This window comes from Xanthomonas sp. NCPPB 3442 (genome assembly GCF_056725145.1).
Map to the genome: position 1 here is coordinate 2,579,305 of NZ_CM161514.1, position 230,686 is coordinate 2,809,990.

The window sequence follows — 230,686 nt, forward strand, 5'->3', positions numbered from 1 at the left end:
GCCTCACCGGCGGTCACGCCGCATGTAATTGCGCCACCGATCATTGGCAACTGGCGATCCCGCGCGACGCGCTGGAGGAACACGCACGCCAGCTACCGCGCCGGGACGGGCTTCAGTTCAGTTTCGATGCGGGCGCTGGGCATGCCGAGGCGATGACCTTGCAGGTCACCTTCGACGTGGATGTGCGCGACAGCACGCGCAAGCGTTTGTTGCGGGACTGATGGTTTGACGCGCCGGCAGCTGTTGGCTGGACCTGCACGCCATCACTTGCGCTAAAGTGCGGCCGAGCGGTTGAGGCCGCATTGTCGCGAGGACGCAACGCATGCAAGACGTTCGGCTCCGGCCGGCTTGTACCGCCACATGGCACGCGCTGCATGGTGGCGTTATTGGCTGCACGGCACGCTGGCACCGCGGCGAACGCGAACGCTCTGCGGAGCACTGCTGAGCATGCCGCGTGTGCGCGCGGCCGTCACACGCAGACAGCCCATCTCCGAGGTCGGCAACGCGCGTCCGGCGCCGGCCGATAACCGCCGCACCGCCAACATCGTTCCCAACACCGTGCGCTCGCTGCTGGGCCTGGTCGAAGATCGAGGACACGCGCCGGAGCGGCTGTGCAAGGGGTTGGGATTCACCGACCGCGACCTGCACGACCGCGACCTGCTGCTGTCCTACCAGCAGGTGCGTGCGCTGATCCTGCGCGCACGCCGTCTGCTGGACGAGCCGGCGATGGGCCTGGCGGCCGGCATGCGGCAACGGCCGGTGTCATGGGGACTGACCGGGCTGGCCATGCTCACCTGCGAAACCTTCGGCGAAGCCATCGCCTATGGCCTGGGGCATCAGCACGAAGCCGGGGCGATGATGCAGCACCTGTTCGCACAGCAAGGCCCCGAAGCCTGCATCGAACTGGTGCCGCATGTGTTCGACCTGGAGATCGAGCCTTACCTCATCGAGGAAGCCTTTGCCGGTGCCCTCAATGTCAGTCGCTGCATGCTGGGGCCGGACATCCGACCGCGCGCGGTGGAACTGGCCTTCGCGCGATCGGCCCCGCTGGAGATCTACACGCGTTTTTTCCGCTGCCCGGTGCGGTTTGGCGCCGGCCGCAACCGGATGACGCTGGAGGCAAAGTGGCTGGCCGCGCGGTTGCCGGGCTACGACCGCACCACCTGCGGACTGTTGCGGCAACAACTGGAGACCCTGATCCAGCGGCCGCCGTCGCGCAACGAGTTGGTCGAATCGATCGCACTGCGGCTGCGCAGCGATGCCGAGCATGCGCCGCGGCAACCGGAGCTGGCGCGCCAGGCCAATTGCAGCGAGCGCACGCTACGGCGTCGGCTCGGTGCGCCCATGAACTGCAACTTGTTGCCGCCGTTGAGGGCCTCGCGCATCAGCATCGGGGTGTCGGTGGCCGACGGGTTGACGATGGAGACGCGAATGCCCAGGCGTGCGCCGTCCAGTCCCAGGCAGAGCATGGCACCGCGCAGCCCGAACTTACTGGCCGAGTAGACCGTCGATTCCGGCAACGGGAACATGCCTCCCAGCGAGACGATGTTCACCACGCGCCCGTCGCCACTGCGCTGCAGCAGCGGCAGCAACCGGTGCGTGAGCAACAACGGCGCCATCAGGTTCAACTCCAGTTCGCCGCGGATCGACGCCGGCGTGCGCTGCTCGAACGGCGTGGTGCCGACGATGCCGGCATTGTTGACCAACAGCTGCAACTGGCCCCAATCCGTGTCGAGCCGCTCGGCGAGACGGTCGCGCGCGGCCGGATCGGTCAGGTCGGCCACCTGCGCGCACGCCAACGGCCCCAGCGCCTGCACCGCACGTGCCAGTGCATCGGCATCGATATCCACCAGCAGGCAGCGCACGCCGCGCTGGATCAGGCGCGCGGCGGTCGCGCGTCCCAGCCCGCCGGCGCCGCCGGTGATCACCGCATTCCAGCCGCGCAGATCCTGCGGCTTAGCCATGGGCAACCTCGCTGTCGGCTAGCCGTGCGGTGGCGGTAGTGCGCATGCGTGGATCGCCACCGGCGTCGAGCTTGAGCGCGTCGTACATGTGTTCGCCCAGTTCGCCCCAGCCCAATCGCCTGCGCAGCTGATGCAGATAGCGTTTGAATGCATGCGCCTCGATGTAGACGGCGTGGCGCTGCGATGCCACGAAACGGATGCCGCCGGACAGGTCCGGTGTATCGTTTTCGATCAATGCATCGAAGCGGCGTGCGCTGGCAGGATCGCGGCGCTGCGCGGTCAGGTAGGACGCGATCATGTGGGCCTGGGTGTCGAACAGCTTGTACGCGCTGGAATTGGTTTCCAGGTAGCCGATCCCGAACAGATTGCGATGCGTGCGGTTGAACATCGACAGGTACATCTGCGGGCGTCCGCCGTTCCAGAGGAAATACTCGCTGGCATACGGGCAGCTCCAGCGGTAGCCGGTGGCGCACAGCAGCAGGTCGATCTGCTCGCGGCTGCCGTCCTTGAACACCACGTGCCTGCCGTCCAGTCGGTCGATATCGGGTTTGACGGCGATGTTGCCGTGCTGGAGATGGTGCAGCAGCTGGGCGTTGAGCAGCGGGTGACTTTCGAACAGGCGATGGTCCGGCTTGGGCAACCCCAGCCGGGCCAGGTCTCCGTTGACCAGCCGCAGCAGGGCCGAAAAGATCGGGCGTGCCAGCCACAGGGGCAGGTGCGGACCGGTTTCGGCGATCTGGTCGACCGGAATCCCCATCAGGTGCTTGGGGATGAAGTGATATCCGCGGCGCACGCTCAGAAAGGCGCGTTGCGCATGCATGGCCGCCTCGCAGGCGATGTCCGCGCCGGAGTTGCCGGCCCCCAGCACCAGCACGCGCTTGCCACGAAATTCGTCGCCATGCCGGAAACTCACCGAGTGGCGGATCTCGCCATCGAAGTGGCCCGGCAATTGCGGCATGCTGGGGTCCCAGTTGACGCCCGACGCGCAGATCACCGCGCCGTAGAGGCGCTGCGAGCCATCGGCCAACGTCACCTGCCAGCGCCCGTCCGGCTGTTTGTCGATGCGCAGGACGGCGGTGTCGAACTGGATCTTCTCGCGCAGACCGAACGTCTCGGCAAAGCTGCGCAGGTAGGCCAGGATCTGCCGATGCGACGGGTAGTCGGGGTATTGGCGCGGCATGGGATGGCCGATGAAGGCCGACAGATCGCGCGAGGAAATGAAATGGGTGGAGTCGTAGATCGGCGAGCCGGGGTTGCTGACGTCCCAAATCCCGCCCAGGTCGCCGTGGCGTTCGAACTGGTCGTAGTCCAGCCCCTGCGCCTTGAGCGCGCGTGCCGCACTGAGCCCACCCGGGCCAGCACCGATGATGCAGACCGCATCGCTGCGGTCGAGCGGGAACGTCTGGGACGGCGAAGGCGTCTGCATGGTGTGGCGATGTCCGAACCGGGATGACGTGCTCGACTGTAGGCGGATGCGCGCGCCGTGCTGGGGACTTTTTCGGCCAGGCAGGGGGTGAAATCGGTCACGCTGGCGTTGCCTGGCTTGCTGCACGCCGTGACGCGGTGCCGATGGCATGCGCCGGCGGGTAGCAGTCGAGCGCCATTGCGCGGCCGCGGGCCGTCATTTCCCTGGGATGGTATCGGCGGGTGCTCCGGCGATCGGTGTGTCGAACGCACGGGTTGGCAGCAGGACACGGCGCGCCGAGCGTTGCTGGCGCGGTAGGCAGTCGCGTTCAAGCGCGTCGAATCCGGCAACGCGCTTGGAAAAATCTAGCGGAGCGGCAAGCCCGGAACCCGCACCGACAGGATGCCCTGCGCGTGCAGCGCGGCGTCCAGCTCCGCCGGGATGGCATCGCCGCTGCCCATGCGCAGGACCACGACCTGCAGCCCGGCGCCGACCAACTCCACTACGGCGGCCTGCTGCGCGCCCGGCGTCTCCGGCCAGGCGCGCCGTTGCGCGTCCCGGCGCGCCAGTTCCACCACCGCGGCGGGCACGTCCGACGCCAGCAGCAGCACGTCGGCCAGGTTCAGGGCACGCAAGGCATTGAGCGTGAGCAGGCCGGGATCGCCCGGGCCGGCACCGACCCATTGCACGCTGCCGCGCGCCGGAACGCTGTCCACCGCGTCCAACGCAGCGGCAAAGGCGGCTTCGGCGGCGACGGTATCGCCGGCCTGCAGCAATTGCGGCACCTTCCCGTCGATCACCTGGTCGAACCAGCGGCGCCGCCGGTTCATGTCCGGCAACTGCTGACGAATGCGCTCGCGGTGCCGGGCGAACAAGGCCGCCAGCGTACCGACCGACGCATGCAGTTCGCGCTCCAGTCGCTCGCGCAGTCGGCGCGCCAGCATCGGCGCCGCGCCCGCCGACGAAATCGCAATCACCAGCGGATCGCGGTCGACAATGGCCGGCACCTGGTAGGTGGAGAGCTCGGCATCGTCCACGACATTGACCAGACGCTGGCGTGCGCCGGCCGCTGCGGCCACACGTTGATTCAGATCCACATCATCGGTGGCGGCGACGACCAGCCACACGGTGTCGATCCAGGCAGGATCGAACTCGCCTGTCATTTGCTCGAAGCGCCCGGCCTGCAGCAACTGGGCAAGTTCGGGCGAAAGCGCATGCGCATACAGTCGGATGTGCGCCTGCGCCTTCAGCAGCGCCAGCACCTTGCGTGTGGCGACTTCGCCGCCACCGATCACCAGCACGGCGCGCCCCTGCAGGTTGGCGAACAACGGGAACAACGGCATCGGACACTCCGAAAAGATGGCTCGCACGAGCGGCATGTTGCATGGCACCATCAGGCCACGTCCATGCCTCGCTGCTGTCAATGCGTGTTTTGCTGGTCAACGATACCGAAAAGCCGATCGGCGAACTGCGCCAGGCACTGACGCGCGCCGGCTACACGGTGCTCGATGACGTGGCCTCGGTCAGCGCGCTGCTGCATGCCGTGCAACGCCAGCAGCCGGATGTGGTGGTGATCGACGTGGATTCGCCTTCCCGCGATACCTTGGAGCAGCTGTCGATGTTGCATGCGCATGCGCCGCGGCCGGTGGTGATGTTCTCCGGCGATGGCGACGATGCGTTGATCCATGCAGCGGTCGGCGCGGGCGTGACGGCGTACGTGGTGGATGGCTTGGCGCCTGCGCGGTTGGCGCCGATCGTGCAGGTGGCGCTGGCCCGTTTTGCGCAGGAAAGCAGCATGCGCAAGCGCCTGGACGAGGTCCAGCAGGCGCTGCAGGACCGCAAGCAGATCGACCGTGCGAAGGGCTTGCTGATGGAAAAACGTGGCCTGAGCGAGGCCGATGCCTATGCCGCATTACGCCAGCAGGCGATGAAGCAGGGCGTCAAACTGGCCGAAGTGGCGCGCCGCATCGTGGCCATGGCCGAGTTGTTGGGATGAATCTAGGGGTTCAGCCGACATACGTGTAAAAATAGCTCACAAGATTGGATTTCATCCATTGCATCAGTGAGTTAGCGGATATTTTAGCGCAACAAAATTACACGACTAATGCCAGTTCAGTCTCGTACGGTTCCGGGACCGCCTCCACATCAATCAGGTAATCCCCGAAGCGCTTTACATGGCTGGTCACGTACGGGCTGAGGAACGCCACGTCCTCCCGCGTGATCTTCCACCCCTGCCGCATCAGAGACGTCATGATTCGGGTCTGTTCGACCACGTTGTAGAAGATGACGGCATTGGAGACCAGGTCGTTGTATTGGACGGCCTTCTCCTGCTCAACGGGGTCATTGTCGGCAATCACTCCTTCCCCGCCGAAGAAGAAATACTTTGCGAAGCCGTTGTAGGCCTCCACCTTGTTGGTCGAGGCGGTGATCTGTTCGCGCAACTCGCGGTTGGAGATGTACTGCAGCAGGAACAAGGTGCGCACGGCCGAACCGAGTGCCTTGAAGGCTTGGTACAGCCGGTTCTTGCGGCTGTAGTTGCCCAGCTTGCGCATCAACGTCGAGGCCGCGATCTTGCCGGTCTTGATCGAGAGCACGACCTGCATCAGGTCTTTCCAGTGGGTCTCGATCAGATCCCAGTCGACAGTGTCCCGGAACAGCGCATCGATGTGTTCGTAACGAATGTCCTCATCGGGGCGGAAGAACTTGTATTCGCGCCAGTTGCGGATGCGCGGCATCAGCTGGATGCCCAGCAGATGCGAAAGGCCGAACACCGGCAGCGACTGCCCCTGCGTGTCGGCGTGGACGGTGTCAGGCTGGATGTCGGAGGTGTTCTTCAGCAGGCCATCGATGATATAGACCGCCTCCCAGACACCGCACGGAATGAAGTGGCTGAACAGCGCGACGTACGTATCGGACACGTGGTGATAGGCGATGCCGCCGTAGCCGCCATAGCGGATGTGGTACGAAGCGAGCAGATTCTGGTCGTAGAGGTCGTACTTGGTGCCGTCGGCGGCTGCGCTCTTGCCATCGCCCCAGCATTTGGGGAGCTGCAGGCCGGCGTAGCTGTTGATGATGTCCCGACAGGCCGCCGCCAGTTTGTTGGCATCCACATGCCGGCGGTTGACGAACGACAGCATGTGTGCCGAGACGGCGCCACGCAGGTGTCGGGCAGCCTGGGCCGGTCCGAGGTTGCAACCATAGGTGAAGGCGGTGAGGACGTAGCGCTCGGTCGGTTGCTCGATCTTGGCGTCCGAGCCGGACAGAGGACCGAAGTGCCGGGGCCAGCGCGTCCAGTGGGCCACATCGCACAGGATCTCGATGACGCTGCGTTCGCGCATGCGGTCGAGGACGGCGGTTTCCAGGGCACGGGCCCCGCAGCTCATCTCCTTGGTCTTGCTGCGCTTGAGTACCGGAATGCCATCCTCGCCGATGACCACTTGGCCGTTCTCCAGATAGCCCTGATCGGTCAGCTCGGCGACTTGCGTCAGGCGCGATTGCAAGGCATTGACGAAGCCCACGGCCGTGGCCGGCAGCCCCACGTGCTTGCAGTAATCCTCCAACAGAGGCTCGCACTGCTCCCACGGCAGCAACTGCTCGCGGTAGTCGGCGTAGGTTTCCGATCCGCGCACAGCCACGTCGCCCGATTTCAGTTCGTTGGCCAGCGATGAGAACACACAAACCTCGAACAGACGCCGGTGGATGCGCTCCTCGCCTCGTTCGGTGCGATGGACGATGGTCTTGCGCCAAAGCTGGGTGGTGAACGCCAGATCGACCGCTTCGTCCAACCAATCGCTGCGGGTTCGTTCCTGCGTCAGGATCAGCTCGATCGCGTCGATCAGCGAGCGGTCCTCCGTGGTCGAGGCCAAGTCCAGCCTACGCACCATCCGCAGGATGGTGGAGCGGTGACTTTTATAGAACGGCCACAGCAGCGGCAAGTGATTGTCGCCACTATGCGCCGCAATGGCGTTGCAGTCGGCCTGCAACGTCTGCACGCCACCATGGGCGTTGACCAGGCGGCGAATTTCACGCCCCGCCTCGGTGTCGCCGCGATGATGGTCGAGGACGCGGACCACATCCGACATCGTCGCCACGATCGCTTCGGTCTTCTCGCGATAGCGCGCCCTCAGCCGCTCCAGTTCCTCTCGGCCCCGGTTGTGGATGTTCCCCATGCGCTTGATGAACATCTCCGCGAGATCGTCGCGCGTCTGGACCCGGGCCCGGTGGATCAAGCACACCAGTACGGCGTAGCGCTTGGCGGCCCGAAACTTGCGCAGCTCAGAAGCATCCAATGCCCGTGCCTCGGCGGCGAAGTGCTTGCGCTTGACCTCCGGGATGCCCGCCAGGTGCAACTCGCTGCCGACCAATTCGCCCAGTTCGGCGATATGGTCGATCAACTCCTGGAAATGCTGCAGCGAAGAGCGCTTGGGCAGGCGCTTGATCGCATGTAGTGGGCTCTTCTGGCGCCCCTCTTCGACCTGCAGAAGGTCTTCAAGGCGCTGTTTTTCGTCGACGGTCAGTTGAGCCCTGATCTGGGCGAAATAGCGCCCGTTGACCAGCGTGCGGATGCGCCGGGTCAGGCGATCCAGTGTGGAGAACGCCGGCAGCTCGACGCGATCACGCACGAGCTGTTCGATGGCTACGTTGATCAGGTCTGCCGGGTTATCCATCACCGCAGCGGCTTCGTATACCGCGCGTGCTGAAATCTTCAGCCCGCCGTCGCTGTAGGCCCGGACCTGCAGGAATTGACGGATCCGACGGTAGTAGCGATAGCGCGAGGCGTTGGCAAGATTCGCTGGCTTGACCTGCACGCGCAGTTTCAGCGCGCTGCGGATATGGCGCATCACCGCCGGCGGGACTTCGTCCAACACGGGGAAATACCCCAGCCGCTGGAAGGTCTTGAGCAGGATCGTCAGCGTCAGGCGGTGCGCAGGCTGCCGGGTGTACTCGGCAACGAAGGCCACCTCAGCGTCGGTTGGCGTGTAGGCCGCAACCAGTTCGCGGACGACCGGGTTGCGCTTGAACTGCGGGTATGCGGTCCGTTCGATCGACGCCATCCAGCCCCTCAGGTCGTTGCAGGCCTTGGCAGCGCGGGCGCTTCCGGCAGACTGGCTTCGATGCGCCGGCGTGCGAAAGGATCGCCCCCATCAATGTAACGCATCGCCGAGTGCACATCGCGCCAGCCGACGTATTCCATCAGGGCCTTCACGTCCCAGCCGTTGGCGTTGGCCCAGCCGGCGAAGCCGCGCCGCAACGAATGCCCACTGTAGGTATTCGGTGACGCCAAGCCGGCCTCACCGAAGATGCGCCGGAGCAGCGGCACCAGACTATTGGGGTGCAAGGCGGTGTCGGCGAGACCACCCCACTGGTCGATTGCACGGAACACCGGGCCGTCGGTCAACGCGGCCACCGCGATCCAGCGCGACGTCGCAGCCACCGGGCACCAGCGCGACAGCGCCGGGACCTTGTAGGTGGTGCCGGCGTGCTGGCGATCGCTCTTGCTGTGCGGCAGGAAGCAGGTCATGCCTTCGCCCGGCACCAGGCGCAGGTGGTTCACCTGGAGACGGGTGAGTTCATCGCCGCGGAAGCCGCGCCAGAAGCCGAGCAGCAGCAAGGCGCGATCGCGCAGATGCCGCAGCTCTGCGGCGCGATCGCCGCGAGAGTGGGCCGCAGCCGCAGCGTCTTCCAGCCACGTCGTGACCTGGCCCAGCTGGGTAAGTTGCAGGGGCGTGGCGCGTTTTTCGAGGCTCGGGTGCAGGGTCTGGATGCCCTTGAGCACTTGGCGCACCACCGGCGCCCGCGTGGGGTCGGCAAAACCGTGCGCCTGGTGCCACTGCGCCAGTGCTGCGAGTCGGTGCCTGAGCGTGTTGAGCGCCAGTCGCCCGGCATAGGCGGCAAGGTAGCGCGCCACGTTGTCGGCGGTGGCCGGCAGGTGGCCGCCCCACTCGACCTCGAAATGGCGTGTTGCCGCAGCGTAAGCGCGTTCGGTGTTGGGTCGGGTGGCGGCTTCCAGGTACTGCCCAACGCTGATCATCGGCCCCTCCGAGTCGCCTGATGGGCCGGGGTGTACCGGCCCGCGTTCGAGCATAGTTGAAAAATCGGGATTACGCGGGATAATTCCAGATTATCCCGCGTGAGCTCAGCGCCTATCGACGGTCCGTTTAATGCGTTGAGGAGTATGTAATTACATGGTATGTAATACGTTACGAAATACGTGGAGTGCCGGATGGCACGGTCTGGGTTGTACAAAAGCGATGTGCAACGCGCCCGCGATCGCCTGCGCGCCACGGGCACGCATCCGTCCGTGGACGCGGTGCGGGTGGCGCTGGGCAACACGGGGTCCAAGACCACCATCCACCGTTATCTGAGGGAGTTGGAAGAGGAGGAAGGGCAAGGCGTTGGCGCGAAGATGGCCGTGAGCGACGCACTTCAAGACCTCATCGCCCGCCTCGCCGAGCGGTTGCACAGCGAGGCCGACACGGTCGTTGCGCAGGCCCAGGCGCGCTTCCAGGCGCAGCTGCAGGAACGCACCCAAGCGCTGGAGCAGGCCCGGCGGGAGGCCGGCTCACTCAGGACGCAGCTGCAACGCTGCGAGAGCGCCCTGCAGGCCGAACGCGAGGCGGGCGACGCCGCCAGGAGCGAAGTGGCCCGCCGCACCACCGAACTGGCCCAGCTGGAGGAGCGGATCGCGGGCCTCACGGCGCGATTGGCCGAGCACGACGCCCATGCGAAATCGTTGGAACACAAGCACGAACACGCCAGGGAAGCCCTGGAGCACTACCGCACCTCGGTCAAGGACCAGCGCGAGCAGGAACAGCGCCGGCACGCGCACCAGGTGCAAGAGCTGCAGGTCGCCCTACGACAGGCCAACGAGGCGCTGACCGCCAAGAACCACGACCTGATGCAGCTCAACCGGGAAAACGGCCAGTGGCTGGAACGCCAGACCCGGCTGGAGCGGGAACTGGCGCAGGCACGCCAGTGGGCCGACGCCCAGCAACGCGAGCGCGACGCGCTGCGCCTGGCGGCCGCCGAGCACCAAGCCCTGCAGGTGCGCTGGACCGACGATGTCCACGCGCTGGAAGGCGTGCGCACCGAACTGTCGGCGGCGCGGACCGAACTGGTCGAAGAGCGCCAGCGCCGGGAACACGCCGAGGCGGACACCTTGCGGGCCACGGTACGACTGAGCACGCTGGAACAACTCCTGGCGCAGCTGCGGCCAGCGCACTCCGTCGGCGAATCCGAAAAGGCCATCTCAGCCGGTGCAATGCCGGCAGGCAGATGATCAGCCGTTTCGGGGGAAGGCACCGGTCATCCCGTATGCCTTCGTCGTCCCAGCCAGGACTTCGGTGAGGTGAAGCGAAGCGAAGCGCTCCCCCGCCAAACTTGCTTCTACAGTCACTGCAGGAGATCGACATGGGTCTATGCAATTCAAAGCCGAGCGTGGCAGGGTCACCTGCGCGTTATACAACCCACGCCACAGAGGCGGATCTAGGATCACCCTCATCTTCCTCTCATCAACCAGCAGCTTCAAATGCAGGAGCATTCGATGGTCTAAGCGGGCGCCCGCCAAGATTATCTCATCATCGACGGGCGAGGCGAGGCGGAGAATATACGCTAAGACAAGTTCCTATAGCTGACTATCAAGCAGAAAGAGGACACCCCGGTAATTCAATAAAAGATCGTAGCGGATCTTTGTTCCCGCGGGTTCGCGTGGACGGTGTTGATGCGGGATCCCCGTATAGCTTTGAGATAGATAGTTCAACTACAGTCAAAGTAGCAGGATTCAACGGCCTGACACCTAACCATGAAGGAACACGGCACCTTTACAGCACTGGAACCAGTCAAGTGAACATGCCTGTAGTCACCGACAATATGACTGCCTGTATTGCGGTCGCATGCGCTGCGGAGAAAATAGATTATTACACAGGCGAACGCATGCCGGGCGCGCAAGTTCGAGTATTCCATCTCCTACCTTTTAATCACGAAGACTTGCTGCCGGAAAACGTTATAGCGTCCATCCGCGATTATATATATGACGTCAGGGCCAATGGCCTGACAATGCGCGTCGCAATGTATGGAGGAGATCGAGACGGTGATTTCTCAGTGAGCACGGCAGAGGCGCTGGAGCGTCTATTCGAGAGTGAAGGAATCCCCGTGGAATTCAATGAAACATGCGCGAATCGCAATTCAGATGCTTTGCTTGGTGCCGTCATTCTAAATGACAATTCAACCCAGTTCATAAAGCATTTGGTTGCTGCCTGACATAAATTCACTGACTAGATATCTTTTGCGAAAATAATTTGATGGATTTTTCAGAGACGACTACTTGGCGATGGCCACTTGGGCCAGCACGCTGGCATCGGCCTGGCCGCGCTCGATGATCATGGCCGCCAGCTGCGCTCCACTGCGGCGATGTCGGCGGCCAGGGTCTGCTCGAACAGCTGGCGCGGGTCCGGATCCATGCGTTTGGTGCGCGCTGCGAACTGCAGGCGCTTGAGACGGGCGATCTCGGCGGTCAGCGCCGCGTTCTGGGTCTCGCGCACCTGGATGGCGCGGGTCCAGGGCCTAGATGCGGGCGTCACGGGGCGTCTAGCTGCGCAGATTGGTGGGCGATGGTCTGCAGCGCCTGGTCGCGCTCGTCGAACGAGGCGTCGCGTTCATCGCACCATGCGCAGCCAGTGCCGCATCGCGCTGGGACTGCATCGCCAGCAGCGGCGCACGCAGCGCCGACGGGTCGTCGATGGCAGCGGCAGCGCGTCGATCCATGCCGTCAGCATGCCACTGTTACAGCGCCTTGGCACCTGCCATCGGCGGGATAGACAGCCGCTGCCAGTCCACGCCCGCGCACAGTCAGGCAAACTGCCCCCGGGCGGTCGCAGCACAGCAGCTTGATCCGCGTGGCAGCGCGATTGGCGAACACGTAGGCCTCGCCCTCTGCCGGGGTCCGATGCATCGCCGTTTGCGCCGCCAGCAGCAGCCGGTCGATGCCGCAGCGCAGGTCCGTGGGCGCGGTGACCAGCCACCAGCGCTGCAGGCTCAGCATGCGCCCAGCGCACGCAGTAGCCCGACCAGCCACGCCGGATCGACCTGCACCAGCGACAGCCGCATCCCGCCGGCCAGGTGCAACTGCACGGTGGCAGCCGAATCCGGCGCGGCAACCGGCTGCACGCGCAGCGGCAACTCCCCGGCGGGCGCCACGGGGCCTTTGGCCAGCCTGCGCCGCCAATACCCGAAACTGGCCAGCGACAGCCCCTGCTCACGACACCACGCCACCTGGCTCAGCCCATTGACGCGCCACGCTTGCACATGCTCCGCCCACTGTTCGCGCTTGCTGTGCATCCAAAATCTCCGTTTGGAAAGAGCGGCTATGCAAGCGGTAGCCATGAGACTGAACTGGCGTGGCGGTGTAGTTCTGTTGCCCCAAAATATCCGCTAACTCACTGATGCAATGGATGAAATCCAATCTTGTGAGCTATTTTTACACGTATGTCGGCTGAACCCCAGGTACGCCGCATCGCGCTGATCGCGCTGGGCCTGTGCTTGCGCACCGGCCGCTTCCACTTGCCGCCGCGTACCGCCAAAGACGTCCAGCGTGTAGCTGACGCTGAGTTGGGCGGTGCGTAGCGCATACGGTGTGTCGATGCCGGCATCTGGCGCCGGCACCACCGAATCGCGTTGCCGGCTGGCATCCACATGCAGATCCGCTTGCGGTAGCCAGGCACCGCGTTGTGCAGCCAGCGTCTGCTGCGCCTGCCGGAGCGCTGCGTCGGCGGCCTGCAGGTCCGGATTGGCACGTAAGGCCCGCTCCACCACAGCATTGAGTTGCGGCGAGCCGAAGGCGCGCCACCAGGCGGCCGGCACGTCCTGCCCGGGCTCGAACTGCTGCGCACCACCATGTGCTGCGTCGGCGGCCACGGTCGTTGCCGGTAACGCATTGGCGGTATAGCGATCGGCAGCAGGTGGAGCGGGGCGCTGAAAGTCCGGTCCCACGGCGCAGGCGGCGAGCGATACCGCCACGGCACTGGCGAGCAATGCGTTGCGAACGTCGGTCATGCGGTCGTCTCCGGGCGGCCCTGGCGCGTTGCGACGAAGGCTTCCATCAGGTAGTACAGCGATGGCAACAACACCAAGGTGAGCACCGTGGCGGTGACCAAGCCGCCAACCACCACGGTGGCCAACGGGCGCTGCACATCGCTGCCCAGGCCAGTGGCGAGCATTGCCGGTGCCAGGCCAAGCGCTGCCACCGTCGCGGTCATCAGCACCGGACGCATGCGGCTCACCGCACCGGCCACCACCGCCTCGCGCAAGGACATGCCCACGTCCTGGCGCAGCCGGTTGATCTGCGCGAGCATCAGCACCGCGTTCAGGACCGCGACCCCGAACAGGGCGATGAAACCTACCGCGCTGGAGACATTGAGGGTCATCCCGCGCAGGTGCAATGCAGCCAACCCGCCGATCATGGCCAGCGGCACGGCGGCAAGCACCAATGTCGGCTGGCGCAGGTTGCCGAACGCGCCAAACAGCAACACGAACATGATGCACAAGGTGGTTGGCAGCACCACCAGCAAGCGCGCCTGGGCACGCTGCAGGTTCTCGAACTGGCCACCCCACACCAGCTGCATGTGCTGCGGGTCGAGGTGCACTTGCCGCGCGAGCGTGGCCTGCGCATCGCTCAGGAAACTGGACAGGTCGCGGCCGCGCACGTTGAGCCGCACGATGATGTTGCGCCGGCCCATCTCGCGCACGATCACGCTCTGGCCACTGGTGGTGGTGATGCTGGCCACCGCCGAGAGCGGTATCTCGGCGCCGGCAGCGGTGCGCAGGCGCAACGCGCCGATGGCCTGCGGATCGTTGCGATACCGTTGCGGAAAGCGCACGGTGAGGTCGTAGCTCTTCTCGCCGATGTACATCTGCCCGATCGGGTTGCCGCCGATGCCGGTGGAAATCAGATCCGACACATCGGCCGCATTGATGCCATAGCGTGCTGCCGCCGCGCGGTCGAAACGTACCTGCAGGTTGGGCAGGGGCGGCTCTACATCCACGGCGATGTCCGCAGCGCCCGGCACCTTGTGCAAGGTTGCAGCCACCTGGTCGGCAACGCCGCGAACCTGCTGCAGATCGTCGCCGAACACCTTCACGGTCAGATCGCTGTGCGCGCCGGAGAGCTTGTCCTGCACGCCGTCGATCATCGGCTGCATCATGCTCACCGTGTAACCGGGCATCCGTGCATAACGTGCGCCGAGCGCAGCGATCAATGCCTGCTTGTCCATGCCGGCCGGCCAGTCTTTGTAGGGACGCAGGCCAACGCTCGCTTCGATATGCGAAGGCGTCCAGTAGTCGGTGCCATCGTCGTTGCGCCCGGTCTGGGTCACCACGTACGAAACCTCGGGAAATTCCAGCGTGGCCTTGCGCAAGGCATTGGCCATGGTGGCGGCCTTGTCCAGAGTGATGCCTGGCGGCATCTGCACCTGCAGCCACAGCGATCCTTCGTCGATATACGGCAGGAAGTCGCGGCCGATGCTGCCCCCCAACACCGCCAGCACGCACAGGGCCAGCGCCGCGCAAGCTAGCAGCCAGCCGCGTCGGCCCACGCTGCGTTCCAGCAATGCGCGGTAGCGCTGCCCCAGTGTTTCCAGCACGCGGTTGTGCATCATCTTGCGCGGCTTGCGAAACGCCAGCCACGCCAGGCCAGGAACCAATGTCAGCGCCACCAGCAGCGCACCGATCAAGGCCGCGCCCACCGCGTAGGCCATCGGCGAAAACAGCTTGTATTCGATGCGTTCGAACGCCAGCAGCGGCAGGTACGCACAGCCGATCACGGCCATGCCGAAAAAGATCGGCCGCGCCACCTGCAGGGTGGCGTCGATCGCATCGCGCGCCGTCAATGCACGCTGGCTGTTTTCTTCGCGCAGGCGCAAGACGTTTTCCACCAGCACCACCGCGCCATCGACCAGGATGCCGAAGTCGATCGCGCCCAACGACAGCAGATTGGCCGGAATCTTGAGGTGGTGCATGAAGATGAAGGCGATCAGCAACGACAGCGGGATGGTCAGCGACACGATCGCCGCCGCACGCGGGCTACCCAGGAAGATCAACAGCACCACGCACACCAGCAGCATGCCTTCGGTCAGCGTGGCGCTCACCGTATGCAGCGTGGCGTCGATCAACGCGGTACGATCCAGGTACGGCACCACCTTGACGTCCCTGGGCAGCACGCCGTTGTTGAGCTCCTCCACGGCACTGTGGATGCCTTGCAAGGCCACCGACGGGTTGCTGTCCTTGAGCAGCAACGCGATGCCTTCGATCGTGTCCGGGTTGCCGTCCTTGCCCAGAATGCCGCGTCGCTCGACATTGTCGTAGCGCACCTGGCCCAGGTCCTTGACCAGGACCGGTACGCCATTGCTGCTGCTCACCACCACATTGCCGATGTCCTGCAACGAATGCAGCAGGCCGATGCCGCGGATCACGTAACTTTGTTCGCCACGATCCATCACGCTGCCGCCGCCATCGGCGTTGTTGCTGGTGATGGCGCTCTTGACCTGCTGCAACGACACCCCGTACCGGGTCAGGCGGTCCGGCTCCAGCGCCAGCGAAAACTGCGTGGTAAGGCCGCCGAAATTGGTCACATCGGCCACGCCTGGCACTTTCTGCAGGCGTGGAATCACCGTCCAGAATTGCAGGTCCGACAGCTCGCGCAGGCTGCGTGTTTTCGATTCCAGCGTATAGCGATAAATCTCGCCGGTGGGCGAGGTGTATGGGTCGAGCCCGGGAATTGCGCCATAGGGCAGGGTGACCGCCTGGATGCGTTCCAGCACACGCTGGCGCGCGAAGTAGCCTTCCGTCCCATCGTCGAAGACCAGCGTGATCAGGGAAAGGGCGAACAGGCTGCGCGAGCGCAACACATGCAGGCCGGGCGTGCCCATCAACGCACGTTCCAGCGGCACGGTGATCTGCTGTTCCACTTCTTCTGCACCCAGGCCCGGGATCTGCGTGACCACCTGCGAGGTGACATCGGCGATGTCCGGGTAAGCCTCCACCGGCAGCTGCGTCCAGCTCCATGTGCCGTATAACGCAATGAGTACGAAGACCAGCCAGACGATGCCGCGACGCTGGAAGCAGGTGGTGATGATCGCCTCAATCATTGAGCAAGGCTCCGTCCTTGATCACCACACGCTCGCCGGCCTTCAAGCCGGACAGGATTTCGGTATAGCCCTCCATTGCGCGGCCGGTGGCCACGATGCGCGAGCGATAAGCGAACGGCGCGGTTTCGACAAACACCCGCGTGTACAGTCCCATCTGCAAGAGCGCGCTATCGGGCACCACCAATGCCTGCTGCGGGCGCGACTGGAAGTGGGCGCGCGCAAACATGCCCGGCTTGAGCAGGCCGTCGCGGTTATTCAAGGCCACCCTGACTTTCAACGTGCGGGTGGCGGGGTCGAGCAAATCGTCCAGGTGTTGCACGTGGCCGACGAAGCGTTGGCCAGGATAGGCATCCAGGCTGGCAGTGACCGGCTGACCTTCGAAGACCTGGCCAATCTCGCGTTCCGGCACGCTGGCGGTGAGCCACACCTGCGAGATATCGGCCACCGTCATCAGTGACGCCGACGTGTCGTTCCAGAAGCCGCCCAGCGCAGCGCTCAGCTCCGCCACGCGGCCGGCAATGGGCGCACGCACGACATAGCGCCGGTGCGAGCTCGCCTGCGCAGCCACACCCAGCTGGGCCAGGCGATCGCTGGCCGCCCGTGCATCGTTCTGCGCGCTGTCGAAGGCCTGCTGCGCCGCCTGCAGATCGCGTGCAGCGGAAATGCTGTCCGCTGCCAGCGCCTTCTGCCGGGCAAGTTCCAGGCGCGCCTGTTCCAGCGTGGCGCGCGTCTTGCCGGCATCGCTGTAGGCACTGGCGAGTTCGGCAGAATCCAGCACGCAAAGCACATCGCCCGCATGCACGGTGTCGCCCAGGGTCTTGGGCAGTGCGACCACGCGCCCGGCCAACGGCGGCACGACGCGCACCAGGCGCTCGGGCAGCACGTCGATCACCGCCGGCATCTGCAGCAGCGGGGCGATGGGTTGGCTGCGCACGGCCTGCACGCGCAGGCTGGCACGCAGGGGCGAGTGCGCCGGCACCATCACCTGCGTGTTGGTGTGGATCAGCAGCGGCGAGGGAGCAGCCGGCGGCGGCGTGGCTCCGCAGCCGGCCAGCAAGCTGCACACACAGGCAGCTGCCAGCGTAGAACGCAGGAAGGGGGACGACATGCGATGACTCGTACGGGGAGAGGGAAGGCGTTGCACCCGCAGCCTGCGATGCGCGAACGCAGGCCGCGGTTGCATCGGCGATGGATCTACGCGCGCTGCCGGCAGCGGCGTACATCGGCATCGCCTGGCACCCATGGCGCATCGCCACAGGTGTGAGTTGTGCGCCAGCCATCCGGGCCGGCGCAGTTGCAACGCGTGCTGCAGCCGCGTCGATGGCGTGCATGGTGCCAGCCGTCAGCGCGCGAAACCAGGGGTTTTCGGGCGTTTTCGCCAGTCCATGGACATCGCATCGATATACTTTCGTATCGTCTGCGCGGGGCCGGCACGCAAGACGCCGTGTCAGCCAAGCGCTTGGCGGTTTCGCCATTGGCACGCGGCCGTCAACGAAAAGGCCCCGGACATGCCGGGGCCTTCTTTTATCTGTCACGCAGCAGTGTGCGTGACATCGTCACGTGCATCGCCTGCAGCACCGCTGCATCGGCTGCAATCAGAACTGCCAGCGCAGACCGATGTTGGCGTTGATGCTGTTGGTGTCCGAACGAGCGCGCTCGGCACCCACGTTGCCGTAGATGGAGAACGCATCGTTGAGCTGGTAACGCAGGCCAACCGAGGCGCGCAGCGACTGCTTGGACACCGGCTCGCCGGCGACAGTGAAACGCGCTTCCGGCAGGCCGGTGAACCACGCAGAGAAGTCGGCATTCGGGTTGCCCAGCAGCGAGCGATACGCCACCAGACCATCGAAGCCCCAGTTGCCGCGCGCCAGATGGCCACGCACACCCACCTCGCCGTACCCTGCGCGCAGGGTGTCGCTGTTCGCGCTCAGGCCCAGGCCCGTCACCGAGGCTTCGCTGAAGGCATCCTGGGTCTGGCTCACCACACCGGCGGCCACGAACGGCGACAACCCGGCATGCGGCATCAGGCCGATTTCCGCGCGCGCCGACCAGTTGGTGTCGTGGCGACGGTCCTGCAAGCGCTCGCCGATGCTGCCGGCCTGCACGTTGCGTTCGGTCTGGACGTTGCTCATGCCGTACGAACCGATCGCCGACAGATACGCCTGGCCGATCGGCTGGTACAGGTACGCGGTCATCGCATACCGGTCCGAGCGCAGACGGCTCGAAGACGCGGCGATGTGCGCACGGTCCTGACCGGAGGTCACGGCCGCACCGACGATGGTGCCGCCGCTGCCCATCGGCAGATCCACGCCGAAGGTGGTGGCCTGCTGGGTGTAATCGGCCGAAGCGAAACCGCTACGGCCCAGATTGCCGTCCAGGTAGCTGCCCTGCATCCAGGTGGTCAACGTGGTGGTGTCGGCCAGGTAGGGCAGGCGGTCGGCGGCCACACGTGCGTCGTTGAGCGCGGACTGGAAGCCCAGCGTGCGCTCGATGCCGTGTACCTGGCCGGTCAGGGTCGGCAGCGACGCGGCAACCTGCGCATCGGATGCTGCAATCAGCGAACCGGTGGCGCTGATCAGGCCACCCAGGTTGTCGGTGTCGCCCGAGGCGACCCGGGTATCGAGCACCTTGACCAGCGCGTCGGCCTGGTTGGCACCGTTGACCACCGACTGCGGTGCACCGGCCGCCTGTGCGCTGGCCGCGGAGGCATTGCGGGTCAGGGTTGCGGTGACGGTGGTCGGGTCGTAGGACAGTGCCGCGGTCCAGAAGAAATTGTTGGCGTACTGCACGCGGTCGAACGTGCCTTGCAGGACGCCGGCCTTGACGATCTTCTCGGTGCTGCCGACGGTGTAACCGGCCGCTTCCGGTAGCAACAGCAGATTGCCCTTCAAGCTGGCCCGGCCGGTGACGGTGAGGCCCCTGCCCAACTCGAGCGCGGTGGTGCCGGTGTTGTTGACCAGGCTGTAGTTGCCGTTGATCACACCGCCGCGCGATTCGAACGTGGCCGAGTTCAACACGATCACATCCGAACGCAGGCTGCCGGACAGTGTGAGCACGCCGTCGCTAATGCTGGTGCCGCCGGTATAGCTGTTATTGCCGCTCAGGGTGAGCTTGCCGGCCCCGTTCTTGGTCAGGCTGCCCGCGCCGGAGATGTCGTTGCTGAAGGTGCTGTCGTAGCCAGCGGTCACATTGGCCGCCCAGTTGCTTGCGAACTGGCCCGGGCCCTTGATCGCCTTGGCCGCATTGACCAGGCCCCAGCCGTACAGCGCGTCCACGCCCGGGTCGCCCAGGTCGGTGGCGGTGGTCAGCAGGGTTTGCTGCAGGTTGGAAGCGCTCATCCACGGATACACGCCCAGCACCTGCGCGGCGACACCGCTGACGGCGGCGGTGGAGAACGAGGTGCCGGCAATCTGGCCCTGCAATTCGGTGCCGGCCAGGGCCGGGGCGGTGTAGCTGCCCGGCGCGACCAGGCACCACTGCGCGGCGGCGCCGCAGTGATTGGAATAGCTGGTCAAGCCAGCGGCATTGCCGGCGCTATCGATGTTGATCGCACCGACGGCCAGCCAGTTGTTGCGCACACTGGCTTCCTGCACCGGCGTTGCCGCCGGGTAGGAAGCTTCTGCCGCGCCTTCATTGCCGGTGGATGCCACGATCAGCGCATCGGCCTGCACCAACGGGGTCAGTGCGTATTTCCAGGCCAGCGCAGCGTTGGCACTGGAGGCGGCATCGGGGTAGGAGGCACCGATGGAGAGATTGGCGATCCGCACGCCAGCCGCGGCCAGGTCCACCGCCGCACGACGGGTCTGCTGCGTGCCGCAGGAATTTTCGGCGCAGATGCGCGCATAGAACAGGTCTGCATCCGGCGCGACACCACCGGCGAAGCCGTCCTGCGCGGAGCCCAGCACCAGCGCAGACACAATCGTTCCGTGGCCGCGCAAGGCATTGGCCGACGACTCGGGCGTGCCCGGGCTGGCGGTGTAATCGTTGAAGCTGTCGACCTTGCCGCTGATCGGTGCGTAGCTGGGCACCAGGTTGTCGTCCAGCACGGCCAGCTTCACGCCCTGGCCCCGCGCGCCCGCCTGCTGCGCCAGATCCGCGTTGGTCGGCACCAGCAGATTGCTGCCCACGCCCTGATAGCGTGGCGGGGCCGGCGTCGGCGCGGGCGTGGTCTTGGGCAGCGGGTCCGCTGCCGGCGGCGGGGTCGTCGGGGTCGGCGCGATCACCGTGGTTTGCGGTGCGTCGCTACGCACGTTGCCTCCACCACCACCGCCGCCACAGGCGGTCAGGACGAGGCAGGAGGCGATGGTGGTTGCCAGTAGCGAGCGATTCATTGGTTGGTCGGTTCCAGTTATTGAGTGCGCCGCTACTGCTGGTGATTCAATTTGGCGCAGAAGGACCCCGCGCCGGCGATCGCCAGCGAAGGCATTAATTTCACGCGTTATTCATTTCTCGACCGCTGCGCTTTTTCCCCACGAGTGCGCCCGCGGAGCATCTGAAAAATACGTTTGGTATCACTCAGTGCTTGCGAGATTGTTTAACGGCGCTATCTGAGATCTCTGAAATCTGAATGGACAGTTGCTATTCAGAGAGAAATCGCCCAAATAGGATCTGCCGATTTAATCCATAGCCAGAACGAATTAGAGGCGCATTAGCAGGTGAGCCTGCAGATTATTGTCGGAGCGTACTCAACAATAATACGTCACAAATCTCGCGGGGCGACAATCCTAAATGCGACTGCGGTCTTCGTGAATCAGGGAATCGCATCCGCCTTGTCGGTGAAATCACTACGCTGGGTAGCGAATTCAAGCGCGAGTTAGCGGATCTAACGGGCTCTAGCACAGGACGTTCGTGGCCGGACTGATACGGGCAAAATTATACTAATTTGCTCATTTCCTCTTGCCGATTAATTGAATATATTCCCGGGAATATAATAAATAAGGTCAGGCGCGAACCTCCATTGTGCGTAATCCTGCACTTCAGATGGGTCAAATTCACTAGTTCGGCACCTTGCTTAAAGATCGGGCAGCAATTTCGAATAAATCTCGCAGCCAGGTCGTTGATCTTTCAGACGGGGGCGCAGCTGAATGGCGCGTGTTTTTTTCCTGTGTGTGGATTTAAATTCCGACACGCGCAGCTGCATTCCCCGACGGCAGGCCGGGTCAAACGCCAGCGATGACGCTTACCGTCATGGGCGGGAAGCGCATCGCCTGCCGCTGCGCGGCTGCGTCCGGTGTCGCCGTTCGGCGCACGCTGGCGGCCAGGTTCTGCCACGCCCCATCGCGGTTCCACATCACACAAGGCAGATCGCCGCGCAACGCCACCTGTGCCGGCGACAGGTTTGGCGATGCTCGCTGCAGCGCAGACTGCGATCGCGTAAACGGTTCAAGGTGTGCTGCTGCCGCGCTGACCGATCGTCGCTATGCTCGCTGGGGATGAGCACCACATCGCCCGAGGATCTGCTGACGATGGAAGGCACGCTGCATGGCATTGCCTATGCCGTGGTGGCCCGTCAGCTAGAGCGCCAGCGCGTGGTACTGGACACCTTGCAGGTAGGCGGGCAGTCGGTTCCGTTGACGGGCTCTCCCACCTTCGGTTCGCTGCAGGCTGCAGTGGACATCGGCAGCAAACTGGCCCGGCAATACATCGGCGAACTGCTGAAGAAGCAAACGCGCCCGCGCTCGACCCCGCCCGGCAACGCACAGGGCTAGCGCGCAGACGCCAGCACACGGCCACTGCGTTGTCGCCCGGTGCGATCAGCGATGCAGCGAGAAAGCATCGGCGGTCATCCACATCGTGCAATCGCCTTCACTCGGCCCTATTCTCTGCCCGGGCATCGGTGGCAACGCGTCGCTGGCATGCCGGACGGAGATGAGGCTGCGTGACAGAGGCAAGGAAATACCCGGCATGCGCGGAGTAGGGCGCATGTTCTGGCTGATGCAGGCATTGGGCTGGTCGCTGTTCCTGGCGATTGCCTACGTGGCTCGGCCTAGCGAGGAAGCGGTTCCCGATGGGCTGCAGTTGGCCGCAGTGGCTAGCTTTAGCGTGGGCGGGTTGCTGGGCAGCCTGCTGCTGCGCCGGCTCTATCGAACACTGCAAGCCGATGGCTACGGCGAAGTGCGTTGGCTGGGCCTGTTGCTGGTTGCCAGCCTGCTGGCGGCGCTGGGCGTGGATGTGGCGGTCCACGGCACACTGCTGGGCTTGCGCGGACTCTCGCCGGGGTTGATGGCGCTGTCCGAGGCGCAGCCGATGATCGCGGGCACGGCCCTGCTATGGCCGGCCTACATTGCCTGGAGCCTGCTCTACCTGTCGATCAGCAGACAGACGCGGCTAGCCGAAGCGACTCGCCACCAGAACGATCTGCGGCTGGCGCTCAAGGAGGCGCAGTTGCAACGTCTGCTCGGCCATATCAGCCCGCATTTCACCTTCAACACGCTCAACAATATTCGAGCGCTCATCCTCATCGATCCAGAGCTGGCACGCGAACAGATCACCCGCTTCGCCAGCACGCTGCGCTACCAGTTCACCGGCGGCGAAGAAGCCCTGGTGACCGTGGACGAAGAAATGGCGGTCGTGCGCGACTATCTGGGCTTGGTCGGCATGCAACTCGGCAAGCGCCTGCGCTATGCCGAACACGTGGATGCAGCCGCATTGCTGCGACGGGTAACACGATTCTGCGTGCAGCTGCTGGTGGAAAACGCGATCAAGCACGGTCTGGGGCTCAGCAGCAGCGTCGGCGATCTGCAGGTAGGCATTGCCGTGCAGGATGATGCGCTGCATATCCATGTGCGTAACAGCGGGCAATTGCAAGCCGGCGGCAGCGGCGGCACGGGCCTGGCGAACCTGCGGCAACGCCTGCAACTCTCGTTCGGATCACATGCCGGCCTGCAATTACATGAAGAAGGCACGTGTGTGGTGGCACATGTATGGATTGGAGAGGGCGCGTGATTGAAGCGGTGATCGTGGAAGATTCGGAGCTGGCCCGCTTCGAACTGGAGCATCAGCTCAAGGGTTACCCGCAGCTGCGTGTGCTGGGCCATGCCGATGATGTGGACAGTGCAGTGCAGTTGATCGAATCGGCTACGCCGGACGTGGTCTTTCTGGATATCGACCTTCCCGGTGGCAACGCGTTCGATGTGCTGGAGCGCCTGAGTCGGGTACCGCGCATCATCTTCACCACCGCCTTCGACGCGCATGCGCTCAAGGCGTTCGGCTACAACACGGTGGACTACCTGCTCAAGCCAATCGAACCGCAGCGGCTTGCCCAGGCGATCGAGAAACTAGGCGACGCGGTTGCCGCCCCACCGGTGCGGCGTGCGATGGACAGCGCCATCTTCATCAAGGACGGCGAGCACTGCTTCCTGGTCAAGCCGCGCGATGTGCGGTTGATCGAGGCGGTCGGCAACTACAGCCGGGTGTACTTCCAGAACCACGCGCCACTGCTGTATCGGCCGCTCAGGGCGATTGAAACGCAGCTGGCGCCGGACAAATTCTTCCGCGCCAGCCGCAAGTACATCGTCAATCTGGACTTCGTGGAGCAGGTTGCACCGTGGAGCAACGGCGGCCTGATGCTGACCCTGCGCGGTGGGCTGGAAGTGGAAGTGTCCCGCCGCCAGAGCGCACGCTTCAGAGAGCTGCTCAGCCTTTAGCTTTCGGCGGTTTCTGGGTGGCTGGCAGACGTGAGGGCAATTTGCCAGATCAGTGCCGATGGCGCACGCGAGCCACGGGGCATGGGTGTGGCATATGCCGACTCTGTGCACCGATTCCGCCGGAGGGCAGCCGCGCAGCCGCTTGTCAGTTGCCCCCGATCGGTTCGCGGGTGCCGCTGCTGTCACCCATCAAGCGGTCGTGCATGGTCATGACTGCGTTGCCATTGCCGTCGTTGTTGAAGCTCAACGCATCCAGGCTCTCGCCCAGGTAGTAACGGCCGTCGGCATGCGGCAGCACGGCAACCGGGTCTTCTCCCTCGCGCTGCAGTTGCAGCGCGCCGTCCACTTCCGCAAGCACGCGTACATCATCTGCAGCAAAGCGATAACGGCCCAGCCATGCGCGGTCCTGGCTGCGCAGCGCGACCGTCGCCGCATAGGCATGCCCGGCGGCGATGGCGGCCAGACGCACGCTCAGGTTGGTCGGATCCAGGAACTCGGCATTGGTCAACACGGTCACGAAGACGTCCGGCTGCGTCACCCGCACCACATAGCTGTTGAAGCCGTTGATGAAGCCGCCATGCTCCACGTCGGCCATGCCGTTTACCTGGCCGATGATCCAGCCGAAGCCGTAGGGCGAGGCGCTGCCATCGGCCAACGTGGTCGTGCGCATCGCCTGCGCCAGCAGCGATGCCGACACCGGCAAGCCATCGCGCAATGCGCGGTGCCAGATCGCCAGATCGTCCACCGTGCTGATCAGACCGCCCGCGCCTTGCGGCTGCGACATGCTGATGAAGTCGGCGTTCTGCAACTGGCCCTGCGCGCGGCGATAGCCATGCGCGCGTTTGGCGATCACGGTGAGATGGTCATCGTAGCGGGTATGCAGCATGCCCAGCGGCTGGAACAGCGACTGCTGCATATAGACCGGGTAGGGCTGAGCAGTGATACGTTCGATCAGATAGGTCAGCACGATGTAGTTGGAGTTGCTGTAGCGAAAGCGCGTGCCCGCAGCAAACTCCAGCGGCAGGTCCTTGAAATAGTTCATCAGGCTCCGCGCATCGGTGTCTTCCCGTCGCGCGGCGCGCGAGGCAGCGATGCTGCTGACATTCTTGATGCCGGAGGTATGCGTGAGCAGTTGCTGCACAGTGACCTTGGCGAGCGGGCCGCTCAGCGCCGGGTCCACTGACTCCAGGCAGGTATCCAGTTGCAGCTTGCCCGCCTGCACCAGTTGCAGTACCGCCATGGCGGTGAACTGCTTGCTGACCGAAGCCAGCCGCATTGCCGCGTCCGGTTGCATGGCCACGCCATTTTCGATGTCCGCCATGCCGTAGGCCCGGCGCAGCAGCACCTGATCGCCACGCGTCACCAGCACCACGCCGCCCGGCTGGCTTTCCTTGAAGAACGCAGCGGCCTCGCGCGCCAATTCGGCCGGGGCTGACGCCGGCGGTGTGGTTCCCGTCGCGCGGGCCGTGCCGGCCATGCTCAGCGCGGTAGCCAGCAGCATCATCGCAATTGTCTTCATACACCTGCTCCTTCAGTGGATGGAGCGCAGCTTGGAAGCGGAGCCGTGCAGCGCCCAGCGATGCATGACGTGCGGTCGAGACAGGCATCGAACGGTCGACGGAGCGGATGAGCGGGAGCCGTAAGTGACGGTCTGCGCTGCACATGGCCCGGCATCGCGTGGGGTCAGGGCGTGGGCGCTATGGACATGCGGCGGCACCTCCCAGGCAGCCCGGCAGCAGGCTGCCCAGGCATCGAACGCGACAATAGATGCAGCCTGCGTGCGTTCGAAAGGCACTAGGCAGCGCCAGCTTCGGTTATCTGCACGGGCACGAATTGCGCCAATATCACGCTGCTCATCACATGCAAGCTGTCAGCATCGGGGGCACGTTTCGCCATTGCCCCAATGAGTCCGCTATGAATTCAACGACCGTTCCGGCCCGTCCATGGGCCGTCCACCCGTTCCACGCAGCCGTGCTCGGCGGTGTGTGGCCGCTGTTTCTCGGCGCCTTGCTCAGCGATTACGCCTACTGGAGCAGCTACCAGATCCAGTGGAGCAACTTCGCATCCTGGCTGCTGGTAGGCGCGATGGTGTTGACCACGATTGCGCTGGTGTGCGCCATCGTCGCGCTGGTGCGCGGAAGCCGTAACCTGATCTACATCATTGCGCTCATTGCTACGTGGATCGTGGGCTTTTTCGATGCCTTGCATCATGCCCGCGACGCATGGGCCGTCATGCCGGCAGCCCTGGCGCTGTCCGCGATTGCGACGTTGTTCGCATTGGTTGCGACCTGGGCAGGATTGTCCGGTCTGCGCGTAGGAGGTGCACGATGAAGCGTCAGACCACCAGTCTCATCACCGTCTCCATTCTTGCTGCAGCGCTGGCCGCATGCGGCAAGGCGCCGGAGGTCAGTCAGCGCGGCGCAACCCTGGAACTGCCGGAGCCGGATCGCGGCTTGCTGCCCGACATGAAGATTGCCGAGCCAACCGCCTGGAACGAGCGCAAGCCCACCGTGCCGGCAGGCTATCGCATCACCGCGATCGCCAAGGATCTTGGCATTCCGCGCCAGACACTGGTGCTGCCCAATGGCGACATCCTGGTGGCAGAAGGCCGTGGTGGCAGCGCGCCAAACCTCAAGCCAAAGGATGTCATTGCCGGCGCGATCAAGGCCAAGGGCACCTCCAAGGCCAAGAGCGGCAATCGCCTGACCTTGTTGCGCGATGCTGATGGCGATGGCACCTACGAACTGAAAACGGTGTTTGCCGACAAACTCAACGCGCCCTACGGGCTGGCGCTGATTGGCGAGGCGCTGTACGTAGCGAACCAGGATGCGTTGGTACGCTTCGAGTATCGGCAGGGCCAGACCCAGGCGAGCGGGGCGCCCACCAAGGTGACCGACCTGCCGTCGGCCATCAATCATCATTGGACCAAGGCGCTCACAGCCAGCGCGGATGGCCGCTATCTGTATGTGGCCATCGGCTCCAACAGCAACATCACCGAACGTGGCATGGCCGTCGAGCTCGACCGCGCGCAGATCTGGCAGGTGGATGCCGCAACCGGCGCGCACAAGCCGTACGCGACCGGTATCCGCAATCCCACGGCGCTGGCCATCCAGCCGGGTAGCGGTGCGTTGTGGGCAGTGGTCAACGAGCGCGATGAAATCGGCCCCAACCTGGTGCCGGACTACCTCACCTCGGTACGCGAAGGCGGTTTCTACGGTTGGCCCTACAGCTATTGGGGCAAGAACGTAGACGCGCGCGTCATGCCGCAAGATCCGCAGAAGGTGGCATCGGCGATCGTGCCGGACTATGCCCTGGGTTCGCATGTCGCCGCACTTGGCGTTGCGTTTTCTTCCAGCGCAATGGGCGCCAAGTTCGCCGATGGCGTCTTCGTCGGCGAGCACGGTAGCTGGAACCGAAATCCGCCGGTTGGCTACAAGGTCGTGTTCGTGCCGTTCCGCGACGGTCGCCCGGCAGGCGACCCAATCGACTTCGTGTCCGGCTTCCATGGCGAAGATGGCAAGACCCGCGGCCGGCCGGTGGGTGTCACGGTCGACCCGCGTGGTGCATTGATCGTTGCCGATGATCTGGCCAACATCGTCTGGCGCGTCACACCAGACGCCGCGGCCGCTGCGCCCCAGTAGGCAGGACCAGCCGCGCAGTGACGATCCCGGTGTTGCAGCTCCGGTATCGTCGCTGCAGTCGGCGATGCTGATTGCTGCTTCCAATGGGGCGCGATGTCGATTGCGTGCACTGTCATGCCATGAAGACTTCGCGCTCACTCAGGTGTCGATGCCCTGCAAGTGACGCATCCTGGGGAGCATCGTCGTTGACATCGTCGGCGCTTTGCTAGCATCACCACACCCCCGATGCAGAGCACATCCTCATGCTGCCGACCACATTCCCGACGCCGGACCTGTTCTTGCCAGGCCAGGGCGAACCGGCATTGCGCTGGGGCGTGCTGGGTCCCGGCAAGATCGCATCCGCATTCGTCGATGCCTTGCGTCGCAATACCCGCCAATGTCCATTCGCAGTGGCCTCGCGCAGCCGCGAACGTGCCCAGACGTTCGCCGATACCTGGGCGCTGGAACACGCCTGTGACAGCTATGAGGCGCTCGTCCATCACCTGGACGTTGACATCGTCTACATTGCGACCCCGCACAGCGAACATCTGGAACATGGCCTGCTCGCACTTCGTGCGGGCAAGCATGTCCTGATCGAAAAGCCCATGACCACCTGCGCGCAGGACGCCCGCATCCTGGTGCAGGAAGCGCGTGCGCGCGGACTGTTCCTGATGGAGGCCATGTGGAGCCGTTATCTTCCACACACCTCGGTAGTGCGCAAGCTACTGGCAGATGGAGCGTTGGGCGATGTCCGCCACGTGTTCGCAGACCTGAGTCAAGCGGGGCCTCGCGATCCGTTGCATCGGCAACGCAATGCTTCACTCGGGGGAGGGGCGTTGCTCGACCTGGGCGTCTATACCGTGCAGTTCTCCTCGATGGTGTTGGGCGCGCCCAGCGCAATCACGGCCGTGGGCGCGCTCACCCAGACCGGCGTCGATGCCTATTCGACCGTGGTGCTGTCGCATGGCGGGCACGCGCAATCCACCCTGGTCAGTTCCATCGTGGCCCGTAGCAGCTCCACCGCCTATGTCACCGGTAGCGCCGGCCGCATCGATCTGGCAGGCGATTTCCATAACCCGACCACGCTGCGTCTGGTCGGCAACGGCGACGCCATCGAACCGTTGCTCTGGACCGACCCCACCGGTGTTGACGGCTATCGCGCACTCTCCTGGCAAGCCACTGCAGCTGCTCGCTACATCGGCCAGGGATTGATGGAATCGCCGCTGCATCCGCTCGACGAAGTCATTCAGATCATGACGACTTTGGACGTGGCGCGCTCGCAGCTAGGGATGGTGTAGGACCGCGCCACCCGGTACGACGCGCGGGCAGGGCGGACATCCATCCAGGAAGAATCTGCTCTTGGAGGACTGCAGGCAGAGGATCGCAGCACGTACCTCTGGTCAATGGCCGCGCATTCTCTGCACGCATGCATTGGCCATTTCAGCCAAGAACATTGTAGAACGGCCTGTGATTGTCCTGGTGGCGACGAGAAAGCGTCTGGCGCATGTCACGCATTTCAAGATCATGAAAAAGGCGCCCCCACTACAGCAGGGGCGCCAGTCCAGTTGCACGTTGCAGTGAGTCAATATTGCGGTGCAAGCAATCGAAACCGAACTTACTGCGGCAGATCGCACTTGAGTTTGCCGTCGACGTAATACGGCTTGGGAACATCCGGATTCTTGCTGGTCTTCTCGAACACCACTTCAAATGAGCCAAGATCCGGCGTGCCGTTGCGCGATGTGCAGGCTTCCTGCAATTTCTTCTTCACCGCCGCGATGCCTGCATCGCGATTGGCGCCTTCGGCGCTGTTGGTCAGGTTGGCAACTTCGGCGTAGGCCATCGAGCTTAGCCCCATCAGGCAACCAGCCAGGATCATCGTCTGTAGCTGCTTCATACAATCTCCTTTGTCGTGTCGCTCATGCGCTGCAGCTACCCTGCAGCGCCGACAGCATAGGCGGTTCGCGTTAAGCGCTCGTGGGCACTGGAATCTGGCCCTTTCGGGTCATCAGCATCAGCAACGGCAGGCAGTCATCGCGCAACCGCAAGCGTCGCCCATGCAACCACGGCATAGCGTGCGGTCTTGGCAACGACCAGCAGAGGCACCACCGCACGCAGCGGCTCGCGCATGAACCCGGCGGCGAGCGTGAACGGGTCGCCGATGACCGGCATCCAGCTCAGGAGCAGCGGCCATTTGCCATCTCCTAAGTTAGATGGGTCAAAGCCTCACGGCCGCTCTAGCTTCATGAGGAGCGCATTTGCCTTGGCCATGCGCGCTTGGACCGATGTCGAGGCGAGTGGGTCGAACCGCGCAACGACATTGCCGGAGCTGTCGCGTATCCAGATCGTTAATCCGACACCTAAACTCTTCGATAGCTCGCGCCAGGCGATAAGCTCCGCAAAGTCTTCGCCTGCCGAAGCGGTGGAGTACAACGACACAAATGGAGATTCGGCCAGAGCCCGATAAAGCATTGGTGCCTGTGACAGGGGCTGAGCTGGTTTGCGCCGGTAGACGGAGGACGCAAGCGGGCCGCGATCGAGTGGAGCGGCCAAGCTGCGGTAGTCGGTCCATATCTCGCGGAAAGGGCCGCCGTCGGCGGTGATCTTCAAGGTGCTGTCGACGACGTGAGTTGCTTCGTGCAGCAGCAGATACTCCAGAGCAGGAACCGCACCTGCATCCAGTTGAATGCGATATCCCGACGCGTCTGTAGTGAAGAGGCGGGCATCCTTGCCGGTGAGAAAGTCGCTGAGCGAGGTGTCGAGGACATCTCCACGCAAGGTAATCTCGAAGAGCGGTTTGCCATCGGCGCCGTCGTACTCGCGTGTCAATGCCGTACCCGGGCTCCAGGGCGCATCAACGAAGCTCAGTCGCGCCAGACGCTGTTGCAGGATCTGACGGTGCAACGCAGGCAATGCGTCAATCGCGCGTTCGACCAAGGCCCACTCGCGGTCGCTTAGCTGATGCACCTGTGCGCGCTGATCGTTACCAGAGAAGGCGCTCAGGCTGTCTTCGTGTGCAGGCTGGACCCGCGCGCGCAAGGACGTGCTGGACAGATCGACGTCCGCCTTCGGTGGCGTACCCGAGACCGGCGAGGGTGCGCCAGCCCAACCGACATTCGCACACATCAATAAAGACGCCAACAGGCAACCTGCCAATGGGCCAGACGTGTATTTCGGCAAATCAGACATGAGAGGCACCCGACAGAGACGGTGTTGCATCCGTATGTAGCGGACAAGTGATGTAGTGCCCATGGATCGTAGCCTAGGCGGCACGAGGTGGGGTCGTATGGCACCTATGCACGCATCCGATTGAAGCTATCTGCCCCGCAATAGTGCACTGATCATCTTGATGCCCAGTTCCATATCCGCTTGCCTGCATGCAGGCAAGCGGACATTGCGCAGCGTGATCAGCGTCTTCGCCGCCATGCCATGACGCATGCTCGCATCGTGCCGCCTGCTCGCACGGTCCAACCATGGCGCGTGCCAGGCGTGTCCATCGCGAAAATATGCCAGCGATTCGCTGTGCGCAAGATCCGACTCCCGTCGAAGGCTGCGCGGACTGCGATTACCTGAACGAATGCGTGGCCGTGGGGATTGCCTCGCCGCTTGACGCAATGCGCAGCGGCTGGCCAGCGATTGGATGCCGCGCGGAAGAAGCCAGCGCATTCGAGTGCTCCGCCGGCGTGCGCTGTGGTTGTCATTGGATCCTGCGGGAAAGCCCATCACGCACACCCATACCTGCCATCCCGGCGTTCGATTTCATTCCGCCGACGGCAACGCACACGATGCACATCCGGTGCAAGGGATACGCCTTTGCCACACGGCCGCTGCAACCGCAGCGTCCAGCAACCACGCAGATCATCGGAGGCCGCATGTCCGTTCGCAGCAGCAGTCAGAAGTTCATTGCCAGGAATCGCGCGCCTCGCGTGCAGATCGAATACGACGTCGAGATCTACGGCTCGCAGAAGAAGGTGCAGGTTCCGTTCGTCATGGGCGTGTTGTCGGATCTGTCCGGCGCCAATACGGAAAACCTGCCGGCGCTGGAAGCACGCGAGGCAGTGGAAATCGATGTCGATAATTTCGACAGCCGGCTGCGTGCCATGCAACCGCGGGTGGCAATGAGCGTTTCCAACACTCTCACCGGCAGCGGCGAATTACCTGTCGATATCACCTTCGACAGCCTGGACGATTTTTCGCCCACCGCCGTCGTGAAAAAGGTGGCACCGCTGGCCGAGCTGCTGGAAGCGCGTACCCAACTGGCCAATCTGGGCACGTATCTCGACGGCAAGGCCGGCGCCGAGCGCTTGATCGCCGATGCGATCAAGGATCCCACCTTGCTGCGCTCGCTGGTCGCGGCCCCCAAGTCGACGGATGAGTAACCCCATGGCGACCCAGAATTCTTCCGCTGCCCAAGACCTTGCCGATGCCCAGCCGCTAACCCGTCAATCCGACGACTTTGCGGCGCTGCTGACCCGCGAATTCCGTCCGCGCAGTGAACGCGCCGGCGAAGAAGTGCGGTTGGCTGTGCGCACCCTGGCCGAGCAGGTGCTGGAACGCAGCGACATCATCAGCGACGACCTCGCGCAGACCATCAATGCGTATGTTGCCGAGATCGACCGCAAGATCACCGAGCAACTCAACCTCATCCTGCACGCACCGCAGTTCCAGGCGCTGGAGAGTGCATGGCGCGGCCTGCATTATCTGGTGAGCAATACCGAATCGGACACGCAGTTGAAGATCCGCGTGCTCAACGTGTCCAAGAAGGAGCTCGCCAAGAACCTCAAGCGCTTCAAGGGCACCGCCTGGGACCAAAGCCCGGTGTTCAAGAAGATCTACGAGGCCGAGTACGGTCAGCTGGGTGGCGAACCGTATGGCTGCCTGATCGGCGATTACCACTTCGACCACAGCCCGCAGGATGTCGACACGTTGCGCGGCATCAGCCAGATTGCGGCCGCTTCGCATGCGCCCTTCATCGCCGCTGCGGGTCCCGGACTGATGGGGATGGAAAGCTGGAGCGAGCTCTCCAACCCGCGCGATCTGGCCAAGATTTTTTCCACCCCCGATTACGCGGCATGGCGGTCGTTGCGCCAGAGCGAGGATGCCAAATACCTGGCGCTGGCCATGCCACGCACGCTGGCACGGCTGCCGTACGGCGCCAAGACCGATCCGGTGGAAGCGTTCGACTTCGAAGAAGACACTCAGGGCGCCGATTCGTCGCGCTACACCTGGCAAAACGCAGCCTACGCAATGGCGGTCAACATCAACCGCTCATTCAAGCAGTACGGTTGGTGCACGCGCATTCGCGGCGTGGAGTCGGGTGGGGCGGTGGAAGGCCTGCCGACGCATACCTTCCCGGCCGACGACGGCGGTGTGGACATGAAGTGCCCGACCGAGGTGGCCATCACCGACCGCCGTTCGGCGGAACTGGACAAGATGGGGCTGATGCCGCTGGTGCATCGCAAGAACACCGACATGGCCGCCTTCATCGGTGCACAGTCGCTGGGCAAGCCCGAGGAGTACGACGACCCGGATGCCACCGCCAACGCGGCACTGAGTGCACGGCTGCCGTATATGTTCGCTTGCTGCCGTTTCGCGCATTACCTCAAGTGCATCGTGCGCGACAAGATCGGCTCGTTCAGCACGCGCCAGCAAATGCAGAGCTGGTTGACCGATTGGGTGATGAACTACGTCGACGGCGACCCGGCCAATTCCAGCGAAGAAACCAAGGCACGCAAGCCCTTGGCCGCCGCCGAAGTGGTGGTCGAAGAGGTCGAGGGTAACCCCGGTTACTACACCTCCAAATTCTACCTGCGCCCGCATTACCAGCTCGAAGGCCTGACGGTATCGCTACGCCTGGTCTCGCGCTTGCCATCGGCGCAAGCCGCCTGACCGCTTTCAGGCTTGGCTTTCAACACTAACGACCTGCGGCTGGCATAGCCGCCGGATCGGCTCTCCCTTTCCTGCACCACCCACCACTGGAGAAGTTCCATGGCTTTCGATATGCATCTCAAATTCGGCTCGGGCGACGTCGAGATCAAGGGCGCGTCCAACCATTCCAAGCACAAGGATCAAGTGCCGATCATTGCCTGGTCATGGGGCACCAGCAACACCGGCAACCTGCACACCGGCGCCGGCTATGCGGCCGGCGGCAAGGCCAACGTGCAGGATATTTCCGTCACCAAGTACGTCGACAGCTGCTCCAACGCCTTGCTCAATGCCTGCTGCACGGGTGCGCGTGTGGATTCGGCCACGTTGTACGTGACCAACGCCACCGGCGAGCAGACCGACTACGTCACCATCGAGCTGAGCGAGGGCGTGATGATCACCTCGGTGTCCACCGGCGGCAGCGGTGGCGAAGATCGTCTGACCGAAAACGTGACGCTGCATTTCGGCAAGTTCAAGTACTCGTTCCAGCCGCAGGACGACAAGGGCAAGAAGCAGGGCGGCACCAAGGACTTCACCTTCAACATGCAGGAAGTGAAGAAGTCCTGAGCCAACGCAGTCCGACCGGAGCGCCAATGTCGATGTCCACCGTCCATCCCGAACATGCCTGCGCTCGCCTGATCAAGGCAGACAATCCCGAGGCCTCGTTGGCGACCGCCAAGGAGTGGGTGCGGCAATGCCCGGCCGATGCCCAAGCGCGCATCGGCTTGTTCCAGCTGCTGGCCGTGGTGGGCGACTGGGAGCGGGCGCGGCAGCAGTTGCTGCTGGCGGCAGACCTGGATCAGGCCTGGATCGGCGTGGCTGGCGCGTATGCGTGCATTCTCGACGCCGAACTTGAGCGCGAGCAGGTGCTGGCCGGTCGGATGATGCCACTGATGCCTGGTCAGGTACCGCAGTGGCAACACGATCTGCTGCAGGCATTGCAACACGATCGCGACGGCGAGCCAGCGCAGGCCGCACGACGGCGTGCGCTGGCGCTGACTCAAGCCGATGCCATCGCGGGGCACGTCGATGGCGAACGTTTCGACTGGTTGGCGGACGCCGATCCACGGTTTGGGCCTTGCCTGGAGGTCATCCTCGAAGCGGGCTACGCCTGGCTGCCGTTCGCCCAACTGCGCAGCCTGCGTTTCGAGGTGCCTGGCAGTCTGCGCGACATGCTGTGGCAATCGGTGGAAATTCAATGGCGCGACGGCACGCACAGCCGTGGCGTGGTGCCTTGTCGTTACCCCGGCAGCCACCACAGCGACGACGGCGCGATCCGTCTCGGCAAGCGCACCACCTGGCAGGGCGAAGACCTGTCTGCCTGCGGTCTGGGGCAACGCCTGCTGGCCGGCAGCGAAGACGACTACCCCTTGCTCGATATTCGCCATATTGCATTCGACACCGCCGCGGTGGCAGCGCCATGGCCGAACTGACCCAACAAGAGCGGCTGCAGCCCTCGCTGCTGGACCGTTTGATCGACGACCGTCGGCATGAGCTGGCCGAGAGCCGCGACGCGCGCGCGATCGGTCCGGCCAAGCTGCGCGACTGCGTCATGCGCGACCTGACCTGGTTGCTCAACTGCACCCGCCATTGGCATGAGGACGCGCTGCAAGCGTATCCGCATGTCGCCACCTCGGTGCTCAATTACGGCATTCCCGATCTGGCCGGCGCGCGCCTGGCCGGACTGGACGTGGTCGAGCTGCAGAACCGCATCCACGCCGCCATCGTGGCGTTCGAGCCGCGGCTCGCTGCGGCCAGCCTGCAGGTCACCGCCAAGGTCGATACCGGGCGCATGGACCGCATGTCGCTGTCCTTCGTCATCGACTCCGAACTCTGGGCGCAGCCATTGCCATTGGCGCTGTATCTGCGCACCGATCTCGACCTGGAAACCGGTCGCTTCAGTCTGTCGTCCGGAGCGCACTGAGCATGGATCCGCGTCTGCTCCACCACTACAACCGCGAGTTGCAGCATGTGCGCGAGATGGGCGCGGAGTTCGCGCAGGCGTATCCGAAGGTGGCCGGCCGGCTCGGCATGAGCGGTATCGAGTGCGCCGACCCGTATGTCGAACGCCTGCTGGAAGGGTTCGCGTTTCTGTCCGCGCGCGTGCAACTCGAATTGGAGGCACAGCAACCGGTATTCGCCCAGCACCTGATGGACATGCTGTATCCGCACTTCCTGTCGCCGGTGCCGTCGATGGCCGTGGTGGAGCTGCAACCGGAGCAGGGCGAGGGCATCGGTCCGGCGGGGCATCTTGTGCCGCGTGGCAGCGCGCTGCGCTCGTTGATCGGGCACGGCGACCGCACGGCCTGCGAGTATCGTACGGCGCATGCGGTGACGCTGTGGCCGCTGCGTCTGACCGCCGCCAGCTACCTGGCCTCGCCGGCGGCGCTGGCCACGCTTGGCGTGCCGGTCGAGTCGCGCGCGCGCGCCGGCCTGCGGTTGGTTTTCACTGTGAATGCCGGGCTGCGTCTGGACATGTTGGCGCTGGACACACTGCCGATCTTCATCACCGGCGCCGACGGACTGGCCGGCAGCCTCTATGAGCAACTGCATGCCAATGCGTTGGGATTCGTGGTGCGTGCCCGCGCCGCGGATGGGCAGGTGCTCAGTCGCAACTTCGGCCCCGAGCATCTGCAGCCACAGGGCTTCGACGATGAGCAGGCATTGCTGCCGCGCAGTGAGCGCTCCTTCAGCGGCTATCGTCTGTTGCAGGAATACTTCGCTTGCCCAGAGCGCTTCCTGTTCGCCGCCTTCGATGGCCTGGCACAGGTGCTGCCGCGCGCGGCCTGCACCGAGTTCGAGATTGTGGTGTGGTTCGATCGTGCCGTCGAACGGCTCGACAATGCCGTGGATGCGAGCAATTTCCGCCTGCATTGCACCCCGGCCATCAACCTGTTCCCCAGGCGCGGCGATCGCATCCATCTGCAGCCCGGCATCTGCGAGCATCATGTGCTGTCCGACCGCACGCGGCCGATGGACTTCGAGATCCATGGCGTGGAGCAGGTCGAGGGCTTCGGCGATGGCAATACGCCGATGCAGCGTTTCGAGCCGTTCTATGGCGCGCAGCCGCGTAGCTGGCATGAGCGGCGCTCGGCGTTTTATGCGCTGCGGCGTCAGCCGCGGCGGCTGTCGACCGGGCAACGCCGCACCGGGCCGCGCTCGAGCTACGTCGGCAGCGAAGTGTTCCTGTCGCTGGTCGATGGCGATCAGGCGCCGTATCCGCATCAGCTGCGGCAATTGGGCATGCAGCTGTGGTGCAGCAACCGCGATCTGCCGCTGCATATGCCGGTGGGCAAATCCAGCACCGACTTCGTGCTGGACGATGGCGGCCCGGTGGCGGCGATCCGCTGCGTGGCCGGTCCAACGCGACCGCGCTCGGGCGTGACCGCCGGCGATACCCGCTGGCGCCTGATCAGCCATCTTCAGTTGAACTATCTCTCGCTGCTGGAGGCCGGCGACGACGGCGCCACCGCAGTGCGCGAGATGCTCACGCTCTACCACGACCCGCACGATGCCGCGGCGCGGCGCCAGGTCGAGGGCGTGCGCCGCATTGCCTCACGCCCGATCGTGCGCCGCATTCCGGTGCCGGGCCCGGCCACCTATGGCCGCGGGCTGGAGATCACCTTGACCTGCGACGACGCCGCGTTCGAAGGGCAGGGCGTCTACCTGCTCGCCTCGGTGCTGCGGCATGTCTTCGCCCGCCAGGCATCGCTGAATTCCTTTACCGAAACCGTGCTGTGCACGCTCGAACGTAACGAGGTCGTCCGATGGCCAGCCCATCTCGGCAATCGGCCGATCCTCTAGCGTTGCTGGCGCACCTGGAGGCGCAGCCGCAGGACTTCGAGTTGTTCGAAGCGTTGCGGCGGCTGGAGTGCGCGCATCCGGCGCAACCGCGTCTGGGCCAGGCAGCACGGCCGTTGGAGGAGCCGGTGCGCTTGGGGCAGCGCGCCTCGCTGGAGTTCCCGCCGCGCGATATCGACAGCCTGCAACCGGGCCCGGACGGTCTTCCGCCGACGCTGCGGACGCTGGCCTTGGGTTTGTTCGGCCCGCATGGCGCGCTGCCGCTGCATCTGACCGAACACGCGATCGAACGCGAAGGGGCTGGTGACCCGACCTTCGCCGCCTTCGCCGACATCTTCCACCACCGCATGATCGCGCTGTGGTACCGCGCCTGGGCCGATGCGCGCCCGACCGTGCAGATGGATCGTCCGGGCGAGGACCGCTTTGGCGCGCGGCTGGATGCGCTGACCGGCGTGGACCAACCCGCGCTGCGCGGCCGCGATGCGATGCCGTTGGCCGCACGCCGGCACTTCGCTGGCCGCTTCGTCGCCCAGGCACGCAATGCCGAAGGCCTGCGTGCGGTGCTGATCGGCCTGTTCGATGTCGCCGTGCAGGTGCAGGAATTCGTTGCCAACTGGTTGCCGTTACCCGAAGAAGGACGGCTGCGGATGGGACGTGCTGCTGCGCGCATGGGGCGTGACGCCACGCTCGGCGCATCGGCGCGCAACGCCCAACACCGCTTTCGCCTGCGGATCGGTCCCTTGGAGATCGCCCGTTACCGCGAGTTCCTGCCGGGCGGCCAGGCCCTGGAAGTACTGACCGCCGCAGTACGCGGCTACGTCGGCGACGAGCAGGCCTGGGACCTGCAATTGGTGCTGGCGCGCGAAGACGTCCCGCTGCCGCTGATGGGGCAGGGCCAGCGCATCGGCCTGTCGCTCTGGCTCGGCCACTATCGCCGCCCGCGCGATGCCGACCAGCTTGTACTCGCACCGTCCTGATCGACCTCTGTATCCACTTTTCTGGAGTTCCCATGGCAGACATCAGTCGCGCCGCCTTGTTCGGCAAGCTCAACAAGACCACGTATCGCGGCATCGAATCGGCCACCGCCTTCTGCAGGCTGCGTGGCGACCGCGAGGTGGATCTGCTGCATTGGCTGCATCAGTTGCTGCAGGCGCAAGACGGCGACCTGCATCGCATCGTGCGTCATTTTTCGCTCGATGCGGCGCGACTTGCGCAGGACCTGACCGCAGCGCTCGATCGGCTGCCGCGCGGCGGTGGCGGGCATTTCGATCTGTCGGACAGCGTGGAGGAGGCAGTGGAACGCGCCTGGGTGCACTGCACGCTGCGCTACGGCCGGCAACGCATCCGCGGCGGCGATCTGCTGGTGGCGATCCTGCATACGCGCAGCCTGCGCAACGGCTTGCTGGCCATGTCCAGCGAGTTCGGCAAGCTGCGCGCGGAAGCACTAGCGGACGATCTGGACGCCATCGTCGCCGGCTCGCCGGAGGACGATGCCACCGATATTGCGGCGGCCAGCGCTCCCGCCGGACCAGCCGCCGCTGGTGGGACTGCCGCGCTCGCGCTGTATACGGTCGACCTCACCGCACAAGCACGCGAGGGCAAGCTGGACCCGATCATCGGCCGCGACGACGAGATCCGCCAGGTCGTCGATATCCTGATGCGCCGCCGCCAGAACAACCCGATCCTGGTTGGCGAGACCGGTGTCGGTAAGACCGCGGTGGTGGAAGGCTTCGCGCAACGCATCGCGCGCGGCGATGTGCCACCCGCGTTGAAGGACGTGCAGCTGCGCACGCTGGATGTGGGCCTGCTGCAGGCCGGCGCCAGCATGAAGGGCGAATTCGAGCAACGCCTGCGCGCAGTCATCGACGAAGTGCAGGCCAGCCCCAAGCCGATCATTTTGTTTGTCGACGAAACCCACACCCTGGTCGGCGCCGGTGGCGCGGCCGGTACCGGCGATGCGGCCAACCTGCTCAAGCCCGCACTGGCGCGTGGCACCTTGCGCACCGTGGGGGCGACCACGTTTGCCGAGTACAAGAAGTACATCGAAAAAGACCCCGCGCTGACGCGGCGCTTCCAGGCCGTGCAGGTGGACGAGCCGGACGAAGCCAAGGCGGTGCGCATGATGCGCGGCGTCGCTTCGATGCTGGAACAGCACCACCGTGTGCAGATCCTGGACGAAGCGCTGGAAGCGGCAGTCAAGCTCAGTCACCGCTATATCCCCGCGCGGCAACTACCTGACAAGTCGGTGAGCCTGCTCGATACCGCCTGCGCCCGCGTGGCGGTGAGCCTGCACGCTACGCCTGCGGAAGTGGACGACAGTCGCCGCCGCATCGAATCGCTGGAGACCGAGCACGCCATCATCGAACGCGAGCGTGCGATTGGTATCGTGGTGGAGGAGCGTGCTGCCGCTTGCGCCAACCTGCTGGAAAGCGAACATACCCGCCTGCGCGAGCTGGAACAGCGTTGGGTTGCCGAAAAGGCGTTGGTCGATGAGCTGTTGTCGCTGCGCGCCCAACTGCGGGCCGGCAATGCGCCGGTGGAAGGAACTGGCAGTGGGTTGGAAGCGGAGGCCGAACAGAGCGCGCCTGGCGATATCGCCGTGCTCGATGCACCGGTGCAGGTGGATCGCGACACGCTGTTAGCACGCCTGCAACTGGTACAGGCCGAACTGGCCGCACTCCAGGGCGAATCGCCTTTGATCCTGCCAACCGTCGATTACCAGGCTGTGGCCGCCGTGGTCGCCGACTGGACCGGCATCCCGGTCGGGCGCATGGCGCGCAACGAGATCGACACCGTGCTGCGCCTGCCCGACCTGCTGGCCAAGCGCGTGATCGGCCAAGACCATGCCATGGAGATGATCGCCAGGCGCATCCAGACCAGCCGCGCCGGTCTGGACAACCCGGACAAACCGATCGGCGTGTTCCTGCTGGCCGGCACCTCCGGCGTGGGCAAGACCGAAACCGCACTCGCGCTGGCCGAAACCTTGTACGGCGGCGAACAAAACCTGATCACCATCAACATGAGCGAGTACCAGGAAGCGCACACCGTCTCCTCGCTCAAGGGCGCACCGCCGGGCTACGTTGGCTACGGCGAAGGCGGCGTGCTCACTGAAGCGGTGCGACGCAAGCCGTACTCGGTGGTGCTGCTGGACGAAGTGGAGAAAGCCCACCCCGACGTCCACGAACTGTTCTTCCAGGTCTTCGACAAGGGCTGGATGGAAGACGGCGAAGGCCGCCGCATCGACTTCCGCAACACCTTGATCATCCTCACCAGCAACGCCGGCACTGACCTGATCGCCAGCCTGTGCAAGGACCCGGAACTGATGCCGGATCCGGACGGCATGGCCAAGGCATTGCGCGAACCGTTGTTGAAGGTGTTTCCGCCGGCATTGCTCGGCAGGTTGGTGGCCATTCCGTACTACCCGCTGAGCAACGACATGCTCGGGCAGATCGTGCGGCTGCAGTTGAATCACATCAAGAAGCGCATCGAGGAGCGATACAAGATTCCGTTCGAGTACGACCACTCGGTGGTGGAGCTGGTGGTATCGCGGTGCACTGAAAGCGAGTCGGGCGGACGAATGATTGATGCGATTTTGACTAACTCGATGTTGCCGGAGATCAGTCGGCAGTTTCTCACTCGGGTGATTGAGGGCAAAAAAATCAATCATTCGCGCGTATCGGCCGTGGCGGATGGCTTTTTCTACGAATTCTGAGGGCAGAAAACATGGTGGCCAAGGCGACGGTGTATCTGAATGGTATCGAGTACGGCAGCAGCGATGCCGCCATGGGTGGTGGGAGGCGGGGAGGGCCGGTCAACGATCTCGCCGATCACGCCGAACGCAAAGCCTGGCGAGAGGCATGGCCAAGGATCTGTCGTGAAGTACGGGCGACCGCGGACGGAACGCCATTCGAGATCACCATCGAAGTCAACATGACGATCTGCGCGGACTGCCAGAAATGGATGATTGTTGAAGTTCGTCGCCATCTCGGCCAGTTGGGTCGAGCTTTTACCTTTTATGCCACGGTGGGAAAGGAAAAGCCGGTTGTCGTGGCGCGTGACACGGTATGGAACGCGAAGGTCGGTCAATGCCGACTTTGGAAGGCTGATCGAAGCGATCTGCAGATGGGTCGTGTACGAAAGCACGAGGTGATCTATGAAAAGACGCGAGGATAGATGCGTACTCATTTGATCGCCGGCCGTGCATGCAATTGCAGAAAAGCTGCGATCCGAGGACGTCCGCTGCCAGACCCAATCGCGCAGCGCGCACCTGACGCGAAACGTCGGTTCGCGTCTAGTGAGAGTTGGCTGCAGAAGGTGTGCTTCGACGCTTCTCCATCGCTGCATCAACAAGAACGGGATCCGAAATGGTCAATGCAAAGTACATCACAGAAGAAACCGCAGCCCATGGTCGCGTGCTGGCCTTTCCGAACGTCAGTTCATGCGTGGCGGTAGTCGTCGTGTTGCCGGATGAACTCGTCGGTTGGCACGTCACGGTGAAGACGCTCGACTCGATCGACAAGGGCATGGCCGCGCAGGGGGCCGCAAAGTTTCTTGACTATGCCAGAAGCGGGACACCCCGCAGGCTGCTCATCGTGGGTCACGTCACCCACCATGACCCCACGGCGCTGCGCAATTGGGTGCGGGCTCAGCTGGCTGTCGACCTGCCCACGCAGTCTTTCGATATCACCAGGCACCGCAAGGCAGAGACGAATGTCGCGTACCACCTCTTCTTTGAGCATAACGGCCACGACATTCCGCAGATCACCTTCAAGAATTCGACGAAGGTGGGAGTAAGCAACGTCACCAATGGCGAGAGCGGAGTGCCGAATGGAGGGCTGCCCGTTCACAACCGCAGTGCGGACTTCACGGTCAGTCGCTGGCACACGCTGCGGCGTCATTTCGTCGAAGTATGACCTCCTGAGATAGCGAGAAAAACGAACGCGCCAGCGGACATGCATCGCATCTTCCCGCCGCTAAGGGAGCCATACCGCAGGGCGCCCTCCGGAAAACTTGGGTCAGAGTCAACTTCCCCTAGCTCGGTGGACGATGTTCATTGATAGCTGCCAGGCAGGGCGATACCCCGCGACAAAGAACACATGTGCACATGAGAGGAGGCTTACATGTTGGAAAAGAAGATCAAGGTTGGCGATGACGCCAGCTGGCTTCCTAGAAAAGAAGGGGAGCTAACAGGCAGCGGTGGCTTGATAGAGGTGCCCGGCACGGTACTGGAGGGGTACGCCACGAAGTACCTTCCTTTCATCCCGAATGCCATCAGTGCAGTCCATTCGGGAGGACTGGATGTGATCAGTTACAACTTTAGCGGCTGCTTGATGGCTGCCTACACTGCTCAGGACGGGCGGAGAATGGTTTGCCACGTGTCGACGGGTGAAGGAAATGATTGCAAGAGCGCCTGGGACCAAATTAGGAGTACTTCGACGAACGTCCTTGAGTTTCGTCCATCCGATTACATCGACACCAAGGGACGTTCCTTGGCCGGGTGCTACGGACTGATCACAAACGATGATCGGAGTCTGGCCATTACCGTGGTTTCAGGTAAAGACCCGAGCTCAAGGTTCATCTCTGCAATTACCGTGGTTTCAGGTAAAGAGCCGAACTCAAGGTTCATCTCAGCGATTAAAAAGATGAGGTTCTGGCGGGATTAATGCGTTCCGCCCCTGGCGTGATGCGCAGAGTGAGGGCGATGCGTGGATCGACAGTTCGCGCAACGACAAGAAGATGCTGCCGTTCGTGGCGCTGAACACGGCGCTGTTCAAGGATGGCGACACAGACACAAGGATCTGATCACGCAGAGCCAGTACGACGCGGGCATGGCGCAGATGGGACTGCTGAAGGATTTCAGATCGCAACGTCGAGGAGTCCTGCTATGCGCTGAGCAGCGAGGACGGCCTTGTGGAGGAGTGGATCAAACCCGGCCTGCGCGCGGAAGGCAGCGTCTGGCGGAGGCACGTGCTGAATCCGATCGGGGCATTCCTCGGTTGATGCGTTGCACGATTCAACGACTATTACGGAGAACGACATGGACAACGCAGTGACAGGGGCGCACGGTCAAGCCGGCTTGCATTGGGTAGGCCATGTAGGCCACGGACGAGTTGGATTCCGGGAGCACTGTGGAGCAATGCTGCGATCGCGCGTGCAGGATCCTGCAAGACGATTAAGCGCATGAGCTGCAGAATCCTCACCAGCTTCGCCATGGCCAACCATGGCTCGACCTTCATGCACTGGCTGCGTAGCGAGTTGATGAAGAGCCTTGGGCTCTACGACATCGATGCGGTGTATGTCGATTCGATCGTGTCGCGGTCCATCGACGATCGTGCCACGGTCGCTCCCGATACCCGCGCGCACATGCGTTCGCCGACGGGCGCACTGCCGATCGGTGCGATGCGCGAGGACTGGAATGCGCTGTACCAGGCGGCGATGCGCCAGGCGCAGTTGATGCTGTTTTGCTACACGGACGAGTTCAGGGACAGCCAGTGGTGCCGGCAGGAATGGGACCAGTTCATCGGTCAGAAGGCGGGGCGTCCTGCAGATCGACCGCTACGCGGGCTGATACTGGAATTCACCACTGATGCATGCACGCTGCCTGGGAGTCGTGGTGATGGCGTGACCCGGATACCGGTCGCCAAGACCGATGGCGGGCGCTGCGGGCTGGCCTGGGACAAAGGGGACTACATCCTGTCGAGCACGGATTATGCACGGGTGCTCGCCCAGATCCAGCAGCTGATCCGTTGAGAGGGCATGCCGGGCATCGAGGCGATGCCATGGCGTGAGCGGGAAGACCTACTCGTCGCCGGTATGTGTGGCATCGCGATTTTCGATTTCCTGCGAGCCAGCGCGGCCGGCAAAGTCATCGCATGTCATCGAGCCCTGCGCCTATGTACCGCAAGACCACTCCGGGAGCCTGATCATGGCCCACGCCATTACCCTGCAGTCGCCGCTGGGCAAGACGTTGCGCTTTGTGCGGATGAGTGCGCACGAGGCGCTGGGGCGCCCGTATGCGTTCGCCTTGCATGGCATCAGCCGCGATGTGGCGATCGACCTGCGCGCTTTGCTGGGCAAACCGATGGCGGTCAAGGTCACTTCGCCTCAGAGCTACGTGCGGCACTACCACGGCATTGTCGCCGAAGCCGAGCAGACCGGTTTCGAGCAGATCGAGGGGCTGCGCTACGCCACCTATGCCTTTTCGCTGGTGCCCAAGCTGTGGTTGCTCGGGCAGCGCCGCGATTGCCGCATCTACAAGAACAAGAGCGTGCCGGAGCTGGTGCGCGCATTGCTGGCCGACGTTGGCTGCACCGACGTCAAGTTGCGCCTGAGCGCGAGCTACCGGCCGCGCGAATATTGCGTGCAGTACCGCGAGAGCGGGCTGGACTTCGTCAGCCGGCTGATGGAGCAGGAGGGCATCTACTACTACTTCGAACACAGCGCCAGCACCCATACGCTGGTGCTGGCCGATAGCCTTGGCGGCCACGAGGCGGTGGCGCCGTTCGCGCAGATTCCGTACTGCCCGCCCGGACAGAAGGGCAGCCGGATGAAGGACGCGATCACCGACTGGTCGCTGGCGCGCAGCGCGCACAGCACGCGCGTGCGGTTGGACGACTACGACTATCTCAAGCCCAAGGCGTCGCTGCGGGTGAACGAGACCCCGGCCGAGTCCTCCGGACCGGCGTTGGGTGAGCTGGAGGTGTTCGACTATCCCGGCGAGCATCTCGATGTCGCCGCCGGCCGCCGCCACGCACAGGTGCGTGCCGAAGCACTCAACGTGGCGCAGGCGCAGTATCAGGGCTGGACCGATGCCTGCGGTTTGCAGGTGGGCGCGTTGTTCAAGCTACGCGATTTCCCGCTAGCCGAGCACAACCAGGAATACCTGGTGACCAGCGCGAACACCGAATTGGTCGAAGTGGATTATGTGTCCGGTGGCGAGACGGTTGCCGAGCCGTTTGCGTCCACGTTCCGTGCGCTGCGCAGCCGGCAGCCTTACCGCAGCCCGCAGACCACACCGCGTCCCAGCATCGCCGGATTGCAGACCGCGGTGGTCGACGGCAAGACGCCCGAGGACATCGCGGTCGACCAGCACGGCCGCGTCCAGGTGAATTTCTTCTGGAGCCCGCCAGGAACGCCGAACGCCGACTGTTCGTGCCCGGTACGCGTGGCGCAGGCGTGGGCGGGCAAACGCTGGGGCGCGCAGCACATTCCGCGTGTCGGCCAGGAGGTGGTGGTGAGCTTTCTGGAAGGCAATCCGGATCGTCCGCTGATCATCGGCAGCGTCTACAACGCCGACCAGATGCCGCCGTATGCACTGCCCGAGCACCGCACCCGCAGCGGAGTGAAGAGCCGCAGCTTGTTGGGCGGCGCCGAGGACTACAACGAGATCCGTTTCGACGACAAGAAGGGCAACGAGGAGCTGCTGCTGCATGCGCAGCGCGATCTGCGCCACGAAGTGGAGAACGACCATTTCGTCACTGTCGACCGCAACGAGACCGCGGAGGTCAAACGCGAACGCAGCCACACCGTGGGCGGCAACGACCGTCTGGACGTGGGCAAGGCGCTGCGCATCCAGGCCGGCAGCGAGATCGAGCTGGTGACCGGCATGGCCCGCCTGCAGCTGAAGGCCAGCGGCGAGATCGTGCTCAGCGGCACCCGGCTCACGCTCGATGGACGCGTCAGCGTCGGCATCCAGGGCGGCGTCAGTGTCGATGTCAGCGCGATGGCCAACCTGACCCTGCGCTCGAACGCGTCGGTGCTATTGCAATCCAACGCCGTGACCACCGCGCGCGCCAACGCGGCGCTGCTGTTGCAGTCGTCCGGTCCGGCCGTGCTCAAGGGCACTCCGCCCATCATCGCCTGAGGACCGCCATGTTGCAGATTCTTCCCGCCGCGCGGCAGATGCGGCTCTCTCCCTGCGCGCATGCCGCCCTGGCGCCGGACATGGCGCCGGAGACTGCCGTGCGCGAATTGCTGGCGCGCGGGCTTGCCCAGGACGCGTTGCCGTTGGCGTTGCGCTTGTTGCCCAGGCCGTATGCGGTGGCGTGGTTGTGCCAGTGCATGCGCGCGCAAACGCTCAGCGGCCACGACAGCGAAGGTCTGCGGTTGGCGCAGGCGTGGGTGCAGCAGCCGGGCCCCAGCCAGCGCGAGAGCGCACGCGCATTCGCTGCCGACGACGACTATCAATCGGTCGGCGCCTGGCTGGCGGCGGCCGCGGCCTGGAGCGATGGCAGCCTGAGCGAGGAGGACGGCCCGCCGGTGGCCGATCACCTGACCGCGGCGGCGGCCGTGGCGGCGTTGCTGCATCTGGCTGGGCGCGAGCCTGCAACCTTCGAAGCGCAATTGGTGCGCTGGAGCGAAGATGCCGCACGGCTGCTGTCCGGATTGCGCGTGCGCGAGCGTACGCCATGAGCGCGGTGTCACCCCGGCTGACGCTGACGGTTCGCGATGCGCAGACGGTGTCGGGCAGCACGCAAGCGCAGGCCAGCTTCGCGGCAGAAGGCGGGCGCATCGGCCGCGACGCCTCCTGCGACTGGGTGCTGGAAGGCGAAGGCGTATCGCGCCTGCATGCCAGCGTGCGCTATCTCGACGGCGTGTATTTCATCGAGGATCACAGCACCAACGGTGTCCTGCATAACGGCGTGCCGCTGCGTGCCGGCTTCCCGGTGCCGCTGCATGCCGGCGACGCCTTGCGCATCGATGCCTTCGAGATCGACGTGGCGGTGGAAGGCGCAGGCGTCACCGCTGTTCCGGCGGCCACGCAGACCTGGAATCACGCCGAGCCGTGGACACTGTCGCCGACGCCACCACCGCAGCCATCCCAGCAACCGCCGCTGGAGCGCGAGCGCGATGTGTTTGCCGAACTTGGGGCAGCGTCGACGCAACCGGCCGACACCGACCCGCTGGCCTTGTTCGCCACTTCGTTCACGCTGGCCGGCAGCCAGGGCGATGCGGCGGCGTTCGGGCTGGGGCATGCGCCGGCAACGGCTGACGCCTACCGTGCCCCCGTGGCCGTGTCGGCTGCCGCTGGCGTCGTGTTGCCCGAGCATTGGGATCTGACACGCAGCGAATTCGCGCTGCCGCCGGCTATCGATGCAATCGCGGCCGTGCCAACGCCGTTGCAGCCCGCGCCAGTTTCCATCGTCGCCGCGGCGCCAGCACCGACACCGGCGCCAATGCCAATGCCGGCCTCGGCAAGCGAAGTCGCGCCGGCATCGACGTCCGCTGCGATCCCCGACGCGGCGCAGCCTGTCGTCGCACAGTCGCCGGATGCACCCGAACTGCCTGCGCTGTTCGCCGCCATGACCGCAGGCCTGATGGATGTATTGCGCGCACGCGCCGAGCTGAAGAACAGCCTGCGCCTGCCGGTCACGCTGATCCAGCGCACGGAGAACAATCCCCTCAAGTTCGCCGCCACCGTGGACGAAGCGGTCGCTCGCCTGTTGGCGCCAGCAGGCCCCGGCTATCTTACCGGTGCGGCTGCGATCGACGAAGCCATGGAAGACATCGGGCGTCACCAGGTGGCCTTGCTGGCCGGCATGCGTGCGGCCTTCGAGCATGTGTTCACCCAGTTCGATCCGGCGCGCTTCGAGGCCGACGCCGCCGGCCATTCCGCGCTCGCCGCCTGGGGCAATCGGCCCTGGCGACGCTACGCGCAGCACTACCGCGAGCTGCTCGGCGATGCTGACGAGCGCTTCCGCCGCCTGTTCGGCGAAGAGTTCGCCCGCGCCTACGAACAACAGCTGGCCCGCGCCAAGACGCAGGCCCAACCCGCAGACGGCGACCGAGCATGACCCCCTACAACAAGGTGATCTGGAGCGAGGGCCTGTTCCTGCGCCCGCAGCACATGCAACAACAGGAACGCTATCTCGAGCGCTACATGGAACTGCAGGCCGGCGCGCTGCGCCCGCACGCGTGGGGATTCAGCCAATTGGAGTTGGAGCCGGAACTGCTGGCCATCGGCAAGCTCGGCATCCGTCGCGCCCGCGGTTGCTTTCCTGACGGCACGCCGTTTTCCATTCCCGATCGCGATCCGGCGCCGCCAGCCTTGGACGTGCCGGCCAACTGCCGCGACCAGATGGTGAGCCTGGCGCTGCCGCTGCGCGCAACCGCCCAGCCCGAGAGCGCCTGGCCTGATGGCGATGGCAGCCGGCTGGCGCGCTATCGCGTGGGCGAAGCGGAAGTCGGCGATGCCTCCGGCAGCATCGCCGGCACCGTGCTGCTGGAAGTGGGCGTGCTGGCCAGTCGCCTGCGCCTGCAGTCCGAACCGGGCGAAGGGCTGGTGGAGGTGCCGATGGCGCGCATCGTCGAATGCCGCGCCGATCGACGGGTGATTCTCGATGACGCCTTCATCCCGACCGCCAGCCGGATCGAAGGCGCAGCGCGCCTATCTACGCTGCTGGCCGAGTTGCTGGGACTATTGCACCAGCGCGGCCAGGCGCTGGCCGAACGCGTGGCCGGCAGCGACCGGGGTGGCGTGGCGGAAATCGCCGACGTGCTGATGCTGCAGGTAATCAATCGCTACCAACCGCTGGTGGCGCATTGGGCGAGCGCGCCGTTGGAGCATCCCGAAGCACTGTACTGCGTGCTGCTGGGGATGGCCGGCGAACTGGCGACCTTCACCCGTGCCAGCAAACGCAGCGGGCCATTTCCGCCGTATGCACACGATGCGTTGCAGGCGAGCTTCGAGCCGGTGGTGGTGTCCTTGCGCGAAAGCCTGAGCGCGGTACTCGAACAGTCGGCGATCGCCGTGCCCTTGCAGCAACGCAAGTACGGCGTATGGGTGGGCATGGTGCCCGATCCGGCCTTGCTGGACTCGGCGGCGTTCGTGCTGGCGGTCAAGGCCGATCTGCGCGCCGAAGACTTGCGCAAGCGGCTGCCCACCGAATCGAAGATCGGCCCGGTGGAGAAGATTCGCGATCTGGTGAACCTGCAACTGCCCGGCGTGGCCGTGAGCGCGCTGGCGATGGCACCGCGGCAGGTGCCGTATCACGCCGGTTGCGCCTACTTCGAACTCGATCGGCAATCGTCGCTGTGGAAGACGCTGCGCACCTCCGGTGGCGTGGCGCTGCATTTCGGCAGTGGTTTTCCCGGCCTGGAACTCGAGCTGTGGGCGGTGAGGAATTGAGATGAGCAACACGGTCGACCAACACGACGACGATGCCACCGTGGTCCGCAGCGCGACACCGGCACCGCGGCCCGCCGCCGCCACGCCGGCTCGCCAGGCAACCACGCGCACCGTGCAACCGCCCGATCTGGATGCCGCCATGCGCGCGGCACCGGGCGCGATGCAGGGCAATGCGGTGGTGCGCGCCGCCACGCCGCTGCTGTTGCTGGCGGTGCAGTTGCGACACTCCACCCAGACGCCGGACATCGCCACCTTGCGCGAACACTGCAGCACGCGCCTGCAGCGCTTCGAGCAGGAGCTGCGGCAACAGGGCATTGACGACAAGACCGGCATCGCCGCGCGTTATGTGCTGTGCACGCTGCTGGACGAAGCCGTACTGGCCGCGCCCTGGGGCGAGGGCAGCGGCTGGGCGCAGCGCACCTTGCTGGTGACCTTCCACGGCGAGACCTATGGCGGCGCCAAGGTCTTCGATCTGCTCGATCGGCTGGCACGCGATCCGGCGCGGCACCTGGACCTGCTGGAGCTGCTGTATCTGGCCTTGGCGCTCGGCTTTGGCGGTCGCTATCAGGTGGAGCAGGGCGGGCGCGCGCGGCTGGCCGATCGCCAGGCCGAGCTGTACCAACTCATCCAGCGCCAACGCCTGCCGGCACCCGCCGAGCTGTCGCCCAATTGGCAAGGCGCGCAGGCACCGTTGCTGCGCAATGCGGCGGCCACGCCGCTGTGGATCGCGACGCTGGCCTCGCTGTGCATCGTGCTGCTGGCGTTCGTGTGGTTGCATGCACGCCTCAATACGCTGACCGCGCCGATCAGCGCGCAGCTGGCGCGCATCGGCCTGGAGCGGGTGACGTTGCCGATCCCGGCGGCGGCCACACCCGCAACCACGGCGGCGCTTGCACCGCTACTGGCCGCCGAGCAACGCGCAGGACTGCTGAGCGTCCAGACCGAGGGCGATGGTCGCAGCACGGTGCGCCTGGCCAGCGCGTCCATGTTCCCCAGCGGGAGCGCTGAGTTGGATGCCGATCAGACCCGCCTGCTCGAACGCGTTGCCGCGGCGCTGGAACAGGTGCCGGGGCGGGTGGTGGTGGTGGGACATACCGACGACCAACCGGTGCGCTCGCTGCGCTTCAAGGACAACTTCGCCTTGTCGGCGCGCCGCGCCGAGAGCGTGGGCGCCGTGTTGGCGGCCGGCTTGCGCGACCCGCGCCGCGTCCAGACCAGCGGCGCGGGCGATTCCCAGCCGATGGCGTTACCGCCGCAGCTGCCCGGCAACCGTGCGCGCAATCGGCGCGTCGAAATCCTGTTGATTCCCGAGACCTGACCCATGCGCTTTGTGCTCGATTTCCTGCGCGCCCGCTACGTCGCCAGTGCTGCCGTCCTCGCGCTGTTGGCCGTGCTCGTCTGGGTCGGCGGACCCTATCTCAGCCTTGGCCGCTTGCAGCCGCTGGCCAGCGTGAGCGGGCGCCTGCTGGCCGTGGCCGTGCTGCTGCTGGTGTGGGCGGGGTGGCGCTATCTGCGCTGGCGCCGCGACAACGCCAGGCAGCAGCGCATGGCCGGCGAACTGGTCGGGCAGGGCGCAAGTGCCGAGGACGCCAGCGGCAACGACAGCCGCGCACGTGCAGCGCAGGAACAGGTCCGCCTGCGTGCGCGTTTCGCCGAGGCGATGGCGGTGCTGCGGCGACGCCGTCGCAACGGTCCCGGCCTGCACGTGCTGCCCTGGTATCTGCTGATCGGCGCACCCGGATCCGGCAAGAGCACCTTGCTGCAGTCTTCGGGCCTGGAGTTTCCACTCAAGGAACATGGCAACCACGCTGCGCTGGAAGGCGTTGGCGGTACGCGCAACTGCGATTGGTGGTTCGCCGACCAGGCGGTGTTCCTCGACAGCGCCGGGCGCTATACCACCCAGGATTCGGACGCCATCGCCGATGCCGGTGCCTGGCACGGCTTTCTGGATCTGCTGCGGCGGCATCGCCGGCAGCCGTTGAATGGCGTCATCGTGACCGTGAGCGTGGCCGAGCTGCTGGAGCTCGATGGCGATGCCGGTCTTTCGCATGCGCGCGCGGTGCGTCATCGGCTGGACGAACTGGTCGACAAACTGCGCGCACGTGTGCCGGTCTACCTGGTCGTGACCAAGTGCGACCTGGTGTCGGGCTTTGCCGAGTTCTTCGCCGATCTGGATGCCGCCGGACGCGCGCAGGTGTGGGGAGTGTCGTTCCCACAGGCGCAGGCCGCCGGTGACACCGATCCGTTGACGCCGTTCCCCACCGAGCTCGAACGCCTGCTGGAGCGGATCGATCAGCGCGTGCTGGAGCGCCTGCATCGGGCGCGCGATGCACGCGAGCGTGCCGCGGTGCTGTCCTTTCCACAGCAGTTGCGGCTGCTGCAACCGGCGCTGATGGAGTTCGTGCAGACCGCGTTCGGCCGCCATGGCTATGCCGGCCAGCCGTGGCTGCGTGGTGTCTATCTGAGCTCGGGGACGCAGCAAGGCCATCCGATCGACCGCGTCATCTCGGCAGTGGCGCGACACTTCGGCGTCGCCGCTGCCGGCCTGCCGCCGGCCATCAGCGCGCCACGCAGTTACTTCCTGCCACGCTTGCTAAACGACGTCGTCTTCGCCGAGGCGGGCCTGGCCGGCAGCCAACCCGGCAGCGCGCAGCGCCGTCGGTTGCTGCAGCTGGCTTGCTGGGCCGTGTTGACCGCCACCACCCTGGGCGTGCTGTCGGGCATGGCCGGCAGTTACGCCCGCAACGTGCAACTGATCGGGCAGGTGCGCGATGCGCTCGACGCCTATCCTGCCGGCCCGCTGCCTGCCGATGCCGGCGAGGCCGCGTTCTATGCCAAGGCCTTGCAGCGTTTCGACGCGCTGGCGCGCGCGCGCGATGTGGCACTGCCGCCGGGTCAGTCGATCCCGTGGTCGCGACGCTTCGGTCTGCACCAGGGCAGGGCCTTGGCGCGCGATGTGCAGGACGCCTATCTGCGCGACCTCAACGGCGCGCTGCTGCCGGCATTGGCGCAATCGCTGCGACGCAAGCTGGAGCAGGCCAGCAACGATCCGCAACGCTTGTATCCGCTGCTGAAGGGCTACCTGATGCTGGGCGACCCGGCGCGCCGCGACGTCCTGCATCTGGCCACGCTGGCAGGCACGGTCTGGCGGCAGATATTTCCCGACGATGCGTCGGTGCGTGCGGGATTGAACCGGCATCTGCGCGCCCTGCTGGGTCCGGTGGACGGTGCCCGCGCGCTCGCGCTGGATCGGCAGCAGATCGAGCAGACACGGGCGAGCCTGCGAACCGCCGAACTGCCGGCACTGGTCTACGGTGGCCTCAAGCTGACGCAACCCGGCGTCGATGCCGGCCAGGCGCCACGCCTGGATCGCCGCCTGGGCCTGTTGGGCGATGTCTTCGAACGCCGCAGTGGCCTGCCGTTGTCTGCGCCATTGCCGCCGCTGTTTACCCGCCAGGCGTTCCAGGCACAGACCGGTGGCGGCATCGCGCGTGGTGTGCAGCAGTTCCTCGCCGACGATTGGGTACTGGGCACGGCACCGCTGGACCCGCTGGCGCGTTCGCAGCTGGAGCGCCAGGTATTGGCGCTGTATCAGCGCGATTACATCGCTGCCTGGGACAGCCTGCTGGCCGACGTGGTGCTGCGGCCGGTCACCCAGACCGGGCAGGCGAGTGCGGTGGCTGCCAAGCTGGGCGGGCCGGCATCGCCGTTGAAGGCCTTGCTGGTGCTGCTGCGCGAACACACCCACGCACTGGGGCGCACGCCACCGGCCAAGGGCGGTGCGAGTGCTGCAGCGGGTGGAGAGGCCACCGCCGCGGCCGAGCCCGATGTGGCGGCCGACCCGATCGAACGCCATTTCGAGCCGCTCAACCGCTTGCTCGATGGCGGCCCGGGCGCCAGCGCGCTGGACGAAACCCTGGCCGCGCTGACCCAGATGAGCCGTACGCTGTTGGGCGCTGCTGCCGGCGTTGCCGCCGACCAGAACGATCCGGCGTTGCTGATCGCCGCGCAACAGGCCGAACAATTGCCGCCGCCGCTGGGAAACTGGATGGCGACCCTATCCGGCCGCGGCCGCGCATTGACTGCCAGCAGCGCCGGCGAGGCGCTACGCAACGCGCAGCGGCAGACGGCCGGACGCGAGTGCGCGCTGCTGGTGAGCGGGCGCTTTCCGTTCGTGCCGGGCAGCCGCAACGACATCCCGTTGCGCGACTTCGCCGAACTGTTCGGACCCGGCGGGCGCATGGACCGCTTTGCGCAGCAATCCTTGCTCGGCAAGGTCGATACCAGCGGGCGCCGCTGGCAATGGAATCCGGGCATGGCGGCGGTCGGTGCCGACGACGTGCTGGAGCGCGCGCAACTGGCCGACGAGATCAAGCAAGCGTTCTTCGCGGGCGGCGGCGCGCAGCCGCAGGTCGCCTTCACTGTCTCGATCCCACTGCAGGCGTCAATCAGCCGGCTGCAACTGGAGGTGGATGGGCAAACCCTGGACGTGCGCGAGGGCGCGCGTGCCAGCCAGTCGATGACCTGGCCCGGACCCAATCCGGGCCTGGTGCGTGTCGCGGCGTGGGACGCCAGCGGGCAGGCCTTGCCGGTGCTCGAATACCGCGGTCCCTGGGCCTGGTTTCGGGCGCTGCAGGCCGGGCGGCTGCGCCGCAGCGGCGATCTGGACTACACCGCCAGCCTCGCCCTGGCCAGCGCCACGGTACGGATGGACGTCCAGCCGGCGAGCCTGCGGCATCCCTTTGCGGCGTCGGCCGTGCAGCGGTTCAGTTGCCCATGAGCGCCATGCAACGCCCGCCGGGCTTCTACGGCAAGCTGCCCGCGGTTGGCGATTTCGTGCATCGGCGCTTGCCGGAGAGCTTTGTCGACCCATGGCACGCGGCGATGCAAGGCGTGCTGTCTGCCGCCGGGGCAGTGAGCAGGGCGCCTGAGGGCCAGGCACCGGTGTGGCGCTTCGTGCTGCTGCCGGGCCTGGCTGGGACGGCCGCATGGGCCGGGGCGATGCGTGCCAGCGTCGATCGCGTCGGCCGCGCCTTTCCCCTGGTCATCGCCGCACCGCTGCCTGCAGGCGATGCCGATGGCACGACGGCTGCGGTCATGCCGACCTATCTGCATTTGCCAACGTGGCTGGATGCTGCCGACACAGTGTTGTGCAACATCGGGGCAGAGCGACAGCAGGACGGTGCCTGGTTGGACCGCGTCTGCGTGACACTCGCACAGCAGGCGCACGACGAGACAACCATGTCGGCGTCGCCGCCGTCGCCGCCGTCGCCTGCTGGCGCAATCACCGCTGGCAGCAGCCTGTGGTGGACGGCCATGACAGGATCTGCGCCGGGTGCCTGGATGCAGTTCGCCGGCTGGCCTGCGGCCTGCCATGCACACGTCCTGCTTGGCGCATTGCAAACAGCGAACGCATGCGTTGCAGAGCACATGCAATGAGCGCCTGTTACGTGTCCGCCGGGCGTACCGAGCAAGGCAATGTCAGGCGCCAGAACGAGGATGCGATCCTGCTGCGCGACGATCTCGGTCTGTGGGCAGTGGCCGATGGGCTGGGTGGCCACAGTGCCGGCGATCTCGCCAGTCGCATGGTCGTCGATGCACTGGGCGCGTTGCGGCGCGACGGTGACCTGGCCAGCTTCGTCGACGCCATCGATGCGCGGCTGAGCCAGGTCAACCAGCAACTGCGTGCCTTGGCGCGCGCGCGGCGGGTGGACGTGATCGCCAGCACCGTGGTGGTGCTGGTGCACGACCACGACCTGCTGATGTGCGGCTGGGTGGGCGACAGCCGTGCTTATGCGTTCGAAGAAGGCCGGCTGCAGTTGCTGACCCGCGACCACGTGGCCGGCGACAAGGACGAGTTGACGCAGGTGGGACGAGCGCAGCCGGCCGGCGGTGCGCTCACCCGCGCGATCGGCGCCGACGATGCGCTCTACGTGGACTGGATGGTGCGCGCGCGCCGGCCGGGGCAGCACTACCTGCTGTGCTCGGATGGCATCAACAAGGAACTCAGCGACGATGAGATCGCCGCCCACTGCCGGCGCGAGCAGCAGCCCGCTGCGCTGGTGGCGCGCCTGTTCGATACCGCGCTCGGCCGTGCCGGGCGCGACAACGTCTCGGCCGTGGCCCTGCGCCTGGCCCCACGGAATGCTCTGCCATGACCACCCGCGATCACGACACGACCGGCCGCACCTCGCCGCCGGACGACGACCGTACCCGCGTACGACCGGCCCGCGACCTTGCCGATACGCCACCACAGCCGCCGGCTGTGGATGACGATGTCACCCGCATCGCACCGCTGACCCAGCAGCGCGCCGCGCAGGCGTCGGCGGACGCGGCGACCCGGGTCAACCCGCCAACGCACAGCGATGACAGTGCCGGCGCATCGAGCTGGCGGCGGGTCGCGCAATTGCAGGGCGAGGCCCAGGTGGGCGTGGGCATGCTGCTGAAGGCACGCTTTCTGCTGGTGCGCGAAATCGGCCGTGGCGGCATGGGCGTGGTTTACCTGGCGCGCGACGAACGCAAGGTGGAGGCACGTGACCGCCATCCCTATATCGCGGTGAAAGTGCTCAACGACGATTTTCGCCGTCATCCGGATTCGCTGATCGCACTGCAGCGCGAATCGCGTCGCGCGCAGAGCCTGGCCCACGACCATATCGTGCGCGTGTACGACTTCGACAAGGACGGCGCCATCGTGTTCATGACGATGGAGTACATCGAGGGCGACGACCTGCGCGGGCTGATCCGCAGCCGGCTGGGCGAGGGCATGCCGCTGGCCGAGGCATGGCCGCTGATCGAAGGCATGGGGCGCGCCCTGCAACGCGCGCATGCGGCCGGCATCGTGCATTCGGATTTCAAGCCGGGCAACGTCATGGTCGGCGCAGGAAACGTGGCCAAGGTGTTCGACTTCGGTATCGCCCGTGCCGCGAAATTGGCCGGCGCCGAATCCGGCGATGACCACACGCTGTTCGACGCCGCGACGCTGGGCGCACTGACACCCGCCTACGCCAGCCTGGAAATGTTGCGCGGCGACGAGCCGGCGTTCGCCGACGACGTCTACGCGTTCGGCTGCGTGGTGTATGAACTGCTGTCCGGCCGCCACCCGTTCGGCAAGCAATCGGCGACGCAGGCGCAGGCGCAGCAGCTGCGCGTGGCGCCGTTATCGACGCTGAGCCGCCGGCAGAATCGCGCACTGCGCAGCAGCCTGGCGTTCGCGGCCGCGGCGCGGCCGACGATGACGGTCTTGCTGGAGCAACTGCGCCCACGCAGCCGCAGCGAGCGTGTGTTGCCGTACCTGCTGGCGGGCGTGCTGTTGCTGGCCGGCGGCGCCGGTACGGCGGTGTGGCTGCAGGTGCATGCGCAGCGGGAGAAGGTGGCCGGGGTGCTCGAGCGCTTCTCGCCACAAGCGCCGAACCGGTTCGTGCACGAGGCGCACGCACGGGCGGCGTTGTGGGCGCTGGGAGAGGACGACCGCCGGCGCTTGATCCTGGACCGCAGCAGCACCATCGAAGCCTTCCTGCTGCGGCGGCTGGATTACTATTGGCAGCCGGCACGCGGCCGCGAAGACTATGTGGGCGCGCAGCGCATTTTGATCCTGCGCGACCAGTGGAAGCTGTTTTCGCCACGCCTGGACGCACGCCGCAGCGCCATGGAGCAGGAGCGCGATCGCCTGCTCAATGGTCTGGACACCGCATTGACCGGCGCAATCGACGCCGGTGCCCTGTTCGGGGATCAACCCGGCAACGTGGTCGCGCTGCTCGACCGCGTGCGCCGCCTGGCACCGGACAGCGGCCTGCTGCGGCATGCCGAACTCGAATTGCGCTACCGGCGTGGATGCGCCGATGCGCTCAGCGCAGGTCGCGTTGATGAAGCACGCCGCTGGCTCACGACCGGGCGCCGCGTGTTCCCGCATTCCACGCTGCTGCAGGAGTGCGCACACGAGCTCGACGCGGCAACCGTCACCGCGTCTGTCGCACCGTCGGTCCCGCCGGCGCCGTTGGTGGACGATGCGCAGGCCCAGCGTGCCGCGCAGATCGCCACGCGCATCGAGTCGGTGCGCACCGCAGCGGCCGCCAATGACGTCGTCAAGGTGAAGAATCAACTTGCGCAGATCGCGGCCAGCAGCCCGGAGCATCCGTTCCTGCGCAGCGAGGGTGCGCAACGGCTGACCGATGCCTATCTGGGGCTGGCACGCGGGCTTTGCCGCGAGGGACGCTGGAAAGACGCCAGCGCCGTCGTTGGGCAGGGACTGGACGCACAGGACGCGCCGCGCCTGCGTCAGGCGTTGGCGCGTTACCAGTTTGCGCTGGAGCTGGAACAGCTCGGCACCGCGCTGCCTGCGCCGGCAGTGCTGCAGCGTCTGCGCGAGCGCAGGATGGCGCTGCAAGCGCAGGACGCCGACGGCTTCCGCGCCTTCCAGAGCGATGTCGCCAAGGCGGGCCGGCAACGCGCGTCCTATACCGCAACACTGCTGCCGAAGCTCGAGCCGGTGGCGGCTGCGCCTGCAACGCCGACGAAGCCGGAAGATCCCTGTCGGGTCACGGCACCGCCTGGCGGTGCGGCCATCTGCAGCGACGACCTGGGCAAGCATGGTCGTGGCCCTGAACTGGTGGTGCTGCCCAAGCCCGGGCGGGCGCTGGCGATGATGCGGCGGGAAATCAGCGTGGCCGAATTCGCGGTGTTCTGCGCCGATACCAAGCGCTGCAGCGTCTCGCGCTGGACACGCAGGTCGGCGCCGGTGGACGACGTACGCCTCGCGCTGATCGGCGATTACGCCGCCTGGCTGAGCAGTGTCAGCGGCCGCAAATACCGACTGCCGCGCGATGCCGAGTGGCTGCGTGCGGCACGCGCCGGCGAGCGCGCCTGCACAGCGACCGTCTCCAACAGCTGGGGGCTGCTCGACATGGCCGGCGGCATCGCCGAGTGGGTCCAGGACGGCGAGGGCGTGGCCGTGCGCGGCAGCCAGCGCGGTGCGGCTGCCTGTATCGGCCCCGGTGCGGTGAGCTCCGACGGCGAGGCTGCGCGCGGGATCGGTGCACGCCTGGTGAGAGAGCTGGAATGAACGACTGGGAAACCCGGGCCAACCTGGTCCTGCAGGACTTGAACGCGGCGCAGGCGGAGCGCCGCCTGGACCCAGCCGAGTATCGGCGGCGGCGCCTGCAATTGCTGCAATCGATCGTGCGCTCGGCAGGCCAACCGACCGAGCGCCGCCGGCGTGTCGCGGCGCCGCGCAACTTGCCGACCCCAATCGTGACGGTACGGCGCGATCGCCAGCCGCCGAACGCCCTGCAGGCAGCGTTGCGCTCGTGGAAACTGCGCTTATGGGCGGCGGTGATGCTGCTGGGCGCGGCCTGGGTGTACTGGCATGGCCTTTCTACGTTGTGACGCCCGCCATGCAGGCCGGCAATGCGGCTAGCGCGACTGACCGACAGCCGCGAGCAGCCGCCAGGCGAGCGTGGATGGCGCACAAAAACCACAGTGCAGACGTACTGCATCAGGATCCAGAGCGTCGTCCACGCCCGCCCGGCGGCGGTGCGGTGGTTCTGTCAGCCGCTAATCGGAATGGTCCTGGCCCGACACCACCTGCAGCTCGTCGATCCCGCGTGGCGCCAGGTCGCGCATCAGCGCGGCAAAATCCAGGCCGACCAGCCGTTGCGCGCGCCGCAACAACAACGGCACCGGGCTGGAAGGCTCGCGCCGCGCGTAGTAATCGCACAGCTGATCGAGCATGCGGCGAACGTCGTCCGGATGCTCCAGGGCGTGCGCCCGCGGTGCGGGTGCATTGGCGCCGTCGGCGACGGATGCTGCATGCTCGGCTGGGTCGGCCGTGGAGCCGAAACGCTCGGCGACATAAGGCCGCAGGAACGCGCGCAACTCGCCCAGGTCGTGCGTCAACGGCGCCAGCTCCGGGCCGTATCCGGGGGTGCGCTCGGCGAATACGCCGGCAATGGCGGCGATATCGTCCTGCGCAGCGGCCAGGGCCGCATCCAGCTCCAGCAGCACCTCCAGCGGACAGTCGCGCAGGCAGGCATCGATGGCGGCCGGCTCTGGCGCTTCGCTGGGGTCGTCCGCAGCGCGCTTGAGCGTGCCCTGCACGATGCGCAGATCGCGCAGCGAAAAGTGCCCAGGATGCAGTCCCTTGAACAGGCGGACGTTGCGCAGCTGCGTCAGCGTGCGCTCGCTGTCGGCCAGCGCCGCGATGGCGTTGACGCGTTCGGTCGGGTCGTTGTCCTCATCGGCATCCAGACCAGGATGGACGTCGTCCCAGAACCGCTCTAGCAGGTGCCGGAGCAGGCTGACGCCGCTGGACCAGCCCACCAGGCCGTCCTGGTGCAGGCGGGCAATGCTCAGCAAGATGCCCAGTCGCAAGTCCTTGGAGCGCAGCAACAAGTGCTCGGCGCTCTCGGCGACCTGACGCCACTCCGGCGCCTCGGGCACCAGCACGCCCGCGCCCAGTGCGCGTTCCTGACGCGGGCGTGCCAGTTCTTCCAGGCTCTGGAACTCCGGGGTGTATTCCAGGTTCGGACCGGACGGCGCCTGTGCGTCCACCGGCTGCAGTAGCTGTTCGCTGTCGATCTGCATGGCGCCGCTCACGAGACGGACAGCACGAGGTCGCCACGGCCGGCGGCGCGTCGCGCTGCCGGCGCGGCGGGCGCTGCTGGAACCAGCAGTTCCAGCACGCGTTCGCGCAACCAGCGATGCGCGGCATGGCCATCGTTGCGGCGATGCCAGGCCATTGCCAGCGCCATGTCCGGCAGCGGGAAGGGCAGGTCGAAACAGTCCAGCGGTGCATGCCCGCTCTCCGCTGCCAGCGTGGCCGGCACCGTGGCGACCATGTCGGTGCCGAGCACGATGTCGCGCGCGGTCGCGCACTGCGACACGGTCACCGCGATCTGGCGGGTGTGGCCCAACTGCTGCAGTTGCGCGTCGATGGCGAGGTTGCAGGCCTGTGCGTGTGCCACCTGCACATGCGACAGCCGGCTGTAACTTGCCGCGCTCAGCGCTGCGGTACCGCGCGGATGGCCACGGCGCTGCACCAGCACGTAACGTTCGTCGCGCAGGCGGCGCAGACGCAGCGCGGAAGGAACTGCCTGCGCATGATCGATCAGCAGATCCAGCTCGCCGCTTTCGAAGGCGTCCAGGCTGGTGTCGGCACCGATCTGCACGAACTCCAGGCGCATCTTCGGATTGCCCTGGGCCTGGATCGATCCCGCCAACCCCGCACCCAGCGTGCCGATCGCATCGGCGGCGGCGGCAATGCGGAAACTCGCCGAAGACGTCGACGGATCGAACGCACTGTCCTTGCCGAGCAGACTCAGTTTGCCGATGGCTTCGCGCAGTGGCGATGCCAGTTGATCCGCACGCGGCGTGGCCACCATGCCGCGCCCGGTGTCCGAGGGCATCAGCAAGGGATCCTTGAACAGCACGCGCAACCGTGCCAGTTGCGAAGACAGTGCCGGTTGGCTCATGTGCAATCGCTGCGCTGCGTGGGTGACGTTCTTCAGCTCGAGCAATGCGTCGAGGGACACCAGAAGAGGTAAGTCGCTTGGTCGGATATTCATGTCGTGGATCGCTCGTAGTGGAATGCAGGCGGCCTGCTGCGCCTGGGCATCCGCTACGCTAGGCAGCCCGCGCTACGTTCCGGTGTCGATCTGCAGCGACTGTGTTTCATTTGTCACAGAGCAGGGGTGCCTTCATCCTGCGTTGTAACTTCTAGCGTGCGACCCAGTGCACGTTCCAGCGCCATGGCCAGCGCACCAAGATCGAACGGCTGCGCAATGATCTCGGCGATGGCGCCGCCCAAACCCTTGCGTGTCGCCAGGCTCGTCGCGCGTGTGGCGAGGATCAGCGGCAGCGTGGGTGCCGCGGCGTGCAGCGCGCCGATGGCCTGTTCGGCATCGCCGGCGCGATCGCGCTTGAGCAACACGCCATCGAAGCGCGCCGGATCGGCAGCCGCCATCGCGACGGCGGCCGGCAGCTCCAACATGCCGACCGGTTCGTGCCCGAGTGCGGCCAGCATCTCTTCCAGGCGGTCGAGCTCGGCCGCGTCGTCGCACAACAACAGCAAGCTCGCATGGCGCGAGCGCGTCTTCGGCAGGGGAGCGGCCTGGGGCGCGGCTGTGATGCCCGTGCGCAGCGGCAGCTCGACCACGAAGGTCGTGCCGACACCGAGTGCGCTGTCCACGTCGATCCGCCCGTCGTGGTTATCGATGATCTTGCGAACCGTTGCCAACCCCAACCCGGTGCCGCCGCTGCGGGTAGTGAAGAACAGATCGAAGATGCGATCCAGTTGGTCGGGCGGGATGCCGATGCCGTGATCGCTCACACGCAATTGCGCGATGCGCCGGGGCGTGCCGTCGGTTGCAGTGCCTTTTCCGGCGGACAGTTGGATCGTGACCGTGCCGCGCATGTCCATCGCCTGCGCGGCGTTGCTGGCCAGATTCAGAATGATCTGCTGCAGTTGCGCCGGATTGCCCAACGCGTGCAGCGGCTCCTGCTCCTGCTGCAGGTCGATGGCCGCCGTCGAGGGCAGCGAGACCGACAGCAGCGAGACCGCGCCCTGCAGCAAGGCGTTCAATTCGACCGGCTGCACGTTGTAGTTCTGCACGCGGCCGAAGCTGAGGATGGATTCGATCAGATCGTAGGCGTGGGCGGTGGTCTGGCTGATCTCGAGCAGGTGCTCCGAGGCCGGCGAGTGCGGGTCCAGTTTGGACAGTGCGATCTCGGCATTACCGCGGATCGCGCCGACGATGTTGTTGAAGTTGTGCGAGATACCGCTGGCCATGGTCCCCAGCGTTTCCATCCGTCGGGCCAGTTCCAGGCGATGTTCCAGCGCCAGCGCTTCGTCTTCGAGTCGTCGCCGCTCCAGCGCATCGAACAGGGTGTCGAGCGCGATATGCAGCTGCGGCAACAGTTCGGCCACTGTCGCCAGGCCGCGATCGCGGCGCGGGGCGCGTGGCGGCAGCCGCAAGCACAGCAGCGCGACCGTCCCCGCGTCTGCGTGTTGCCGCAGGCACAGCCACTGTGCGTCGCGCACGCGTTCGGGCGTGCCCAACACGGCGACGGTGCCGTTGGCGTCGACGACCAGCACATCGCTGGCGGCGATCGGTTGGGTGGACGCCAGCGCGGCAAGCATCGCGCGGAAGGTGTCGTCCTGCGGATCGGGCCAGATCCGCGCGTCGCTGCCGACCGGGACCAGGCCCAGGCGAGCGCTTGGCAGCTTGGCCCACTTCGCCAACCGCACCAGTCCGGCCTCGATGCCGGCGTCCAGCTGATGGCGATCGTTGGCCACCAGGCGGCGCGACACCGCGACCATCAAGCGATCGAATTCCGCGCGTCGACGCAACACCCGCGCGCGTTGCCGCAGCAGCTTGCCCAGGTACAGCAAGGCGCCCAACATGACCACGGCCAATGCCAGCAACAGGAAGCGAACCTGGCGTGCGGTGGCCTGCTGGCTGGCATGCTGCTGTTGCAGATACGTCTTGAGCTGTCCATACGAGGCCAGCGAAGCGATCGGACGCATGCGGCGGATGGTGGTGTCTGTCTCCGGCAGCAGCTTCAGCAGCATGCGTCCATGCGGGAGCAGTGGCGCGCTTGTTGTGCGTTGTGCCGCTTCGTCCAGGCGTCGGCGTGCCAGTGCCACTGCATCGCCGGTCGTGTCCAGGCTCAGGCGTTGTACCGCGCTCGCCAGCATGCTCGCTGCGCGCGCCTCAGCGGGATCTTCGCCTTGCCGGATCTGCGCGCTGCTCTCGCTCCAGAAGTAGGCCAGCGAATTGGACAGCAGCGAGTTCTGCGATTTGAACAGTTCCCGCTGCAGCGATTTCTCGTTGTAGTCGGCGTCCAGCGCCGCGATTGCCCGGAACAACGCAGGGTCGTGATCGGCCAGGTGGCGCAAGTGCTGCAAGATGTCGCGTGCGCGGGCATCGCCGCTCACCAGCGAATCGTAGTCGCGCAACAGGCCAATGCGTGCCTTCAGCACGTCGTTGTCCAGATTGGTATCGACCATGTCCAGCGCGTCCAATGCGTCCAACGCATGACCGTAACGCTGCGTGTCGCGATCCAGCGCCGCCATGCACAGGCTGAAGAAGATCAGCCCCGCCAGCAGCACGGCGCTGAAAGTCGTCGCCCACCTCACGGCGCCGGCGCCGTCAACTGCCGGCCTTGGTGCTTGCCGGTCAATGTCTGCAGAAATGCGGCAATGTCGGCCACATCCGCCGGGCTCAGTGTGACGCCCAGTTGCGCCGTACCCATGGCCTTGATTGCCTGGGGCAGGGTGGTCGCGCTGCCGTCGTGGAAGTAGGGCGCGGTGGTCGCGACATTGCGCAGGCTGGGAACCCGCAGGATCGGGGTGCCATGCCGTGCGGCGGGAGCGAAGATGCCGCTGCGCTGGAACAGGTTGCCGCCCACGTTGACGCCCTGGTGGCAGGAGATGCAGCCGATCGATTTGAAGGTGGTGTAGCCGCGCAGCTCCTGTGCGCTGAGCGCAGTGTCGCTGCCTTGCAGCCAGAGATCGAAGCGACTGCCCGGCGTGACCAGTGAGCGTTCGTAGGCGGCGATGGCATCGAACAGCGCGGCCCGATCCGGTGGCCTGCCATAGGCCGCGCGAAAGCGCTGATTGAGCACCGTGTCTTGTTGCAGTCGTCCTACCACCGTCGCGATATCGGCGCGCATGACGCTGGGGTTTTCCAGCAACGACGCCGTTTGCGCTTCCGGGCTGCGGAAATTGCCGCGCCAGCCCAGGCGAAAATTTGCGGTGGCATTGAAGACGGTCGGTGTGTTGAACGCTGGCGTCGCGCGCCCGGGCATTCGGGTCATCGCATCGGCGGCAGCACCGTTGCTGGCCAGGTGATGACATGAGGTGCAGGCAACGCGATTGTCGCCCGACAGCCGGCGATCATTGAACAGCAGCGCGCCGAGTGCGACCTTGCGGCTATCCAGGCCGGTCGCTGGCTGGATGGCGTGGATGGGCTCGCCTGTGCGCACCGACGGGGCCGCAATTTCAGCTGCAGGCACGAACGGCATGACGAGCAACGCTGCAGAAGCGAGCGCGACTTTAAGGATCGGCGCCGGCGACCAACGCCATTCGCGATGGTCTGGCCTGGCTCGCGCCGGCGGCTGTGTCATCGAGCGTGCTCGACCGGCGACGTGAAGACATAACCGGCGCCGCGCTGGGTCACGATCAGCGTCGGCTCGCGCGGATCCTGTTCCAGCTTGCGTCGCAGGCGCAGGATCTGCACGTCGATACTGCGATCGAACACGTCCTCATGCAGACGCGTGGCACGCATCAGGTGCTCTCGGCTCAGCGGTCGGCCGGGGGCATCGACAAAGGCGCGCAACAGCGCGTATTCGCCCTTGGTCAGCGGAATGGCGGGCGTACCCGCGCGCCCCACCGTGCGGGCCTGCAAATCGAATTCCCAGGCAGCGAAGCGCACCCGGCCTTCGCCCGCATCACGCGCCACGGCCACCTTGGAGGCGATATGGCGACGCAGCACGGCGCGGATCCGTGCGGTCAGTTCATGCAGCCCGAACGGCTTGGGCAGGTAGTCGTCGGCGCCCAGCTCAAGCCCCACCACGCGATCGATTTCGTCGCGGCGATGCCCGGTCATGATGATCACCGGAATGTCGGATTCCTTGCGCAAGGCGCGCAACAAGTCCAGACCGTCTTCGTGCTTGAGCATCAGGTCCAGCAGCAGGATATCCGGTTCGCGTCGACGCAAGGCCTCGGCAACCTCGCTGCTGCTGGTGGCGACAAAGGCTTCCATGCCGTGGGAGCGGATGTGGCCCATGACGACGTGTGCCATCGCCTGATCGTCGTCCACCACCAGCACCTTGGCGGCAGGTGCGGGACGTGCAACGGATACGTCAGAGGAGGAGGGGGAGTTGAAATGCAGCTTGATCATCGACTCTCTATCCCGGCATGACCGCGTTCGCGGACAGATTCCGAGTGTCGATCGGCTGGGGTGACCGAATCGACCGCGTTGGGGAAGTGCGTCCATGCGCGGCGTGCCACGATACGCCGTCGCGGGTACGGCATCTTCACGCACGATGCTAGGGTGTTTTTGTGTCGGCTTGCCACGTCGATAAGCGGGTGGTCACGCTCCGTGCCGTGGTCGATGACGACTTTTGTTCGATCTTGTGACCAGCCACTCGCTCTGCGACCACACGGGTGAGGGACCGATCCCGTCGCCAGCCCGATCCGACCATGAGGTTTTCGAATGAACCGCATTGTCGAGCCTGCTTCTGTGGTGCGTGGCCGTCGCCGATGGTCGGCGACGGTCCCGTTCGCTATCGACCTTGGCGTCAGCCTGTCTTGGCGCTGCTCTTGGCTTTGGAGGTGGACTTGGCTTTTGTCGCAGCATCACGTGCTGCGCGGTCGATCACTTCGGACACGGTCTGCGCCTGCGTGATGAACAGCGCGTGGCTTCCCGGCACGGTGGTGATGTCCGCGCCGATGCGCTTGGCCATGTGCAGCAGCATCGCCTGGTCGAACGCCTTGTCCTCGGTGGCGATCACAGCCCAGCTCGGTTTGCTCTTCCAGGCCGCATGGTGCAGCCGCTCGCCGAATGCGGACATCTTGATCGGCACCTGCGACGCGGCCATGAATGCGGCGTCGGCATCGCTCACATCATTGGCGAAGCCGGCCTTGAAGTTGGCCGGGCGCACGAAGCCGAAGCCGTCGGGCCGGGTGTCGATCACGAACTCCGGCGTTGGTGCGAAGCCCTGGTACAGCTGCGCGGTGGTCTCGCCGGCATCGGGCGCGAGTGCAGAGACGTAGACCAGGCCGACCACCTTGTCGTGCACGCCGGCTTCGCTGATCACCGTGCCGCCCCAGGAGTGTCCCACCAGGACCGTTGGGCCGTCTTGCTGATCGAGCGAGCGCCGGGTGGCGGCGACGTCGTCGGCCAGCGAGGTGAGCGGGTTCTGCACGATGGTCACGCGATAGCCGCGCTTGACCAGGCGCTCGTAGACGTTGCGCCAACCGGAGCCATCGGCGAAGGCGCCGTGCACCAACACGACATTGCGTGCAGCATCGGCCGGCAGCGCTTCAGCGGGGGCAGCGCCCTGGGCAGCACTCATGGTGGCGGCAGCCATGGCGGCTGTCAGCAGTAACGGGAACGGGAAGCGCATGGTGAATCTCCTTGGTGAACGAGCGTGGTTGAACGAGTGAAGCGGCTCAGAGGCGATGGGCCGCTTTGATGATGTCGGCGGCGCGTTCACCGATGACCACGCACGGGGCCATCGTGTTGCCGCTGGTGACATTGGGCAGGATCGAGGCATCGGCGATGCGCAGGCGGTCGATGCCGTGCACGCGCAGTTGGCCATCGACGACGGAGAGGGCATCGCGGCCCATTCGCGCCGTGCACCCCTGGTGCCAGAAGGTGATGGCGGAGTTGCGCAGGTATTGGTCCATCTCGGCACCCGAGAGCGGCCCGGGCATCGCTTCGCGCTTCAGTAATGCGTCGAACGCCGGTGCATGGGCAAGCTCCCGGGCAATGGCAACGCTGGCACGCGCCGCCCGTAGATCGTCGGGGTGGGAGAGCGTGTTGGCGTGGATGCGCAGCGGCGCGCCCGGATCGCTACCGGTCAGGTGCAAGCTGCCGCGGCTCTTGGGATGCGACAGTCCGGCGAACACCATCCAGCCGTGGTCCGGCACGCCCATGTGCGCGGTTTCGGGCGTAGCCACCGGAAATTCCAGCTGGCAGTGGAACACGTCCGGTAGCTGCAACGCCGGGTCGGTCTTCCAATAGAGCGTGGCTTCCGAGCCGCCATACTGCGCAGCGATCGGCGCCCTGGATTCGAAGATGCAGCCGAAGGCCACATGGTCCTGATGGTTGCGGCCAACGCCCGGCAAATGCTGGACGACGTGGATGCCATGGGGACGCAGTTCCGATTCGGGGCCGAGCCCGGACTGCATCAGCAGCTTGGGTGTATTGATCGCGCCCAGCGACACCACCACCTCGCGGTCGGCCATGAACCGTTGGCGACGATCGCCAACGATCGCTTCCACGCCCACCACCGAGTGGCCGTCGAACAGCAGTCGGCTCACCTGCGTCTGCAGCAGCACGGTCAGGTTCGGCTGGTGGCGCTTGGGCCACACGTAAGCGCGAAAGATCGACGCGCGGCTGCCGTCCTTGACGATCAGTTCGGTCAAGGCGACGCCGCCGCGTCCTTCCATCATCTCGCCATTGGGACTATCGAACGTCGGCAGGCCGGTGGATGCGGCGGCCTCGACCATGGCGCTGGCAACCGGATGCGGATCGCGTGCGGTTTCGACATGGACCGGGCCACCGCTCCCGCGTCGCAGCGGATCGGCAATGCCCTGCCAGTCTTCGATGCGGCGGTAGACATCCAGCACCGAGCGATAGCTCCAGCCCTCGTCGCCGGCCTCCTGCGCAAAGCTGTCCCAATCCGCCTGGTGGCCGCGTGCCCACACCATCACGTTGATGGCCGAACCACCGCCCGCCACCTTGCCCATGTTGAGCGGAATCGCGCGATCGTTCAGATGCGGATTGGGCTCGGCAACGAATTGCCAATCGCGCTCGGAGCCAAGATTGAGCGGCCATTGGGTCGGGGTCATCACCTCCGGAACCTCATCGCTGCTGCCAGCTTCGAGCAGCAGAACCTCGACCTGCGGATTTTCTGCCAGCCGCGCGGCGAGAGCGCTGCCGGCGGGGCCTGCGCCGCAGACGATGAAGTCGTAATGACGTGTCAGTTGCGGTGTATCGGCCGTCAATCGGAGTGGATCGAAAATCATTGGCATCTCTTGAATCCGGTAGAGAAGCGGCAACGCAGTGCTTTTGCGCTTCCGAAAAGGGTGGGGGATGCATGCATGGCGCAAGCCAGCACGGCGCGATCCTGTCGACTCGGCGCATGCGCCAGGCAATTCCTGCGCTAGAGCGATCAAGGACTCTGGATGGCGGCAGCACGGCCAAGGCACAAAGGCGCGGCATCACGCCGCATGTCGATGCCGCTTCGGATACTGCAAGCGCACCACGACAGGTCGGCCGCAGTAGTATCTGCACTGCGCGTGCCGAGCGATATTCGATATTCATCGTATGAAGCGCGAGGCGTACGGTATAGCGCGCGTTACTCCAAAGGGGTAAATCGACCGCGCGACTTCCGGGCGACGCGACATCCTTTGCGTGCGCACTACCATGCGCGTCCGCTGCAATGCCGCTGCCATCGGAAAAGAGGCGCACGTGCGGCCCGCCTTGTCGCACAGCCCTACAGGCTGTCTTAGTGCTCGCGTCGTTTCCAGGTCGACACGCGTTCGCCGCTGGTATCCCTCTGGCTCTTACCGACGGTGCATGCAGCACTGTCCAATCGAAGTGGATTCCCTCGCATTCCCCCACACGAGATGATCATGCAGCAACCTCTGAAATGTACGAGCGCCGAACTGCAGGCCAACCCCCAGATCGTATTCGCACGCTTGCGTCCGCTGACGCCCGTCCTGCAGCGCGACGACGGACTCTATGTCGCCTTACGTGCGCAGGATGTGCAGCAGCTGCTCGTCGACCCGCGAACCAGGCAGATGGAAACCGAGATCGCCACCGCGCGCGGTGTCACCGATGGTCCCTTGCTCGAGTTCCTGAAGCACACCATGGTGCTGAGCAATGGAACGGCACATCGGAACCGGCGCCTACCGCTCGTTCAGGCATTTGCGTCGCGCTTCGTCCAGGACGTACGCCCCTACGCGCGTCGCGTTGCCGAACAACTGATCGATGCGCGCTACGACGCGGGCGCAATGGACGTCATCGGCGACTTCGCAAGCTGGCTTCCTGCGCGTGTCATTTGCCACATCCTGGGATTGCCCGAGACGGATATCCCGGCCTTCACCCGTTGCGTTTACAGCTTGTCACGCGCGTTCAATTCCACCTTTACCCCTGACGAAGTCCCCGAGCTACAGCAAGCTTCAGGCGAGCTCGATGCCTATGTGCGGGGCTTGATCGCCCACCGTCGGCGTCACCCACGCGAGGACTTCATCACCAGCTACATTGCTGCCAGCGATGCATCCGGGCAGCTCTCCCAGACCGAAGTCGTGGCGCAATTGATGTCCATCCTGCTCGCCGGGAGCGACACCACGCGCAGTGCACTTGCAATCCAGACCTCGCTCTTACTGCAGCATCCGGAGCAGTGGCAAGCGGTCTGCCGCGACTCAGCATTGATTCCGGCGGCAGTACGCGAATGCCTGCGTTATCAGCCGGCGGTGGCATCGGTGCCGCGTATCACGTTAGAGGACATCGTGGTGGATGACACCTTGGTGCCTGCAGGAAAGATCCTGTCTTTGTCCACGCTATCGGCGCTACGCGACCCGGCGCTGTATGCGGAACCGGAGCACTTTGACATTCATCGCACTGACGCTCCCAAGCGCCAACTCGTATTCGGCGGTGGTGTCCATCGCTGTCTCGGTGAGGCATTGGCCATGATCGAGCTTGAGGAAGGCCTGGCTGCAATGGCGCAACGGCTACCGGACATGCGACTCGACGGCAATCCGGTCGTGGTCCAGGGTGGGTTCGGCATTCGGACGGCGCAAGACTTCCGCGTCAGCTGGGGCAGTGCCCGGACGGGTTGACGCATCGCGCAGCGAAGCACTCACTGCCGATCCGATGCTCGGCTATTACCCTAAGGTGCAATGCAGCTGCTGGACTTGAGAGCATTGTGGGGGTGGGGACGCGCAGTTACGGTAGTAGGCGTTCCAACGGGACCCATCCGCATGCAACAGCCTCCTCCGATCATGTTCGTCCTGGTCGATGCCAGCCGCTGGCAAACACCAGGACTTCCGCTATCGTGCGGTGAGGTGGCCGCCCGGCGCGATGCAGCAGTCAAGCCGGCCATGCTGGTGATGGGGGATGGCGCACACGCCCCCTGTGTGTTGTTGCGATCGGACGATCTCGATGGCATCGATGCGCAGCTCGACGAGTGGATCGTGGCGACGGCGACCAGGTTCGCGGACGCAATGGCGCGCTACGCAGCATTGACGCCGCGCGAGCGGCAAGCATTACAGCTGGTCACCGATGGCCTGCTCAATAAGCAGGCTGCCGCAGCCATGGGCATCAGCGAGGCGACGCTGCAGATCCATCGCAAGCGTGTCATGGACAAAATGGGTGCGCGTTCGTTTGCCGAGCTGGTGCGCATTGCCGATCTGCTGGGCCTATCAGGCGATGCTTGCCACCCTCCCGTGCCTCCCGACCGTCACAACGCACGGGTTCCACCTCGTCCACGCCGGCTTGGCGCACGCGCGGCGTGAGCGTGTCTCGTGCACCAGCGTTGGCATTCGCGTTGGCATTTCGGCTTATGCTGGGGTGGTCCCTGACGCTGTGCGCATGTCTGCCGGCATTCGCACAGCTGGCGGAGGTCCCGCTTTTCCAGTTGCACCAGATGCACTGGACGGTCCAGACCGGCGCGCCGAGCGGCATGATCGCCATGACCCAGACGCGCGATGGCTATATCTGGGTTGTCGCCAGTGGAGGCTTGTTCCGATTCGATGGGGTCGAGTTCGAACGCGTCCAGCAGGTTGCCGGCGTTCCTTTGCCGACATCGCAAATCTATGCACTGTGGGCAAGGCCAGCGGGGGGCTTGTGGGTCGGCTATCTGTTCGGCGGCGCCAGCTTCATCGGTGAGGATGGAACATCGCAGCACTATTCCACTCAGGATGGCTTGCCACCTAACACGGCGATGAGCTTTGCCGAGGATGGCGGCCGCATGTGGATCGGGACCTCACGCGGCTTGTTCCGGTTAGAAGGCGGGCGGTGGACGCAGGCGGAAACGGCCTGGCAGTTTCCGCCGGTGCAAGTCAACCAGCTGGAACTCGACGGCGCGGGCACGCTGTGGGCTTATACGGACGATTCGCTGTACTTTCGCCGGCGTGGAGAGCGTCACTTCGAACTTGGCCTGAGGCAGGCGAACCATACCAAATGGAGTTACTTGCTGAAATCGCCGGATGGGCAGGTCTGGTTGGCGCAGCATCGATTAGGGCTCAGTGAACTGAAAGCCCCACAGGTCGGAAACGCATTGGCAATGACCTGGCAGAACTTTCCAGAGTCTGCCGCTGAGCTGCTGGTATTGATGATCGACCGCGATCGCATGCTTTGGCATGCGTCCTCCAATGGCCTCAAGCGGATTCCACTGCTCCGGCAAGACCGCACGGCAACACAGAGCACCCCGGCGAGCAAAGATGTCACTGCCCCCATCCGTCTGTTGGGCGAGACGCCGATCGCGCTCATGCAGGACCGCGAAGGCAACGCCTGGGTAATCTCTGATGGTGGGTTGTCGCGATTTCGTAGCTCTGCCTTCTTGCGAGTTGGGCTTGAGCGCGCTTCACGCGGTGCGGCATTGACTGCAGCGGGAGATGGCTCGATCTGGGTCAGTGATTCGGACCATGGACTGCACCGATTACGGAACGGATTAAGACAAGAATCGCTGCCGTCGTCCCATGAGAACTTTTCAGCCCTGCACCGGGATCACAACGGCACCTTATGGCTGGGTGGACGCCACAGTTCCATTTATCGCAGCAGCAGCAAGGGACTTGTCGAATGGCGTCCCCAGCACACACACAAAGCCAGCGGCATCCAGGCGATTGCCAGCCAGAAGGATGGCACGCTCTGGGTGTCGGTGATCCGGGGAGGCGTGTACCGGGTCGTCGACAATCGCTGGATGTTGTGGGGCGGGTTGGCCGCGTTGCCGCGCGAGCCGGCGACATCGATGACCGTGGATGCAGCTGGGCGGCTCTGGCTTGGCTATGTGCACAATCGCCTGGCGGTCGTCGATGGCGACCAAGTTAGGGTATACAGCGCTGCGGATGGGTTGGCGACAGGCCCGGTGCAGGTGATGGCCGTGTCGGGTCGCGATGTCTGGATCGGCGGCGAAAAAGGCCTCGCTCGTTTCGATGGCAAGCGGTTTCACTCGGTACTCAACAGCGAAGGACTTCGGTTCGGCAGCATCGCCGGGCTCATCCAGCGGGCAGGGGGGGAACTGTGGTTGAACACCAGCGATGGCGCGGTCTTCATCGATGCAAATGAAGTTCGCAATATCGTGGCAAACCCGGCACATCTGGCAAGGTCCAGGCTGTTCGACCACAACGATGGCTTTCCAGGAGCCGTACAGCTCCTGAGCACATGGCCAACTGCCATCGAAAGTACTGATGGACGGTTGTGGTTCACGACCTCCAGCGGCGTGGTTACGCTTGCGCCGGGGCCACTGCCACGCAATATGGTGACGCCCAACGTCTACCTAAAATCCATCACGGTGGATGGCCAGCGCACCAGTATCGAAGGACAGAGTCGCTCAGTGATAGCGCTGCCTACCAAGCCGCGGGTGATTCAGCTCGCCTATACCGCACCCAGTTTCACCATGCCCGAACGCGTGCAGTTCCGCTATCGCCTAAAAGGATCGGCCATGGGCTGGGAAGACGTAGGCACCAGGCGCGAGGCCTTTTTCACGGGTCTGCGCCCCGGGAACTATCGTTTCGAGGTTGTTGCAGCAAACGAATCGGGGGTTTGGAACAACGCTGGCGCAAGCGTGGACTTTGTCGTCCCGCCCACCTTCGTGCAGTCGCGCACCTTCCTGGCCCTGTGCGTTGCAGCGATCGCCTGCGCCCTATGGGTGCTGTTCTTCCTGCGCATGCGCCAGGTCAAGGCAAAGCTACAATGGCGAAGTGAGGCGCGATTGTTGGAACGCGAGCGCATCGCACGCGATTTGCACGATACGTTTCTGCAGGGCGTGCAAGGGCTGATGCTGAGATTCCAATCGGCCGCCGAACGGATACCGGACGGAGAGCGCGCACGCGAACTGATGGAAGATGCGCTGGATCGCGCGGACAGAATTCTGGCCGATGGTCGCGACAAGGTGGCCGAATTGCGCACTTCGGTCTGCATGGACCTGCCGGATGCATTGGCGATGTCCGGGAGCGAACTGGCGCGTGATTATGGCGTGGCCTTCCAGTCCTCGGTAGAGGGCAGCCGACGCGCACTGGATCCGCTGGTTCTGGATGAAGCCTTCCATATCGGCAGCGAAGCGATGGCCAATGCCTTTCGCCATGCGCGTGCCACCCGCGTGCAGGTCGTCACCGTCTTCGGGCGCCGGCAACTTGAGATACGCGTCAGCGACGATGGATCTGGCTTCGATCTATCGGGAGTCAAGGATGGGCACTGGGGCCTGAAAGGCTTGCGCGAGCGTGCCGCCAGGGTGCGCGGCAATCTCAGCATTTCGAGCAAACCGGGTGTTGGGAGCACCGTGCAATTGCAGCTGCCTGGCAGCTGGGCGTATAAAGACGCCCGAAGACGGCGCTGGAACTGGCGCAAGCTCCTTGGCATGCATCAGGAGGACCCGACGTGAATCGGGCTAGAGACACCTCGCCAGCGTTGATTACCGTCATGGCCGTTGACGACCATCCGCTGCTGCTCGACGGCATCAAGGCCGCGTTGAGCGAGCAGCCGGACATCGCCTTGATCGCCGAGGCCACAAACGGCCGCGAGGCGATCGAACAGTTTCGCGTGCATGGGCCGGACGTCACGCTGATGGATCTGCAGATGCCTGGCATGGGCGGGCTGGAAGCGCTGCGCGGCATCCTCAGCGAATGGCCGGAAGCGCGCATCGTGGTTCTGACCACCTACCGCGGCGACGCGCAGGCGATGAGCGCGCTCAAGAGTGGAGCCAGGGGCTTCATGCTCAAGGGAATGATGCGCAAGGAATTGCGCGATACGATCCGCGCAGTCCACGCAGGGCGGCGTGTGGTGCCTGCGGAAATCGCTATGGAACTGGCACAGCATGCCGGCGAGGACGACCTGTCACCACGCGAGATGGAAGTCTTGCGAGAGCTGGCGCGTGGCAACGCGAATCGGGAAATCGCCGAAAGCCTCAGCGTCACCGAGGGCACGGTGAAAGCGCATATGAAGCGCATCCTGTCCAAGCTTGGTGCCAAGGACCGTACGCACGCGGTGTTACTCGCCCTCAAACGCGGCATTCTCGAGGTGTGAATCGGGGTGATCTTGCGTCGCCTGCAACCCATCGGTCACCAGAACAAGATGGAGGCAAGGCGAAGGGGCCTTGCTCTGCAAGACGACTCCACCTAGGCGTGAGGGCGGCGCCTGACGGTCAAAGGCATAAGGAAAGATCATGGCGCTGCGTTGGTTATTGCTACTGCCGATCCTCTTGGGCGGCTTTCTCATTGCCGGCGTCCTCGGCAGTCTGTCGACCGCAGTGGTTGGCGTCTGGCATCTTCCTGGCGCAGGCTTCAGCGCCGCGCTGGCGGTTGTCATTCTTGCCTATGTCGCTGCGCCTGCAGTCAAGCTGCAGACCGCGCTCTGCGCGCTGCTGCTCGGCGGCGGCGTCGCCTGGTGGTTGCTGGAACCCTCGTTTTATCCAGAAAGCTACCGCGATCGGGGGGCCTATATGCCGACGCATCTGCCTCTGCTGGCGACCTGCCTTGGCGGACTGCTTGGACTGTTTACCGTGCTTGTCCATCACCAGCGGCGCCCTGTCGCGCATCGAACGCCAGGCTGATCAGGGCCATTCAATGCGCCCCCATGTCGACCAGGGCGAGGTGGACATGCCTACCTACGGAGAGTCCGGTCACGTCGGCATGCTTTGCTTTGAATTACAACGCATCTGACACTGCTTCGCCAACGTTGAGGCGGTGAACCACGCACATGCCAGGTGATAAACGATTGAGCTGGAGATGGTCGACCATGCCCGACTCACTGGCTTTACACGGGTAACTCTTGCAATCTTGCAATGCGCTTGAGCTTGCTATCAAGTCAAGGGCTTTTGGTGATATCACGTAATCCGGCGGCATGAGATACAGTCACGCAGCCCGTGACGCACAGAAGCGCTTTGGCCATCACCGCGATCGACGCGAGAGGCCAGGGCTGCAGAACGCTCTCCGATTCGGAGTGGGCCTGGTCTATCCACCCTGAGATAGGAGATGGCGGCGTTGCGTCGTCTGACACCCTTATGGATGCGCTTCATCCTGCACTGCTGCATCGCGGGCGCAGGATTGCTGTTTGCGCTAAATGCGCATGCGCTCGACCGCGAGCGCAACCTCGCGCAGCTGCATCATACCGCCTGGACTGCGCGCGATGGCGCGCCGAGTCAGGTACGTGCGCTTGCCCAGACCAGTGATGGCTACCTGTGGATCGGTGGAGCAACCGGCTTGTTCCGCTTCGATGGCGTGACCTTCGAACGCTACGACAGCATTGGCGGCTCGCAGCTGCCGTCGCCCAATGTCACCGCGCTGCTGGCGACCCGAGAGGGCGATCTCTGGATCGGCTTTCGCAATGGCGCAGTGGCCTGTCTCAGAGACAAGACCTTGCAGGTGTATTCGGGCAAAGATGAGCTCCCACCCGATATCGTGTTCGGATTCGCACAAGATCATGACGGGGCTATCTGGGCCGGCACCGCGCGTGGTTTGGCTGTCCTCGAGGGCAAACGCTGGAAGACGGTCGGCGTGGTGCAGGGCTTTCCGGAAGGCGAGCGCGCGCGGGTGCTGGGCGTCGATCGGACGGGCACGCTGTGGGCCGCCGGAATCGAGAAGCTGCTGTTCCTGCCGCGCGGCGAGCAGGTCTTCCGCGATACGGGCCAGCGATTGAATGATGCCGCTCAAATCGCTCAGGACGCAGCGGGACGCCACTGGATCGCCGAGACAGCGCGCGCGGTGCGGCCGCTCGCGTTGGCAAGCAGCGGCCGTGTCGGCAAGGACGAAGAAATCTGGGTGGGGTCGCAGGCCATCACGTTCGACCGAGATGGCGGGCTGTGGATCGCCACCGTGGGTGACGGCCTGCGCAGGATCAGCCACCCCGAACAACCCAAACCGGCTTCCAGGGTCGAGGTGTTTACGCAAGCAAACGGACTCAGTTCGGATTTGCTGATTGCCGCCCTGGAGGATCGCGAAGGCAATCTTTGGTTTGGCAGCGATAAGGGAGTCGATCGTTTCCGCCATGGCGATGTTGTACCGGTGAGCATACCTGGCGGACACGCCGGGTTCACCCTGATGGCGGGAGAGGGCGGTGATATCTGGGCTGCCAGCTTCTCGGCCAGACCTCTGCTGCAAATCCGCGGCAACGCAGTGATTCCGCATGCGCAGGTCGTCAATATCGACAGTGCCTATCGTGATCCCGTCGGTGCCATTTGGTGGCCAGGATATGTTGGTCTCTGGCGCTACTATCAAGACCGTTTCGTGCTGATGCCCTGGCCCGCTGGTGTGCGTGGAGGCGATTGGTTCTTGCACACGCTTCACGGCGATGGCAGTGGAGGACTGTGGGCCGACATCGGAGGCCATGGGTTCAAGCACTTCCGCGACGGCAAATGGGAAGACACCACACCGGGCGGATATCCTGCAGGCGCCACAAGTGCGGTATTCGAAGATACCCAGGGGCGCGTCTGGCTGAGCACGCTGCCCGATCGCTTGCACCGCATCGAAGGTGGCAAAACCCATACCTATACGAGCGAACAGGGGCCTCAGGTGGGCCGGGTGATGGCGATCGGTGGCCGCGGACCTCATCTTTGGGTTGCCGGCGAACTCGGACTGGCGCTGTACCACCAAGGGCGCTTTTCCAAGATTGTTTCCGCAAAAAATGACACGTTGGGCAGCATTTCTGGCCTGGTCGAAACTGCCTCTGGCGACCTATGGCTCAGCGATGTGCAAGGGGCGATTCGCATACCGGCTGCAGAAGTCTCGCAGGTGCTCGCTAATCCGACACATCCGGTGCGTTACCGAAGGTTCGACTATCTCGATGGCTTGCCTGGCGCCCCGCAGATGGCGCCGACCAACTTCACCGTAGCCGAAGCCAGCGATGGGCGGGTGTGGTTCGCCACCGACAACGGTTTGGCCTGGATCGATCCCAACCGCTTGCACCACAATCCGTTGCCACCGCCGGTATATCTGCATGCTGTGGAGGTGGATGGTCGTACGTTTTTGCCCGGAGCGTTGCTGCAATTGCCCGTCGGTGCACAACAGTTACGCATTGCCTACGCCGCGCTGAGCCTTTCGATTCCAGAACGGGTGCGGTTTCGCTATCGGCTCGAAGGCGTCGATCAGGGTTGGCAAGACGCCGGCACGCGGCGCGAGGCGATCTATACCAATCTGCGTCCTGGCCACTATCGATTTCGCGTTCTTGCCGCCAACGAGGACGGGGTCTGGAACACGCAGGGTGCAGCGATGGAGATCCAGATTCCACCGCCCTTCTATCTGACGAGCTGGTTCTTGACGTTATGCGTGCTCGTTGGAACCGGGCTGCTTTGGCTCATTTACCTGCGCCGACTGCGGGTTATGGAGGCACGCTTGCAGGCGCGGCTGGCCGAGCGCCATCTCGAACGCGAACGGATCGCGCGCGAACTGCACGACACCTTGTTGCAGGGTATCCAAAGCCTGATCCTGCGCTTCCAGGCGGCGATCGAAAAACTCCCCGTGAAGGAGCCGGCACGCATTGCGATGGAGGGCGCGCTCGAGCGTGCCGATGATGTGCTGAGCGAAGGGCGTGATCGCGTGCAAGGGTTGCGCGCCGCTGCCGCGCCGGTCAGCGACTTTCCGCAGGCGTTGGCCAGCGTGGGCGCCGACCTGATGCACGACGCTGCACCGAACTTCCAGATGCGCGTCGAAGGTACGCAGAGACCGCTCGATCCACTGGTACATGACGAGATGTTCGGCATCGGACGCGAGGCCCTCATCAATGCGTTCAACCATGCACAGGCGGGCACCGTAACGCTCGACCTGCATTACGGCGCCAAGGCGTTGCGCCTGTGTATCAGTGATGATGGCCGCGGCATCGCGACCGAAGTGCTTGCCGCGGGCGTGCGGCCCGGTCACTGGGGATTGGCCGGCATGCGCGAGCGCGCTGCACGCATCGGTGCCACGCTCGCATTTCGAAATGGCGTTGCCACCGGTACCGAAGTGGAACTACAGGTTCCTGCAAAAATTGCGTATCGGCCTGCGGTGGCCGGCTGGCGAGGTTGGTTTGGCCGCATGGGTAAAGACCAATAGTTCCATTTTGGAGACAGGATAAACATCCTGCTCAAGAAAAAATCCAGCTCCTCTCGCAAGGGCCGCAATGAGGCTTTGCGCTGTTGAATTGCGAGAAAAACTAGGGTGATAAGCCTTTTCGACCGGAAGCGCATGACGGGCCCTACTTCCAGGCGATCAGCCAAGAGTGGAGGGGCGACGCGACGAATACCTTGCTTGGCGCCGCGCTCCGCCTCGACGGCGGCGGCCTCGCGAACAGCGGATGCTGACGACGAGGGGGATTAGGGATGTTTATTTGGGGTAGGGAAGGGTAGCTTCCGACCCCAATCAGAATCTATCAGGCAAGTTGATCTGAAGACGACGTTATTTGGTCGTGGCCGTGGCCGTGTCGGACCCATGCCTTCGTGACGCTTGAGCGGTGCGTTCCTGCCGACGCTCACAGGCCTGCTTATCCGGCGCGCCAAAACGTCAGTGCAAGTGGCTCCGGGCAAGCTCGCGAGCTGCGCATGACCGGCGCGGGTCAGCACGATCGCCGCGCCGCTGCTCGGCCGATTGGGGCTCAAGGTCAGTCCCCAGCGAGGGATGGCTCTAGCGTCGGCTGGTGAGCAGTGCGAATGAATCTGTATCTCAAAGCGCCAACGTCTTGTCCTGCGATCTTGCCGAAGTGCTGCTCTCGCCATTCGCCAAGATCCACCACGACGACCTTGACCAATGAATGCTGAACCGCTTTTCGTTTGGCGTTCCGCCTACGCACCGAAGCCCGGATGTCGGTGGCATTCGCATGCCAGAGCAATCCGCGCAGCCGGCGTTCTGGGATCCGTTCGCCGCTCGGTGCAACCAGATCACGGCCAGCCAATCGCCAGCCCGCGCAGGGGCCGGTCAGTTCTACATGGTTCGTGACCCGCGCCGATGTAGATCTGCCGCGCAGCTGTTTGGGCATTGCTCGCCAACAGCCAGCACGGTGGCGACGGTCTAGATTGTAGGTGTCAGTCATGCGGCAAGTTCCGTTTCGCTAGGGGAACGGTTCGGCGGCAGGTCTTGATCCAAAGCCAGATCCAGCGCAGCCGAGCCCGCGCCGCACGACGAGATGATTTCGCAATCTTGGTATATATCTATAGTGTTGCGTGGTCAGAAGGTGCGCGATTACTACATTTTCTGCAGAATCAGGCGTATCCATCGTTGCATCGTAAGTCCAACCGGAATCGTTGCGAGCAAAGACGGCGGGGGGCGCAACACGTAACGCGAATCCCGCCAGCCCTGTTGCCCAGCAGTGTTGCGTTGCAAGGCAGCAATTTACGTTAGCGCACTGCACGAGGGGGAATCCTCGCACCCAGCCATGAGCATCTCAAGCCATAGTCCCGCAGGGCAAGGGCAAGGGCAAGGGCAAGGGCAAGGGAGCTTCCCACTCCAAGAAAGAGTTGACAAATCGAGAAATCTAGAAATCGGCTCAACTTATCGAACACGGCCTGACTGTTCAAACGAACGGGGCCAGATCTGGGCGTGGCCGAAACGGCAGCGGAATCGCCACCCATGCGCCTACTGGATCGGAAAGGTCGCGCTATCCACGCGGAACGAGTAAGAAGCAGGAGCAGCTGTGCTGTCAGTCAGCCCTGGGGCGACGGCGTGTCGACATAGACCTGATGGCTCGGCCAGCGGCAGGTGCTGCTCATTACGAAGGCGACACTGTGCCGGGCCCGGGTAAACGCCACGTAGTACTTGGCAGGCGAACTAAGACGCGAGCTGTCGGCAGTGCGAAGAAATTCAGTCAATGGGCCATTGGGGAAGATCAGCACGCGTGCATAGGTGCGTCCCTTGCACTGCCCGAAATTGACCGCTGGCAACCCTGCGCAGCCTTCCCGACGGTCATAGCGCAGTACGACGGGTGCAAATTCCCGGACGTACTGCGCGACCTGGCCGGGGCCCACAACGTAGATGCCATCGTGCCCGGTCACCTCTGTATTGCCTGACTCGGTGCGAGGCATGTGCGGGTACAGCGCATCGGCCAGATCACAAAGCGATTGTGGACAACGGTGGCTGGTCAACCGGTGATCGATCTGACAAAGATTGCGCGTCTGCCAGTCCTCGAACAGTCCCATCATCGCCACACCCCGGTATTGACGATTGCGCGGGGAATGATTGGTCGCGTATGTCGCTTGGCGCGTGTCGCCGACCAGCAGGATTTCGATACCGCTGGTGAGCAATCGCTCCACCAAATCCAGGTCGTAGCCTGCCAGGTCTTGGACCTCATCGATGTAGAGCTCATCGTACATCGCGGTCAGACGCTGGATGACCTTGCCTTGGGTGAGCTCATCGCAACGCACGGCGAAGTCGGCGGCACGATCGGAATACATCCTGTTCCCGGCGAAGTAGTGGCGAGCTACCTGGGCGCGCGGGGCGCGATTATCGGTCTGGCCTTCAACGAAGAGGATAGATTCAACCCGAGGCTGCGCGCACAGCGCGCTCTGATAGGGTCGAACGCACTCGCGCAACAGGAAGCTATACCAGCTGTAGAGCGTCACGTGTGCCGGCACCGTTCCTGTTTGGCGTTCGAACGCGCGACGAATCTCTTCCAGATTTTCCAGCGTATAGGTCATGATCGCGATGCGACGCTCCGGGCGAGCCAACGCTTCACGAACCAACAACGTGGTCTTGCCCGAACCGGCGGCCGACAGTATTGCGCGATTACGCGATGGCACGCTGCACATAGTCCGGGAATTCGATCGAATGCGGGCTGTTGAAGATCGCCAAGGCTGTGTCGGTCTTGTTTCCTCGCATGAATTTGAGCAAAGCGGCCTCATCGGCAAAGGCCTTGTCTAGGACCTGGTTCAACTTGGCCAGCGAGTTGGCTTTGATCAATTGCTGCTCCAGTGAAGGCGCCCGTTCGTCCGAGTCGTAGTAGATGTCGTTCAGGAAACCGGCGTAGCGTTCCTGCAGTACGGTGACATCGCCATCATTGTCAGTGACGACACGTGTGGGGATGTTGAGCCGCTTGGCTATCTGCAAGAATCGTTTGAAGGCCAGTGACTTGACCGAAATTACGTCCACCCCACGGGCCAAGGGCGCCACGCCGTAATGATCTTTGAAGGCGCGGTGGATGATCAGTTCATCTGATGGACCTTCCACCAAAATCGCTTGCTTGGCCAGTATTAATCGCAACGTGTCATGGCCAGGCAGCTTCATGAAGTAGTCGTGCGTGTCCGCTGGCAACTGATCCAGCTTCATGCGCCCGCCCGCGCTAAACAGGATCACGTTGTCCACGCCAAGCTTGTTGAGCACGAAGCTGCTGTGGGTCGCTATGACCACCTGCTGGAGCGTAGACAAGGCGGCGATCTTGTCGATCAGCTGGGCCATGCTGGAGAAGGACAGATGGTTCTCCGGCTCCTCCACCAATAGGACGTGCGCCGCGCCGGCCGCGCGCATGGCCAGCTTCATCTTGACCGCACTCTGCTCGCCCTTGCCGGCCTGGGTGAAGGGCAACTCGTCCAGATAAGGGGACAGGCTAGCTTCCCAGGTCGACCGGGCTGAGGTGTCCACCCCAACGGTCAGAGCCTTGTGACTGATATCACCGGTGTTCTCGCCGAGGAACGTATTGATCGCCGCCACGTCCGCTTCCTGGGCAAAGCTGTGTCGCATCCGGCGGTAGGTCAATGACAAGGCCACCCGCTGCGCCGGGGTAAGCACCTGGTCAATGATGCCGGCGATGTAACGGTCCGCCCCGGAGAGCGTCCGCGTGGCGGTCGTATCGATGATCGTGGAGTCGAACGGCACACTGCGACCAGTGACCGCGTTGTAGGCAAAGGAGTGCCAGCGCACGGTGTAGTACTCGACCGGCAGGCTACCGCTTTGATGCTGCAGGTAGACATCGAACTCCTCTCGGTACTCCTCGTTGAGCTCGATCTGCAGACGAAGGCCGGCGGTGTCCGCCCCCAGGGAATTGTTGGTGCCGCGCAAGGCTGCCAGCCCAGGATCCCGTCCGAGGTAGGCCTCGATCATGATTCTCGGCGGTGAGCTGCGCTGATTCTGGCGCAGCGTCTCTAGGTATGCCTCCACCGTCGGCTGGTGGAACAGGTAGGGCGTTACCTCATAGGCGATGCCTCGGCCGTGCAATTGGCCGGTCAGCACGGCATGGATAGCTTCCAGAAGCGTGGACTTGCCGACCTCGTTATTGCCCACGATCAGATTCATGTGGGCATTGAGTGGCAGATCCAGGTGGCGGAACGCCTTGAAGTTCTCGATGACAACGCGTTCGATCGGCATGGTTCGCCCCCTAATGACCCGCACCCTTCCCTCGATGCGATCTGCACCCGGAAGCCCCGTACCATCCTAACCGTCTCGCGCGGGGTTCCGTGGATCGCATGCCAAGGGAGAGGGTGCTCACCGAATCCGACGGGCCGTTTGCGCAAGTTGACGGCCGCTCTATTCTTCCGTGGCAGGCGTCGTTCGCGGTGCTCGGATTGAGCGCTGCGTGGGCGGTACGGCCGGCTGAAGCAGAGCAGCAACTTTCTGAGATTCTGATGCGCTTAGGTTCGGCACCGTTCTGGAAGTGCCTGCGAGCGCACCTGTCAGCCGTCGCGGAGACGAGCGGATGCCTTGTCGATGAAGAGTGACATCTCCAATCGGGAGGACAATGCCCCAGGCGGGACTTCTGTAGCTAGTTTTTGCGCGAGCACCGACGCCAGAGCCTTCTGGGCATCAGTTGGTGCCTTGATGTCCCAGTCCAAGGATTCAGACAGTGCGTTGGTCAGGTGTTTGCCAAGCCTAACGTTGAATCGCTCACGCGCAGCAGCCTCTCGCAACCTAGCCCATTGACGGACGAGGGCGCGCTCGTCTGACTCCGAGATTGGGACCTCGAGGGTTATGCCGTGCTCAGGTGCGACCAGATAGAGGCCCATGGAACAGTTACATCCTTGAAGACTTGACCAAAAACTAAGGATATCTTAGTGTGAAAGCGTGGTCGCTTGCGCCATCCTATGGTTCCAACCGTAGGGGGCTCAGTGTCCGATACCACGCGTCCAATCTTTGCCCAGAGACTGGCCCAAGCACGTAGTCGTGCGGGTCTTTCCCAAGCGCAGCTCGGCGTCCTGGCCGGTATGGAGCCTGAAGTGGCAAGCCCTCGCGTCAACCAGTACGAACGCGGCGTGCACGAGCCCCGCGCCGATATGGCGAAGAAGCTTGCGGAAGCCTTGAATGTTCCTGCGGCGTTTTTGTATACCGAGGACGAGATGTTGGCCAAGCTGCTCCTGCGTTGGAACGATCTCAGCAAGACGCAGAAGCGCGATCTGGTGAAGCAGGTTGAGCAGTCAACTGCTACAAGCAAGTGACGCCCGAACTGACGGTGCGCGCGCCGTCTATTCGGACGGTAGCTCGGGAGATGTGAATGCGTGACGTCCGGAACGAATCCGTGAGGGTCGCCTTTACGTCCGAGGAGAAGCGCAAGCTCGTCGAGTCCGCCCGCGTAGAAGGCAGATCACTCGCTGACTACATCCGCGAACGGGTCCTTGCGGAATGCCGAGTAGAGGACGAGATGTTTCATCTGCTGCTAGACGACCTGGCTCGCGCAGCGGCGCCGCTGCAAGGTGCTGGAATCGGCCAGCCAGACCCAGAAGACGCTAGTACGCCACTAGAGCTGCCGGAGCAGCAGCGCGCCCGCATAGCCAAGGAAGTGCGGGCTTCATTGTCTGGCGAGCAGATCGAAGCCTTGTCCCAGTTCTTGAGTCCTGCGTTCGAGCGAGGGCTTTGGCCTGGCCCCATGCCGCGAAATGAGAGGGTGGAAGATGATGCGCCAGGGGCTCATTGACGCCGTGTCCGATGCGTCCAATGAGCTTCATCTTCATCCGGTAGACGGTGGTCGTTGGGTCGGGGTTATATACCTGAAAGATGCCAAGCGGATCGAAACTGCGCCGCTATCAAATATCGACGCCGGCAGGTCCGAGATTGCCAAGCGCGTTAAGGGTCAGCTGAAGAACGTCATGCGGGCACAAGATGGTGGGATGATCCTGAGTGAGGACTGGTGTCGGAAAGATCGTTGTTGATCCGCGGCGTTCCTAGCAATCAGGTGCTCATCGCCGTCGGCCAGCCCAAAGAAAACGCGCACGTCGAGCTTGTGTTGGACAGCAGACCTGCTTGCTGCGGCCAATTTATCGCTTCGGCCATCTCCCAGATTCTGCAACCATGCGCGATCAGGGAAGTTTATCGATGGCGGGGAAGGGTCGCTACCGACCCGAAGCGGCCGTAGAGAAAAAAGCCCCCGGCACGAATGCCGGGGGCTCTCCTCTTTAAGCTGCCTTCGACGGCAGCACGTGACGCAGCACTTGGTCGAGCTTTTCAGTCCAACTTGCGTCGTGGATTAACCGCGCGACAGCGAGATCGCTGTTGATGACCTCTGCCTTGGTCAACTGTGATACGGCCTGCCAATCCGCATCCAGCACGTATGTCGCGTTGTCGAGCATGCGACTCTCAAGGACGTACAGGTTGTGCTTGGTAAAGCCGAAGACCCAGTAGCCATCGAAACCGGCACGACCGATAGCTGCGAAGTCAGGCCCGTACTGTTCCACAGCTTGGACACGGGCACGGATGACAGGCTTCACCGATGCCGAAGCCCTCTCGGTGACACGGTCAATTTCCTTCTTGACCTGTGCCCAGGGCACGCGGCCCTGCGGGAAGATTTCCCAGTTAAGCCGCTTGATCGGAACCCGCAATGGCGGAACCAAGTCGGCGCGAACGAACTCCACACCGCCGAAACCTTCGATCACAAGGTTTGCCGCCATGAGCAGGGAGTCCGAAGCGCCGTCGGGATCGTACTCGGGGGACGCGATCACCTTGGCCCCATCGGGCCTCGCCATGATCGTGAATTCCACACCCTCGCCGGCAACGTAGGTGCGGGGATAGCGCCGGTACGTCCGCTGGATGAAGTCTTCGACTTCGATCTTGTCACGCCCACGCCATTCCATGCGCTTCCACGATTGCAGCCGAGTCATTTCCTCCATCGGCTGCTCGCGATGAACGATCTCGTATCCGTTCGCGTTCCGTCGCGCAGCGGGGCCGAGGTGGACGCTAGGCATGACCGACTGCCCTACGTCGAAGGGTTCTACGAATCCGAACCGCTTGAGCATGTGGGCGCTAATGCCCTCCATGCTCATGACGGCGCGGGCCAACTCACCTTCCGCAAACTCGGGAAGATGCCTTTCAAGCTTCAAGATGCGTTTCATTGTCAGTTCTCGATAAACGAGACCTTCAATGACCTAGCGCGTGGGGCTGGCTTGCCAGCCCCGATCCCAAGTCCGCTGTCTACACGGTCAACGCCGTGGATATGAACGGAAGTGCTTGCGTACGTGCTCTGTCCGCCCAAAACGGCGACGGACGTAAGCACGAACGGGCACTGGCCTGCTCAAGGTCATACGAAGCCCTCATGTGAGGGAGCGCACCGTTTGAGAGCGAGACTTTTGACAGACGACACAGGATGTGGATTAATCCCTGTGTCGGCTCCCGCTAGGGTTGACAAAGTTCTTGCTCTGTAGTAGACGGCGCTCCCGTAGCCCGCTACCCGGTAGTCCGGCATGGCTAGATGCGCGCCAACGCACCTTGTCCATCCGGGTAAAGCAACCAAGTTGTGAAAGAACAGCCCCCGCCCGCAACGGCGGGGGTTTTTCATTCAGGTTGAGGCTACCACTCCTCGTCCTCAGCGCGCCATGGAATACGCTGTGGATAAGTTATGGAAAACCACAAGTCCTACCCCGTGCGTCAGCGCTTGACCCCAAGATGTTGGGAAATACCGCTTGTTCAGGTTGCCAGCAAGCTACAAGCGTATGGTCGCTCTGTCAACCGCGTTCACGCATTTAGTTTCAATGACTTAGGAACACCTAATCCATCCTGACGTGACCCCGCCGTTCTTGCAGTAGAACTGGATGTCGCCAGCGCCTGAAAACGGGTCGATGGCAGGAATCCGCAGCACCCAAGACGACTACCATTTCCGGTCGCCAATAGTGCTGAATACCCGTGGTGCTTCTGGTTCAGGCCACCGAACCGGTTGTCTTCCGCCCGGTCGTGGTCGCTCTGGGGCAGGACGAAGTTGACGATGGCGGTGGCCAATATCAATGGTCCCCTACGCCAACTCGCGCTTCGGCATCATCGCGTCAAAAACCGAGGCCGAAGCGAGCGGGATTGCGCTCGTCAAAATCTACCTAGGGCAGCGAGGAGCTACTGACCGCTTCTGGCCGGAAGCAGCCGTTGGTTTTGCTATTTGACCTCGATCTGGAATCGGAAGCGGTTCAAGTAGTCAACCTTTCCGATCCAGTTACTAGAGGCCTGCCTACAAGGCGCACCGGGTCGAACGAGAACACGTGCTCCAGCGGTGCATCATGGCAGCGGCCAACCAGCCGGTCCGGAAAAGCGGCCCGTCCGTGATCCAGATCCACCTCAGCCGAGCAGATAGGGCAGGTGCCCCAGTGGCGCACGACGGCGAACTCGCGAGATTTCAACTTTCGACCTGGCGATGGCATGGTGCGGAGCTGACCGTAGAGCTCGCTCAGCGCCAGGAACGAGGGCTCCGCTATGGTTACCCGCTGTGTGGGCAGAAGGATCACCGGCCGCAACAACCACCAGAGCCCGGCCGTCACCAGCATCACCAGGCCGAGCTGGGCCAGTGTCGCGGTGGTCACCGCGTGGCCACGGCTCCATGAGGTGTACAGCCAGAACCAGACGAGTCCGATGAGCACCATGTTCAAGGCCGCGGTTCCGATAAGCACGTAGCCGCGCCAGGACTGCACCGGGAATGGCCGGCTGCCCACCAACAGCCGGAGCCATAGCGCTGGCTTGGCTGGATCCATCTGGTAGCGGATCTTGGTCGGATCGGCCTCTGGTGGCGCGACGTCCTCCTCGGGCTCCGCTTCGGGCGTCGGGCGGAAATCGAAAGACAGCCGAGAGGGCAGGCCACGGCCGCCCCCTTTCTTGACCACGAGGTAAGGGGTAAGGGCAGAGCCTGCCTGAGCGCACCGCTGTCGAAGCTGTTCCTGTCGCGATTCCCACCAGTTCCCCAGCTCGGCCGCCCGGAATACCTTGGACTGGCCATCGCCAGTTCCTTCCAACTGCTGAAAGAGCGCCCGAAGGGTAGTGGTGTCCGTCTCGGGGGGCGGCTCGCCGCGCGAGATGGCGGTCAGGGTCGTGTCCATGACCTCCCGGAGGACCCGGGCATTGCGCTGCTGTCCCCCCTCCCGATCCAGCCATTCAAGCGCCAATTGGAGGGATTCAACCTGTGGATTACCCGTTTGGGCGGGTTTAGATCTGTTTGCGTCCATGGCCTGCCGCGAATTTCTGCTTTCCCTCCGATCAAGGAAAGCGCCATGGACACCATCCCAGAGCCGTTCTCACTTCGCAATCCGTCGGGCAACCCGCTGGCGCGGCGTGGCGGGTTCCGCGTCCCGTTTGGCCTGAAGGATGGCCGTGTCTGGGCCCCCAGCGAGGTGTCCAAAGGCAAGGCGTGCGGCTGCATCTGCCCGGGGTGCCATGCCCCGCTGTCGGCCAAGGCCAAGGAGAGTCGCCGCAAGCGCCCCCACTTCGCCCACCTGACTGACACCGGCTGCCAGACGGGTCGTGAAACCGGAATTCACGAACGGGCCAAGCAGCTGATCGCAGACCACCAGCGGCTGGTGATCCCGGCCTGGACCGGCGACCCGATCGACATGCCCAACCCGCCGCATGCCCGTGACGACGATGGCCGGCTCCACTGGGGGCGGAAGGTCGACCAGCCGAGCCGCAGCATGTCGTTGCGCGACATCGAGATCGAGCGATCGCTGGGCAGCTACAAGCCCGATGTCGTTGCCCGGGATGAGGTGGGCGAGTTGCTGATCGAGATCCGCGTGACCCATGCCGTTGGCGACATCAAGGCGGCGCGCGTCCAGGCGCAGGGCCGGAGGATGGTCGAGATCGACCTGTCCCAGCTGCACCGCGACACTCCCCACGACCTGGCCGCCTTCGAGCACGCCGTGCTCGATGACGCTGCCAATCGCAGTTGGATCTCCTGTCCCGAGGCGGTAGCGGAGTGGGGTGCTTCCAAGCAGGAACTGGACGAGCAGGTTGCGGCGAGGAACCAGCAGATCGCACAGCTGCGGGAGCAGATGGCCAAGGCGGCCCAGGCCCGCAAGGAACGCGAGGCCCAGGAGACCAGGGACAAGGAGGGCCGGAAGGCCTACATGCGCCGCCAGGAGCGTGCGAGACACGCTGAGGACCTGGGCCATCTCATGGAACTGACCTCGCCTGAGCGGATCGAGCGGATCCTGCGCGAGTATCGGGTCAGCGCGGAAGACCGCGTCAGCGAGCTCCTGGACGCCGTGCCAGCGGCGATTCGGTCCGCCTGCCTTCGAGCCCATGAAGATGCCTGGATCTTCGGAGTGGACCCGGTTCTTTGGCAGCTCCTGGCCCATGACCACTTCGTGGCAAAGCGGTCCCCGGGTGATCGCTTCAACCAGAGGGACGTCGCCGCGTGGGTCCGGCGTAGCTTCTACCCAGAGAGGGCGCTGTACAGGCTCTTCGTCACCCAGTACGCCGCCCGCGCCGAGGCCCAGCGCGCAGGGTTCGCCAAGAGAAGGCTGGCTTACTGGGTTTTCACCGACGAAGAGAACGAGCGGATTCCGAACTTCTACACGCCCGTCAACGACTTCGTCGACAGGCTGGAGTCCGCCCGGGTCATCCGACAACTGCCGGCGCCCAGGGGCGAGTGCGAAGTCCTTCCACCGCCCGCCGGTGGCTGGCACCCGGTCGCCTACGTGGATCCGGGCAACGATTCCGGTGACCGATCATCCTCGCTTGTCGCCCTTTGAGCCGGCGGCACCTAGAATCGAGGTCTGGAGGGGGCACGCGATGCCATGAATGTCATTGATTTCAAATGGCGTGGGAGTCCTGTCGCCCCCTTTCTTCCTTCGATTCACCGTTTTGCCAGGATCCGGAATCTGTGACCGTACTTGAGACTCTGCTCGACACCCTGCGCCAGTCCTCGATGACCGAGCGCGAGAAGGGCACCTACTTCGAAGAATTGATCCTGGCCTACCTGCGCAACGAGGCCACCTACCGCGACCTGTATGCCAAGGTCTGGACCTGGTCCGACTGGGCGCCCGCCCACGGCTTCAGCGCGAAGGATGACGGCATTGACCTGGTCGCCGAGGAAGCCGGAACCGGCGCGATCCACGCCATCCAGTGCAAGTTTTACGACCCGGACTACCGGCTGCAGAAGAAGGACATCGACAGCTTCTTCACCGCCTCGGGCCGCAAGCCGTTCGCGCACCGGGTCATCGTTTCCAGCACCGACCACTGGTCCGACAATGCCGAGAACGCGCTGATCGACCAGCAGCCGCCGGTCAGCAAGATCACCCTGCACGATCTCGAAGCCAGCCAGATCGACTGGTCGCGCTTCCAGCCCAACGCCCCGGTCGCGCTGAAGGCGAAGAAATCCCTGCGCCCGCACCAGCAATCCGCGCTCAAGGCGGTCACCGCCGGGCTGCAGGACGCAGACCGCGGCAAGCTGATCATGGCCTGCGGCACCGGCAAGACCTTCACCAGTCTCAAGATCGCGGAAAGCATGGCTGGCAAGGGCGGCCGCGTGCTGTTCCTGGTGCCCAGCCTGTCGCTGCTGCAGCAGACGCTGACCGAGTGGACCCAGGAAAGCGCGATTCCCCTGCACAGTTTCGCGGTGTGTTCCGACAGCGACGTCGGCAAGAAGAAGGGCCGCAAGGAGGACGACGCCGTCCAGACCCTCGCCCACGAATTGCGCTACCCGGCCACCACCGACGCCCGCGCACTGGCCAAAGGTGTCGCCGCGCGCAGCGACAACGCGCACATGACCGTGGTGTTTAGCACCTACCACTCCATCGAGGTCATCCACGACGCCCAGCAGCAGGGGCTGGCCGATTTTGACCTGATCGTCTGCGACGAGGCCCACCGCACCACCGGCGCCACCTTCGAAGGCGACGACGAATCCGCCTTCGTGCGCGTGCACGACGCCGCCTACATCCGCGCCGGCAAGCGCCTGTACATGACCGCCACCCCGCGCATCTACGGCAACGAGGCCAAGGCCGTGGCCGAGCGCGACAACGTGGCGCTGTACTCGATGGACAACGAGGCCTGGTACGGCAAACAGCTGTTCGTCATCACCTTCTCGGAAGCCGTCAAGCGCGGCCTGCTGGTCGACTACAAGGTCATCGTGCTGGCAGTCGAGGAAAGCCACATCAATCGCCGCCTCCAGACTCTGCTGAAGGACGAGAACAACAGCCTGCGCGTGGACGATGCCGCCAAGATCGTCGGCTGCTGGAAGGCGCTGGCCAAGCTCGGCATCCACGAGGGTGCCGGCGAAAGCGCCGAACCGATGAAGCGCGCGGTCGCGTTCTGCCAGGTCATCGAGCCCAGGCGGGGTGGCAAGACCCACAAGGTCAGTTCGAAGGAAATCGCCGACATGTTCCAGGCGGTCGTGGACGCCTACCAGGACGCCGAGGACATCGAAGACGCCGCGCGCATGACCTGCGAGGCCAAGCACGTCGACGGCAGCATGAACGCCGGCGAGAAGGAAGCGAAGCTCGACTGGCTCAAGGCACCCACGCCGCCCGACACCTGCCGCGTGCTCAGCAACGTGCGCTGCCTGTCCGAAGGCGTGGACGTGCCGGCGCTGGATGCCGTGCTGTTCCTGACGCCGCGCAACTCGCAGGTGGACGTGGTGCAGTCGGTCGGCCGGGTGATGCGCAACGCGCCGGGTAAAAAGCGTGGCTACGTGGTGCTGCCGGTGGTGATCCCCGCCGGCGTGGAGCCGCACGAGGCGCTCGACGACAACCGCACATATGCCGTGGTCTGGCAGGTGCTGCAGGCCCTGCGCAGTCACGACGACCGCTTCGATGCGATGGTCAACAAGCTCGATCTCGTCGGCCCGGACCGCAGCAAGATGGAAGTGGTGGCCATCGCCGACACTGTGCAGCGCAAGACCGCGCGGCTGGTGGATTCCAGCGCCCGCAAGGCCGCGAAGGCCAAGGGCAGGCACAGCATCGGCGAAACCGCACCCGGCTACGAGGCTGAGGTGCAGGGCGAGTTCGCCTTCGAGATCGGCGAAGTCGAGCGCGCGCTCTACGCCAAGGTGGTCGAGAAGTGCGGCAACCGCCACCACTGGGAAGACTGGGCCAACGACATCGCCAAGATCGCCCAGACCCACATCGATCGCATCAAGGCCCTGCTGGAGGATGAGACGCAGGCCAAGGCCCGCGACGCCTTCAGCGCCTTTGCCAGCGAACTGCGCGACGACCTCAACGACAAGGTCTCGGACGCCGAGATCATCGAGATGCTGGCCCAGCACCTGATCACCAAGCCGGTGTTCGACGCGCTTTTTGCCGACTACAGCTTCGCCAGCCACAACCCGATGTCGAAGGCGATGCAGGCCGTGCTGGACGTGCTGGAAGGCGAACAACTGCACAAGGAAGCCAGCACCCTGCAAGCCTTCTACGACAGCGTGAAGCTGCGGGCCGAAGGCATCGACAACGCCGCCGGCAAGCAGAAGATCGTGGTGGAGCTGTACGACAAGTTCTTCCGCAACGCCTTCCCGCGCATGACCGAGCGCCTGGGCATCGTGTATACCCCGGTGGAAGTGGTGGATTTCATCCTGCACAGCGTCAACCACCTGCTGCAGAAAGAGTTCGGCCAGACGCTGGGCTGCAAGAACGTGCACATCCTGGACCCGTTCACCGGCACCGGCACCTTCATCACCCGGCTGCTGCAGTCCGGCCTGATCAAGCCCGGGGAACTGGCGCACAAGTACAAACACGAGATCCACGCCAACGAGATCGTGCTGCTGGCCTACTACATTGCCGCCATCAATATCGAGGCGACGTATCACGAGCTGGCCGGTGGCGATTACATGCCGTTCGAAGGCATCCTGCTCACCGACACTTTCCAGATGTACGAGAAGGACGATCTGGTCGATGCGCTGCTGGTGGACAACAGCAAGCGCCGCAGGCGGCAGAAGGCGCTGGATATCCGCGTGATCGTGGGCAATCCTCCGTATTCGGCTGGGCAAACGAGCGCGAACGACAACAACGCGAATGTTGACTATCCAGCGCTGGATGCGCGCATCCGCGACACCTACGCGGCACGTTCGGACGCCACGCTGAAAAATGCGCTGTACGACAGCTACATTCGTGCGATCCGCTGGGCCAGCGACCGCATCGGCAATGCCGGCATCATCGGCTTCGTCACCAATGCCGGCTGGCTGGAAGCCAACACCGCCGATGGCCTGCGCCAGTGCCTGGCCGAGGAGTTCTCGGACATCTACGTGTTCCACCTGCGCGGCAACCAGCGCACCAGCGGCGAAACCTCACGCAAGGAAGGCGGCAAGATTTTCGGCAGCGGCAGCCGCGCACCCATCGCCATCTCGCTGCTGGTCAAGAATCCGCAGGCCAGCGTGCATGGCCGTATCTTCTTCCGCGACATCGGCGACTACCTGACCCGCGAGGACAAGCTGGAGAAGATCGAAGCCTATGCCAGCGTGGGCGGGATTCCCGAACAGGATTGGCAGCGCATCACCCCGGATGCGCATGGCGACTGGCTGAAACAGCGTGACGACAGCTTCGGAAATTTCATCGTGATGGGTAGTAAGGACGACAAGACTGCCGCCGTCTTGTTTGACAATTACTCTCGTGGACTTCAAACCGGTCGAGACGCTTGGGCCTACAACGCCAGCAAAGCCAAACTCTCGGCCAACATGGCGGGCATGATCGGCTTCTACAACGCCGAAGTGGCTCGTTTCGATGCCGCATACCCGGGGCTGGATACCAAGACGAGGCAGGAGCACGTAGACGGTTTCATAGACAGCGATCCCACACGAATCAGCTGGACACGCGCACTCAAACAGGACCTTGGCAAAGATCGCAGCTATGCCTTCGACTCTGATTGCATCGTCCCAAGCCTGTATCGACCATTCGCCAAGCAATGGCTTTACTTCAATCGAAGATTCAATGAGATGGTTCTTCATATGCCGCGGCTGTTCCCATCAAGATTCTCAGAGAATCTGGCGATTACGATCAAAGGCAACTGGAGAGGAGATGGCCATTTCGCATCCATTTCCAATTCCCCAACAAGCGATCAACCTGATGGAGGAGCGCAGTGCTTTCCCCTCTACCTCTACGACGAAGCCGCCCAACAATCCGATGACGGCCTGTTCGCCGGCCAAACCAGCAACGGCCCACGCCGCCGCGATGCCATCACCGACGCCGGCCTTGCGCATTTCACCAGCGCCTACCCGGGCGAGGCGATCAGCAAGGAAGACCTGTTCTATTACGTCTACGGCATCCTGCATTCGCCCGAGTACCGCGAACGCTATGCCGACAACCTCAGCAAGGAACTGCCGCGCATCCCGCGCGTGTGTACCGCTACCGACTTCCGGCATTTCAGCCAGGCCGGCCGAGACCTCGCCGCGCTGCATCTGAACTACGAGACGGTGGACAAATATCCGCTCACCATCGAGGCCAAAGGCAAGCTGACCGACGCCGACTACCGCGTCGAGAAGATGAAGTTCGCGAAGAAGAGGGACCCGGAGACCGGCAAGTCCGTCAACGACCGCAGCACCGTGATCTACAACGGCAAAATCACCCTGCGCGACATTCCCGAAGCCGCTTGGGACTACATCGTCAACGGCAAGGCCGCGCTCGATTGGGTGATGGAACGCCAGGCCGTGCGCGTGGACAAGGCCAGCGGCATCGTCAACGACGCCAACGACTGGGCCATCGAAACCATGGGAAACCCGAAGTACCCGCTGGAACTGTTCCAACGCGTGGTCACCGTCAGCCTGGAAACGCAGAAGATCGTCGCTGCGCTGCCACCGCTGGATATCCGTGAAGACGGCTGACCCCTAAAAAATGCAGGCACAAGGACATTCCTATGAATGAAGTGGTGTGGGGCATCCACGCAGGCCGCACCGGCGATGCCGATGCCTTGTTCCTGAAGCAAGGCTGCATTGCCATCGGCTGGGACGCCATGGGCGACCTGTCCGTACTGGCAGCCGACCGCGACGCCTTCCGGCAGCGCTATGTGCAGGCCTACCCGGAGGCGAAGAAGGGCGGCATTGCCACGGTGTCTGGCATTCCCTACCGGTTCCTGCACGAGATGAAGGCCGGTGACCTGGTGGTGTACCCCTCCAAGCAGGACAAGCAAGTGCACATTGGCCGCGTCACTGGGCCGTACCAATACGTGGCCGATGCCCCCCGTGGGTATCCGCACCGCCGAAGCGTGCAATGGCTGAGCCACGTGCCGCGCCTGCAGTTCACCCAGGGCGCGCTGTACGAAATCGGTTCCGCGCTCAGCCTGTTCCAGGTCAAGAGCTATGCCGACGAGTTCCGCGCGGCTGTGGGCGGCAAGTCCGCACCTGCGTTGCCGGTGGACCAGGACCATTCGGTGGGCCTGGTCACCGATGACATGGAAGACACCACCCGCGACTTCGTGCTCAAGCGCCTGGCACAGGAGCTGAAGGGCCTGCCACTGGAGGATTTCGTGGTGCACCTGCTGCAGTGCATGGGCTACCACGCGCGCAAGACCCGGGTGAATGAACCCAGCGTGGACGTGATTGCGCACAAGGACCACCTGGGCATCGAGCCGCCCATCATCAAGGTGCAGGTCAAGAGCAGCCCCAATACTGTGACCGACAAGGACGTGTCGGCGCTGTACGGCAAGCTGTCCCACGGCGAATACGGGCTGTTCGTGACCCTGGGCAGCTACAGCCCGGCCTGCCGCAATTTCGAGCAGGGCAAGGGCAACCTGCGCCTGATCGACGGCGATGAACTGGTGGACCTGGTCTTCGCCCACTACGAGCAGTTCGATTCGCGCCACAAGGGCCTGCTGCCGTTGCGCCGCATCTATGTGCCGCAGGTGCTGGAGGCGGACTAACAAGGGCAGGGCGGCGAATATGATGCATCGCTCCATCTATCTGGTACGCCACGGAGAAAGTGTCTCCAATGCGGGTGGCATCACCATGCCCCATGCCTTGATTCCACTGACAGAAGCGGGGCGCAAGCAGGCAGAGGCGCTATCGGCTCGGTTGCCAGCTCAGCCCCCCAGGATTCTTGCCTCGCCCTTTATCAGGGCGCTGGACACCGCCGAGCCTTACGCCAAGCGAAGGCAGGTCAAGATCGAGCAGGAGCCGTTGCTGCAGGAGTTCGACATGATTGACCCGGTGTTGATCGCCGGCATGGACCAAGCGCAACGGCGCCCGATCGCCGATGCGTTCTGGAAAGAGGGTGATCCCACAAAGAAGATGGGCGAGCAGGCCGAAAGCTTCGGGCAGTTCGCGAGCCGAGTATCCGCGTTCATGACCGACCGGCTCCCGCTGCTACCCGACGGAACGGTCTGCTTTGGTCACGGCATCTGGATTGGCATGGTGGCGTGGAAGCTGCTTGGGTTCGGGGCGGACACCTGTGATGACATGCACCGCTTCCGCCGTTTCCAGACTGGCCTGCCGCTGCCCAACGGCGCGATCTACGCCCTTGAGGAATTGGCGCCCGCTCGGTGGGTACTCCGCAATAGATTCGAGTGAATCACTCGCTTCCGGACCGCGGCCGAAGCATCGCCGATTACTTTGGCCTGCGCTGCGGAAGTGACTCCACCGTTGCTTCTGGCAGCGCGCCCATCTGCGCCAGCTGGTCCCTTGAGCCGCTGTACGATTCATAGAACTGTGCCCACTTGCTGAAGCCGCCCAGTTCGCCTACTGCGCGGATCATCGCGACGTGGGATGCCGTGAGCAGAGCGACCTGCGATTCAAGCTCGGCGATGCGCACATCGCGATCTGCCAGGGCGCTGGCCGCGGCATCACCAGAGAGCTTTCCAGGCCTGCCTCGCCAACGACGGAATTCGGCTTGCCGCTCCTGATACTGCGCAAGCATGCGGCTGCGTTCTTTGCTGCGGGTGATCGATGATGCGGCTTTGATTTGCGGATGCAAGCGTGCAACCGCCCGCGCGGTGATGTCCTCGTCGCGCGATAGCAGGTCGTCCAGCACTCGGCGCATTTCCGGATCGAAATCGCGTGTGGCTTGTTGCAAGCTGTCGTTATCCATCCATGACTCCGCTGCGGCGAGGAAGAGAGAGGTCGGGACCATCAGGGAATGGCTTATCGCCTTCCTTGGTCGCCAGGAGCGTGCGCACGCCGTCAAGTCTGACCTTGGCATGTTGAATCTGGTTCGTGCGGCCGATGCTCTTTGATGGCCTGGCTTCTGCGATCTCGACAGCCGCGGCCAACTTGAGTTCGAGCGTCCGCAGGTGACGGCGGTTCTCCGGCAAGTTGGTTGCCGACAGATGACGGCAGCCGGAAAAGCACTCCAGATGCTTTGGACACGGATCGACAGTGAAGCTGTTCAAGCAATGTCCGTATGGAGTCGCGTGAAAGCCATCGGCTTCGACCTTCAGAAACTCGAACGCTGCGGTGTCACCCTCCGCGCTCTGGATCTTCTTGAACGCATCCACGATTGGACCACTGGCTTTGCCGTATTGGATCATCTTCGCGACAGTGCTGGCTTTCTCGCCGAGTGCCATTTCCACGTCTGGAGGCAGTTCGAGTTGATCCAACTCTTCCGCCAAGCTGCGATGATCGTACTCGTAGCTTTGGGCCACGCTGCGGCGATTGAAGCGCTTGGAGATGATGGTGTCGGCTACGCCGAGACGGAAAAGCTCGGTGTTCTGTAGGTGACGCAGGGTATGGGAGGTGAGTACCAGGTCCTTGTCGTCGTCAGATTGCCCATACCGTTTGAAAAGCGTGTCGCGGGACTTCTGCTCGCCGAGGGAAAGATTGACCAAGCTTGTATCGGGCCGACCAACGGAGATGTATCGGGTGACATCGCAGACCCCATTGTTTCGCTCCTCGGCTAGGGACCGTTTCGGATGCAGGAAAAGGAATTCCCAGGAAGCAAAGCTGCGATCGGTCAGACTGAAAAGCTCGGTGTCCGGCAACTTCGAGCTGGCCGCGACACGAAGGTAACTTTCAAGATCTCCGATTCTTACGAAGACCTTGCTCATGTCGCGCTTGCCGTTGGGTGAGACCGCCCTGCCTTCGACGTCTCTCAGCACCAATGCGCCACCATCTTTGCCCTCGAATCCCGCCATGCGGCGAAAGTACATGCGAGCGGTCGCACTCATTTCACCTTGAAGACTGGCATTCAAGCTCTCTTGAAATTTCTGGAGCTCGTCGAAGCAATCAGCGGAATAGTTCTGACGGCACTTCTGCATCCAATACTGTTTCTTGTCCTCGGCCAGGTCTAGCCAGAAGGCGTTTCCGGAAAGGCGAGAGTAGATTTGCGTGGTCGGCACCAGCTCACCGAGCGCAAAGTCTGGCAGAGCGCGCCCTGTTTCAGTCTGCTTCCTCAGCGTGCTTCGTAGCGGATTTGTGATTGCCTCAGCACGGGTCAGGGTCTCGCTCACGATCTCCTCGAACATCTGGGGAACGTAGTGACTTTTGGCGACTAGCACCTTGCTATCGGCATTCTTCGCCTGCTGCTTTTCGGCGAAGTGCCTAATCATGAGCGATTTGGAGTAGCCACCTAGCTCCCCTGCAGGCCGCTGCTTCGAGTCGTAATAGTGCCGGTCCGTCCGCCACTCAGCGGGGAGGAGCGTGGCCTCACCAATTCGGAAGCCCGTCAAGATCATGATGCGAATGGCTGCAAAGCGCAGTTCGTCCATGAAGGTCAGGGGCTGCTCGGTCATAACGATCCGGACCAACTCCCAGAACGCGCGACGTTCTGGCAGGCGCTCAGCGCGCTTGCGATCTTCCAGGTTGTGCCGAATCTCCGCTTGAGAATTGAGAAATTTGGACCGCCGAGTGGCTCTAGGCTGGAGACGTGCGGCGGCGAGGGCAGGGTAGAGCGGCCCCACATCGGCCAAATGGTTGGCATCAAACACCACCTTGGTCAGACCCGCGATCAAGTCGCCAAGCTTGCCCGACGCCTGGATGCTGTTGCCGGTGCGAACCGCGAGAGCCATCTCGTCGACGGTGACACTCCACGGCTCAGCGTCCCCCGCGCATGTAGCGATCACGCGCAAGGGGCGTGCCACATTGTTGGCGATGTGACCGAACGAGTTGCGGCGAACAAACAGCTGTTCCATGACGGCAGCTTTGATGAGGTCTTGCCATGCGGGCGAAAAAGTGCGCGCATGCAGAACCGGTAGCCCGTTCGAAGAGTGGGCTGCGTTGAGCGCATCAAGTGCCGAAGGTTCCGAACTGAAGTGGCGCAAGCGATGCTTAGGTGCAACGCCTCCTGCAAGCGCAGTGAGGTCCCAGTCGTACCCTTTGATCGCCGTGCCGCTCTGGTCCAGAGGAATTCCCCAAGGAACCCCATGCGTCGCGGCCAGTTCCATTCCGAGCTTGATGAAAGCGGCGAAGTGGGGATTCAAGACGGCGTACCTTCGAGCTCAACCACCACTGCCTGAACCTCTGCGATCGTCCGTTCAAGCTGTAGATAGGCCGGCGAAACCGCGTCGCCACGAGACGAGTCGTGGAAAAACCGCGCCACATCCCGAAAGTCGGCTAGAACTCTCGAGTGCATCTGAACGTCGTGAATCGGCATGAACTTCCTGCAGCCGTAGCAGGACAAGATCGGGTTGTAGGGACACGCAGCCTGCCCGGAGGTGCACCCACCGATCCCCGCGATCGGAACACCATGTGGCGCTCCGCCGATCTGCTGGGACTCTTTCAATTGCGCGAGTTCTTCTGGATCGATAAAACGATTGTGGGCAATGCGAGCCACGCGCTGATAGATCTCGGAGATTCCCAGGGCTTTGTTCACCCGCTCAGCCTGGTTGGCCGATGTTTCGTAGTACACGAGCGCAGTCGTCATATCCGAGTGCCCAAGGAACTCGGCCAGTTCCTCTTGGCTTGCGCCGGCGTCAACGAGGCGTTGAGCGGCTGTATGTCGTAGATTGACGGCAGTCGCGCCAAGCTCGAGCAGATCGCGGAGTAGGGAGCTGATGCGACGACTTGCTTCATTTGCGGATGTGGCGCCGAACACCCTAGCGCCCGCGTCATCGCCATCAACCTGAAAGCGCCGTTCGATCTCGACGAAAAGAGGTGTCCACTCGCGTTTTACTCGTCTAAGCAGCGGCTTGGTGATACGCCCAGGGTTACGTAGACACTCAAGACCCTCATTGCGCGTAGCGCCGTTCGAACTCTACAGGCGATAGGTCGCCAGTTGAACCGTGGCGGCGTTTTGGGTTGTAGAACATCTCGATATAGTCGAATACCTCGGCGCGTGCGGCGTCCTTTGTGGGATAGGCCCGTCGCCTGATACGCTCGCGTTTGAGCAGACCGAAGAAGCTCTCCACGGGTGCGTTGTCGTGGCAGTTGCCACGCCGACTCATGCTGCACACCAACCCATGGGACGCCAGGAAACTGCGCCAGTCATCGCTGGTGTAGACAGACCCTTGGTCCGAGTGAACCAAGCAACCAGCATTGGGTTTGCGCCGCCACACCGCAGACAACAAGGCCTGCACGACCAACTCGGTATCGGCCCGGTCGCGCATTGCCCAGCCGACGACCTGCCTGGAAAACAGATCGATCACCACAGCTAGATACATCCAGCCTTCATGCGTGCGGATGAAGGTGAAATCGCTCGCCCAGGCTGTATCCGGCTCCGTCACGTCGAACTGCCGATCGAGCAGGTTGGCCGCCACCACGCACTGTGTCCCGCCATGGAAACGTGGCTTGCGCCTATAGCCCACCTGGGCACGTAGCCCCTCGGCGCGCATCAGCCGATGCACCCTATGGCGACTGCAACGCTCACCCAACTCGCGCAGATCCTTGGCAATCTTGCGATGCCCATAGACACTGCCGCTGGCCAACCAGTGCTGCTTGATCAGTCCAAGCAAGCGCTCATCTTCCTTGGCGCGCTCACTGTTGGGCGCGCGCAACCACGCGTAGTAACCCGCCCGGTTGACGCGCAATACTCGGCACATCGCGCACAACCGGAATTCCCTGCGATGGTCTTGCATGAAGGCGTACTTTGCCTTTATCCCTTGGCAAAGTACGCGGCGGCCTTTTTTAGGATGTCGCGCTCCTCGGTGACCCGGCGCAACTCGGCCTTCAGGCGCCGAACCTCGGCACTCTGGTCCACCTCGGCGCGCTGCACCACACCAGGCTTGCCGAACTTGCGCAGCCAGGCGTACAGGCTGTGCGTGGTGACACCTAGTCGCTCGGCGACCTCTGCCACCTTGAAGCCACGATCGATCACTTGCCGGACCGCTTCGATCTTGAACTCATCCGTATACCGCTTGCTGCTCATGGACACCTCCGGATCTGCCATTTTCCATGGCCTTGAGATGTCTACGTAACCCTGGGCGTATCATGGCGGCACTAGAACTCCGCTGTTTCGCCATGCGGAATGTGATGTGGACGGAAGCGAACATGTCGACGGATTCGTGACGAACTTTGACGTCACGAAACGTGAGCATTGCGATCTGAACCGGTCGCATCCCGAACTGGTACGCACACAGCAGCATCGCTGCGTCTTGCACATCTTCGAGGGTCAGCGACGACGCTTTGGCCTGGATTGCCGCTTCGTCCAAAAAACGAACTACCGCCGCTTCATCATCCACCGAGAGAAACGCTTCGCCAGACCGGACGACGGCGTACTTGTCGTTGAAGGGAAGGGGCAGGGCGGATATCACACCGTGATAGGAGTCAGCCCATTGGTTGAGTCGATATTTGCATAGCAGTCGCAGGATAGATTTCGCGCACGCGTACGCTTCCGCCGGCAGGTCGCGTGCAAAAAATGTCGCCCAGAATGATCCTATTCCTGTTGGTGCTACCCCCAACAACCTGACGATTTCTGCCTCGCCGATTGCCTTGCTGCCACGGGCGTACTTGCTTGCCGACGATGGAGCCAGGCCTTCACCCAGGAGGTACAAGAAGACGTGTTTTATCAACAAGGCGAGTTGCTCGGACAGATGATCAAAGCCAACTTTCACAACCCGGCCATCGATATGAACCGCAAAACATTTGGCATTGGCTGGATCTCGAATTGATCGTTGCTTTCCGTCGAAATCGTCGTAGTACCGAATCACCGGAGGCAACGACGGTAGTTGAGCAACTATTTCGCAAGCCCCAGCTTCCAGCTGCCATTGAATATTTTCATTTCTAGCCATGTCGCGCTCCAAGCGAGGCCTAGGAGGGGATCGCTCTTAGAACGGAAACTCTCTCGTCTAACGCGTCGTTCCAGACTGACGAGAGACGATCTTCAAACACTGCCCGGGCATAGCGAACTGGCATCTGTGACTCTCTGGACCAACCAAAAAACGCCCTGAGCTTCTGGAGCGCTTCTTCCATTGGATCACCCTGCTGCAGCAGCTGATTCAGTCTTACCACGGCGCATGTATGACGCAGATCGTGGGGTGTTATAGTCGTCTTCTGATTTCTGTCCGTTAGCTCTTTAAGGGCAGCGCGTGGGAGGCTCACGGAGATCTTTGCGAACATCTTCGTCAAAGACTCCGTTGACAACGGCGTGTTCTGCTGCGTGTTCAACAGGAAGGCGTGACTTGGCTTTCCTCGATAGTTCTCGACGTAGGTTTGCACCAACGCAGCAATCGTGTTGCTCACTGGCAGTTGACGAACGGAATCCGCAGATTTAATGCTGGGTCGCGAATACCGTGGATCAACCTCGTCATCGGAATACTTGCTTTCCGACACGTTCAACCAGTGCCGGGGTCGTTGTTGACGATCATCGAATCCGCTTTTGACAACATCCGCCGTGAGGAGCATCAGCTCACCGCGCCGGAGGCCCTGGTGAAGCATCAACAAGAAGGCCACGAAGGTTAGCCACCTGGTATGCGTTCTGGGGAATGGGTTGGTCGCAGATGCTGGGTCCAACATTTCGTATAACACTTCAACCACGCTGGCCGGCAGTGAACGGATCTGGCTCGCGTGCTTGCTCTTTCGCACATGTAGCTGCCCATAGAGATTGGACAGGCGATGCAGCCGACCCTCGATATGCCGTAATCGATCCGTTGGCAGGGTTGTCTTCGACAGCCAAGTGACTACGGCCGTGACGAAGGACAACCCGGTTCTCCAACGTGTCTCGTCGGCGGACCCTACGTAGGCTTGGTTTCGGATGGATATGAACCAAGACTCAAGAATCTCGGCAAGCCGTACGTCATCCAGGTCGCCCAATGCATCGTCTAGAGAACTGGTTCCAAATAGGCTGTCTGCGTGGGCGTAGAGGTTCTCCACATAGCGTAGCCGCTTGACCTGAGTGGATGCGGCAAGCTCAGAACTCGACATCGATGTCCAGACGCTGGCCCAGTAGCGCGGCAGCCTGTAGCGATCATCGACAATCAATGCGCCTCGGAGTGAGCTCGGGACTTGAGGATCATTCAGCAGTCTAAGCACAAGGAACTCTTGGAGAGAGCAACATGATTTGTACCATTTATCACGTCACTGTTGCGGTCAAGTAGGCCTAGAAGGCCTTCTCAACGCAACACCTCAATAACTACCACTTTTTCGCATAATGTATATTATGTCCGACTCGGTTCTGTGGCTTCATACGCGTGCCGCCTCCAACGCGGCCCTGAGTGTTGCCGGTGGTTGCTGCCACCGGCAAGAATTGCCCTGATAGGCAGTAAAAAACGGGTCAGCAGTCGGGTTGCCGCCCGGCCCTGACCCGCACTCTTGCGCGGCTCCAGCCGCTAAGTGCAGAGCGGCGCATCCATGCGCCATACCCGCAGGGGCGCAGCCCCTGCACCCCACAAGCAGCCACACCGCGACTATCGCCGAGGCCGCTGCAATTCGGAACTGGTCAACAGACACGGGCGCCGCGCTCAGGCTTGCTCTGCGCGCCGCAGGCGCGCACCCGCATGCCCAAGCGCCGCGCCCTGTACACGATGACCGTGGCCGCCACGCCGCGCGATCAGCGATAGCTCACGCCGGTAGTAAGCGATGAAGGTGTCAGCGGTCTCAAGCATTGAGGCGAAATGGACCTTTTCCTCAACAGTTGTAGGACGTTCGGAGCGCATTTGCTCAATAACGTCTCGCATCTCATAAGCCCGAGCCAACGCCGACCGCAGGTATTCCGGATCCGACTGGCGTTTCACAGCACACCCCCGGCATTTCCTGACGCGTCAGGATTTAGGTCCACTCCGGATGGCAATGCTTGGCCTTGCGACCACTGCCACATGGGCAATCCTCGTTCCGCCCAACCTTGGCCTGAGGACGCTTCACCGGAGTAACGACAGGAGCGTCCCATTCGGAAACCGCCGCCGATGCTGGGCGCGGCTTGGGCTTGGGCTTGGGCGGTGTCACAGGGCCGGAAAGTTCCTTCCGGGTCCGCTTCACCTGTTCCGAGACAGCGAACAGGATGTAGGCGTTGAGGGACACCCCCAACAGCGCGGCCTGCGCCTTGGCTTCCTCCACTACGTGCATCGGGAGCCTCAAATTGATCTTGTGAATGGCGTCTGTCATGGGGCCATTTTGGCCCCATTATGGCCCCATGGCAAGCAGAAGGATAAGCAACGCGAAACCCTTGATACAGCTGGGTTTCGCTGGGGCGCGTGTCACTTGTTTTATAATGGACAAGCCCAAGGCGCGCTCCGGCTTCGCCGGAACGCGCGTGGATGGCCGCAAGTTGATCGCGGAGAGCATCACGCTCACGCATGAGCGGTCCCATGCATTCGGCGCGACGGAATAGCAGCGAAAGCCAATCAAGATCGGTGGCGCGAATCTCACGCCCCTCAGCCGTCACCAAAGCGCCGCGATGGTTGATGAAGCATCTGGACCACTCGGGGTGGATCAGAGAGCCATGGCGGTACACGCGTAAGAGTTTGAAAGCGGCATAGCTCGGCCGAGCCCTACCCGTCTCCCAATGGCCGATGGTTCGCACGCTGACATTCAGGAAACGGGCGGCGTCCTCCCGAGTGAATCCACTGAAGATTCTAGCGTCACGAAACTGTGTGTTGCTGATTATAGAACGATGCGCAGATTTGTATAACGGCCCTTTACGGGAGGCCTTTGCTGCGCTCTGTATATTATGTAAAATCCCATGACTGGTCTGAAGCCGTCACAAGCTAGATTTCCGCCACATCCGCGGCGAGTGCCCCACTTGCGCCTTGAATGCACGCGAAAGCGCTGCCTCGCCGGCGTAGCCCACCTCGTCGGCCAGTTGCTTGAGCGGCCGGCCCTGGCGCAGGCCGCGTTGCACCAGCGCGATGCGCCAATTCTGCAGGTACTGACCTGGAGTGCAGCCTACCGTGTCGTGAAAGCTGCGGGCAAAGGCGCTGCGCGACATGCCGGCACGGGCGGCCAGCGACTCCAGCGACCAAGGCTTGGCGGGATGTTCGTGGATGCCGACCAGGGCCAGGCGCAGCCGCGCGTCGGCCATGCCGGCCAACATGCCGCCCTTGGCGTGGCCTTGCTCCATCAGTTCGCGGATCACGTGCACCAGCACCACTTCGAAGAGCCGGTTGAGCACTGCCTGCCGCCCGCAGTGCTGTGCGAAGGCTTCTTCGAACAAGGCATGCACCAGCACAGCACCTTGGCGCAGCGCTTCCAGCGGCAGGCAAATGCACGCAGGCAGTGCGCGCACCAATGGATTGGCCGCGCCTCCGCTGAAACTCAGGTGCGCGCAGGCAAAGTCGGCTCCGTGCACCGGGTCGGTGTCGAAGCGGTGCGCAAGTGCGCGCGGATACAGCAGCAAACTGGGCCGGTCGATCTGCAGGTGGCTGCCGTCGCCGTTGTGGACCACCACCGCGCCCTGACGAATCAGGTGCAGCTGGCCCCGGTCGCCACTGTCGAGCTGGTTGATGCCGCACAGCGCGCCGGCATGGAAGACCTCGGCGGTCACCGAGAAATGGCTCAGCAAGGCGGCTAGACGGTCGACCAATTGGACTCCAGGTAAAGTTTCATGGACGATTTGCGGCCTATCGTATCGCCTTGACGCGCAAAGTCACTCCTGTCGCCGGCACCCTGCCCGGCTTGTCCAGGAACCGCATCATGAAGACTCCCCTCGCCCTTATTGCCACCACGCTGCTGGCGGCATCGATTGGCACTGCTGTCGCGGCCGCACCCAGCGACCAGCCGGCGCCATTGCGCCCGGTCGCAGACTTCCTCAAGGCGCTCAACAGCGGTGGCGGCACGCCGATCGAGCAGCTGAGCCCCGCGCAGGCGCGTCAGGTGCTGACCAACGCCCAGGCCAATACACCCCTGCCGGCGGCCGATGTAAGCCGCAAGACCATCCAGGCCAACGGCAAGCCGCTGAACCTGGTGATCGTGCGGCCGCCGCATAGCACTGGCCAGGTGCTGCCGGCTTTCATGTTCTTCCATGGCGGCGGCTGGGTGCTGGGCGACTTCCCGACCCACGAACGCCTGATCCGCGACCTGGTCAATGCCTCCGGCGCAGCGGCGGTCTATGTCGATTACACGCCCTCGCCGGAGGCGCGCTACCCGGTGGCGATCCATCAGGCCTATGCCGCCACGCGTTGGGTTGCCGAACACGGCACGGAGATCGGCGTGGATGGCCAACGCCTGGCACTGGCCGGCAACAGCGTCGGTGGCAACATGGTGGCGGCAGTGGCGCTGCAGGCCAAGGCAGCAGGCACGCCGGCACTGCGCTACAACCTGATGCTGTGGCCGGTCACCGACGCCGCGTTCGACAATGACTCGTACCAGCGCTACCAGAGCGGCTACTTCCTCAGCCGCACCATGATGACCTGGTTCTGGGACAACTACACCACCGACCCCAAGGCCCGCGCCGAGATCACTGCTTCGCCCCTGCGCGCTACCGCCGCCCAGCTGGAAGGCTTGCCGCCGACCCAGATTCAGACGGCGGAGCTGGACGTATTGCGCGATGAGGGCGAAGCCTTCGGTCGCACGCTAGATCAAGCAGGTGTCGAGGTGACCGTGACGCGCTACAACGGGCTGATCCACGATTACGGCCTGCTCAATGCGCTTCGGGACGTACCGGCAGTCCGTGATGCGATTCGCCAAGCCGGCGATGGATTACGCGAACACCTGAAGTAAGCGCGATAGCGGAATGGGTCCGCGGCTGCCGCATCCGCGGTTCGCTCGGCCGGTAGACGATCGCAAAGAGCCTTGGAATTGTCAGTAAGAAAACCCTGACTGAGCAGTGTTCCGTTTCAGTGTGCCAACTCGTCCAGGGCGCGGATGACCCGTGCCGAGTGCAAGCTGGTGTGGATTCAACTTCATCGATCCGCGATTGCAGTCATCGTTGATGTTGAAGGTGCGGAAGCGGCGGCCAGGCCATGAGGCGGCGTCGGACATGAAGTCTGCCTGCCAGGTGTGGTTCGCCGCTTGCGGGATCTCCAGCGGCGCGGATGCGATCAGGTCGCCGACGCTTGCCGCGACATGGAAGAGTGAGGTTCAGCGCGGTCTGGACCCGCCAGGCACGGTTTTTGCCCCAACCCGCGACCGCCATGCCACCTCCATAGGCAGGTCAAATCCGTGTCCGGGGTTGTCCGTCAGATGCGCCTGGATTACGGCGATGAGCTAGCCAGCGTCGCGCGGCGCGGACGGCATAGCTGCGCAGATCGGAGCAGCTGCATCCATAGCGCATTACTCAGGGACGCGATCGCCATGGTCATCCTCCGTACAAAAGATCGCATGCATGGCGCTCAGCAAGGCTGCCACTTTTGGGTCGGCCAAACGATAAATGATGGATCGAGATTCGCGGCGAGTCAGGACCAACTGCCGCTGACGCAGGTCGGCCAGTTGCTGGGACAAGGCGGGCTGCCGAATGCCTGTCGTCGCTTCCAGGCCACTGACGGTGGATTCGCCTTGCGATAACTGGCACAGCAACAGCAGGCGTGACGGTGTGGCCATGAAACGGAGCAGCTCGGCCACGTCTGGTACGCGCTCCTTCATGGCGGCAAGAGCATCGGTGGAGAAAGCGGATTCGGTCACGAGGCGTGGGGACTGCGGATCAGGAATGTAGAGGGTAACGGCTAGGCACTGCGGCTGAACGAAAACGGCCAGCGCCAATCTGTTAGTTGCACAGTATAAGTAACTATGAGATTGTTTCTTTACTCCTTCTCGACGCTGCTATCGTGAGTCATCCAGCACGCGACACCTGCCTGGCAGCGGCCTGCGCTGTCGTGGAAGACACCCGCTCCGGTCGCATGAGCGCGCCGCACGTGGCGACATTCTTCGACCCGGTGACCTTTACCGCCAGCCACGTGGTCCGAGACCCTGGCTCGTCGGCCTGCGCCATCATCGACAGCGTGCTCGACTTCGACATGGCGTCCGGCCGAACTGCGACCGGTTCGGCTGAAGCGCTTGCGCACTACGTGCGTGACGAGGCGTTACAGGTGCAATGGCACCTCGAAACACACGCCCATGCCGACCACCTGTCGGCTGCGCCATGGCTGCAGCAGCAGGTGGGCGGACAGCTCGCCATCGGCGAGCGCATCACGGCCGTGCAGCAGATCTTCGGCAGCCTTTTCAACGCCGGCAAGGAATTCAGCCGGGACGGCAGCCAGTTCGATCGTCTGTTCGCCGACGGCGCAGCATTCACGATCGGGCATCTGCACGCAGTGGCGCTGCATGTTCCCGGACATACGCCCGCATGCATGGCTTACCTCATCGGCGATGCGCTGTTTTCAGGCGATACGTTGTTCATGCCGGACTACGGCACGGCGCGCTGCGATTTTCCGGGCGGCTCGGCACGCCAGCTCTATCGCTCCATCCACCGGCTGCTGAAACTGCCCGATGCCACGCGTGTCTTCGTCTGCCACGACTACAAGTCCGCAGGCCGGGCCCATTTCGCATGGGAAACCACGATTGGCGCGCAACGCAGCGCGAATGTGCATCTGCATGCGGGCGTTTCCGAAGCGGACTTCGTGAAGATGCGCGAGACACGCGACGCCACGCTTCCCATGCCGCGCCTTCTGCTTCCATCGGTGCAAGTCAACATGCGCGCCGGTCATCTGCCCACGCCGGAAGACAACGGCGTGCGTTATCTGAAGCTGCCGTTGGACGTGCTATGACGCTCCCGCACCTCGCCTGGTATTGGCCGCTGATTGGTGGGCTGATGATCGGCACCGCCTCTGGCGCGTATTTACTGCTGGTCGGCCGCATCGCCGGCATCTCCGGCCTGCTCGCCGATGCGCTCGGTCTGCACGCGGGCGGCGCGCGCTCGCTGTCCATCCTGTTCCTGGCCGGGCTTCTGACAAGCGCAGGTGTGGCATTGGCGCTCAAGCCCATCACGCTCGCGCCGCTGAGCGGCACCAGCATGCCGGTGCTGATCGTGGCCGGCGTGCTGGTGGGCTATGGAACCCGTCTGGGTGCCGGCTGCACCAGCGGGCACGGAGTGAGCGGCCTGGCAAGACTGTCGCCGCGCTCGATCGTCGCCACCACCGTGTTCATGCTGCTGGGCATGGCAACAGTGACGGCCGTGCGGGCTGTCGCTGGAGCGGGCGCATGATCCGCGTGGCGGCTTTTCTCTGCGGCGCCTTGTTCGGGTTGGGCCTGGTGATTTCGGACATGGCCAATCCTGCACGCGTGCTTGCCTTCCTCGATGTCACCGGTGCCTGGGATGATTCGCTGGCCCTGGTGATGGCAGGCGCGCTGATCCCTTCGGCCATCGCCTACCAATGGGCGCGCGCACGCCGCACTCCCTTGCTCGCCCCGACACTGCAGCTGCCGCAGCAGCGGCGGATCGACCGCAAGCTGGTGATCGGTGCGGCGCTGTTTGGCATTGGCTGGGGTCTGGCCGGGGTCTGCCCTGGCCCCGCCATCGCGCTGTTGGCGACCGGCCAGGCGTTCGCCTTGGTGTTCGCTGCCTCGCTGGTGGCAGGCGTCTTCCTCCACAGCTTTCTCCATCGCGCCGGCGCGGGAAAACACGTCGCATGAAGCTGCGATCGCTTTCGCCTGCCCTGCTGGTGGCCGGCCAATTGTTGCCTGCCGATCTTCCTGCCCTGGCCAGCCTGGGTGTCGCCAGCGTTGTCTGCAACAGGCCAGACAACGAGCAGGCGGATCAACCCGATCATCTGGCCATGCAATCGGCCTGCGCGCAGGCGGGCATGCGTTTCGCTTATCTGCCCGTTGTCGCCGGCGCCATTTCGGAGGACGACGTGCAGCAATTTTGCGAAATGCTCGAGCAACTGCCTGCGCCCGTCGTTGCGTATTGCAGGACGGGAACGCGCTCGACGTCGTTGTGGGCGCTGGCACAAGTCCGCACCCTCAGGCTCACCACAGACCAGGTTCTGTCGATCGCCGCCGGCGCAGGTTACGACCTTTCCTCACTCGCTCCGCGTCTCATTCGCGACGCGCCATCCAGTCCTGAGTAAATACCGGTCATGCAAACCCTTTCATTGCTGCAGCTCGTGCTGGGCGGGCTTTCCGGCGTGTTGGTCGGCTTCGTGCTGGGACTGGTCGGTGGCGGCGGCTCCATTCTCGCTGTCCCGCTGATGCTGTATCTGGTCGGTGTGGATAATCCGCATGTTGCCATCGGGACCAGTGCATTGGCCGTCGCTGCCAATGCGCTGTCCAACCTGTTCGTGCATGCCCGCCGTGGCAATGTCAGGTGGCCGTGCGCCTCGGTCTTCGCCCTGGCCGGCGTTGCCGGCGCCTACCTTGGTTCGAGTCTGGGTAAGGCCGTCGACGGACAACGGTTGCTGGCGCTGTTTGCGGGATTGATGGTGGTGATTGGCCTGCTGATGCTGCGCAAGCGCAACGCGCAAGAGAATGCGGCTGCGCGCATCAGCAAGGAAAATGCACCCGCGTTGGTCGGGCTGGGAACGCTCGCTGGCGGATTTTCCGGCTTCTTCGGCATCGGCGGCGGTTTCCTGATCGTGCCGGGCTTGATGACCGCCACCGGGATGCCAATGTTGGCCGCGGTAGGCAGCTCGCTGGTGGCGGTGTCTGCCTTCGGTCTGACCACCGCGGTGAACTACGCGTACTCCGGGTTGGTGAACTGGCCACTGGCTGCCGCGTTCATCGTTGCCGGCAGCGTAGGTGGCATGGCGGGAGCACGTGCTGCAGCGGCGCTAGCCGGGCATCGGGGATTGCTCAATAGCGCATTTGCATGCCTGATCTTCCTCACTGCGGGCTACATGTTGTGGCGGGTGGTCTGACCGGTTGTCGTCTCATCTGACAGCCCCACGCAGCTTCACCATCGGTTCGAGAGCGGCCACCGACGATCTGCCCCGCCCTCGCCAATTGCACGGGGATTTGCTTGGATAAGACATGCGGCGGACAGTTGGGCAATGCACGTGCTTGCCGCTGCACAGCGCCGCCCGCCTCAGCCGGCGATGGTGAATACCGAGCCCGAGTCCACGCGCACGCCGGCGCCGTTGATGAAACTGGCGCGCTCCGAGCACAGGAATGCGACGACGGACGCCACTTCCTCTGGCCGGCCGCGCCGCTTCAGCACCATGCCGGGGCGTTCTTCATCCAGGAACGAGGCGATGGCTTCTTCGACACTGGTTCCGTTTTCTTGCGCGCGCTTTTGCATCATCTTGTCGGTCATCGGTGTTGCGATGAAGGCAGGCGACACCGTGTTGACCAGCACATTGTCGGCGCCATAGGCCTTTGACAGCCCCTTGGCCAGGCTCAGGATGCCGGCCTTGGACGCGCAGTAGGCCAACTCATCCACGTACGGCTGCACTGCATCTTCGGACGCGAACAACACAATTCGCCCCCACTGCTTGCGACGCATGGCAGGAATGGCCTGGCGGCACATGCGCACCGCGCCCATCAGGTTGATGTCCAGCGTTTCGAGCCAGCCGGCATCGCTGACCTCCAGGAAATCGCCGGTGGCGCCGGTCACGCCGGCGGCGTTGACGTAGATATCCGGTTCGCCCAGTTGCGCGCGCACCTGGGTCCAGATGTGGACGACCTCCTGTTCCTGCGTCACATCGCCTTCGACGGCGATGATCTCGCCCAGGCCGGACAGCTCGGCCACTGCCTGGTCGAGCGTGCCGTTGGGAAGATCGGTGATCGCCACGCGCACGCCGGCTTCGAGCAGCTGGCGCGCAGTCTCCTTGCCCATGCCGGAGTCGCCGCCGCTGATGAGGGCGATCCGCTGTTTGATTCCGAGATCCATGTTGAGCTCCTGGTCGTTGAATACGTGATGGCGCAGTGCTGGCGCAGCTATCGCTAGCGCGCAAGGAAGCGTTCTGCGGTGCGCAGCGCGAGTGCCATCTGGGTCAGTGCCGGATTGGCTGCCAGTGCGCTGGGAAACACCGAGTTGTCGCAGATGTAGAGGTTCGGCACGTCGAAGGTGCGGCCATCGGGATCGACCACGGCCTGTGCAGGATCGGTCCCCATGCGGCAGGTCCCGAGCGTGTGGGCCGAGCGCGCAGCCGCGAAGATGTTGCGGGCGCCAGCGGCTTGCCAGATCGATCCAAGCACTGCGCGCGCATGGGCGTCGATGGCCTGCTCGTTGGGGCCGTAACTGAAATCGATGCGCGCCTTGCGCTGCCCGAAGGCGTCCCGTTCGTCGAACAAGGTCAGGCGATTGGCGTCCTGCGGCAGGCATTCGCCATTGATGCCGATACCGGCCAGGCGGTTGTAGCGCCGCAGCGTGGCGACCAGGTCCCTGCCCCACAGGCCGGCACCACGCGCCAGCGTGTTCGCCAGCGTGATCGGCTGCACGCCCAGGCTCTGCACCAGATAGCCGCCAATGAAGTTGGCGTCAGCCGGGCGCAGCATGTCTTCGCTAATGAGCGAAGACGGGTAGCCGCGATTCATGCGCATGTCTGTGTCGAACTCGCCCCACACCTGGGTTGCCACATGCGCCATGAAATTGCGGCCCACCTGCCCACTGGAGTTGGCTAGCGCCAGGTTAAGCAACAAGCGCGGTGTCTCCACACCCCCTGCGCACAGGAAGACGGTGCTGCAGCGCTGGCGATACTCCTGCCCATGCTGGCGGTAGATCACCGCGGTCACCGCGCTGCGGCCGTCGCATTCAAGATCGACCACCCGGCTGTCAGTGCGCAATTGCGCACCATGCGCCCTGGCCAGCGGGAGCCATGTGGTGTCCACGCTCACCTTGGCGGCGTTGCTGCAGCCCTGGTGACAGGCACCACAGTTGTTGCACGCCGCACGTTGGCCCCAATGCGCCTGCTGATGCGGCCTGGTGACCAACGCGGCGGGTGCATCGGTGGTCCGGATGCCAAGCGCGCCGCAACCGTGCGCCATGGCCGTGGCCGACGCATTGCGTTGTGGTGGCCGATACGCATAGCTGCGCTCGGGGTCCCACGGGTAGTGCACGGGACCGGAGACCCCGATGAAGGTCTCCACGCGACGAACGTAAGCGACCAACTCATGGTGCGGGATCGGCCAATCGGCGCCCTGCCCGGTCTGGGTCAGAAGGCTGAAATCGCGCTTGTCCGGCCGCGGGCAGAACGCGCCCCAATGCAACGTCGAACCGCCCAGTCCGCAGCCCGAATTGTTCGGCCCGAACGCAGTGGGCGTTTGCCCACCGCTCAGACGCTCCTCCATCCAATAGATGCCGGTGGTCAACTCATCGGGAATATGCGAATCCGGCGTAAATGCCGCGCCGGCTTCCAGCACGACAACCGAGACGCCGGCTCGCGCAAGCCGCGCCGCAAGCGGGCCGCCCCCCGCTCCGCTGCCGACCACCACCACATCGACGCTGTCCTGGCCACCCGCGTTGCTCATTGGGCAGTCTCGGGCGCACGCAATTGCCAGTGCTCATCCCGGCCCGCTGCCGTCTCTACATAGCCGACGGGGCCACTGCCCGTGTCGTTGCCGACCGCAAAACCGTCGTAGCCCAGCGCAGCCATGGTGGCGGGAAGGCTGGTCCAGGTGCGCACCACATCCGCACGTACATCCTCGAACCAATGCGCGAATTGCCCCGCATCCAGGCCGTGCGCAGAGGTATTGCCCACCACCGAGTGCGCGATCTCCTGCAGCCAGCGGTCCTGGTCCTTGGCCGACTGTTCGGCAAAGCCGCCGGCCAATGCATCGAGTGCATCCAGGCCAAGCGCCATCGCCAGGCGATCGTCTGGCAAGTCTGCGTACCGCCAGCCATCTCCCGTGCCTTCTGCAAGCTGCAGGTCGATGCGCCGCGCAATCTGCGCCGCATCGCCCGCGCCATCCAGCACGCGTGCAGCCACGGCGGCGAGCACGTTCAACTGCCGCGGGTTCAACACGCCCTCGCCCGAGGCCGGCGGCCCCGCGTGCCGCGCGAGCAAGGTCTTGCGCATGCGCGGCGCAACGCGCTCGGAGTTCAGCAAGGCAATGAAGTCCTCAGGCAGGCAGTTCTCAATGCAGCGGTCTACATGCGTTGCGATCAACCGCGCCAGTTCCTGCGGCTGTTCATAGGGAATCAGATGCGCGGCGTCGGCCACGATGGCGAACTGCGCATGCGCATAGTGCGGCGCATTCAGGCGCCGCTGCGCAGCCTCACCTAGATCACCATCCTGGCTGCCCGCGACAATCAGTGCCGGCACGCCGATGCATCCGGTCTGCGCCGTGCAGTCTTCGCGACTGCCGTGTGTGAGCCATGCCATCCATGCACTGGGTGCGGTGCGCAGAACGTCGTTGATCGCAGCGTCCCTGATTTCATCAGGCAGCGGGCAGGCGCAGTTGGCATCCACGAACTGCGCTGCCTCCACGCGCGCAGGCTGCCCTGTTTCGAACCAGGCAAGCATGGTGCGCCGTCGCGGTTCCTGCATCGGTTCGGGGGCTGGCGGTGACGCGGCAACCAGCACCACGCCAGCCAGCCCGGCAAGGCCCGCCACACCGTCGCGTGCCCGGGCCGCCGTCAAGGTAGCGATCTTTCCGCCCATGCTATGCCCCACTGCAAACCAGCATGCTGGTTGCCGCCTGATGACTTCAGCGCTAAACCAGTCAACAAGCGCGTTCGTGTCGAAGTGGTCCAGCGCAGGTGCATCGCCGAATCCTGGGATGTCCAGGGCAATACAGTCGAAGCGGCTACCCAACTGCGCGATGACATGGCTCCACTCCTGTCGGCTGGCGCCGAGCGCATGCAGGAAGAACAGCGTTGGCTTGGCCATGTCGCACCTTGTGAGTCGGTTCGGCATGGTGGCGTACGCTTCGTCCACGCCCCGTGCAGATGAGGTCGACAGCCGGTCAGCAGGTGTCAGGCGCTGGGCCGCGACATGCCGTGGTTCGACTGCGGCGATGCCGCGGATGCGCTTCAAGTCGCTGGTCTTGCCTGGCCGTAGCCCTGCAGTCGTTGAAGCAAAGACACGTTTTAGCTAAAGCGCATCTGCTTGGCGAATCGAAGACATGCGGTATGGCTATGACATCTTGCAAAGACGGCTCAAAGCGTTGCGTTACCGACTACGCAGGCACGCAGGTCGAGGCTTCCAGCTGCTTCAAAAAATCCGAGAATCCGCCAATTGCCCGTGCCTGCCTGCGGGCACTGGTCCACACCACCGAGCGTGGCGACCAGGCGATGGACGCGTTGATCGCCTGCAGCGCGTGGACCAGCGCAACGTCTTCGCTGCAGGTCAACGCAGAGAACCCACCGCATTGTTGATAGAGGGCGGTGCTCACACCGAGGTTGGCGCCGTGAATGCGGCCATGACCTTGCCCAGTTGCCTGGGTCTGTTCGAACCTGCAACGCACTTCATCGGAATAATCCAGCCAGTCCTCCACCTGCACGACACCGCAGAACACGTCCGCGTCGGCCCTGCGCTGTTCCACCAGCCAATCGGCCGGGACGCGCGAATCAGCGTCGGTCACGGCCAGCCAATCGGCGCCCAGTGCAATGGCCTTTGAGGCCGCTGCGGCCCGTGCAATGCCGACGCCGCCGGGCACGGGTACGTCGATCACGAGCGCGCCCAATGCCAGTGCCAGCTCTGCCGTTGCATCCGTGCAACGGTCCACCGCGACGATCACCTCCACAGCCTCGTGCAGTTCGGGGTGCGATGCGGCGAGAAACACCGATGCAAGGCAGGCGGCCATGCACTCGGCCTCGTTATGTGCCGGAATGATGACGGCGATCATCGCAAGCCTTCGTGCTGTGCTACCGACAATGGCTGCGCGGTCCACGCTTCCAGCAGAAAATCGCTGTCTTCATAGCGATAACTCAGCGGCAAGGTGAGCAGTCGGGCAATACCGGCATGGACCGCGATGCCATCTTGCTGTGCCTTTTCGAAAGGATGCTTCCAGTGGCAGGCCACCAGCAGTCCCTCCGGCGTGAGCGCCTGCTGCAGACGCGCGATCAGCTCGTCGAGTTCGGAGGCGGCGAGGTAGTAGCCGATCTCGCTCAGCACGATCAGATCGAAACTTCCCACCGGCCAGTGCTGCGGATGGCAAGCCTGCACGATTTCGACATTGCTGCGCTCCCCCACACGTTGCTTGGCGTGGTGTACCGCGGCGGCGGACATATCGGTTGCCAGCAGGCGCTCGCAGCGGGCAGCGAGCCCACAGGTTGCTTCGCCGTTGGAACACCCCAGCTCCCATCCCCGTGCAAATCCCTGCCGAGGCAAGGTTGCCAGCAGGATGTCGCGTTTGCGTTTTTCGTACCAACGTGTCCCATAGCCGAACGGATCGTGCTGCTGGTAGATGCTGTCGAAATAGTCGGCGTTGGCCTGGGCGTTCATGGGAGATAGACCTCGAAGTCGCGCCGAAACCTCGCCAGCGCCCAGTCGGGAAGGATGGGGTTGCGCAGCGCAGGCGTGACGTGACCGGTCTGCGTCTTGAACGCAGACATCGCCTGCAGCTTTGCAGCGTGCGCATCGGCAGAAAGCACCAGACGCGTGGCCGATGCCAGCATCTGACTGTGGTCGGGGTCGTCCCAATGCCATGCCCATATCGGAAACTGGATCAACCGCGCTCCGCATCGTGCAACTGCGGCACTCGCTGCATCTGCGCAGGCTTCGTGATCGGGGTGGCCATCGCGCGCATACGTCACCAGCACCACGTCGCGTGGTTGCAGCAGGTCGGCCAGCCGTGCACCAAGTGCGTCAATTCCCGCACGTACCTGGCCATCTCCCGCATCCAGCCTGACGATGCTGGAGGGATCGATACCCAGGCACGCCAGCGCGTCACGCAACTCCTCACGACGCGCAGCTGCCAGCCGCGCGGGCGGCCATGCGTCGTCCTGCGGATAGGCGGCTTCGCCATCGGTCACGGAGATGATCAGGACCTGCCTTCCCGATGCGATCGCCATCGCAAGCAGCCCGCCACACCCCAGCACCTCGTCATCCGGATGCGGAGAAACCACCACGACACGGGTGGCGGTGCCCAGTAGCTGGTCGAGGCTGCTGGTGAGCAGCGCATTCAACTGGCGCGATGCACGCCAGCGCTGTTCGCTGATGCCTTGCCCTGCGATCTGCTCGCCCCTCACAGCCGCCATGGGTTGACCTCGCGTGCATGCAGTTGTTCCCCCAGCCACTGCTCGTCTTTTTCACCGTGGGATTGGCGGATGAAGGCAGCCAGGTCGGCGCACCGTTGCGCGTGCGCGGCATCGCAGCACAGCGAGGCAGGCCCCAGGGCCAAGGCGGCGCGTTCGATCACGTCCCGGCAGACGCGGTCCATCACGCTACGTAACCGAATGACAGGCAGTTGATGGCTTTGGGTTGGAGCGTCGTCGATCGTTTTGGCCAGGTCCTGCAGCATCAGCCGTGCACCCGTCAGCCGTTCGTCGATGGCGCCCAGGTGTGCTGCGGCAAAAGGATTGTTTGCCACTCGTGGCGAGCGGCGGACATGCTCGGCAATGGCTGCGGCGGCGCCATACCAGCAGGCCGCGATGCCCGCCCCGCCATGCCAAAAACCCGGCCGCTGCAAATAGAATTCCGGCGCACCCAGCAAACGTGCCGGCGCATTCGCGAAATGGACGTTGCCAGTTGGAATGCCGAGCATGCCTGGTCCGTGCCACTGACTTGCATCAAGCTCGAAGCATCCTTGCCTCAGCGTCACCGCGGCAAGCGGCTGCCGATCGCCGTTTCGGACGGTCACCAAGGCGTGCGTCACAACGTCCAGCTCCGCGCTGCACCACGGCTTGATACCGGACACCGTGCTTGAGCTCGCTTCGTACGCCACGGTGTCATGCGGCCCGCCCGCTGCCCACACAGCCCACACCGCTCCATTGGAAGCTAATGGCTGGCCGGCCTCGGAAAAAATCGACACCGCGTCGTAATGCGCTTCCAGCACCTTGGCAAGCGGCAAGCTCGCAGCCCCCAGCTTGCTCAGCGCCTGCCATCGCGCGTACGTGCGTCCTGCGCCAGGATTGGGAAGTTGCGGCGTCAGTCGCAGGTACTCACGCACGCGTTGCGCGAGCGCTGGATTTGGCGATAGCGAAGGTGTACCCGGCAGATCGTCGCGGGCGAGTGCTGATTGATACATACGCCAATCTAGGCGATGGCTCGTCAAACTCAAGTGAGCCAACGGCCAAGTGCCTCACCGCGACGGCAGCTGGATAAAGAACAATGCTTTGCCGCTTGACGATGGACGCAAGTCGTCGATGCAAGCCTGGCTTCGCCAATCAACACCGATCGCAATACCACGCGTCAGGAATGTCACGCCGTGTTTGCGTCCGTTCAAAGGCGGCGAACAGAGTTTTGGTCAAGCGTTGTAACCGGACTCAACCGATGCGAAGAATCAGTCGTGCTACCGAATGTCACTTCAAGCCGGAAAGAATCGACGGCTCGACCGCTCAGCAGAACAGGCTTGCATCAGCCTCAGTTGGAATCGTCGGGCGCTAGCCGCTGCGCAACGTCGCTCGCGATTCAGTCTGCGACGCGCACTGCCATGAACTGTCCGTTGCCGACCGGCACCTCGCTGCATCGGAAGGACATGTCGGCTCGGACAGCCTGCATGAAATCTGCCATCTCCGTCGCGTGTGAGGTGGCGTTGTCCACCACCATCAGGCCGGTGCCGCGCTTGAGCACGCGGCGCAGCTGCGGCCACCACCGTGCATAGGCGCTGCGGTCCGAGTCCAAAAACAGCAGATCGACGCTGCCATCGTCGGCGGTCTCCAACCACGTGCCTGCATCGCCCAGCACCTGCGTGATGTGCGCCTGTAGTCCGGCACGCACGAAGTTCGCCGCCGCCAGGGCGGCCTTGTCTTCGGCATGTTCCAGCGTGATGACGTGTCCACCGACGGCGATGACAGCTTCGGCCAGCCACAGCGTGGAGTAGCCATTGGAAGTACCCGCCTCTAGCACCTGCCGTGCCCGCGTCGCGTGTACCAGCAGGGCGAGCAGTTCGCCGGTTTCGGGGGTGATATTCAGCATGCGTTTGCCACGTGCGGTTTCTACCGCATCGTTGTTGGCCCCAAAGCGCGACAGCTCCTCTTTCAGATCCTGCAACGTGCTCATGCCTTGAGTGCCTGTTGATTGCTGCAATGTGGGCAATGACCCTGGCATCGCCCTTCAGTGCCTGGTGTGCTGCGCCGTGATGCGAGCGAATCGGATGCTCGATGCGCCTGCCTGATACAGCGTGCTCGCTATTTGATATTCGCCATTCGCCATTCGCCATTCGCTCTTCGCCGAAAAGAACGCCCTACGTCGCTTTCGATATCGCTTGCATCAAGAGGACTGCAGGCATGGCGGACACAAATCGGTCGCGGGGGCCTCCCAGGCTGGCGCCCTAGCGATGCAGTAGACGTTCACGCGCGCCTGGTCATACATCAGCTGTCGGCGGCATGGCCCCCTCCCAGAACTCCAGCAACCGGGACACAGGCTCCGGCTTATTTCCCGCAGACCACAGCGCAAGGCGTGTGCGCGACCAGCGTTGTGCGCTGAGCTCGACGATTGACCCGGGAAGCACCTTGCGGCACGCCATCTGCCAGTCGGGAAAGTAACGCTCGACGATGGAGCCGTTGTAGACCTCTGCGATCACGTGATGGCGCGCAGACTGCTTGATGCGATCGTAGGTATGCTGCACCCCGGCAGGTGGGCCCTCGAAATACTGAAAAAATCGAGCGCCGTCGTAGAGCAGGACGCCGGTGATGGCGGCCAGCGCGTTGTGTGCACTGGAAGAGACAAGCAGCCGGTCGACCTCCCCCATCGACATGGGACGACGCACCTCGCTCACGTAAGCGATGGCCTGCAACGGTGGATTTGCCAAGAACTCATCCCGATAGGTGATCTGCTCCAACGTCCATTTCTGCAGAGTCGTCAGCGCCGGCTCCTCCTGAGATCGCTGCGAGCGCAGTATCAGGGTGTGATGCACCAATTGGCAATGCAGGCATTACAATTTACTTATACAGAGCGGCAACGCGCGTTCATGGTCTGCACGCTCAAGCCGCCTCGGCGCGGCGGTGCCATGCTGGCAGGTCAGTCGATCCGCTGCACGGTGAGCGAAGACGCTGACGCGTCGCAGTGGCTGGCCGAAGACGTGGTTCGGGATCTCATCTAAAGGACGTCGATCAATGCGCGCATCGCTCCAAAGCCACCCGCAACCTCAATCGTGCCAGGCGAGGACTGCCGGCAAGCATGACCTTCATCGCGCCCCTTTACTGTCTCTGGCAGTGCTCGCCGTCATGTCGCTTGGAGGATGCGCCACTACGCCCCCGGCGACGGGTCATCTCATTGAAGGCCCTGTGCGCCTAGGCGAGATGGCAGCGGTCGATGGTCCCAGGGTACGGCCCGACCGAGTCGTCGAAGACAGCCGTTGCCCTACTGATGTTCAATGCATCGTGGAAGGCCGACTGATCGTACGTGCGACGGTGCTGGGTGGTGGCTGGTCCAGACAGGTTGACCTTACGTTAGGCATTCCGGTGCCTATTGCCGATGGCATGTTGACGCTGGTGGAGGCCACGCCCGTGCCCATCGCCCCGCAAACCGCCGACCGCTCTGCGGCGCGCTTCACCTTTACATTTCAAGGCGGTCGCTAGCCAAGCATGTCCTCAGGCTAACGATCCGCCTCTTGCATCAGCCGCCACGTCCCGCTGGCTCGAAGTTGTCCGCCCTCCCTTCGCTAAATAGCTCATCGCAGCCGAATGCACTGGATTGCCGCTGCAAAGCCCAATCAGCTAGTCGGACTCGATAAGATCCCGCAACCATTACCGCAGCGATTGAAAGGTGTCTCGGAGGTGGTCGACAAATGCCGGCGGATTTTCCATCGCAGCAAAATGCCCGCCCCGCTCTGCCTCTGCAAAAAAGCGCAGATCTGCGAAGCGTCGTTCTGCCCAGCGCCGCGAAATGCGTACTTGTTCTCCGGGAAACATGCTGATCCCGGTTGGCGTGGGCATCGGGTGCATGGGCATCGCAGTCCCAGCTTCCTGCGCAGCTTCCCAGTAAAAACGCACCGAGCTGGGCCCGGCATTGGGGAGCCAGTACAGCATGATGTCGTCGATGCATGGTCCAGCGCGATCACGTTTTCCGGTTCGCCGCCGCTTTGGGAAACATCCTGGAAGAGCGCATAGATCCATGCGGCAATGCCGGCTGGAGAATCAGCCAGGCTAAACCCCACCGACTGCGGTCGTGTGCTTTGCAGGTGCATGTAGCCTGAAAATTCTCTCTGATAGCGCTTGGCATCGTCGAGCATCCGCTGCTCTGCTGGCGTGGCGTTGGCAATTTCTTCGGCGCTCGGGTCGAACATCACCGTGTTCAGATGGATGCCCACCAAGCCGGGCGGCTGCATGAACCCAAGCGCGGTCGTGATCGCGCTGCCCCAATCGCCGCCCTGGGCGGTCCAGCGTTCGCCATAACCCAGCCGGCGCATCAGTTCGACCCATGCCGCAGCCGTTCGCCCCACTCCCCAGCCGCGGGAGGTGGGTTTCCCAGAGAAACCAAAGCCGGGCAACGATGGGATCACCAGATGAAACGCATCCGACGCCTTCCCGCCGTAGGCCACCGGGTCAGTCAGTGGGCCGATCACGTCGCGAAATTCCAGAATTGATCCCGGCCATCCATGCGTCAACAGCAATGGAAGCGCGCCCGGCTCTGGTGAACGCACATGCAGGAAATGGATATCCAGCCCGTCAATAGCCGTGCGACTGCTATTCCAGCCATTAAGCAATCGCTCGGTGGCGCGCCAGTCGTAGCCCGTCCGCCAGCGCTCGACCAGGCGTCGAATGCGCGCCGATTGTGGGCCCTGGCTGTGATCACTCACGGTTTCCGGACTGGGCCAACGCGTGTGCCCAAGACGTTGGTTGAGATCATCCAGCTCAGCCTGCGCGATGTTGATCCGAAACGGTGTCATGCCGTCAGTCATCTCAAGCCTCCGTTGCGTAGGTGTTCGCCATGGTCTGGCGAGCTGACTGCCACGCGCGCGCGCCGTAGCGATCATTGTCCAGATGGATCAACTTGCCGCGTCCACTCATCATGTCGCGCAGGTATTGCATGCCTTGCCAGGGTGGGAACGGGTCATCGCTGGTCGGCGTCAGTGCGCGCACGACGCGGATGATGGCCGACATCGTGCCGATTCCGCCTGGCCTGAGCGTGCGATATCGCTCGCCCGTGAGCTCGGTGAGCAGGTGTGCGATGTCGTTGGGCGAAATGCTGTTGCCGGCAATCCGCAGATCGCGTGGAGCATTGGGATCCAGCGCCGCCGCGGCCGTATAGCGGGCGACATCGTCCTTGGCAGTGAAATCGAGTTTCTGGTCTGCGTCGCCAAAATGCAGGACCCGGCGGCCCGGTACAACCAGGCGCGCACTGCCCTCAAGCAATTCCAGAAAGCCGCCACACAGAATTGATGTGGCCGAAATGGGCGTGGCGTCCAGTTGCTCTCTGAAGCGGCGCCGCAGGTCCAGATTGCGATTGTCGCCTGGCCGCGTCTTCGTGTAGTCCAGCGAGAAATCGGACGGGATAAAACGCGGGACGCCCGCAGAAACTGCTGCATGCAACAGTTTTCCCTGTTGACCCAACATGACCTCTTCCAAGCCGTTGAGTGCGCAAATCACACAGTCCGCACCCATGAGTGCCTCGCGTAACCGCTCGGCGTCGTCGAGCTCAACATGTCGAACCTGGATGCCCCGCTCCTCCAACGACGCGACGCGGCTCTTGCCTGCCCCGTGCCGCACCAGTGCATTCACGGCCGCGCCCTGATCTTTCAGGGCCACCGCGATCCGGTGACCGAGATCGCCGGTGGCTCCAGCAACAACGACCTGCGAACTCGTCTGTGTGTTCACCACGTGCTTCTCGCTTGAGTCTTCGGGTGCCGAAAGCGGCGGGCAGCCAACGCACCAGGGGGCAGCAGCGCCCTGTTACATCGGCTCTCATGCATCGTGCTGGCGGGAAAGACCATGCAGCGAACAACTGAACGATATCGTTCAGTTGTTGAAAGCACAAGTGGCGTGTAACGTTTCGTCGATGAAGGCGGTCAAGCAAAAATCCAAAGGCGGCAGGCCGCCACCCGATAAAGCCGGCGATGTCGATCGGCGGCTTCTGGATGCGGCACTACAGCTCTTCCTGGAACGCGGCTTCGAGCACACCTCATGCGACGACATCGCGCGACTGGCAGGTGCCGGCAAGGCCAGCCTCTACGCGCGCTATGCCAACAAGGACGCCATTTTCGAGGCAGTGATTCGCCGTGATGTGCAGACCCAGCCCCTGCCAGCCGCTCCCAGCGCCCCGCTGGATCTTGAGGGGCGGCTAAGGCTCGCAGGTCGAGGAATACTTGCGCACGCGCTGCAGCCGCAGACCGTGGCAATGATGCGCTTGGTCGTCGGCACCTCCATCCGGGCGCCGGAGCTTGCTGCGGAGGTCAACCGCATCGGCTGGGAAGGCGGGCTGCAACGTGTGCGCATGGCGATCCTCGATGGCCAAGATCAACCCGCCGATCCCTCTGCGTTAGCAGGCCACTTCGTCGATCTGGTGTTTGCGCCGCATCAACTTCGTGCGCTGCTGGGAGAACACCCGGCACGCCTGATCGACTCCGCAGCAGAGCGCGTGGAGTGGGCGCTGGGACTGCTCAGCGCTGCAGGCCAGCTAAAGACGAAACGTCCGCGCTGAGACGCGCTCAGCGCCCGCAAACTGGCTCGGGTCTTTGAGCGCCTGCCGATCGATTGCTGGCGCCGTCAGGTCGGCACGAACGCTATCGCGATTCCTGCCGCCCTCTTCTCACGATCGACCGATGCCGCATGCAGTCGCCCGGCATGATCATGTGGAGGGCTCCGCCGGGTTTGCGGCTGCACTCCTGCGGGCAGCCACATACGCCATCACCCAGGTAAAAAAGATCGGGGTGAACACGACACCAAGCGTACTGGCCGCCAGCATGCCGCCGATCACGCCGGTGCCCAACGCATTCTGGCTCGCTGCACCCGCACCGCGTGCGATCACCAGCGGAATCACGCCGAGAATGAAGGCCAGCGACGTCATCACGATCGGGCGAAAGCGCAGCCTAGCCGCCTGCATTGCAGCGTCCGGCACGCGCGCGCCCTGCGCATGCAGTTCCTTGGCGAATTCCACGATCAAAATCGCATTCTTGGCGGCCAGGCCGATGATGGTGATCAGGCCGACCTTGAAGTACACATCGTTGGAAAGGCCGGCCACCCACACCGCGGCGGTTGCGCCAATCGCGCCGATCGGCACGATCAGCATCACCGAAAACGGAATCGCCCAACTCTCGTACAGCGCGACCAGCAGCAGAAACACCACCAGCAAGGCCAGGCCGAGCAGCAGTGGCGCCTGTGTGCCGGCAGCTTTTTCTTGATACGACAGCGCGGACCATTCGTAGCCAATGCCCTGGGGAAGTGCAGTCGCCAGGCGTTCCATTTCCGCCAGCGCGTCGCCCGAGCTGATGCCGGGCGCAGCCTCGCCGGTGAGATTGACCGATGCATAGCCGTTGTAGCGGGCAATCTGCACCGGCCCCTGCTCCCACCGTTGCGTGGTGAACGCCGTCAACGGCACCTGCTTGCCGGTACTGCTGGTGACAGACAGTGTGTCCAGTGATTGGGGCGTGGCGCGATCGCTTGCATTGCCCTGTACCACCACCCGTTGCAGACGACCGCGGTTGACGAAATCGTTGACGATCGTCGAGCCGAACGCGCTGGACAGCACCTCCATCGCACTCTGAAAGCTCACGCCCAGCGCTTCGGCCTTGCCGCGATCCACTTCCAGGCGCAGCTGCGGCGCATCGGCAAGACCTTCCACCATCGCGTATGCCAGCTTGGGCGACTGATTGGCCGCATGCAGCAACTGGTTCACCGACTGCATCAGCGCGTCGCGCCCAAGATTGCCGCGGTCCTGCACGCGCAGCGAGAAACCGCCGGAATTGCCCAGGCCTTCGATCGGTGGCGGCATCACGGCCATGATGGTCGCGTCGCTGATGCGTCCCAGCGCCGCGTTGGCGGCCGCCACTTCGCTGGCCACTGATTCGCTGTCGCCGCGTTCGCTCCAGTCTTTCAGTGACGGAAAGGCCATGGCCGCATTGGCGCCGCTTCCGGAGAAACTGAAACCGTACACCAGCGTCACGTCCTGCATGCTCGGCCGCGCGGCGAGGTAATCGTTGACCTGTTGCCCGGCCGCGCGCGTACGGCTGTAGCTGGCGCCGGGCGGCAACTGCATGTCTACGATCATGTAGCCCTCGTCTTCCTGCGGTACGAAGGCCTCCGGCAGCCGCACGTATGCCAGCCCAAGCGCGCAAAGCAGCACGGCGTACACCAGCATGTAGCGCCCGGCACGGCGCACCAGGCGATGGTTCAACCGATCGAAACGCGACGTCAGCGCGCTGAAGTTGCGGTCGAACCAAGCGAAGAATCCCTTCTTCTCATGGCGGCCATCGATGGGTACCAGGAACGTCGCGCACAGCGCCGGTGTCATGGTCAGCGCCAGGAAACCGGAAAACAGGATCGAGACGGCGAGCACTGCGGAGAACTGTCGGTAGATCACGCCGACCGAACCGCTCATGAAGGCGAGCGGCAAAAACACCGCGGTGAGCACCAGGGTGATGCCGACGATCGCACCGCCCACCTGCGTCATCGCCTTGATCGAGGCATCGCGCGGCGACAGGCCTTCCACGGCCATCAGGCGCTCGACGTTCTCAACCACCACAATCGCATCGTCCACCAGGATGCCGATCGCCAGCACCATCGCGAACATGCTCATCATGTTCACCGAGAAACCCAGCAGCTTCATCATCGCGAACGTGCCCAACAGGCACACCGGCACCACGATCGCCGGGATCAAGGTGTAGCGGATGTTCTGCAGGAACACGAACATCACCAGGAACACCAACGCCATCGCTTCGAGCAAGGTGTGAAGCACCTTCCTGATTGCCACATTGACGAAGGTCGAACTATCGAAGGGCACCGAGTAGGTGATGTCTGCCGGAAAACGCTGCGAGAGTTCCTGCAGGCGCTGGCGCACCGCCGCCACGGTGGCGACCGCATTGCCGCCTGGCGCCAGCTGCACCGCCGCGCCGGCGGCCGGGCCACCGTTTTCCTGCACATCGAACTGGTAGTTCTCCAATCCAAGTTCCAGCTTCGCCACGTCCGACAGATGCACCACCGCGCCATTGGTCTGGGCACGCAGGATGATCTGGCCAAATTCCTGCGGCGATTCCATCAGGCCGCGCACCACCAGCGTGGTGGTCAATTCCTGATCATGCGCGCCTGGGCGTTCGCCCAGGCTACCGGCTGCCACTTGCAGGTTTTGCGCACGGATCGCGTTATTGACGTCGACAATGCTCAGCCCATAGCCGCGCAATGCCTGGGTGTCCACCCACACCCGCATCGCCGCTTCGGCGCCGAAGAACTGCACGCGTCCCACGCCGGGAACACGGCGGATCTCGTCGTTGACCACTCTGGCCGCGTAGTCGTTCAGGCGCACCACGTCCTGCGCGGCGGTCGCATCCTTGTAGACCAGCGAATACAGCATCAGGAAGCCGGCAGTGGTCTGTTCGACCTGCAAGCCAAGTTGCGTCACCGCTGCCGGCAGTCGCGATTCGGATTGACGAATGCGGTTCTGCACGTCCACCTGGGCGATGTTGGGATCGGTGCCGGGCTGGAACGTGATGGTGATCTGCGCACTGCCGTTGGAGCTGCTGGAGTCGTAATACAGCATGTCGCGCGCGCCGTTGAGCTCCTGCTCGATGACACTGGTCACCGCGTCGTTGACGACCTGGGCCGACGCGCCGGGATAGGTGGCAGAAATGCTGATCTGCGGCGGCGCCACTTCCGGATATTTTTCGACAGGCAAGGTGCGCACTGCCAGCAGGCCGGCGAGCGAGATGAAAATCGCAACCACCCACGCGAAGTTGGGGCGGTCGATAAAGAATCGGGACATGGACGGTCACCGGGGCGCCACGCGCCCGCACAGGCGGAATGAAGAGTGGTTCAGTGCGCGGCGTTCAACACGGCACCAGGCTGGATCCGCGTCGCGCCTGAGGCGATGTAGCGCTCACCGGCCTTCAGGCCTTCGAGTATCTGCCAGTCGGTGCCGACCATCGCGCCGGTTCGGACATCGCGCAGTTCGGCCCTGCCGTCGGCGCCCACGACCATCACCGCAGCGCTGCCGCCCGGTCGCCGCTGAATCGCCCGCTGCGGCACATAGACCGCGTCGCTGGCGGTACCGTTCGGCGTGCGCACGCGCACGAACATCCCCGGCAGCAACAGGTTGTCGCGATTGTCGAATTGCGCGCGCAGCGACACCGTATCGGTTGTTTCGTCCACCCGCATGTCCGCGAACAGCAGGTCGCCCTCTCGTGTCTCGCCGAGCTCAGGAATGTCGATGACGACCTTGAGCGGCGCCTCGCCTTTGCGGGCGCGACCGCGCAACTTCAGCGCTTCGGCGACCGGACGATTGAAGTCGGCGAAGATCGGATCGAGCTGTTGTATCAGCGCCATTTCTGTCGCCTCGCCCCCCTGCCCGACCAGCGCGCCCTCGGTGACCAGCGCCCGCCCGATGCGGCCGTCGATCGGCGCACGCACCGTGGCGAAGCCCAGCTCCAGTTGCGCGGTTTTCAGCGCCGCACGCGCCGACGCCACCGCTGCCTGGGTGCTTTTGAAATTGCTGCGGGCGGTGTCGAAATCCTGCCGGCTGATCACCTGCCGCTGCACCAGTTGCTGGCTGCGTTCGAACTGGGCGGCGGCATTTTCCAGCTCGGCGTCGCTACGCCTCAGCTCCCCGCGTGCGCGCGCCACCGCGGCCTCAAACGGCGCGGGGTCGATCTGAAACAACACCTGCCCTGCCCTGACGTCCGAACCTTCTTCGAACCGGCGTGCCAGCACCACGCCGGCCACGCGCGCACGAACCTGCGCTACGCGCATCGGCGAAACACGGCCGGGCAGATCGGTGGTCTGCAACACCTTGCGCGCCTGCGCGGTGGCGATTTCCACCGCAGGTGCAACCGAAGACTCAGCGGGTGGAGCGGCTCTGCCGCAGGCGGCCAGTGCGAATGGAAGGAAGGCACACAGCGAAAAGAAACGGTAAGCGCGTTGGGCTGTCACAGCGCGGGGTCCAATGGATGACGCGGGAATGATGCGCCATAGATCCTTATGAATCAAATATGATTCATAAGGATCATTTCCACAGAACCTGTATCATCCCTGCTTCACTCGTTTTTCAAGCGTATGAGCCAGGACGACCAACGCCTTATCCGCATGCTGGCCGCAACGCTGACCCGCCGCCCGCGCAGCAATCTCACCGAGCTGGCCGCTGGCGCGGGGATCAGCCGCGCGACGCTGTACCGCTTTGCCCCGACCCGCGCGGCAATCGTGGAGAAGGTCACCGCCGAAGCGTGGCTGCGTCTGAAGGCGGCCCTGCCCGACGAAGACGCCCTGCCCGATCCCATGGCAAGCCTGCGACGCATGACGCACGCCTTGGTGGAAGACCTGGATCTGGTCATCTACATCGTCAACGAGATGGGCATGGAGGGCGCCGAACGCGGCAACACCTATTACGCCGCGCCGGAGTGGGAGTCGTTCCAGGCGCATCTGGATGCTTTCTTCTTGCACGGCCAGCAGCGCGGCGTGTTCGGTATCGAAATGCCGGCGTCCTGGTGGAGCGACTTCTACCTCTCGTGCCTGTTCGGAGCCGGTTGGGCAGTGGCCACCGGCCGTCTGGCACAGGCATCGGTCGTGCGTGCGGTCCTGACCTCGTTCCTGGAAGGCGCACGTTCCGGTTCGAGAGTGCAATCTCCCTAGCCGCGAGCCGCTGGCGCCACCGTCACCGCCAGCCGGAACACCACGCGATGTATCGCGTTTCCGCAGGTTGAGCGATCGGTTTTATCGAGGCGGCAAACCGGTTCGCCGGTGGCCGGCACGGTCTGCAGCCGATGGACGAGCGTCCCCCCGCATCATGCGCTCTCGGCGGCTGATGCAGACAATGCATGTCCACGCGCCCGGAGGCGCGCAAGCGCACCGTGAAGCGAAGGGGCGCAGGGCTGATCTGTGCACTCAGGCAGACATCGCCGCACCTCATCGCGCGTCACGCTTACCCGCCGTTATGGGGCAGCGCGCCCTTGTCTTCCTGCAACTCACGCTTGAACGGCACGTCCGGCGGTGGGCGTGCGGTAGCCGGTTGATCGTTGAGATTGGGGTCGCTCAGGCCGCAACCGCCGCCGAATTGCAGCAGGGACACCACGCAACTGATCTTGGTGGTCGTGCCCGGAATCGGAATCTCGATCTTCTTCAGGCCGCGCCGCACCCATTCCTGCAGCAGCGTCTGGTTCGGCATCCAGTACTTGTCCAGCGATGTCGGCGTGTAGCCGTACGGCGGACGTTTAAGCCAGGTGCCGCCCTGGGCAATCTGATCGCGGGTCCAGGTATCGGTCTCGCTGCCTGGTGGTCCGCGGTCACCTGCACCCTGGCCGGCATCACCGGCTCCGGTGGCCACCTTGACGCTGCCATCGGCATTGAACATGCCGTTGCGCTGGGTGTTGCCACCTGTCGTGTCGCCTTGCCGATTGCGGTCGGACTTGCTCCAGTCGTCGGCGTTGGCGGCCACGTCCCACCCGCCGCTGCGATCGGCAGGCGCCGGGCCGGCATGACCGCTGGCGGCTGGCTTGGCGGGCGACGATGCAGCGGCTGGCGCGCTGCTGGAACGTTCGGACCGGACAGGACCGGCCTGCGACTGTGCAGGTTGCGCGGCTGCTTGCGCGGTTGGCGCCGCCACGGTGGCCGGCCGCGGTTCGGGAGTCGCAGGCGTCGCTGCCACTGGCGCAGGCGCCGGATCCGGCACGTTCGGCAGCTCTGCGGGACGCACCGCAACGTCAGGCATGCGCACGGTCGGCGAGATCTCACGCAGGCGCGCAGCCGGCGTGGCGATTTGCGGGCGCTCTGGGATGACGATGTCGCGCTCGCGCACTGTTGGCGCAGCGGCAGAGCGCACCGCCACGTCCTTGGCCGGGCGCTGCAGTTCGCGCACCTGCGGGCGTTCGGTCACCGTCTGGATGTCGCGTTGATGCACTTCAACCTGCGGCGCCGCCCGCTCGATCGCACGCGGCGTCAGCGTGATCGTTGGCGGCGGTGGGACGACAAAGTCGTTGGTGGCGACCGGGGTTTCGGTGACCTGCAGCGGCGATTCGATCGTCACCGGCGGCACCTGCACCGTCACCTGCGGAATATCCGCGGTGACGGGTTCGCTGGCCGCTTGCACCGGTTCCGGCGCATGTTCTGGTACCTGGGCCGTATCGGGGTGCTCCACAGGGTCGGTTGCTGGCGGCACTGGCGTCGGTGTCGGTGCCGGCGATGCAGCTGGTTCGCTGTTCGCCGCCGATGCACCCGCGTGCGCTGGTGAAGACGCCGCAGCTGCAGCCGGCTGCGTCGATGCCTCAGACGTGGGTTGAGCTTCCCCGCCGCCCTGCGCTTCAGCCCCATCGCCGATCAAGGTCATGCGCACCCGCGATTCGTCGCCGGGCTTGGTTTCTTCCGGCGCCCAGCGCACGGTGACCACCCAGATGAGCAGCGCACCAAAACCGAGGTGGATGAGAAAACTGCCGAGCACCGCCAGCCAGTGCTGCCGGCGCTGATCCTTCGGCCGCGGGTCCCAGTGTTGCCACCACAGGCTGCGGAATGCCTGGAATGGCGACAGCACAGAGACGCCGGTCACCGCACCCCATGTCGGCTGCCCACGCGCCAACAGCACATCCATGACATGGTCATCGTTGAATGGCGCAGCCGCGTGCTTGCGGTTGCCCATCCAGATGCCCCAGCCATACGGAAGGCCGGTGCGCCGATCCAGAATGAGCTTGCCGGGCATGCGCGCGCGCAGTGCCTGCAGCAGATCGGCAGCCGTTGTCACCGGTGGCGCGGAATCAGGCCGCGCTGTCGCGCGGAATGTAGGGAGCGTCGCCGGTGGCGTGGTCGGTCGCATCGCGCACCGCAGTCACGCCGGGCACGCGCCCCATCAAGGTCTTTTCGATGCCCTGCTTCAAGGTCACGTCGGCCATGCCGCAGCCGTGGCAACCGCCGCCGAAGCGCAGCAACACCACGCCGTCGGCAGAGACTTCCTGCACGGCCACGCGCCCGCCATGCGATGCCAACTGCGGGTTGATTTCGTTTTCCACCACCCAGCGCACGCGCTCCACCATCGAAGCCGACTCTGCGGGCGCTTCGCCCTTGATCTTGGGCGCCTTGATGGTGAGCTGCTGGTTGCCGGTGGACTGGGTGACGTAGTCGATTTCGGCCCCGTCCATCCACGGCACGCTGGCAGCGACCACATACAAGGTGAAACCATCGCAGTCGATCGCCCATTCGTCGCCGCTCAGGTCCGCCGGTTCGGCGAACTCAAGCCGGGCATCGGCACGTGGGGTACCCGCATCCACCGCGCTCAGGCGCACGCCCATGCCGGGCACGCCCTCGCGTTCGATGAGCTTGCGGAAATAGGTCTGGGCTTTGTCGGATATCTGGATCATGCGGGTTATTCTACCGCCCAAAGCGCCCTCGCTCATGGAACACCGTGATCCTGGTGGGCGCGCCGTCCGCCACCCCTGCGAGACCGTCATGACCGATCTGATTCCCCTGGAGCAGGCCCACTGCCTCCCGCGCAAAGGCAGCGACCACAAGCTGGGCGAGGCGCGCCTGGCCGAGCTGCTGCCGCAGGTGCCCGGCTGGGAGCTGGCCGAGGCCGGCATGGCGCTCACGCGCACGTTCCGCTTCGCCGACTATTACCGCACCCTGGCCTTTGTGAATGCGCTGGCCTGGATCGCCCATCGCGAAGACCACCACCCCGACCTGGGCGTGCATTACGACCGCGTCGTGGTGCGCTATTCCACCCATGACGTGGGCGGACTGAGCGAAAACGACTTCATCTGCGCGGCCAAGACCGCGCAGCTCTACGATCAGGGAATCACTGCATGAACATGTATCGCGCCGCGTTCGCCGGCCTCGTCGTCGCCACCGGCCTTGCTGGCTGCGGCAAGTCGCCACAGCAGGCCGCCGCGCCCACCGTCGCGCCCACCGAGCTGGCTGCCCTGAAGACGCCGCCGCCGGAATATTCGCCGCAGCTGGCCTGCGCCGGTGTGGGCGGCACGACCGTGCTGCGGGTCGTGGTCGGCCCCCAGGGCACGCCGACCGATGTCTCGGTGGCACAGAGCAGCGGCCAGCCCGTGCTCGACGAAGCGGCCCTGACGCGCGTGCGCGAGTGGCAGTTCAAGGCCGCCACCCGCAATGGCCAGGCCGTGCCGCAGACCATCCAGGTGCCGGTCTCGTTCAAGCCGCCGGTGCCGCGTCCGAACGAATGTTTCGCCATCGAGGAACGCTCACGCCGCGGCGGCTGAGGACCGCGCAGGTCGGTGACGCCTTATTTCCGCACGGCACAAGCGCATCGACACCAGCGCATGAGCAACAGCGCCTTGTTCGCGCGCTTGAGTGTCGCCCCTGCCTGACGCTGGCGCAGAGGCGCTGCTTTTCGTCTTCGACACCACGTCTTCGTCATCGCGGCATGGCCATCCTGCTTCCGCGGAGGGGTGTGCGTATCTGGCGAGCTGCAGTTGCCACGCTCTCCGCAGGAAGTTCTTCATTCCACGAGGACGTCGCGCCACATGCTTGCAGTGTCATCACACAATCTCTGGATCGCGCTTGCGGTCACGCTAGCGGCCGGGCTGGCAACCGGGCTCGGCAGCCTCATGGTGGTGTTCGCCAAAAAGCCCAATCCGCGGCTGTTGGCATTCGGCCTGGCCTTCGCCGGCGGCGCCATGGTGTACGTGTCGCTCACCGAGATCCTCAACAAGTCGATCGCCGCGTTTTCCCATGCCTACAACGACAAGCTCGGCTTTACCTTCGGTACCCTGACCTTTCTGGGCGGCATGCTGCTGATCATGCTGATCGACCGCCTGGTGCCGAATCCGCACCAGAGCTTGTCCAGCGACGATCCGCAGTTTCGCGAAGACAACCGGGCCTATATTCGCCGGGTTGGCCTGATGACCGCCGTCGCGATCACTGCGCACAATTTCCCGGAAGGATTGGCGACTTTCTTCGCCACGCTTGAAAGCCCGGCGGTCGGCATGCCGCTGGCGTTCGCGATCGCCATCCACAATATTCCCGAAGGCATCGCGATCGCGGTGCCGGTGTATTTCGCCACGCGCAACAAGTTCTATGCGGTGGGCGCCAGCCTGCTCAGCGGGTTGGCCGAACCGGTCGGTGCAGGCATCGGATATCTGGCCTTGTCCAGCGTGCTCTCGGATGCGGTCTTCGGCACCGTGTTCGGGCTGATCTCCGGGGTCATGGTGTTTCTGGCGCTGGACGAATTACTGCCGGCTGCCAAGCGCTACGCCCAAGGTCACGAGACCGTGTATGGCCTGGTCTCGGGCATGGGAACGCTGGCGATCAGCCTGGTGTTGTTCCGTTTCGCAACGCCGTGAAGCGCGTTATGCGCGGGCTTCACCACTCGTGATGGACTGGCGCGAAGTCTGTTGCAGCAAGTGCAGACAATGCCGCTCCAGAAGCCCGATTGCTGTGTTGCCCGTGACGAGCCGATGCGCCCGCCCGCCTGAAATCTACCGCATGCCACGCAGCGCACCTGCGTGGCATGCGGTTTCCCGCACGTCTGCTGAACACCGTCGCGCCTGGTCGACTGAAGCCATGTTCTAGAAAGGTTCCAGACATTCAAGCCGGCGCATGGTACGCGCGTCATCAACGCACACACAGCGAGGTGCCGTATGCAACGCACATGGTCACAAGGGCGCCTTGCCTTGGCGCTGTCGATCGCATCCACTGGCCTGATTGCACTCGGCGGCTGCCAACGCACCGACGCACCGGCGCCGGCCGCCGCCGAGCCTCCGCCGCCTCCCAGCGCGATGGCAGCGCCGGCTTACACGCCGCCCACGGCGGACCAGCTTTACCAACTGGTCGCGCCGATTGCCCTGTTTCCAGACAAGTTGCTGGCGCAAACCTTGGCGGCGTCGGTGTATCCCGATCAAGTGGTCACCGCACAGGAATGGCTACGCAGCAATAGCGGTTTGAGCGCTGCAGATCGCGCGCAGGCCACGGTGTCGCAATCGTGGGACCCGAGCATCAAGGCACTGACCGCCTTTCCCGACGTGGTGGCCCAACTGGCTGGCAATCTGGATTGGACGCGTGCGCTCGGCGATGCCTACGCCCACGATCCCAACGATGTGCTCAACGCGGTGCAGATCATGCGCCAACGCGCCCAGGCCAGCGGCCATCTGCACAGTACGCCGCAACAGCAAGTGCAGGTGGCGCGCCACGTGGTGGTGACGCCCATTCTGGATGAGGGCCGCATCCCGCCGCCCTCGCAGGTGATCACCATCGAACCAGCGCAACCGGATGTGGTGTACGTGCCGCGCTACGATCCCGGCGTGGTCTACGGCGCGCCGGTCGATGTCTACAGGGAGTATCGCTACCGCCCGGTCCGCTGGTACGACGAAGGCGACGTCGTCACCACCGGCCTGGTGTCCTTCGGCGTCGGCGTATTGGTGGGCGGCGCACTCGAGCACCATCACGGTTGGTTCGGCTGGGCCGAGCCGGCGCCTGTCTGGCACCGCTGGGGCTGGAACAGCTGGGGTGTGGATTGGAACGCGCCGCCGGCCGCACCGCATTATGTGGTCTACCAGAACCATGTCTATGCGCCGCGCACCACCATCATCAACAACCGAAATACGTATGTCGATTCACGCTCGTACGTGAATCAGGATCAGCGCCATTGGTCCAATTCGACATCCGCGCCTGTGGCCGGGATGTCCCCAGCCAACTTCCATGCGGCGCAGGCGGCCGCTCTACCGGCAGCAGTCGCCAGCGCACGTGGGCTTGGTGCGTTTGCAGGAGCGGCCACGCCAGCGCCTTCGCCCGCCCAACTGCATCGCCCGCCCGACTATGCGCATCTGACCACACCGCATTTCAATGCACAGATGCTGCAACCAGGCCGTCCGGTAACGCTGAACGCATCGCCATCGCCATCGCCGTTGGCGCATGTTGCGCCCCTGACAGCTGCGAGCCATCCGATGCAGCCATTGCCCTCCGGGATGCGTTCGCCGCGCGTGCAAGTACCGGCATTCGCCTCGGCTGCAACGCCTGCACGGGTAAATGACTTGCAGGCCGCACAACAGCACATGGCGCAGATGCACGCACAGTCGCGGGCAGCGCAGGAACAGGCAGCTGCAGCCAACCGCGCACATGCCGGCATGCCGCCGCGCGATGCATTTGCGAGCCGCGACGCCCGCGACAGCCAGTTCCGAGCCCAAGCCCAACCTGCGCAATGGAAGCCGCCCGTGCAAGAGCAGCGGCAGCTGGCGCCTCATCAGCAGTTTGCATCCGCGGCAGTGCCGCGTGTCGAACATGCGCAGCCGTCGCAGCCGCGTGACGAACCGCGCCCGGTCATGAAGGCAGAGCCGCAGCAGCGCATGCAGCGGATGGCGTCCTTCGCCCCGCCGCGTGCCGCTCCGACCCATCAAGCCGATATGCACCAGCAACGCCCGCATCCGTCGGCGCAGCCGCAACATCACGACCATCGCCACGAAGGCTGAGCCAGCCGCGCTGGCGCAGCCGCCATGGCTGCGTCAGCGACCGAGCTGGTCTAGGGCCTCGGCGAGCTCTGGCGCCAATGGCGCGCTCAACACGTACGGCGTCTTGCCGGCATCCAGTGCGAATTCGAGAGATGCGGCATGCAGGAACAGCCGCTTCAAACCAAGCTGGTCGCGTAGGCGCTTGTTGACGTCTGCCTCACCGTATTTCTCGTCGCCGGCCACCGGGTGCCCCAGGTGCTGGGCATGCACGCGAATCTGGTGGGTGCGACCGGTCTCGATGCGCACTTCGCAATAGGAATGGCCGCCGCGCCGTTCCAGCAACTTGAAATGGCTCAGCGACGGCTTGCCGATCGCATTCACCTGCACATGCCGCTCCCCTCCCTGGCGCAGGCCGATGTGCAGCGGCGCGTCCACGGTCATCACGCCGTCGGGCATGCGGCCCACCAGCAGGGTCAGGTAGCGCTTGGTGATGCCACGCCCTTCGACGCGGTCGTCTTCGCGCATGAGGGCCTGCAGCTCGGTCAGCGCCGAGCGCTTCTTGGCCACGATCAATAGGCCGGACGTATCGCGATCAAGCCGGTGCACCAGTTCCAGGCTCTGGTTCGGGCGCAGCGCCCGCAGCGTTTCAATGGCGCCAAAGCTGATCCCGCTGCCGCCATGGCTGGCAACCCCGGACGGCTTGTTCAGGGCAAGCAGGCGCGCATCCTCGAACACGATTGCCGCTTCCAGCCGCGCCATGAATGATGACGGCGGCGCGGCCTTGTCGCCCTCTTCGTTGACCCGCACCGGCGGAATCCGCACTTCTTCGCCGCCCTCGAGCTTGCGTTCGGCCTTGGCACGCCCGCCATTCACGCGCACCTGGCCGCTGCGCACCAGCTTGTAGATCAGGCTACGCGGAGCGCCCTTGAGCTGGCCAAGCAGGAAATTGTCCAGCCGCTGCCCAGCACGGTCTTCCGGAACTTTGAGAATGCGCACGCCGACGCGGTCGGCCGGCGGCTTGGGGGGCTGGGGGTCGGTCATCTGGCTCTTTATTCTGTTACACTCGGCGAGCGAGATAAGGGTTTGATTTTGTTGGAAGTTGATTGGCCAGAAGCCTGACTTCCGATGATTCCGGCACAGTGCGCGACCACCGCCCCCGGGGCGGCCATGTTAGCGGCTCACCGGCCTACCCGGCCATCGCCAGCGGTTTTTGACCGCTGCGCTGAACATGTCCCGTGCGCTGCCCCGGTTTGTCCGGACGCGGCTGCCGGCCCTGAAACACCTATAAAACTTAAACAAGCGCTCCCGCGGCCTGCCGTGGTGTTGCAGCGCTGGAAACTCTGGTCAGGCCTGTCCGCGCGTTGCGCGAAGGGCCGACAAGCTGTTCCAGAGGCGAAACGTCACGGCGTTCCGCGCGGTAGAGCGCGTGAGGAACGCAACAATGAAGCGAATGCTGATCAACGCAACGCAGGCCGAAGAGCTGCGCGTGGCGATTGTGGACGGCCAGACCCTGTACGACATCGACATCGAACAGCCGTCCAAGGAACAAAAGAAGTCCAACATCTACAAGGGCCGTATCACCCGGCTAGAGCCTTCCCTGGAAGCGGCGTTCGTGGACTATGGCGCCGAGCGTCATGGCTTCCTGCCGCTGAAGGAAATTTCCCGCGATTATTTCCAGGCCGGCGTCGACCATAACAAGTCGACCATTCGTGAGCTGCTGCGCGAAGGCCAGGAAATCGTCGTGCAGGTGGACAAGGAAGAGCGTGGCAACAAGGGCGCCGCCCTGACCACGTTCATCTCGCTGGCCGGCCGCTACATGGTGCTGATGCCCAATTCGCCGAGCGCCGGTGGCGTTTCGCGCCGCATCGAGGGCGAAGACCGTGCCGCGTTGAAGGAAGCGCTGGACAAGCTCGACATTCCTGACGACATGGGCGTGATCATCCGCACTGCCGGCGTGGGCCGCGATGCCGAAGAACTGCAGTGGGATCTGGACTACCTGCTGCAGACCTGGAAGGCGATTGCCGAAGCTGCGCTGAGCAAGCCGGCCGCGTTCCTGATCTACCAGGAATCGCGCCTGATCATCCGCGCCCTGCGCGACTACCTGCGCGCCGATATCGGCGAGATCCTGGTCGATACGCCGGAGCTCTACGCCGACGCCCAGGAATTCATGAAGCAGGTGATGCCGCAGAGCCTGCGCAAGCTCAAGCACTACACCGACGATATCCCGCTGTTCAATCGCTTCCAGATCGAATCGCAGATCGAAGGCGCCTATGAGCGCAACGTGCGCCTGCCCTCGGGCGGCTCGATCGTGGTGGACCAGACCGAAGCGCTGACCGCCGTCGACGTGAACTCCTCGCGCGCTACCAAGGGCAGCGATATCGAAGAAACCGCGTTCCAGACCAATCTGGAAGCGGCCGAAGAAGTCGCACGCCAGCTGCGCCTGCGTGACCTGGGTGGCCTGGTGGTCATCGACTTCATCGACATGGCCTCGTCCAAGCACCAGCGCGAAGTTGAAAACAGGCTGCAGAACGCACTCAAGTACGACCGCGCACGCGTGCAGCTGGGCCGTATCTCGCGTTTCGGCCTGATGGAAATGAGCCGCCAGCGGCTGCGACCGAGCCTGGGCGAATCCAGCCAGATCGTCTGCCCGCGTTGCGATGGCCATGGCCGCATGCGCAGCGTCGAGTCGCTGTCGCTGTCGATCATCCGCGTGGCAGAAGAGCACGCTATGAAGGAAAACACCGGGCAGGTGCTGGTCCAGGCGCCGGTGGAAATCGCCAACTACCTGCTCAACGAAAAGCGCAGCGCACTGCGTGAAATCGAGCAGCGCCACGAGTCGCCGATCATCATCGTCGCCGACGAGCAACTGCACACCCCGCACTACGAAGTCACGCGCCTGCGCGAGAACGAGCTGGGCGAAGAGAGCGGCAAGCCGAGCTACCAGCGCGGCACCCCGCGCAAGCTGCCGGTGCATGCACTGACCAAGGCGCAGTTGAATATTCCCGCAGCCCCGGCGGTCACGTCGATCAAGCCGAGCCAACCGGCACCGGTTCGCGAAGAAGCCCCTGCCCCGGTCGCGCCCGTCGCTGCGCCGGCGCCAGTGGTGACCGTGCCCATTCCGGCACCGGTCACCGGTGTTGTGGGCTGGCTGAAGCGGATCTTCGGCGGGGTCGAGCCCGTCGCCCCGGCCCCGGAGTCGACCCCGCGTCCGCGCCAGAACGATGCGGGCCGCAATAACCGTGGCGAACGCGGCGAGCGTGGCGGTCAGCGCCGCGATGGTCGCGATGCCCGTAATGGCGGCAATGGTGGCAACCAGCAACGTGGCAATGGCGGCAATGGCAACGGCGCCAATAAGGAACGCCGTGACGAGCGTCGCCAGCCTGCCAGCGCCCAGGGCGCGCAGAATGGCGCACAGGCACAGCAGCAGGTGCAGGCGCCTAAGCCGCCGCGCAATGAAACGCAGGCGCCAAAGCAGCAGCAACCGCAGCAGCAGAAGTCCAAGCCGCAGAACCAGAGCCCACGCCCGCCACGTGCGCCTGCACAGCAGGACGGCGCGCCAGCCGAGCGGCAGCCGCGTCCGGCACGCCAGGATGAGGGTACGGCAGCGGCGCAGACCGTGACCTCCACTGCCGCAACGGCCACCACGTCGAGCGTGGTGGCCGCCATTGCCGACGCCGCTGCACCCACCAATGCGCAGACCAACGCCAATGAAGCGGCGCAGGCGCATCCTGTCGATGTCATGGTGAGCGAATCCACCGCTGATCGTGGCGCCGACGCAAATGCAACTGCACCGGCCCAGGATGCCGCAGGCGACGATGCAGCCAATGGCGAAGGCGGAAGCCGTCGCCGCCGCGGCCGTCGTGGTGGCCGTCGTCGTCGTCGTGGCGCCGGTGCCAACGGAGAAGGTGGTACCAGCGTCGATGGCCTGGAAGGCGACGATCTGGACAGCGATGCCGACAACGATCTCGATGGCGACAGCGAAGGCGACGACGCCGGTGCTCATGCGCATGTATCGGGCGCACCGCGCGCCGGCCAGCCGGAGTTCGATTTCGACGATGAGGCACCGGCACCGGCGGTGCGCGCCAAGCCGGAATCCGCTGCCCAGGCAACCGCCAAGCCGCGTCCGGTTCCCAAGGAGCGCGCAGAGCCACGGGGCGGCAGTGACACAGCTTCGACCACCGCGCCGGTTTCCAATACCGTGCCGGCATCGCAGGCTTCGGCAGCACCCGTTGCCGAAGCCGCCCGCGAGCGCCCTGCTGCGCCCGTTGCTGCTACCGACGCACCAGCCAAACCCGCGCCGGCTGTCACAGCGTCGACGGCTGCCAGCACCGAGGGTGCTGCAGCGCAGGCTGCAGAACAGCGCCCCGCGCCGGTCGCACAGCAGGCATCCGCTAGCCCGGCTCCGCTTGCCACCCCTGCGCCAGTGGCATCCACGCCGGCACCTGCAGTGGCTCCCGCTGCCGGGACTGCACCGACGGCACCGGCTGTTGCATCGCCTGTGACCAACGATGCGGCGACAAGCAGCCAGCACCAACCTGCGTCTTCGGCGCCGGCAAGTGCGGCTGTACCTGCCGCCGACGCCGAGGCCGCGAAGGCCGACCACCAGCAGCGCGCTGTGTCGGCGGACGTGGCAGCGCCTTCGGTACAGGCAGCGCCGGTGCAGCCGGCACGGGCAACGCCTGCTGACGACCTACCGGCACCTGCGGCGGCTACGCCGGCATCGCAGGCCGCAGTAGTCACGGTGACGTCGCCGCACGCCGAGCAGTCTGCTTCGCAGGCGCCATCGGCCGAGGTGGCAATGACCTCGACCTCGACGGTTGTGCAGGCAAGCCCAAGTGCGGACACCGCGCCCGCACGCAAGCCGTATGCTCCGGTGCAGACCACCATGCTCGATGCGCTGAGCCCGAACGATGCTGCGCCAGCAGCCTCCTCGGCCAGCAAGCCTCCGGCAGACCCTGCAGCAGCGCAGGAGTTGCAGGCAGGCAAGCCCAAGCCGACGGTGGTCGTGTCCGAACCAGTCAAGCCGGCTGCTCCATCGACCGACGCCGACCAGGTGCAGGATGACGACAGCAACAAGCCGCGTGGCGATCACTGATCGCCAGGTGACTTGATTGGTTGGCCTGTTGGGATAACAGGCCACGTCAACATCGAAACAGCGGCCTTCGGGGCCGCTGTTTTTTTAGGCACCGCCTGCACTAACGCCAAGCCGCATCCGCCGGTTGTGATCCCGGAGAGACATCGACGCTCCACGTTCTTCCACATGAGCGGCGACGTTTGTCGTCACTCGTGGTCAGTGTTTGCAAAGACCCTTCGATCGGCAAGTGCGGCGACGCCAGGCCTTGCTGGCACATGACGACAATCAGCGCGGAAGCTCCTAGTACACGGCGTGTCGTTACGCTCACCACCCGGGCGTCAGGGCGCCCCCGGCCTTGTTCCGACATACCGCGCGTTCCTAGAAGGCCGGGCTAATTCCCCACTCACGCGTTGACGCAATCCAGCAACCGCTTCTGAGGGCGAGACACGTCATTTCTAGGCACGTGATGAGCTTTCTCTACGCGATGTTGTGCGCCCTGGCCTTGCGATGCAGCGCAGCCACTGCACTGCACTCAAGGCAACGGTTCACAGCACCCTGGAGGGATCGGTCAGACCGTATTGATTGGCTAGCCGCGCCAGCGCAATGTTGTCCTGGATGCCGACCTTCTCGAACAGGCGTGCCTTGTGCGTGTTGATGGTCTTGGCGCTGAGGTTCAGGCGCTTGGCGATGTCTTCCTGGCGCAGGCCCTGGGTCAGCAGCAAGGCCACTTCCAGCTCACGGGGCGACAATGCATCAAACGGTGAACCGCCACCTTCCAGATTAGACAGAGCCAGGTTCTGCGCGATCGTATTGCCGAGATAACGCCGTCCCAATGCGACTTCACGCACCGCGCGCAGCAACTCGTGCGCGTCACCACCCTTGCCCACATAGCCGGAGGCGCCTGCCTCGAGCAAACGCTTGGGCAATGGGCCGTCTTCGAGCACGGAGACGATGATGACCCGCGTACCGTAGTCGCCCTTGACGATGCGCTCGGTAATTTCCAGGCCGCTGACGCCGGGCAAATGCAGATCGCACAGCACGATGTCCGGTTTGAGTTGACGAATCTGCGGCAATGCGGCTTCGCCGCTCTCTGCTTCACCCACCACATCGACGTCCACTTCCTTGGACAGAATCATCTTCATGCCTGTACGCACGAGTGCATGATCGTCGATCAGAAAAACTCTGATGGTCATCCTTGTTGTCCTCGCTAGCGGCTGGCTGGTGCAGCCTATCTCCGTGAATAATTCAGGGCAAGCTCGATGCGACGTATTACGCCCAAGTTAGAGCGTTATGACACGTCACTAGAGCATGCATGACGTGCGCATGGCGCGATGTCTCTAGGCAAGATGTTGCAACGTGTGCCGATGATGCGGGCGCCAGGCCGACCGGTGACATCGGGCAATGCAGTCGCGCTCGGTCAGATTTTCACTGGCTAGGCGGTACGGTCGGCGTCCACCAAGGGTTTTAATTCGGGATCCAGCGCAACGCGTTCGTCGAAGACGAAGCAGCGGCCCTCGTAGCCTTCGCCACCGACCTCTTCGAAGTAGCCGAGGATTCCGCCCTCCAGTTGCAGCACGTTGTCCATGCCATCGGCCTGCATCCACAGCGCGGCCTTTTCGCAACGGATGCCACCGGTGCAGAAGCTGACCACCGTGGCATCGGCCAACGCGCCACGATGCGGTTCCAGCGCGCCAGGCAAGTCGGTGAACTTGTCGATCGGCAGCGTCAATGCACCCTGGAAGGTCCCGTATGCCACTTCCTGCGCATTGCGCGTGTCCAGCAACACCAGCGGACGGCCGCGATCATCTTGCCCGTTCCGCAGCCACTCGCGCAGCACGGCAGGCGTCACCGACGGTGCACGACCTTGCAGCGGCGATGCATCGTCGCGCCGAAAACTGATGATCTCCGGCTTGATCTTGACCTTGAGCCGCGCAAACGGCTGATGCGCGCTTTCGCTGTACTTGATGCGCATCTGCGCAAACCGCGCGTCGGCCTGCAGCCAGGCGTAGAACGCGTCGATCTGCTCGGCAGCGCCTGCCAGGAACAGGTTGATGCCCTCTTCGGCCACCAGCACCGATCCTTTCAGCGCATGCTGCTCGGCTTGCGCGCGCACGCCGTCGGCAAGTGTCTGCGGATCCTGGATGGTGACGAACTGGTAGGCGGCGGTATTGATCATCATGCGGCTATTTTAGGGCCGCGGGCAGCCCCTAGCGAGCGCCGTGGATGGGACGTCCAGCACGGTGCAGCAGCGTGCCTGCAAGCGCGTCATGCCGCGCACTCAGCCGCGCACTCAGCCGCGCAACAGCACAAACGGCAGCAACACCAGCGAGGCGACGACCAGCATGCCGATCAGCGTCACGAGCACGAAGACCGGTCGCCTGCGCAGCAACGCGCCAAAGGTCTCCGCAGTGCCGGCTGCAAGTTCCTCCTGGCGCTGGGCACGCGCAATCGCGCCGCGCTGTGCCTGGTAGGCATCCATCGCCGCCTTGGCGCGTGGATAGTCGGCATCGTCGCTGAGCCAGATACCGCCAGCGGAAATCCCCCAGTTGCTGGGGCGCGTTTCATAGATCTGCACGCGCTGCTCGCGCATCAGCGCCCGCACCTCATCGGCTTCGTCGTCGGGAACATTGCGCAGATTGAGCAGCAGCTTGGCCATGCCGCGATGATACCGGGAGCCAGGTGCGATAATGGCGGCCTTTCTCCATGGACCCTGCCATGCGCCTTTTGTTGACGCTCGTTGTCGCCCTGTTGCTCGCAAGCTGCGCGCCCGCCCTGCCGCCCTCCGGCGGCACCATCGCCAGTTTCGAGCGGATCGACCGCACCGTGGGGACCGGTGCAGAGGCCACACCAGGCGCCATGGTCACCGTGCACTACACCGGCTGGCTGTACGACGAAAAAGCCGCCGACAAGCACGGCAAGAAGTTCGACAGCTCGCTGGATCGCGCTGAGCCGTTCCAATTCGTACTAGGCGGCCACCAGGTCATCCGCGGCTGGGACGATGGCGTGGCCGGCATGCGTGTCGGCGGCAAGCGCACCTTGATGATTCCGCCCGATTACGGCTATGGCGACAACGGCGCCGGTGGCGTGATACCGCCCGGTGCATCGCTGGTGTTCGATGTGGAATTGCTGGGCGTGCAGCCGCGCTGAGTGCCTGACGATGACTGATCTGAGCAGGCAGCGGCTGGCAGTGATCGGCGGTGGGCCGGCCGGTTTGATGGCGGCGGAAGTGGCCTGCGCGTCAGGCTTGGCGGTGGATCTGTACGAAGCCAAGGGCTCGGTGGGACGCAAGTTCCTGATCGCTGGCAAAGGCGGCTTGAACCTCACGCATTCCGATTCGATGCCGCTGTTTGCGCAACGCTATCGCCAACGTCAGCAACCGGTTTCCACATGGTTGCAGGACTTCGATGCTGATGCGCTGCGCGATTGGGCGCGAGAGCTCGGTGTCGAGACCTACGTCGGCAGTTCCGGCCGTGTCTTTCCAATGGACCGCAAGGCCGCACCCTTGCTGCGCGGCTGGGTGCGCCGGCTCAAGGAACAGGGCGTCACGTTTCATGTGCAGCACCGCTGGCTGGGCTGGACTGAAAACGGCGCACTCCGCTTCGACGCACCCACCGGTGCTGTGGAGTGCAGTGCAGAGGCAGTCGTGCTGGCGCTTGGTGGCGGCAGCTGGCCGCAGCTTGGTTCCGACGGCCAGTGGCAAGCAACACTGCAGCAACGCGGTATCGCGGTAGCGCCCCTGGTGCCGGCCAACTGCGGCTTCGATATCGATTGGAGTGCGCACTTCGTGCAGCGCCATGCAGGTGCACCGCTGAAACCGGTCGTTGCGCATTGGCAGGATGGCAACGGCATGCAGCATGCATTGCAGGGCGAATGCGTGGCCACAGCGAACGGCATCGAGGGCAGCTTGATCTATGCCTTGGCCGCGGACCTGCGCGAGCAGATCGACGCCCATGGCGTCGCCGAACTCGTGCTGGATCTGATTCCCGGCCACTCGCTCGAACGCGTGCATGCCGAACTGGCCCAACCGCGCAAGGGGCGCAGTTTCAGCGAGCATCTGCGCCGCCAGGTCGGCATCGATGGTGTCAAGGCGGCCCTGCTCTACGAAGAACTCGGCAAGCAGGCGGGCGACGACGTGGTGTTGGTCGCACGCACGCTCAAGCAGTTGCCGCTGCGACTGTTGCGGCCACGTCCGCTTGCCGAAGCAATCAGTTCTGCAGGCGGCGTGCGGCTGGAGGCGCTGGACGATCAGCTGATGGCGCAGTCGCAACCAGGGGTGTTTTGCGCTGGCGAAATGCTCGATTGGGAAGCACCAACCGGCGGCTATCTGCTCACCGCCTGTTTCGCCAGCGGCCGACGTGCCGCACGCGGCGCTGTGCAGTGGCTAGCGCAGCACAACGCAGACGCTACAGACGATCGCTGACTGCCGCACGCGGCCACACCGATTTGACGTCGTACACCACCGCGCCCGGCTTGCCGAGCGCGGCGATCTGCGCGACGTCGTAGTCGCGATACTGCGCGTGCGCCACTGCCAGCACCACGGCATCGTAGGCGCCCTCTTCCGGCGTCTGGCTTAAATGCACACCGCCGTGCTGCAGCGCTTCAGCCGGGTCTGCCCACGGGTCGCAAGTGTCCACCTGCACACCCCCGGCCTGCAGCAACTGCACCAATTCCAGGGCGCGGCTGTTGCGCAGATCCGGGCAGTTTTCCTTGAATGTGGCGCCCAGTACCAGCACCCTCGCCTGCGCGAGCGCGACGCCACGCATGGCCAGCATGCCGCACACGCGCTCGGCCACATGTCGGCCGACCCGATTGTTGACCTGCCGCGCGGTGTGGATCAGGTCCGGGTGATAGCCCACGCTTTCGGACTTGTGCATCAGGTAGTACGGGTCCACGCCGATGCAATGCCCACCGACCAGGCCAGGACGAAACGGCAGGAAATTCCACTTGGTTCCTGCGGCCTCGAGCACATCCAGGGTGTCGATTCCCAACTTGTCGAAAATCAACGCCAACTCATTGACCAACGCGATATTGACGTCGCGCTGGATGTTTTCGACCACCTTTGCCGCTTCGGCCACGCGCATCGACCGAGCGCGCCAGGTGCCGGCAGTGATGATGCTGGTATACAGCGCGTCGACTGCATCAGCGGCGTCCGCCGTCGAGCCCGAGGTGATCTTGCGAATGTCGCGCAGACGCCGCTGGCGATCGCCGGGATTGACACGCTCGGGGCTGTAACCGCAAAAGAAGTCGTGGTTGAAACGCAACCCGGAGCCTGCTTCGAGCAAGGGCACGCAAACTTCTTCGGTGGTTCCTGGATAGACCGTGGATTCGTAGATCACCAGGTCGCCGGGCTTGAGGGCGGCGGCGATCAAGGCCGTGGCGCTACGCAACGGCTCCAGATCCGGTTGCTCGAAGCTGTCGATCGGCGTTGGCACGGTCACGATGAAAATGCGACAGGCGGCCAGATCCGCAGCGTTTGCGCTATAGCGCAACTGTGTTGCGGCAGCCAATTCGGCATCGTCCAGTTCCAGCGTGGCATCGTGGCCATCGCGCAATTGCGCAACGCGCTGCGCATCGATGTCAAAGCCCAGGGTGTCGCGCTGCTCCCCGAATGCAACCGCCAACGGCAGGCCGACATAACCCAACCCAATGACGGCGATGCGCCCCTGTGGGGGGGCGAGAAGCGTAATGCCGGACATGCGGTTCCTTAAAATGGTGCGCAGCCCGTGGCGGCCCGCTATGCGGCGGCAGCATAACGCAGGCCGCAGGCGCCAGGCAGTGCAGGAAGGTCGCAGCAAAGATTCACAATCGCCGCGCAATCAGGCACGCTATCGCAATGCCCGGGTGGCGAAATTGGTAGACGCAAGGGACTTAAAATCCCTCAGCCGCAAGGCTATGCGGGTTCGACCCCCGCCCCGGGCACACGTTAATAAGGTAATCGAGTCGGCCCACGCAATTGTCTGCGCGCCGCTTACCGGCTGATGTCCATGCACGACCATCCGCATCATGCAGCCAACGCGCTGGTCACCTGGCCCCGGATTGCGTTTCGATTACGCGTGCCCGCGACATCGCGTTGCGCCATTCCTCCAACGCAATCAGTCAAACCCACGTGTCCAAGTGCCCAAGCACAGGTGTGCGCGCACTGGCACATGCGCTCATTACCTGACACCGCAGCACCACCGCTCATATTTCGCAGCGGCCGCGTAGTGCCTGGACGCCACCGGCAATAACACGCGACCAATAAAAAAACCCTGGATATCGAGCGATATCCAGGGTTCGAATTTGGAGCGGGAAACGAGACTCGAACTCGCGACCTCAACCTTGGCAAGGTTGCGCTCTACCAACTGAGCTATTCCCGCGTGGAGCAAAATTGTACAGCGTGTTACTTCGTTGCGCCAGCCCTGTCGTCGTTATCGATGGCAGGAAGACCGCATGCGATGTGGAGGCCTGGGCCGGAATTGAACCGGCGTACGCGGATTTGCAGTCCGCTGCATAACCACTCTACCACCAGGCCGAAACATCAAACCCAAGGCATCCTGCCTTGAAACGACGAGACCCCTGACGCGGGGTCCTGTCTACATCTGGAGCGGGAAACGAGACTCGAACTCGCGACCTCAACCTTGGCAAGGTTGCGCTCTACCAACTGAGCTATTCCCGCTTGGGAGGCGAAATTCTACAGCGAACAGGATAGCTGTCAACTGTTGCTTTCGATTTTTTTCGGCTTGTTGCTGATCGCTGCTTTTTCGTCGGCGCGCAGGCTTGGCCATGCAGCCTGCAGATACTGAAACCCCGACCACAGCGTCAGCAAGGCCGCAATGGCGAGTGTCCAGTAGCCTGCACGAAATATCAGGTTGCCCAGCCAGATTTCATGCGTGGGCATTTGCCCGGGCGTGACCGAATACAACAGGCACAGCAAGGCCACCATTTGTGCGGTGGTCTTGATCTTGCCGATGGCCGCCACGCGTACCTTGGCGCGCTGGCCGATCTCGGCCATCCATTCGCGGAGCGCAGAGACGGCAATCTCGCGTCCGACGATGACTGCAGCCCAGAACGCCATCCACGGCGTGGGGTGGCCCTGCACAATCAGGAACAGCGCCACGGCGACCATCAACTTGTCGGCGACCGGGTCCAGAAATGCGCCGAACGCGGAATATTGGTGATAACGCCGCGCGACCCAGCCATCCAGCCAGTCGGTGATGGCGGCCAGCGCAAACACGCCGGCTGACGCGAAATTCGTCCACGTGTACGGCAGGTAGAACACCACGACCAACACCGGGATCATCACGATCCTCAGCAGTGTCAGCCACGTGGGGATGGTCAACTTCATTGCGGACTTGCCTCGCCTGCCGCATCGGGAAGCGCCAGCCCGTGCAGGTTAGCGTAGATTCGCGCGGCAAGTGCGGCATTGACCCCCTCCACTCGTGCAATCTCGGCCTCGCCGGCGGCCTTGAGCCCGACCAGCCCGCCGAAGTGCTTGAGCAGACTCGCGCGGCGCCGAGGGCCGATGCCGGGGATATCCTCGAGCTTGCTGGTCATGCGCGCCTTCTGGCGGCGACCGCGGTGGCCGGTGATCGCAAAGCGGTGCGCTTCGTCACGCACCTGCTGGATGAATTGCAGCGCAGGCGACGCCGCGCCCGGCCGCAGCTCGCGGCCGTCGGCCATGATCAACGCTTCATGCCCGGCCCGGCGCTCTTCGCCCTTGGCCACGCCGACCAGCAACACGTTCTCGACCCCGAGATCGGCCAGCGCGGCCTGCGCCTGTGCCAGCTGGCCTGCGCCACCGTCGATCAACAGTACGTCGGGGAGCACGCCGTTCTCTTCCACGGCGCGACGGAAGCGGCGCTCGATCGCCTGCCGCATGGCTGCGTAGTCGTCGCCCGGCGTGATGCCGGAAATATTGAAGCGCCGGTACTGGCCACGCACCGGGCCACTGGCGTCGAATACCACGCACGAGGCGACGGTCGCCTCGCCCATGGTGTGACTGATGTCGAAACACTCCACGCGCTTGACCGGCTCGGCAAGTCCAAGCATCTCGCGCAAGGCTTCGCTGCGTGCGTGCTGCGCGCTCTGGCTGGTGAGCTCGGTGACAAGGGTCAGCTGCGCATTGCGCGTGGCCAGCAGCAGATAGCCGGCACGCTCGCCGCGCACGTTCCACTTCAGCGCCACCTTGTGCTCGGCCGCCGTACTGAGCGCCGCTTCGATCAGCTCGGCTTCCGGGATCTCGCGGTCGAGCAGGATTTCGCGCGGCGGAGAGTGCTCGGCGTAGTACTGCGATACGAACGCACCAAGAATTTCGTCGGCACTGTCTTCCCCGTTGGTCTTGGGAAAGAACGAGCGCGTGCCGAGATTGCGGCCGTCGCGAAAACTCAGCAACAAGACGCAAGCCTGGCTGGATTGCGTGGCGCAGGCCAATACGTCCAGATCCGCTGCACGCCCGTCGACGTATTGACGGTTCTGCATGCTGCGCAGCGACGAGAGCAAATCGCGCAAACGCGCAGCACGCTCGAATTCCAGCGCCTCGCTGGCCTGCTGCATCGAGTGCATGATCTCTTCGCCGAGCTGATCGCTCTTGCCTTCGAGGAACATGGTGGCGCGGCGTACCGATTCGGCGTAATCCGGAGCCGCCACCAAGTCCACGCACGGACCGCTGCAACGCCCGATCTGGTATTGCAGGCATGGCCGCGAACGGTTGCGGAACACGCTGTCCTCGCAACTGCGCAGCTTGAAGAGCTTGTGCATCAGGCTGAGCGTCTCGCGTACACCGGTGACGCCCGTGTAAGGGCCGAAATAACGCCCTTGCACCGCACGCGGACCGCGGTGCAAGGCAATCCGGGGCCATTGTTCGCGGGTCAGCAACACGTATGGGTAGCTCTTGTCGTCGCGCAACGAGACGTTGTAGCGCGGCGACAGCGATTTGATCAGCTGGTTTTCCAGCAGTAGCGCTTCGGCTTCGCTGCGGGTAACGGTGACGTCCATGCGCGCAACCTGCGACAGCATCGAGGTCAACCGGGCATTCTTCGGTGTCCCGTTGAAGTAGCTGCCCACACGCTTGCGCAACGCGCCGGCCTTGCCGACGTACAGCAAGGTATCGTCGCCCGCATACATGCGATAGACGCCAGGCGCGGTGCTCAGTTGCGCAGCAAACGCTTTTCCATCGAAATCGTTGTGGGGCCTGACGCTCATTCGTCTATCGAAACATCACTCAGTGCGCCGCTTGCAAGGTCGTACCGCAAGATGGCATGTGCATCGGTTTCTGCGATCCAGACTGCACCGGCGGTGACCGCCAGACCGGCCGGGCCATGCAGACGACGCGGCAGCGCGACCGTAGTCAATTCACCGCCGCCCAGGCGCAGGCAGCGCAGGCGGCCATTGCCGGTGTCGGCGATCCACAGCAACGGCGAATCGGCCGCCAGTGCAATGGCCTGTGGGAACTGCAGGCGTGCCGTGCTGCGCGGGCCGTCCTGATCTCCAAACTGCCAGGTGCCCTGCCCGCCGACCAAGGTCTGTACCAGATCGCCGCGTAGTTGCATGGTGCGGATCGACGAGCCCAGCCCGTCACAGACATAGGCCACCTGCTGCACGGACGCCAAGCCGGCCGGCTGTGCGAAAGCAGCGAGATGGCCGCTGCCGTCGCGAATTTCAAGGGCACCGGTGCCTGCGCGCGCGGTCAGCGCGGCGCGGCCCAGGTGATAACTCCAGATCCGGTTATCGCCGGCCATGGCGATCAACACCTGGTTGTCGGCGATGGCCAGACCTTGCGGGTAGTTGAGCGCAGAGGCACCGGGCGACGCCAGCGGGCCTTCGACCGGCTCGCCGGAACGACCGGTGCCGCACAAGGTATCCACCTGCCCGCTGCGCAGGTTGATACGACGTAGCGCATGGTTGCCGGTATCGGCGACATACAGCTGATCGCGTTCCAACGCCAAACCTTGCGGGCGCCGGAATGCCGCTTCGCCGACACCGCCGTCGATGAGATCAGCATTGCCATGCCCGAATTGGCGCAGTACGCGTCCGCTGTGCGTGCACTCGAGCACGCGGTGATGGCCGGTATCGGCGACATACAACCGGTCTTCGGTCGCGGCCAGGCCGGTAGGAAAACGCAACGCCAGGTGCGGCTCGGGCTCGCGCTCGGCCACGCCGTGCAGGTCGGCGTCCGAGGGCGGCTGCTGGCCCTCGCACAGGGCAGTCAGCGCCTTGTCCAGATCGCCGGTGACGCCCACCAGGCGCTGCCGCTCGCGGCCGTAGGCATCCAGCAGCACCAGCGTGGGCCAGGATTCGATACCGAAGCGACGCCAGGTTTCCCAGTCCTTGTCGAGCAGGATCGGCGCACTCACGCCGTGTCCGCGCAGTTGTTTAAGCGAGCGTTGCGGCAGGCGCTCGCTGTCGAAACGCGGCACCTGCACCACGATCACCTGGAGCCGGCCAGGGCTGCGCGCCTGCCAGTGGGCAAGCTCGGCCAGGCGTTCGGCGCACCACACCGAACTGGCGTTGACGAACGCCAGCACCAGCGCACGGCCGCGATGCTCCTGCAAGGTGGAGGGCCTGGCATTGAGCCAGGTGGGAAATTCCGGCAGTTCCTGGGTGAGCTGGGCGTTCATGCGGTGATTATGCCCAAGCGCGATTAGCCGCGGGTGAGTCTGGCCACGGTGAGGCGCGCGGCAGTGTCGACCAGCTGCCATACCTGCTCGAAGTCATCCATGCTGCCGGTATACGGGTCGGGGATGTCATCGCGCGCGTCGAGGCTGGCCCAGGGCAGCCACAAGGCGAGCTTGTCGCGCCGCGCCGCCGGGGCGAGCCGCTGCAGATCGCGCAGATTGCTGGCGTCTGCGCACAACAGCCAATCGAAATGCTCGAAATCCGAGTGCTTCACCTGGCGCGCGCGGAGGCCGGAAATATCCACGCCGTGACCGCGCGCGCAGCGGATGGCGCGCGGGTCCGGCGCCTCGCCGGCATGCCAGTCGCCGGTACCAGCCGAATCGACCTGGATGCGCCGCGACAAACGGGCTTCATCCAGCCGCGCACGCAACGCACCCTCGCCCATCGGTGAGCGGCAGATATTGCCCAGGCAGACGACCAGCACCTTCATGGCGATGCCACCCGCACCTGTGCGCGGACGAGATCGTCCGGGGTATCGATGCCCGGCGGAAACGGCTCGGGCGTCACCGCCACGGCGATGCGATAACCGGCTTCCATCACGCGCAGTTGTTCCAGCGATTCGATGCGCTCCAGCATGCCAGGCGGCATGGCCGCGAAGCGTTGCAGGAAGCCTGCGCGATAGGCGTAGATGCCGATGTGGCGCAGCCACTGACCTTCTGCAGGCACGCTATCGCGCTGGCTGGCGAAGCTGTCGCGGTGCCAGGGAATCGGCGCGCGGCTGAAATACAGCGCATCGCCGCCGGCTGTGCGCACCAGCTTCACCACGTTGGGATCGAACAGGTCGTGCGCGTTGTCCACCGGCGCGGCCAGCGTGGCCATCTGGGCACCGGAGTGCTGCAGCAGATCGGCAACGGCGCGGATGCCTGCAGCCGGCGCGAACGGTTCGTCGCCCTGCAGATTGACCACGCAGGTCTGGTCGTCCCATCCGGCAATGCGTGCGCATTCGGCAAGGCGGTCGGTGCCGGACAGATGCGCGGCGCCGGTCATTGCCACATGCACTCCTGGCAGATGTTCGATCGCCGCAGCGATGCGCGCGTCGTCGGTGGCCACCCATACCTCGCGCGCACCCGCCAGCAACGCACGCTCGGCCACATGCTGGATCATCGGGCGATCGCCGATCCGTTGCAGCGGTTTACCCGGCAGCCGCGTAGAGGCGTAACGGGCGGGAATGGCGACGACGAAATCGGCAGGCGTGGTGGGTGTCATACGTGCGCGCTCTGGATGCAGTGGGGAAACGAGAAAACCGAATCGCTTGATGCCGATGTGTGATTGAGCGAAGTGGCTATATTCAGTGGGAGCTGCGCTGCACGGCATCAGCACTCAAAAACGCGCTGCATGCCCTGCTCGCAGCCATGCGCACCGATATTTCAGGGCAGACCTCTGCCCGAGTGTTGCGAAACTTCATGCAGCCTGGATGCCACATCACAGCAGCAAGCGCGTCCTCGACGCCTGGCTCGCGATGGTTGGCCAGCAACGTCCAGCTGCATGCTCACCATGGCCCGTGATGCACTCACACGCCCTGCCGGCTGGCCAATTTGTTCAGGCGGTCCAGCAGACTCACCCAGAACGCGGCCGGCAGCTCCGCCTTCAGTGGCACGCTGTACAACCACTCGTCGGCGAACGGACGGCATTTCACCGCATCCTTTTCGGTCATCAGCACCGGCAGGCGGCTTCCGAAGCTGAAATCCGCGGCGCGGTAGACGTGATGATCCGGAAACGCGTGCGGCACCACGCCAATGCCGCGCGCGCGCAGCATGGCGAAGAAACGTTCCGGATGCGCGATGCCCGCTACCGCATGCACGCGCTGCCCGGCAAGCATGCTCAAGGGCTGCGCACGCTTGCCATCCATCGGCTGCACGCTGTCGATGCTCAAACGCATCTGCCACTCGCCGAAACCGGCATCATCGGGCACCTGCGGTGCGGCAGTCGCACTGGCCTGGCCGAGATTGACCACGCGGAAATCGCAATCGCGCGCGCGCGCGGCCGGTTCGCGCAGCGGCCCAGCGGGCAACAGGCGTCCGTTGCCGTAGCGCCGCTGGCCATCGACCACTTCGATCTCGACATCGCGCGCCAGACGGTAATGCTGCAGCCCGTCGTCGCAGATCACGATGTCGCAGCCCGCTTCGACCAGCGCCCGTGCAGCGGCGAGCCGGTCGCTGTCGACACGCACGCGTGCACCGGTTTTCCAGGCGATCAACACCGGCTCATCGCCGCCGAGCGCCACCGGCGTGTCCGCTTCGACCCACCGCGCGGTACCTGCGTCATCGCGGCCGTAGCCACGGCTGGCGACGCCAGGCGTCCAGCCGGCTTCCTGCAGCTTTGCGACCAAGGCGATCGTCAGCGGCGTCTTGCCGGTGCCGCCGGCGGTGACATTGCCAACCACGATCACCGGCACCGGTACCCGGTGGCGCCGGCGCCAACCGCGGCGATACAGCGCCCGCCGCAATGCGATGGCAGCGCCGTAGACCGGCGCCAGGATGCGCGCCGGCAAGGGGATCGGCGTGTTGTCGTACCAGTAACCCGGGGTGCGGGTGCCGCGCTTGCTCATGCCTGGCGTTCGCGGAATTGCATGCCGTGCAGATGCGAATACAAGCCGCCCTGCGCCAGCAATTGGTGATGCGTACCGCGCTCGACGATCCGCCCCTGGTCCATTACCAGCACCTGATCGGCATGCTCGATGGTGGACAGGCGATGCGCGATGACTAGCGTGGTGCGGTCCGGCATCAGCTTGTGCAGGGCGTCCTGTACCAAGCGCTCGGATTCGTTGTCCAGCGCTGCGGTCGCCTCGTCCAGGATCAGGACCGGCGCGTCCTTGAGCATGGCGCGTGCGATCGCCAGACGCTGGCGCTGGCCACCGGACAGGCGCCCGCCCTTGGTGCCGACATGCGACTGCAGCCCCTCGGGCAGTTGCGCGACAAATTCCATTGCGTTTGCGCCCAGAATCGCCCGCTCCAACTGGCCGGCATCGGCGTTGCGCATTTCACCGAACGCCACGTTGTCGGCGATGCTGCCGTCGAACAACATCACCTGCTGGCCCACCAGCGCAATCTGCCTGCGCAGATCCGCCAGGGCGTACGCTTGCACCGGATGACCGTCGAGCAGGATCTGCCCGGCCTCGGCTTCGTAAAAACGCGGGATCAACTTGATCAGACTGGACTTGCCGCTTCCGGAACGCCCGACGATGGCAGTGACGGTGCCCGGTTGCGCAACGAAACTGACATCGGCCAGCGCCGGATTGACCTGGCCGGGGTAGCGCGCCGTGACATCGCGAAATTCGATCAAGCCCTTGGCACGCGTCAGCGGCACGGTACCTTGATCCGGCTCGTCCGGGCTGTCCAGCACCGAAAACAGGCGCTCGGCCGATGCCAGGCCGCGCTGCACCATGTTCTGCACATTGGTGAGCTGCTTGAGGCCCGGAATGATGGTCAGCATCGAAGTCATCAGCACGACGAAATCGCCGGCCGTCAGGCGCCCGGCCAAGGCCTGCGCACCGGCCACGAACAGCAGGGCCGACAGGCCGATCGCGCCGATCATCTGCACGGTGGCAGTGGAAATGCCGCGGGTGGATTCGACCTTCATCGCCAGGCGCAGGTTGCGATTGGCCAGCGCGCCATAGCGCTCCATTTCGGTCTGCTGGGCCCCGTAGATCTTGACCTCCTGATGGCTGGACAAGGTCTGGTCGGCAGCCTGCAGCAGCTGCGCACCGCTTTCCTGGATGCTGTGGCTGATACGGCGGTAGCGCCGCGCCACCTTGTCCATCACCCAGGCCAGCACCGGGGCGAGCACCAGGATGGTCAACGTCACCTGCCAGCTATGCCACAGCATCAGTGCCAGCGCACCGATCACCTGCAGCGATTGCTGGATCATGACCTTGACCGCATCCACTGCGGCCTGCGCAACCTGGTCCGAATCCGAGCCCAGGCGTATCAGCATCGAGGGCACCGGCTCCGAATCGAAGCGTGACCCCGGCAGGCGCAGATACTTGGCCATCACCTTGATACGCAGGTCGCGCGCGATGCTGCGTGCGGACTTGCCCATGGCCATGTCGGTGATGTAACCGGCGACGCCGCGCACCACGAACAGCAGGATGATCTGCACCGGCAGCCAGCGACTGACCTCGGCGTTCTTGTAGATGAAGGTCTCGTCGGTGATCGGCTTCATCAACGCCAGAAACCCGGTGGTGCCGGCCGCTTCGATCAACGCGGCGATCAACGCGGCCACCAGCAACAAGCGATACGGCTTGGCAAACGCCAGCAGGCGACGGTACGTGCGCCAGGAAGACACTGGCGCCGGGCGGTCGGTGGAGATGGTCACTGGCGGGTTCCGTTGGTGCTTGTCTTGCCGGTCGTACCGGTGGCGCTGGCCGGGGGCGCGGTGGCGATGGCAATGCGCCGGAAGCCGAGCTGGCCCAGCGCATCCTGCGCGGTCACCACGGCCTGATACGGGGTCCGCGCATCGGCGCGCATCAGCACGGTCTGTTCGCGGTCATCGCCGGCGATCTGGGCGATGGTCTGCTTGAGCGAATCCACATCCGAGCGCAGTACTTCCTGATCGTTGATGAAATAACGCCCATCGGCGTTGACCAGCACGCTCAACGAACGCGGCGGCGCACTGGTGTGCTGGTCGCTGGCGGTCGGCAACTGCAGCTGCAGCGTGGAGCGTGCGTCGAAGGTCGTGGTCACCACGAAAAAGATGATGAGGACGAGGATGACGTCAATCAATGGCACCAGGTCGATATGCGGCTCGTCCTGGCTTCGGTCGCTGCCGATGCGCATCCGTCAACCCTTCGCCGTGACAGGCCTGGCGCCCGCTGCGGCCGGCGCGACGGCTGCCGGCACGACTCGGCCATCGATGGTGTCCAGCAACAAGGTGGCTTCCTGCTCCATCTCGATGATGTAACCGGCGATGCGCCCCTTGAAGAAGCGATGCGCCATCAATGCCGGAACAGCGATGATCATGCCGGTGGCAGTGCACACCAGCGCTTTGCCGATGCCGCCGGCGAGCTGATTCACATCGCCGACGCCGTGATCGAGGATGCCCAGGAACATCTGGATCATGCCGACCACGGTACCAAGCAGACCCAACAACGGCCCGGCCGAAGCGATCGTGCCCAACGCATTCAGGTAGCGCTCCATGCGATGCACCACATGCCGGCCGGTGTCTTCGATACGTTCGCGAATCATGTCGCGCGGGCGGCCGCGCACATCCAGTGCAGCGGCCAGCAAGGCGCCCAACGGCGAATTGCGGCGCAGCGATTCGATGTGGGTGGGATCCAGATTGCCGCGCGCGGCCCAATTGCGCACTTCTTCACCCAGGCCCGGCGGCGTCACCTCATTGCGGCGCAGGCTCCACAGACGCTCCAGCACGATCGCCAGGGCGATCACGCCCAGCAACAGCAACGGCACCATCGGCCAACCGCCTGCCTTGACCAGCTCCAACACGATTCGATTCCTCCGGCAACACGGCCGCCTGTTCGCTGACCGATAGGATAGCAGCCGACCGCCGCCGTTCCGCAGCATCCCATAGCCGCGGCTGCCAGCGCCGCCGCTCGCGCAGTTGCATGCCCGCGGCACCGAGCCAAACCCGTATCGCTCCCGCCTGGGCAGTGTCCAGCACTTCTGCTCCGCCCGACTTCCAGCGTTGCACGACCTCGGCGCGCGGATGCCCGAATCTGTTGCCATGACCGGACGACACCAGCGCCAGGCGTGCGCCGGTCGCGGCGATGAAGCCGGCCTGCGAGCCGTCGGCGCTGCCGTGGTGCGGCACGATCACCAGGTCCGCACGCAGATCCGCGGCGCGCCCGCGCAGCAGGCGGCGCTCGACGATTTCGCCAATATCGCCCGGCAACAGTGCGCTCGCAGACGCGGTCTCGACCCGCAGCACGCAGCTGGATTGATTGCGTAGATAAGGAAACCCAACGCCGGGATGCAGAAAGCGGAAGCGCACACCGTCCCACTCCCACTGCTGCCCGGCGCGGCAACGTGCGGTGACGTCCAACGGCGCACCCGGTGGCGCAGCCGTGCGTGCCACCGGCAGCCCCGTGCGCACCGCGGCATAGCCACCGGCATGATCGGCGTCGGCGTGGCTGAGCACGATGGCATCCAGCCGGCGTACGCCAAGCGCGCGCAACGCCGGCAGCACGACGCGCTCGCCGGCATCAAACCCGTCGCGTACCGCCGGACCGGTATCGAACAGCAGCGCATGGCGTTGCGTGCGCACCAGCACCGCCAAGCCCTGGCCCACATCCAGCACCTGCACTTCCGCCTCGCCTGCGGCGGGTAGCTCGCGATCCGGCCAGAGCAGCGGCAACCACAGCAGCGCCGCCAACGATTTACCCGGCGTTGCGCGCGGCAGCAACAGCCAGAACGCACCGAGCAAGGCGGCGATCAGGGCAACCCCATCGGACTCGGGCACCCACCACAACGCCACCGCGGTGTGCCCGAGCCAGACGAACCCCGGCCAGGTCAGCTCAAAGCACCAGCCCGCAAGCTGCCATGCCCATACGCCGGTCCCTGGATAGATCGCTTCGAGCGCGGTCCCCAACAGGCACAGCGGCACCACCACGAAAGTCCACCAGGGAATGGCGACCAAATTGGCGAATGGCCCGACCAGCGACGCCTGCCCGAACAGGCTGACCGTCAACGGCAGCAGGCCAACGGTGGCCACGGTCTGCGCAGACAAAAAGCCGCGCACGATGGCGCGATCGTCAGACGGCAGGCACCAGACCAGCCATGCCACGCCGGCGAAGCTGAGCCAGAAGCCAGCCACCAGCACGCTGAGCGGATCCCACAGCAACACCGCCAACAAGGCGAGCGAGAGGACGTGCGCGGTCGAGGCGCGTCGCCGCAGTACCCTGGCGAGGGCCACCACCGCAATCATCAACACGGTGCGTACCGTCGGCAGCGCCAGGCCAGCCAATAGCGCGTAGGCGGCGGCGCCGAGTAGCGCGGCAATCGATGCCGCATGCAGACGCGGCATGAAGGTGCCCAGTCGCGGCTGCCAGCGCCATATGCCAGCGACCAGCAGCGCGAAGAATGCCCCGACCAGCCCGACATGAAATCCAGAGATGGCGATCAGATGGCTGAGCCCGGTCGCGCGCAACGTTGCCCATGCCATATCGTCCAGCCCGCGGGTATCTCCGAGCGCGAGCGCCCGCAGGTACGGCGCAGAAGGGCCGCCGACACGCTCGGCGATGCGTTGCGACATCCGTTCGCGCCACGCATCCACGCCTTGCGGCGGCGCGATCTGGCGTGCGGTTGCAGGCATGCGCACATAGCCCGTCGCAGCGATGCGCTGCGCCAGTGCCTGGCGCTCGGCATCGAAGCCTCCGGGATTGCGCAAGCCGCGTGGCGCACGCAGCTTGAGCCGCAGCTGCCAACGCGCACCTGCATGCAGCGCTGCGCGCGGGCCGATGCGCTCGGCGCCAAAGTCGTCGTACCAGGCCAGTTGCAGGAGCTTCCCGCGCAGTGCCGCCGGCTGCGCCGGCGCTTGGTCCACGCGCAGCTGAAAGCGGGTACGGCGTTGCTCGGCGGTCGGCAGGCCGACAATCTGTCCGCGCACGGTGACATCGCGTGTTTCATTCCGGGGAAGCAGTTGCGACTGCAGGGCATCGGTCACCTGCCACCCCATCGTCCCGAATCCAAAGAGTGCCGCCGCCCCTGCCAGCAATAGCGCACTCCGGCGCGGGCGCAGCCACACCGTCGCGCCGCTGCCCAGCAATGCAACACACGCGCAGCCGACGTAAACCATGCGCGCAAGCAGTGTGGGCGACCAGGCGCAGGCCACCACGCCCAGCAATAACGCGGCCGCAATGGCCACCGCCGATCCCATCTGTGGCGGCGCTGCCTGCGCTGACACCTCCATGCTGTCGGTCGCCATCCCGCACCCTATCGATCAACGTCTTCACCTTAGATCGCGGCACCTTCCACGCACAGCGGAGATCTGCCCGAGGCTGGGTAGGAAGAACACTGAGCGGCGCTCGCTGATCGCGAATACGGAAGAAGTACTGCAGCCCGCAACCGCTAGATGCAGTGCGTAGGACAGTGCACACCTGACGATGCATGCCGCAGCAAATGGAGCGATCAACGGCGCAGCACGCGCTCTGGCCCAGTATTCGCCCCGATTTCATGGTGTCGCCGCTAAGGTGAAATCCGTTTTCCAGGAGCCTCCCCCCATGCGTAAAGGCATTGCATTGATCGTCGGTGTGACCGGCATCTCCGGTTACAACCTTGCCAACGTGCTGCTCGCCGACGGCTGGACCGTGTACGGCCTTGCACGCCGGCCACTGCCCCACGACGGTGTCATTCCGGTCGCGGCAGATCTACTGGACGCCGACAGCACCAACAGCGCGTTACGTGGCCTACCGATTACCCACGTGTTCTTCTGCACCTGGACCCGCCGCGATACCGAACGCGAGAACGTCCAGGCCAACGGCGCGATGATGCGGCACCTGTGCGATGCACTCAGCGATGCGCCGCTGCAGCACATGGCGCTGGTCACCGGCACCAAGCACTACCTGGGCGCCTTCGAGAATTACGGCAGCGGCAAGGCCGAGACGCCGTTTCGCGAAAGCGAGCCGCGCCAGCCGGGCGAAAACTTCTACTACACGCTGGAAGACCTGCTGTTTGCGCATGCGCAGCAGCACGGTTTCCGCTGGAGCGTACATCGCTCGCACACCATGATCGGCATGGCCAACGGCAGCAACGCCATGAACATGGGCGTGACGCTGGCGGTGTATGCATCGCTGTGCAAGCACACCGGGCAACCGTTCGTGTTCCCAGGGTCGCAAGCGCAGTGGAACAGCCTCACCGACCTCACCGATGCCGGGCTGCTCGGCCGCCAACTGGCCTGGGCCGGGCTTAGCCCCGCAGCGCGCAATCAGGCCTTCAACACCGTCAATGGCGATGTGTTCCGCTGGCGCTGGATGTGGGGCGAGATTGCGAAGTTCTTCGAACTCGATGCTGCGCCCTGCCCCGCTGTGCCTGAACCGCTGGAACCACGCATGAGCCAGACCGCGCCTGCCCTGTGGGCTGAGGTGGCCGCGCAACACCAGCTGGTAGAGTCCGACGTCAATCGGCTTGCATCGTGGTGGCATACCGATGCCGACCTAGGCCGCGAGATCGAGTGCGTCAACGACATGACCAAGAGCCGCGAACTGGGTTTCCTCGACTTCTACGACAGCCGCGCCTCGTTCTTCGAACTGTTTACCCGCCTGCGGGCACTGCGCATCATTCCTTGACCGATGCCATGGCATCCCCGCAGGCTGCATTGGCCTGCGGCGACCAGGCAGCTAATGCCCTGGCGGTTGGGGTGCAAGCGATCGTGCGCTGCCACTGCACTTCAAAATTCGCCACCATTTCGGCTAACGGGCACAGCACCGGTGACCGTTGAAGATTCCACGCTCATACACGACGCGATCGGTCTGCCAACCGACCGCTTCGCCATGCGCTTACACCGCAGACGGCGCCAATTCGCGCAGCTTGCCCTGGTGTAGCTCCAGCACGCGGTCCAGGCGCCGTGCCAAGCCGCGGTCGTGCGTCACCAACACCAGGCTGGTGCGCTGGGCGCGGTTGAGCTCCAGCATCAGCTCGAACACGGTGCCCGCGGTCTTGTCGTCCAGATTGCCGGTGGGCTCGTCGCCCAATACGCAGCCCGGCTTGTTGACCAATGCACGCGCCACCGCACAGCGCTGACGTTCGCCCCCGGAGAGTTCGCTGGGCTTGTGTTCGACGCGATGCCCAAGCCCAACCGATTCCAGCAGTTGCAGTGCCTGACCCTTGGCGACGGCCACATCCTTGCCGGACAACAGCACCGGCATCATCACGTTCTCCAACGCGGTGAATTCGGGCAACAAGTGATGGAACTGGTAGACGAAGCCAAGCGCCTGGTTACGCAGCTTGCCGCGCTGCGCGTCGGACAGCGCCGACATGCGCTCGCCGGCCACATACACCTCGCCGGAGGTCGGAATATCCAGCCCGCCGAGCAGATGCAGCAAGGTGCTCTTGCCGGCGCCGGAGGCACCGACGATCGCCACGGTTTCGCCGGTGGCCACCGAGAGATCCAGGCCATCGAATACCGGCGTGCGCATCTTGCCTTCGGCGTAGGTCTTGGCCAGCGCTTCGGCGCGGATCACCGCAGTTGCCTGTTCTGGTGTTTGCACGGCCGCTTCCCGGATCTCATTCATAGCGCAGCGCCTCCGCCGGCTGGGTGCGCGAAGCGCGCCACGCCGGGTACAAGGTCGCCAGGAAACTCATCACCAATGCCACCACGGTGATCACTACCACGTCCTGGGTTTGCATATCGGTCGGCAGGCCAGTGATGTAGTACACGTCTTCGGGTAGCAACTTGACGCTGAAAATCGTTTCGATCACGCCGAGGATGCGTTCGAGGTTGAACGTCAGCACGATGCCGCCGATCACGCCCATGAAGGTACCCATGAAGCCGATCAACGAGCCCTGCACCATGAATACCTGCATCACCCCGCCCGGCGACAGCCCGAGCGTGCGCAAGATGGCGATATCGGCCTGTTTGTCGGTCACCAGCATCACTTGCGAAGACACGAGGTTGAACGCCCCCATCGCCACGATCAGCGACAGCAGGATGCCCATCACCGTCTTTTCCATCTTCAAGGAGTGGTACAGGTTGGCGTTTTCCTGGGTCCAGTCGCTAACCCGATACGGGCCGTGCAACTTCACCGCCAGATCGCGCGCCACCGGCCAGGCCTGATCCATGTCATGCAGGCGCAGGCGCACGCCGGTGACGCCATCCATGCGCAGCACGCGCGCCAGGTCCTGCATGTTCACCACGGCCAGGCCGCGGTCGATCTCGTTGTATCCGGCCTCGAAAATACCGCTCACGGTAAAGCGCTTGAGCCGCGGCATCGCGCCCAGCGGCGTCGCCTGGGTGTCGCTGAGCAACACGACGATGCTATCGCCGACATCCACGCCAAGCCACAACGCCAGCTCCTTGCCGATGACGATGTTGTACGAGCCAGGGGTCAGGCTGTCGACCGAGCCCTGCTGCATCTTCTTGGCCAGCACCGACACCTTGCCTTCTTCGGCAGGAATCACGCCGCGCACGATGGCCGGCTGCTTGCGCGGGCCCTGCAATAAGGATTCGGTTTCGATGTAGGGCGCGGCACCGGCCACGCGCGGATCGGACATGGCGACCTCGACCGCATGCTGCCAGTCGCGCATCGGCGCGCCTTCTGCACTGACGGTCGCGTGGGCAGCCATCTGCAGCAGGCGGTCGCGGATTTCCTTCTGGAAACCGCTCATCACTGCAAGCGTGGTGATCAGCACGGTCACGCCCAGGGCGATGCCCAGGATCGACGCCATCGAAATAAACGATATGAAGCCATTGCGCCGCTTGGCACGCAGATAGCGCAAGCCGATGGCAACCGGGATAGGTTTGAACATGCGGTTCAACCGGGAAAGGGACGCTATGGTGCCACTAGCGGCCGCCCCGACGAAATGGCGTGGGCCTGAGCGGCCAGACGCAGTTCACGTCGTTGCGGCGCCGGCAAGGTGTCCGGCCAGAAATGCAGGCGCTCGCGCCGGCCATCCGCTCGCCTCCACGACACCACCGCAAGCGGTCCGCGCCAACGGACCTGCAGCCCTTCCACCTGCATACCGTCAATGCTGGCGGGCGTTTGCGTCCATGGCACCAGCAACTGCCTCACTGGCGAACGCAACAGCTGGCGCACTGCTCGCCCGCCTGCAAACACCGCGTACGCCGACAACGACACGGCCAGCCACGGTGGTACGCCACTGCGCCACACCGCCCACACGGCCAGCGCTACCAACACGCTCAATGCGCAAATCAACCAGCGCGAGGGGCGCCACTCAAGCCGGCAAGGCGCGAATATCGGCGATGAGTGCGGCGTTGGCGGCATCGGGGCAAGCCTCGTATCCCATGAACCAGCGCCACAACTTATCGTCTTCGCAATCCAGTAGCTGTAGGAAAACCGCGCGCTCGGCGTCGGGAGCCTGCGCCCAGCGTTGATCAAGGTAGCGCCCGAATAATTGGTCGAGTTCGCGCATGCCGCGTCGGCAACGCCAGCGCAGTTTTTTCAGCAGGGTTTGTTCGTCCATTCTCACTCTCCACCGCACCGCATGGCGGGCCAAAAACGACAGCGGCACCTGACCCAAGGGCCGGTGCCGCTGCGAACCACATCCCCGTGGTGGGGAATCAATGCCGTGCAATCAGGCGCGACGCGCCATCATCAGCTTCTTGATTTCGGCGATCGCCAGCGCCGGGTTCAAGCCCTTCGGGCAGGTCCGTGCGCAGTTCATGATGGTGTGGCAGCGATACAGCTTGAACGGGTCTTCCAGATCGTCCAGACGCGCACCAGTGTCTTCGTCGCGCGAATCGATGATCCAACGGTAGGCCTGCAGCAGGATCGCCGGGCCCAGATACCGCTCGCCATTCCACCAGTAGCTTGGGCAACTGGTCGAGCAGCATGCGCACAGAATGCATTCGTACAATCCGTCGAGCTTGCGACGGTCTTCCGGCGACTGCAGGCGCTCGCGGTCCGGCGGCGGCGGGGTCTGGGTACGGATCCACGGCTTGATCGACGCGTACTGCGCGTAGAAATGCGTCAGATCCGGCACCAGGTCCTTGATCACGCTCATGTGCGGCAGCGGATAGATCGGCACCTCGGACTTGCCGCATGCGGCAATCGCCTTGGTGCAGGCCAGCGTGTTGGTGCCATCGATGTTCATCGCGCACGAGCCACAAATGCCCTCGCGGCAGGAGCGACGGAACGCCAGCGTCGGGTCGATCTCGTTCTTGATCTTGATCAGCGCGTCCAACACCATCGGACCGCATTTATCCAGATCGATCTCGTAACTGTCGGTACGCGGGTTGGCGTCGACGTCCGGATCCCAGCGGTAGACCTTGAAGGTGCGCGTGTTCTTGGCGCCCTTTGCAGGGTAATGCTTGCCCTTGCCGATCTTTGAATTCTTGGGGAGGGTGAACTCTGCCATAGCTGCTCTCGTTGGCTCAGGCGATGCGCGGTGCGGACGACAACCGCACCGTGCGCATGAAGGTAAAGATGACGGATGCCACTGCCGAAGCAGTCGCGCAGCGGCCGGCCATGTGCCGGCGCTGCTCCAGCGTCATGCCACGACCACACTGCTGCACCGACTCGCTGCCACGCGCCGAGGCGATGGCAAGCGATGACAAGGCAACGGTGGGTCGCTGCATGCGCATCGATCAGTAAACGCGCGGCTTCGGCGGGACCACGTCCACGTCCTTGCTCAGCGTGTACATGTGCACAGGGCGGTAATCGAATTCGCACTTGCCCTTGTCGTCGACGGTCACCAGCGTGTGCTTTTGCCAGTTGACGTCGTCGCGGTCCGGGAAGTCTTCGTGCGAATGCGCGCCGCGGCTTTCCTTGCGCTGTTCGGCCGAATTGATCGTCGCCACCGCGTTGAGCAGCAGGTTGTTCAATTCATAGGTCTCGATCAGGTCCGAATTCCACACCAGCGAACGGTCAGACACCTTGACGTCTTCGAAGGTGGCGAAGATCTCGGCCATCTTGTCCACGCCCTCTTTCAGCGTCTTGCTGGTGCGGAACACGGCGGCGTCCGACTGCATGGTGCGCTGCATGTTGTCGCGGATCACGGCCGTCGGCGTGGAGCCGTTGGCGTGACGCAGCTTGTCCAGCAGGCCCAAGGCCTTGTCGCAGGCATCGGACGGCAGCGTCTTGTGCGGCTGATTGGGCTTGACCGTCTCGGCACAGCGATTGGCAACCGCGCGGCCGAACACCACCAGGTCCAGCAGCGAGTTCGAACCCAGACGGTTTGCACCATGGACCGAGACGCATGCCGCCTCGCCGATGGCATACAGGCCCGGCACCACGGCATCCGCATCGTCGCCTTGCTTGCGCACGACCTCGCCGTAGAAGTTCGTCGGAATGCCGCCCATGTTGTAGTGCACGGTCGGCAGCACCGGGATCGGCTGCTTGGTCACGTCCACGCCGGCGAAGATGTGCGCGCTTTCGGCGATGCCGGGCAGCTTTTCGTTGATCACTTCCGGACCAAGGTGGGTCAGGTCGAGCAGGATGTGATCCTTGTGCTCGCCCACGCCACGGCCTTCGCGAATTTCCACCGTCATCGAACGCGACACCACGTCGCGCGACGCCAGATCCTTGTAATGCGGTGCGTAACGCTCCATGAAGCGCTCGCCATTGCTGTTGCGCAGGATGCCGCCTTCGCCGCGCACGCCCTCGGTGATCAGGCAGCCCGCACCGTAGATGCCGGTGGGGTGGAACTGCACGAATTCCATGTCCTGCACCGGCAGGCCGGCACGCATCACCAGGCCGCCGCCGTCACCGGTACAGGTGTGTGCGGAGGTGGCGCTGAAGTAGGCACGGCCGTAACCGCCGGTCGCCAGCACCACGCCGTGGGCGCGGAACAGATGTAGCGAGCCTTCTGCCATGTCCAGTGCGAGCACGCCACGGCAGACGCCTTCTTCGTCGAAGATCAGATCGAGCGCGAAGTACTCGATCATGAAGCGTGCGTTGTGCGCCAGCGACTGCTGATACAGCGTATGCAGCATGGCGTGGCCGGTCCGGTCGGCTGCGGCGCAGGTACGCTGCGCTGACGGGCCTTCGCCATACTTGGTGGTCATGCCGCCGAACGGGCGCTGGTAGATCTTGCCCTCTTCGGTACGCGAGAACGGCACGCCGTAGTGTTCGAGCTCGATGATGGCCGGAATCGCTTCACGACACATGTACTCGATCGCGTCCTGGTCACCCAGCCAATCGGAGCCCTTGATGGTGTCGTAAAAGTGATAACGCCAGTCGTCTTCGCCCATGTTGCCCAGCGCCGCGGAAATACCGCCCTGCGCTGCCACGGTGTGCGAACGGGTCGGGAAGACCTTGGTCAGGCAGACCGTCTGCAGGCCCTTCTGGGCCAGGCCGAACGTGGCGCGCAGGCCGGCGCCACCGGCGCCCACCACGACCATGTCGTACTTGTGTTCTGTGATCTTGTAAGCGGACATCGAATTATGGGTTCCTGTTTGGTCGCTGACGACTCAGCTCATGCCCAGCGCGATACGCGCCACGGCAAACACGCTGACGATGGCGCCCAGCACGGCAACAAAACGCACGAGGGTCTGCGCAATCAGTGCGAGCAGCGAGTCGTGCACGTAGTCTTCCAGTACCACCTGCATGCCAAGCTGGGCATGCCAGAACGAGGCAATGAGGAAAGCGACAAGCAAAATCGCATTCCACGGCTTGGCCACTGCGGCGGTGGCGGCAGCGTGATCGGCACCGATCAAGCTCAGCACGAAGATCAGGAACCAGATCGACAGCGGCACCAGTGCGGCCGCGGTCAGGCGCTGGATCACGAAATGTTCGGTACCGGTCTTGGCGGCGCCCAGGCCGCGCACATTCTTCAGCGGGGTACGGTAGCGGCTCATAGGGCACCTCCGGACAGCAGTACGTAAGCCCAGATGGCGATAGTCAGCACAAGGCTCAGAACCACCGACAACCAACCCATGCTGATGAACGAGCGCACGGCGTAGCCTTGCCCGAAGTCCTGCAGCATGTGGCGCAAGCCACCGAACAGGTGGAAGGCGAAAGACCAGGTCCAGCCGAACAGGAATACCTGCCCATACCAGGTGGCAGCCTGATCGCGGAAACAATTCCAATGGTCGGGGCCAAGCATCAAGGTGAGCAAGGCAGCGGCAATTCCCAGTGCGCCGACGGACAGTACGATGCCGGTGGCTCGATTGAGAATCGAGGTCACCATCTGTATCTGCCAACGGTATACCTGGAGATGCGGGGAGAGAGGACGTTCGCGGATCGCCATTCGCTGGGCTCGTTTTCTCGGCTGGGCGGCACTAGGCCGCTGTGGCTAAAAGCTGCTCAAAAATCGATGCAGCGTCCATTTTTTTCCCAGTCGCCGTAGCGCGTTGGCTCGGGGCCGTCGCGCCCACCAATCTCCTTCGGCAGTGGCTTTTTCTCGGGAATATGCTCCTGAGAAGAAGGCTGCGTCTCGGAATCCTGCGCTGGGGTGGGGGTTGGATGGCCTATCATAGTGCTCTCACAACTTGGCGATTTTAGTCCTCCCCTTCCGTGGCTGACAACCTGAATCTTATTCCGCAGGGTTTTGGCTCCCTGCACGACATGCAATACGTCCGATTGGCCGGTACGGATGCAGTGGCGTTTGCGCATGCCCAATTTGCCAATGACGTACAGGCGCTGGCGGTTGGGCAGTGGCAGTGGAACGCGTGGCTGACGGCGAAGGGGCGCGTGATTTCCATCTTCGCACTCCTGCGTGAGGACGACGCACACCTGCTGATGCTGTTGCCGGACGGCAACGCGGCCGAGATCGCCGCGCAACTCGGCCGTTTCGTGTTCCGCCGCAAGCTGAAAATCAGCGCTGCCGCGCTGCTCGCCTACGGCGGCTTCGTAGCGCCGGAACACGCGCATGCCGCGCAAGCCGACCTCGGAACCCAGCGTATCGAACTGGATCTGGGTAGCGCAGCGCTGCCGCGCACGCTATTGCTCTACAGCCCGGATGCATTGGCGATGCCTATCGAACTGCCGAGCGCAGAGGCGCAGTGGCGGACGACCGATCTGCAACTGGGGCTCGCCCGCCTGGTCGAGAGCCAGCGCGAACAGTGGACGCCGCAGCAGTTGGCACTGGACCGCCTGCAGGCGTACAGCGTCAAGAAAGGCTGCTACCCGGGCCAGGAAATCGTGGCGCGGACGCACTTCCTGGGCAAGGCCAAGCGCGTCTTGCAGCTGCTCGAAACGGATGCGGCCGTGGATGCAGGCGATGCCGTCGCATTGGACGGTAGCGCGATCGGCACGGTAGTGAGCGTGGCCGGCAACCTCGCGCTGGCGGTATTGCCGTTGGAACTGACGCTGGACGCCGGTACCGCGTTGCAGGCAGGCACGCATGGCGCCCGCCCACGCGCACTCACGACGGGGCTGGAGCGTTAGCGGCAAAAAAACGCAGCGAGCCGTGCCAGGCGGGCGTGGGCATCGCGCAGCACGCAGTGGCCCAACGACACCCGCCAATTCCGAGCGCCGGCCGTGCCCGTCTGGCGGCTGCGTCGCTGTTGACCAGTTTGCCTAAGCCGCCTCCAGCCGCTGGCCGGTAGCTGGATCGAAAAAGTGCAAGGCCTCGCTGCGCAATGCCAGGCGCAATGGCTGGCCCACCGCCGGCAAGCTCTGCGGCGGGACACGGATCACCAGCGGCTGACCGCCACGGTCGAGATTGAGGAAGATCTCGTTGCCGACCGGCTCGATCACATCGACCCGCGCATCGAAGCCCAGGACCGCATCGTCGGACGGCTGCAAGTGCTCCGGGCGCACACCGACGATCACGTCCTGGCCGAACCAAGCCGCATCGACCCGCGCCGCACCCAGCGGCACGCGCCAGCCATCGGCCATGACCAGGTGCAGGCCGTCCTGCGCGTCCAGACGCCCCTGCAGCACGTTCATCGCCGGGCTGCCGAGGAACCCGGCCACGAACAGATTGGCCGGACGGTCGTACAGCGCCATCGGGCTGTCGATCTGCTGGATCACGCCATCCTTGAGCACCACGATACGCTGGCCAAGCGTCATCGCTTCGACCTGATCGTGGGTGACGTAGATCATGGTGGTACCAAGCTTGCGGTGCAACTGCGCGATCTCGGTGCGCACGCTGTGGCGCAACTTGGCGTCCAGGTTGGACAGCGGCTCGTCGAGCAGGAACACCGAGGATTCGCGCACCATCGCCCGGCCCAGCGCCACGCGCTGACGCTGACCGCCGGACATCGCCTTGGGCAGCTTGTCCAGCATCGGCGTCAGGCCCAACAGCTCTGCGGCGTTGTTGACGCGTTCGGCGATGACCTGCTTCGGATGCCCGCGCAGCTTGAGCCCGAACGCCAGGTTTTCGGCCACGGTCATGTGCGGATACAGCGCGTAGCTCTGGAACACCATGGCGATGTCGCGATCCTTCGGCGCCACGTCGTTGACCACGCGCTCGCCGATCTTCAGCGTGCCGGCGCTGATGTCTTCAAGCCCGGCGATCATGCGCAACAGGGTCGATTTGCCGCAGCCGGACGGCCCCACCAGCACCATCAGCTCGCCGTCGGCCACTTCGAAACTTGCGCCCTGCACCGCCACCTGGCCATTGTCGTAGACCTTGCGGACACCTTCCAACTGCACTTTCGCCATCGTTCGGCCTCAACGTAAGTTGTGCGCCCTGCCCTCGGCCCTCCCGATGGCGGTGACGCCGCATGCGCTTGCGAGGAATTCCCTGCAAACGAATGCATTGGTTTATTCTGACATGTAATCGTTTTCACATGGCAACATCGATCTCTGGAGGACCATGCCGCCACGCAGGTATGACGCATTGCCTGCAGTGCAGCTCGCCGCACGACGCATGGCATGCCATCACGCAGGTGCAGCTATGCCGCCATGGCGCTAACCGCTGATCGCCAGTTGCTGCAACAATCCGGGACTGGGTGTCAGCGTCCATCCCCCGCTGCGCGCACGCAAGTGTCGCTCAGGAACAGACGTACCGACCGCCGGACGACCGGCGCCTTTCCGACAAGCTGCTGATAACGATGTCTCCAGAATCTGAAACGCGGTCCATGCACAACACCCTGATCCTGTTTGGCGCCACCGGCGATCTTGCCCAGCGCTATCTCTTTCCTTCCCTGCTGCGCCTGTTCATCGACGGCCTGCTGCCGGAGGACTTCCGCATCCGTGCGCTGGCGCTGTCGCCCCACGACACCGATGCATTTCGCGAAGTGCTGCGGCCGCGCCTGACCGAAGCACTGCCGATCGCGACCGCCGAACAGATCGACACGCTGCTGCAGCGAATCGATTACCGCTCGGTGGACCTGCGCGATGCCGAGTCGGTGGCCAATGCGGTGCGTGAGCTGGCCAGCCGCCGCTGTGTGAGCTACCTGGCGATCCCGCCGGGCCTGTACATCAGCACCTGCCAGGGCCTGGCGCTGGGGGGCGCGCTGGAGGCACCGCATCGCTTGATGCTGGAAAAACCGATCGGCCACGACTCCTACAGCGCCCGCGACATCCTGCAGTCGATCGGCGCGCTGATCGACGAGGACCGCGTGTTCCGCCTGGACCACTACCTGGGCAAGGCGGCGGTGCAGAACCTGATCGCACTGCGCTTCGGCAACACGCTGCTGGAGGCGGTCTGGAACCGCGCCTACATCGAGTCGGTGCAGATCCTGGTCGCCGAAAGCGAAGGCGTCGACGGGCGCGACGCCTACTACGCCCGCTCCGGCGCACTGCGCGACATGGTGCAGAGCCATATCCTGCAGCTGTTGTGCCTGGTGGCAATGGAGCCGCCGGCCTCGCTGGAAGCCGACCGCATCCGCGATGAGAAGGTCAAGGTGCTGCGCGCCCTGCGTCCGATGACCGCCGAGCACGCCGCGCATGACTGCGTGCGCGGCCGCTACACCGCCGGCAGCATCAACGGACAGCCGGCGCAGGCCTACCACCCGCCGGAAGGCAGCGACGTGGAAACTTTCGTCGCCGTCACCGCGCATATTGACAACTGGCGTTGGGCCGGCGTGCCGTTCCACCTGTGCACCGGCAAGCGGCTGGCCGAGCGCTCCACCCGCATCGTGGTGACGCTCAAGCCGGTGACGCATTGGCTGTTCGAACGCCCCGACCGCCAGAATGCGGTGCCGAACCGCCTGACCTTCCAGTTGCAGCCGCAGGAAAACATCGAACTCGGCCTGATGAGCAGCCTGGCTGGCCCGGAATGGGGCGCGATCGAACTGCAGCCGCTGGAACTGGAACTGTCGGTGCCGACGGGCCTGCACCGTCGTATCGCCTACGAACGTCTGTTTGTGGACGCCTTCAACGGCAACCCCGCGCTGTTCGTGCGCGACGACGAGGTCAAGGCGGCGTGGTCGTGGATCGACAGCGTCAGCGACGCCTGGAAAGACGCCGCGCTGCCGCTGCAGCCCTACCCGGCCGGCAGCTGGGGGCCCGAATCCGCCGCCCACTTCCTGCCCCCGGCCACCGACGCACAGGGAAACAACGCATGACCGCTCCTTCCAAGCCGGTGCTGGTTGCCGATATCGGCGGAACCAATGCGCGCTTCGCGCTGGCCGATGTCGACGCTTCGGTGCCGTTGCTGGATGACACCTCGCGCGAATTTGCCGTGGTGGACTTCGGTTCGCTGGGCGAAGCCGCGCGCTATTACCTCGACCAGATCGGCGTGCAGGCCACCCAGGGCGTGTTCGCCGTGGCAGGCCGCGTGGATGGCGACGAGGCGCGCATCACCAACCATCCCTGGGTGATCTCGCGCTCGCGCACCGCCACCATGTTGGGTTTCAGTACCTTGCATCTGATCAACGACTTTGCCGCGCAGGCCATGGCCATCAGCCTGCTGCGCCCGCAGGACGTGGTGCAGGTGGGCGGCGCCAGCTGGCGGCCGGCGCCGATCGATCAAGCGCGCAACTATGGCGTGATCGGCCCGGGCACCGGCCTGGGCGTGGGTGGCCTGATCATTCGCAACGGGCGCTGCTTTCCGCTGGAAACCGAAGGCGGCCATGTCAGCTTCCCGCCCGGCACGCCGGAAGAAATCCGCATCCTGGAAATCCTGTCCGAGCAGTTCGGCCGGGTCTCCAACGAGCGGCTGATCTGCGGCCCTGGCCTGGTCAACATCCATCGCGCGCTCAGCGAGATCGCCGGCGTCGATCCCGGCCCGCTGCAACCCAAGGACATCACCGCGCGCGCGGCCGCGGGCGACCCGCGGTCCTCGCGCACCATCGACCTGTTCTGCGCCATCTTCGGTGCGATCGCCGGCGACATGGTGCTGATGCAGGGCGCCTGGGACGGCGTGTTCCTCACCGGCGGGCTGGTGCCCAAGGTGCTGGATTCGCTCCAGCATTCCGGCTTTCGCCAGCGCTTCGAGCACAAGGGCCGTTTCTCCGCGATCATGTCGAAGGTGCCATCGCTGGCGGTCATGCACCCGCATGCCGGCCTGCTGGGCGCCGCCGCATACGCGGTGGATGCACAACGTCAGCACCCCGGGGAGCAGCGATGAACCTGCAGGACAACCCGCGCATCGCCCTGGTGCGCTACGACGACCCGGCCGAGTGGACCGAGGCGGTGGCCAGCGAAATGGCCGACCTGCTGGAACAGGAAATCTCCCGGCGCGGCCAGGCACGCATGCTGTTGTCCGGCGGTACCACGCCTGCGCCGGTGTACGAGTCCCTCGCCCACCGGCCGCTGGACTGGTCGCGGGTGGAAGTGGGCCTGGTCGATGAGCGCTGGTTGTCGCCGCAGGATCAGGACAGCAATGCCTGGCTGGTGAATCACAGCTTCCTGACCCACGCACCGGCCGCGACCTTCATCCCGCTGGTTCGCCCAGGCAAGCAATTGCCCGAATGCGTGCACACCGCCAACCTGCAGGCCAAGCATGCCGAACCGGCCTGCCTGGCGGTGCTGGGCATGGGCGGCGACGGGCACACCGCGTCGTTGTTCCCGGGGGCCACCGACCTGCCCAAGGCGCTCGCCAGCCCGCAGCCGTATGCCTCGCTGGATGCCACCGGCTGCCCGGGCTCGAACCAATGGCCGTTACGCATCACCCTCACACCTGCAGGGCTTGCCAGCATTCCGACGCGCCTGCTGTTGTTGCGCGGCAAGCAGAAGCTGGACGTGCTGCAGGCTGCGCTGGCAGGCGACGATGTCAACGAATATCCCATCCGCGTGGCGCTGCAGCAGCCTGGTCCGCGGTTGCGGGTGCATTGGTGTGCTTGAATGCGAGTGGTTTGATGCGAGTCCTTCGCAACAGCCGATGCGATGCGAGTCCCTCGAAAAAAACCCGCACATCCATGTGCGGGGAATTAAAAGAGCATTTCCTTCCCCCCTGTTTCTCATAGCCGGTAGCCAATGAGCCTGCATCCGAATATCCAAGCCGTCACCGACCGTATCCGCAAGCGCAGCGCTCCCTCGCGCGCGGCGTATCTGGCCGGTCTCGATGCTGCCCTGCGTGAGGGTCCGTTCCGTAGCCGCTTGAGCTGCGGCAATCTTGCGCATGGCTTCGCTGCGTCCGAGCCGGGCGACAAATCGCGCCTGCGTGGTGCGGCCACGCCGAACCTGGGCATCATCACCGCCTATAACGACATGTTGTCGGCACATCAGCCGTTCGAACACTACCCGCAGCTGATCCGCGAGACTGCCCGCGCGCTCGGTGCCACCGCACAGGTGGCCGGTGGCGTGCCGGCGATGTGCGACGGCGTGACCCAGGGCCGCGCCGGTATGGAGCTGTCGCTGTTTTCGCGCGACAACATCGCCCAGGCGACAGCCATCGGCCTGAGCCACGACATGTTCGACAGCGTGGTGTACCTGGGCGTCTGCGACAAGATCGTGCCGGGCCTGCTGATCGGTGCGCTGGCGTTCGGCCATTTGCCGGCGATTTTCATGCCGGCCGGGCCGATGACGCCGGGCATTCCGAACAAGCAGAAGGCCGAAGTGCGCGAACGCTACGCCGCTGGCGAAGCCACGCGCGCCGAGCTGCTGGAAGCCGAGGCCTCGTCCTACCACTCGCCGGGCACCTGCACCTTCTACGGCACGGCCAACTCCAACCAGGTCTTGCTCGAAGCGATGGGCGTGCAGCTGCCCGGCGCCTCGTTCGTCAATCCGGAGCTGCCGTTGCGTGATGCGTTGACCCGCGAAGGCACCGCGCGCGCATTGGCGATCTCGGCGTTGGGCGAAGATTTCCGCCCATTCGGTCGCCTGATCGACGAGCGCGCCATCGTCAACGCCGTGGTCGCGCTGATGGCGACCGGTGGCTCGACCAACCACACCATCCACTGGATCGCAGTGGCGCGTGCGGCCGGCATCGTGCTGACCTGGGACGACATGGACCTGATTTCGCAGACGGTGCCGCTGCTGACGCGCATCTACCCGAACGGCGAAGCCGACGTGAATCGCTTCCAGGCCGCTGGCGGCACGGCATTCGTGTTCCGCGAGCTGATGGACGCCGGCTACATGCACGACGACCTACCCACCGTGGTGGAAGGCGGCATGCGTGCCTACATCAATGAGCCGCGCCTGCAGGACGGCAAGGTGACCTACGTGCCAGGCACTCCCACCACCGCCGACGACAGCGTGGCGCGTCCGGTCGGCGATGCCTTCGAATCGCAAGGCGGGCTGCGCCTGCTGCGCGGCAATCTCGGTCGCTCGTTGATCAAGCTGTCGGCAGTCAAGCCGCAGCATCGCAGCATCCAGGCGCCGGCCGTGGTGATCGATACGCCTCAGGTGCTCAACAAACTGCATGCCGCCGGCGTGTTGCCGCACGATTTCGTGGTGGTGTTGCGCTACCAGGGCCCGCGCGCAAACGGCATGCCGGAGCTGCATTCGATGGCGCCGCTGCTGGGCCTGCTGCAGAACCAGGGCCGGCGCGTGGCATTGGTCACCGACGGCCGCCTGTCCGGTGCCTCGGGCAAGTTCCCGGCCGCAATCCACCTGACGCCCGAAGCGGCACGCGGCGGCCCGATCGGGCGCGTACGCGAAGGCGACATCGTGCGCCTGGACGGCGAAGCCGGCACCCTGGAAGTGCTGGTCTCGGCCGAAGAATGGGCATCGCGCGAGGTTGCACCCAATACGTCCGTTGCCGGCAATGACCTGGGCCGCAATCTGTTCGCCATCAACCGCCAGGTCGTCGGCCCCGCCGACCAGGGCGCGATTTCGATTTCCTGCGGCCCGACCCATCCGGACGGTGCGCTGTGGAGCTACGACGCCGAGTACGAACTCGGTGCCGATGCTGCCGCTGCGGCAGCACCGCACGAGTCCAAGGACGCCTGACCCCCTTCCCTCTGTGCGGCCGCTCCGGCGGTCGCCGTCACCCGGAGTTGCAATGACGATTGCCCAGACCCAGAACACCGCCGAACGTTTGCTGCGCGATGCCGGCATCCTGCCGGTGGTCACCGTGGACACGCTGGACCAGGCGCGCCGCGTCGCCGATGCGCTGCTCGAAGGCGGTCTGCCCGCGATCGAGCTGACCCTGCGCACGCCGGTTGCCATCGATGCGCTGGCGATGCTCAAGCGCGAGCTGCCCAACATCGTGATCGGCGCCGGCACGGTGCTCAGCGAGCTGCAACTGCGCCAGTCGGTGGATGCCGGTGCAGACTTTCTGGTGACCCCGGGCACGCCGGCGCCGCTGGCGCGCCTGCTGGCGGATGCACCGATCCCGGCGGTTCCAGGCGCGGCCACCCCGACCGAGCTGCTGACGTTGATGGGCCTGGGCTTTCGCGTCTGCAAGTTGTTCCCGGCCACCGCCGTGGGCGGTCTGCAGATGCTCAAGGGCCTGGCTGGCCCGTTGTCCGAGCTCAAGCTCTGCCCCACCGGCGGCATCAGCGAGTCCAACGCCGCCGAGTTCCTGGCGCAGCCGAACGTGCTGTGCATCGGCGGCTCGTGGATGGTGCCCAAGGACTGGCTGGCGCAGGGCCAGTGGGACAAGGTCAAGGAAAGTTCGGCCAAGGCGGCGGCGATCGTGCGGCAGGTGCGTGCAGGCTGACGCGCTGACGCCATCTCCAGCGGGTTGATCGTTGGATGACTTCGAATCTGTACGCCGATACAGATGTACGGATTCGCTAAGGACGGCATTGGAGATCGAGTGATCCTGCATGACGGCGATCACTGCAGTGTTCGCCCGTAGGCCGAAAAAAATCTTTCGAAGCATCCTTGAGCGCGGCTTTTCTGCTCGAGGTCATGGCGATGGCACACCGATCTGCTCGAAGCCACGGTAATGAAACACCGAAGCGGCAGCGCGGCCGGCGATCGGCGGAGAGCGGCGCACGGAGGTGTCGCGACGGCGCGTCAGACAGGATGTCTGTCGCTCCGAAGAGCCGATCCCCGGCTGCGCTGTCGCCCCTTACCGGAGCCGCTGATTGGCGGTCAGGTGCTTTGGTTGTCGTACGAGCCGAAGGAAGCAACCGTACCCCAACCCCTCTCCCGGGGGGGGGGAGGGGCTTAACGCCTTACCTCGTTCACGATTCCAACGCTGCGCTCGACCGCCTCGCCTTCGGCACACCACGCGCACGCTGTACCAGCGCAGCCGCACCGCTGCTCATGTCGTCGAGGATCGCGTAGATCGTCGGCAGGAACAGCAGGCTCACCACCGTCGAAAACGCCAGGCCGCCGGCGATGGCGCGCGCCATCGGGAAGTACGGTGGGCCGTCGCTGAACATCGTGGTGCTGGTCAGCGAGATCGGCACCATCGCCAGGATCGCGGTGCCCATGGTCATCATGATGGGCCGCAAACGCTCGCGCGAGCCTTCGACCAGCGCCTGCGTCCGCCCCATGCCGCGGCGGCGCAGATTGTTGATGTGCTCGATCATCACGATGCCGTTGTTCACCACCACGCCCATCAGCACCAGGATGCCGATGAAGGACATGATGCCGAACGAGGTACCGGTGATCCAGAACAGCCAGAACACCCCGAAGATCGAGAACAGCACCCCGCTCATGATCGCCGCCGGGAACAGCAGCGATTCGAACACCGCGGCCATCACCACATAGATCATCACCAGCGCGATCACCAGATTGAACACCATCTGGTTCATCGCCTCGCCGTCGTTCTGGTAATCGCCGCCGTCGAAGGTGTAGCTGTAACCGGCCGGGAAACTCATCGCCTTGAGCGGCGCTTCCATCGCTGCGCGCGCCTCGGGCATGGTGACCTTTTCGGCGAGATTGGCCTTGATCGTCAGCGTCGTCTGCCGATTGGTGCGCCCGATCTGGGTGGCGGCCGGACGGATCTGCACCTCCACCAGACTCAGCAACGGTACGCTGCGGCCGTCCTTGGTGCGCACGGTGAAGCTGGCCAGATCTTCCGGCTTGCTCTGCTCGGCGCCGGCAAACCGTACCCACACCGGCACCTCGTTGTCGCCCCGGCGGAACTCGCGCAGCGGTGTGCCGCGCAATGCCAACCCGACAAAACTGGCCACCTGCTCGGCACTGAATCCGAAGGCAGCCGCGCGCTCGCGATCGACACGAATCGCCAGCTCGCTGGTGCGGTCGCCCGTATCCACATGCACATCGCGCAGCTCCTTGCGCTGCGCCAGCAGTGGAATCACATCGTCGGCCAGCGCTTTCAGTGCATCAGTCGAATCGCCGACCAACTGCACCTGCACGCCCTGGTTGCCATTGCCGCCATCGCCCTGATTGCCGATGCTGTAATCGGCACGCGCAGAGCGCGGCAGCTCCTTGCGGATCTTTTCCAGCAGCGGCGGCAGGTCCTTGACCTTGCTCGCATCGAAGGTCACCACCGTATTGCTGCCTTCCACTTCGCTGAACCACGAATAGATCTGCGTGATGTGGTACCTGGCGCGATTGGCTTGGAGATAGTTTTCGACACGGCCGATTTCTTCGCCCAACTGCTCACGTGTGTACGAACCTTTCCACTGATACTGGATAAAGGCTTCGTTGCCCCCGTCGCCACCGAACATGTCGACCTTGGTCAACTTCATGGGCACCAGGCTGATCGCGCTGACCAGGATGATGCCGGTCACGCTCCAGCCGCGGTGCGCCAACGTCCACGCCAGCACCTTGGCGTAACGGCGCTGCAGCCGCGCAATCACGCCGTGCTCGGAGGTCACCATCGGCGGCGTTTTCATGCGTGCCGACAACATCGGAATCAAGCTGATTGCCACCAGCCACGACGCCAGCAACGACACCGAGATGGTGATGGCGATCTGCGCCATGAAAATGCTGATGTTGTTGGTTTCGCCGAACAAATTCGGCACGAACACGATGCAATGGCACAAGGTGCCGGCGCTGAGCGCAATGGCCACGCTACGTGTTCCCAGCAGCGCGGCAAGCTGCGGTTGATCGGGCATGCGCTCGCGTTCCTGGTAGATGCTTTCCACCACCACCACCGCGTTGTCCACCAGCATGCCCACTGCCAGCAGCAACCCCATCATGGTCAGGATGTTGAGCGTGACCCCGACGAAATACATGAAGCCCAAGGTGATGGCGAAGCAGATCGGGATCGCCAACGTCACCATCAGCGTCGATGGCCAGTGCCGCAGGAAGAAGAACAACACCGTGATCGAGAGCAATAGGCCCACCGCGCCGGCTTCGGCCAGTTCGGCCAGCGACGAGGTCACCGCCTTGCCCTGGTTGTCGATCACCTTGACCTGCACATCGCGCAGCGCCGGTTGGGCGCGGATGTCTTCGACCTCTTTCAACGCCGCCTTCGACACCTCCACCAGATTGGCGCTGCGTTCCTTGTAGACATCCAGGCCGATGGCCGGGCGCCCATCCAGGCGCCGCCCGTAATTCATGCGCGTCGGCTTGAGCCGCACCTCGGCAATGTCGCCCAGCCGCACACCTTTGGCATTGAGTACCAGCTCGCGCAGTTCCTGCAGGTCGCGCAGTTCGCCGATTGGCTGCACCCGGATACGCTGGCCGTTGTCGTCGATCTGGCCTGCAGACACCGAGAAATTCAGCTTGCCCAAGCGCTCGCTCAGATCGTTGAGGCTGAGGTCGTGCGCGGTGAGCCGATCCGGTGCGATCGCGATCTCGACCTCGTTCGGCGGCGCACCGGAAATCTCCACCTTGGCCACGCCGGGGATGCGCTCGATGCGCCGCTTGAACTCGCGGTCGAGCATGTCGTACGCACCGGTCAGATCGGTCTGGCTGGCCAGGCGCACCTTGAGCACCGGCTCGTCGCTGCTGGACCACTTGAAGACGTGGAAGCGCTGCAGATCCTCCGGAAAATCGTCGCGCACCGCATCCAGTCGCTCGCGCGCATCGGATGCGGCGATGGCGATATCGCGGTCCCAGTCGGAGAATTCGATGAAGATGTTCGCGCCGTCTGCGGTGGCGGTCGAGCGCATGCGCTTGATGCCGGTCATCGTTGCCAGCGCTTCCTCGGCCGGCCGCACCAGGTTGCGCTCCACCTCGTCCGGCGTGGAGCCGGTGTAGGGCAATTGCACGAACAGGAATGGCGCGGAAATATCCGGCAGCGCCTCCAAGGGCAGCCGGAACGCCGCGATCAAGCCCACCACCACCAGCGACACGAAGCACATGATGGTGGTGACCGGGCGACGGATGCTGAAGGCGGCAACGCTCATAGCGCCCCCAGTCCGTCGGCATTGCTCGCCGCCTGTGCACGTTGCCCGGCCATGCGCCGGCCGCGCTCCAGGTAGTACGCATCGGCACGGCGATCCAGCAGGTCGTACACCACCGGGATGACCAGCAGGGTCAGCAAGGTCGACACCAGCAACCCGCCGATCACGGTGATCGCCATCGGTGCACGCACTTCAGCGCCCTCGCCCATCGCCACCGCCAGCGGCAGGAAGCCGAACAAGGTGCACAAGGTGGTCATGATGATCGGCCGCAGGCGCGAGCGCGCACCTTCGATCAGCGCCTCGCGCTTGGGCACGCCGTCTTCGCGCAGCTGGTTGACCTTGTCGATCAGGATGATCGCGTTCTTGGTCACCAGGCCCACCAGCAGGATCAGGCCGATGAACACCACCACCGAGATCGGCTTGCCGGTCATCAGCAGGGCCAGCACCGCACCGACCATTGCCAACGGAATGGTGAACAGAATGACGAATGGATGCAGCAGCGACTCGAACTGCGAGGCCATCACCAAATAGACCAGGAAGATCGCCAGGCCGAACGCGAACAACAGCGACTTCACCGATTGCGCCAGCTCCTCGCCCTGCCCGCCGATGTGCATGCCCACGCCGGCAGCAAGCGGGTCCTTGCGCACCATCGTTTCCACTTCGCGTACCGCGCCGCCCAGGTCGATGTCCTTCAGGCTGGCCGACACGATCGCCACGCGGGTCTGGTCGGCACGATGGATCTCGCTCGGCCCCGTCGTCGCCAACACCTCGGCAACGGCCGCCAGGCGCACCGGCCGGCTGCTGCCCGGGTTGACGATCAGCTGACGGATCGCATCGACACTGGCGCGGTCGGCTTGTTGGGCACGCACCAGCACATCGATCTTGCGGTCACGGAAGCTGTAGCGCGTGGCCACATCGCCACGTACCTTCTTGACGATGACATCGGCGATCTGCCGCGTGGTCAGCCCCAAGGCACCAGCGCGCTCCTGGTCGAAACGGATCTGGATCTCCGGGAAGCCCTCTTCCACCGTCGATTTGACGTCGGCGTAGTGGCCGTTGGCGCGCAGCATCGCGGCCAACTTCTGCCCGGCGCGTTCCAGCTCGCCCAGATCCTGGCCGCGCAGTTCCACTTCCAGCGGTGTCGAAAAACTGAACAACGCCGGCCGCGCGAAATCCACCTGTGCGCCCGGGTGCCCGACCATGCTGCTGCGCAGCCGCTCGGTCGCCGCCGCTTCCACCGCCGGGCTGCCGCCACCGGCCATCACCACGGTGAGCTTGCCGATGTTCTCGCCGCTCTCGGTGGGGTTGGCATCCAAGCGCGTGCCGCTACCGCTGACGCCGTACAGCGAGGCGACGCCCGGGTCCTTGTCGTGCGCCAGCTGCAACTCGCGCACCACTGCATCGGTCTGCGCCAGCGGCGTGCCGGAAGGCAGTTTGACGGTCATTTCGAAGCGATCCTGCGCCAGCTGCGGAATCAGATCCGCGCCCAGCATCGGCACCAGAAACACCGTCCCGATGAACGCCGCCGCGGCCAGCCCCAGCACCAACCAGGGACGCCGCAGCGCCGCCGGCAACATCCCCAGATAGCCACGCTCGGCACGGGCATACGGCGCCATCGCCAGGTCGCTGGCCTTGCGCATCACCGGCCCCACCACGCGGCTCAACCCGCGCCACACCTTCACCACCGCCCACGCCGCACCGAAGAACGCATAACGCACGCTCGCACCCGCGCCGCGCCGCCCGGCCGCCACCGGCTTGAGCCAGCGCTGCTCGGGCCGCCAATCCGGATGGCTCGGCTCGTCCGGGAACGCCATCGGCGGCGCGCCCTTGAGCGAGCTCAGCATCGGAATCAGCGTCATCGACACCACCAGCGAAATCGCAATCGCGATCGCCACCGTCAATGCCTGATCGCGGAACAACTGCCCGGCGATGCCTTCGACGAACACCAACGGCAGGAATACCGCAATCGTCGTCAACGTGGACGCCATCACCGCCATGCTCACTTCGCGGGTGCCGGCAATCGCCGCGTCCAGCACGCTCAAGCCACGCTCGCGTGCCTTGGCGATGCTCTCCAGCACCACGATCGAATCGTCCACCACCAGGCCGGTGGCCAATGCCAGCCCGCCCAGCGACATCACGTTGAGGCTCAACCCCAACTGGCCCATGAAGAAGAACGTGGTGATGATCGACACCGGCAACGACAGGCTGATCACGAACGTGCTCCAGCCATCGCGCAGGAACAGGAAGATGATCAGGATCGCCAGCACGCCGCCAATCACCGCATCTTTTTTGACATCGCTGATCGCATGCTCGATGAAGTGCGATTGGTCCTCGATCGTGGTGATTTCCACATCGCCCGGCACCGTCGCCTTGAGTTGCTCCAGGCGCTTGCGCAGCGCCGCGGCGGTCGACACGGTGTTGGCATCGCCTTCCTTGTAGATCGCCAGCTCCACCGCTTCCTTGCCGCCCAGGCGGATGATCGCCTCGCGCTCCTTGTAGCCCTGGCGCACCTGCGCCACATCCTTCAGCCGCACCGGCATGCCGCCGGCGATGCTGCTGCTGGACGAGGAGGAGGTGCTCTGCACTTCGGCCGCTGCCGCCAGCGCCGCCTGCGAACCGGTGGACGCCGCAATGGCGTACATCTGCTGCATCGCCGCTTCGGCCGCGCTGCCGCTGCTGCTTTGGGTGGTCACCAGCATGTTGCGGATCTCGTCCAGATCCACGAACTGGTTGACCGTACGCACCAGGTAGCGCTGCGAGCCTTCTTCCAGCCGACCGCCGGAGATGTTGACGTTCTCCTCCTTGAGCCGGGTGATCACGTTGTCGATCGGCAGATTGAGCTGCGCCAACTTCTGCTGATCGATGTCGACCTGGATCTCGTCTTCCAGCCCGCCGCCGACCTTCACCGCTGCCACGCCGGCCACCGGTTCGAGCTTCTTTTTCAGGTCTTCGTCGGCATAGCGACGCAAGCCGGTGAGCTGGCGGATCGCATCTGTATCGGAGGCCGGCGACTGCTTGGGCGACAACGCCAGCCGCATGATCGGCTCGGTGGAAGGATTGAAGCGCAGCAGTACCGGCGGCTTGGTTTCCAGCGGCAGCGACAAGGCCTCCATTTTGTCGCGCACCTCCAGGCTGGCCTGGTCCATATTGGTGCCCCAGGCAAACTCCAGCACCACATCGCTCTGCCCTGTGCGCGAGATCGACTTGAGCTTGCGCAGGTTCTTGACCACCCCGACCGCTTCTTCCACCGGCTCGGTCACCAGCGTTTCGATTTCCGCCGGCGCCGCGCCGGTGTATTCGGTGCGTACGGTGAGCGTGGGATAGCTCAGATCGGGCAGCAGATTGACCTTGAGGCTGCGTAACGCGATCAGCCCGAACAGCAGCATCGTTACGGTGATCATGGCGATGGTCACACGCCGCCGCGTGGCGAAGGCCACCAGGCCACCGCCGCCAGGCAGTGGTGCGTGCGGATCATGCACGGGTCCGTGCGGGTTGCCGTTCTCGCTCATGCGTGCGTCTCATCATGTGCGGGCGCAGCGGCCTTGGTCGCGACCGGCTTGCGATCGGGTTGGCCGATCACCTGCACCGCAGTGCCGTCGCGCAGCGCCACCTTGCCGGCAGTCACCACCTGGTCGCCTTCCTTCAGGCCCTGCCGCACTTCCAGCCACGGCCCCTCGGCATAGCCCAGTTTCACCGGCACCCGGCTGGCCTTGCCGTTGCGCACTACGAAAACTGCCGGTTCGCCATCGTCCAATAACGCCAGGCGCGGGATCACCAAGGCGTCCTTGCGCTGGTCGTAATCGATACGGATGCGCCCGAACATGCCCGGCTGCAACGCTTCGGCCCCCTGGCCGAATGCGCAGACCACGCGAAACGTGCCGCTGCCCGAGTCCACCACCGGCGCGATGCGATCCACCTTGCCGACGAATTGTTGGCCCGGTAGCGCATCGGCCAGCAAGGTCACCGGCTGGCCCGACTTGAGCGTGGCCAATTCGCGTTCGGGCACGTTGAGCGTGGCCTCCAGCTGCGAATCGTCGACGATGCGGAAGATCGGCGTATTGATCTGCACGAAATTGCCGGTCTTGATCGAGCGCGATGCGATCACGCCGGAGATCGGCGCCTGCACCGTGGTATACGACAGCTCCAACGATGCAAGCCGGTGCTGCGCACGGCTGTTTTCGACATCGAATTTGAGCTGGTCCACATCCGCGGCGCTGACCAACTGCTGCCCTACCAACTGGGTGGCGCGGCGATAGCTGTTTTCCAGCTTGCGCAGCTGGGCTTCGCTCTGCGCCACCGCTAGGTGTGCGCGATCCGGATCCAGACGCACCAGTGCCTGGCCCGCCGACACCTTCTGCCCCTCTTCCACCATCACCGACAGCGCAACGCCCGAGGTCTTGGCCACCACTTGCGCCTCGGCGCGTGGCTCCAGCGCAGCGGTGCCGGTGTAACTGGCGGCTACCGCACGGCGCGCGGCCTTGGCGATTTCCACCGGCACCGCATCGACGGCCTTCTTTTCCTCGGCGGTCTTGGCCTGGCCCTCTCCTGCCTTGCAACCGCCCAGCAGCAGGCTCGTGGTGATCAACAATGCAGCGGCGCAGGTTCCGCTGCGACCCGGCAAGAAGGAGAGTGGCGACATCGTCGTGTCCTAGTGGATGCGTGAACAGGTGTTGTAGGCAAGTAGACCACCCAGATGCACATGCCGCCAATGCGCCAAAGGTCATGGTCTATTCAACTTTGCCTATTCACCCGGTTTGCGCCGCGCCAAATCGCAGGCATACTCGGTCCGGTTCCGTCTCGCCCCCACGTGCGGACGCTCAATCAGTCTTCCGGATACGAAACCATGCGCCCGCAGCCGCTCGCCGCTTGTCTCGCTCTGGTCGTCTTCCTGCCGTTTGGGGGCGCATCAGCAACACCGCAAGCCACACCCGCAGCTCCGGCCCCCGCGGCACCTGCTGCCGCGGGGGCAACCCCTGCCGCGCCGACCGGCAACCCGTCGAATGGGCGCTTGCTCGCCTATACCTGCCAGGGTTGCCACGGCGTCACCGGCTATAAGAACGCCTACCCCAGTTATCGCGTGCCCAAGATTGGCGGCCAGACCAGCCAGTATCTGACCCAGGCGTTGACCGAATATCGCCAGGGCAAGCGCAAGCATCCAACCATGCAGGCACAGGCGCAGAGCTTTTCCGAGCAGGACATCGCCGACATCTCCGCCTTTCTGTCCACCCTCAAGTAAGCGCCCACATGCCGAACGCCCTGCACGCTCCGCGTCTAGCCATCGTCCTGGTCGCTGCCCTGATGATGGCGGCCTGTTCCCAATCCCAGGTTGAGTCCACCGATCACTCCGCTGGCGACCCCGGCCACGCCAGCGGCGAGCACGGCTCCGGCTCGTCGGCAGGTCTGCCCACCGGCCGCGCCGACGCCGGCGACAAACTCGCCCATGCCAAGGGCAAGGCGACCGGCCAGAGCTGCGTGGACTGCCACGGTGCCGATGGCAATGCGCCGATCGATCCCAGCTATCCCAAACTGGGCGGCCAATACGGCGACTATCTTGCGCATGCGCTGCAGGCCTACCGTAGCGGCGACCGTCAGCATCCGTTGATGACCGCCCAGGCCACGGCGCTGAGCGATCAGGACATCGCCGACCTGGCGGCGTACTTCGGCGCGCGTCAGACGCAGTTGCGCGATCTGCACGGCGTCAACTGAGTGCGATGCGAACGTCGCACCGTCTCATTCGGAATGAAAAAGCGCTTGCGCGAACATTAACAGGCCGCTATCATTTCGTTCTCAGTTTCGTGGGGCCATAGCTCAGCTGGGAGAGCGCCTGCATGGCATGCAGGAGGTCGGCGGTTCGATCCCGCCTGGCTCCACCACTTCAGACATTAGGCCGTCTCAAGTGGAAAACGAGGTTTTGATACGCGTCCCCATCGTCTAGAGGCCTAGGACACCACCCTTTCACGGTGGACACCGGGGTTCGAATCCCCGTGGGGACGCCAATCATCCAAAAGCCCCGGCACTGCCGGGGCTTTTTTTTGCCTGTCACCAGGCCGAATCCGGTTCTGAGCGAGGCTGGGCATGCCTCGGTTCATCGCCATGATGCAGCGGACAGAAAGAGTTGAATCTCTGCCGCGGATGGCGCGCGCTTGGTGTGCGAATCGATACGCACGCACTGCTGTTCGGCAGGCCACCACTGCTGCCAACACCCGCTCGATCCAAGCGCTTGACGAGTTTCGGCACGACTCAAGCGTATGCGGATGCGCATTCGCGCGCGCACATAATTTTGCTGTCGATGTCCCTGCCCGCCTCGCAGTTGCCACGTTGCCAGAAGCGTCGCTACAGATTGCCGCGCCAAAAACGCAATGTGCGCGATGGTCGCGCTCACGCATGCCGTGATGACGGCGAGCACGGGACGCGAATCCGGTGTTGCTTGTAGACGAGATGCAGCGGACTTGACGCGCGACCCGGCGCGGCAGTTGCTCGCAAATCGACCGCTGTCGAAGTGAGTGCAAACTCACATCGGCGCATCCAGCGCGCCGATATCGTCGTCGCTGCAATCCACTGCACGCCCCGAACACCGTGGACTTATGGCGCTTCATGCACTCCAGCTGCGCCGTTGCTGTTCAATCGCCGCGCTCGACGCATGCGGCCCGGCAGTTCGCCCGGCGGCTGCGCCCTTGCTACAACTTTTTTGCCCAGACCACTTCCCATCGCGCGGCGATGTCGCTATGATTGCCGGCTGGCAGCAACGCGGGGCCATAGCTCAGCTGGGAGAGCGCCTGCATGGCATGCAGGAGGTCGGCGGTTCGATCCCGCCTGGCTCCACCACTTCAGACATTAGGCCGTCTCAAGTGGACAACGAGGTTTTGATACGCGTCCCCATCGTCTAGAGGCCTAGGACACCACCCTTTCACGGTGGACACCGGGGTTCGAATCCCCGTGGGGACGCCAATCATCCAAAGCCCCGGCACTGCCGGGGCTTTTTCTTGTCTGTCCCTAACCTTCGTCTCAGACGTATTTCGAGGCCATTGCGGGCTGGGACCAGTGGCGCGCAAATGCATTTCACTGGCGAGCCTTGTATTCAACTCCCCGCTACGCACTCGCAAGCCATTACATCGCTGACCAATCGTCTCGCCACCTCGCAATGCGTTCGGGGCGTGTCGCAGGCCCCATCGCACGCTAATGCGATGAGTAAAACCTCCGTCCGATCTCAAGGCCAGCCACGCAGTGCACGGTGCGAAACACCTCAGGTCTGCCCACTATCCAGCGCCTTGCGGCCCTCGTGCGTCAGGTCGATGTCGCCATCTTCAGCTTGCGTGGCATAGCCGGCGCGTACCGCCCAGTTTCCCTCTTCGTCGGCCACCGGCTTGGTGTCGTGGATGTCGCGCAGGATGCGCAGCTGTTGCGAAGCATCGAAGTCCATGGGGTCACCCGCTCAAAAGAGACTCCCACGGTACGCAAGCAGCGTGATGGTCGCGTGCCTGCAACGTCATCCATTACCTGCGCACTGCACGGCGCGCGGCAGTTGCGTGCCTGATGCGTGGCGTGCCGATGGACGAACTCGAGCGATCAGCATCTGCGCCACGCAGATGCACTGCAAACAAATTGCTCCTGACGCCAGTCGTGCATCGCGCGCCAACCACGCCGTCGCTTCGCGCTCCGTTCGACCGCACTGACGGTCGCCAGCCTCGCTGGTCGCGCCGCATCAACGAAGCCCCACGCCCTGCCGAACGGCACACAGCAAAAAGCCCCACCGGACTTCTCCAGAAGGGCTTTCGCTGGTACTGCAACAACCTGGTGCCGAAGGTGGGACTCGAACCCACACGCTTTTAAGGGCGGCGGATTTTGAGTCCGCTGCGTCTACCGATTCCGCCACTTCGGCGTGGCCGCGCAGTATAGCGACTTGTTGTTGAAACGAACAGTGTCAGTTTGCGCCTGACGAATTCAGGTGCAAGCGGGGTCTGCAGCGCTGTGTCCAGGCAGTCCCGATATACTGGCCGACTCAGTAAAGGAGTAAGCAATGTCGGTGTTGCGTGGAGTTCGGGTACTCGTGGTCGAAAACGATGACATGAATGCCATGCTGCTCGACCTGCAGCTTGTTCAGGCGGGTGCCGTCGTCATCGGCCCGGTCGGCGAAGTGCGCGATGCCCTGCAGCTGATCAGCGCCGAGCCACCGGATATCGCAGTGCTGGACTATCGCCTGGGTAACGGCGAAACCAGCGAACCGGTCGCACGCCTGTTGTCGGAGCGCGGTATCCCGTTCGTGCTGGCAACCGGCGTGGCCATCGGCAGCATCCCGAGTGGATTCGAACGTGGTGTCATCCTGATCAAGCCCTATCTGTCCGAAGAACTGATCGGTGCATTGTCCAAAGCGCGCGAGTTGCGCGGCGCTGAGGGCTGAGCAGCAGGACCGGGCGCCCTGCCGGTGCCACTGCCAGGTGCGGCACGCCTGCCCTCTCTCTAACACCTTATCCTTCTGCCACAGACGCATTGTGTTGCCATGTGCCGGCAGCGATTAGCTGAATCGCCGGTTCCGCGGCGCTGCCGGTGCAGGCCGGTTGCTACTAGAATTTGCCATCGAAGAATGACGGGCGGGTCGCTGGATGGATATCGCCGTGTCGCCGTTAGCCGGCTTGCTGCCGGAGACGAGCGAAACTGCAGCATTACTGGCCGCTTCCGTGCACGCTGCGGACGCGCTGTTGGGCGACAGCCCCGCGCTGCGCACAGCACTCTCGATCTGCCTGCATGCGCAAGTTCCGATGCTGCTCGTATGGGGCCGCGACGAGCGCTGTATCTACAACGATGCCTGCATTGCACGACTGGGACCGCACCACCCGGCGGCATTCGGGCAGCCGCGTGCGGCGCTGACATACGCATCCAATCGCGATGGCGATGACGAGCCAGCCGCGGCAATGGCCCTGGAGCTGGAGCGCTGGTCATGCAGCCCAGTGCTGCAAACGGGCGAGCAGGTAGGCGCGCTCTACATCGGCGTTGCGGATTCGACCGCTGACGTCAGCGAACAACGTCGCAGCGATAGTCGCGATAGTTTTCTATTGATGCTGGAAGACGCACTGCAGCACGTGTCCGATCCGCGGCAGATCATCGACACCAGCGTGCGCCTGCTTGGCGAGCATCTGCAGGCGAACCGTTGCGCATTCGGTCTGGTCGCTGCCGATGGCAGCACCATGCATGTCATCAGCGACCATGTGCAGGACATGCCGAGCCTGCAAGGCGACTTCCCACTGGAGGCCGCACAGGGCCTGCGCGATGCGCTGCTGGCGAACCGTCCCTGGTTCACGACCGATGCGATGGCGCCGGGTGCGCCGGACTATGTGGCCGAGCAGTACCGCCGCTCCGGCTTGCGCGCCTCGCTGGCCATTCCGCTGCACAAGCACGACCGATTGGTGGCCGCGATCGGCGTCCATCAGCGTGCACCGCGGCGCTGGCTGTCGGCGGAGATCGAACTGGTGCGATTGGTCGTGGCACGCTGCTGGGAATCGATGCAACGGGCCAAGGCGCAGCAACAACTCGCGGCCAACGAAGCGCGCCTGCGCCGCCTCGCCAATACGCTGCCGCAGATCATCTTCATTGCCGATCCGGACGGACGACCGCACTACTTCAACCAGCGCTGGTACGAGTACACCGGCCTGGATCCTTCCAGCAACGAAGATGCCGCCTGGCACCGCGCGCACACTGCCGATGGTCTGCGCCTGTCCGAGCAGGCGTGGAGCCTGGCATTGAAAGGCCAGCGCGCTCTCGAGGTGGAGTGCGAACTGCTGCGTCACGACGGGCAATCACGCTGGCACCTGGTGCGCGCGCTCCCGGTGCGCGGCGACGATGGCAGCATCAGCGAGTGGATCGGTACCTATACCGACATTCATGACCGGCGCGCATTCGAGCAGCAATTGCGCGAAAGCGAAGTGCGCTTCCGTGCGCTCTGCGAGACGGTGCCAGCGATGATCTGGATGGCCGACGCGCAAGGCGATTGCGTGTACTGGAATCCGCGCTGGTACAACTTCACCGGACAGGGGGAAGACCAGGCACTGGATCAGGGCTGGTGGGATGTGATGCATCCGGACGATGCAGCACGCGTGCGGCATGCCTTTGAACAGGCACTCGAGCAACGCGGCGAATTCCTCGCCGAATACCGCGTGCGCCGCCACGACGGGCAATACCGCTGGTGCATCGACACCGCATCCCCGCACTTCGCCAGCGACGGACGGTTTCTGGGGCACATCGGCTCGCTCACCGACATCTCCGAACGCAAGCACATCGAAGATGCCACCGCTTCGGACCGCGCGATCCTGAGTTTGATCACCACCGGCGCACCATTGCCGGTGGTGCTGGATGCGATCGCATTGAGTGTGGAGGCACGCGGTGAAATCCCGTTGTACTGCTCGGTGATGGTGCGCGATGAGGTCCGCCACACCTTGAGTTTCGGCTCGGCACCGCATTTTCCGATCGAGTACCGCGGGCACTTCGAGCCATCGCCGATCGGGCCGGAGGGGCCGCCGTGCGCCCTGTCGGCGCACCTGGGTCGTCAGGTGATCTGCAGCGATCTCCAGGCCGATGCAAGCTTCAGCAGCCACCATGCGATCTCGGCAACGATGGGCATCGCCGCGTGTTGCGTTACCCCGATCCTGGCCAGCAACGGGCAGGTATTGGGCACGCTCAATATCTACTACGACCGCCCTCACCTACCGTCCTTGCGCGAGCAGGCGATGGCGCGCTCGGCCTCGCACCTGGCCGGCATCGTGATCGAACGCACCCGGGTGGATGCCAAGCTCAAGCTGTCGTTGCAGGCGGAAACCGCCGCGCGCGCGCAGGCCGAGCATGCCAACCGGGTCAAGGACGAATTCCTGGCCACGCTAAGCCATGAGTTGCGCACACCCCTCAACGCGATCCTGGGTTGGTCGCGGTTGATGCAATCGGACATCGCCGATCCGGCCAATCTGGGCCGGGGCCTGGTGATCATCGAACGCAGTGCGCGCGCGCAGACGCAGATCATCGACGACCTGCTGGATATGAGCGCGATCCTGTCCGGCAAGATCCGCCTGCAGGCCGAGCATTTCGATATCGCCGGGTTGGTGCGCAGCGTGCTGGAACTCATGCAGCCGACCGCGTTGGCGCGCAAGATCGCACTGGAGCTGGATGCGCCTTGCGATGGCGAGCTGTGGTTCTTCGGCGATGCCGGGCGGCTGCAGCAGGTGCTGACCAACCTGCTCAGCAATGCGCTGAAGTTCACCCCTGCCGGCGGTACGGTGCGAGTGGCGATGGATGTCGAAGACGAGCGGCTGCGCCTGTGCGTGCAGGACACCGGGATCGGCATTGCGGCGGATTTCCTGCCGCATGTGTTCGACCGTTTTCGTCAGGCCGATGCAGGCACTACACGGCGCGTGGGCGGCCTGGGGCTGGGCCTGTCGATCTCGCGTCAGTTGGTGGACCTGCATGGCGGCAGTCTTGGCGCCTCCAGCGCGGGCGAAGGCCAGGGCGCGCTATTTACCATCGTGTTGCCGTTCCAGCACGGGGTCAGCGATCTGCGGCCTGCCTCGGCAGACACCACCCACGTGGGCGCGCTGCCGGACGAGTGCCGCGACCGCCTGGCTGGCGTGCGCGTCCTGCTGGTCGACGACGATCAGAATTCGCGCGAAGCGGTGATGCAGTTCCTGATGCTGGCCGGGGCGCAGGTGCAGGCTGCCGGGTCGGTGGACGCGGCCGAGCACTGCTTGGTGAACGCGCACTTCGATGTATTGGTCAGCGATATCGCGATGCCCTTACGCGATGGCTACGACTTGATCCGCACCGTGCGTTCGGGCCGCGCCGATCTGCCGCGGCATATTCCGGCCATCGCCCTGACCGCCTATGTCCGCGAAGAAGACCGCGACCGCGCGGTAGTAGCCGGCTTCGATGCGCACATGGGCAAGCCGGTGGAACCACCCGGCCTGGTCGACCTGATCGAACGCTTGATCTTGCCCGCGCGCGCGGTGCGGGCTGCAGTGGAATAGCACTGCAGCGTGCTAGGCCGATGACTTCGTCACCGATCGGCACACTGAGGATGCTTGCCTGCGCCGAAGGCTTTTACTTATAAGCCAAACCGCAGACCAATCCATCGCCACATTAGATCCGCGCCAAGCCATTCAACCACGCCGATCAACCGACAGATCAAAAGCGCGACTTAGCTACGTTTGGCACGCGCGAATGCGGCAGCCAGGGCGTTGTCCGCCGGCGGCGCGGTGATCCGCGGTTTGCTATTGGCCTGCGCCTGACCGCGTCCACCACCGTCGCGCCTGCCCTGCCCCGGACCGCCGCTGCCACGGGCTTCGCGCGGTTGCGCTGCGCCATCCGCCGCTGGCGGCGTGTCGGACAGACGACAGGTCAGCGCGATGCGCTTGCGCGCCACATCCACCTCCAGCACCTTGACCTTGACGATGTCGCCGGCCTTGACCACATCGCGCGGATCCTTGACGAAGGTCTCCGACAACGCCGAGATGTGCACCAATCCATCCTGATGCACGCCGATATCGACGAACGCACCGAACGCGGCCACATTGCTGACCACACCTTCGAGCACCATGCCCGGCTTGAGGTGCTTGATGTCCTCGATGCCTTCGGCGAACTGCGCTGCCTTGAACTCCGGGCGCGGATCGCGGCCGGGTTTTTCCAGTTCCTTGAGGATGTCGCGCACGGTCGGCACACCGAATTGGTCGTCGGTGAACATCTCCGGCTTCAGGCCACGCAGAAAACTGCCGTCGCCCAGCAATGCCTTGATCGGCTTGCCGGTGCTGCTCACGATGCGTTCCACCACCGGATACGCTTCCGGATGCACCGCAGAGACGTCCAGCGGCTCCTCGCCATCGGCAATGCGCAGGAAACCGGCGCACTGCTCGAAGGTCTTCTCGCCCAGCCGCGGCACCTTGAGCAGGTCCTTGCGTCGCTTGAACGGGCCATTGTCGTCGCGGTGACGCACGATATTTTCCGCCACCGTGCCTGACAGCCCGGACACGCGCGACAACAACGCCGCCGAGGCCGTATTGACGTAGACACCGACCGCGTTGACGCAGTCTTCCACCCGCGCTTCCAATGCCTTGGCCAGACGGTATTGATCCACATCGTGCTGGTACTGGCCCACGCCGATCGCCTTGGGCTCGATCTTCACCAGTTCGGCCAATGGATCCTGCAGACGGCGCGCGATCGACACGGCGCCACGCAGCGACACATCCAGATTCGGGAATTCTTTGGCCGCGAACTCCGAGGCCGAATACACCGATGCGCCCGCCTCGCTCACCACCACCTTCTGTACCTTGGCAGCGCCGCACAGCGCAATCGCCTCACCGGCCAGCTTGTCGGTCTCGCGGCTGGCGGTGCCGTTGCCGATCGCGATCAGCTCCACGTTGTGCTGCATGCACAACTTTTTGATGGTCTGCAGCGACTGATCCCACTGCCGCTTGGGTTCGTGCGGATAAATCGTTTCGGTGGCCACCAGCTTGCCGGTGGCATCGACCACGGCGATCTTGCAACCGGTACGGATGCCCGGATCCAGCCCAAGCACCACCCGCGGACCGGCCGGCGCTGCCAGCATCAGGTCCTTGAGGTTGTCGCCGAATACCGCGATCGCTTCGGCCTCGGCCTTTTCGCGCGCCTGGTTGAACAGGTCCAACAGCAAGTGCATATGCAACTTGGCGCGCCAGGTCAGCCGGCACGCGTCCAGCAACCAGCGATCGGCTGGACGGCCTTCGTTGGAGATACCGGCATTGCGCGCCACACGGCCTTCGGCGTACTGGTGGCCAGCCTCGGCATCGCTGCCCGGATCCAGATCCAGATACAGGATTTCTTCGCGGCGTGCGCGAAACAGCGCCAGCAAGCGGTGCGAAGGAATCTTCGCCAATGTTTCGGCGTGATCGAAGTAGTCGCGGTACTTGGCACCGGCCTCTTCCTTGCCCTCGGCGACCCGTGCGCGGATCACGCCATTGTCGCTCAGCCAACTGCGCAGCTCACCGACCAGCGCCGCATCTTCGCCCCAGCGCTCCATCAGGATGGCGCGCGCGCCTTCCAGCGCCGCCTTGCTGTCGGCAACACCTTTCTCGGCATCGACGAAGGCTGCCGCGGCCACGTCCGGGGATTGCGTCGGGTCCGCCAACAGGCCATCGGCCAGTGGCTCCAGCCCGGCTTCGCGCGCGATCTGCGCGCGGGTGCGGCGCTTGGGCTTGTAGGGCAGGTACAGGTCTTCCAGCCGCGACTTGGTGTCGGCTGCCAAGATCTCGTTGCGCAATTCGTCGCTGAGCTTGCCCTGCTCGCCGATGCTGGACAGGATCGCCGCGCGGCGCTCTTCCAGCTCGCGCAGATAGGTCAGGCGCGTTTCCAGGTTGCGCAGCTGAGTGTCGTCCAGCCCGCCGGTGACTTCCTTGCGGTAGCGGGCGATGAAGGGGACGCTGGCGCCTTCGTCGAGCAAGGCGATGGCGGCGTGCGCCTGGGCGGGCTGGGCACCGATCTCATCGGCGATGGTGCGAGCAATCTGCTGGGCGAGCTGGCTATCGTGCATGACGGCGCGGGGTGACCCGCTTCACTGAAAAACGCATTTTCGCAGTGCCGGCCCGCCACGGAAACCCGTTGACAACGCCGCCGTAAACCTATGCTGCCGCGCTCAGCTGACCTGACGAGCGTAATGGGTGGCGGCACGTTCGACCAGAATGCTTTCGTGCAGCGACTCCAGCGCCATCACGCGGATCTTGCCGACATCCTTCAGCGGCACCATGCGTTCGACATACACCTCAGGGCCAGCATCGGTCATCGCACGCGACTTGCTGAAACCGTAAGGCACCACGCCCTTGTCGCCATCTTTGCTGCCACCGACGTACAGGACAATCGACATACCCACACCCTCTTCTGCTGCTGTTGCTGCGTTGTGGCGGCAGGATAACCAGCACGCCGTGAGGAGCTTTCCACGCACGTTAACGCTGGCTGTTTGCCGTTTGGTGACGGCGGCAAGGCCGGGCTCGCCTCACGGCCGCTTCACCCCGCTTGGCGGTCAATCGCCGTCCATCCGCTCGCTGCTCGACACCGCATGGACCTCAAAAGTGGCTACCCGTTCTGGTCGATCCGCAACGGGTTGATGCGCGCGTACCCGCGTCTGGAGCAAGACACCGTCTGCGAAGTGGCCATCGTCGGTGGTGGGGTGACCGCCGCGCTGATTGCCCACGAATTGGTGCGCCATGGGCACGAAGTCGCGGTAGTCGAACAGCGCGACATCGGCTGGGGCAGCACCTCGGCCAGCACCGCATTGCTCCAGTACGAAATCGATACACCGATGATCGAACTGGCCAGACAGCACGGCATGCAGGCAGCGGCACTGGCCTATGGGGCGTGCGCGCAAGCCATCCTCGACCTGCAGGGCCTGTGCAATACCTTCGGCGGCACCGACTTCACGCGCCAGGACAGCCTGTACTACGCCAGCCGCTCGCGCGATATCAAAGACCTGCGCAGCGAGCTGGAGACCCGCCAGGCGCACAGACTGCCGGTGGAGTGGATCGAACGCGAGCCGCTCTGGCACAACTACGGCGTGCATTCGGATGGCGCGATTCTGAGCCGCCTGGCCGCCAGCGTAGACCCGTACCGCCTGTGCTACCGCCTGTTTTCCGAGTGCGAGCAATACGGCGCACGCATCTATGACCGCACCGCCATTGCCTCGATCGATCCGCACGACCCGCATGTCGACCTGCGCACCGAAGACGGTGTGAGCGTGCGCGCCCGTCACGTGATCCTGGCAGCCGGCTATGGCAACCAGCGCTGGCTCTCGCAGCCGGTGGCGCGCAATCGCAGCAGCTACGCCTTCGTGACCGACACCCTGCACGACAGCGAAATGGGCGCGCTTAAGCACACCATGATGTGGGAGACCGCGCGCCCGTATCTGTACCTGCGCAGCACACCAGACGGGCGCGTGGTCGCGGGTGGCGAAGACGACAACATCGACATTCCCCCTCGCCGCGACGCACGCGTGCAGGGCAAGCTCAGGACGTTGCTGAAGAAAATTGGCAAGACCATGCCCGATATGCGCCTGCGCCCGGCGTTCGCATGGGCTGGCACCTTCGCAGAGACTGCCGATGGATTGCCGTTCTTCGGGCCGCATGCCGAACTGGGGCCACGTGTATCGTTTGCGATGGCCTATGGCGGCAACGGCATTACCTATAGCGCCATTGGCGCAGGCTTGTTGCGTGCACAACTAGAGGGCACGCCTCACCCGCTGTCCGAATTGTTCGGCTTCGCGCGCCTGCGTTGAATCCCCCACGGCCACCAACCGTGGCCGTGCATCGCATAGGTATCGGCAGCCCGCTCCAGCGGATTGCGCACGTGGATGCCGCCGCACAGAACATACATGGGCAGGAACAGCGGCCCAAGCAGCATGTACTGATAGACATGCGCGCGCTCGTGGTCGCCCAGGCGCACCGGCGGATGCTGGCAACGGCCTGCGGCGTGCGCGTAGGTGCTGCACTGCAGGTCCAACGATGCACCTTTCAGCAGGATCACGTTGCCCAACGTCATTGCGCCCCCCGGACCCCACGGCCAGGCGTGGAAGACCACGGCATGTTCCCGCGGCGACCAGACGGGACGCGCGCCGAAACACCAGCCGGCCGCGCCGATCGCGAGCCCGATCAAGGTGTTGGGCAGCGTCCACAACGCGCCCAGCACCTGCAATGCAGGCAGGCCGCGCATTACCGGCTTCAATCGGCCTGGTTGGGGATGAGCAGCCACAGAATCAGATACACCAGGATGCCGGGAAACGCGGCCGAGGCAATCGACACGATGACGAACAACACACGCAGCAGCGTCGAGCTCCAGCCAAAACGACGCGCAATGCCGCCAACGACACCGGCGATCATGCGGTCGTTGAGGGAGCGGGACAACGTGGTGGTAGACATTGGCAGAACTCCTGCAAGACGTAGCCAACAGTCTAGAAAACGCGGCCGCTGCAGATCGTGATGGCCGCCCGGCCTGCTTGGCGCAGCGTCACCTGCGCGGCGTGCAGGCAGCCATCTCAGGCATTGCCGCCGCGTTCCTGCAACCAGCGATGGATTGCCACCGGCACCTCGCGCTGCGCACGCCCGGAGACGTAGATTCCGATGTGCCCGCCACGGAAGCTCAATTCGCTGTAGTCGTCGCTGCCGACCAGCCCTCCTAGCGCCCGTGAGGCATCCGGCGGCACCAGGTGGTCGTGTTCGGCGTAGATATTCAGCACCGGCATGTCGAGCACCTGCAGATCGACTGCCTGTCCCCCGATGCTCACCTGCCCGGTGACCAACCCGTTGCGCTGATAGAACAACGTGACGAATTCGCGGAAGGCCTCACCGGCCAGGTCGGGCGAATCGAAGATCCACTTTTCCATGCGCAGGAAATCCTCCAGCGCCTGCTTGTCGTCGAGGATGTCGAGCAGGCCCACGTATTTCTGCAGATTCAGCCGGAACGGCTTGAGCATCAGGTAACTGGCGTTCATCAGGTCCGCCGGCACGTTGCCCATCGTGTCCACGAACAGATCCACATCGACCATGCGCGCCCAGTTGGACAGCATGTTGTCGGGAGTATGGAAATCCACCGGTGTCACCATGGTGATCAGGTTGCGCACCTTGTCGCGTTGCAGCGCGGCGTAGCACAACGAAAACGTGCCGCCCTGACAGATGCCGAGCACATCGACCGCTTCCAGCCCCGACTGCGCCCGCAGGTGATCCACCGCACCGTCGATGTAGCGCAGCAGATAATCTTCCAGCGTGAGGTAGCGCTCGGAGCGGTCCGGGTAGCCCCAATCCAGCACGTAGACATCCTGGCCGTGACTCAATAGCCCCTTCACCAGCGAGCGATCCGCCTGCAGATCGACCATGTAGGGGCGATTGACCAATGCATAGACAATCAGCAGCGGTGTCTTTGCCACCGGTGCCTGCTCGCCGATGAAGCGGTATAGCACCACCTTGCCATCGCGCCAGATTTCTTCGCGCTCGGTGACGCCATAATCCACATCGTCCACGCCCGGCAGCAACTTGAGCCCTTCGCGCAACTTGCGTTGCATCGACAAGGTTTCCTGCATCAGGTCTTCGGCACTGAATCCCAACGGACCTTTCATGCCTGCGCTCCACGTTTTTTACCTGCAGCGGGTTTACGGTCCGCAGGCTTGGGCGGGGATTTCGCCCCACCGCGCTTCTTGACCGAGGTCGTTTTCGTCGACTTGGAGACCGCTGGCGCCTGTTTCGGAGCCACCTTTTTCGTCGCGGTCCTGTCGACGGACGCCTTCTTGGATGCACCCGGCTTGACTGCCCGTGCTGCCTCCGCCGGCCGCGCTGCCGCCGCACTGGCGCTGGCGGACGACGCGCGCTTGCCCGCCGCCGATGTCACCGTTTCAGGCTGCGGCGCCGCAGCGGGCTTGCTTGCCGGTGAAGCTGCGTTACGCAGCATCCGCCTGACCAGGCGTTCCAGTTCGGCAATGCGCCGATGCGCGGCGTCCATCTCCGAACGTGTGGGCATGCCGAAGCGTTCGCTGAGTTGCTCGACCTCTTCCTGCAGCGCAGCGCGCAGACGCATGTGCGCATTGGCAAAACCGCCGTACACCTTGCGGAACTGCTCCGACAAGGCGACATCGGCATAGGACTCTTCGGCCGCCTCGATCCACAGATCGAACAGGGCGCGGGCGCTGGTCAGCTGGCTACCGCTGCTCTCGTGCTCGCTCAGCTTGGACGCGAAGCGCGCGAACGCCTGCTCGATCGCCGCCTTGAGTTGCTCGCCATAGGCCTCCGACTGGGCCTGGAACTCCTGCTGTGCGCGTGCCAGTTTCTGCAGGCGCGACTGGTGGTTGCGGTTCAATCCGAACGCCGGCATGTCCAGCCAGGGCGCATTTTCCTCGCGCCACTTCTGCAGCGCCTGCACCGCGTCCTGCAGCCATGGGTCGAACCCGCCTGGGCTGCCGCCGCGCAGCGAACCCAAGGTCCACTGCATCAGCTGTTCGCCCTGCCCTTGTACGGCCTGGCGCCAGGCCTCGGCCACTTCATTGGCCGAGGTGTCGCGCCCGGCAAACTGCGCGGCCACCTGCTGCATGGTCCCGAACCAGTCGCCGGCCTGGGTGCGAAAGCGGTCGATGGCCTCCTGCGCCTGCGGGGCGGCCTGGGTGGGCAGCAACTGCGACCACCAATCCACGGCCTTGCGCCAATCCTGCGGAGCATCGCTACCGGACGCGGGCGGTGGTTGTTGCGCGGCGGCGCCGGCCTGGCCGTGGCGCATGGCATCTCCCCAGGCAGCCCAATACTGGCGCGCCTTGTCGTCGAAGTTGCCGTTGTCCGAACCGCTGCTTGCCATCATCCCGTCCAGTGACCTTTACCCAGCCATCCTACCGCGTGCGTGGCGGTGTGCCGCTCAGGGCTTGGGGATACGCAGCGTTTTGCTGATCATCAGCGAGCCGGACACCGCAAACAGCAGCACCAGCGGATGGAACTGCCACGGCCCCAGTTGCCATTGCCCCCACCACAAGGTGTCGCCGATATGCCCGCTGCTGGCGGCAACGGCGAGCAGGATCACCAATACCAGGCTGGTCGGAATGGGCGTTCCTTCGAAATACGGCACCTTGTCGGCCTCGCCAGCGATCTCTTCGGCGGTGACGTTGTAGCGCGCCAGCCGGCTGACCCCGCAGCAGACGAAGTAGCTCAGCACCAGCCAGTCCCAACCGCCGCGCATGCCGCAGGCGTAGCCCAGCGCCGCCGGCGCCACGCCGAAGGAGATCACGTCTGCCAGCGAATCCAGTTCGCGGCCCAGCGTGGAAGACGCTTTGCGCCAGCGCGCCACGTGCCCGTCCAGCGCATCGAACACGAACGCCAGCGGGATCAAGGCCATGCCAAGCAGCAGATCGCCGCGATGCCCCTCTTGCAGGAACCGCATGGCCGCAAACACCGCGCCGGTGCCGCAGAACGCGTTGGCAAGCGTGAACCAGTCCGCGAGTTGGAAATCGCGCAGCATCGAAAAATGGCGTTTCATGCGGAGCCTGAGGTGAGCAAGGCGCAAAGGGTAACGCGCGCGCGCCATGCAGGCGACCGTTTCGCTGCACTCGGCTAGGCTGGCGATCCGCGTGACCGCTCCCGGCCGCGCACCACTTCACGAGGACATCCGATGCGCAGCATCCTGATCACCGGCGCGGGCAGCGGCATTGGCGCCGGTATCGCCAGCCAACTGGCGGCCGATGGCCATCATCTGCTCGTCAGCGATGTGCAGCTGGCGGACGCCGAGCGCACGGCCGAGGCGTTGCGCCAGGCAGGCGCCTCGGCCGAGGCGCTGGCGTTGGACGTGACCGATGCAGACAGCATTGCGCAGGCACTGGCCAACGCATCACGCGCCCCGCAGGTACTGGTGAACAATGCCGGCCTGCAGCATGTGGCCACACTGGAGGAGTTCCCGATGCAGCAGTGGGCGCTGCTGGTGGATGTCATGCTCACCGGCGCCGCACGCCTCAGTCGCGCCGTGCTGCCCAGCATGCGTGCAGCCGGCTATGGCCGCATCCTCAATATCGGCAGCATCCACTCGCTGGTGGCCAGCCCATACAAAAGTGCGTATGTCGCCGCCAAGCATGGCCTGGTCGGCCTGGCCAAGGTCATCGCGCTGGAAACCGCCGATTGCGACATCACCGTCAACACGCTCTGCCCCAGCTATGTGCGCACACCACTGGTGGAGCGGCAGATCGCCGATCAGGCGCGCACCCGCGGCATCGCCGAGGACGCGGTGGTGCGCGATGTGATGCTCAAGCCGATGCCCAAGGGCGCCTTCATCGAGTATGACGAGCTGGCCGGCACGGTGGCGTTTCTGATGTCGCATGCCGCGCGCAACATCACCGGGCAAGCCATCGCCATCGACGGCGGCTGGACGGCCCAATGATCACGCTGGCGAAATTTTGACCAGGCGTCGCGCATGCCAGATGGCGCAAGGGGTGCGCGCACTTGTCCACAGACTTGCGCAGCGTCCATCCACAGGGGGTGTGGAGAACTGGGTGAGGCCTTCCGTTCCTTAGAGAGCCGAAAGGCTCTTCAACGTTCCATGTTCAACTCCGGACGGTTGAGCCTGGCTGGAATTGGTGCTGCGCTGCGAGCCGGCACGGCTCGCCGATCGGATGGGAAGCGCTGCTCCGCTTCCCCCATCGCACGTCGAGGACGTCGACCTACAGCAGTCGGGCTCGGTTGGGTAGCTGCCGGAACGGTGTCGGCGACACGTCCCCCATCGCGTTGTGCACGCGCAGCGATCAGATCCGCGAATACGTCCACGACTGCATGCGCCCGTCGCGATACGGCATGACGCCGTGGAACAGGCGCGGGTCGCCATCGAATACCAGCGGCAGGAAATGGCGGTCGCCTTCCCACATTGGCACCTGGTCCATCCGCTCGATCGCGATCCACTCCAGCGTCCCTTCCGGATTGGAGGTGTGGGGCGTGCCGTCGAAGCTGTGGATCAGGAACACGAAGCCCAGCCAGTCTTCGCCCTGCTTGCCGAAGCCGGGCCAGCTGATGGTGCCGCGCAGCTGCATCTGCCCGCAGTCGACGCCGGCTTCCTCGCGTATCTCGCGGCGCATGCAGGCCAGCACGTCTTCGTCCGGCTCCATCTTGCCGCCCAGGCCGTTGTATTTGCCCAGATGCTGGTCGCCGGGACGGGCATTGCGATGGATCATCAGCACCTGGGTGCCGTCCGGCGACAACAGGTAGCCGAGCGTGGCGACAATCGGGGTATAGGGCATGGCATGCGATCTGACACGAAGCGCATCAGTATGACCGAAGCGGCACGCCGCACGCGGCGGTAACGCCAGCTCAGCCGACGGCGGCCTGCGGATTCGGGCGCGGCGGTGCCACGTGATCGGTATCCAGGCGCAGGGTCGCAACGCCGTGGCCGCGTTCGGCCAGGTACTCCAGCCACTTGCCCAGGAACGTATTCATGCGCATGCGGTGGCTGATCAGCTCGGCCGGCGGCGGGAACATGCCCATCACGTCCTGCCAGCGCCGACCGACATAGCAATGCGTGGTCTCGGCCTGGCGCGCATCGCGGTACAGCCGCACATACGCCGATGGGTCCGGCTCGCCGGTGACCGGGTCGCACAGGTCGTAGGTCAGGCGCAGTTCCACCGTGTAGCGGTGGCATTCGATCACGTCCAGCCGCAGGTTCAGGCCATCGCCGATCGAGGACACGTACGAGCCCGGCGCAAGATCGGCCGGGGCGAACAGCCGGGTCAGATGTTGGAAGTTTTCTGCATACAAGCCCATCAGCCAGCCGAAGCGGCTCAGTTTGGGAATGCGTTCGAGTTTGCTCAGTGCTTGCGCCATGGACCGATCCTACACGCTGCGCCGCCGCACGGGCAGCATTGACGAGGGCCCAACGGCAGGCCTACCTTGGCGGAGCACTGCCCCGCCCGCTTTGCTCCCACAGCCGCCGCCGCAAGCGCACCGGTCGCTCTCCGTCCGATGCGCACGCTCGCAAGACCGGCGGGCCGGCGACCACGCCTGATCCCCGATCAAAACATCTCGCGTTGCAGGCCCAGGGTGGACAACACCTTGCTGGAGATTTCTTCGATCGAGGTATTGGTGGTGCTGAGCGAGGGAATGCGCTCCATCTGGAACATGCGCTCGGCGATCGCGACCTCGCGCCGGCAGGTCTCTGCCGCGCTGTAGCGCGAATTGGCGCGCCGCTCCTGACGAATTTGCTGCAACCGCTCAGGATCAATGGTCAAACCGAACAACTTGCTGCGGTAGTTACGCAACCGCGGCGGCAACTGCTCGTTTTCCAGATCTTCGTCGGTCAGCGGATAGTTGGCGGCGCGGATGCCGTAATGCAAGGCCAGATAGATGCAGGTCGGGGTCTTGCCCGCGCGCGACACTGCCACCAGGATCACATCGGCCTCGTCGTAATTGAGTGCAATGCCATCGTCGTGACTGAGCGCGAAGTTCATCGCGTTGATGCGGCGGTGATAGGTTTCGAAGTCGACCATGCCATGCGCGCGGCCCACACGCGAATGACGCGGCGCATTGAGCTCGCGCTCCAGCGGCTCGATGAAGGGCGCGAACACATCCAGCATCAGCGCGCCACTTTCGGCCAGGATCATGCTCAATTGTGGATCGACGCACGAATTGACCACGACCGGCCGCACCTGGTACCGCTCGCCTGCGGCGCGCACACGCATGGCGGCGTCGCGCGCTTTATCTGCATCATCGATGAACGACATGCGGTCGGTGACGAAGTTGAAACCGCTGAACTGCGTGAGCAGGCTATGCCCAATCGTTTCAGCGGTGATACCGGTTCCATCGGAGACGTAAAACACCGGCCGAATTGTTGACATCAAGACCACCTCTTTGAACTGGTGTCCAAAACTTACGGATTCATGCTTGTGCAGGCTCCGCTGTGCACTGCATCATAGCGGCTTCTTCCTACGGTCGCGGCCATTCAGCCCGCTCGGGCGATGGCCTTACGGAGCATCGCGCTTGAACGAGAATATCCTGTGGTTGCATGAGCTACGCCTGGCCGACCTGGCCCGCGTAGGCGGTAAAAATTCCTCACTTGGCGAGATGATCGGCAACCTGGCTGGGTTGGGCGTCTCGGTTCCCGGTGGATATGCGACGACCGCGGAAGCTTTCAAGGACTTCATCGCACACAACGATCTGTCCAAGCGCATCTTCGACAAGCTGGCGACGCTGGATGTCGAGGACGTCAATGCACTCACGCTGGCCGGCAAGGAAATCCGCGGCTGGGTGATCGATGCCCCGCTGCAGCCGGAACTGGACCGCGACATCCGCACCGCCTACGCCCAGTTGTGCGCCGAGAACGGCGGCGGTGACGTTGCCGTGGCCGTGCGCTCCTCGGCAACCGCCGAAGACCTGCCGGACGCCTCGTTCGCAGGCCAGCAGGAGACCTTCCTCAATGTGACCGGCGCCGACGATGTGGTGCACAAGGTCAAGGAAGTGTTCGCCAGCCTCTACAACGATCGTGCGATCGCCTATCGCGTGCACCACGGCTTCAAGCATGAAGACGTGTTCCTGTCGGCCGGCGTGCAGTTGATGGTGCGCTCGGGGGTAGGTGCGGCAGGCGTCTTGTTTACGCTTGACACCGAATCCGGTTTCCGCGACGTGGTGTTCGTCACCTCCAGCTTCGGTCTGGGCGAAATGGTCGTGCAGGGCGCGGTCAACCCGGACGAGTTCTACGTCTACAAACCCACGCTGACCGCGGGCAAGCCGGCAATCCTGCGCCGCTCGCTCGGCAGCAAGGCCATCCGCATGGTCTATTCGGACGTGCCCGGCGAGCGTGTGCGCACCGAAGACACCCCGGTGGAACTGCGCAACACCTTCTCGATCAGCGACGAAGACGTGCATGAGCTGTCCAAGCAGGCGTTGGTGATCGAACAGCATTACGGCCGCCCGATGGATATCGAGTGGGCCAAGGATGGCGTCAGCGGCAAGTTGTTCATTGTGCAGGCGCGTCCGGAGACGGTGAAGTCGCGCAGCCATGCGACCCAGATCGAACGTTTTGCGCTGGAAGCCAAGGACGCCAAGATCCTGGCCGAAGGCCGCGCGGTCGGTGCCAAGATCGGTAGCGGCGTGGCACGCGTGGTGCGTTCGTTGGACGACATGAATCGTGTCCAGGCTGGCGATGTGTTGATCGCCGACATGACCGATCCCGATTGGGAGCCGGTGATGAAGCGCGCCTCGGCCATCGTCACCAACCGCGGCGGCCGTACCTGCCATGCAGCGATCATCGCGCGTGAGCTCGGCGTGCCGGCCGTGGTCGGATCGGGCAATGCCACCGCCGTGATCAAGGACGGCCAGGAAGTTACCGTCAGCTGCGCCGAGGGCGACACCGGCTTTATCTACGAAGGCAAGCTGGCGTTCGAGCGCACCACGACCGATCTGGGCAACATGCCGCCTGCCCCGCTGAAGATCATGATGAACGTCGCCAACCCGGAACGCGCGTTCGACTTCGGCCAGCTGCCCAATGCCGGCATCGGCCTGGCGCGCCTGGAAATGATCATCGCCTCGCACATCGGCGTGCATCCCAACGCTCTGCTGGAATACGACAAGCAGGATGCCGATGTCCGCAAGAAGATCGACGCCAAGATCGCCGGCTATGGCGATCCGGTCAGCTTCTATGTCAACCGCCTGGCCGAAGGCATCGCTACGCTGACCGCATCGGTCGCGCCGAATACCGTGATCGTGCGTTTGTCGGACTTCAAGTCCAACGAGTACGCCAACCTGATCGGCGGTTCGCGTTACGAGCCGCATGAAGAGAACCCGATGATCGGCTTCCGCGGCGCCAGCCGCTACGTCGACCCGTCCTTCACCAAGGCCTTCGCGCTGGAGTGCAAGGCGGTGTTGAAGGTGCGCAACGAGATGGGCCTGGACAACCTCTGGGTGATGATCCCGTTCGTGCGTACGCTGGAAGAAGGCCGCAAGGTGATCGAAGTGCTGGAGCAGAACGGGCTCAAGCAAGGCGAGAACGGTTTGAAGATCATCATGATGTGCGAGCTGCCGTCCAATGCGCTGCTGGCCGACGAGTTCCTGGAGATCTTCGACGGCTTCTCGATCGGCTCCAACGACCTGACCCAGCTCACCCTGGGCCTGGACCGCGATTCTTCGATCGTGGCGCACCTGTTCGATGAGCGGAACCCGGCGGTCAAGAAGCTGCTGTCGATGGCGATCAAGTCGGCGCGCGCCAAGGGCAAATACGTGGGGATCTGCGGCCAGGGGCCGTCCGACCACCCGGAACTGGCCGAGTGGCTGATGCAGGAAGGAATCGAATCGGTGTCGTTGAATCCCGACACCGTGGTCGACACCTGGCTGCGTCTGGCCAAGCTCAAGAGCGAGGGCTGATGGGACTGATGGGTGCGATGTGGGCAGCAGCTGCAGGAGCAGCTGCTGCAAGACCGGTTGCTGCAGCAGGAGCGGCAGCCGCGAAGCCCGCCGCGACCAGCGAGCCGGCATTCAACTGGGCCGCCATTCCGTGGGCGCAGTACGCGGTCAACTGGGGAGTGGCACTGCTGATCGTCGTGGTCGGCATGTGGCTGGCCCGGCAACTCAGCCAGTGGTTGCACCGCGCGCTCACCCGCGCACGCGTCGAGATCACACTGACCAATTTCCTGCGCAACGTGATGTACGCGTTGTTGCTGGTGCTGGTCTTCGTCAGCGCATTGAGTCAGATCGGTGTGCCACCGACCTCACTGATCGCAGTGCTCGGCGCAGCAGGCCTGGCGGTCGGCCTTGCCCTGAAGGATTCGCTGTCCAACATCGCCGCAGGCGTGATGCTGATCGTGCTGCGGCCGATGCGCGATGGCGACCACGTGTTGATCGCCGGGCAGGAAGGCATCGTCGACGAGATCCGGATCTTCCAGACCCGGATCCGTTCGTTCGACGAACGCATGATCACCCTGCCAAACAGCACGATTACCACCGCCCCCATCGTCAACTACAGCACCCTGCCCAACCGCCGCCTGGAAGTGACGGTCGGCGTGGGCTACCAAGACGATCTGAAGAAGGCGCAGCAGCTGTTGCTGCAGATCGCCAAGGACAACCCGAACATCCTGGAGTCGCCTGCACCCTTCGTGCAGGTGACCAACCTGGGCGAGAGTACGGTGGACCTGATGTTGTTCGCGTATGCGACCAACGGCAATTTCGGCGCTGCCAAGAGCACCACACTGGAGCAGATCCGCAACCAGTTGCTGGAAAACGGACTCAACATCCCCTACCCGCAGCGCGACCTGCACGTGTATCACCACGATGCCGATGGCAAGCCGATCTCCGACCTGTTGCTGAAAGGCATCGCAGACGATGGCGACCTGAGCAAGGGGCCTTCGTTGGCGCGCTGACGTACACAATGGCGTGATGGAAAGGCAGAAAAGGCCGCATCGAACGATGCGGCCTTTTTTGTTGATGCCTTTCTTGTCGGATGCTTTTGTTGGATGGGTCGCCATCGAGTGACCTGCACCCCGCGCAGTCGGCTGAGGAGTCGACTGGCGCACGCTTGCGTGCCATTGGAATGGGACACCGGCGACACGCCAACACCCTGCAACAACGCCGTGGCCAACGCTCAGCCCTCCACACCCGCCGCAGCATCGCCACCGAGCGCACCCATGAACTGACGGTAGTGGCGCAACTCGTCGATCGAATCGCGCACATCGCTCAGGGCGGTATGCGCCGAACTCTTGGCAAACCCGTTCGCCACCGAGGGCGCCCAACGTCGCGCGAGTTCCTTGATGGTGGACACGTCCAGATTGCGGTAATGGAAATAGCGTTCCAGGCGCGACATCTGACGGTGCAGGAAGCGGCGATCCTGGCAGATCGAGTTGCCGCACATCGGCGAGGCGCCGGCACGGATCCACTCGCTCAGGAATGCCACCGTCTGCGCTTCAGCCTGCGCGTGGGTCACCTGGCTGTCGAGCACGCGCTGCCACAGACCCGAACGGCGGTGCTGATTGCGGTTCCATTCGTCCATCGCTTCCAGGGTTTCCAGCGGATGCGCAATGGCCAGTTCCGGCCCCTCGGCAAGCACGTTCAACTGCGCATCGGTCACGATGGTGGCGATCTCGATGATGGAATCGCGATCGGTATCCAGGCCGGTCATTTCCAGATCGATCCAGATCAGTCGGTCGTTGCCTGCAAGGTTCTCTGCCATGTCGCCGTCCTGTGGAGGCCGTCGCCGGCCGGATGCTGAAGAGGGCGCGCATCATACCGCGGCCACGTCGCTCAGGGCGCAAGTGGTGGCTTGCCGCGCTTGGCCCTGAAGTAATTGGTCAGCCGCAGGCTCGCCTCGGCCGCAAGCACGCCACCGCACACCTGCACGCGATGATTGTGGCGCGGGTCGGCAAGCAGGTCGAAGACGCTGCCGCAGGCGCCGGTCTTGGGATCGCTGGCGGCGAACACCACGCGCGCGATCCGCGCATGAATCATCGCCATCGCGCACATCGCGCACGGCTCCAGGGTGACGTACAGCGTGCAGCCGATCAGGCGGTGATTGGCCAGGCGGCGCCCGGCTTCGCGCATTGCCACGATTTCGGCATGCGCGCTGGGATCGTGGCTGGCGATATTGAAATTCCAGCCTTCGCCAAGCACGTTGCCTTGCGCATCGACCAGCAGCGCGCCGACCGGGATTTCGTCATAGTCGCGCTCGGCACGCTCGGCCAACTGCAAGGCATGCCGCATCCAGTGCTCATCGATCGCCGCGTACGGCGTTTCGGTCGGCGCATCGATGGGCACACTCACGTGGCCGCACCGCCCTGGCGGTCCAGGAACGCGGCGAACGCGGCAACCGTGGCTTCGCTGACATGGTGTTCGATGCCCTCCGCGTCGCGGCGCGCGGTGGCTTCGTCGATGCCAAGCGCAAGCAGGAAGCGCTCCACGATCTGGTGGCGCTGCCGGCTGGAGGCGGCCAGCGCCTCGCCGGCCGGGGTCAGGAACACTCCGCGGTAGGGGCGCTGCACGACCCACCCATCGCGCACCAGCCGCTTGAGCATCTTGGCCACGGTGGGCTGCGCCACACCCAGGCGCGCCGCGATATCGACCTGGCGTGCCTCGCCGCCATCCACCAGCAGATCGGAGATGAGCTCCACGTAGTCTTCGACCAGCTCGGCGCGGCGCGCTTCGCGTACCTGACGGAAGCTCTCCATGTGCACCTGCGCATCGATCAGGACCGGCGCGGCCGCTTCCACCTTTTCGCTCTTGCCCACCCTCGTCCTCGTCATCGTCGCCGGCGTCGATGCCGGGCGCATAGTTTGAAGCACACGGCAGATCAATACGATTCAAATTGCCAATGCTCAACAGCATAGCAACTGCTATATGATGCATTGACCCCGTTGTGACCCGAGTGCATGTCCGCCAACACCGCCGCCTCAGCGCCATCGCCAGCCACCGCCAACGGCGGCCTGGGCGACCACCAGGCCAGCGTCTCCGTGCCCAAGGGCGGCCATTGGTGGTTCCGCCTGCTGGCCTTCCTAGGACCGGGCTACATGGTGTCGGTGGGCTATATGGACCCGGGCAACTGGGCTACCGATCTGGCCGGCGGCTCGCAGTTCGGCTACCTGCTGCTGTCGGTGATCCTGTTGTCGAACCTGATGGCGATCGTGCTGCAAGGCCTGTCGGCGCGGCTGGGCATCGCGACCGGGCTGGATCTGGCGCAGGCCTGTCGCGTGCGTTATCCGCGTGGCGTCAACCTGGCGCTGTGGGGCATTTGCGAACTGGCCATCATCGCCTGCGATCTGGCCGAGGTCATCGGTACCGCGATTGCGTTGAAGCTGTTGTTCGGGATTCCGCTCACCATGGGCGCGATCATCACCGCGGTGGATGTGGTGCTGGTGTTGCTACTGATGAACCGCGGCTTCCGCGCGCTGGAAGCCTTCGTGATCGCGCTGCTGCTGATCATCTTCGTGTGTTTCGGCATCCAGATCGCGCTGGCCGCACCGCCGGTTGCGGCGATCCTGGGCGGTTTCATTCCGCGTGCGCAGGTGGTCACCGACCCGCAGGCGCTGTATCTGGCGATCGGCATCATCGGGGCGACGGTGATGCCACACAACCTGTATCTGCATTCCTCGATTGTGCAGACGCGCGCGTATCCGCGGACCGATGTCGGCCGGAAATCGGCGCTGCGTTGGGCGGTCACCGACAGCACCGTGGCGTTGATGTTCGCGTTGTTCATCAATGCCTCGATCCTGATCCTGGCTGCGGCGGTGTTCCATGCGCAGGGCCGCACCGACGTGCAGGAGATCGAACAGGCGCATGCGTTGCTGGCGCCGATGCTGGGCGTCGGCCTGGCCTCGACGCTGTTTGCGGTGGCGCTGCTTGCCTCGGGCATCAACTCCACCGTGACCGCAACGTTGGCCGGGCAGATCGTGATGGAAGGTTTCCTGCAATTACGCCTGCCGCCGTGGATACGGCGCTTGCTCACCCGCGGTATCGCCATCGTGCCGGTGGTCATCGTGACCTGGCTGTATGGCGAAGCCGGTACCGCACGGTTGTTGGTACTCAGCCAGGTGGTGTTGTCGATGCAGCTGCCGTTTGCGGTGATTCCGCTGGTGCGCTTCGTGTCCGACCGGCAATTGATGGGCGCGCTGGTAGCGCCAGCGTGGCTGGTACGCATCGCGTGGGTGATCGCGGCGGTGATCGTATGCCTCAATCTGAAGCTGCTGTGGGATACCGCGCTGCATTGAGATGCGGCATCGGCTCGGGTGTTGCACCGGCGTTCGATCAATTGTTTCGCATCGCCCGGACAGCTGGAAGACGACGTCGCGCTTTCTTCCCTTCAACGCGCACCATCGCTGTTGGTGATGCTTGAGAGCTTACCCAGCGTGTCCTGCGATGATGGCTGGACACGCTCTCTGCAGCAGACTCGACTGACTCGAGGTGGCGGTGCCCTCGCCGCTCGCAGGACACGCCGCAAGTACCTCCCATGTAGGCTCGATGTCGGGATCCATGCCGCCAACGGTGAGCACACCGCACCAGACAGGTGCTCGGTGAGGTGATTGAAGAGCGAAACATCACGCTACCGCTTGAGCCCGTCGCCAGCGCTGTGCGCATGTATACGTTTCTTCCATTACGGCCTGCGCATCGCTCGAATCGACCACATTCTGCGCCAGTTCGCGCACTGCGCACGCATGTGCAATCTGCCTCGTGCCCCACGCGCTCTACTTGGCGCATGCACCGGTGTGTCTTTTGCCTGCAGTGGCCTTGCGCTGCGTAGGCATGCCTTGCATGACGCGCCAACGCGCGCATGCGACCGTCGGGCTGCATGCCCTCGCCTGCAGGAGTTCTTATGGATCCGTTCGAGGCGTATCCGGCCGATGCCGGGCGCCGCCACTTTCTCATTTCCGGCACGGCAGCCGTGGCAGCGTTATCGCTGCCACATCTCGCCAGCGCTGCCGCGGCCACGCGCATGCCATCCACCTCCTCGCCCCACTCGTCCACTCACGGAGTCAAGCAGATGTCCAATTTCGTCAAACGTCCCGACGGCGCCAACATTTTCTACAAGGACTGGGGCAAGGGCCAACCGGTCGTGTTTTCGCACGGCTGGCCGCTCAGCGCCGATGCCTGGGATGCGCAGATGTTGTTCATGGGCCAGCACGGCTTCCGCGTGATTGCCCATGACCGCCGCAGCCACGGCCGTTCGTCGCAGACCTGGGACGGCAACGATATGGACACCTACGCCGACGATCTGGCCGCGGTGATCGAGGCGCTGGATCTGAAGGATGCGATCCTGGTGGGCCATTCCACCGGCGGTGGCGAAGTGGCGCATTACGTTGGCCGCCATGGCAGCAAGCGCGTGGCCAAGGTGGTGCTGGTGGGCGCCGTGCCGCCGCAGATGGTCAAGAGCCCGACCAACCCGGGCGGCCTGCCGATGAGCGTGTTCGACGGCATTCGTGACGGTGTGGCCAAGGATCGTTCGCAGTTTTATCAGGACCTGACCACGCCGTTCTTCGGCGCCAACCGCGATGGCCACAAGGTCACCCAGGGCATGCGCGATGCGTTCTGGCTGCAGGGCATGTTGGGTGGGCATAAGGGTCAGTACGACTGCATCAGGGAATTTTCCGAAGTCGATTACACGCCCGACCTGAAGAAGATCGATGTGCCGGCGCTGGTGGTCCATGGCGACGACGATCAGATCGTGCCGATCGATGCGTCCGGCAAGATGTCGGCCAAGATCATCAAGAATGCAGAATTGAAGGTCTATGCCGGCGCGCCGCACGGCCTGACCGTGACCCATGCGGACCAGTTCAACAAGGATCTGCTGGCGTTCGCAAAAGCCTGACCGAAGTTGGATGGATCGGCGAAAGGCCGGCTCGACAGAGCCGGCCTTTTTGATCTGGCGCTAGTGATCGCGCAAGCATAGCTCACGCCCGAACAGGTTGTTGTCGGGAGGTATCGACGCTGCGCTCGGACCTGCACCTTGCCAGTGATGGATCCCGATTCGCACACCGGCCAGGTCTGCCTGACGGTGAGAGTCGTTGCTGTTCGCTGCGCTTCTCAGGCTCAGTCGAGATCTTGGTTGACTGAGGGCATCATGCGCTCGCCGCTCTCAGGACACGCCGCATGCTCCCGACACCGTGGCGCTTCAGCGCAGCAACCAGTCGGCCAGCAGGAACCCGACGCTCATCGCCACGACGAGCAATGCACCGGTCAGACGTGGCGGAGCGGGCAACGGCAAGTCAAGCAACCGGCAGCCGATGCCGATCGCCAATGCGAGCAGGACCCCGAGCACTGCCAGGCTCATGCATCGCCCTGCCGGCCAACGCGGCCGCTGGGTCCGCCACAATGCTCTAGATTCTTCGCGGCGCGCCGGGCCAGAAAGCGGTCGGCCAGTGCATAGCCGCACGTCATTGCCAGCACCAGCAGCGCGCCGACGAAGGCCGTTGGTGCAGGCGATGGAATGCCGGCCACACGGCAGCCGAAGCCGATTGCCACACCCAGCGCGACACCGCTGATGAACTTCCAATTCATGGCATCAGATATCCGAGTGCGCGTGCGGCGGCAGCGCAGCACCGCCGCCACCGACGAAGTGGCGCACCACCGGCGCGCGCTCGCCGTGATGCAGGGCGCGGATCTGTTCCTGCAATTGGCGGTCGTCGCCGGTGACGCGTTCGTGCTGCCGCAGATGCTCCAGCCATGAGGCAACGATGAAGTATTCCAATTGCACACCCGGCGTTGCAGCGTCTTCGGCAATGCCCCAGACCACGGCGCCGTCGCGGCGGCGCGCGTTGCCCAGTTGCGTCATCAACTGCAAGAACGCGACGCGTGCCTCGGCAGCGATACGGTATTCCACCGTGACCAGCACCGGGCCGCGGTCGTGCTCGACGCGATCGGTTTGCGCAGGTGCAGGCCAATGTCCGCCGGGGGCGAGGTCCAGCTGTTCGGTTCCGGCAATCCGCGCGCGTTTGACCAATAGCGCGGCGATCACTGCACCGGCAGCGGCGATCTGCAGTGCTGTCGCAATCGACGTGCGTTGCGCCAACCCACCCCATAACAGCGAGCCGCTGGCCATGCCTGCGGAAAACACCACGATGTACAGCGACAATGCACGCGCACGCACCCACGCAGGGACGGCGGTCTGTGCGGCGATCTGCAACGACGACAGCACCGTGATCCAGGCCAGACCGTTCACCACCATCACCACGCACAACACGCCAAGCAGCCGCGACAACGCCAACCCCAGCAGCGATGCGGCGCACACCAGGGTGGCAACGAACACCAGCAGATCGCGGTCGTAGCGCGCACGCAGGCGTGGCAACAGCAAGGCGCCGCTGATTGCGCCCATGCCAATGCAGCCCAGCAAAATGCCGTAGCTGCCGGCGCCCAGCTGCATATCGCGGCGGACCACCAACGGCAGCAGCGCCGTCAACGCGCTGGCGAACACGAAAAAGCCGGCAGCCTTGATCAGCACCGCCTGCAGGCGACCGGCGCGCGCGGCGTAGCGCAACCCTGCGCGCAGGCCTGCGCCAAAGCTCTCCGGCGGCAGCGCCGAGGCACGCACATCGCGGCGCCACCGCCACAGCACGTACAGCATCACGCCAAAGGTCAGCCCGTTGAGCAGGAAGGCCCACGGCGGGCCGAATTGCGCCACGATCAGCCCACCCACGGCCGGGCCGATCGATCGCGCGATGTTCATGCCGATCGAATTGAGCGCCACCGCCGAAGCCAGCATCGGGCGCGGCACCAGTTCCGACACGATCGCTGCCTGCGCCGGCATCGCCATTGCTGCGCCCACGCCCATTGCAAAGGTGAGCGCCACCAAGACCCACGGCGTCAGCAACTGCAGATGCGCCAATAACGCGAGCATACCGGCCACCAGCAGCATCCAGGCCTGGGTCAACAGCAGGTAGCGACGACGGTCGACGATGTCGGCCAGCGTGCCGGCGACCAGTGCCAATAGCACCACCGGCAAGGTGGTGGCCGACTGCACCGCCGCCACCATCAATGGCGAGCCGGTCTGTTCGGCCATCACCCAGGACGCGGCGACATCATTGATCCAGGTACCGACGTTGCTGCCCAGGATCGCCAGCCACAAGGCACGGAAGACCGGCTCACGCAGCGGCGCCCAGGCACCACCGTCGGCAGGTGCGGCAGAAACAGTCATCGCGGCAAGGCTCCAGGCAATGGGACGAAACAGACAACGCACAGGTGTGCCGCGCGCAACGCACAGGCACGCAGATGTGCTGGCGATACCGCCATCAGAACGCGAAGCACGCGCATCCCAAGGCGCCCCAGAAACTACGTAGATCATCGGTGGGGACCGCATGTTGCCCGGCGTGCGCGTGCGCGCCGTGGGCACGACACGCGTGGCCGTGTGCATGCGTGTGCGTTGCAGCGGACAGCCCGCTTACCGCGCCTCCAACCTGGTAGCCGCCGAACCGATTCACCGGCGACCAGTCCGGCATGGCAGGCGGCAGCGTGGGAGCGAGCGCAGCAAAGTCGCCATCGCCATGCACAACACGCCCGCCCAGCACGGTCAGCACGCTGGTGATGTCGGCGATGGCCGCATCGTCGATGCGGAAGTAATCGTCAGACAACACGATGAAGTCGGCCAACTGCCCTACCGCCAAGGTGCCCTTACGGGTCTCGTCGCCGGAAAACCAGGCGCTGCCCTGCGTCCACAAGCGCAACGCTTGTTCGCGATCAAGCAGATTCTCCTCGCCATACAGGGCCAGACCGCCCACCGTGCGGCCGGTGACCAGCCACGACAGCGCCACCCACGGGTTGTAGCTGGCCACGCGCGTGGCATCGGTGCCTGCGCCGACCGGAATTCCCGCTGCGAGCATGCGTCGCACTGGCGGCGTCTGTTTTGCAGCCTGCACACCGTAGCGCTGCACGAACGCCTCGCCCTGGTAGGCCATACGATGCTGCACGGCGATGCCGCCGTTCAAGGCGCGGATGCGGTCGATATTGCGCGGGGTAATCGTTTCGGCATGGTCGATGAACCAATGCAGGCCGTCGAACGGGATGTCGGCGTTGACCTTTTCATAGACATCGAGAATGCGCGCGATGCTTTGGTCGTATGTCGCATGGATACGAAATGGCCAGCGCTTTTCCACCAATAGCCGCACCACCTGCTCCAGCTCGGGCTCCAGCGCCGCCGGCAGCTCTGGGCGCGGCTCGCTGAATTGTTCGAAGTCTGCCGCGGAAAACACCAGCATCTCGCCGGCGCCGTTGTGACGCAGCAGGTCATCGCCCTTGCGCACCGGCAGTAAGTCGGTCCAGCCGCGGAAGTCCTCGACCTCCCTGCCCTTGTTCTGGGTGAACAGGTTATAGGCAATGCGCACGCTCAGTTGGCCGGCTGCGTGCAGCTGTTCGATGACCTGGTAATCCTCCGGATAATTCTGGAAACCACCACCGGCGTCGATCACCGAGGTGATCCCGAGCCGGTTGAGCTCGCGCATGAAATGGCGAGTGGAATTGGCCTGGTATTCCAGCGGCAGACGCGGGCCTTTGGCCAGACTTGCGTAAAGGATCAACGCGTTGGGCTTGGCCAGCAGCAACCCCGTGGGGTTGCCCAACTTGTCGCGCTCGATGCGCCCGCCCGGCGGATCCGGCGTGGTCTTGTCGTAGCCGCAGGCTCGCAGCGCGGCACGATTGAGCAAGGCACGGTCGTACAGATGCAACAGAAACACCGGCGTGTCCGGCGCGATGGCGTTGATCTCCTCGAGCGTGGGCAGGCGCTTTTCAGCGAACTGATGCGCAGTGAAACCGCCAACCACGCGCACCCACTGCGGCGCTGGCGTGCGATCGACCTGCACCTTCAGCATGGCCATGGCGTCGGCCAGCGAGCGCACGCCATCCCAGCGCAGCTCCAGGTTGTAGTTCAGACCACCACGGATCAGATGGGTGTGGCTGTCGTTGAGGCCGGGCAGCAACCGCCGCCCCTGCGCATCGATGGTGCGCATGCCCTGCGCCAAGGCCATGATCTGCGCATCGTCGCCGACTGCCACGATGCGTCCATCGGCAACGGCGATGGCAGTGGCACTGGGCTGGCGCGGATCGAGCGTGGTAATGCGCGCATTGCGAACGACGAGATCGACCATGGGAGACTTCCCTGACGCAGACGAGGCAGCCGGCAATGCACCCAACGCAAGACCGGCTGCGGCGCCCTGCATCCACAAGCGTCGACCGGCATCGTGATTGCCCGCAGTGGGGCTCATGCCGCGCGCCTACGCAGACGATCCAGCGACCAGTCGCCACCACCGACTGCAGCCAGTGACAGCAAGACGACCATCCACATCAGCGGATACTCCATGCCGCCGTGCATCCAGAACCATCCGTTGGGAATGGCAACCAGCACGGTGGTTGCGATGAACAGCGCTGCCAATGCGGCGCTGGCACGCGTCCACATTCCCAGCAAGACCGCCAGCCCGGAGAGGGTCTGCATCAGGGCCAGCAGCAGCGGTAACGGTGCAGCGGATGGAAGGCCGAACTGCTGCAACTCGGCGGCGAACCCGGTCAGGTCCGGTCCACCGAACCAGCCCAGCAACTTGCCCAGCCCATGCGGCAGCAGGAAGCCGCCGCCGGCGATGCGCAGCATCAGCATGCTGACGAAAGTCCGGCGGTGCCACGTGGTGCCGATAGGTTCAATGCCCGCCTTCCTGCGCACCGAACATGCTCTTGGCGTACTGGATGCCGATGCCGTAGCCGCCAGCATGCGCGCGTGCAATGCCGGTGGTCAGCGCATAGGTGTCGCTACGTGCCCAGTCGCGCTGCAATTCCAGCAGGTACTGCACACTGGTCATGGGCGCAGCGCCGGCCTGCACCATGCGCATAACGGCACGTTCGTGCGCCTCGTCGCTCACGTCGCCGCAAGCATCGGTGATGACGTACACCTCGAACCCTTGGTCGATCGCCGACAGTGTCGGGCCTACGATGCACACGCTGGTCCACAGACCGGCGATCACCAGACGCTGCTTGCCCAGTGCGTTGATGCGATCGATCACGCCCTGGTCTTCCCAGGCGTTCATGCTGGTGCGATCCAATACCGGCTCATCCGGAAAGATGTCCGGCAACTCCGGGAACAACGGGCCGGAGAACGATTTTTCTGCGACGGTGGTCAGGATCACCGGCACCTTGAAGCCTTTGGCGCCCTTTGCAATCAAGGACACATTGTTGCGCAGCGCCGAAATGTCGATGGTGTGCGTGGCGAACGCCATCTGCGATTGATGGTCGATCAGAATCAGGGTGTGATCGCCAGGCGATAGCAAGGATGTGCCGGGCACGGCAATTGCAGTGGTCATGCGGGTTGCTCCATGGAAAGTGACACCGATTCATCGCCGCGCCGCTGCGATGAGGGCATGTGTGCAGCCCCGCATGTCTCCATCGCCGTCTGCGCGGCGAAACGCGCCGGCGTGCACCCGGTGGCGTTGCGAAAGCTGCGAACGAAGTGGCTTTGATCGAAGAAGCACAGATCGGTGGCGATCTGGCTGATGGTGTGGCGGCCTTCGCGCAACATCGCCTGGGCACGTTCGAGCCGACGATGACGCAGGTATTCCATTGGACTGGCGCCGACCGCATCGCGAAATACGCGGGCGAAATGGAAGCGGCTCAGACAGGCAGCTTGCGCGAGATGCGCCACGCTGACAGGTTCGTACAGATGCGTGTCGATGTACTGCATTGCGCGCGCAACAGCGCGCACACGCGGGGCCTGCGTTTGCATGCGTCCTGCAGCACGCGTCTCGGGGCAAGCGATGGCAGTCAGAGGTGCCACGGGGCGTCTCCGGGGGGAATGACCGCATGGTGCCGGGGACAGCCTCGTTGCCCTACCCCTGATGGTGAGGCGAATCTTTCCCTCTTTCGGGGGAGCGCTTGCACGTCTTCGCCACGGGCAGCGGCCTGGATGCAATGCGCGTTCGATCGAGCGCGGCGTCATGCCCCGATGCAGTGCCAGTGCGATCCAGAGAGCGCAGACGCATCGCCACACATCGCGCTGATCAGACGGCGCGCGGTTGTTCAATATCGCGATCAACATGCAACAGCGCGTCGCGGCGACCGCCAAGCAACCGCAACCGCAACGCGGTGCAGTGAGGCTGCAGCATGCCGAGGCGTTGCGCGCCGCCCTACGGTTCGCGCATCACGCGCGCGGCCTGAGTCAGTCGCTAAACGAATTCTTCCCGCACGTCCCTCCCCCGAAAGAGGTGGTGGTGCTTCCCCCGATCCCGCCCGACAATGATGCGATGCCGCATGCGTCCGTCATCCATTCGCTTTGCTTGTCGCGCTTGCGCGCGGCAGCGGTGGTGGCGCTGTGGTGGCTACTCCTGCTCTGTCGTCCTGCCTGCGCAGCCGGCATCGCCGCGACTCGCGACGGGCTGCTGCAGTTCCACCACACGGCCTGGAGCATCGAGCGCGGTGCGCCGGCCGACATCTGGGACATCCAGCAAGCTGATGGCGGCGCGCTGTGGCTGGCGACTGGCTTCGGGCTGTTCAAGTTCGACGGCGAACACTTCACCCGGCAGGCAGCGCCGGAGGGCGAAGCCTATGCATCGCACAACATGACCGCACTGTCGCTGACCAACGACGACGGCGCGTGGATCGGCTATTTCAATGCCGGCATCGATCGCCTGGCCGACGGCCATCTCACCCATTTCGTCCCCGGCAAGGATGTGCCGGATGGGATGGTCTTCCGCATCGAGCGCGATGGCAGCGGCCGTCTGTGGGCCGCCATCGATGGCGGGCTGTGCTGGTTTGACGGACAACGCTGGCATCGCGCCGGTGCCGACTGGGGCTACCCGGAATCCAGCGCGCAATGGCTGCTGCGCGATCGCCGCGGCATCTTGTGGGTGAGCGATGGCAGCCGCATCCTGTCGCTGCAACCGGGTGCACGACGCTTCGAATCCAGTGGCCAGCAGGTCGGGCACTTCACCACCATGGCCGAGCACCCGGGCGGCGCGATCTGGGTCGCCGATCCGCACCGCGGCGTGTTCGCGCTCACCGATGCGCATGGCGTGGTGTTACCCGCCGTGGCACGCAACCGGCTGCAGTTTCCCGGCTTGTTCGCGCACCGCATCCGTTTCATGCGCGATGGCGCGCTGTGGGGCAGCGACTACATCGCAGGCGGGGTGTTCCGTGTCGCCCAACCCACATCGCCGGCGCCGGTGCTCGAACGCTATGGCCCGCTGCAGGGTCTGACCTCCTCCACTGCCGGCCCGCTGCTGGAAGACCACGAAGGCAACCTCTGGGCCGGCACCAATCTGGGGCTCAACCGCTTCCGCCATCGGGCCCTGCTGCCGCTGGCGGCATTGCTGCCCGGCCAGACCACGGCGGTGGCGGTCTTTGCAACCGTCGCCACGCCAAGTGCACCGGTGTTGCTGGCGGTCCTGCGCGACGAGCGCCAGCTGGCATTGACGCGGACCGGCATCCAGGCCCTGCAACGCGGCGCGCCTGTCGGCGTGCTCCAGGTGCCGTCCAACGCCAACGGCTGGTTGCTCGGCGACAACCGCCTGCTGCGCCTGCACGCAGGCCGCACGCACTCCCTGCCCCTGCCGCAGGATGCGCGCACCGGATCGATCCGCGCGTTTGCCGTCGATGCCCAGGGCTCGCCCTGGGCGTGTCCCGATGCCAGCGGCCCGCAGCGCTGGGACGGCCATCGCTGGCAGCCGATTGCGAGCTTGCAGGACCAACCCTGTTCGGTCCTGGTGGCCGCGCCCGATGGCGCGCTGTGGGTAGGCAGCGTCACAGGCGAGCTCAGCGTGCTGCGTGGCGGGCAGGTGCAGCACTACACCGCCAACAACGGCTTGTCGGTCGGCCCGATCACCGCCATTTGGCGCAGCGCAGCCCTCACCCTGGTGGCCGGCGAAAGCGGGCTGGCAGTGCTCGGCAGCGATGGCCGCTTCCAGCAGGTGGCCGATCAGGCCAATCCGGTGTTGCAGGGCATCACCGGCATCGCGCGCGACCGTCACGACACCTTCTGGTTGAACGGCAATCGTGGCGTCGTGCAAATCGCCCGGCAGGCATTGCTGCGCAGCCTGCGCAACGGCCTGGTCAGCCCCACGCTGCGCCTGTACGACATCATGGATGGCCTGCCCGGCGTCGCCCAGCAGGCCACCCCGGTGCCCACCGCGATCGCCGCGGCCGATGGCCTGCTCTGGTTCACCACCAACCAGGGCCTGGCCTGGCTCGACCCCGAGCAAACCTATCGCAACACAACCGCGCCGAAGGTCTTCATCACCGAGGTGGTTGCCAACGACCGCCCTTACCCGCGTCAGGACGGCCTGCACCTGCCCAAGTGGACCGACCGTCTGCGCATCGGCTACGACGCCATCAGCCTCACCCGCCCGGAGCGCGTGCGGTTCCGCTACCGGCTGGAGGGGGTGGATGCACGCTGGCAGGACGCCGGCAACCGCAACGAGGCCTTCTATACCAACCTTGCACCGGGGCGTTACCGCTTCCGTATTGCGGCCGCCAACAACGACGGCCTGTGGAATGCACGCGGCGACACCCTGGCCTTCGTCATCGAACCGGCCTTCATCCAGACCTGGCAGTTCAAGGCCTGCTGCGCGCTGGCGTCGCTACTGGCGCTGGGCGTTGCCTGGCGCATGCGGACCCGGCAGGTGGCCGGGCGCCTGCGCGCGCGTCTGGAAGAGCGCTACCGCGAACGCGAACGCATCGCCCGCGAATTGCACGACACCTTACTGCAGGGCACCCAGGGGCTGATCCTGCGGCTGCATGCTGCCAGCCGCTCGCTTCCCTGGAACGATCCGCGCCGGCTGGAGCTGGAACAGGCGGTGGATCTGGCCGAAAACGCGCTTGCCGAAGGCCGCGATCGCGTCAACGGCTTGCGCGACAGCCAGTCCCTGCACGAAGACCTGGCCGCCGCCCTGCAACGGGCGCGCAACGCCAGCATGCCGCCGCCAACGGCCGCACTGCAGGTCTGCGTCGAAGGCCGGCCCATGCGCCTGCGTCCCCTGGTGGCCGACGAGCTGTTCCAGCTCGGGCGCGAAGCGCTCGCCAATGCCGACCGGCACGCCAACGCCACCGGCATCGCGCTGGAACTGCGTTACGGTTCTCGTGACTTCACGCTGCGCATCCGCGACGATGGCCGCGGCCTGGACCCGGACGTGCTGCACGGCCACGCCCGCACCGGGCATTGGGGCCTGACCGGCATGCAGGAACGCGCGCAGCGCATCGGCGCCAAGATGCAGCTGTGGTCGCGTCCCGGCAGCGGCACCGAAATCCAGATCACCCTGCCCGCCCGTGCCGCCTACCTGCGCGCCAAGCGGTGGTGGTGGCCATTTCACACCGCACGACCCACGGAGAGTTCCAATGGCTGAGATGGCCCGACCAACCGGGGTGCTGGTGGTAGACGACCATCCGCTGCTGCGCGATGGGCTCAGTGCCATGCTCGCCGCCGAGCACGACATGCGCGTGGTCGGCGAAGCGGAAGACGGCGAGCAGGCAGTAGCCTGCTACATCCGCCTGCGCCCGGACGTGGTGTTGATGGATCTGCAGATGCCACGCGTGGACGGGGTCGAGGCCATCCAGCGCATCCGCCAGGTCGACTCCGCCGCCAAGGTCATCGTGCTGACCACCTATACCGGCGACGTGCGCGCGGTGCGCGCCCTGCAGGCAGGCGCCTGCGGCTACCTGCTCAAGAGCGCGCTGCGCCGCGAGCTGGTCGACACCATCCGCGACGTGCGCCGGGGCCAGCGCCGGCACGTGCCGGCCTCGGTTGCCGAAAACATCGCCGCCCATGTGCTCGACGATGCCCTGTCCGCGCGCGAGACCGAAGTGCTGAACCTGGTCGCCACCGGCTGCTCCAACAAGCAGATCGGCAGTGCCTTGAGCATCTCCGAAGAAACCGTCAAGGCCCATATGAAGAACATCCTGGGCAAGCTCGGCGTGCGCGATCGCACCCATGCGGTCACCGTCGCGCTGCGGCGGGGGATCCTGTCGCTGGAGACCTGAGCGGCGGCTCGCCCATCCTGCGCCCCCACGGGCAGCTTTTGCTACGCGGTCGACCATTCTTGAACGCGAGGCGACACGCGCGATAGCTCCGCACGCTCAAACCGATCGGCTTACGCTATCGTATGCACCGCCAAGCGGCATGGGGGCCGCTTCAGCATCTGGTTCGGCAGCCGATAACGGCTACGTCCAACCGCCGCACTGCGCTGCGGCGGCACTCGACTCACTCATTTAAACGCGTTCAGGGGAATTGCGATGCTTCGTCACTCTTTGCGGGTGCGCCTGCTGTTGCCGGTGCTGGCCTTGGTGCTGGTTGTGGTGGTGGCACTGACGGTCATTCTGGCCATTACCGAAGCGAACCGGGTCAAGTTCGAAGCCGGCGACGCGATCGAACGCCAGTCGGTGTCCTTGCAGACCTTGTTCGCGGTCACCCGCGCGATGATGCTCGACCGCGTCAATTCCTCCATGCGCCAGCTGCGCAGGGAAGCCAACAAGGAGGGCGCTCCCAGCGTTGGCGGCGACGTCCGCGTTGCCGATCGTAGCGCCAACGACCTGCTGCTGGGCCAGCGCTCGCAGGCAAATGCCTTCACCTTGGTGGACGAGGTCACCGCCATCCACGAAGGTACCGCAACGCTGTTCTCGCGTACCGGCGACGACTTCGTGCGCATCTCCACCAACGTCAAGAAGGACGACGGCAGCCGCGCCATCGGCACCGTGCTCGATCCGAACGGCCAGGCCGCTGCCAAGCTGCGTAACGGGGAAAGCTTCTACGGCGTGGTCGATATTCTCGGCAACCCGTACGTCACCGGCTACGAGCCGATCTTTGCCGGCAACGACAAGCGCGTGATCGGTGCGTGGTACGTCGGTTACAAGGCAGACACCCAGGCGCTGGAAAACGTGGTCAGCAGCCGTCGCGTGCTCGACTCCGGCTTCATTGCCGTGTTCGACAGCAAGAACAAGCTGCGCTTCCAGTCCACCACTGGCGCCACCACCGATACCGCCACCATCGAGCGTATCGTCAAGGACACCCCGGATGATTGGGTCGTCACCAAGGAACAGGTACCCGATTGGGGCTTCACCCTGGTCTCGGCCTATCCCAAAAGCGACGTCAATGGCGTGATCGTGCGCCAGTCGCTGTGGATCGCCGGCATCGGTCTGCTGGTCTGCGCCTTGTTGCTCGGCCTGCAGTGGGCCTTGATCTGGAGCCGCGTGTTGCGCCCGATCCAGCACTTGACCACCGTGGCCGAAGAACTGAGCCTGGGCAAGTGGAACCACACCATCGCAGAGGTCAACCTCAAAGATGAAATCGGTACGCTGGCGCGCGCCATCTCCCGCTTGTCCAACAGCGTCCGGTTGGCCATGGAGCGCCTCAGCAAACGCTGAGTCGCTGTCACCCATTCCGTACCTGATGCTGCAAGGAAGACGCCATGTCCACTGAATTCCGTCCGCTGATCGAGATCCTGCGCGAGCTCAAAGCGCTGGCATTGAAGAAGGCGTCCGGCTTTCTGTTCATCGTCACCGAGGAAAACCACTCCTGCATCGTCCGCATCAACAGCGGGCAGATCGAAGAAGTGGTGTTCCGCATGCTGCGCAATGACGAGGCGGTGCAACGCCTCACCATGGTCAACGCGGCCAAGGCGCGCTTCCAGGCCGACCCCGGGGCGGGCCTGGGCAAACCCTCGCTGTTGAGCGACGACTCGCGGCAGTGGTTGATGGGCGGTTTTGAACAGGATCTCGGCGGCGCACCGTCGCCGGTGCGTGCGCCGGTTGCCCCGACACCGGCACCTGCCGCAGCTGTCGCAAGCGCGAGTGCGGCGCCGGTCGCCGGTGGCGACAACGCCGGGCCCGACGAGCGCGTTCGCAGTGCACTGGAATCGGTCGCGCTGAACTACCTCGGCCCGATCGCCGGCATGCTGTGCGATGAAGCCTGGGACGCCTCCAGCGACATCGAGCAGGTGCTCAGCCAGCTCGCCGCCAACCTGGCGACACCCCAGGAAGCACAGAAGTTCATGGCCGACGCCCGCGTGGCATTGGCCAAGGTTCGCTGAGGAGCATCTCAGTTCGGCTCCTGCATCAAGGCCGCGCACTGCGCGGCTTTTTTTTGTGGGCGCGGCAAGGGCGCCGGCCATGCGTTGCAACATCAAGCCACGTCGAGGCAGGCCGAACATCGGCTATGCGTTGCTGGTCTGCGAAGCGTGCGCAGTGGCCAGCGTGACGATAGATCATGGCATCCGACCCAGGCTCGGCATGTCGGCCATCCATCAGCAAGCGCGCAGCTCATGCAGATCGCAATGCGCCACGAAGCGCTGCAGATTGCCCGACAGACGTTTTTGCCGGTGCTGGATCCGGTAAAAGCGCCGGGTCAGCCGCGGCAAGGTGGTCTGCAGAATCACCAGCCGGCCCAGCGTCACCAGGTCCTGCACCGCGCACAGCGATAGGCAGGCCAGCCCCAGTCCTTCTGCCGCCGCCTGCTTGATCGCCTCGGTGCTGCCCGGCTGCAGATCGCTGTGCAGATGATGCAGGTGCGGCAGTAAGACCTGTTCTACCGCCTCGCGCGTGCCGGAGCCGGGCTCGCGAAGCAGCCAGTGCGCCTGTCGCAAGGCCTTCAACGGAACCCGTGCCCGCATGGCGGCCTGCGCCACTGCATGCGTCGGTGCCGCCACGATCACCAACTCGTCCTGTCGCCAAGGCACGACCTGGAGGTCTGCCTCATGGCACGGGCCTTCGATCAAGCCGATATCCACCTCCAACCGGCTCATCGCGGCGGCCACCTCGCGTGTGTTGCCGATGATCACGTCCACCGCCGCGCCCGGCCACGCGCTTCGATAGCTGGCAATCAGCGACGGCAACACATAGTTGCCGATGGTGGTGCTGGCCCCCACGCGAAGGCGCGTGAGCAACGGCGCAGCCGCGGCAGCGGCACTCCCAAGGCCGAACTGGCCTTCGATCTGCTGCACGCCATCGAGCACTGCCCTGGCCTGCGGCAGCAATGCACGGCCATTGTCGTTGAGCATTAAACGCTTGCCGATGCGGTCGAACAGCTGCGCGCCGAGCAGGCTCTCCAGTTCATTGAGCGCACCGCTGGTAGCCGACTGCGACAGCGCCACACGCTCTGCGGCCGCGGTAGTGCTGCCGGTATCGGCCACGGCCGTGAAGATCAGGAGTTGCCGCAGGGTCAGGCGCATGGAGCTATCGTTTACCTGTTTTATCGCTAGGTTATAACGAAATTATCCGTTTGTTGGATAGTTCCGGGCAGTCCACAGTGCGCTCCTGCCTGCCGCACGTTGCGATGAAACCACCATGTACAGCACTCCTGCCCCACTCAACCTTTTGCAAGGCCATGCCGCTGGGGCCACCCGGCGCCTGCGCCAGTTGGTGCCCGGTCTTGCATTGACGGGCCTGCTGGCTGGCGCGTCGATGCAGCTGGGCAAGATCGGCGGGCTGCAGGCCAACGGCGTCAGCGCGCTGACCCTGGCCATCCTGCTCGGCATGCTGGCCGGCAACACGTTCTATCCGCGCTTGGCTGCGAACGCCGACCCGGGCGTGCGTTTTTCCAAGGCCACCCTGCTGCGGCTGGGCATCGTCCTGTACGGCCTGCGCCTGACCTTCCAGGACATCGGCAACGTCGGCTGGACTGGTGTTGCCATCGACGCGGCGGTGCTGTGCAGTACCTTCGGCCTTGCCTGTTTCGTTGGCATGCGCGTGTTCGGCCTGGACCGCACCACGGCGATGCTGATCGGTGCGGGTAGCTCGATCTGCGGTGCAGCCGCCGTGATGGCCGCCGAACCCGTCGTCCGCGGCCGCGCCGATCAGGTGATGGTCGCGGTGGCCACGGTGGTGGTGTTCGGCACGCTGGCGATGTTCCTGTACCCGGTGCTGTATCACCTGGTCGCGCACTCCCGCGGGTTCGCCCTGTCGCCGGCGGCATACGGCGTCTTTGCCGGTTCCACCATCCATGAAGTGGCACAGGTGGTCGCTGCGGGTCGCGCCATTGGCGAGCAGGCCGCAAATACCGCAGTGATCGCCAAGATGGTGCGGGTGATGCTGCTGGCGCCGTTTCTTATCGCCCTGTCGGCCTATCTTTCTCGTACCAGGGGACAGCACGCAGATCCCTCAAAGTGCGATGGCGGTACCGACCAGAACGCGCGCACGCAGCCCGGCAGCGTCGTGATGCCCTGGTTCGCGCTTGGGTTCATCGCGGTTGCTGGACTCAACTCGCTGGCGTTGCTGCCACCGACGCTGGTGCACCAGGCGATCGACATCGATACCGTCCTGCTGGCGATGGCCATGGCCGGCCTGGGATTGACGACGCACGTCTCGGCCATCCGCAAGGCCGGCATCAGGCCGCTGGCGCTTGCAGCCATTCTGTTTGCATGGCTGGTTTGCGGCGGCTTTGCCCTCAATGTGGGCATCACCGCAATGTTCCACTGACGTGGAATTCGTGATGGGTGCATCCCATCACGGCATGTGGATCTCACCCCCGCGGAATCAGCCAGCCGCTCGCCAACCTGCAGATTGATGCGCCGCAAAACGACAGGGGCGCAATCGCGTGCATCATCTTGCGACCCGCCCCGGGTCAGCCAGCCGTTGCTTCCGTTCCGGAGGACGTCGCCATGCCAACCACCGAGCTGTTCGACACCACGGCGATCCAAGCCGGCGCGCGCCTGCGCTATTGGAAAGACCTGGTAAGAACGGCCTTCGACAACATGGAGATCGAGCCGGCATCGCAACGCTTCTGCGCGCGCATGCAGAGGCGAGGCTTCGGTTCGATGCACCTGACCACCGTCGAGTCGACTCCCGTGGCGATCGATTCCAGGCGCAGCAGCAACTACGATGGCGTCTACCTGATGCGCAACGAGCATGGCAGCTGCGACGTCTATCAGCATGGCCGGCAGGCGCGTTTGCAAGCCGGCGAACTGGTCGTGTTGCGCGCGCGCGATCCGTATCGCATCGAATGCAGCCGCGATCACCGCACACGCGTGCTCTACCTGCCCGGCACCGATCTGGCCGATCAGTTGGCTGCGCAGAGCGCCACCGCTTATCGCGGCGAACAGTTCCAGTTGCTCGGCAATTTCATCGCGCATCTCGATCACCTCGGCGCCGGGCAGCACGTTTCGACGCTGCTGACCACCGCCTGTGCCCTATTGGCGCTGACCTGGCCTGCGGCTGCCGGCACGCATTCGGGAAGGAGCACCGCGCTCACCTGGCAGGCGCGCCTGCGCCAGCATGTGCATCAGCATCTCGCCGATCCGGGGCTTGGTGCGCAGAGCATCGCCCAGCATTTCGGCATCACGCCCCGCTATGTGCAACTGCTGTTCGCTGCCGCGCACACCTCCCTCGGTGCGTATGTGCTCGAACAGCGCCTGCAGTGGGTGGCCGAGCGCCTGCGCGATCCGGTCGCCGCGCCCATCGGCGAGATCGCGCTGGAGGCAGGCTTCAGCGACGTCTCGCATTTCTGCCGCTGCTTCCGCAAACGCTTCGGCAGCAGCGCACGTGCCTACCGCAACGGCGCAAACGCCGGTTAGCGTGCAGCGCTGGATGCCGATTTCGCTCCTGGTCAAGTTTGCTTCGTCGCTCGCCAAGCGCTGCCGCCGTCGCGCTCTCTAAGCTGCGCGTGCCCATGTCGGGTACGAACCACCAGCCGGAGGCGGCACCGCATGAATGCCTTGAGTCGCATCAGCAGCGATATCGATCTGTTTACCGACGACGCGTTGCACGACCCCTACCCGCTCTATGCCGAACTGCGCAATCTCGGGCCTGCCGCCTACCTGCGCACCTATGACCTCTACTACCTGGGCCGCTACGAGCAGGTGCGCAAGGCGCTGATGGATTGGCAGACATTTTCGTCCGCGCAGGGCGCCGGGCTCAATCCGGTCATCAACAAGCAGTGGGAACACGCGCTGATCTGCGTCGATCCGCCCATGCACGGTGGCACCCGCAAGCTGTTCACCGAACGTCTCGGTCCACGCCATCTGCAGCACGTCCAAGACACCATCCATCAACGCGCCGACGAACTGGCAAGAAGCCTGCAGCAGCGCGAGCAGTTCGATGGCGTACGCGACGTCGCCCACGATCTGCCGGTCAATGTCATTTTCGATCTGATCGGATGGCCGGAAGAAGCGCGCGGCGAACTGGCGGCGCTGGCCGCCGGCTGCTTCGATGCCTGTGGCCCGGACTCCTTACGCATGCGCGCGGCCCTGCCACGCCTTGAAGCGATGCGGGCGTTCGTCGCCGACACCTACGACCGCGATCGGCTTACGCCCGGTGGCTTCGGTTCCACGGTCGCCGCCGCCGGCAAGCGCGGCGAGATCCCGCGCGAAGCGGCCATCGGCCTGATGGAGGGCTATGTCATCGCCGCCTTCGACACCACGATCAATGCCATCAGCAATGGGCTATGGCAGTTCGCGCAACATCCCGAGCAGTGGGAAAGGTTGCGCCAGGATCCGGGCAAGGCATCTGCCGCCTTCCAGGAAATCGTCCGCATCGACGGCCCGCTGCAGCACCTCTCGCGCGTGACTACCCGCAAGGTCGATCTGGGCGAAGGTGTCGTGCTTCCCGCAGGCGCGCGGGTGATCGTGAGCTATGCCTCGGCCAATCGCGACGAACGCCATTATCCGGAACCGGACCGCTTCGATATCGAGCGCAATCCCGTCGATCACCTGGGATTTGGGCTGGCGACGCACAATTGCGCAGGCCAGGCGCTCGCCAAGCTGGAAGGGATGGCCACATTCGCAGCGTTGGCCCGCTACATCGACCACTTCACGCTGACCGGGCCGGTGCAACGCATTCCCAACAGCATCACCCGTGGGCTGTCGCATCTGCCCATGCGCGCGTACTAGGAAGCGACCATGCCCACCATCACCTATATCGAACCGAGCGGCGAGACCGTGGCGGTCGACCTCGCGCCGGGATGGACCCTGATGCAAGGGGCCATGCATCACGGCATCGATGGCATCGAAGCGCAGTGCGGCGGCTCCTGTGCGTGCGCCACCTGCCATTGCTACGTGGAGGCCGGCGGCCAGGACCTGCCACTGCTGGACATGGAGGCCGGCATGCTCGACAGCGTGGCGGCCGAACGGCGCAGCAACAGCCGCCTGGCGTGCCAGCTCGTACCGACATCGGACATGACCGTACGCTTTCCGGATCGGCAGACATGAGCCTGCGCACGGCAGGTGCGCGATGAGCGGCATGGTCATCGTCGGTGCGGGTCAGGCGGGCCTGCAGACCGCCGAATCCCTGCGCAGCGGCGGCTATACGGGCTCCATCGTCTTATTGGGGGACGAGCCCTGCGCGCCCTATCACCGTCCACCGCTTTCCAAGGGGTTTCTGCTGGGCGAGGTGAGCGACACCCAGCTGTACATTCGCGCACCCGAGGCCTTGAACCGCAAGGGCATCCAGTGGCATGCCAGCGCCCGGGTGATGCGCATCGAACACGCCACCCGCACGCTGCACCTGGATGACGGCAGCACCCTGGGCTACACGGGGCTGTGTCTAGCCACCGGCGCACGCGCCCGCCGGCTGGAGGTCCCAGGCGCCGGGCTCGGCCATGTCTGCATGTTGCGCGACATGGCCGACACTCGCGCGCTTGCCGCGATCCTGCCGCACACCTCGCAGGTGGTGGTGATCGGTGGCGGCTTCATCGGGCTGGAATTCGCCTCCATCGCCAGGCGGCTCGGCAAGCAGGTCGTTGTGCTGGAGGCGGCCGATCGGCTGATGGCGCGCGTCGTCAGCCCGCAACTGGCGAACTTCTTCCTTCGCCTGCATCGAGACAACGGCGCGACCATCGAACTGGGCAGCAACGTCAGCGCATTGAGCGGCAATCGCGGCGTGGTGACTGCCGTCCACACCGCGGACGGGCGCGTGTTCCCGGCAGACCTGGTCGTCGTCGGGATCGGCGTCATCCCCAACGGCGAACTGGCCCAGCAGGCCGGATTGGCTTGCGATCGCGGGGCATTGATCGTGGACGCGTGCGCACGCAGTAGCAGCCCCGGCATCGTCGGTGCCGGCGACTGCACGGTGCGGCAGCGTGCAGGCAGCGGTTTGCTGCGGCTGGAGTCGGTCCAGAATGCAATCGAACAAGCCAAATCCGCTGCCGCCTCACTGCTGGGCGAGCATCGCCCCTACCCTGCGTTGCCCTGGTTCTGGTCGGAGCAGTACGAGGTCAGGCTGCAAATGGCCGGCTTTGCCGCAGGCCACACGCAGGCGGTGGTGCGCGGCGACCTGGCGACCAGCACGTTCTCCCTCTTCTACTACGTCGATGGCGAACTCTGCGCCGTGGACTCGATCAATCGGCCACAGGATCATCTGGCGGCCCGCAAGCTGCTCGAACTGGGACGCTCGCCGACGCCGCAGCAAGCCGCCGACCCCAACTTCGCGTTGACCAGCCTCATCCCCGCCTAGCAATGCGGCTGGTCGATCCGGCTCGAGCCCGCGCGCCTGCGCTTCGGCGGTGCGGCTGCACGCGCGCCTTGCGTTCAAGACCGCACTGCAGCGGCTTGGCGCCCCCTGTCAATGCATGGGTCTGCATGCCTGCCCGCAGATGGCAACCGAGCGGCATTACGGGCTGTCTGGCCTGGTCGAGGGCTGCAGCAGAAGCCGGAGCAGAGGATTCGGGAAACGTCGCGACATGGTCACCGCATGGAAAGTCTCCACGATGTCCGGCAATTGATCGCCTTCCATCAACGCGCCAGCGGCGATCTCGTCCTTGACCACGATCGGCGGAAGAACCGCCAGGCCGATGTCCTCGCGGGCAAGCAGTCGCATCATCGCCATGTCCTCCACTTCCGCCACGATCTGCGGCCGCACGCCCAGCCGGTCGGCCAATGCGTCGAAGCCGATGCGCACGCTGCTATCCACCGTCGGCAGGATGATGGGGTGGCTGCGAAGGCGGTCGGCGAAGCTGGCCGCATGGCCCAGGCGATCCGGCGTCCCCACCAGGCTGACCGGGTACTCCGCGAGCCGGTGAGTGACGAAGGGGGACAGCGCGTCGCCGGCAGGTGCCCGATTCAGCAGCACCACGTCGAGATTGAGCGCCTCCAGTGCGCGCAGCAGTTCACCCGCGCTGCCCGAACGCAAAATGAGGTCGATGTCGGTGCGGCCCAGCAGCGGCCGCAGGAATTCCATCTGGAAGTTGCGCGACAGCGTGGCAAGCGAGCCGACCCGCAGCGCCTGCCGCGCCGCACCTGTCTGCCGCAGCGTGCCGAGCAGTTCATCGCCGGTGGCAAAAATCGCATCGGCATGGTCGAGCACGATCTGTCCGGCCTCGGTCAGATGCAGTTGTCGCCCGCGGCGTTCGAACAGCGCATGGCCCAGGCGCTCCTCCAGCTTGCGGATTTGCACCGAAAGCGCCGACTGGGTGAGGTTGAGACGCTCGGCAGTACGGGTGAGGTTGCCGTCGTGCGCGACCGCCCAGAAGTAGCGCAGATGGTTGTAGTTCAAGGCGGCCATATCATTCGATAATAACGAACGAATCTGCAAGAACAATGAATTTTTATTCAACTCCACCGATCGCTATCGTGGCGCGGCCCGCCACCACGTTCGTTCTTAGGGGATTGCCTTGTCGCTCTATCTACTCCCACTGTTCGCACCACTCCTGTTGCTGACCGCCGCTGTCGTCGCCTTGGGGCGCGGCGGTCGGCCTCCACTGAAGATTCCCCTCCTCGCCGAAGGCGCCGCGCTCGGCGCGCTCTGCATCGCGATC

At 64.4% G+C, this 230,686-nt stretch carries 189 protein-coding genes, 9 tRNA genes, 1 other RNA gene and 9 pseudogenes (2 of these 208 running past the window's edge); 95 read left to right on the forward strand and 113 right to left on the reverse strand.

Annotated features, from left to right (window positions below; all coding sequences use genetic code 11):
- Both AC1POX_RS11200 and AC1POX_RS11205 read left to right on the forward strand, forming a co-directional pair.
- Window positions 1-221: the 3' portion of a hypothetical protein gene (locus AC1POX_RS11200; RefSeq protein WP_008575384.1), read on the forward strand. It extends 142 nt beyond the left edge of the window; the window shows 221 of its 363 coding nt (coding positions 143-363); its start codon lies off the left edge, out of view; the stop codon is at window positions 219-221.
- A gap of 226 nt (window positions 222-447) precedes the next feature.
- Window positions 448-1,341, forward strand: a pseudogene (locus AC1POX_RS11205) (AraC family transcriptional regulator); the annotation flags it as partial.
- Here AC1POX_RS11205 and AC1POX_RS11210 read toward each other — a convergent pair.
- From AC1POX_RS11210 to AC1POX_RS11220, 3 genes and pseudogenes are all read right to left on the reverse strand, one after another.
- Window positions 1,329-1,964 (reverse strand): annotated as a pseudogene (locus AC1POX_RS11210) (SDR family NAD(P)-dependent oxidoreductase); the annotation flags it as partial. The pseudogenes AC1POX_RS11205 and AC1POX_RS11210 overlap by 13 nt on opposite strands.
- On the reverse strand, window positions 1,957-3,390 hold the full coding sequence (locus AC1POX_RS11215; protein WP_338338538.1) for a flavin-containing monooxygenase: 1,434 nt from the start codon (window positions 3,388-3,390) through the stop codon (window positions 1,957-1,959). The pseudogene AC1POX_RS11210 and the gene AC1POX_RS11215, both read right to left, overlap by 8 nt.
- Window positions 3,391-3,734: 344 nt before the next feature.
- On the reverse strand, window positions 3,735-4,712 hold the full coding sequence (locus AC1POX_RS11220) for an NAD(P)-dependent oxidoreductase (RefSeq protein ID WP_372172591.1): 978 nt from the start codon (window positions 4,710-4,712) through the stop codon (window positions 3,735-3,737).
- An 80-nt stretch (window positions 4,713-4,792) separates the two neighbouring features.
- Here AC1POX_RS11220 and AC1POX_RS11225 point away from each other — a divergent pair, with 80 nt between their 5' ends.
- On the forward strand, window positions 4,793-5,365 hold the full coding sequence (locus AC1POX_RS11225; protein WP_008575394.1) for an ANTAR domain-containing response regulator: 573 nt from the start codon (window positions 4,793-4,795) through the stop codon (window positions 5,363-5,365).
- A 97-nt stretch (window positions 5,366-5,462) separates the two neighbouring features.
- Here AC1POX_RS11225 and AC1POX_RS11230 read toward each other — a convergent pair whose 3' ends face one another.
- Both AC1POX_RS11230 and AC1POX_RS11235 read right to left on the reverse strand, forming a co-directional pair.
- On the reverse strand, window positions 5,463-8,423 hold the full coding sequence (locus tag AC1POX_RS11230; RefSeq protein ID WP_372356164.1) for a Tn3 family transposase: 2,961 nt from the start codon (window positions 8,421-8,423) through the stop codon (window positions 5,463-5,465).
- A gap of 20 nt (window positions 8,424-8,443) precedes the next feature.
- Window positions 8,444-9,400, reverse strand: a pseudogene (locus AC1POX_RS11235) (site-specific integrase); the annotation flags it as partial.
- A gap of 192 nt (window positions 9,401-9,592) precedes the next feature.
- On the opposite strand from AC1POX_RS11235, the gene AC1POX_RS11240 reads away from it, so the two are divergent.
- Complete coding sequence (locus AC1POX_RS11240) at window positions 9,593-10,648, forward strand: DNA-binding protein (protein WP_372357165.1); 1,056 nt, start codon at window positions 9,593-9,595, stop codon at window positions 10,646-10,648.
- Window positions 10,649-10,779: 131 nt separating this feature from the next.
- Window positions 10,780-11,628 carry a XopAF/AvrXv3 family type III secretion system effector gene (gene xopAF / locus AC1POX_RS11245; protein ID WP_015472934.1) on the forward strand — a complete coding sequence of 283 codons (849 nt, stop codon included), beginning with the start codon at window positions 10,780-10,782 and terminating at the stop codon, window positions 11,626-11,628.
- Between the two features lie 119 nt (window positions 11,629-11,747).
- On the opposite strand, the gene AC1POX_RS11250 is transcribed toward xopAF, so the two are convergent.
- The 7 genes and pseudogenes from AC1POX_RS11250 to AC1POX_RS11280 form a co-directional block, all read right to left on the reverse strand.
- The gene (locus tag AC1POX_RS11250) at window positions 11,748-11,948 is read right to left on the reverse strand and encodes a transposase (protein ID WP_005934416.1); all 201 of its coding nucleotides are present in this window, start codon (window positions 11,946-11,948) and stop codon (window positions 11,748-11,750) included.
- Window positions 11,949-12,136: 188 nt separating this feature from the next.
- Complete coding sequence (gene tnpB / locus AC1POX_RS11255) at window positions 12,137-12,409, reverse strand: IS66 family insertion sequence element accessory protein TnpB (protein WP_005918020.1); 273 nt, start codon at window positions 12,407-12,409, stop codon at window positions 12,137-12,139.
- Window positions 12,403-12,705 (reverse strand): IS66 family insertion sequence element accessory protein TnpA, encoded by a 303-nt coding sequence (tnpA, locus tag AC1POX_RS11260; protein WP_005923977.1) that lies wholly within the window; start codon window positions 12,703-12,705, stop codon window positions 12,403-12,405. Before tnpA ends, tnpB begins: the two co-directional genes overlap by 7 nt.
- A 153-nt stretch (window positions 12,706-12,858) precedes the next feature.
- Window positions 12,859-13,419: pseudogene (locus AC1POX_RS11265) on the reverse strand (TolC family protein); the annotation flags it as partial.
- Entirely contained in the window at window positions 13,416-16,508 is a 3,093-nt protein-coding gene (locus AC1POX_RS11270; protein ID WP_057681694.1) for an efflux RND transporter permease subunit, read from the reverse strand. The gene AC1POX_RS11270 and the pseudogene AC1POX_RS11265, both read right to left, overlap by 4 nt.
- On the reverse strand, window positions 16,501-17,616 hold the full coding sequence (locus AC1POX_RS11275; protein WP_109291511.1) for an efflux RND transporter periplasmic adaptor subunit: 1,116 nt from the start codon (window positions 17,614-17,616) through the stop codon (window positions 16,501-16,503). Before AC1POX_RS11275 ends, AC1POX_RS11270 begins: the two co-directional genes overlap by 8 nt.
- Window positions 17,617-18,103: 487 nt before the next feature.
- Window positions 18,104-20,839: a S8 family serine peptidase gene (locus AC1POX_RS11280; protein WP_372353863.1), complete on the reverse strand. Its 2,736-nt coding sequence runs from the start codon at window positions 20,837-20,839 to the stop codon at window positions 18,104-18,106.
- A 1,101-nt stretch (window positions 20,840-21,940) separates the two neighbouring features.
- Here AC1POX_RS11280 and AC1POX_RS11285 point away from each other — a divergent pair.
- The 3 genes from AC1POX_RS11285 (at window position 21,941) to AC1POX_RS11295 (ending at window position 24,154) form a co-directional block, all read left to right on the forward strand.
- Window positions 21,941-22,216, forward strand: coding sequence for a hypothetical protein (locus AC1POX_RS11285; protein WP_008571932.1), 276 nt, complete (start codon window positions 21,941-21,943; stop codon window positions 22,214-22,216).
- Between the two features lie 196 nt (window positions 22,217-22,412).
- Window positions 22,413-23,453: a sensor histidine kinase gene (locus AC1POX_RS11290; protein WP_372356165.1), complete on the forward strand. Its 1,041-nt coding sequence runs from the start codon at window positions 22,413-22,415 to the stop codon at window positions 23,451-23,453.
- Entirely contained in the window at window positions 23,450-24,154 is a 705-nt protein-coding gene (locus AC1POX_RS11295; RefSeq protein ID WP_122272810.1) for a LytR/AlgR family response regulator transcription factor, read from the forward strand. The genes AC1POX_RS11290 and AC1POX_RS11295 overlap by 4 nt, the downstream gene beginning before the upstream one ends.
- 145 nt (window positions 24,155-24,299) lie before the next feature.
- Here the strand turns inward: AC1POX_RS11295 and AC1POX_RS11300 are convergent, their stop codons facing one another.
- A complete protein-coding gene (locus AC1POX_RS11300; RefSeq protein ID WP_372356166.1) occupies window positions 24,300-25,673 on the reverse strand; it encodes a serine hydrolase domain-containing protein in 1,374 nt (457 codons plus the stop codon).
- Between the two features lie 395 nt (window positions 25,674-26,068).
- On the opposite strand from AC1POX_RS11300, the gene AC1POX_RS11305 reads away from it, so the two are divergent.
- The 3 genes from AC1POX_RS11305 (at window position 26,069) to AC1POX_RS11315 (ending at window position 29,072) form a co-directional block, all read left to right on the forward strand.
- Window positions 26,069-26,485 (forward strand): hypothetical protein, encoded by a 417-nt coding sequence (locus AC1POX_RS11305; RefSeq protein WP_011347345.1) that lies wholly within the window; start codon window positions 26,069-26,071, stop codon window positions 26,483-26,485.
- Window positions 26,482-27,795: a PQQ-dependent sugar dehydrogenase gene (locus AC1POX_RS11310; protein WP_372356167.1), complete on the forward strand. Its 1,314-nt coding sequence runs from the start codon at window positions 26,482-26,484 to the stop codon at window positions 27,793-27,795. Before AC1POX_RS11305 ends, AC1POX_RS11310 begins: the two co-directional genes overlap by 4 nt.
- Before the next feature lie 242 nt (window positions 27,796-28,037).
- A complete protein-coding gene (locus tag AC1POX_RS11315) occupies window positions 28,038-29,072 on the forward strand; it encodes a Gfo/Idh/MocA family protein (RefSeq protein ID WP_372356168.1) in 1,035 nt (344 codons plus the stop codon).
- Window positions 29,073-29,389: 317 nt separating this feature from the next.
- Here AC1POX_RS11315 and AC1POX_RS11320 read toward each other — a convergent pair whose 3' ends face one another.
- The 3 genes and pseudogenes from AC1POX_RS11320 to AC1POX_RS11330 all read right to left on the reverse strand — a co-directional run bounded on the left by AC1POX_RS11320 (window position 29,390) and on the right by AC1POX_RS11330 (window position 30,960).
- Window positions 29,390-29,668, reverse strand: a complete 279-nt coding sequence (locus AC1POX_RS11320) for a hypothetical protein (protein ID WP_029819423.1) — start codon at window positions 29,666-29,668, stop codon at window positions 29,390-29,392.
- Between the two features lie 134 nt (window positions 29,669-29,802).
- Window positions 29,803-29,970 (reverse strand): annotated as a pseudogene (locus AC1POX_RS11325) (DedA family protein); the annotation flags it as partial.
- A gap of 27 nt (window positions 29,971-29,997) precedes the next feature.
- Entirely contained in the window at window positions 29,998-30,960 is a 963-nt protein-coding gene (locus tag AC1POX_RS11330) for a hypothetical protein (protein ID WP_031422670.1), read from the reverse strand.
- Between the two features lie 683 nt (window positions 30,961-31,643).
- Here AC1POX_RS11330 and tssB point away from each other — a divergent pair.
- The 22 genes from tssB (at window position 31,644) to AC1POX_RS11440 (ending at window position 59,005) form a co-directional block, all read left to right on the forward strand.
- On the forward strand, window positions 31,644-32,150 hold the full coding sequence (gene tssB / locus AC1POX_RS11335) for a type VI secretion system contractile sheath small subunit (protein ID WP_014090188.1): 507 nt from the start codon (window positions 31,644-31,646) through the stop codon (window positions 32,148-32,150).
- Window positions 32,143-33,660, forward strand: a complete 1,518-nt coding sequence (gene tssC / locus AC1POX_RS11340) for a type VI secretion system contractile sheath large subunit (protein WP_372356169.1) — start codon at window positions 32,143-32,145, stop codon at window positions 33,658-33,660. Before tssB ends, tssC begins: the two co-directional genes overlap by 8 nt.
- A gap of 99 nt (window positions 33,661-33,759) precedes the next feature.
- Entirely contained in the window at window positions 33,760-34,263 is a 504-nt protein-coding gene (locus AC1POX_RS11345) for an Hcp family type VI secretion system effector (protein WP_031422681.1), read from the forward strand.
- Window positions 34,264-34,295: 32 nt separating this feature from the next.
- Window positions 34,296-35,129, forward strand: coding sequence for a type VI secretion system accessory protein TagJ (locus AC1POX_RS11350; RefSeq protein ID WP_209262023.1), 834 nt, complete (start codon window positions 34,296-34,298; stop codon window positions 35,127-35,129).
- Window positions 35,117-35,620, forward strand: coding sequence for a type VI secretion system baseplate subunit TssE (gene tssE, locus AC1POX_RS11355; protein ID WP_008571949.1), 504 nt, complete (start codon window positions 35,117-35,119; stop codon window positions 35,618-35,620). Before AC1POX_RS11350 ends, tssE begins: the two co-directional genes overlap by 13 nt.
- Window positions 35,621-35,622: 2 nt before the next feature.
- Complete coding sequence (tssF, locus tag AC1POX_RS11360; protein ID WP_218555967.1) at window positions 35,623-37,500, forward strand: type VI secretion system baseplate subunit TssF; 1,878 nt, start codon at window positions 35,623-35,625, stop codon at window positions 37,498-37,500.
- Complete coding sequence (gene tssG, locus AC1POX_RS11365; RefSeq protein ID WP_031422684.1) at window positions 37,464-38,474, forward strand: type VI secretion system baseplate subunit TssG; 1,011 nt, start codon at window positions 37,464-37,466, stop codon at window positions 38,472-38,474. The genes tssF and tssG overlap by 37 nt, the downstream gene beginning before the upstream one ends.
- A 32-nt stretch (window positions 38,475-38,506) precedes the next feature.
- Complete coding sequence (gene tssH / locus AC1POX_RS11370) at window positions 38,507-41,209, forward strand: type VI secretion system ATPase TssH (protein WP_372356170.1); 2,703 nt, start codon at window positions 38,507-38,509, stop codon at window positions 41,207-41,209.
- Between the two features lie 11 nt (window positions 41,210-41,220).
- Window positions 41,221-41,670 (forward strand): hypothetical protein, encoded by a 450-nt coding sequence (locus tag AC1POX_RS11375; protein WP_039417406.1) that lies wholly within the window; start codon window positions 41,221-41,223, stop codon window positions 41,668-41,670.
- Window positions 41,671-41,861: 191 nt separating this feature from the next.
- Window positions 41,862-42,410: a hypothetical protein gene (locus tag AC1POX_RS11380; protein WP_031422689.1), complete on the forward strand. Its 549-nt coding sequence runs from the start codon at window positions 41,862-41,864 to the stop codon at window positions 42,408-42,410.
- Between the two features lie 207 nt (window positions 42,411-42,617).
- Window positions 42,618-43,160 carry a hypothetical protein gene (locus AC1POX_RS11385; RefSeq protein WP_008577832.1) on the forward strand — a complete coding sequence of 181 codons (543 nt, stop codon included), beginning with the start codon at window positions 42,618-42,620 and terminating at the stop codon, window positions 43,158-43,160.
- A 547-nt stretch (window positions 43,161-43,707) separates the two neighbouring features.
- Window positions 43,708-44,247: a TIR domain-containing protein gene (locus tag AC1POX_RS11390; RefSeq protein ID WP_228733824.1), complete on the forward strand. Its 540-nt coding sequence runs from the start codon at window positions 43,708-43,710 to the stop codon at window positions 44,245-44,247.
- Window positions 44,248-44,422: 175 nt separating this feature from the next.
- On the forward strand, window positions 44,423-46,360 hold the full coding sequence (locus AC1POX_RS11395) for a type VI secretion system Vgr family protein (protein WP_031422694.1): 1,938 nt from the start codon (window positions 44,423-44,425) through the stop codon (window positions 46,358-46,360).
- Window positions 46,361-46,368: 8 nt separating this feature from the next.
- Window positions 46,369-46,908 carry a DUF6931 family protein gene (locus tag AC1POX_RS11400; RefSeq protein WP_008577836.1) on the forward strand — a complete coding sequence of 180 codons (540 nt, stop codon included), beginning with the start codon at window positions 46,369-46,371 and terminating at the stop codon, window positions 46,906-46,908.
- Window positions 46,905-48,290, forward strand: coding sequence for a type VI secretion system-associated FHA domain protein TagH (tagH, locus tag AC1POX_RS11405; protein WP_372356171.1), 1,386 nt, complete (start codon window positions 46,905-46,907; stop codon window positions 48,288-48,290). The genes AC1POX_RS11400 and tagH overlap by 4 nt, the downstream gene beginning before the upstream one ends.
- The gene (gene tssK / locus AC1POX_RS11410) at window positions 48,287-49,624 is read left to right on the forward strand and encodes a type VI secretion system baseplate subunit TssK (protein ID WP_218555150.1); all 1,338 of its coding nucleotides are present in this window, start codon (window positions 48,287-48,289) and stop codon (window positions 49,622-49,624) included. The genes tagH and tssK overlap by 4 nt, the downstream gene beginning before the upstream one ends.
- 1 nt (window position 49,625) lies before the next feature.
- Complete coding sequence (gene icmH / locus AC1POX_RS11415) at window positions 49,626-50,942, forward strand: type IVB secretion system protein IcmH/DotU (RefSeq protein WP_372356172.1); 1,317 nt, start codon at window positions 49,626-49,628, stop codon at window positions 50,940-50,942.
- Window positions 50,943-50,945: 3 nt separating this feature from the next.
- Window positions 50,946-54,404 (forward strand): type VI secretion system membrane subunit TssM, encoded by a 3,459-nt coding sequence (gene tssM, locus AC1POX_RS11420; RefSeq protein ID WP_372356173.1) that lies wholly within the window; start codon window positions 50,946-50,948, stop codon window positions 54,402-54,404.
- Window positions 54,401-55,063: a type VI secretion system-associated protein TagF gene (gene tagF / locus AC1POX_RS11425; RefSeq protein WP_057681774.1), complete on the forward strand. Its 663-nt coding sequence runs from the start codon at window positions 54,401-54,403 to the stop codon at window positions 55,061-55,063. The genes tssM and tagF overlap by 4 nt, the downstream gene beginning before the upstream one ends.
- Entirely contained in the window at window positions 55,060-55,782 is a 723-nt protein-coding gene (locus AC1POX_RS11430; protein WP_057681773.1) for a PP2C family protein-serine/threonine phosphatase, read from the forward strand. The genes tagF and AC1POX_RS11430 overlap by 4 nt, the downstream gene beginning before the upstream one ends.
- On the forward strand, window positions 55,779-58,682 hold the full coding sequence (locus AC1POX_RS11435) for a protein kinase domain-containing protein (RefSeq protein ID WP_372356174.1): 2,904 nt from the start codon (window positions 55,779-55,781) through the stop codon (window positions 58,680-58,682). The genes AC1POX_RS11430 and AC1POX_RS11435 overlap by 4 nt, the downstream gene beginning before the upstream one ends.
- A complete protein-coding gene (locus tag AC1POX_RS11440) occupies window positions 58,679-59,005 on the forward strand; it encodes a hypothetical protein (protein ID WP_008575757.1) in 327 nt (108 codons plus the stop codon). The genes AC1POX_RS11435 and AC1POX_RS11440 overlap by 4 nt, the downstream gene beginning before the upstream one ends.
- Window positions 59,006-59,030: 25 nt before the next feature.
- Here the strand turns inward: AC1POX_RS11440 and AC1POX_RS11445 are convergent.
- The 8 genes from AC1POX_RS11445 to AC1POX_RS11480 all read right to left on the reverse strand — a co-directional run bounded on the left by AC1POX_RS11445 (window position 59,031) and on the right by AC1POX_RS11480 (window position 68,381).
- A non-coding RNA gene (locus AC1POX_RS11445) (sX9 sRNA) lies at window positions 59,031-59,115 on the reverse strand.
- 58 nt (window positions 59,116-59,173) lie between these two features.
- Window positions 59,174-60,202 (reverse strand): type VI secretion system protein TssA, encoded by a 1,029-nt coding sequence (gene tssA, locus AC1POX_RS11450; RefSeq protein WP_372356175.1) that lies wholly within the window; start codon window positions 60,200-60,202, stop codon window positions 59,174-59,176.
- Window positions 60,203-60,210: 8 nt separating this feature from the next.
- The gene (locus AC1POX_RS11455; RefSeq protein ID WP_011347371.1) at window positions 60,211-61,182 is read right to left on the reverse strand and encodes a LysR family transcriptional regulator; all 972 of its coding nucleotides are present in this window, start codon (window positions 61,180-61,182) and stop codon (window positions 60,211-60,213) included.
- A gap of 113 nt (window positions 61,183-61,295) precedes the next feature.
- Complete coding sequence (locus AC1POX_RS11460; protein ID WP_372357166.1) at window positions 61,296-63,728, reverse strand: two-component system VirA-like sensor kinase; 2,433 nt, start codon at window positions 63,726-63,728, stop codon at window positions 61,296-61,298.
- Window positions 63,729-63,751: 23 nt separating this feature from the next.
- The gene (locus AC1POX_RS11465; RefSeq protein ID WP_218499801.1) at window positions 63,752-64,744 is read right to left on the reverse strand and encodes a cytochrome-c peroxidase; all 993 of its coding nucleotides are present in this window, start codon (window positions 64,742-64,744) and stop codon (window positions 63,752-63,754) included.
- Window positions 64,741-65,520 carry a response regulator gene (locus AC1POX_RS11470; RefSeq protein ID WP_372356176.1) on the reverse strand — a complete coding sequence of 260 codons (780 nt, stop codon included), beginning with the start codon at window positions 65,518-65,520 and terminating at the stop codon, window positions 64,741-64,743. Before AC1POX_RS11470 ends, AC1POX_RS11465 begins: the two co-directional genes overlap by 4 nt.
- 400 nt (window positions 65,521-65,920) lie before the next feature.
- Entirely contained in the window at window positions 65,921-66,748 is an 828-nt protein-coding gene (locus AC1POX_RS11475) for an alpha/beta fold hydrolase (protein WP_372356177.1), read from the reverse strand.
- A 46-nt stretch (window positions 66,749-66,794) separates the two neighbouring features.
- Window positions 66,795-68,381, reverse strand: coding sequence for a GMC family oxidoreductase (locus AC1POX_RS11480; protein WP_372356178.1), 1,587 nt, complete (start codon window positions 68,379-68,381; stop codon window positions 66,795-66,797).
- A 603-nt stretch (window positions 68,382-68,984) separates the two neighbouring features.
- On the opposite strand from AC1POX_RS11480, the gene AC1POX_RS11485 reads away from it, so the two are divergent.
- The 6 genes from AC1POX_RS11485 to AC1POX_RS11510 all read left to right on the forward strand — a co-directional run bounded on the left by AC1POX_RS11485 (window position 68,985) and on the right by AC1POX_RS11510 (window position 78,596).
- Window positions 68,985-70,193, forward strand: coding sequence for a cytochrome P450 (locus AC1POX_RS11485; protein ID WP_372356179.1), 1,209 nt, complete (start codon window positions 68,985-68,987; stop codon window positions 70,191-70,193).
- Window positions 70,194-70,253: 60 nt separating this feature from the next.
- Window positions 70,254-70,868 carry a response regulator transcription factor gene (locus AC1POX_RS11490; protein WP_228735616.1) on the forward strand — a complete coding sequence of 205 codons (615 nt, stop codon included), beginning with the start codon at window positions 70,254-70,256 and terminating at the stop codon, window positions 70,866-70,868.
- A 47-nt stretch (window positions 70,869-70,915) separates the two neighbouring features.
- Window positions 70,916-73,954, forward strand: a complete 3,039-nt coding sequence (locus AC1POX_RS11495; protein WP_372356180.1) for a sensor histidine kinase — start codon at window positions 70,916-70,918, stop codon at window positions 73,952-73,954.
- A 38-nt stretch (window positions 73,955-73,992) separates the two neighbouring features.
- Window positions 73,993-74,595 carry a response regulator gene (locus AC1POX_RS11500; protein WP_008575732.1) on the forward strand — a complete coding sequence of 201 codons (603 nt, stop codon included), beginning with the start codon at window positions 73,993-73,995 and terminating at the stop codon, window positions 74,593-74,595.
- A gap of 139 nt (window positions 74,596-74,734) precedes the next feature.
- Window positions 74,735-75,121 carry a hypothetical protein gene (locus tag AC1POX_RS11505; RefSeq protein ID WP_372356181.1) on the forward strand — a complete coding sequence of 129 codons (387 nt, stop codon included), beginning with the start codon at window positions 74,735-74,737 and terminating at the stop codon, window positions 75,119-75,121.
- A 421-nt stretch (window positions 75,122-75,542) separates the two neighbouring features.
- Entirely contained in the window at window positions 75,543-78,596 is a 3,054-nt protein-coding gene (locus tag AC1POX_RS11510) for a sensor histidine kinase (protein ID WP_372356182.1), read from the forward strand.
- Window positions 78,597-79,140: 544 nt separating this feature from the next.
- Here the strand turns inward: AC1POX_RS11510 and AC1POX_RS11515 are convergent.
- The 4 genes from AC1POX_RS11515 to AC1POX_RS11530 all read right to left on the reverse strand — a co-directional run bounded on the left by AC1POX_RS11515 (window position 79,141) and on the right by AC1POX_RS11530 (window position 83,467).
- Window positions 79,141-79,569 (reverse strand): hypothetical protein, encoded by a 429-nt coding sequence (locus AC1POX_RS11515; protein ID WP_372356183.1) that lies wholly within the window; start codon window positions 79,567-79,569, stop codon window positions 79,141-79,143.
- 610 nt (window positions 79,570-80,179) lie between these two features.
- A complete protein-coding gene (locus AC1POX_RS11520) occupies window positions 80,180-81,280 on the reverse strand; it encodes a UvrD-helicase domain-containing protein (protein WP_372356184.1) in 1,101 nt (366 codons plus the stop codon).
- Window positions 81,258-82,832, reverse strand: coding sequence for an ATP-dependent nuclease (locus AC1POX_RS11525; protein ID WP_372356185.1), 1,575 nt, complete (start codon window positions 82,830-82,832; stop codon window positions 81,258-81,260). Before AC1POX_RS11525 ends, AC1POX_RS11520 begins: the two co-directional genes overlap by 23 nt.
- Window positions 82,833-83,137: 305 nt before the next feature.
- Entirely contained in the window at window positions 83,138-83,467 is a 330-nt protein-coding gene (locus AC1POX_RS11530) for a hypothetical protein (protein WP_372356186.1), read from the reverse strand.
- 102 nt (window positions 83,468-83,569) lie between these two features.
- On the opposite strand from AC1POX_RS11530, the gene AC1POX_RS11535 reads away from it, so the two are divergent.
- Both AC1POX_RS11535 and AC1POX_RS11540 read left to right on the forward strand, forming a co-directional pair.
- The gene (locus AC1POX_RS11535) at window positions 83,570-83,896 is read left to right on the forward strand and encodes a helix-turn-helix domain-containing protein (protein ID WP_372356187.1); all 327 of its coding nucleotides are present in this window, start codon (window positions 83,570-83,572) and stop codon (window positions 83,894-83,896) included.
- Window positions 83,897-83,952: 56 nt separating this feature from the next.
- Window positions 83,953-84,372, forward strand: coding sequence for a hypothetical protein (locus tag AC1POX_RS11540; protein ID WP_481108581.1), 420 nt, complete (start codon window positions 83,953-83,955; stop codon window positions 84,370-84,372).
- A gap of 478 nt (window positions 84,373-84,850) precedes the next feature.
- Here AC1POX_RS11540 and AC1POX_RS11545 read toward each other — a convergent pair whose 3' ends face one another.
- Entirely contained in the window at window positions 84,851-85,783 is a 933-nt protein-coding gene (locus AC1POX_RS11545; protein WP_372356189.1) for a hypothetical protein, read from the reverse strand.
- A gap of 885 nt (window positions 85,784-86,668) precedes the next feature.
- Between AC1POX_RS11545 and AC1POX_RS11550 the strand changes: the two genes are divergently transcribed.
- The gene (locus tag AC1POX_RS11550; protein WP_372356190.1) at window positions 86,669-86,818 is read left to right on the forward strand and encodes a hypothetical protein; all 150 of its coding nucleotides are present in this window, start codon (window positions 86,669-86,671) and stop codon (window positions 86,816-86,818) included.
- 24 nt (window positions 86,819-86,842) lie between these two features.
- On the opposite strand, the gene AC1POX_RS11555 is transcribed toward AC1POX_RS11550, so the two are convergent.
- The gene (locus tag AC1POX_RS11555; RefSeq protein ID WP_372356191.1) at window positions 86,843-87,742 is read right to left on the reverse strand and encodes a hypothetical protein; all 900 of its coding nucleotides are present in this window, start codon (window positions 87,740-87,742) and stop codon (window positions 86,843-86,845) included.
- Between the two features lie 171 nt (window positions 87,743-87,913).
- On the opposite strand from AC1POX_RS11555, the gene AC1POX_RS11560 reads away from it, so the two are divergent.
- From AC1POX_RS11560 to AC1POX_RS11575, 4 genes are all read left to right on the forward strand, one after another.
- Complete coding sequence (locus AC1POX_RS11560; RefSeq protein ID WP_049450194.1) at window positions 87,914-89,389, forward strand: competence protein CoiA family protein; 1,476 nt, start codon at window positions 87,914-87,916, stop codon at window positions 89,387-89,389.
- 131 nt (window positions 89,390-89,520) lie between these two features.
- Entirely contained in the window at window positions 89,521-94,443 is a 4,923-nt protein-coding gene (locus tag AC1POX_RS11565) for a DEAD/DEAH box helicase (RefSeq protein ID WP_372356192.1), read from the forward strand.
- A gap of 32 nt (window positions 94,444-94,475) precedes the next feature.
- Window positions 94,476-95,477 (forward strand): restriction endonuclease, encoded by a 1,002-nt coding sequence (locus AC1POX_RS11570; protein ID WP_218490586.1) that lies wholly within the window; start codon window positions 94,476-94,478, stop codon window positions 95,475-95,477.
- Window positions 95,478-95,499: 22 nt separating this feature from the next.
- Window positions 95,500-96,123, forward strand: a complete 624-nt coding sequence (locus AC1POX_RS11575; RefSeq protein ID WP_218490587.1) for a histidine phosphatase family protein — start codon at window positions 95,500-95,502, stop codon at window positions 96,121-96,123.
- Window positions 96,124-96,160: 37 nt separating this feature from the next.
- Here the strand turns inward: AC1POX_RS11575 and AC1POX_RS11580 are convergent, their stop codons facing one another.
- From AC1POX_RS11580 to AC1POX_RS11630, 11 genes and pseudogenes are all read right to left on the reverse strand, one after another.
- Window positions 96,161-96,640, reverse strand: coding sequence for a hypothetical protein (locus AC1POX_RS11580; RefSeq protein WP_372356193.1), 480 nt, complete (start codon window positions 96,638-96,640; stop codon window positions 96,161-96,163).
- Window positions 96,633-98,966: a hypothetical protein gene (locus AC1POX_RS11585; protein ID WP_372356194.1), complete on the reverse strand. Its 2,334-nt coding sequence runs from the start codon at window positions 98,964-98,966 to the stop codon at window positions 96,633-96,635. Before AC1POX_RS11585 ends, AC1POX_RS11580 begins: the two co-directional genes overlap by 8 nt.
- Window positions 98,963-99,394 (reverse strand): hypothetical protein, encoded by a 432-nt coding sequence (locus AC1POX_RS11590; RefSeq protein WP_481108610.1) that lies wholly within the window; start codon window positions 99,392-99,394, stop codon window positions 98,963-98,965. The genes AC1POX_RS11585 and AC1POX_RS11590 overlap by 4 nt, the downstream gene beginning before the upstream one ends.
- A gap of 42 nt (window positions 99,395-99,436) precedes the next feature.
- A pseudogene (locus AC1POX_RS11595) lies at window positions 99,437-99,580 on the reverse strand (site-specific integrase); the annotation flags it as partial.
- 133 nt (window positions 99,581-99,713) lie between these two features.
- Window positions 99,714-100,849, reverse strand: a protein-coding gene (locus AC1POX_RS11600; RefSeq protein WP_127170426.1) for an IS3 family transposase whose coding sequence is annotated in 2 segments (ribosomal slippage) — window positions 99,714-100,612 and window positions 100,612-100,849 — 1,137 coding nt in all. Because the reading frame shifts where the segments join, the coding sequence is not laid out codon by codon here.
- The gene (locus AC1POX_RS11605; protein WP_372356195.1) at window positions 100,824-101,711 is read right to left on the reverse strand and encodes a hypothetical protein; all 888 of its coding nucleotides are present in this window, start codon (window positions 101,709-101,711) and stop codon (window positions 100,824-100,826) included. The genes AC1POX_RS11600 and AC1POX_RS11605 overlap by 26 nt, the downstream gene beginning before the upstream one ends.
- 19 nt (window positions 101,712-101,730) lie before the next feature.
- Window positions 101,731-102,900, reverse strand: a complete 1,170-nt coding sequence (locus tag AC1POX_RS11610; protein WP_235651442.1) for a site-specific integrase — start codon at window positions 102,898-102,900, stop codon at window positions 101,731-101,733.
- Between the two features lie 479 nt (window positions 102,901-103,379).
- Complete coding sequence (locus AC1POX_RS11615; RefSeq protein WP_481108582.1) at window positions 103,380-103,523, reverse strand: hypothetical protein; 144 nt, start codon at window positions 103,521-103,523, stop codon at window positions 103,380-103,382.
- A gap of 163 nt (window positions 103,524-103,686) precedes the next feature.
- A complete protein-coding gene (locus tag AC1POX_RS11620; protein WP_372356196.1) occupies window positions 103,687-104,019 on the reverse strand; it encodes an SEC-C metal-binding domain-containing protein in 333 nt (110 codons plus the stop codon).
- A 259-nt stretch (window positions 104,020-104,278) separates the two neighbouring features.
- Window positions 104,279-104,593: pseudogene (locus AC1POX_RS11625) on the reverse strand (helix-turn-helix domain-containing protein); the annotation flags it as partial.
- Window positions 104,594-104,614: 21 nt separating this feature from the next.
- Window positions 104,615-105,436 carry an AraC family transcriptional regulator gene (locus tag AC1POX_RS11630; RefSeq protein ID WP_372356197.1) on the reverse strand — a complete coding sequence of 274 codons (822 nt, stop codon included), beginning with the start codon at window positions 105,434-105,436 and terminating at the stop codon, window positions 104,615-104,617.
- 110 nt (window positions 105,437-105,546) lie between these two features.
- Here AC1POX_RS11630 and AC1POX_RS11635 point away from each other — a divergent pair, with 110 nt between their 5' ends.
- Window positions 105,547-106,572 (forward strand): alpha/beta hydrolase, encoded by a 1,026-nt coding sequence (locus AC1POX_RS11635; RefSeq protein ID WP_372356198.1) that lies wholly within the window; start codon window positions 105,547-105,549, stop codon window positions 106,570-106,572.
- A gap of 552 nt (window positions 106,573-107,124) precedes the next feature.
- Here the strand turns inward: AC1POX_RS11635 and AC1POX_RS11640 are convergent.
- Window positions 107,125-107,433, reverse strand: coding sequence for a metalloregulator ArsR/SmtB family transcription factor (locus tag AC1POX_RS11640; protein ID WP_372357167.1), 309 nt, complete (start codon window positions 107,431-107,433; stop codon window positions 107,125-107,127).
- A gap of 254 nt (window positions 107,434-107,687) precedes the next feature.
- Between AC1POX_RS11640 and AC1POX_RS11645 the strand changes: the two genes are divergently transcribed.
- Genes AC1POX_RS11645 through AC1POX_RS11665 form a run of 5 tightly spaced genes read left to right on the forward strand, consistent with a single transcriptional unit; the run spans window position 107,688 to window position 110,642 of the window.
- Window positions 107,688-108,554 (forward strand): MBL fold metallo-hydrolase, encoded by an 867-nt coding sequence (locus tag AC1POX_RS11645; protein WP_372357168.1) that lies wholly within the window; start codon window positions 107,688-107,690, stop codon window positions 108,552-108,554.
- Entirely contained in the window at window positions 108,551-108,991 is a 441-nt protein-coding gene (locus tag AC1POX_RS11650) for a YeeE/YedE family protein (RefSeq protein WP_008575717.1), read from the forward strand. The genes AC1POX_RS11645 and AC1POX_RS11650 overlap by 4 nt, the downstream gene beginning before the upstream one ends.
- The gene (locus tag AC1POX_RS11655; protein ID WP_008575716.1) at window positions 108,988-109,419 is read left to right on the forward strand and encodes a DUF6691 family protein; all 432 of its coding nucleotides are present in this window, start codon (window positions 108,988-108,990) and stop codon (window positions 109,417-109,419) included. Before AC1POX_RS11650 ends, AC1POX_RS11655 begins: the two co-directional genes overlap by 4 nt.
- Window positions 109,416-109,856, forward strand: a complete 441-nt coding sequence (locus tag AC1POX_RS11660) for a protein tyrosine phosphatase family protein (protein ID WP_008575714.1) — start codon at window positions 109,416-109,418, stop codon at window positions 109,854-109,856. Before AC1POX_RS11655 ends, AC1POX_RS11660 begins: the two co-directional genes overlap by 4 nt.
- Before the next feature lie 24 nt (window positions 109,857-109,880).
- Complete coding sequence (locus AC1POX_RS11665) at window positions 109,881-110,642, forward strand: sulfite exporter TauE/SafE family protein (protein ID WP_372357169.1); 762 nt, start codon at window positions 109,881-109,883, stop codon at window positions 110,640-110,642.
- Window positions 110,643-110,809: 167 nt separating this feature from the next.
- Here AC1POX_RS11665 and AC1POX_RS11670 read toward each other — a convergent pair whose 3' ends face one another.
- The 9 genes from AC1POX_RS11670 to AC1POX_RS11710 form a co-directional block, all read right to left on the reverse strand.
- Window positions 110,810-111,613 carry an SDR family NAD(P)-dependent oxidoreductase gene (locus AC1POX_RS11670; RefSeq protein ID WP_008575709.1) on the reverse strand — a complete coding sequence of 268 codons (804 nt, stop codon included), beginning with the start codon at window positions 111,611-111,613 and terminating at the stop codon, window positions 110,810-110,812.
- A 53-nt stretch (window positions 111,614-111,666) separates the two neighbouring features.
- Window positions 111,667-113,193, reverse strand: coding sequence for a GMC family oxidoreductase (locus AC1POX_RS11675; protein ID WP_372356199.1), 1,527 nt, complete (start codon window positions 113,191-113,193; stop codon window positions 111,667-111,669).
- On the reverse strand, window positions 113,190-114,554 hold the full coding sequence (locus tag AC1POX_RS11680) for an alpha/beta hydrolase (RefSeq protein ID WP_029819472.1): 1,365 nt from the start codon (window positions 114,552-114,554) through the stop codon (window positions 113,190-113,192). The genes AC1POX_RS11675 and AC1POX_RS11680 overlap by 4 nt, the downstream gene beginning before the upstream one ends.
- Window positions 114,555-114,843: 289 nt before the next feature.
- Window positions 114,844-115,512: a glycosyltransferase family 2 protein gene (locus AC1POX_RS11685; protein ID WP_218556100.1), complete on the reverse strand. Its 669-nt coding sequence runs from the start codon at window positions 115,510-115,512 to the stop codon at window positions 114,844-114,846.
- Window positions 115,509-116,111 (reverse strand): class I SAM-dependent DNA methyltransferase, encoded by a 603-nt coding sequence (locus AC1POX_RS11690; protein WP_372356200.1) that lies wholly within the window; start codon window positions 116,109-116,111, stop codon window positions 115,509-115,511. Before AC1POX_RS11690 ends, AC1POX_RS11685 begins: the two co-directional genes overlap by 4 nt.
- Window positions 116,108-116,866, reverse strand: coding sequence for a PIG-L deacetylase family protein (locus tag AC1POX_RS11695; RefSeq protein WP_014090271.1), 759 nt, complete (start codon window positions 116,864-116,866; stop codon window positions 116,108-116,110). Before AC1POX_RS11695 ends, AC1POX_RS11690 begins: the two co-directional genes overlap by 4 nt.
- A complete protein-coding gene (locus tag AC1POX_RS11700; RefSeq protein WP_029819477.1) occupies window positions 116,854-117,372 on the reverse strand; it encodes an acyl-CoA dehydrogenase family protein in 519 nt (172 codons plus the stop codon). Before AC1POX_RS11700 ends, AC1POX_RS11695 begins: the two co-directional genes overlap by 13 nt.
- An 866-nt stretch (window positions 117,373-118,238) precedes the next feature.
- A complete protein-coding gene (locus AC1POX_RS11705; protein WP_372357170.1) occupies window positions 118,239-118,829 on the reverse strand; it encodes an O-methyltransferase in 591 nt (196 codons plus the stop codon).
- A gap of 304 nt (window positions 118,830-119,133) precedes the next feature.
- Window positions 119,134-119,610, reverse strand: a complete 477-nt coding sequence (locus tag AC1POX_RS11710) for a BLUF domain-containing protein (protein WP_031422802.1) — start codon at window positions 119,608-119,610, stop codon at window positions 119,134-119,136.
- A 69-nt stretch (window positions 119,611-119,679) separates the two neighbouring features.
- Between AC1POX_RS11710 and AC1POX_RS11715 the strand changes: the two genes are divergently transcribed.
- Together AC1POX_RS11715 and AC1POX_RS11720 are read left to right on the forward strand one after the other, a co-directional pair.
- Window positions 119,680-119,871 (forward strand): hypothetical protein, encoded by a 192-nt coding sequence (locus AC1POX_RS11715; RefSeq protein ID WP_057681745.1) that lies wholly within the window; start codon window positions 119,680-119,682, stop codon window positions 119,869-119,871.
- A gap of 13 nt (window positions 119,872-119,884) precedes the next feature.
- Window positions 119,885-120,349 (forward strand): hypothetical protein, encoded by a 465-nt coding sequence (locus AC1POX_RS11720; RefSeq protein WP_031422804.1) that lies wholly within the window; start codon window positions 119,885-119,887, stop codon window positions 120,347-120,349.
- 168 nt (window positions 120,350-120,517) lie between these two features.
- Here the strand turns inward: AC1POX_RS11720 and AC1POX_RS11725 are convergent.
- Together AC1POX_RS11725 and AC1POX_RS11730 are read right to left on the reverse strand one after the other, a co-directional pair.
- Window positions 120,518-121,671, reverse strand: a pseudogene (locus AC1POX_RS11725) (epoxide hydrolase family protein).
- A 1-nt stretch (window position 121,672) separates the two neighbouring features.
- Window positions 121,673-122,587: an NmrA family NAD(P)-binding protein gene (locus AC1POX_RS11730; protein WP_372173582.1), complete on the reverse strand. Its 915-nt coding sequence runs from the start codon at window positions 122,585-122,587 to the stop codon at window positions 121,673-121,675.
- A gap of 181 nt (window positions 122,588-122,768) precedes the next feature.
- On the opposite strand from AC1POX_RS11730, the gene AC1POX_RS11735 reads away from it, so the two are divergent.
- Complete coding sequence (locus tag AC1POX_RS11735) at window positions 122,769-123,410, forward strand: TetR/AcrR family transcriptional regulator (protein ID WP_008575681.1); 642 nt, start codon at window positions 122,769-122,771, stop codon at window positions 123,408-123,410.
- A gap of 147 nt (window positions 123,411-123,557) precedes the next feature.
- Here AC1POX_RS11735 and AC1POX_RS11740 read toward each other — a convergent pair whose 3' ends face one another.
- Window positions 123,558-126,683 (reverse strand): multidrug efflux RND transporter permease subunit, encoded by a 3,126-nt coding sequence (locus AC1POX_RS11740; protein WP_372356201.1) that lies wholly within the window; start codon window positions 126,681-126,683, stop codon window positions 123,558-123,560.
- Between the two features lie 50 nt (window positions 126,684-126,733).
- The gene (locus AC1POX_RS11745) at window positions 126,734-127,846 is read right to left on the reverse strand and encodes an efflux RND transporter periplasmic adaptor subunit (RefSeq protein WP_122272863.1); all 1,113 of its coding nucleotides are present in this window, start codon (window positions 127,844-127,846) and stop codon (window positions 126,734-126,736) included.
- 123 nt (window positions 127,847-127,969) lie between these two features.
- Here AC1POX_RS11745 and AC1POX_RS11750 point away from each other — a divergent pair, with 123 nt between their 5' ends.
- Complete coding sequence (locus AC1POX_RS11750) at window positions 127,970-128,542, forward strand: TetR/AcrR family transcriptional regulator (protein WP_372356202.1); 573 nt, start codon at window positions 127,970-127,972, stop codon at window positions 128,540-128,542.
- Window positions 128,543-128,831: 289 nt separating this feature from the next.
- Here the strand turns inward: AC1POX_RS11750 and AC1POX_RS11755 are convergent, their stop codons facing one another.
- Entirely contained in the window at window positions 128,832-130,640 is a 1,809-nt protein-coding gene (locus AC1POX_RS11755; protein ID WP_372356203.1) for a transmembrane repetitive protein, read from the reverse strand.
- A gap of 13 nt (window positions 130,641-130,653) precedes the next feature.
- The gene (locus tag AC1POX_RS11760; protein WP_008575672.1) at window positions 130,654-131,253 is read right to left on the reverse strand and encodes an NfuA family Fe-S biogenesis protein; all 600 of its coding nucleotides are present in this window, start codon (window positions 131,251-131,253) and stop codon (window positions 130,654-130,656) included.
- 88 nt (window positions 131,254-131,341) lie between these two features.
- Between AC1POX_RS11760 and AC1POX_RS11765 the strand changes: the two genes are divergently transcribed.
- The 4 genes from AC1POX_RS11765 (at window position 131,342) to AC1POX_RS11780 (ending at window position 135,321) form a co-directional block, all read left to right on the forward strand.
- Window positions 131,342-131,698 carry a 4a-hydroxytetrahydrobiopterin dehydratase gene (locus AC1POX_RS11765; protein ID WP_003489213.1) on the forward strand — a complete coding sequence of 119 codons (357 nt, stop codon included), beginning with the start codon at window positions 131,342-131,344 and terminating at the stop codon, window positions 131,696-131,698.
- Entirely contained in the window at window positions 131,695-132,117 is a 423-nt protein-coding gene (locus AC1POX_RS11770; protein ID WP_372356204.1) for an energy transducer TonB, read from the forward strand. Before AC1POX_RS11765 ends, AC1POX_RS11770 begins: the two co-directional genes overlap by 4 nt.
- Window positions 132,118-132,381: 264 nt before the next feature.
- Window positions 132,382-133,200, forward strand: a complete 819-nt coding sequence (gene zupT, locus AC1POX_RS11775; RefSeq protein ID WP_136732590.1) for a zinc transporter ZupT — start codon at window positions 132,382-132,384, stop codon at window positions 133,198-133,200.
- 297 nt (window positions 133,201-133,497) lie between these two features.
- Window positions 133,498-135,321: a DUF3300 domain-containing protein gene (locus AC1POX_RS11780; protein WP_372356205.1), complete on the forward strand. Its 1,824-nt coding sequence runs from the start codon at window positions 133,498-133,500 to the stop codon at window positions 135,319-135,321.
- A 33-nt stretch (window positions 135,322-135,354) separates the two neighbouring features.
- Here AC1POX_RS11780 and AC1POX_RS11785 read toward each other — a convergent pair whose 3' ends face one another.
- Window positions 135,355-136,341 (reverse strand): RluA family pseudouridine synthase, encoded by a 987-nt coding sequence (locus tag AC1POX_RS11785; RefSeq protein WP_029819487.1) that lies wholly within the window; start codon window positions 136,339-136,341, stop codon window positions 135,355-135,357.
- A 409-nt stretch (window positions 136,342-136,750) separates the two neighbouring features.
- On the opposite strand from AC1POX_RS11785, the gene AC1POX_RS11790 reads away from it, so the two are divergent.
- The gene (locus AC1POX_RS11790; RefSeq protein WP_372357171.1) at window positions 136,751-140,395 is read left to right on the forward strand and encodes an Rne/Rng family ribonuclease; all 3,645 of its coding nucleotides are present in this window, start codon (window positions 136,751-136,753) and stop codon (window positions 140,393-140,395) included.
- Between the two features lie 524 nt (window positions 140,396-140,919).
- Here the strand turns inward: AC1POX_RS11790 and AC1POX_RS11795 are convergent.
- The 3 genes from AC1POX_RS11795 to AC1POX_RS11805 all read right to left on the reverse strand — a co-directional run bounded on the left by AC1POX_RS11795 (window position 140,920) and on the right by AC1POX_RS11805 (window position 143,030).
- On the reverse strand, window positions 140,920-141,567 hold the full coding sequence (locus AC1POX_RS11795; RefSeq protein WP_003489223.1) for a response regulator: 648 nt from the start codon (window positions 141,565-141,567) through the stop codon (window positions 140,920-140,922).
- A gap of 239 nt (window positions 141,568-141,806) precedes the next feature.
- A complete protein-coding gene (locus AC1POX_RS11800) occupies window positions 141,807-142,553 on the reverse strand; it encodes a sulfurtransferase (RefSeq protein WP_031422827.1) in 747 nt (248 codons plus the stop codon).
- Between the two features lie 111 nt (window positions 142,554-142,664).
- The gene (locus AC1POX_RS11805) at window positions 142,665-143,030 is read right to left on the reverse strand and encodes a DUF6164 family protein (RefSeq protein WP_008575660.1); all 366 of its coding nucleotides are present in this window, start codon (window positions 143,028-143,030) and stop codon (window positions 142,665-142,667) included.
- A gap of 59 nt (window positions 143,031-143,089) precedes the next feature.
- On the opposite strand from AC1POX_RS11805, the gene AC1POX_RS11810 reads away from it, so the two are divergent.
- Both AC1POX_RS11810 and AC1POX_RS11815 read left to right on the forward strand, forming a co-directional pair.
- Entirely contained in the window at window positions 143,090-143,521 is a 432-nt protein-coding gene (locus tag AC1POX_RS11810) for an FKBP-type peptidyl-prolyl cis-trans isomerase (RefSeq protein WP_014090254.1), read from the forward strand.
- Window positions 143,522-143,531: 10 nt separating this feature from the next.
- Window positions 143,532-144,794 (forward strand): TIGR03862 family flavoprotein, encoded by a 1,263-nt coding sequence (locus AC1POX_RS11815; protein ID WP_372356206.1) that lies wholly within the window; start codon window positions 143,532-143,534, stop codon window positions 144,792-144,794.
- Here AC1POX_RS11815 and AC1POX_RS11820 read toward each other — a convergent pair.
- Window positions 144,778-146,070: a nucleotide sugar dehydrogenase gene (locus AC1POX_RS11820; RefSeq protein ID WP_011347602.1), complete on the reverse strand. Its 1,293-nt coding sequence runs from the start codon at window positions 146,068-146,070 to the stop codon at window positions 144,778-144,780. The genes AC1POX_RS11815 and AC1POX_RS11820 overlap by 17 nt on opposite strands.
- 139 nt (window positions 146,071-146,209) lie before the next feature.
- Between AC1POX_RS11820 and AC1POX_RS11825 the strand changes: the two genes are divergently transcribed.
- Window positions 146,210-146,293 (forward strand) — tRNA-Leu (locus AC1POX_RS11825).
- Window positions 146,294-146,654: 361 nt separating this feature from the next.
- Here AC1POX_RS11825 and AC1POX_RS11830 read toward each other — a convergent pair.
- The 13 genes from AC1POX_RS11830 to AC1POX_RS11890 form a co-directional block, all read right to left on the reverse strand.
- A tRNA-Gly gene (locus AC1POX_RS11830) sits at window positions 146,655-146,730 on the reverse strand.
- An 81-nt stretch (window positions 146,731-146,811) separates the two neighbouring features.
- Window positions 146,812-146,885, reverse strand: a tRNA-Cys gene (locus tag AC1POX_RS11835).
- Between the two features lie 68 nt (window positions 146,886-146,953).
- Window positions 146,954-147,029: transfer RNA gene (locus tag AC1POX_RS11840), tRNA-Gly, on the reverse strand.
- A 36-nt stretch (window positions 147,030-147,065) separates the two neighbouring features.
- Window positions 147,066-147,698, reverse strand: a complete 633-nt coding sequence (pgsA, locus tag AC1POX_RS11845) for a CDP-diacylglycerol--glycerol-3-phosphate 3-phosphatidyltransferase (RefSeq protein ID WP_005916703.1) — start codon at window positions 147,696-147,698, stop codon at window positions 147,066-147,068.
- On the reverse strand, window positions 147,695-149,554 hold the full coding sequence (uvrC, locus tag AC1POX_RS11850; RefSeq protein ID WP_008574530.1) for an excinuclease ABC subunit UvrC: 1,860 nt from the start codon (window positions 149,552-149,554) through the stop codon (window positions 147,695-147,697). The genes pgsA and uvrC overlap by 4 nt, the downstream gene beginning before the upstream one ends.
- On the reverse strand, window positions 149,551-150,969 hold the full coding sequence (locus AC1POX_RS11855; protein ID WP_005916709.1) for an NHL repeat-containing thioredoxin family protein: 1,419 nt from the start codon (window positions 150,967-150,969) through the stop codon (window positions 149,551-149,553). Before AC1POX_RS11855 ends, uvrC begins: the two co-directional genes overlap by 4 nt.
- 23 nt (window positions 150,970-150,992) lie before the next feature.
- A complete protein-coding gene (locus tag AC1POX_RS11860; RefSeq protein WP_057682215.1) occupies window positions 150,993-151,457 on the reverse strand; it encodes a low molecular weight protein-tyrosine-phosphatase in 465 nt (154 codons plus the stop codon).
- Window positions 151,454-152,233: a 3-deoxy-manno-octulosonate cytidylyltransferase gene (gene kdsB / locus AC1POX_RS11865; RefSeq protein WP_014090250.1), complete on the reverse strand. Its 780-nt coding sequence runs from the start codon at window positions 152,231-152,233 to the stop codon at window positions 151,454-151,456. The genes AC1POX_RS11860 and kdsB overlap by 4 nt, the downstream gene beginning before the upstream one ends.
- 304 nt (window positions 152,234-152,537) lie before the next feature.
- On the reverse strand, window positions 152,538-153,575 hold the full coding sequence (gene lpxK / locus AC1POX_RS11870; RefSeq protein WP_008576646.1) for a tetraacyldisaccharide 4'-kinase: 1,038 nt from the start codon (window positions 153,573-153,575) through the stop codon (window positions 152,538-152,540).
- A complete protein-coding gene (msbA, locus tag AC1POX_RS11875) occupies window positions 153,572-155,341 on the reverse strand; it encodes a lipid A export permease/ATP-binding protein MsbA (protein WP_011347456.1) in 1,770 nt (589 codons plus the stop codon). Before msbA ends, lpxK begins: the two co-directional genes overlap by 4 nt.
- Window positions 155,338-155,802: an ExbD/TolR family protein gene (locus AC1POX_RS11880; RefSeq protein ID WP_008576649.1), complete on the reverse strand. Its 465-nt coding sequence runs from the start codon at window positions 155,800-155,802 to the stop codon at window positions 155,338-155,340. Before AC1POX_RS11880 ends, msbA begins: the two co-directional genes overlap by 4 nt.
- A gap of 3 nt (window positions 155,803-155,805) precedes the next feature.
- On the reverse strand, window positions 155,806-156,468 hold the full coding sequence (locus AC1POX_RS11885) for a MotA/TolQ/ExbB proton channel family protein (protein WP_071117190.1): 663 nt from the start codon (window positions 156,466-156,468) through the stop codon (window positions 155,806-155,808).
- Window positions 156,359-158,905, reverse strand: coding sequence for a DNA internalization-related competence protein ComEC/Rec2 (locus AC1POX_RS11890; protein ID WP_218505666.1), 2,547 nt, complete (start codon window positions 158,903-158,905; stop codon window positions 156,359-156,361). Before AC1POX_RS11890 ends, AC1POX_RS11885 begins: the two co-directional genes overlap by 110 nt.
- Before the next feature lie 295 nt (window positions 158,906-159,200).
- Between AC1POX_RS11890 and AC1POX_RS11895 the strand changes: the two genes are divergently transcribed.
- Complete coding sequence (locus tag AC1POX_RS11895; protein WP_372163818.1) at window positions 159,201-160,265, forward strand: SDR family oxidoreductase; 1,065 nt, start codon at window positions 159,201-159,203, stop codon at window positions 160,263-160,265.
- A 210-nt stretch (window positions 160,266-160,475) separates the two neighbouring features.
- Here the strand turns inward: AC1POX_RS11895 and lolD are convergent, their stop codons facing one another.
- The 10 genes from lolD to AC1POX_RS11945 form a co-directional block, all read right to left on the reverse strand.
- Window positions 160,476-161,210: a lipoprotein-releasing ABC transporter ATP-binding protein LolD gene (gene lolD / locus AC1POX_RS11900; RefSeq protein WP_057682212.1), complete on the reverse strand. Its 735-nt coding sequence runs from the start codon at window positions 161,208-161,210 to the stop codon at window positions 160,476-160,478.
- Window positions 161,203-162,444: a lipoprotein-releasing ABC transporter permease subunit gene (locus tag AC1POX_RS11905; protein WP_008576657.1), complete on the reverse strand. Its 1,242-nt coding sequence runs from the start codon at window positions 162,442-162,444 to the stop codon at window positions 161,203-161,205. Before AC1POX_RS11905 ends, lolD begins: the two co-directional genes overlap by 8 nt.
- Before the next feature lie 23 nt (window positions 162,445-162,467).
- Window positions 162,468-162,920, reverse strand: a complete 453-nt coding sequence (locus AC1POX_RS11910; protein ID WP_122272836.1) for a YgfX family protein — start codon at window positions 162,918-162,920, stop codon at window positions 162,468-162,470.
- Window positions 162,871-163,119: an FAD assembly factor SdhE gene (locus AC1POX_RS11915; RefSeq protein WP_003482785.1), complete on the reverse strand. Its 249-nt coding sequence runs from the start codon at window positions 163,117-163,119 to the stop codon at window positions 162,871-162,873. Before AC1POX_RS11915 ends, AC1POX_RS11910 begins: the two co-directional genes overlap by 50 nt.
- 111 nt (window positions 163,120-163,230) lie before the next feature.
- Window positions 163,231-164,013: a succinate dehydrogenase iron-sulfur subunit gene (locus tag AC1POX_RS11920; RefSeq protein WP_003482787.1), complete on the reverse strand. Its 783-nt coding sequence runs from the start codon at window positions 164,011-164,013 to the stop codon at window positions 163,231-163,233.
- Between the two features lie 16 nt (window positions 164,014-164,029).
- Complete coding sequence (locus tag AC1POX_RS11925; protein WP_014090243.1) at window positions 164,030-164,233, reverse strand: hypothetical protein; 204 nt, start codon at window positions 164,231-164,233, stop codon at window positions 164,030-164,032.
- Window positions 164,234-164,242: 9 nt separating this feature from the next.
- Complete coding sequence (gene sdhA / locus AC1POX_RS11930; protein ID WP_005916748.1) at window positions 164,243-166,033, reverse strand: succinate dehydrogenase flavoprotein subunit; 1,791 nt, start codon at window positions 166,031-166,033, stop codon at window positions 164,243-164,245.
- A 33-nt stretch (window positions 166,034-166,066) separates the two neighbouring features.
- The gene (gene sdhD, locus AC1POX_RS11935) at window positions 166,067-166,453 is read right to left on the reverse strand and encodes a succinate dehydrogenase, hydrophobic membrane anchor protein (RefSeq protein WP_008576669.1); all 387 of its coding nucleotides are present in this window, start codon (window positions 166,451-166,453) and stop codon (window positions 166,067-166,069) included.
- Window positions 166,450-166,845 (reverse strand): succinate dehydrogenase, cytochrome b556 subunit, encoded by a 396-nt coding sequence (gene sdhC, locus AC1POX_RS11940; protein ID WP_008576670.1) that lies wholly within the window; start codon window positions 166,843-166,845, stop codon window positions 166,450-166,452. The genes sdhD and sdhC overlap by 4 nt, the downstream gene beginning before the upstream one ends.
- Before the next feature lie 56 nt (window positions 166,846-166,901).
- Window positions 166,902-167,210 (reverse strand): DUF1674 domain-containing protein, encoded by a 309-nt coding sequence (locus tag AC1POX_RS11945; protein ID WP_014090240.1) that lies wholly within the window; start codon window positions 167,208-167,210, stop codon window positions 166,902-166,904.
- On the opposite strand from AC1POX_RS11945, the gene ygfZ reads away from it, so the two are divergent.
- Entirely contained in the window at window positions 167,112-167,984 is an 873-nt protein-coding gene (gene ygfZ, locus AC1POX_RS11950; RefSeq protein ID WP_031422853.1) for a CAF17-like 4Fe-4S cluster assembly/insertion protein YgfZ, read from the forward strand. The genes AC1POX_RS11945 and ygfZ overlap by 99 nt on opposite strands.
- Window positions 167,985-168,116: 132 nt before the next feature.
- Here the strand turns inward: ygfZ and AC1POX_RS11955 are convergent, their stop codons facing one another.
- Window positions 168,117-169,205, reverse strand: a complete 1,089-nt coding sequence (locus tag AC1POX_RS11955) for an ABC transporter ATP-binding protein (RefSeq protein ID WP_008576674.1) — start codon at window positions 169,203-169,205, stop codon at window positions 168,117-168,119.
- 419 nt (window positions 169,206-169,624) lie between these two features.
- On the opposite strand from AC1POX_RS11955, the gene zwf reads away from it, so the two are divergent.
- From zwf to AC1POX_RS11980, 5 genes are all read left to right on the forward strand, one after another.
- Window positions 169,625-171,055, forward strand: a complete 1,431-nt coding sequence (gene zwf / locus AC1POX_RS11960) for a glucose-6-phosphate dehydrogenase (RefSeq protein WP_372356207.1) — start codon at window positions 169,625-169,627, stop codon at window positions 171,053-171,055.
- A complete protein-coding gene (gene glk / locus AC1POX_RS11965; RefSeq protein ID WP_005929801.1) occupies window positions 171,052-172,059 on the forward strand; it encodes a glucokinase in 1,008 nt (335 codons plus the stop codon). Before zwf ends, glk begins: the two co-directional genes overlap by 4 nt.
- Entirely contained in the window at window positions 172,056-172,775 is a 720-nt protein-coding gene (gene pgl, locus AC1POX_RS11970; RefSeq protein WP_008576678.1) for a 6-phosphogluconolactonase, read from the forward strand. The genes glk and pgl overlap by 4 nt, the downstream gene beginning before the upstream one ends.
- A 132-nt stretch (window positions 172,776-172,907) precedes the next feature.
- A complete protein-coding gene (edd, locus tag AC1POX_RS11975; RefSeq protein WP_008576679.1) occupies window positions 172,908-174,824 on the forward strand; it encodes a phosphogluconate dehydratase in 1,917 nt (638 codons plus the stop codon).
- A gap of 52 nt (window positions 174,825-174,876) precedes the next feature.
- On the forward strand, window positions 174,877-175,536 hold the full coding sequence (locus AC1POX_RS11980) for a bifunctional 4-hydroxy-2-oxoglutarate aldolase/2-dehydro-3-deoxy-phosphogluconate aldolase (protein ID WP_011347444.1): 660 nt from the start codon (window positions 174,877-174,879) through the stop codon (window positions 175,534-175,536).
- A 472-nt stretch (window positions 175,537-176,008) separates the two neighbouring features.
- Here AC1POX_RS11980 and AC1POX_RS11985 read toward each other — a convergent pair whose 3' ends face one another.
- The 3 genes from AC1POX_RS11985 to AC1POX_RS11995 are packed head-to-tail and all read right to left on the reverse strand — an operon-like array spanning window position 176,009 to window position 183,731.
- Window positions 176,009-179,095: an efflux RND transporter permease subunit gene (locus AC1POX_RS11985; RefSeq protein WP_031422859.1), complete on the reverse strand. Its 3,087-nt coding sequence runs from the start codon at window positions 179,093-179,095 to the stop codon at window positions 176,009-176,011.
- Complete coding sequence (locus tag AC1POX_RS11990) at window positions 179,092-182,601, reverse strand: efflux RND transporter permease subunit (RefSeq protein WP_372356208.1); 3,510 nt, start codon at window positions 182,599-182,601, stop codon at window positions 179,092-179,094. The genes AC1POX_RS11985 and AC1POX_RS11990 overlap by 4 nt, the downstream gene beginning before the upstream one ends.
- Window positions 182,598-183,731 carry an efflux RND transporter periplasmic adaptor subunit gene (locus AC1POX_RS11995; protein WP_008576683.1) on the reverse strand — a complete coding sequence of 378 codons (1,134 nt, stop codon included), beginning with the start codon at window positions 183,729-183,731 and terminating at the stop codon, window positions 182,598-182,600. The genes AC1POX_RS11990 and AC1POX_RS11995 overlap by 4 nt, the downstream gene beginning before the upstream one ends.
- A 204-nt stretch (window positions 183,732-183,935) precedes the next feature.
- Here AC1POX_RS11995 and AC1POX_RS12000 point away from each other — a divergent pair, with 204 nt between their 5' ends.
- The 6 genes from AC1POX_RS12000 (at window position 183,936) to AC1POX_RS12025 (ending at window position 186,040) form a co-directional block, all read left to right on the forward strand.
- Window positions 183,936-184,328 carry a c-type cytochrome gene (locus AC1POX_RS12000; protein ID WP_218543606.1) on the forward strand — a complete coding sequence of 131 codons (393 nt, stop codon included), beginning with the start codon at window positions 183,936-183,938 and terminating at the stop codon, window positions 184,326-184,328.
- 8 nt (window positions 184,329-184,336) lie between these two features.
- Window positions 184,337-184,798 carry a c-type cytochrome gene (locus AC1POX_RS12005; RefSeq protein ID WP_008576685.1) on the forward strand — a complete coding sequence of 154 codons (462 nt, stop codon included), beginning with the start codon at window positions 184,337-184,339 and terminating at the stop codon, window positions 184,796-184,798.
- A gap of 91 nt (window positions 184,799-184,889) precedes the next feature.
- Window positions 184,890-184,965: transfer RNA gene (locus AC1POX_RS12010), tRNA-Ala, on the forward strand.
- Window positions 184,966-185,012: 47 nt separating this feature from the next.
- Window positions 185,013-185,088: transfer RNA gene (locus AC1POX_RS12015), tRNA-Glu, on the forward strand.
- A gap of 753 nt (window positions 185,089-185,841) precedes the next feature.
- Window positions 185,842-185,917: transfer RNA gene (locus AC1POX_RS12020), tRNA-Ala, on the forward strand.
- A 47-nt stretch (window positions 185,918-185,964) separates the two neighbouring features.
- Window positions 185,965-186,040: transfer RNA gene (locus AC1POX_RS12025), tRNA-Glu, on the forward strand.
- Between the two features lie 295 nt (window positions 186,041-186,335).
- Here the strand turns inward: AC1POX_RS12025 and AC1POX_RS12030 are convergent.
- On the reverse strand, window positions 186,336-186,512 hold the full coding sequence (locus AC1POX_RS12030) for a hypothetical protein (RefSeq protein WP_003482805.1): 177 nt from the start codon (window positions 186,510-186,512) through the stop codon (window positions 186,336-186,338).
- Between the two features lie 372 nt (window positions 186,513-186,884).
- A tRNA-Leu gene (locus AC1POX_RS12035) sits at window positions 186,885-186,971 on the reverse strand.
- Between the two features lie 138 nt (window positions 186,972-187,109).
- On the opposite strand from AC1POX_RS12035, the gene AC1POX_RS12040 reads away from it, so the two are divergent.
- Window positions 187,110-187,490, forward strand: coding sequence for a response regulator (locus AC1POX_RS12040; protein WP_011347430.1), 381 nt, complete (start codon window positions 187,110-187,112; stop codon window positions 187,488-187,490).
- Between the two features lie 202 nt (window positions 187,491-187,692).
- Window positions 187,693-191,094: a PAS domain S-box protein gene (locus tag AC1POX_RS12045; protein WP_372356209.1), complete on the forward strand. Its 3,402-nt coding sequence runs from the start codon at window positions 187,693-187,695 to the stop codon at window positions 191,092-191,094.
- 170 nt (window positions 191,095-191,264) lie between these two features.
- Here AC1POX_RS12045 and AC1POX_RS12050 read toward each other — a convergent pair whose 3' ends face one another.
- Together AC1POX_RS12050 and AC1POX_RS12055 are read right to left on the reverse strand one after the other, a co-directional pair.
- Window positions 191,265-193,628 (reverse strand): Tex family protein, encoded by a 2,364-nt coding sequence (locus AC1POX_RS12050; RefSeq protein WP_008573244.1) that lies wholly within the window; start codon window positions 193,626-193,628, stop codon window positions 191,265-191,267.
- A 102-nt stretch (window positions 193,629-193,730) separates the two neighbouring features.
- Entirely contained in the window at window positions 193,731-193,958 is a 228-nt protein-coding gene (locus tag AC1POX_RS12055; protein WP_008573245.1) for a hypothetical protein, read from the reverse strand.
- Between the two features lie 192 nt (window positions 193,959-194,150).
- Between AC1POX_RS12055 and AC1POX_RS12060 the strand changes: the two genes are divergently transcribed.
- Window positions 194,151-195,362: an NAD(P)/FAD-dependent oxidoreductase gene (locus AC1POX_RS12060; RefSeq protein WP_338334042.1), complete on the forward strand. Its 1,212-nt coding sequence runs from the start codon at window positions 194,151-194,153 to the stop codon at window positions 195,360-195,362.
- On the opposite strand, the gene AC1POX_RS12065 is transcribed toward AC1POX_RS12060, so the two are convergent.
- The 5 genes from AC1POX_RS12065 to AC1POX_RS12085 all read right to left on the reverse strand — a co-directional run bounded on the left by AC1POX_RS12065 (window position 195,320) and on the right by AC1POX_RS12085 (window position 199,138).
- Window positions 195,320-195,796: a hypothetical protein gene (locus tag AC1POX_RS12065; protein ID WP_029819514.1), complete on the reverse strand. Its 477-nt coding sequence runs from the start codon at window positions 195,794-195,796 to the stop codon at window positions 195,320-195,322. The genes AC1POX_RS12060 and AC1POX_RS12065 overlap by 43 nt on opposite strands.
- Window positions 195,797-195,804: 8 nt before the next feature.
- Complete coding sequence (locus tag AC1POX_RS12070) at window positions 195,805-196,002, reverse strand: PspC domain-containing protein (RefSeq protein WP_011347425.1); 198 nt, start codon at window positions 196,000-196,002, stop codon at window positions 195,805-195,807.
- A 116-nt stretch (window positions 196,003-196,118) separates the two neighbouring features.
- Window positions 196,119-197,195, reverse strand: coding sequence for a class III poly(R)-hydroxyalkanoic acid synthase subunit PhaC (locus AC1POX_RS12075; RefSeq protein ID WP_011347424.1), 1,077 nt, complete (start codon window positions 197,193-197,195; stop codon window positions 196,119-196,121).
- Window positions 197,192-198,421 carry a class III poly(R)-hydroxyalkanoic acid synthase subunit PhaE gene (gene phaE, locus AC1POX_RS12080; protein ID WP_372356210.1) on the reverse strand — a complete coding sequence of 410 codons (1,230 nt, stop codon included), beginning with the start codon at window positions 198,419-198,421 and terminating at the stop codon, window positions 197,192-197,194. The genes AC1POX_RS12075 and phaE overlap by 4 nt, the downstream gene beginning before the upstream one ends.
- A gap of 54 nt (window positions 198,422-198,475) precedes the next feature.
- Window positions 198,476-199,138 carry a CDP-alcohol phosphatidyltransferase family protein gene (locus AC1POX_RS12085; protein ID WP_011347422.1) on the reverse strand — a complete coding sequence of 221 codons (663 nt, stop codon included), beginning with the start codon at window positions 199,136-199,138 and terminating at the stop codon, window positions 198,476-198,478.
- Between the two features lie 84 nt (window positions 199,139-199,222).
- Between AC1POX_RS12085 and AC1POX_RS12090 the strand changes: the two genes are divergently transcribed.
- Window positions 199,223-199,981, forward strand: a complete 759-nt coding sequence (locus tag AC1POX_RS12090; protein ID WP_218196085.1) for a 3-hydroxybutyrate dehydrogenase — start codon at window positions 199,223-199,225, stop codon at window positions 199,979-199,981.
- Between the two features lie 361 nt (window positions 199,982-200,342).
- Here the strand turns inward: AC1POX_RS12090 and AC1POX_RS12095 are convergent, their stop codons facing one another.
- The 3 genes from AC1POX_RS12095 to ppsR form a co-directional block, all read right to left on the reverse strand.
- Window positions 200,343-200,831 carry an NUDIX hydrolase gene (locus tag AC1POX_RS12095; protein WP_057682200.1) on the reverse strand — a complete coding sequence of 163 codons (489 nt, stop codon included), beginning with the start codon at window positions 200,829-200,831 and terminating at the stop codon, window positions 200,343-200,345.
- 70 nt (window positions 200,832-200,901) lie between these two features.
- The gene (locus AC1POX_RS12100; RefSeq protein WP_008573198.1) at window positions 200,902-201,411 is read right to left on the reverse strand and encodes a DUF1249 domain-containing protein; all 510 of its coding nucleotides are present in this window, start codon (window positions 201,409-201,411) and stop codon (window positions 200,902-200,904) included.
- 188 nt (window positions 201,412-201,599) lie between these two features.
- Window positions 201,600-202,421, reverse strand: a complete 822-nt coding sequence (gene ppsR, locus AC1POX_RS12105) for a posphoenolpyruvate synthetase regulatory kinase/phosphorylase PpsR (RefSeq protein ID WP_003482830.1) — start codon at window positions 202,419-202,421, stop codon at window positions 201,600-201,602.
- A gap of 142 nt (window positions 202,422-202,563) precedes the next feature.
- Here ppsR and ppsA point away from each other — a divergent pair, with 142 nt between their 5' ends.
- Both ppsA and AC1POX_RS12115 read left to right on the forward strand, forming a co-directional pair.
- Window positions 202,564-204,942: a phosphoenolpyruvate synthase gene (gene ppsA, locus AC1POX_RS12110; protein ID WP_372356211.1), complete on the forward strand. Its 2,379-nt coding sequence runs from the start codon at window positions 202,564-202,566 to the stop codon at window positions 204,940-204,942.
- On the forward strand, window positions 204,942-205,934 hold the full coding sequence (locus AC1POX_RS12115; RefSeq protein WP_008577156.1) for a mechanosensitive ion channel family protein: 993 nt from the start codon (window positions 204,942-204,944) through the stop codon (window positions 205,932-205,934). Before ppsA ends, AC1POX_RS12115 begins: the two co-directional genes overlap by 1 nt.
- A gap of 221 nt (window positions 205,935-206,155) precedes the next feature.
- Here the strand turns inward: AC1POX_RS12115 and orn are convergent, their stop codons facing one another.
- The 3 genes from orn to mntR form a co-directional block, all read right to left on the reverse strand.
- On the reverse strand, window positions 206,156-206,740 hold the full coding sequence (gene orn, locus AC1POX_RS12120) for an oligoribonuclease (RefSeq protein WP_008577153.1): 585 nt from the start codon (window positions 206,738-206,740) through the stop codon (window positions 206,156-206,158).
- A 71-nt stretch (window positions 206,741-206,811) separates the two neighbouring features.
- On the reverse strand, window positions 206,812-207,327 hold the full coding sequence (gene tadA / locus AC1POX_RS12125) for a tRNA adenosine(34) deaminase TadA (RefSeq protein ID WP_008577150.1): 516 nt from the start codon (window positions 207,325-207,327) through the stop codon (window positions 206,812-206,814).
- Window positions 207,324-207,791: a manganese-binding transcriptional regulator MntR gene (gene mntR, locus AC1POX_RS12130; RefSeq protein WP_011347418.1), complete on the reverse strand. Its 468-nt coding sequence runs from the start codon at window positions 207,789-207,791 to the stop codon at window positions 207,324-207,326. The genes tadA and mntR overlap by 4 nt, the downstream gene beginning before the upstream one ends.
- 141 nt (window positions 207,792-207,932) lie before the next feature.
- On the opposite strand from mntR, the gene AC1POX_RS12135 reads away from it, so the two are divergent.
- Both AC1POX_RS12135 and AC1POX_RS12140 read left to right on the forward strand, forming a co-directional pair.
- Entirely contained in the window at window positions 207,933-209,267 is a 1,335-nt protein-coding gene (locus tag AC1POX_RS12135) for an Nramp family divalent metal transporter (RefSeq protein ID WP_218488425.1), read from the forward strand.
- A 770-nt stretch (window positions 209,268-210,037) separates the two neighbouring features.
- The gene (locus AC1POX_RS12140) at window positions 210,038-210,862 is read left to right on the forward strand and encodes an alpha/beta fold hydrolase (RefSeq protein ID WP_218502927.1); all 825 of its coding nucleotides are present in this window, start codon (window positions 210,038-210,040) and stop codon (window positions 210,860-210,862) included.
- A 303-nt stretch (window positions 210,863-211,165) separates the two neighbouring features.
- On the opposite strand, the gene AC1POX_RS12145 is transcribed toward AC1POX_RS12140, so the two are convergent.
- The 7 genes and pseudogenes from AC1POX_RS12145 to AC1POX_RS12175 form a co-directional block, all read right to left on the reverse strand.
- Window positions 211,166-211,324: a XapX domain-containing protein gene (locus tag AC1POX_RS12145; protein WP_008577142.1), complete on the reverse strand. Its 159-nt coding sequence runs from the start codon at window positions 211,322-211,324 to the stop codon at window positions 211,166-211,168.
- On the reverse strand, window positions 211,321-211,551 hold the full coding sequence (locus AC1POX_RS12150) for a DUF1427 family protein (protein ID WP_057682197.1): 231 nt from the start codon (window positions 211,549-211,551) through the stop codon (window positions 211,321-211,323). The genes AC1POX_RS12145 and AC1POX_RS12150 overlap by 4 nt, the downstream gene beginning before the upstream one ends.
- 4 nt (window positions 211,552-211,555) lie before the next feature.
- A complete protein-coding gene (locus AC1POX_RS12155; RefSeq protein ID WP_127166110.1) occupies window positions 211,556-213,184 on the reverse strand; it encodes an MFS transporter in 1,629 nt (542 codons plus the stop codon).
- Between the two features lie 94 nt (window positions 213,185-213,278).
- On the reverse strand, window positions 213,279-215,126 hold the full coding sequence (locus AC1POX_RS12160) for an amidohydrolase (RefSeq protein ID WP_031422904.1): 1,848 nt from the start codon (window positions 215,124-215,126) through the stop codon (window positions 213,279-213,281).
- A gap of 113 nt (window positions 215,127-215,239) precedes the next feature.
- Window positions 215,240-215,673 (reverse strand): annotated as a pseudogene (locus AC1POX_RS12165) (DoxX family protein).
- Entirely contained in the window at window positions 215,670-216,326 is a 657-nt protein-coding gene (locus tag AC1POX_RS12170) for a hydrolase (protein ID WP_011347411.1), read from the reverse strand. The pseudogene AC1POX_RS12165 and the gene AC1POX_RS12170 overlap by 4 nt, the downstream one beginning before the upstream one ends.
- Window positions 216,323-216,745 carry a helix-turn-helix domain-containing protein gene (locus AC1POX_RS12175; RefSeq protein ID WP_029819527.1) on the reverse strand — a complete coding sequence of 141 codons (423 nt, stop codon included), beginning with the start codon at window positions 216,743-216,745 and terminating at the stop codon, window positions 216,323-216,325. Before AC1POX_RS12175 ends, AC1POX_RS12170 begins: the two co-directional genes overlap by 4 nt.
- 517 nt (window positions 216,746-217,262) lie before the next feature.
- Between AC1POX_RS12175 and AC1POX_RS12180 the strand changes: the two genes are divergently transcribed.
- The 4 genes from AC1POX_RS12180 (at window position 217,263) to AC1POX_RS12195 (ending at window position 223,034) form a co-directional block, all read left to right on the forward strand.
- Complete coding sequence (locus tag AC1POX_RS12180; RefSeq protein WP_372357172.1) at window positions 217,263-220,355, forward strand: sensor histidine kinase; 3,093 nt, start codon at window positions 217,263-217,265, stop codon at window positions 220,353-220,355.
- Window positions 220,348-220,989, forward strand: coding sequence for a response regulator (locus tag AC1POX_RS12185; protein ID WP_008577924.1), 642 nt, complete (start codon window positions 220,348-220,350; stop codon window positions 220,987-220,989). The genes AC1POX_RS12180 and AC1POX_RS12185 overlap by 8 nt, the downstream gene beginning before the upstream one ends.
- Window positions 220,990-221,241: 252 nt before the next feature.
- Entirely contained in the window at window positions 221,242-222,369 is a 1,128-nt protein-coding gene (locus AC1POX_RS12190; protein ID WP_029819529.1) for a Cache 3/Cache 2 fusion domain-containing protein, read from the forward strand.
- Between the two features lie 44 nt (window positions 222,370-222,413).
- Entirely contained in the window at window positions 222,414-223,034 is a 621-nt protein-coding gene (locus AC1POX_RS12195; protein WP_031422913.1) for a DUF8082 domain-containing protein, read from the forward strand.
- A gap of 213 nt (window positions 223,035-223,247) precedes the next feature.
- On the opposite strand, the gene AC1POX_RS12200 is transcribed toward AC1POX_RS12195, so the two are convergent.
- Window positions 223,248-224,171, reverse strand: coding sequence for a LysR family transcriptional regulator (locus AC1POX_RS12200; RefSeq protein WP_372356212.1), 924 nt, complete (start codon window positions 224,169-224,171; stop codon window positions 223,248-223,250).
- A 115-nt stretch (window positions 224,172-224,286) separates the two neighbouring features.
- Here AC1POX_RS12200 and AC1POX_RS12205 point away from each other — a divergent pair, with 115 nt between their 5' ends.
- The 5 genes from AC1POX_RS12205 to AC1POX_RS12225 all read left to right on the forward strand — a co-directional run bounded on the left by AC1POX_RS12205 (window position 224,287) and on the right by AC1POX_RS12225 (window position 229,386).
- Complete coding sequence (locus AC1POX_RS12205) at window positions 224,287-225,417, forward strand: YeiH family protein (RefSeq protein WP_338338857.1); 1,131 nt, start codon at window positions 224,287-224,289, stop codon at window positions 225,415-225,417.
- Window positions 225,418-225,599: 182 nt separating this feature from the next.
- Window positions 225,600-226,511: a helix-turn-helix domain-containing protein gene (locus AC1POX_RS12210; protein ID WP_122272920.1), complete on the forward strand. Its 912-nt coding sequence runs from the start codon at window positions 225,600-225,602 to the stop codon at window positions 226,509-226,511.
- A gap of 132 nt (window positions 226,512-226,643) precedes the next feature.
- Window positions 226,644-227,825, forward strand: a complete 1,182-nt coding sequence (locus AC1POX_RS12215; RefSeq protein WP_372356213.1) for a cytochrome P450 — start codon at window positions 226,644-226,646, stop codon at window positions 227,823-227,825.
- A 9-nt stretch (window positions 227,826-227,834) separates the two neighbouring features.
- The gene (locus AC1POX_RS12220; RefSeq protein ID WP_008577916.1) at window positions 227,835-228,143 is read left to right on the forward strand and encodes a 2Fe-2S iron-sulfur cluster-binding protein; all 309 of its coding nucleotides are present in this window, start codon (window positions 227,835-227,837) and stop codon (window positions 228,141-228,143) included.
- Between the two features lie 22 nt (window positions 228,144-228,165).
- Complete coding sequence (locus tag AC1POX_RS12225) at window positions 228,166-229,386, forward strand: NAD(P)/FAD-dependent oxidoreductase (RefSeq protein WP_372356214.1); 1,221 nt, start codon at window positions 228,166-228,168, stop codon at window positions 229,384-229,386.
- Window positions 229,387-229,542: 156 nt separating this feature from the next.
- Here AC1POX_RS12225 and AC1POX_RS12230 read toward each other — a convergent pair whose 3' ends face one another.
- Window positions 229,543-230,433 carry a LysR family transcriptional regulator gene (locus AC1POX_RS12230; protein WP_008577914.1) on the reverse strand — a complete coding sequence of 297 codons (891 nt, stop codon included), beginning with the start codon at window positions 230,431-230,433 and terminating at the stop codon, window positions 229,543-229,545.
- 109 nt (window positions 230,434-230,542) lie between these two features.
- Between AC1POX_RS12230 and AC1POX_RS12235 the strand changes: the two genes are divergently transcribed.
- Window positions 230,543-230,686 carry the 5' portion of a proton-conducting transporter transmembrane domain-containing protein gene (locus tag AC1POX_RS12235; protein ID WP_372356215.1) on the forward strand. 1,428 nt of this gene lie beyond the right edge of the window, so 144 of the gene's 1,572 nt are visible here — the first part of the coding sequence; the start codon lies at window positions 230,543-230,545; its stop codon lies beyond the right edge, outside the window.

Excerpts from the sequence above, each read along its gene's own strand:
- AC1POX_RS11215 (WP_338338538.1), bottom strand. The coding sequence starts at position 3,390 with ATGCAGACGCCTTCGCCGTCCCAGACGTTCCCGCTCGACCGCAGCGAT.
- AC1POX_RS11220 (WP_372172591.1), bottom strand. The coding sequence starts at position 4,712 with ATGCCGTTGTTCCCGTTGTTCGCCAACCTGCAGGGGCGCGCCGTGCTG.
- AC1POX_RS11225 (WP_008575394.1), top strand. The coding sequence starts at position 4,793 with ATGCGTGTTTTGCTGGTCAACGATACCGAAAAGCCGATCGGCGAACTG.
- AC1POX_RS11230 (WP_372356164.1), bottom strand. The coding sequence starts at position 8,423 with ATGGCGTCGATCGAACGGACCGCATACCCGCAGTTCAAGCGCAACCCG.
- AC1POX_RS11240 (WP_372357165.1), top strand. The coding sequence starts at position 9,593 with ATGGCACGGTCTGGGTTGTACAAAAGCGATGTGCAACGCGCCCGCGAT.
- xopAF (WP_015472934.1), top strand. The coding sequence starts at position 10,780 with ATGGGTCTATGCAATTCAAAGCCGAGCGTGGCAGGGTCACCTGCGCGT.
- tnpB (WP_005918020.1), bottom strand. The coding sequence starts at position 12,409 with ATGCTGAGCCTGCAGCGCTGGTGGCTGGTCACCGCGCCCACGGACCTG.
- tnpA (WP_005923977.1), bottom strand. The coding sequence starts at position 12,705 with ATGCACAGCAAGCGCGAACAGTGGGCGGAGCATGTGCAAGCGTGGCGC.
- AC1POX_RS11270 (WP_057681694.1), bottom strand. The coding sequence starts at position 16,508 with ATGATTGAGGCGATCATCACCACCTGCTTCCAGCGTCGCGGCATCGTC.
- AC1POX_RS11275 (WP_109291511.1), bottom strand. The coding sequence starts at position 17,616 with ATGTCGTCCCCCTTCCTGCGTTCTACGCTGGCAGCTGCCTGTGTGTGC.
- AC1POX_RS11280 (WP_372353863.1), bottom strand. The coding sequence starts at position 20,839 with ATGAATCGCTCGCTACTGGCAACCACCATCGCCTCCTGCCTCGTCCTG.
- AC1POX_RS11285 (WP_008571932.1), top strand. The coding sequence starts at position 21,941 with ATGAGCACCACATCGCCCGAGGATCTGCTGACGATGGAAGGCACGCTG.
- AC1POX_RS11290 (WP_372356165.1), top strand. The coding sequence starts at position 22,413 with ATGCGCGGAGTAGGGCGCATGTTCTGGCTGATGCAGGCATTGGGCTGG.
- AC1POX_RS11300 (WP_372356166.1), bottom strand. The coding sequence starts at position 25,673 with ATGAAGACAATTGCGATGATGCTGCTGGCTACCGCGCTGAGCATGGCC.
- AC1POX_RS11305 (WP_011347345.1), top strand. The coding sequence starts at position 26,069 with ATGAATTCAACGACCGTTCCGGCCCGTCCATGGGCCGTCCACCCGTTC.
- AC1POX_RS11310 (WP_372356167.1), top strand. The coding sequence starts at position 26,482 with ATGAAGCGTCAGACCACCAGTCTCATCACCGTCTCCATTCTTGCTGCA.
- AC1POX_RS11315 (WP_372356168.1), top strand. The coding sequence starts at position 28,038 with ATGCTGCCGACCACATTCCCGACGCCGGACCTGTTCTTGCCAGGCCAG.
- AC1POX_RS11320 (WP_029819423.1), bottom strand. The coding sequence starts at position 29,668 with ATGAAGCAGCTACAGACGATGATCCTGGCTGGTTGCCTGATGGGGCTA.
- AC1POX_RS11330 (WP_031422670.1), bottom strand. The coding sequence starts at position 30,960 with ATGTCTGATTTGCCGAAATACACGTCTGGCCCATTGGCAGGTTGCCTG.
- tssB (WP_014090188.1), top strand. The coding sequence starts at position 31,644 with ATGTCCGTTCGCAGCAGCAGTCAGAAGTTCATTGCCAGGAATCGCGCG.
- tssC (WP_372356169.1), top strand. The coding sequence starts at position 32,143 with ATGAGTAACCCCATGGCGACCCAGAATTCTTCCGCTGCCCAAGACCTT.
- AC1POX_RS11345 (WP_031422681.1), top strand. The coding sequence starts at position 33,760 with ATGGCTTTCGATATGCATCTCAAATTCGGCTCGGGCGACGTCGAGATC.
- AC1POX_RS11350 (WP_209262023.1), top strand. The coding sequence starts at position 34,296 with ATGTCCACCGTCCATCCCGAACATGCCTGCGCTCGCCTGATCAAGGCA.
- tssE (WP_008571949.1), top strand. The coding sequence starts at position 35,117 with ATGGCCGAACTGACCCAACAAGAGCGGCTGCAGCCCTCGCTGCTGGAC.
- tssF (WP_218555967.1), top strand. The coding sequence starts at position 35,623 with ATGGATCCGCGTCTGCTCCACCACTACAACCGCGAGTTGCAGCATGTG.
- tssG (WP_031422684.1), top strand. The coding sequence starts at position 37,464 with ATGGCCAGCCCATCTCGGCAATCGGCCGATCCTCTAGCGTTGCTGGCG.
- tssH (WP_372356170.1), top strand. The coding sequence starts at position 38,507 with ATGGCAGACATCAGTCGCGCCGCCTTGTTCGGCAAGCTCAACAAGACC.
- AC1POX_RS11375 (WP_039417406.1), top strand. The coding sequence starts at position 41,221 with ATGGTGGCCAAGGCGACGGTGTATCTGAATGGTATCGAGTACGGCAGC.
- AC1POX_RS11380 (WP_031422689.1), top strand. The coding sequence starts at position 41,862 with ATGGTCAATGCAAAGTACATCACAGAAGAAACCGCAGCCCATGGTCGC.
- AC1POX_RS11385 (WP_008577832.1), top strand. The coding sequence starts at position 42,618 with ATGTTGGAAAAGAAGATCAAGGTTGGCGATGACGCCAGCTGGCTTCCT.
- AC1POX_RS11390 (WP_228733824.1), top strand. The coding sequence starts at position 43,708 with ATGGCCAACCATGGCTCGACCTTCATGCACTGGCTGCGTAGCGAGTTG.
- AC1POX_RS11395 (WP_031422694.1), top strand. The coding sequence starts at position 44,423 with ATGGCCCACGCCATTACCCTGCAGTCGCCGCTGGGCAAGACGTTGCGC.
- AC1POX_RS11400 (WP_008577836.1), top strand. The coding sequence starts at position 46,369 with ATGTTGCAGATTCTTCCCGCCGCGCGGCAGATGCGGCTCTCTCCCTGC.
- tagH (WP_372356171.1), top strand. The coding sequence starts at position 46,905 with ATGAGCGCGGTGTCACCCCGGCTGACGCTGACGGTTCGCGATGCGCAG.
- tssK (WP_218555150.1), top strand. The coding sequence starts at position 48,287 with ATGACCCCCTACAACAAGGTGATCTGGAGCGAGGGCCTGTTCCTGCGC.
- icmH (WP_372356172.1), top strand. The coding sequence starts at position 49,626 with ATGAGCAACACGGTCGACCAACACGACGACGATGCCACCGTGGTCCGC.
- tssM (WP_372356173.1), top strand. The coding sequence starts at position 50,946 with ATGCGCTTTGTGCTCGATTTCCTGCGCGCCCGCTACGTCGCCAGTGCT.
- tagF (WP_057681774.1), top strand. The coding sequence starts at position 54,401 with ATGAGCGCCATGCAACGCCCGCCGGGCTTCTACGGCAAGCTGCCCGCG.
- AC1POX_RS11430 (WP_057681773.1), top strand. The coding sequence starts at position 55,060 with ATGAGCGCCTGTTACGTGTCCGCCGGGCGTACCGAGCAAGGCAATGTC.
- AC1POX_RS11435 (WP_372356174.1), top strand. The coding sequence starts at position 55,779 with ATGACCACCCGCGATCACGACACGACCGGCCGCACCTCGCCGCCGGAC.
- AC1POX_RS11440 (WP_008575757.1), top strand. The coding sequence starts at position 58,679 with ATGAACGACTGGGAAACCCGGGCCAACCTGGTCCTGCAGGACTTGAAC.
- tssA (WP_372356175.1), bottom strand. The coding sequence starts at position 60,202 with ATGCAGATCGACAGCGAACAGCTACTGCAGCCGGTGGACGCACAGGCG.
- AC1POX_RS11455 (WP_011347371.1), bottom strand. The coding sequence starts at position 61,182 with ATGAATATCCGACCAAGCGACTTACCTCTTCTGGTGTCCCTCGACGCA.
- AC1POX_RS11465 (WP_218499801.1), bottom strand. The coding sequence starts at position 64,744 with ATGACACAGCCGCCGGCGCGAGCCAGGCCAGACCATCGCGAATGGCGT.
- AC1POX_RS11470 (WP_372356176.1), bottom strand. The coding sequence starts at position 65,520 with ATGATCAAGCTGCATTTCAACTCCCCCTCCTCCTCTGACGTATCCGTT.
- AC1POX_RS11475 (WP_372356177.1), bottom strand. The coding sequence starts at position 66,748 with ATGCGCTTCCCGTTCCCGTTACTGCTGACAGCCGCCATGGCTGCCGCC.
- AC1POX_RS11480 (WP_372356178.1), bottom strand. The coding sequence starts at position 68,381 with ATGCCAATGATTTTCGATCCACTCCGATTGACGGCCGATACACCGCAA.
- AC1POX_RS11485 (WP_372356179.1), top strand. The coding sequence starts at position 68,985 with ATGCAGCAACCTCTGAAATGTACGAGCGCCGAACTGCAGGCCAACCCC.
- AC1POX_RS11490 (WP_228735616.1), top strand. The coding sequence starts at position 70,254 with ATGCAGCTGCTGGACTTGAGAGCATTGTGGGGGTGGGGACGCGCAGTT.
- AC1POX_RS11495 (WP_372356180.1), top strand. The coding sequence starts at position 70,916 with ATGCTGGGGTGGTCCCTGACGCTGTGCGCATGTCTGCCGGCATTCGCA.
- AC1POX_RS11500 (WP_008575732.1), top strand. The coding sequence starts at position 73,993 with ATGGCCGTTGACGACCATCCGCTGCTGCTCGACGGCATCAAGGCCGCG.
- AC1POX_RS11505 (WP_372356181.1), top strand. The coding sequence starts at position 74,735 with ATGGCGCTGCGTTGGTTATTGCTACTGCCGATCCTCTTGGGCGGCTTT.
- AC1POX_RS11510 (WP_372356182.1), top strand. The coding sequence starts at position 75,543 with ATGGCGGCGTTGCGTCGTCTGACACCCTTATGGATGCGCTTCATCCTG.
- AC1POX_RS11515 (WP_372356183.1), bottom strand. The coding sequence starts at position 79,569 with ATGACTGACACCTACAATCTAGACCGTCGCCACCGTGCTGGCTGTTGG.
- AC1POX_RS11520 (WP_372356184.1), bottom strand. The coding sequence starts at position 81,280 with ATGTGCAGCGTGCCATCGCGTAATCGCGCAATACTGTCGGCCGCCGGT.
- AC1POX_RS11525 (WP_372356185.1), bottom strand. The coding sequence starts at position 82,832 with ATGCCGATCGAACGCGTTGTCATCGAGAACTTCAAGGCGTTCCGCCAC.
- AC1POX_RS11530 (WP_372356186.1), bottom strand. The coding sequence starts at position 83,467 with ATGGGCCTCTATCTGGTCGCACCTGAGCACGGCATAACCCTCGAGGTC.
- AC1POX_RS11540 (WP_481108581.1), top strand. The coding sequence starts at position 83,953 with ATGCGTGACGTCCGGAACGAATCCGTGAGGGTCGCCTTTACGTCCGAG.
- AC1POX_RS11545 (WP_372356189.1), bottom strand. The coding sequence starts at position 85,783 with ATGAAACGCATCTTGAAGCTTGAAAGGCATCTTCCCGAGTTTGCGGAA.
- AC1POX_RS11550 (WP_372356190.1), top strand. The coding sequence starts at position 86,669 with ATGGTCCCCTACGCCAACTCGCGCTTCGGCATCATCGCGTCAAAAACC.
- AC1POX_RS11555 (WP_372356191.1), bottom strand. The coding sequence starts at position 87,742 with ATGGACACGACCCTGACCGCCATCTCGCGCGGCGAGCCGCCCCCCGAG.
- AC1POX_RS11560 (WP_049450194.1), top strand. The coding sequence starts at position 87,914 with ATGGACACCATCCCAGAGCCGTTCTCACTTCGCAATCCGTCGGGCAAC.
- AC1POX_RS11570 (WP_218490586.1), top strand. The coding sequence starts at position 94,476 with ATGAATGAAGTGGTGTGGGGCATCCACGCAGGCCGCACCGGCGATGCC.
- AC1POX_RS11575 (WP_218490587.1), top strand. The coding sequence starts at position 95,500 with ATGCATCGCTCCATCTATCTGGTACGCCACGGAGAAAGTGTCTCCAAT.
- AC1POX_RS11580 (WP_372356193.1), bottom strand. The coding sequence starts at position 96,640 with ATGGATAACGACAGCTTGCAACAAGCCACACGCGATTTCGATCCGGAA.
- AC1POX_RS11605 (WP_372356195.1), bottom strand. The coding sequence starts at position 101,711 with ATGGCTAGAAATGAAAATATTCAATGGCAGCTGGAAGCTGGGGCTTGC.
- AC1POX_RS11615 (WP_481108582.1), bottom strand. The coding sequence starts at position 103,523 with ATGCTTGAGACCGCTGACACCTTCATCGCTTACTACCGGCGTGAGCTA.
- AC1POX_RS11620 (WP_372356196.1), bottom strand. The coding sequence starts at position 104,019 with ATGACAGACGCCATTCACAAGATCAATTTGAGGCTCCCGATGCACGTA.
- AC1POX_RS11635 (WP_372356198.1), top strand. The coding sequence starts at position 105,547 with ATGAAGACTCCCCTCGCCCTTATTGCCACCACGCTGCTGGCGGCATCG.
- AC1POX_RS11640 (WP_372357167.1), bottom strand. The coding sequence starts at position 107,433 with ATGAAGGAGCGCGTACCAGACGTGGCCGAGCTGCTCCGTTTCATGGCC.
- AC1POX_RS11645 (WP_372357168.1), top strand. The coding sequence starts at position 107,688 with ATGAGCGCGCCGCACGTGGCGACATTCTTCGACCCGGTGACCTTTACC.
- AC1POX_RS11650 (WP_008575717.1), top strand. The coding sequence starts at position 108,551 with ATGACGCTCCCGCACCTCGCCTGGTATTGGCCGCTGATTGGTGGGCTG.
- AC1POX_RS11655 (WP_008575716.1), top strand. The coding sequence starts at position 108,988 with ATGATCCGCGTGGCGGCTTTTCTCTGCGGCGCCTTGTTCGGGTTGGGC.
- AC1POX_RS11660 (WP_008575714.1), top strand. The coding sequence starts at position 109,416 with ATGAAGCTGCGATCGCTTTCGCCTGCCCTGCTGGTGGCCGGCCAATTG.
- AC1POX_RS11670 (WP_008575709.1), bottom strand. The coding sequence starts at position 111,613 with ATGGATCTCGGAATCAAACAGCGGATCGCCCTCATCAGCGGCGGCGAC.
- AC1POX_RS11675 (WP_372356199.1), bottom strand. The coding sequence starts at position 113,193 with ATGAGCAACGCGGGTGGCCAGGACAGCGTCGATGTGGTGGTGGTCGGC.
- AC1POX_RS11680 (WP_029819472.1), bottom strand. The coding sequence starts at position 114,554 with ATGGCCAAGCCAACGCTGTTCTTCCTGCATGCGCTCGGCGCCAGCCGA.
- AC1POX_RS11685 (WP_218556100.1), bottom strand. The coding sequence starts at position 115,512 with ATGATCGCCGTCATCATTCCGGCACATAACGAGGCCGAGTGCATGGCC.
- AC1POX_RS11690 (WP_372356200.1), bottom strand. The coding sequence starts at position 116,111 with ATGAACGCCCAGGCCAACGCCGACTATTTCGACAGCATCTACCAGCAG.
- AC1POX_RS11695 (WP_014090271.1), bottom strand. The coding sequence starts at position 116,866 with ATGGCGGCTGTGAGGGGCGAGCAGATCGCAGGGCAAGGCATCAGCGAA.
- AC1POX_RS11700 (WP_029819477.1), bottom strand. The coding sequence starts at position 117,372 with ATGCTCGGCATTCCAACTGGCAACGTCCATTTCGCGAATGCGCCGGCA.
- AC1POX_RS11705 (WP_372357170.1), bottom strand. The coding sequence starts at position 118,829 with ATGAGCACGTTGCAGGATCTGAAAGAGGAGCTGTCGCGCTTTGGGGCC.
- AC1POX_RS11715 (WP_057681745.1), top strand. The coding sequence starts at position 119,680 with ATGCACCAATTGGCAATGCAGGCATTACAATTTACTTATACAGAGCGG.
- AC1POX_RS11720 (WP_031422804.1), top strand. The coding sequence starts at position 119,885 with ATGCGCGCATCGCTCCAAAGCCACCCGCAACCTCAATCGTGCCAGGCG.
- AC1POX_RS11735 (WP_008575681.1), top strand. The coding sequence starts at position 122,769 with ATGAAGGCGGTCAAGCAAAAATCCAAAGGCGGCAGGCCGCCACCCGAT.
- AC1POX_RS11740 (WP_372356201.1), bottom strand. The coding sequence starts at position 126,683 with ATGTCCCGATTCTTTATCGACCGCCCCAACTTCGCGTGGGTGGTTGCG.
- AC1POX_RS11750 (WP_372356202.1), top strand. The coding sequence starts at position 127,970 with ATGAGCCAGGACGACCAACGCCTTATCCGCATGCTGGCCGCAACGCTG.
- AC1POX_RS11760 (WP_008575672.1), bottom strand. The coding sequence starts at position 131,253 with ATGATCCAGATATCCGACAAAGCCCAGACCTATTTCCGCAAGCTCATC.
- AC1POX_RS11765 (WP_003489213.1), top strand. The coding sequence starts at position 131,342 with ATGACCGATCTGATTCCCCTGGAGCAGGCCCACTGCCTCCCGCGCAAA.
- AC1POX_RS11770 (WP_372356204.1), top strand. The coding sequence starts at position 131,695 with ATGAACATGTATCGCGCCGCGTTCGCCGGCCTCGTCGTCGCCACCGGC.
- zupT (WP_136732590.1), top strand. The coding sequence starts at position 132,382 with ATGCTTGCAGTGTCATCACACAATCTCTGGATCGCGCTTGCGGTCACG.
- AC1POX_RS11780 (WP_372356205.1), top strand. The coding sequence starts at position 133,498 with ATGCAACGCACATGGTCACAAGGGCGCCTTGCCTTGGCGCTGTCGATC.
- AC1POX_RS11785 (WP_029819487.1), bottom strand. The coding sequence starts at position 136,341 with ATGACCGACCCCCAGCCCCCCAAGCCGCCGGCCGACCGCGTCGGCGTG.
- AC1POX_RS11790 (WP_372357171.1), top strand. The coding sequence starts at position 136,751 with ATGCTGATCAACGCAACGCAGGCCGAAGAGCTGCGCGTGGCGATTGTG.
- AC1POX_RS11795 (WP_003489223.1), bottom strand. The coding sequence starts at position 141,567 with ATGACCATCAGAGTTTTTCTGATCGACGATCATGCACTCGTGCGTACA.
- AC1POX_RS11800 (WP_031422827.1), bottom strand. The coding sequence starts at position 142,553 with ATGATGATCAATACCGCCGCCTACCAGTTCGTCACCATCCAGGATCCG.
- AC1POX_RS11805 (WP_008575660.1), bottom strand. The coding sequence starts at position 143,030 with ATGGCCAAGCTGCTGCTCAATCTGCGCAATGTTCCCGACGACGAAGCC.
- AC1POX_RS11810 (WP_014090254.1), top strand. The coding sequence starts at position 143,090 with ATGCGCCTTTTGTTGACGCTCGTTGTCGCCCTGTTGCTCGCAAGCTGC.
- AC1POX_RS11815 (WP_372356206.1), top strand. The coding sequence starts at position 143,532 with ATGACTGATCTGAGCAGGCAGCGGCTGGCAGTGATCGGCGGTGGGCCG.
- AC1POX_RS11820 (WP_011347602.1), bottom strand. The coding sequence starts at position 146,070 with ATGTCCGGCATTACGCTTCTCGCCCCCCCACAGGGGCGCATCGCCGTC.
- pgsA (WP_005916703.1), bottom strand. The coding sequence starts at position 147,698 with ATGAAGTTGACCATCCCCACGTGGCTGACACTGCTGAGGATCGTGATG.
- uvrC (WP_008574530.1), bottom strand. The coding sequence starts at position 149,554 with ATGAGCGTCAGGCCCCACAACGATTTCGATGGAAAAGCGTTTGCTGCG.
- AC1POX_RS11855 (WP_005916709.1), bottom strand. The coding sequence starts at position 150,969 with ATGAACGCCCAGCTCACCCAGGAACTGCCGGAATTTCCCACCTGGCTC.
- AC1POX_RS11860 (WP_057682215.1), bottom strand. The coding sequence starts at position 151,457 with ATGAAGGTGCTGGTCGTCTGCCTGGGCAATATCTGCCGCTCACCGATG.
- kdsB (WP_014090250.1), bottom strand. The coding sequence starts at position 152,233 with ATGACACCCACCACGCCTGCCGATTTCGTCGTCGCCATTCCCGCCCGT.
- lpxK (WP_008576646.1), bottom strand. The coding sequence starts at position 153,575 with ATGAGCAAGCGCGGCACCCGCACCCCGGGTTACTGGTACGACAACACG.
- AC1POX_RS11880 (WP_008576649.1), bottom strand. The coding sequence starts at position 155,802 with ATGCGCATCGGCAGCGACCGAAGCCAGGACGAGCCGCATATCGACCTG.
- AC1POX_RS11890 (WP_218505666.1), bottom strand. The coding sequence starts at position 158,905 with ATGGCGACCGACAGCATGGAGGTGTCAGCGCAGGCAGCGCCGCCACAG.
- AC1POX_RS11895 (WP_372163818.1), top strand. The coding sequence starts at position 159,201 with ATGCGTAAAGGCATTGCATTGATCGTCGGTGTGACCGGCATCTCCGGT.
- lolD (WP_057682212.1), bottom strand. The coding sequence starts at position 161,210 with ATGAATGAGATCCGGGAAGCGGCCGTGCAAACACCAGAACAGGCAACT.
- AC1POX_RS11905 (WP_008576657.1), bottom strand. The coding sequence starts at position 162,444 with ATGTTCAAACCTATCCCGGTTGCCATCGGCTTGCGCTATCTGCGTGCC.
- AC1POX_RS11910 (WP_122272836.1), bottom strand. The coding sequence starts at position 162,920 with ATGCCGCCAACGCCGCACTCATCGCCGATATTCGCGCCTTGCCGGCTT.
- AC1POX_RS11915 (WP_003482785.1), bottom strand. The coding sequence starts at position 163,119 with ATGGACGAACAAACCCTGCTGAAAAAACTGCGCTGGCGTTGCCGACGC.
- AC1POX_RS11920 (WP_003482787.1), bottom strand. The coding sequence starts at position 164,013 with ATGGCAGAGTTCACCCTCCCCAAGAATTCAAAGATCGGCAAGGGCAAG.
- AC1POX_RS11925 (WP_014090243.1), bottom strand. The coding sequence starts at position 164,233 with ATGCAGCGACCCACCGTTGCCTTGTCATCGCTTGCCATCGCCTCGGCG.
- sdhA (WP_005916748.1), bottom strand. The coding sequence starts at position 166,033 with ATGTCCGCTTACAAGATCACAGAACACAAGTACGACATGGTCGTGGTG.
- sdhD (WP_008576669.1), bottom strand. The coding sequence starts at position 166,453 with ATGAGCCGCTACCGTACCCCGCTGAAGAATGTGCGCGGCCTGGGCGCC.
- sdhC (WP_008576670.1), bottom strand. The coding sequence starts at position 166,845 with ATGGCGATCCGCGAACGTCCTCTCTCCCCGCATCTCCAGGTATACCGT.
- AC1POX_RS11945 (WP_014090240.1), bottom strand. The coding sequence starts at position 167,210 with ATGCGCAAACGCCACTGCATCCGTACCGGCCAATCGGACGTATTGCAT.
- AC1POX_RS11955 (WP_008576674.1), bottom strand. The coding sequence starts at position 169,205 with ATGGCGAAAGTGCAGTTGGAAGGTGTCCGCAAGGTCTACGACAATGGC.
- zwf (WP_372356207.1), top strand. The coding sequence starts at position 169,625 with ATGCACAACACCCTGATCCTGTTTGGCGCCACCGGCGATCTTGCCCAG.
- glk (WP_005929801.1), top strand. The coding sequence starts at position 171,052 with ATGACCGCTCCTTCCAAGCCGGTGCTGGTTGCCGATATCGGCGGAACC.
- pgl (WP_008576678.1), top strand. The coding sequence starts at position 172,056 with ATGAACCTGCAGGACAACCCGCGCATCGCCCTGGTGCGCTACGACGAC.
- edd (WP_008576679.1), top strand. The coding sequence starts at position 172,908 with ATGAGCCTGCATCCGAATATCCAAGCCGTCACCGACCGTATCCGCAAG.
- AC1POX_RS11980 (WP_011347444.1), top strand. The coding sequence starts at position 174,877 with ATGACGATTGCCCAGACCCAGAACACCGCCGAACGTTTGCTGCGCGAT.
- AC1POX_RS11985 (WP_031422859.1), bottom strand. The coding sequence starts at position 179,095 with ATGAGCGTTGCCGCCTTCAGCATCCGTCGCCCGGTCACCACCATCATG.
- AC1POX_RS11990 (WP_372356208.1), bottom strand. The coding sequence starts at position 182,601 with ATGAGCGAGAACGGCAACCCGCACGGACCCGTGCATGATCCGCACGCA.
- AC1POX_RS11995 (WP_008576683.1), bottom strand. The coding sequence starts at position 183,731 with ATGTCGCCACTCTCCTTCTTGCCGGGTCGCAGCGGAACCTGCGCCGCT.
- AC1POX_RS12000 (WP_218543606.1), top strand. The coding sequence starts at position 183,936 with ATGCGCCCGCAGCCGCTCGCCGCTTGTCTCGCTCTGGTCGTCTTCCTG.
- AC1POX_RS12005 (WP_008576685.1), top strand. The coding sequence starts at position 184,337 with ATGCCGAACGCCCTGCACGCTCCGCGTCTAGCCATCGTCCTGGTCGCT.
- AC1POX_RS12030 (WP_003482805.1), bottom strand. The coding sequence starts at position 186,512 with ATGGACTTCGATGCTTCGCAACAGCTGCGCATCCTGCGCGACATCCAC.
- AC1POX_RS12040 (WP_011347430.1), top strand. The coding sequence starts at position 187,110 with ATGTCGGTGTTGCGTGGAGTTCGGGTACTCGTGGTCGAAAACGATGAC.
- AC1POX_RS12045 (WP_372356209.1), top strand. The coding sequence starts at position 187,693 with ATGGATATCGCCGTGTCGCCGTTAGCCGGCTTGCTGCCGGAGACGAGC.
- AC1POX_RS12050 (WP_008573244.1), bottom strand. The coding sequence starts at position 193,628 with ATGCACGATAGCCAGCTCGCCCAGCAGATTGCTCGCACCATCGCCGAT.
- AC1POX_RS12055 (WP_008573245.1), bottom strand. The coding sequence starts at position 193,958 with ATGTCGATTGTCCTGTACGTCGGTGGCAGCAAAGATGGCGACAAGGGC.
- AC1POX_RS12060 (WP_338334042.1), top strand. The coding sequence starts at position 194,151 with ATGGACCTCAAAAGTGGCTACCCGTTCTGGTCGATCCGCAACGGGTTG.
- AC1POX_RS12065 (WP_029819514.1), bottom strand. The coding sequence starts at position 195,796 with ATGCGCGGCCTGCCTGCATTGCAGGTGCTGGGCGCGTTGTGGACGCTG.
- AC1POX_RS12070 (WP_011347425.1), bottom strand. The coding sequence starts at position 196,002 with ATGTCTACCACCACGTTGTCCCGCTCCCTCAACGACCGCATGATCGCC.
- AC1POX_RS12075 (WP_011347424.1), bottom strand. The coding sequence starts at position 197,195 with ATGAAAGGTCCGTTGGGATTCAGTGCCGAAGACCTGATGCAGGAAACC.
- phaE (WP_372356210.1), bottom strand. The coding sequence starts at position 198,421 with ATGATGGCAAGCAGCGGTTCGGACAACGGCAACTTCGACGACAAGGCG.
- AC1POX_RS12085 (WP_011347422.1), bottom strand. The coding sequence starts at position 199,138 with ATGGCGCGCGCGCGTTACCCTTTGCGCCTTGCTCACCTCAGGCTCCGC.
- AC1POX_RS12090 (WP_218196085.1), top strand. The coding sequence starts at position 199,223 with ATGCGCAGCATCCTGATCACCGGCGCGGGCAGCGGCATTGGCGCCGGT.
- AC1POX_RS12095 (WP_057682200.1), bottom strand. The coding sequence starts at position 200,831 with ATGCCCTATACCCCGATTGTCGCCACGCTCGGCTACCTGTTGTCGCCG.
- AC1POX_RS12100 (WP_008573198.1), bottom strand. The coding sequence starts at position 201,411 with ATGGCGCAAGCACTGAGCAAACTCGAACGCATTCCCAAACTGAGCCGC.
- ppsR (WP_003482830.1), bottom strand. The coding sequence starts at position 202,421 with ATGTCAACAATTCGGCCGGTGTTTTACGTCTCCGATGGAACCGGTATC.
- AC1POX_RS12115 (WP_008577156.1), top strand. The coding sequence starts at position 204,942 with ATGGGACTGATGGGTGCGATGTGGGCAGCAGCTGCAGGAGCAGCTGCT.
- orn (WP_008577153.1), bottom strand. The coding sequence starts at position 206,740 with ATGGCAGAGAACCTTGCAGGCAACGACCGACTGATCTGGATCGATCTG.
- AC1POX_RS12135 (WP_218488425.1), top strand. The coding sequence starts at position 207,933 with ATGTCCGCCAACACCGCCGCCTCAGCGCCATCGCCAGCCACCGCCAAC.
- AC1POX_RS12140 (WP_218502927.1), top strand. The coding sequence starts at position 210,038 with ATGTCCAATTTCGTCAAACGTCCCGACGGCGCCAACATTTTCTACAAG.
- AC1POX_RS12145 (WP_008577142.1), bottom strand. The coding sequence starts at position 211,324 with ATGAGCCTGGCAGTGCTCGGGGTCCTGCTCGCATTGGCGATCGGCATC.
- AC1POX_RS12150 (WP_057682197.1), bottom strand. The coding sequence starts at position 211,551 with ATGAATTGGAAGTTCATCAGCGGTGTCGCGCTGGGTGTGGCAATCGGC.
- AC1POX_RS12155 (WP_127166110.1), bottom strand. The coding sequence starts at position 213,184 with ATGACTGTTTCTGCCGCACCTGCCGACGGTGGTGCCTGGGCGCCGCTG.
- AC1POX_RS12160 (WP_031422904.1), bottom strand. The coding sequence starts at position 215,126 with ATGGTCGATCTCGTCGTTCGCAATGCGCGCATTACCACGCTCGATCCG.
- AC1POX_RS12170 (WP_011347411.1), bottom strand. The coding sequence starts at position 216,326 with ATGACCACTGCAATTGCCGTGCCCGGCACATCCTTGCTATCGCCTGGC.
- AC1POX_RS12175 (WP_029819527.1), bottom strand. The coding sequence starts at position 216,745 with ATGCAAACGCAGGCCCCGCGTGTGCGCGCTGTTGCGCGCGCAATGCAG.
- AC1POX_RS12180 (WP_372357172.1), top strand. The coding sequence starts at position 217,263 with ATGCCGCATGCGTCCGTCATCCATTCGCTTTGCTTGTCGCGCTTGCGC.
- AC1POX_RS12185 (WP_008577924.1), top strand. The coding sequence starts at position 220,348 with ATGGCTGAGATGGCCCGACCAACCGGGGTGCTGGTGGTAGACGACCAT.
- AC1POX_RS12190 (WP_029819529.1), top strand. The coding sequence starts at position 221,242 with ATGCTTCGTCACTCTTTGCGGGTGCGCCTGCTGTTGCCGGTGCTGGCC.
- AC1POX_RS12195 (WP_031422913.1), top strand. The coding sequence starts at position 222,414 with ATGTCCACTGAATTCCGTCCGCTGATCGAGATCCTGCGCGAGCTCAAA.
- AC1POX_RS12200 (WP_372356212.1), bottom strand. The coding sequence starts at position 224,171 with ATGCGCCTGACCCTGCGGCAACTCCTGATCTTCACGGCCGTGGCCGAT.
- AC1POX_RS12205 (WP_338338857.1), top strand. The coding sequence starts at position 224,287 with ATGTACAGCACTCCTGCCCCACTCAACCTTTTGCAAGGCCATGCCGCT.
- AC1POX_RS12210 (WP_122272920.1), top strand. The coding sequence starts at position 225,600 with ATGCCAACCACCGAGCTGTTCGACACCACGGCGATCCAAGCCGGCGCG.
- AC1POX_RS12215 (WP_372356213.1), top strand. The coding sequence starts at position 226,644 with ATGAATGCCTTGAGTCGCATCAGCAGCGATATCGATCTGTTTACCGAC.
- AC1POX_RS12220 (WP_008577916.1), top strand. The coding sequence starts at position 227,835 with ATGCCCACCATCACCTATATCGAACCGAGCGGCGAGACCGTGGCGGTC.
- AC1POX_RS12225 (WP_372356214.1), top strand. The coding sequence starts at position 228,166 with ATGAGCGGCATGGTCATCGTCGGTGCGGGTCAGGCGGGCCTGCAGACC.
- AC1POX_RS12230 (WP_008577914.1), bottom strand. The coding sequence starts at position 230,433 with ATGGCCGCCTTGAACTACAACCATCTGCGCTACTTCTGGGCGGTCGCG.